Consider the following 230686-nt stretch of genomic DNA (forward strand, 5'->3'; position numbering starts at 1 on the left):
TTTAAAGCTATCACTATAGGTAGGTTGGGGTTTCTTCTGTTTATTTTTCATCGGCTGACTCCTTAAATTGTGTCAACCTATTTCAGTTTAAGACCGGGGGACACTCCTTCACAGAATCTTAACTCGTACTCATTTAGTTTAACTTTCGGTTTCTACCGTTTCATCAAAAGGGCTGAGTACATCTTCAACTGTTCGAGCATTTGGAAAAAATTTCAGAATTTCCAGCAACACCTCATCCACAAGCACATCGGGGCAGGAAGCGCCTGATGTGAGAGCAATCCGAAGATTGGGTTGATCCAAAGGTAACCAGTCGTTTGTTGTAAGCATCTCTTTTTCCCACTGGTTGAAGTGTCGAATTTGTTCGGGTGACTCAAACTCACCGGCATCCCGAATGTGATACGTCGGGCAGTATTCTTCCAAGATTTCAACAAGATGCATAGTATTAGAGGAGTTATATCCGCCAACCACTATTGCAAGGTCCGGCTCTGCATTGGCTAAAGCGTATGTAGCAGACTGATTTTCATTGGTAGCGTAGCAAAGTGTGTCCGATGTGTCGGCAAAATGATCGAGAACATTGCTCTCTCCAAACCGCTCGGCGGCAGCTTTTTTCAGGATATCCATCACTTCCTGTGTTTCGGTAGCAAGCATGGTTGTTTGATTGATTACGCCGAAATATTTGAGATCTTCAAGCGGGTTGAAACCATCCGTGCTTTTATGCCCAAAGTGAGATTCAAAATCTTCAAGGGGACGTTTTTCAGTCATGATGTCCGCAAGGATCTGAGCCTCCTCCGGATTTAAAACAACAACTACCGGTGAATGATCAGCACTATGCGAAAATGTTGCTCGTGTCTCCTCATGCCTGTGTTTTCCATGGACCACCAAACTATATCCCTTTTTGCCAAGTTGATTTCCACGGTTCCAAACTTTTTCTACAAAGGGGCAGGTTGTATTGTATTCATATGGATCAATCCCCTTGCTCTTTAATTTATCCTGAATTTCAAGGGTCGTTCCAAATGCCGGAACGATTACAATATCATCCGAATCCAGGGATTCTATCGGAATGTTTTCTGTCCCGTCCGTTTCAAAAAGGAACTTCACACCCCGTTTCTGAAGGTCTTCATTCACTGTTGGGTTGTGAATCATTTCACTAAGCAGATAGATATCCTTATCGGCGTTCTGTTCAACTGTTTTGTACGCGATATCGATAGCATTCTCCACTCCGTAACAGAATCCAAAATGTCTTGGAATCAGGAAAGAAACCGGTCCAAAATTGAGTGTAGTCGGGGTAAGATCCTTTTTACGGGGATCGGTAATTTTGTTCGCCTCCTTCACCTTTCGGATTACGGGAGACTGGTACATTACAGGGATGTCAAACTTCTTTCGTGCCATGAATCAAATCTTTTTCGAATTAACGTGTAAAGATAAGGAATGTTTGGAAGTAACATAGAGAGCAACGGAAAGATTCACTGCCCCGGTTACGAAAATTATTTAGGGTCGGCTGGAGTACATATTTCGGTCAGATAAGTTCAATGCAATGAATGTATTTCCCCTCGATTATGAGAGTATATTTTGGATTTTGGGGGGTAAAACAAATCTCATTGAGTAGTAGTATATCCCGGAAATAAGCGTATCTTTGGTGCTTAATTATTGACGATTCCCCATTAACCTGTCCTTTCGGTTCTATTTTTGCCTCTCTTCAGCAAGTTCACTTCTGAATATTCGTAAAACGCGTTTTGGCCGGGAAAGTATCTCCCTGATTTTTAAAACAAGAATGGAGCGATGCGCGTGGTGAATGCCAAAAAACAAATATTACAGGACAATTATCTATGAAAAATGATTCTTTTTCAAAGCTGGGAATCCAGCCCGAAATACTTAAGGCTATTAATGAAATGGGCTTTGAGGCACCAACAACCATCCAGGAAAAGTGTATTCCGGCAATTCTATCGGGTGCTGATGTAGTGGGACAGGCTCAAACAGGAACAGGGAAAACAGCTGCATTCGCAATTCCGGCAATTCAAATGGCAAATACCGGCTCTAAAATTCCAACAGTTTTGATTTTAACTCCTACACGTGAATTGGCTATCCAGGTAACAGGCGAGCTGATCAAACTTGCTAGATTTACGGACGGGGTCTACACAGTACCAGTTTATGGCGGGCAACCGATTAATCGACAGTTCAAAGCATTGAAAAAAGGTGCACAGATTGTGGTTGGAACACCGGGCCGGATTATAGATCATCTGAAACGCGGAACTCTTAAGCTGAATAACCTGAAATTTGTAGTGCTTGATGAAGCCGACGAAATGCTGAATATGGGTTTTCGGGAGGATCTCGAAAAAATTCTGAGTTACAGCTCGGAAAAATCTCAAACCGTGATGTTTTCAGCGACTGTTCCGAAGGCGATTCGCCAGATTATGAATAAATGGATGCATCAACCCAAAATGGTAAAAGTAGAAGGGAAGGCCGAAACCGCATCGGGTATTGAACAGTATGTGATGGAAGTGCGCGATTCAGTACGGACGGAAGCAGTTACCCGCGTAATGGATATGGGTAACTTTAATCTCGCGTTGATTTTCTGTAATACAAAACGTCTTTGCGATTCACTCGTTCAGGATTTGCAGGCACGCGGATATTCTTCAGATGCCCTTCATGGCGATATGCGTCAACAAGTGCGGGATAAAGTGATGAACAAATTCCGAACCGGCCAAATTGATATGCTGGTGGCTACCGATGTTGCCGCACGCGGACTGGATGTTGAGAATGTAGATGTGGTATTCAATTATGATATTCCCCAGGATCCGGAATATTACGTGCACAGAATTGGGCGCACCGGAAGAATGGGACGCACTGGAATAGCTATTACATTTGCCTCAGGAAATAAAAGAAAACGGATTCGGTACATTGAGAAAATGATACGCACGCAATTGCTGCCGCTTCCAATGCCTTCCACGCATGAAGTCAAGCAATCGCAGATTGGAAATCACCTCGATGAAGTGATTGAAACTCTTCAAGCCGGTGGTTTACGATCTTACATCGAACGTCTTGAATCCATAGCCGAAGGTGAATTTACACCCATTGAAATTGCCGCAGCGTTATTCAAAATGAAAGTGAATAAGAATTGATGGTTCAGTACTGAGATATGAGATTTGAGTAGTGAGACTCTCCTACTAAGATTGATTGAAATTTACAACTCACGACTCAAGTCTCAGAACTCATGACTATCTTCTAATTCCCAACAAAGAAAACCGCATTTGCTATCAACAGTTTGCCGTTTTCCCAGAAACCACGGTATAGAGGATTATCTATAAAATAGATCACCTGTCCGGAACCATGGGGCTGTACTCCAAATGAAAGGGTGTTTTCGAGCTCCTGTTTTGCCTTGTAACCGGCAAATCCACTCATGTTGGCTTCCGAAGACTGAACAGTTCCAACGTTCCATCCTGTATCTAAATATTCATAAGTATCTTCGTCCGTTTTCAAAGAGTAGTAGAATTCTTCGTAGCCGTATGCCAGGGGATGCGAATTATCAACCGAAGTTTTAAAAATGGAACCGGGGACTCGGGAACTGGCCCTGTTTCGGGTTCTGTCCTCATATGGCCGTAGCATCTCTTCATTGGTAGGTTCGTTCTCCTGGTTAACCTTTTGCTGAAGCTGGAATCCATCTCGGCCGGCTAGTATTCGGTTTGTGTTTCCAAAGGTTATGAGTTTTCCGCCGCTGCTTGTCCAGGAGCTGATTTTTTCAATCGCATGGTCCGTAAGAATACCGGAATAATAGCCCGATGGCAGGATTAGAACATTAAAGGAATTGAGATTCGTTGAGATCAGGTTATTTGTGTTAATGAGCGTAGCCGGATAGTTAAGCTGCTGATCAAAAAAGTGCCAGATTTCACCGGCATTCAGAGAGGAGGTTCCTTCGCCAATCAACAACGCAACTTTGGGTTCCTCAATGTATTCAACATTGCCTGATCCGAAATCAGATCCGCTGTCCACATATCCACTCGGTGAACCGTACAGAGATCTGTGATGGTTACGGGCCGCATTTTGAATGATTTCATCGAAGGAATCACCAAGTTCATCATTATTATTTCGCGTGATAACAAGGGATCCTTTTTTAAAGGTCTTCCCGCCGATATCAAAATCAATCTTAGAAAACCTGCTTTTCACACCTTTTTGTGTGATCTCTGCCAGGAACCGGGCATCATCAAGAGAACTCCAGTCCAAAATGTAGGCATATGGTTGATCTGATCCTGTATAGTCGGGTGATCTGAAATCATCGGCTCGGATATCCATTTCAGGGTTGATCCGGTTCTCCAGTGCATAGCCCTCCAGGCCGTACCGGTAGTGAGCATCCCATGCGGTGATGTCGTAAGTCAACGAATCGGAAAGTTCCGGGTTTGGTTCAAATAAAACTCTCACAAAATTACCCTGTGGCTGATAGGCACTTACAATAATATCATCATCAGAAATAGAAACACGTTCGGTTTCTCCTGTGGAATAATCGTAACCATCCAGATTCCGGTCTTCACCTGCCGTTCCATATTCGATCTGGTTGTTATCTAAATCAGAAAGCAGGTCATAAATTTTGTCGGGTTGATTGCCTGCTTTAATGACAAATGTTTTATACTCGCCTGCGGGATTTTCCTCTGCTTCATTGAAGTACCGCTGAAATTCCTCAATCAGGCGATCGGCATGTTGAGAGGAGACCTCCACGGTAGACATGCCCGTGGTGTAATGGTGCATGAGGCGATCTTTTAACGTGAGTGTATCTCCTTCCGCTTTTTGAATGGCGAGCCCGGCGCTGCCACCCCCAGCCTGTTCATAGGTCATGCCGATAGCCCCGTGAAATGTGGGCCATGTATCGCCATAACTTGGGTAGAAGAGGTCAAACCGCTCTTTGGTGAAATAGAGCCAGCCCTCTTCATCAAAATATTGAATGTGATTTTCCCCGATTGTGGTCTGAAATTCGCGCTGCCATTCGGTAATTACTTTATGAAATGGTTCGGCTGCCGGAGCAAAATAGTAGGGACTGTTGTAGCCCTGTTCGTGGTAATCCACATGAATGTGGGGATACCACTGCTTGTAGATATCAAAACGCTGCTGTGTTTCTTTTTGAACCTGCCAGGCCCAATCGCGGTTCAAATCAAAAAGGTAGTGATTGGAGCGGCCACCGGGCCAGGGTTCATCGTGTTCCCGGGCAATAGGGGAAGCATCCGGGCTTTCACCGGCTACCTGCTTGTACCAGTTTACGTATCGATCGCGTCCATCCGGGTTTATCATGGGGTCCATTAACACTACTGTGTTCTCTAGCCAGTTTTTAGCTTCCCGGTTGCCGGGCTGAACTAATTCATACAAGGTTTTTAGTGCAGCTTCGCTGCTGGAAGTTTCATTTCCATGCACGTTATAACTCAACCATACGATCGCTTTTTGGTTTTCTGTAATTTCTCCTTCTTGAAGCCCGATCATTCTCAGGTTGTTCAAGCGAATTTCCTCGATATTTTCATGATTTTCCGGGTTTGTTACGATCAAATAAACAAGTTCGCGATGCTCATAGGTTTCCCCGTATGAATGAATGGTGACTAAGTTTGATTCTTCTGCAACGTGTGAAACATAATCCAGGACATTGTGGTGAGGTGTCCAGCGCTGACCAAGTTCATATCCAAGATAGTCTTCAGGGGATTGAAGTTGAGCAAATATTGGTGAGGCTATTGAAGACAAAAGTAGTAAAAAAGTGATGAGCCAAGCCCTTTTATTCATGATAAAGAGGAAAGTTTATAGTATTAATTCGATGATAGAAGTCGGCATAACTTACTTAAATCGCGGGTTTGCTAAAAGTACCAACTTGCAATATTCAGGAAAGTGATTTAATGGGGAGAATTAAGAAAACCGGATCAATCTATTCTTCAAAATAGGAACAGATGATCCGGTGAAGTGCTGTTTATTTAACGTGAGGTCGATATGAAACCTTTGAATGTGGCAACCAAAAAGGTCCCCCTCCTTACGAAGGAGGAGAGACTCATTTTCCAAATTCTCATCTCAAATTCACGTTATTTAGTTAAGCGTATAATCCAGCGTAATTTCAGCGTTTAGTACTTTCGATACAGGGCATCCTGCTTTTGCACCATTTGCAAGTTTATCGAACTCATCATCCGAAATATCCGGTACGCTGGCATCCAGTTTAAGATTGATAGTTGTTATCGCCCAGCCGTCGTCTACCTGGTCGAGACTCAAAACGGCTTTCGTTTCAATAGAATCGGCAGTGTAACCCGATTCTTCGAGGGCCACACTCAGAGCCATAGCATAGCAACCGGCGTGCGCAGCTGCTATAAGCTCTTCCGGATTTGTGCCTTTGGTTCCGTCTTCATTTTCAAATCGTAATTTCAGGGAGTAGGGCAGGTCTACAAATGCCTTACTGTGAGGCGTTGTTAATTTTCCTGATCCTTCAGTTCCTGATCCATTCCAAACTGCTTCTGCTGTACGTTTCATAATTGTTGGTTAGTTATGATTTTAAGTTATGATTTAGTGTCTCTAAGAAAACCTCAATTTCTGTGTTAAACTTACCCTAAAAATGCTCATGTACAGGTAGTAGACTGCGCTTAATAGGGCTTTACGCTCCTTAACCTTGACGTTTTCTTCGGACACTATGAATTGTCTTACACGTATGATTTAAATTCATTTATCGGAAGATAGTATCAAAAGAGCATTTGCAACATCTCTTTCACCTTTATGATCAAATTGAAAGTTATCACTCGGGTAATTTACAATCCCATTGTCGTTCCTGTTTCTGATCCACATAGAGGTTGAACCTCCTCCATCCAAATTCAAAGCATAATCAGAACCAAGTTGCCTTAAAAAACTTGTCAATTCAGGGATTGTCATTCCATATGCCTGGAACGATCGTCCATCAATTGTAACCAAAAAGAGACGCTTGTCGTTTGATATGGCAACTGCTGTCCTGGGATGGCGGTTTTGATGGAAGGAGTTGTTATTAAACGTTTGAGCCTCAGAATCATAAATCAATAGAGGTCCGGAGGTTAAAATGGTTTTAAATGGCAATGTTTTCCATCCCTCTTCCGGTCTTTTCAAAATTTGTACGGGCTCCTTATCTGACCACCCCACGGCCCCCCGTTCATTAAATGGGTTTCGATTTGTGTGGCCTTCGTGAATTACTTTCCCATCCACCTTCAGGAAAACGACTGAACCACCCTCTTCCCGGTTGAAAAATGAACCATTAATAGCGGCAAGGGCATCATTTGAGGATGCAAATTGACTCGTCTTAAATAAACTGTCTTCATGGAAAGCTACTTTAAGCGGCATATCTACGCTATCTAAATAGACCTCAATCAGGTTAACGTTTTGTTTTGAATCAAAGAAATGTTCACCATTGTAATTTTTCCAATAGATCCCGGTATCGAGCCTTTCTGTGGCCCAAATTAGATCTGATTTCTCAAGCGCGGGAGAAGATTGAGCCTTTAATTCAGGATCTGAAAAAACAAACAGAGCAGCCATGAGATACAATGACCCAATGATAAAATATATTCGGAACGCCTGTTTCAAAATATGTTAAGTCGTTGTTTTTGTTTAAACCCGTGATTTTTTTCTAAAGAACTTAAAAAGGTTCTGCAAGCAGTAATAGCTCCCTATAGTTAATGTAAACAAAAAAGAATCAGTTTGAGATCGAATTCTCAGAAACCTTGCCAAAAAAGAATCGTAATGAAGTTTATATAGAGTTTAAAAATTTAGTTTTGAATCAAAAAAAAGATGGCAAAATGAAAGGAAAAAAACTATGGATCTCACTACTGGTAGTCATTGTATTGGGCAGTGGCACTTTTTACTTTATGCAGGGTAATGCATCATCAGAAGAGGGACAGGAAGATCCATTCGTGGTAGCTGAAACCGGGACTGTAGTGGAAAAAGCCCTGGCAGTCGGTACTATTGAGCCGGAGAATGAAATTGAAATCAAGTCAAAGATATCGGGTGTGGTGAGTCAAATTTATGCTCAGCCCGGTGAGTATGTTTCAGAGGGTCAGCCTCTGATTGAAGTTAAACCCGATCCTACGCCACTTGAGCTTGCAGAAGCAAAGCGAAACCTGGAGCGTACTCAGATTGAAAAGAGGAGTCTTGAAAGTGAAATGCAGCGAATGCAAAAGCTAATGGACCAGGAGCTCGTTTCTGAACAGGAATATGAACAACTGGAGCAGGAATTCGAGGATGTAAAGATTCGCCTTCAAATTAGCCAGGAACGTCTTGATCTCTTGGAATCGGGCAGAGTTTCTATTGGTGATACTGTAATTGAATCCGTGATTCGAGCACCGGTTGACGGCTATATTCTTGAGAAAATGGTAGACATTGGAGAGCCTGTAGTTCCACTGACTTCATACCAGGCCGGGACCGCCCTGATGAGTATTGCAGGAATGGATAAATTGCTATTTGAAGGCACTGTTGATGAAATTGATGTTGGCAAAATGCAGGAGGGCATGGCTGCCGAAATTAAAATTGGTGCACTGCCCGACGCAGTCGTTTATGGAGAAGTATCCAGGATCTCTTTGAAAGCAACACAGGAAGATAATGCAACTGTTTTTCCCGTTGAGATCACGATTACCGATACAAACGGGGTAACGCTCAGAGCCGGGTATTCTGCAAACGCTGATATCATTATTGAGCAGGTAGAAAATGTGATTACGATTCCTGAACGGGTCATTACTATGAAAGATGGGAAGAATATTATTGAGGTACCCGGTGAGGAGGCCGGAAGCCGGGTAGAGAAGGAGGTTGAACTCGGCCTTAGCGATGCCATTACGGTTGCTGTTACAGAGGGTCTTTCCGAGGGTGATAAAGTGTATGAACGTCCCGTGAGAACTCTTACTGTTAGATAATGAACTCGGGGGGATGTCACCTTGATCACGGAAACACCCCTCTTAGATTCTCAAGAACTTTTGAGAATCTCTGTCTCCCCTCAAAGGGAGACTTATTGTAAATCAAATTTGAATCCTGAGTTTCATCATCCATGTCAATACCGAGTCTTTTTACAGATCTCTTCCGAAACCTGAATCAGCAGCGGTTAAGGAGCTTCCTCACCATATTTGGAATCATGTGGGGAACGGCTACTCTGATTCTGCTTCTGGCTTTTGGCGTAGGATTCCGCGATCAAACCGTTTTAAATATGCGCGGTATGGGAGATCAGCTTGCCATCATGTTCCCGGGTCAAACTACCCAGGCGTTTGAAGGATATGGGGTAGGCCGCCCGATTCGTTTCCGTGAAGCGGATGCATGGATGCTCAAGCAGCAAATTCCGGCGATAGATATTGTCCTGCCAGAGTATATGCAAAATCTTCAGATTTCGTTTGGAGAGAAACGAAGGAATTCATCCGTGGGTGGTGTCTATCCGGAATACCAGGGGGTTCGTAATATGTATGAACAACCGGGGGGACGATGGCTGAATGAGGATGATATTGAAGACCAAAGACGGGTGATTTTCCTGGGTAATCGGCTGGCCCAAAATCTGTTTGAAGAAAATGAAGATCCGATTGGGAAAAAAGTTTTTATGCAGGATACTCCTTTCACTGTAATTGGTGTACTTGCCGAGAAGATTCAGAACTCATCGTATTCACAGCAGGACCAGGACCGCGCATTTATTCCGGCCAGCACATTTTCAACCATGATGGGAACCGATATTGTCAACAATATCATCTACACTCCTGAGGATCCGGCTTTGGCGGAGAGCATTCGTACGCAAGTATACGAAGTGATGGGCCGAAAACACCGGTTCGATCCATCCGATACAGATGCCATTGGCCTTTGGGACACGAATGAGTTTTGGTCGTTTATCGATATCATGTTTTTGGGAATCAACGGGTTTTTAGGTTTGATTGGGTTTTTTACACTTGCCGTTGGAGGTATCGGGGTGGCCAATATCATGTTTGTAGTGGTTCAGGAGCGTATGAAGGAGATTGGTATACGGCGATCGGTTGGAGCACGTCGGCACCACATTATGGGTCAGTTTTTCCTTGAAACTTTTTTGATAATTGGACTCGGCGCCGGTGCAGGGTATGTCATAGGATGGCTTTTGGTTCAGGCAACCCAAAATATTCCGATTAAAGAATTTGTAGGTGCTCCTTATTTCTCACCGGAAGTGGGATTGATCGCATTTGGCGTTTTAGGATTTGTAGGATTTGCCGCCGGTATGCTGCCGGCATGGCGAGCTTCACGGTTGGATATTGTAGAGTGTTTGAGGAGGTAATCCCCCTTTGAAGGGGGAAATCAACATAGTTGATTCAGGGGGATGACTAAGGCTTGAATTCAGTCAATGAACACCCCTCGCCCGACTACGCTTAACGCTTCGTCGGGCACTCCCCTCAAGGGGAGATTAATTACAAATAATCAGATTTATGTGGCGAAATTTATTCAGAGAATTCTTTACAGATCTTGGTAAACAGAAACTGAGATCCTTCTTAACACTTTTAGCCATCGCCTGGGGTACATTGTCGGTTGTTCTTTTGTTGGCATTTGGACGCGGTTTGGGAACCAGTATGATGGAGGGAATGCTGGGGGCAGGAAACCAGGTGATTGTTATTTATGGCGGACAAACCAGCATGAACTATGAAGGCCTTGGAATTGGCCGGGCTATACGGTTCACTGTGGATGACGTTGACCTGATTGAACGCGCTGTGCCGGATGTTCAGTATTCGAGCCCGCAATATGGACGATGGGGAGCTACCATCGAATATGGAGATGTTCGCACCAATACCTACATGGAGGGCGTGGATCCCGATTTTGAGATCATGAGGACCATGTATCCGGCGCAAGGTGGACGATTCATCAATGAGAAAGATGTAGATGAGATGCGTCGTGTACTTTTTTTGGGGGATGAAATTGCAAAACAAATATTCCAGGATGAGGATCCGGTTGGAAAAGAGGTGATGTTGAATGATACACCGTTCACAGTTATCGGAACCATGCAGTCCAAAATGCAGACATCCATGAATAATGGCCCCGATGCTGATCGTGCTATCATCCCATATACGACATATAAGAACATTTACGGTGATAGAAATGTCGGCTCCATCTTGATTCGGCCGAATGATCCCAGCAAACAAGAGGATATCAAAGAAGCCGTTACCAATATTTTTTCGGCCAAGTATAAATTCGATCCCGCAGACGAACAGGCGATGCCGATGTGGGATTTTATAGAGATGGAGGAGATGAATCAGAATGTTGCAACAGGCCTGGAGATCTTTTTATTCACGGTTGGATTTTTTACGCTGATGATCGCCGGTGTTGGAGTGGCAAACATCATGTTCGTAATTGTTAAAGAGAGGACAAAAGAGATTGGTATTAAACTGGCAGTGGGAGCTCGAAAAATTCATATCATTATTCAGTTCATTTTTGAATCGTTATTCATCTCTTTGTTAGGTGGATTACTGGGAATGACAGTATCATCGGCAATAGTCTACGGAGTTTTGGCCATGAACATGACAGAAGGAGCGGGTCAATTCCTTGGAAAACCCGAAATCTCTCAGCTTGCCGTTATTATTACAGTGGGCGTACTTGTTATTATTGGATTGATTGCGGGAATATTCCCGGCAATGAAAGCTGCAAAAGTGGATCCCGTGGAGTCTTTGCGGTATGAGTAGTACAAGGAAAAGTGATAACGACTTGGATTGTCAACTCAAAAACAACCAGTCAGCGACCGCAGGATCTGGGTGAGAGTTGGATTTTATACATCAAGACACTGTCAAAACCAACTGGTTCAAGTTTGCAACTTGGACTAGTTACAATAGATAAATCCACTTGTTTCAAATCGATTATTTATTAAATTGATAGAAATTAAACGATTACGAGGTTGGATTGAGGTGGGGAATAAAAATATTATTTCTGATTCTATTGCTTATATGGATCGTTCCCCCCGGGCAGGCTCAAGTACAAAAGCCAGATAGTCTTTACGAAGCCGCCTCCGCCACATCCGATCCAAATGAAAAAGCCCAAATTTTTCTACAACTAAGTCAGCTAACTACTCCCACCGATCTGAACTTAGCATTGGAACAGGTAAACCAGGCAACAGAACTGGCGGATGACGCAGAGTTGCTGGGGGATATTTACGACCAAAAGGGCAGGGTTCATTTTGCGCTTGGTGAACTGGATGGAGCTCTCAGCAGCTTTCGTGAGGCTAAAAGACGTAAAGAGGCAGCCGGAAATGACGCACTGGCCGCACGGGTTAACAATCGTGTAGGAGTGGTACTGGTAAGATTAAAACGTCTTGAGGAAGCCATGGAGGTGTTCCTGGAGAGTGCAGCCTATTTTGAGGAAGCCGGTGATGACGTTAACCTGGCGATGAGCCATAACAACATGGCCGGTATTTTTGCCGATATGGGAGATTACGAAAATGCGGTTCGATATAATGAATTGGCATTACCGGTATTTCAGGAAAATGATATAAAACAATATGAGATCATTACGCTCACAAATTTGGCAGGCCAACACCTTAGGTTAGAAAATTTTGAAAGTGCTATCGAGTATAATCAACTGGCTGAAGTGATAGGCGAAGAGTTACAGGATCAATATGCGTTGGGGATAGTTTACAACAATTTTGGGCAGATCTATTTTGAGCGTGGGGAGATCGAAACTTCACTCGACTATTATGAGAAATCGCTTGCGGCAAAAAAGTCAATTGGCATCAATTCAAACCTTGTACCTACCTACAATAATCTTGGACAATCACTTACAATGTTGAACAGGCCTCGAGAGGCTATTCAGTACTTGATTCAGGGTTTGGAAATTGCACAGGGGGATGAACTTTGGCATGTGACCAGCAACCTGTCTAAAGCCTATTCGTTAGCAGGTGAACCGGATTCATCCACGTATTATCTCGATCTGACGCTGGCACATCGCGACAGTATATTTACCATGGAACGCCAACTTGTGATTGACGAACTTCGAACGCAATATGAATCTGAACAGCAAGAGATGGAAATTGTGCAACTGGAAGAGAGCCAGAGGCAAAACAGGAATCTCTTAGTTCTTATCTCAGGGTTGTTCGGAGCTACGCTGGTTATTGCTTTCCTGGTGATTAAAAATAACCGGAAGAGAAGGGTCATAGCGCAACAAAATGAAAAAATAGAGAAGCAACATGTTGAGAAGTTATTGAAAGAGCAGGAGTTGATTGGTATCAATGCTATGCTTGAGGGACAGGAAAAAGAGAGAGAAAAAATTGCCGAGGAGTTACATGATACAATCGGTAGTTCATTAGCCACCCTTAAACTTTATATTGAAAGTTTGGATGAAGTGAAAGGAAACGGGGATTACCATAAGCTCCATCAGAAAGCAAGCCATTTGTTGGAAGAAACGTATGATGATGTACGAAAAATTGCTCACAGTAATAGCGTGGGTGTGCTTATCAAAAAAGGGTTGGTGCCGGCTGTCAAGTCGATGGCATTGAAGATTTCAGAGGCGCAGAGAATTGATATCCAGGTGATTGGAACCGGGTTGGAAGACAGGTTGGAAAATAGTGTTGAAATTGGAGTCTTCAGAACTATCCAGGAACTACTTTCTAACGCAGTGAAACACTCAGGCGCATCCGAGGTTGTGGTTCAGATCACCCAGCATGATGATATATTAAATATCATTGTAGAAGATGACGGATTGGGTTTTGACCCGAATAATACTCAGTGGGGTATGGGCTACACAACCATCCAGAATCGAATGGATAATCTGAACGGAGAATTAACAATCGACTCCTCCACGGGAAATGGAACAACCGTAATTTTAAATGTGCCGGTCGATTGAGCCTGTAATATCTCTGCTTACTTATCTTGGTAAAAAAATACCTATGAGTAGGTATTTCTTATGAGCCTTCCTGTCAGTTCATTACAGTAGGAACAGAGGTTTGGGTACAAACTCTAAAATTTACTGCAATGAAAAAAGAGATCATTGCCATACTGCTCATATGTTGTCTGCCAACATCAGTTCTTTTCGCACAACAGACGGAGTTAAGGGAGATCCAGGAAGAGATCATCACTGTTCGCCAAGAAATCCAGAAAAGTACTGCTTCATTTTTACTGATTTCAAAGCAACTCACCCAAGGTGAACAATCGGTACAATCCACTGAGGATTATGTTCAAATAATCGATCAGAGAGTGATTGTTCGAGAATTGGATTTGGAAACATCTCCGGTGCTTTCAGAGGTTCTAGAAGGAGATGAATATATACTGATCGAACAGAGAAATGATTGGTTGAAAATTGAGCTTGACGATGGACGAGAGGGGTGGGTTCGGCGCGAAAATGTTCAGATCATCGAGAGAGGAGGTCATAGCGAACGACCCGTTTCTGGGGATCCTCGAATCAGGCAGATGACAGAACAACTTTATTTAAATATTCAGAGCCAATACGACCGGGCTGAACAACTTTTTGAGGAATTTGAAGAGATATATGAAGATCTCTCATCATCCGAAAAAACTGAAGTTTCAGGTGTTTATTCAGGCTACCTGGAAGAAAAAGAGAAGATTCAAACCTACAGGGCGTATGCGAATCATTATCATGGAAAAATTGGGATCTTTCCATCTGGACAAATGGCAACGACAGCGGGTGGGCAGAGAGAAATTGGGTTCCGGGGAACGGCATCACTCAGGCTGGGAACTTCTTCATATGAAGCGGCGACAAAACAATCCACAACATCGAGGAATGTAAATTTGAATGGGGCTGTAATTTTTAGTCCGCAATCGAGATTGAATGTAAATATCAACCACAACAACGATGTAGTCCAAACTCCCTATACTTCGAACGATCTGAACCTCAGCTATCAACATCAAACAGAAGGGGGGACCCGATTGCGTGGTTCGGTTTTATACAATTCTTACAATGATGAGGCTTTAGATCGGAATAACTTTCAAAATGTGGGTATAGGTGCAAATGTCGATCATCCAATAAGCAACAGAACAAGGGTTTTCGGGGATATTAATGCGAATTCTAAAAGTTTTGATGTTGAAGATGGAAATGGATTTGAAGGTGCAGCGTTTAACTCCGGATTAAACTACAATGGGGCAAAAACGCAGGCAAATGTAGGAGTCAGGGGGCGTGTTCAAAACAGCGACGTTAGCTTCCTGGATTTCATGAGAGTGATTCCAAACGCTGCTGTCCGCTGGTTGACGGGCAGCGGTAGTTTTGGGATCAGGGCGGAAGCGGAACAGTTAACCTATGATACTGAAGCTGAAGGAAATAATTTCAATCGAGGGCGGGTTGATCTGCAGTGGTCGGGCAGAACAAATTCAAGTTCTCTGATCTTGATTGCCAAACAGTATCCAAACAACGAGGCTTTTGATAATTACAGGCTGAGGCTGCAAAATCAATGGAATAAAGCGAAAAGTATCGGTTCTGCCAGAACGGCGTTATCACTTCAATATGTCTATCATCCGCAGGAAGAAACCCAGCTTACAAACTATATTGATCTTCGATTCGACAGAAACAGCAGTGGCCAGAGAGCCTATTTTGACTTGAATCTTTTTGGCCGTTATTGGGAGGATACAGACAGATATCACAGGGTTGATTTATTCAGTCGGTTTGGGTTTAAATTCAATCAATTTCAGATTGGCCCGGCCATTGGTGCTCAATTACTATTAAATCAGAATGATATTCAAGTTGAACAAAGCGGGAATAGTTTTAGGCTTGGTGTAGACGCCCGTGCTAATGCAGCCATAGAAACAGTAACAGTGTATGGAAGCCTGCGATACCAAAAATCGCTTGTTTACAACAGTGAAATATCAATCAACACAAGTACGGGAACAGTCACACAGGGAGATCTTCAATCAAGAATGCCCACAACTATTCAGTTTAGTGCGGGAGTCCAGGTACCCATTATGGATGCTTTAGATTTTAAAATTGATGCCAGTTACTACAATGTGGACCTGGATATTTCAGATGAGATTAGTATCAACCCTGTTCAGACACGAACCGGACTGCGGGTACTCGGGGGAATCAGTTATAGATTTCAGAAATGAAGGATAACAGAGGATGGAAAAAATGAAAACGCACACTTATTTGGAAAAAATTTTCAGCAAGGTTGTCCTTTTGATGTTTATCGCTTTAACGATCATCCAACCCCCTGCGTTATTGATGGCTCAAAATCAGGAGTTTGAGGAAGCCAACCAAATTATGCAGGGAATGAATGAGAGTCTTAAAGAGGTGAATGCAGATATTGAACAAGTACAATCGTACTACCAACAATTGAAGGATTGTTTAAGTGGTGCCGGTGAAACGGGTACGGAATGTCAGCAGTACATTGATTTATTATACAACATGGAGGGAGGTGGAATAGAGCTGCAAGACCAGGTGATGACGGTAAAAGAGTTGGGGAACCAGATTATTCAACGTTTCGAAGAAACCAATGCTTTCCAGATGTTAAATGATGCCGCTGAAAGGTTTGGCTCAATCGGAACAATGGTTGATAATTCAGCGAATGCAATGGCATTTGCACAAAAATTTAATCCGGAAGGTGCCAGGGAAGACCCAACACGTGCACTGCGAATGATTGGTGAAGCGATTGGTGGAGCAGCGGGTAGTTTGCCTTACCCGATGGATAAAATCTTTGAGGGTTATGCAAATTCCGTAACCGTAATTATTGGCCGTCTAAATCAGCTTCAAAATAAAATTGAAGAAGCCAGGCAGGGAAGTTTGGGAGCCAGTTACAGTGGGTATGCAGCTGCGCAGGAATTTTTTGATACCAATTTTGCCAGTAATTCCAGGTTAAGTATCGAATTTTTTGATGTCACATCTCAGTTTCGATTGCTCGGTGGAGATGTTCAGGTATTCCAAAACCTGGGCAGCCTCACAAGTGAATACTATGTTTATAAAGGAGATACAAATCGCGGATGGATCGCCCCAACAGTTTTCAGTGAAATCTATAACTATTTTGAGGCTGTGCCGTCATCCGATAAAAGTGAAGTAACCGTGGGTTACAGGGCGGAGCTAATTGTTTCCCAGGCAATTTCGAATCCAAGAGCTGAGATAAATGAGGCAAAAGAACATTATAACACCTTCAGAGAGATTGACACTCAATTCTATGTTCGAAGAATTTTGGAGGAGATGCAGTTACTAAATTCAATGAATTCTTTAGTTGAAGCCGGTGAAGATGCATTTATCGGTTATTGGTTACTGATTGCTTCAAAGCACAGAGAAATTCGGAATATTGTTGAAGTAATTACAGGGTATGTCTATTCCGAAGGAAAAGTGTTGAAGGAAACAGAATCTGGTAGAGAACCAGCACCTGGGGAATTGGTTACTTTAACTGTAAGCGGCGGGGGAACAGGACAGGTTAGTTCTGAAGAAAATGGTGATTATTTTGTATACACAAGAGGTAGAGAAGGATCCGATTTTACAATAACAGCCGGACAGGGTGAAGAGAGATTTGAAGAGTCGGGCAATTTTTACCAGCAGGGATTTGATGGGTTTAATTTGATTTTAAAAAGTGTAGAGGAGATTCCGGTTAGCCTCACAATTTCGCCAGCGGAAGCAAGCCTCGAGATTGACGGTTCAGTTAGTTTTACCGTTTTTGCAGTTTTTGATGATGAATCGACGAGAAACGTTACAGAGTTAGCTACCTGGAATACGGGTAGTAGTAGTTTTACAGCTACCGAAGCTGGTGAAACAACAGTAACTGCTACATATCTGGGGCTTTCAGCAAGTGCAGTAGTTATCGTGGAGGAAGCAGCTCCTCAATGTAACGAACCCAGTGAAGTGTTGGATGAAGAAACAGGAAATTGCGTATGCAACACTGCCGAAGGATATGAGATGAATGAGGAACTTGGAAAATGTATCAACATTGATGAAGCATTGGAGGAAGTGACCGAGGAGGGAGATGCACTATGTGATGAGCAATCACTCATTGCCAGCCTGGCCAGGCTCGATGAAATTGTGGCTTCAGGAAATCGTTTGGCAGCTAATTTTCGTGCTACGGTCAACAAATTTATGAAAGAAGTAAACGATCAAAATTCAGACATCTGCGAGAATACAATCATTGCCGCGGCGTTTGCCGGAGCAAAGGATCAACAGGCTGAATACCAGGTTTTGGTAGATGAAGCGACCCGTTTAAGCACCGATCTGATTTTGGAGAGTAGCCTGTGTCCGCTCGAGGACGTTGAAATTGATATCAATAGTATCCTTCAGAAAATATCTCAGTTGGGGCCCATTCAAGGAGAGATGGAAGATGGATTGGCCATGATGGAAGATCAGCTGCAACAGCAGTCTTGTGATACCCAGGAAGTGGAAGACCAGGGAGATACCATCGCAGAACGCGATGACCCCGAAGTGATTCAGGCAGGTGGAACCGGTGCCACAGAGATCTGCGGTGATGGAATTGATAATGACGGAAATGGTTTGATTGATGATGGCTGTGCGGGAGCAAGTAATTTCAACGTAACAATCAGCCTGTACGATTCAGGGAATTTAGCTGATGATGTATTTGGACTATCCGTTTCCGGCCAGGGGAACCTTGGAAATACGCCGGAGGGCGGGTTGAGAGTGTATCCATTGCGCTTATCTCCCGGTTCGTATGTTGCAACCATTACAGTAATCAAGGCACCGGACAACCAGGGAACGTATACCATTAGCATCATGGAAGGTTCGCAGGTTCTGAATTCCAGTACGGGTTCACCGCCCCAGGGATCCGTGATTGACGTACCATTTTCTGTAGGTGGTAATTCAGATGCAACGGCTGAAACTGAATCAATGCTGCCTATGCTGATGAACTCTATGAGGCAAATCGATCAAACTGAAGGAAGTAATTAACAGTAAGATTCGCGTTTTTAAAGAATCTGAGATAGATTGAAATATGATAAGGGTAGCAATAGCAGACGATCACCAGATGTTTATTGATGGCATTCGATCCATCCTGGATAATGTGAGTTATATTACCATAGTGGCCGAAGCCAAAGATGGTCTTGAATTGATCAAAGCCGTTGAAAAAGAAAACCCTGATATTGTACTGACAGATATCCGGATGCCTGGAATGGATGGTATCGCGGCCGTTAAATATCTGACTGAGAACTACTCACATATCCCGGTGCTGGCTCTAAGTATGTTCGACCAGGAAGAGGAGGTTATTGATATGCTCAAAGCGGGAGCGGCCGGTTATATCATCAAAAAAGCGGGAAAGGATGAGTTGGTTACGGCCATTCAGAAATTGGTCAATCGAGGCCACTATTATAGTGATTCCATTTCAGCCAATGTCCACAAATGGTTAGAAAATCCGGAGATGGTTGAAGAGTTGACTCCACTTACAAAAAGGGAACGCCAAATCCTGAAACTGATTGCCGACGGAAAAACCTCACAACAGATTGCAAGATTCCTTAAAATCAGCAAATACACCGTAGATACTCACCGAAAAAACATCCACAAAAAACTGGATATCAAAACCAACACCGGTCTTGTGAAATATGTGTTGGAGAATATGCAGTAATTAATCAGACTACCATTTTAGGTATTATCCCAATTATAAAAAGTAAGTCTTGCTTCGGTCGGATCAAGATTAAAAAAGATGACTCTCTCCGAGCCCCATGAACCATTTCGAGCAAAGGTAAACCGCTTCGTTTCTCTGGTAATTTCCTGTATTTGCCCTTCTTCATCAATATATTCAACAATAACCTCGAAGATATCCCCTTCATGAATTACGATATCTTCAGGAGTAAATCGGGTGATATCAGTTGCAAACTCATCATATTTTATTTCAAAAATGTAACTCTGATCATGGATATTTATGACAATATTGTAAACTTCATCACTAAATATCCGTCCATGGTCTAAGGCGATATAAATATTATACGCGCTCAGATCAATTCCGGGCAACTTACACCCCGGTTTAGCCTTGTTACTGAAAGTACACGTCTCTGCCATGACCCCTACAGCTGAGTCGAAATGATCGCAATCTTCCCGAATTTGGTCCCATGCTTTTTGCATGGTATTGGGATTACAACCTTGGGCATCAATTTTATCGTACATATGGTCGATAGAGCTCTGGCATTTATCACATTCATCTTCGCATTCAACTGCCATTAAAAACATAGATGTAAAAATTACAAGTATAGAAAAAGCCTTGAAGTGTCCCATTTTTTCTGAAATGTAGTTGGAGATTTATTGGGTTTATTTTTCAGAAAAAAAGGCGCTTCTTCAATACCTATCGCTAGGTATTTATTTTTGATAGGGATACTGTGTTGTTGAATTGACTTAAAGTGCGTTAGTTTGAACGAATTGCTATCTATTTGATCAATATCATTTTACGGGTTCGGACAAAGTCGGATGTTTTTAAGCGATACATATAAACTCCGCTGGCAAGATTCCTTCCATCAAATTCAACATCATGATAACCGGCTTCCACATTTCCGGCCTGTAACGTAACCACTCGAGTGCCGGAAAGATCAAATATATCGAGAGTTACATCAGATTCTTGAGCCAGGTAATAGCGAATTGTAGTAACTGGATTGAAGGGATTCGGATAGTTCTGGGCCAAGTCTGTATCCTTATCCACTTCATTTAAAATGGGTGAATCCGGATCTTTCAAAAGTGAAATCAAAAACTGTTCTTCAGCTTGTTTCATTAAAGTTTTGGTAGATGCAATGACTGTCCATTTAATGGCGAATTCACTTTCGATGGTAATATTAGACCTTTGCAGGATATTCGTCAACTCCCGGTAGGTCATTGTATACTCTTTGGACTCTGCAATAGTGATCTCAGCCAATGGATCAGAAAAATCACTAGCCGGTCTGTCAATGAGCAATGTATACTCAATATCGAGCTCTGTTTCCCGAATATCCCATTCAAACGTTATCGTGCTGTCGGGGTCAATGTCTATTTGAATAGTTGTCTGATCAGTGGGATTCTTAAGATGAAAGTTTTGAATGTAATCATTCGTGAATTCAGCCTCACCGAATGCTACATTAGAATAGGCCGATAATCCATTCGAATCTTTGGCACGAACCCTGTATTGATACAGCTTCTCGCCTATATTATTATCAGAGTACATAGAGTCACTCTTCTGTATGGTAGCGATTCTTTGGAAATTTTCACCGTCACCAGGTGATCGCTCAATAATAAATTCAGTTTCCTTGATAGAGGAGTGGTTCCAGTTCAATTCCAGTTGATTCTTCTCATTATTTGAGACAGTTAACAATACCGGTGCATCAGGTGGAACTCCATTGGCAAGCCGTTCATTAAGTTGGGCTTTATACAGTGATGCAGGGATGGCATCTGTATTCGATCCTTCAATATATCCCGTCGGGTGATCATAGATTCCTTCTCCGGAAACGGACCCTTTATTACCAATACCATAATTTTGAGCAGTTGGTGGTTTTTGAATGAAGATATACTGACCACCCGCATCTACATTCCATGCAACAGAATGAACGGCTCCCCATCCATGCGAAGATCCAAAATCTCCCCGGTTGTATAGCCCTAAGACAAAATAGGTTTGAGGATTTTCGAAGGTTACATTGTCGTATAACAAACCTTGACTCCACTTCTGGTGTCCCTCAGAAGAGTTGAGAGCTCCCCGGGAGTGAGCGTTCAGAAATACAATTCCCGAAGAAACACTTGTTCCGTTTGATACAAATGAACGCCGCCCATTGGTGGAATTTACATTTTCGAAAAGTATATTATTCGAAAAGAATTGCGAATTGAAGTTGTAACGTTTCTCACCGGTCAGTGGTGAATGCGGCTCAAATGCACCCGAATTTGCTATGGTGATATTTCGCGAATTTGCGGTTCCGAAGCCTGTGGAGCTGAAGTGAAAAATGTTTATATACCGTGCCCAACCATTTTCAACACCATGAAAGATGACCCCGTTTTCGGCATGGTTTTCTGAACGTTCTCCACTGCTCTGAATCTCAATTCGCAGGTATTCCACTCCGGATTTCTCAACAAGTTTTTTTCGATCCACTACATAAACTCTTGTTTCAGCCAAAGAACGGTCAAGATGGTTAAAAATCGGTGCATCAACAGAAATGGTGCTGTCTTTGATTCCCGTAATTGTACGGTTGTAGTAAATCTCGATATACCCCTCTTCCCAGGGTGGATCGGTTGCCGTGCCCCCACCATTAATGGCATCGAGCCATTTTTGGCTGCTCCTGTGGCGCAGGATGATGTTATCTCCAACCTCAAAAAAACTAATATCCCCGACTTCAAAATTTCTTGATCCAACAGGAACAAATGGTGTTGTAACTATCGTTCTGGGATCCCTGTAATTCCAATACCAATCGTATTCCCCGGTACCGATTTGTACGACTGTGCCCCGGAATGATCTTGAAACCTGCAGAATAGTTGCATCTGTAGGATCAGGGCCGCTGCCGGCACCACGTAACACTACTCCCGAAGTTTCGATTTTCAGTTGATCTGATACCTGGTAAATTCCAGGTTCAAGAAGCACCGCTCCACGTACTCCGTTTTCGTCAACAGGCAGTCCCTCAACGTAAGAGATCGCTCCTTTTATTCTGTTGGTGTCGTCCCCGGGTTGTGGTCCTACTGTAATTTTTACAGGATAGTAGGGAAGTTCAGCTTCTCCACTCATGTACCCGGCATGACTAAAATCGGGGATCCTGTTTCCTTCCTGATCTGAGAAATAGGTTAGTCGCTCGCCGCTTTTTTGAAGGGCAGAAGAGGTATGCTGAGCATACCCGGGTAAAGCTATAAGAGATAGCAGGATGAGGTAGATAAAACGATCCAATATTTTATGGTCATTCCTCATGATTACTCCCTTTAAACCAACAATCCTCCATAAGTTTTAAAAGTTTGAAAATAGGGTATCAACGTACTGCCGATGTTTAAAAATCTGACTGAAGGTTTTTTCCAGTTTGATGAATATTCAATCAAGCCTGCTTCTCGCAATACATTATCATCTTAAACCATTATTGGGCAACCTATGGGTTGATACAAAGAGATAATATGCACGGTTTTTCCTTTAGAATATTGATATCAGATTGTCTTTGATCTATTGATTGAAGGTTAATATAGTTTAATTAAAAAAAAACAGAAAAGGTATAAGTCTAAAATTAATATGCACAAGGCTAAAATATTGGAGTGAACGGGGCTTTTGTTCCAGTGGAACAACGGGTGGGTAACATGCCGGACGCATGAATGAAGAAGCGTCCCGTTGGAGTACGCCTGGTGTTGGCAGGGTTGCCAGTCGTTCCGATGGAACGAGTATAATTGGTTTGTCCCTGTAGAAGTTACCAACCACTCCTTGCTGACGGAAGGTATCGATCATACTGAAAGTGAAGGAAGATGGTGCAACCCTTCCAGGGTTTGAAACCCAGGAAGGGTTCGTACATCTTCACTTACCGATACAAAACCGCGAAAAGATCGAATCGAGTAGGTCTTCGGTTGTAATCTCTCCTGTAATCGTGCCAAGCTCTTTTAAAGCGGCTCGCAGGTCAATGGCTAAAAGGTCCCCGGTCATGCCGCTGTCCAGTGCGTGGATGGCTCGCTGAACGTTTTCTCGTGCTTTCTGAAGGCTGTCGCGGTGGCGGGAAGAGGTGACCAGCAAGCTTGAGGTATCGTAATCTTTATTTTCGAGGGCTCGCTGTTTCATCATTTTTTTCAATCGCTCGATATTTTCTCCATCAAGAGCTGAAATTTTCAGATCGTAATGGATTCGCTCTTCCTGGCTGTTCTGTTCCACATCTAACTTGTTGCCCACTAATAGAAACGGCGTTTTAGAAGCCCGTTTTTGAAAGGATGCGATCTCTTCTCTTTCGTCGGAATCGATCGGCCGCGAGAGGTCTTTCAGGTAAACAACAATATCGGCCTGTTCAAACGCTTTTTGGGATCGTTTGACGCCTTCCGCTTCTATCACATCTTCCGTTTCACGAAGTCCGGCGGTGTCAATCAATTTGAAGAGGAGACCGTCGTAGCTCCAGTCAGCATCAATGGTATCACGGGTTGTTCCGGCAATGTCCGTTACAATGGCTCGTTCGGTCCCCACAAGCGTATTCAGAAGCGTGGATTTCCCGGCATTGGGTCGCCCGATAAATACGGTTTTGACACCATCTTTCACAAGCCGCCCGGTTTCATAGGTATCCAGCAAACTGCCGATCTCATCATCCACTTCAACCAAGAGTTCTCTCAACTGATCTTTGTTGGCGAACTCTACATCCTCTTCGCTGAAATCGAGCTCAAGTTCCACCATTGCGGTGGCATCAATAATTTGTTGTCGGAATTTCTTGATGTGTTTTCCAAGCTGCCCCTCTAACTGCTGATGTGCCGCATCCACCGCTTTGATGCTTTTGGCGTGAATCAGATCGGCCACGGCTTCGGCCTGGCTCAATTCCAGTTTTCCATTCAGAAAAGCCCGCTGGGTAAACTCACCCGGTTCAGCGGGTCGAACACCTTGCGTAAGAACTGTTTCTAAGACCGCTTGCGTAACCAACACTCCACCATGACAAGAGATCTCCACCGTATCTTCGCCGGTATATGATTTGGGGGCACGGAAAACGGTTGCTAAAACTTCATCAACAACATTTCCCTTTTTGTTAATGATTTTTCCAAAATGGACAGTATGTGAATCCACTTCCAAGAGGTTTTTTCCTTTGAAGCATTGGCTCACTTTCTCAATCGCACTCTTGCCGGAGACACGAATGACAGCAATCCCACCCTCTCCAACCGGAGTGGCTATTGCGGCGATTGGATGTTCTTGTGTTACTTCTTCAGTCATTCTATTATCGATTTAATTCACATCTAAATATAACTGTTAATCAAGAGGATGAATAGTGTAATCAGGGACCTAAATTTAGTTTTAGTTCTTTCATATACTTTTTACCGATAAACCGATAAACCGATAAACCGATAAACCGATAAACCGATAAACCGATCCACTACCCACTTTTAGTAATTATTGTTATATATGCTTCCGTATAAATCATTAAAAGCCAAAACATCCATGAAATACTCCATTATTTTACTCGTGTGCTTGATCGTTCAACCGGTTGCAGCACAAGAGACCATCGACAATGAATACAAACAAACTGTCATCGAATCGATTGAAAACCAGGCTTCAAACCTTACGGAACTAAGTGATGAAATCTGGGAGCATGCTGAAATTGCATTCAAAGAAAACCAATCATCGGAAGCGTTGGTAGCCTACGCAAAAGCTCAAGGTTTTCGTGTAACTCGCGGCGTGGGAGAAATCCCAACAGCATTTACCGCGGAGTTTGGAAGTGGGGAGCCGGTGATCGGAATTTTGGGTGAATTCGATGCACTCCCCGGATTATCTCAAAAAACAGTACCAAACAAAGAGCCTCTCATTGAAGGTGAACCGGGTCACGGCTGCGGACATAACCTGTTTGGTGTTGCATCTCTTGGTGCAGCCACAAGCATCAAAGAGCTGATTGAAAATGGTGAATTTGAGGGCACCATTCGGTTTTACGGCACTCCGGCCGAGGAGAAATTTTTCGGTAAACTTTGGATGATCCGAGCCGGGCTGTTTGATGATGTGGATGTGGTGATGGACTGGCATCCCAGTGATGAAACCGAGGCCAATGTTCAGAGCAGTTTAGCGCTGGTGGATTTTTTGGTTGAGTATTATGGCCAGGCGGCTCATGCTTCCGGTGATCCCTGGAACGGACGAAGCGCCTCCGATGCGCTTGAGTTGTACACCGACGGGATCAATATGTATCGAGAGCATATCAAACCAACGGTGCGGATTCATTACCACATCCAGGATGCCGGAAAAGTTGTGAATGTAGTTCCTGATTACTCCAAAATCTGGACACGCGTTCGGGATACCCGGCGCGAAGGAATGCAGGAAGTGTGGGATCAGGTTGAAAAAATTGCAGAAGGCGCTGCGATGATGGCTGACGTGGATTACAAAATTACATTGATTTCCGGCATTCATGAAGTACTCCCAAATCGAACCGGTGGCGCCGCCCTACAAAAGAATTTGGAGGCTCTCGGAACGATCGATTACACAGAGCAGGAGAAAGAGTTCGCCAAACAGATTCAGCTGGCAACGGATAGTGATACAGTGGGAATTGATATGCAGATTAATCCAATGAAAGAAACGGCTGAACACCCGATGGGCGGCTCGACAGATGTAGGGGATGTGAGTTTTGTGGCCCCCACGATTCGGCTTGGAGTTACAACTGCACCAAAAGGAACACCATGGCATTCATGGGCGGTGGTTGCAACCGGCGGGATGTCGATTGGCCACAAAGGAATGGTTTACGCATCCAAAGCACTGGCGATGACGATGGTTGATCTGTTTGAGAATCCCGATTTGATTAACGAAGTAAAAGCCGAGTTCCATGAGCGAAAAGGGGATTATGTGTACGAAGGAATGGTACCACCCGGTCCGCCGCCACTGGATTTTGAGCAGTAAGAAAATATGTAAAGGGGTTGTTCGCTTTATAAAATCTATATTTGAAGCATATTAAGTGATTAGAGCAACTACTTAATTGCTTCTTATTGCTGGCTTGTACCATTATTAATAATACCATTCAGGTAAGATATCATGACTTTGAAACGTCATGATTATAAAAGAATCCGTTTTCATTTTTGAACGGAAAGGTGGACCATGCAATCTGAAAAAAAATATTCTGTTATATTTTTACTCCTGATCCTGATCATTGGAAGCTGTGATACTGTAAACGAACGGCTCAGTAGTGAAGATCAAAATTTCCGGCAGCCTTCATTTTCCGAAGATTGGATTATTCCCAAAGGCGATATCATTCACGCTACAGGATTAGATGGGATCGCTTCAATTGACGAACCAGATTTTGCACCTGTCAGCGACATCGATTTTGTAGATGACAAACGGCTTATTGAAGGTGTTAAGATTGAAGGCAGATTAAGAGCGTACCCCCACCAGGTATTGGATTGGCATGAGATTGTGAATGATCATATAGGCGATACCTCCCTGGCAATGACTTATTGCCCACTTACCGGTACCGGTATTGCCTGGAATCGGAAGAACATGGAATTTGGAATTTCCGGGCTATTGTATCATGGTAACATGGTTCCCTATGATCGCCAGACCTTCAGCAGATATTCACAGATGCAGTTACGGGCGGTCAATGGACCGATGGCAGGTACCAGGCTGGAAACCTATCCGGTACTTCAAACCACATGGGAAACCTGGAAGGCAATGTACCCGAAATCGGATGTACTAACCAGGAATACAAGACACTCGTATAACTACAAGGGATTTGCCTATGGGGATGAGTATCTTGAAGAAAATTCGGCAACCAATTTTCCAATCAGAAATCCGGACGACCGATTGCCCAAGAAAAAAAGAGTTCATGGAGTTATCGGCGGCGCAATGGTTGATGAGAATGCAGAAGTTCGGGTATATGTTATTGACCGGATGAAACCCGGAATTGAGGTTATTCAGGATGTTTTTTTGGGGAATGAAATTGTTGTTGTCGGCAGCAGAGAGAAGAGTTTTGCCATTTCTTATCAAAGGACCCTGCCGGGAGGACCATTGTTGCAATTCGAAGCGGTACAAGACGCACTTCCGGTTATTATGAAAGACCAGGAAGGAAATTTCTGGGATGTTTTCGGATATGCGGTTGAAGGACCGCGCGTCGGAAGCCAGTTAACCCCGACCAAATCGTATACGGGATACTGGTTTGCATGGGCTGATTTTTTCCCCGGGCTCGAAATTTATGGCGAAGAGGACTAAATCATATGAAATCAACAACATGTATCCTCTTGGCAGGAATAAGTGACTGCTGGCATGTAGTCCAGTCTTTAAGTTGGAATATCTTGGCATTCGTGGCGGTAGTAGCAACCGGCGTGATGTCGTTTGGCAACAAAGAATGGTGTATGCATCCGAAGAGCTGGCAAAGACAATGGTGGATCTTTTGTGAATCCGGAGTTGATCAATGAAGGAAAAGCAGAATTCAACGAGCGAAAAGGTGATTATGTGTACGAAGGGATGATTCCATTTGACCTTCCGCCACTGGATTTTGAGTAGTAAGAAAATATGTAAACTTATTATTCGTTTTATATATTCTATATATATTTATATAATCAACCAATTGAGTCATGGCACTAAGTATTAAAAATTCTGAAGTCGACAGATTAGCCCGGGAACTCTCTGATATTACAGGCGAAACCATTACCGAAGCTATTGCTAAGGCATTAAAAGAGCGATTAGAGAGAGAAACCGGGAAACCAAAAGGGAAGCAGCTTCGAGAGGAGATTGAAAGAATCCAGAATCGTATTCATCGATTAACTTGCTTGGATGAACGATCTGATGAAGAAATTTTAGGATACGATAAACACGGTTTACCGACTTAAAATGATCTTAGATACATCTGCAATCATTGCTATTCTTCAAAGTGAGCCAGAAGCTGATCAGTTAATATTAGCAATACAGAATGCAAGAACTCTTCGTGTATCTGCAGCATCAGTTGTTGAAGCAGGTATTGTTATGTACACCAGATATGGAGATGCCGGTGAGCTGGAGGTTGATCAGTTTATTCATCGACTAAAGATCTCGATTGTACCGGTAAATGCAGAACAAGCTGAGTTGGCTAGATCTGCATATAGAAAATACGGTAAAGGAATACATCAAGCTGGATTGAATTACGGCGACTGCTTTTCTTACGCGTTGGCAATTTCTCTCCAAGAAAAACTCTTGTTTGTTGGTGAAGATTTTTCGAAAACTGATGTACAAAAAACATAAACCGATCCACGGAAATTCAGTGATATTCGGAACCTACCTGCCAATCAAAATCAAGGAGAAAGTCTCTTGATCACCCACTCCTCTTCCTCAAGCGAATAACAGATTCGGTCATGAAGTCGGTTCAAACGTCCCTGCCAAAATTCAATCCGATGCGGTACAATCCGAAAACCTCCCCAATGCGGCGGTCGCGGTATATCATCGACAAATTTCTTTTCATACTCTTTCATTTTTTCCTTTAGAACAGATCTGGATTCAACTTCTTCGCTTTGACTCGAGGCCCATGCACCCAACTGACTGGCAACAGGCCGTGATTTAAAATATTCATCGGACTGGGTCTCAGGTACTTTTTGTGCGTTTCCCTCAACATGAATTTGTCGCATCAATTCGGGCCAAAACAAAGTCATGGATACTCTCGAGTTATTTTGGATATGATGCCCTTTTCGGCTTCTGTAATTGGTGTAAAAAACAAATCCGCTCTCATCAAACTCTTTCAGTAAAACGGTTCTTGTAGCGGGTTGTCCATCTTCACTTACGGTTGAAAGAGTCATAGCGTTGGCATCAAGTGATACATCCCGGACAGCTTTTTCGAACCACGCTGAAAATTGTTTGAATGGATTGGGGTCAACTGATTTCTTATCAAGCGGTATCCCCTCATATTCACGACGGATCATGGCAATAGCTTGCTTGGTATCTTTCAATTCTTCCCTTGCGGGAGTCCATCTTTTTATGAATCTGGAAATTTTTCCCATGTTAGAGTTATAAAATTGTACCAGCCATCGGTTGAGTAATCTGAGTAGAAGTAATTATGGTAGCTGCATCACTCATTCGATGACTCTATGGATATTTCGTTAGAAATTAACGGATTTTCCGCAAACTGATAATCGCGGACTGGCTTGCCGCCGATCAAGTGTTCTTGAATGATTCGCTCCAGTACATCGGGCGAACAGGAGTGATACCACACGCCTTCAGGATAAACAACTGCAATCGGTCCGCGTTTGCAAACCCTTAAACAGTTAGCTTTGGTTCGATAAACACCACCCTGTTTGTGAAGGTTCAGCTCCTTGAGACGTTGTTTTAGGAATTTCCATGATTTTAAACCAATCTCTTTTTTGCAGCATTTCGGTTTGGTTTGATCTGCACACAAAAAAATATGTCGTTTGATGGTAGGGATATGAAGCTTCTCAGCTTCTTTTCGGGCCTTTTTGTTCATCTTTAAGAATAATTTGAGGATACAAATTTCAAACCAAAAGATAGGATGATTTTTTATCAATTACGGGGTGTCTTCAGGAAGAATCTTAAATGCAATTATGAAGGACTGTCTCCCCTTTGGGGCTAACACTGAATGGTGTCAAATATTATTCCATAGCGCTTTGTACTATGATTTAAATCAATGGAGTAAAAAAGGATAAGCCCCGATGTGGGCGGAAGCCCCGACACCCCGACACCCTTTGGTTAGGAATGTTGAGAAATATCAAATTAAAAGCGTTTTCAGTCCGAAAAGTTGTGTTCAGCACTAAAATAAGAGTAATCAATTCTGTAATTTGGGCGAAGAGAAACAGATTTGAATGAAAAGAGAGTTGAATAATGTCGAAGGTAAAATGGGCGGGTTTAATTTTGGGACTGATTGGTTTTTGCCTGCCCCTGTTTGTGAGCTTTCCGGGACTATCATTGGCTGGCCATTTTGCGATGAGTATTTTTTTGTTGGCTGCTGTTTTTTGGATGTTTGAAACTATTCCCATCTATTCTACATCTATTCTTGTGATTTTGGCCGAGGTAATCCTTCTCAGTTCACAAGGATTTATTGATTACAGCAGTACATCATATAGTCCATTATCGTACACCGAGTTTCTGTCAACGCTGGCAGATCCCATCATCATTCTCTTTTTGGGAGGATTTATTCTGGCTGATGCATCCGTGAAATACGATTTCGATAAAAGTATGACGCGATACCTCCTCCGGCCTTTTGGTTCGCGGACTAGTATGATGATGCTCGGCCTGATGCTTGTGACCGGTTTTCTGTCAGCATTTATGAGCAATACCGCTACAACTGCAATGATGATTACAGTGATCCTGCCAATCGTAGCCAAAATGGACCCCGGTGACCCGGCAAGAATCGGAATGGCGCTCAGTGTTCCTTTTGCGGCTAATATCGGGGGGATGGCCACTCCAATTGGTACGCCACCCAATGCGGTAGTTATAGCAGCCCTCAATCAACAGGGGATGGAAGTGGAGTTCAGCAGTTGGATGATCTATGCGGCACCCCTTGCCATTGTAATGCTTCTCATTGCCTGGCAGATATTGATTCGATTATATCCGCCGGCCATGGAGGCAATCTCCCTAAACCTGGAAGGAAAATTGAAAACGTCGCCCGGGGCCTTGATACTTTACGCCACATTCGCAGTAACTGTATTACTTTGGGTAACGGAAAGCCTTCACGGGATTAAGAGTGCGATTGTTGCCCTATTACCGGTTGCCGTTTTAACACTGACATCAACTTTTCAAAAAGAAGATATACGAAAACTACCGTGGGAAGTGCTTTGGCTGATTGCAGGTGGAATTTCACTTGGCATTGCGATGAAAGAAACCGGACTTGCCGAATGGATGGTCGGTGCAATTTCATGGGATCAATTTGGTTACCTGGCGCTGCTTGCGGTTTTTGCAACAGTGGCTTTGACGATGTCGAACTTCCTTTCAAATACAGTGACGGCTTCGCTGCTGATACCTCTTGCCATAACGCTGGTAACTTCCGGTATATTACAGGGAACCGCCGGTATGATGATGATTGGATTGGTGATTGCACTCGGCTCCAGTTTTGCCATGATCCTGCCCATATCCACACCTCCGAATGCCATCGCTGTTAGTACAGGCATGCTGAAAACTAAAAATATGATCACGGCAGGGTTGATTATCGGGTTGATAGGGCTTGGATTTATCCTGCTTCTATCGATGATTTATTGGCCTTATTTGATTTAATTAAAGAACACTATGGAAACAAAAATCTACATTTTGGTGGTTGAAGATGAACCTGAAGTACTGGATGCTATTGTTCGGGACATCTCAACATTTGAATCGCATTTTGTTATTGAGATGGCCGATACGGCTGAGGAAGCACGTGAGATTATCCAGTCAATTTTTGATGATGGAAATGAGGTCGGGTTGATTTTATGCGATCACGTATTGCCGGGCGATAATGGCGTTGAACTGCTGGTGGAGATGCAGCATGACCCTCAAACTGAATCAACACAAAAAGTTTTAATTACCGGACAGGCCGGGCTGGATGAAACGGTTCGGGCGGTGAATGAAGCAGATCTGAAGCACTACATCGCCAAACCCTGGGAGAAGGAGAAGCTGGTTGAAATCGTCAAAGATCAGTTGACAGAATATGTGCTGGAACATGTTTCGAACCCGATGCAGTTTATGGCTGTTTTGGACGGTGAGAGAATTGCGGAACAGATCAGAAAAGGAAAAAGTGTAACGGATAATTAGATCTTCTTATGAGTTTTAAATTCAGTAAACGGTGGATCGAAGATAAAGAGCTTGTTACTCAACTTATCAAAAGGGTGTTTGATGAAACAGGCAAGTCGGAAAAATTTGTTCATAAAATAGATAAAGACGTTACTCTTTTCAGGGAGGGAGATGTTCTGAATGATATCTACATTCTCCTGGAGGGCGTTGTTGTACTGCATAAAAAGAAACCGAAGACAGATATCGATTACCCGGTTATACGCCTGGAGCATGGGTCACTAATCGGAATTATTGCGTTCACAACCGGGAAACCTTCACTCACCACAGCCATCACAACGGAGCCCTCAACTGTACTTAAAATTCCGGATCTGGAAATTCGATCTCTGCTGGAACGCGATGATAGAATGAAGGAGTATATTGATGAAATTATCCTGGCAAATCTTTCGGATCGATTTAAAACGAACATCAGCTTGCAGATGAAGCTGGATTCGGTCAATAATAAATTACGAAAAGAGAGGAACGAACTTAAAAAGGCATACCAGGATCTGAAGGAAGCCCAGGATCGTTTGATATACCAGGAAAAAATGGCCACACTGGGTCAGTTGGTAGCCGGATTTGCTCATGAGGTTAACAATCCAACAGCTTCACTGCTGAGATCTACGGAAACACTCGAAAATCGCATCTCTGAACTGATGAAACAAGATGACCGGGAGCCGGATAAACAGTCGTTCGTTCGAAGCCTTTATGAATCCGGCAAAAAATCAGGGTATCCAGATACGGCTACGCTCCGAAAACGGTCGTCTGAGTTACGTAAACAATTTGAAGGAGCCAAAGCTTCACAGATTCGTTTATTAGCCCAGATACCCGGGGAACTTCTTTCCAACTTCAAATCTATGACAAATAATCCCGAGGAGCTGGATATTTATCTCCAGTATTTTGAACTGGGCAAAATGTTTCAAAATATCGAATCGGCCGGTAACCGAATTTCCGGTTTAGTGAAAAGCTTGAAGAGCTACAGCCGCACCGATACCGACAAAGAGTGGGAGTTGATTGATATTCGTGAAGGAATCCACGATACGCTTCAACTGACAAGCAACCGGATAAAATATTACGACATCCAGATTAACCTGGAGGAAGTTCCCAAAATTCGCGCAAATCCGGCAGCACTGAACCAGGTTTGGACGAACATCATTCTGAATGCTGCGGATGCAATGGGGAAAAATGGCTCATTAGATATCTACTGCACTGCCGAGGATGATCATATCAGAGTAAGGATTAAAGATTTAGGCCCCGGTATCCCTGAAGAGATTATTTATAATATTTTTGATTCCAACTTCTCAACTAAAAAATCTGATGTGAAATTTGGTCTCGGCCTTGGCCTTTCCATTTCAAGAGATATTATAAAGCAGCACGGCGGAACCATTTCTGCAAGGAATGATCCCGATGGTGGAGCGGTATTTACGGTTACGCTTCCGATCAGGAATTAGGTATTGAGAGGGAGTAAAAGCCCGCTGCAATCTCAGGCAACATTCACCAGGCTAAGTTCAGGCTTAGATTACGATATTTATCAACCCAAAATTGTTCAGCAAGCATAGGAGGAAACTTCTATTTGATGTAGATGTATATAGGTAGGTAAGAGTTCTTGCGTGTATTACAAACAGACACTATAAAAAAGTGACGGATAATCACTTTCATGCTCAATTCGTTATACATGCAAATTAAATAACCATCAACATGAGTACTATAAGATCAATCATTTTGATATTCCCAACATTTTTCTTGGCATTGCTTTTAGCCACCTGTCAATCAGACGTTACCGGCCCGGGTGAAATTCATGGCGAACTTCCAAGAGAGCTCACTGCATCAGAAAAGCAGCTCGTTGAAGCCGATCAGTCGTTTAGTTATGATATTTTTCGGCAAACAGTTTCTTACGACAATGAGGAAGAGAACTTGTTTATCTCGCCATTGAGTATCTCCACCGCTCTGGCTATGACGCTAAACGGAGCTGAAGGAGAAACACTTGAGCAGATGAAAGAAGCACTACATTTAAACGGAATGGACACTGGAGAGATTAACGAGGCATTTCAATCACTGATCGAGCTTTTGGTATCGCTGGACCCCAAAGTGACCATGAAAATTGCGAACTCCGTTTGGCATGAGCAATCACTCGTTGTGGAAGACGATTTCCTTCAACGACTGGAGGATTTTTATGATGCGGAAGTTGCCGGGCTGGATTTCAGGAATTCGGGATCGGTGGATACGATCAACAGCTGGGTTAATGAAAATACAGAGGGTAAAATTGAAAAGATTATTGACCGAATTCCGCCTGAGATGGTAATGTACCTGATCAATGCGATCTACTTCAAAGGAGATTGGCTCAGCAAGTTTGATAAAGATGAGACCCGCAAAGCCGATTTTCATCTTGAAAGCGGTGAAACGGTTCAGGTTGACATGATGAGTCAAAAAGAGAGATATGCGGTCAATTTTTCTGAGGAGGTTAGGATGATTGAGCTTCCTTACGGGGACAGCCTATTCACTATGAGCGTTCTGATGCCGGGTGATCCAGAAATGCCGCTCAATCAATTTATTGAAGAAGAGGTAACCAAGGAAAACCTGGTACAATGGAGATCGAACCTTCGGGTTTCAGAGGTTCCACTTGAACTTCCAAAATTTGAGATGGAATATGAGATCACCTACAACGATATCCTCAAATCGATGGGTATGGAAAAAGCGTTTGATGAGGGAGCGGCTGATTTCTCCGGTATAGCGGATGTTTCTCCACAGAGTCTCTATATCAGTGAAGTAAAGCACAAAACATTTGTAAGTGTGGATGAAGAGGGCACGGAAGCTGCAGCCGTAACCTCGGTGGGTGTAGGGGTTACATCTTTGCCACCTTCCATGATTGTTAATCGTCCGTTTGTATTTATTATCCATGAGAGAGAAAGTGGCACAAACCTCTTTATGGGCAAAGTGAAAGATCCGTCCGTGTTGTAAAGCTATTAAAGACCCACTGGTATGATTTATTTAAACTAAGTATAAACTGATCCTTAGAGTATGATATTTGACAAAAATTGCCGTTTATAGATGTGTAAATACTGAATAAAATGGAGGATCAATTATGGATAAACCAACGACATGTCCACAATGTGGAGCAACGGCAGTTGATAAATGCCAAATGGAAGAGCAAAAGCAGGATGACTGCATCCGAGATTAATCGATGAAATAGTTCGAATGAAAAGCCGTCTCAATTTTCGGGGTGGCTTTTTCTTTTTGATGAGTATTCTGCATCATATCATTTCAAGAAAAAACCACTGTCTTGCTAAAAAAGAGAAATATCTTTAGCGCCAGTTGTAAATGCCCGGGACGTTTAGGGTAATCACATCGCAGAAAGTTCTTCGAGGCCAATTCTTCCCTCATAGTATGCCTTCCCGACAACCACTCCGTAGATGTTAAGTGAGATAAGCTCTTCAAGGTCATCAATTTTTGATACCCCACCTGAAGCAATCCAATTCAATTCCGGAAATTCATGTTGCAGGTTTTGATACATCTGAACATTGGGTCCGCTAAGCATCCCATCTCTTGAAATATCAGTACTTAGAACTGTTTGGAGTCCGGCATTCATCATTGGTTTTAGAAACTCGGCTATCGATTGGTCTGAGGTTTCCAGCCATCCACCATAAGCCATTTTTCCATCTTTAAGGTCTAATCCAAGTATCATCTGTTCGGGATAATTGTTGATAGCCTGGATCCATTCTTTAGGCTTTTTTACTGCCATAGAGGAGCAAATGATACCGCTCAATCCAGCTTCCAGAAGCAGCTCTACGTCTGCTTTAGATCGAACGCCACCGCCGGTTTGAACAGAAAGTCCTGTTGTATCAATAATTTTTTGGATGAGGGGTAGGTTTTCAAACTTGCCACTTTTAGCCCCATTCAGATCCACTACATGAATATGATTGAATCCGGCTTCTTTAAATTTCGATGCTTCTTGAACCGGGTTATCGTTGTATACAGTCTTTTTTTGATAATCTCCTTTCTGAAGTCGAACAACCTGGCCGTCGAGCAGGTCAATGGCGGGAATAATTTTCATAGATGACTCTAAAATTTAACTTAATTTAAGATCCGCGAAGTTTTGAAAACTTCACGAGTCTAAACTCAAAATCAGGAACTATTCACCATATCCAAAAAATTCTGCAGCAAGAGCGAGCCAACTTGTCCCGATTTTTCAGGGTGAAATTGAACACCGATGAAATTGTCTTTGTTGGTTACAGCTGTAAATTTTTCAATGTAGTCGCATGTGGCAAGAGTGTGCTCGCTTTGTGGAGCATAATAACCGTGTACATAATAGAGAAAGTGTTTGTTCTCAATTCCTCTGAGAATTGGATGTTTTTTTACCGATTCGAACTTATTCCAGCCCATATGAGGGACCTTAGCTTTTGAAGAATCAAACCGTTTCAGTCTTCCGGGGATAATTCCCAAAGCCTTACAATCCCCCTCTTCAGATGACTCATAGAATAACTGCATGCCCAGACAGATTCCAAGTACTGGTTTTTTGGTATTCTTCAGCCAAACATCCAGATCTTTAGATCGCAGATCGTCCATCGCTGCTGCTGCATGACCCACACCCGGGAAAATGATTGCATCCACCTTTTCCAGTTCCTCTAGATTGTCTGATACTATATAATCGGCATGAAGTCTGTCTAATGCGTTCGAAACAGACGCTAAATTACCCGCCTGGTATTTTATTATTCCTATCATTGTGATGAGTGAAAAGGCAAACGTGAAAAGTAAGAAGTGGGTTTCGAGGATAGTATATAGTCAATCTGAAGTTGATTCAGACTCCTCTTTTGTGTTAAAGCCAAGAAATCCTGAATAAAGTTCAGGATGACAGCAAAGAGACTTTTAACTTTTGCGTTTTGCTTTCTCACTAAATCTAAATTGTTCCTTTGGTTGTGGGTAAAATTCCTTTGATTCGCTCGTTGCGGCTGACAGAAAATCTCAGTGCTTTGGCGAATCCTTTAAAAATGGCTTCAATAATGTGATGCTCATTTTTTCCATCTGCTGAAACATGCAGGGTGGCGCGTGCGTTCATTGCAAGCGAATAAAAAAAGTGCTCCAGCATCTCTGTTGGAAAATCACCAACATATTCACGGCTCAGCTGCACATTCCACTGAAGGTAGGGACGATCAGAGAGATCGATGGCAACGTTGGCTTGTGCCTCATCCATCGGCAGGGCAAACCCATAACGCTGGATACCTGCTTTGTTGTCAGAAATTGCTTCGCGAATAGCCTGTCCTAACGCGATGGCGGTATCCTCAATAGAGTGGTGTTCATCCACTTCCAGGTCTCCGTCGCATCTTATTTCGAGGTCCACCAATCCGTGACGTGCGATCTGCTCTAGCATGTGATCAAAGAAGTTCAGTCCGGTATTGATTGAACTCTGCCCCGTGCCATCCAGGTTTATTGAAACACAAATATCCGTCTCTTTTGTATTTCGTTCGATCAGAGCTTTTCGGCTTGGAAATAAAATTTTATGGCTTATTTTTGTCCAGTCATCCGCTTCTTCAATAATTGTTTCATTGGTGATAAACTGGAAGGATTGCTTTTTCTGTATCCATCCATCTGCTTGTTCAGAATCAAAATCACCCGCATGGATCTCTTCATTTTTGATCAGTTCGATTTGTTGATCTGAGAGAGAGTCAGAATCAAAAGATAGTTCAGCATCATTTTCCTGCAGATATCTCATCGCAAAGAGTGTACCGGATGGAAGCAACGAATCAGAATTGCTGTTTAAAGCTGTATCATCAATCCAGATTTTCATACAAGGACCTCCTTCAAAGTTTTGAGGAAACGCACATTTTCATCCGGCATGCCGATGGTGACACGCAGGCAGTCTTCGCAAAGTGGTTCATTGCCCCGATACCGAACAATTACACCTCGATTTGCTAATTTTTTATAGATCTCTTTTGCGTTTTGAATCTTAAAGAGAAGAAAATTCGCATCGGATGGATATACTTTTTCAACTTCTTCAGCGTGACCTAATTGCTCCGCTACATACTCTTTCTCTTCGATAATTTTTTGGATGTTGAACTTCACCAACTCGATGTTGTCAAACGCATCAAGGGCTGTTTTGGCGGTCAGTTTATTGATGTTGTAGGGAGCCTTCACCTTCAACATATAATTAATGATTTGAGGATTTGAGATCGCGATGCCCAACCGGATTCCCGCCAGTCCATAGGATTTTGAAAATGTCTGAAGCACCACCAAATTCGGATACTGTTGGACTAATCCCGCCATCGATTCCTGGCTGCTGAAATCGATATATGCTTCATCAATAACGATGATTCCCGGAAACTGAGACACCAATTTCAGCAGGTCTGTCTGCTTCATGGAGTTTGCAGTGGGGTTGTTGGGTGAGCATAAAAACAGAGCTTTGGTTCGCTCATCAGCTGCTTCAAGAATTTTCTTTGGCTGTAGCTGAAACGACTCTGTCAGAAGAACCTCCTTCACATCAATATTATTGATATTCGCCGAAACTTTGTACATACCATAGGTTGGAGGAGTGGTGATGATCGAATCCTTACCCGGCTCACAAAAGATACGCATAATCAGGTCGATCGCCTCATCACTACCGACGCCAAGGAAAATGTTTTCAAAATCAACCTGTCTCCATTCGGCGATCTTTTTTCGAAGCGCGTCCTGAGTAGGGGTGGGATACCGATGCAGCTCAAGATCATTTCGCACCGGTGAACCGAGGCTGTTTTCGTTGGCATCCAGCAAAAGACCTTTGTCAAAGTCATCGCGGGCACTTCGGTACGGTTTTAAATTTCTGATGTTCGGTCGAACAAGGCTTTCTATATCGATTGTTTTAGGCATTTTTTGATTTATGATTTCGATTTTCTTCCCCTCTTGGGAGGGGACAGATAACGGAGCGTTCAGCGGAGTTTTCAGGGGTGGGTTCCCGTGACGAACACACCCCTAAATCCCCTCTCGAGAGGGGACTTCTTTTCTACTTCTCAGACAACTTCTTCAACCTCAAACTCACAGCTTGTTTATGTGCATCCAGGCCTTCCAGTTTTGCTAAGGTTTCAACAGTTGGCCCCAAATCTTTCAATCCCTTTTCGGAGATTTTCTGCATCGTGATAAACTTCTGAAAACTGCTGAGAGAAACACCGCTGTACATTCGTGCATATCCATATGTAGGAAGCGTGTGATTCGTACCGGAGGCGTAGTCTCCCATACTTTCCGGGGTCCACGGCCCGATAAATACGGAGCCGGCATTTGTAACTTTATCAGCCAGGTAATCCGCATCTTTTGTATTTATAATTAAATGCTCCGGTGCATATCGGTTTGAAAACTGTATTGCTTTCCTTGAATGATCCACCACTACAATAAAACTGTTTTCAATAGCTTTAGAAGCAAACTCCTTTCGAGGTAGATTCGCTAACTGTTTTTCAAGTGCTTCAGATATAGCTGGGATGTCTGTCTCTTTGGTTGCGACCAAAATTGCTTGGCTGTCAGCTCCGTGTTCGGCTTGAGAAAGCAGGTCAATCGCAACAAACTCCGGATCGGCGGTTTCATCGGCAATGACCAATACTTCTGAGGGACCCGCCGGCATATCGATCGAAATCATCGCTTCGCTGTTTTGCAGCATCATTTTAGCGGCAGTGACATACTGGTTCCCGGGGCCGAAAATTTTGTCCACTTTTGGGATCGACTCTGTTCCGAGTGCCATTCCTGCGATTGCCTGGGCACCACCGGCTTTCACAATTTTTGAGACCCCGGTTTTTTGAGCCACATATGCAACAGATTCAGGTATCGCCCCATCTTTACCGGGAGGAGTTGCAAGCACGATGGTCTTGCAGCCGGCAATCATTGCCGGAATACAGAGCATCATCGCTGTGGAGGGTAGTGGAGCCGTTCCGCCCGGAACATAAACTCCTACCTTTTCAATCGGTTTTGACACACGCCGGCAATCAACTCCGGTTTGGGTCTCCACCTCGATATCATCCGAAATCTGTCGTTGATGGAACTTCGAGATATTATGCATCGCCCGGTCGAGTGCAGAAATGATCTCATCAGACAAATTGATTAGAATATCATTCGGATCAACCACTAACGGATCAGGATCGACACCGTCAAACTTTTGGGTAAATTCCCGAATCGCCTGATCACCGTTGGATTCAATGTCATCTAAAATCGGTTGCACCTGTCCAAAAACAGACCCGAAATCCATTTTCGGTCGCCGGCAAAGGGATTCTATTTCAGAATCAGAAAGTTGGTTGTAGGTATATGTTTTCATGGTGATTAGTATTGAGTATCGAGTAGCAAGTACTGAGTAAAAATCTTGATACTCAATACTTCATACTTACTACTTATCATGCGATCATACTTTCAATGGGCAGCATTACAATTCCGGTGGCTCCGGCTTCTTTCAGGCGTTCCATCACATCCCAAAAGGTGGACAATGGAACAACCGTGTGGATGGCTACCATTCCATTATCGGCCAGCGGCATCACCGTAGGGCTTTTTAAAGATGGAATAATTTCTTTGATCCGTTCGACAGATTCTTGTGGCGCATTCATCATAATATACCGGCTTTTGCCCGCTTTTTGATATCCTTCAATTCGTTGAAGAATCTTTTCAATCAACTGTTGTTTGCCTTCAGAAAGCGGCTTGTTGGTTTTGATCAACTGGGTTTCCGAATCAAAAATATTGATCAGTTCATCCAGTCCGTTAGCTTTCAGCGTGTTCCCGGTCGAGACCAGGTCACAGATTGCATCGGCAATTTCAAGCCGCGGTGCAATCTCAACGGATCCGGAAAGGGTAATCACTTTTACATCAATTCCTTTCTTTTCAAAATATCTTTTCGTGATTCCGGGATAACTGGTTGCAATTTTCTTCCCGGCAAAATCTTCCGGTTTTTTGATGTCGCCATCCTTAGGTACTGCAAGTGACAACCGGCAAACGCCGTAGTTCAGGCCGCGAAGAATCTCTACGTCCATCTGGTCTTCCTCAACAACATTCGCCCCGACAAATCCGAGATCGCAGACACCGTCTTGCACATATTCCGGGATGTCATCGTCGCGAATGAGGAGAAGTTCCACATCAAAGTTGAGGCATTTTACAAGCAGGCTTCGTTTGTAATCATCAAACTTAAGTCCAATGCCCTCTAATAGGTTTAAAGTTTTATCGGTGAGCCGTCCGCTTTTTTGAACGGCAATTCGTAGTGATGTAGTAGAATCGAGAGTTCTCATAGATTAAATATGGTATATAAACTGAATAAAATTAAAATTTAAAAGGGTAAAAAAGATTGCGATGCGAAGAAGAGAAAATTTAATGCACAGCATGCTCTTGGCTACCATGATGATGGTGGCCGAAATGGTAAGTGGTATGTAATGTTTTTGTCAGCACAACATGAAATTATGCATTTCGTGAATAGAATTCCAATTCAATACAGAATAAGCTGACTGTTTGAAAATGAATAATCAGAAATGAGATAAAAAAAGCAGAGTATCAACTCTAAACAGTATTCTGTTTCTATGATACTCTGCTTATTAACTAAAAATAAATTTCTTGATCTACTCCACTTCTTCTAGAGTGATCAATCCAAGGTTGGTTGTATCCGGAGCGGTAACGTCTACGTTATTAATATTTTCATCAGAATATTCGTCGTCTGGGGAATCGATCGCAACCTGGTATGAGCCTGACAACAAGCCAATGAGTCTGAACTCACCCTCGGCATTTGCGCGTGTACCTGCTACGGTATCGACTCCTGCAATGGCATAGACCCATGGAAGAGATTCAGCCGGTTCGATATCACCTTCAATGGCACCGGTTTCTGCAAATGAAACAGCTCGTATAACCGGTTTGAGCAGGTACTTCCCTGAATTTCCGGCTTCCACAATGGAACGAGAGGCATCAAAATCAAGCAGCAGTGTATAAATCTGTCCTCCCTCAATCTCTGCATTTACATTCAATTTTAAACCAGATTGTTGAGCACTGGGAGTATCAAGGGTATGAGTTATACCATTTTTGACGAGCTCATTATCGTCTCCCAGAATGAGCCTGACCTGGCTGTACATTCCTTCTTCAAGCTCCGTCTCTCCAAGTGCTTCAAGTTCGCCGTTCGTTAACTCCAGTAAGTTAACTTTCATTGGGTCATCACTGATGGTAATCCAACCTTCGTCATCTTCATCAATATCCTCCTCTTCATTAACGTGAATTCGCACCTCTTGGATGTCAATCCAGACAGCTTCATAGTTTGCGGGGGCATCGGTCAGGTATACCTGGAGTGTTCCGGTGGCGGTATTTGAACTTCCATCATCAGAAACATCGCAGGAGCTGAGCAGAAATAAAACTGCAAGTAGTGTTGTAGCAATTCGTGAAAACATAAATTTTTCAGATTTAATTATTTGATTCATCTGTTTAATTAAATGGATGAACCACTACAATGTTCCACGATCAGTTTTAATATGAGTATTTGCTGCCTATTTAGTTTTGTTGATATGAAAATGCCGATCTGCAAAATTCAGAAACTGAACCCAATCATAGATTTTCAGGTCATGTTCGCCATCCCGAATGTGGTATGCAGCATAGGAATTGTCAGTAGGATTGTTGATGGCAGGCATTCGAACACTTAACGGAATGGATATCCCATAGATACTCTCATAAACCTCTGATGCATGGAGTAAGGATTCGTACATTCCTTTTGGATCGGCCCACTCATCATCCTCAGCCGCAGTGATGTAGACACCTCGCGGTGCAATTGTAGCGAGAAGCATATGCTGATCAAACGGCATTTCCGATTCATTCTGATTAAACGCTTCAAAATTAGGTGTGAACCAGTATGGAAATCCGTTATTGATGATTTCAACTGTCTCCCCAAATTTTCGCTTTGAAAGAGCCGCCCCAACTGCCCCGGACTCATTAGCAACGATGATACCCCAACGCTCGTCATTTGCTCCGGTCCAAAGCGCTGATTTTCCTCCCCTGGAGTGCCCGACCAACATCGATTTTTGTTGATCAATATCATCATCCGTTTCAAAATAATCCATGATTCGCATCGCACCCCAACCCCAGGCAGAGAGTGCCATCATTCCATCATCTTGTCCAATTTGTTCAGGATAGAGCGTTTCGAGGATATCTTCTGTATACGTATCGGGATCATCATCGGCAACATCTCCAACACTGTAAACGGCAGCTGCATATCCGCGTTGAAGAATTGTCTCAGCCGGCCAGAAATCTTCTTTTGATTCGAGTGTGATATCCATATACTCAGGTCCGCGATGATTCATTAATAGGGTAACCGGAACAGGTTTTTCGGCATCATTTGGAATCAAAAGATTAAGCCGAATTGGGAGAGAATTTCCATTTCGGGTGATGGTAATATCTATCTCTTTGGCTGTGGCTGTACCATTTAAGGCTGATCCGTTTTCACTGACAACAATAAATTCGATAGAATCGAAATGCTGTGGCATTTGACCATACACCTGCTCAGCGAAAATGCCCACAATTTCAGGCCGCCTCTCATATCGCCACTCATTGAATGTTGATACCGGATCACCCTCAGATGTCTCAAGGATATTGGGCAGTTCATAATCCGGAACTTTGGATTCATCATAATGGGCCTCTTCCTGGGCATTTATTTGATGAGAAAAAAGAAATAAAATAAAAAGCGATAAGACGGCGATTTTCATGTCTGATTGATCAATTTTTGGTTAAAAGTTATGGTACTTTTCGAGCTGTTTTCAGTTTATTCAATTTAACACTCAATATATGAACTGCAAGTTTTTAAAAAGGCTATGAAAAGTTGTGTATTGTTTTGCGAAGCCAGTATTTTCAACCATACTAAGGATCAACCAGAATAATTAATTGACAAATGAAAACAGTAGCACAATTAACCTACATCCCGCTCTACACCGATCATCCAAAAGAAAAAGTTCAAGACTTGATTGAATTTGTAGCTCAACACGATGTGGAGGTCGATATAAATTATCTGTCCACAAGCGTAAAGGGAGATACAGATGTAGTGTTCGACCTGATTAGGGAGATCTATGATACTATGATACTTGAGGATGACGCCTTTCGATTTCATGTGGAGCTTTTAAGTCCTACGGAAGACTAATTCTTTTTTAAAATGATTACAGGTGAATGCCCCTTCGGTGAGCCTATTGAACAGCTAATATCGAAAGGGAAATAACGAACTGTATTGGACAGGTATAAGCAGCTTTTTCCCGCCTTATTAAACGGAGTTAAGGACTTTCAGAAAAAACTTCAAAAAAAGGGATACCCAAAATAATCGATATACTTTTGAAGTCTGTTCTGGATATATTCGAGGTTCTCATCTGACATCTCCTCCGTAAAATAATTCATTTTTTCTGATGATATACGCACATCACGAGAAAATTTATCGGGATTAATTCCCAGCCAATCGGATAATAATTTAACTTCATTCCAATCTGAAAGGTCCTCTAGTTTCACAAATTTATATTGTATATGAGAATTTCTGCCGGCTAATTTATGAGAGAAAATGCTTCTTTCATATAAGTTCTCGAGCAGGTCGCACACTTGTTTTAAAGTATAAGGTGCCCAAGGTACCTTAAGCATTGAATTGGCAACACCCGCCGGATGACGCATAACATGCACAAAATATGCATCCTCAAAAATCTTACTAAGAAAGTTCATATTGTAGATGTTTGCGGGAGTATCTTCGCACCAGGACATTGTTTCATCTCCTAATATGCTACCAAATATACTGTCTGTATAGTTTCGCAATATCGTTTTAAGTTCGTCATCGTCAGGAAAATATTTGGGAATGTAAATATTTTCTATGGGCAGAATACCTTTGTATCCTAACTGGCTTAATTGATATCTTTTTTTAAACACACGACGCGTTGTTCCCGAAATAAAGTAGTTCAAAGAATCTAGTTTATCTCTGAGAAATGGAGTCGTTATAGACTTATCTATACTGTGGCAATCTGTCCCGTTAAAAGCTCCTTCCGATATGTTTGAAATAAGATGTTTTGTTGCCGCTATAACTTCATCTTTATACTTATAAAGAGGATGACCTAAATAGGGAGATTGATTCTTTTCACATATAGTTTTTGTCATCATCTCCTCAAAATTTCTAATAGCAATTCTTCCCTGGTCATAACTATAGTTTTCTGTCAGTGATGAATAGAGATTTACTAAACCATGATTATCAATGATGAACCTACTCTCAAATGGTATTTTTGAAATCGTATTATGACTCCCTATTAATAAAGATAAAATCCTGGTTCCACTACGCCCTGTACCACCGACAAATATTCGTTTCTTCATATATTTCTAAGGTTAGTGAATACGGTTACAAATTAGGCGTGTGCTCAGAGAAATTAAGAATTATTTCCTGCTAGCCAACAGTTTAAATTCCTGACATTTTATACCTGTAAGTAGAAATTATAGATCAAATTTAAGCATTTAAGGATAATTTGGTAGGCTCTGGGATTAAGATGCTTCTTTAGTATTAATCACTCTAATTGTTAGCTGTTGTCGTTGTGATAGATACGGCCTTTGGTCCAAAAAATAATTGCACATTTATTTATTGAGATTCACTTATAGCTTTTTCTAAAGCGAAAACAAATAACATTTCGCTGTAATGACCGTTTCGAATTTGTATATTTAGGGCTTGAATAATTTTAGTCTGTCTCCTATTTGAATGAAGAATATTCGGAACTTTTGCATTATTGCGCACATCGATCATGGCAAGTCTACACTCGCCGACCGTTTGCTTGAGCGCACAGGCACCATCAGCGAACGAGAAATGCAGGAACAGGTCCTGGATGATATGGACTTGGAGCGCGAGCGTGGAATCACCATTAAGAGCCATGCGATCCGGATGGATTACAACCGGCCGAATGGAGAAGTTGTAACTTTTAACCTGATCGATACGCCGGGTCACGTTGACTTTTCTTATGAGGTGTCTCGGGCACTCAAAGCTTGCGAAGGAGCACTGCTGGTAGTGGATGCCGCACAGGGGATTGAAGCTCAAACTATTTCGAATCTTTACCAGGCGATTGACCAGGAACTGGAGATCATTCCCGTGCTCAATAAAATTGATCTTCCCGGGGCCGATCCCGACGGCGTTGGACAGCAGATTGTTGATCTGATCGGAGGTACAAAAGAGGAAATTCTGCAAGTATCCGGTAAGACCGGCGAGGGAGTTGAGGATTTGCTGGAAGCAATTGTTGAACGAATTCCAAGTCCCAAGCAAGAAGTAGACAAGCCACTTAAAGCCCTCATTTTTGATTCAATTTTTAATTCCTATCGCGGGTCGATCTGCTATGTTCGCGTGATGGAAGGTGTTCTCAAGAAAGGAGACGGCATCACTTTTATGGCCACTAAAAAGGAGTATGATGCGGAAGAGATCGGTTATCTGAAATTGAAGAAAGAAAAAACCGATCAGCTTGAAGCGGGTGAAGTAGGTTACGTTATCGGCAGCGTGAAATCCCTGCAGGATGCAAAAGTGGGTGATACAATTACGAGTACAAAGAATAAAGCGGATACACCTATTCCCGGTTATAAAGAAGTGAAGCCGATGGTATTCAGCGGGATCTTTCCGACCAATTCCGAAGATTTTGAAGATCTGCGAGGAGCTCTCGAAAAACTGCAATTGAATGATGCATCACTTTCCTATCAACCCGAAACTTCCAAAGCACTTGGGTTTGGATTTCGTGCCGGATTTCTTGGATTGCTTCATATGGAAATTATCCAAGAGCGGTTGGACCGCGAGTTCGACATGGACATCATCACAACCGTACCCAATGTTCGGTATGAGATTGATCTTGAGGATGGTGAGCGAATCAAAGTTGATAATCCAAGCGAGATGCCGGAAGTTGGTAAAATTGCAGACGTGTGGGAACCTTATATAAAAGCAAGTATTCTCACGCCGGCGGATTATATTGGCCCGATTATGACTCTTTGCGAGGAACGGCGCGGAAAATATGTGAATCAACACTTTATGCAGAACAACCGCGTTGAGATAACGTACGAATTGCCGATGGCAGAAGTTGTTTTCGATTTTTATGATCGGCTGAAGAGCGGAACACGCGGATATGCATCGCTCGATTACGAATTTCTGGAATACCGAAAAGGTGATTTGGTTCGTTTAGATATCCTGTTAAATGGCGACCAGGTAGATGCGTTGTCCAGCATTACTCACAGAGACAAAGCCTATTACCTGGGACGCAAAATCTGTGGAAAGCTGAAGGAACTTATTCCGCGACAACAGTTTGAAGTAGCCGTACAGGCAGCTATAGGATCCCGGGTTATTGCCCGCGATACCATTCGAGCACTCAAAAAAGATGTAACAGCAAAATGTTACGGCGGCGATATCTCACGAAAACGGAAATTGATTGAAAAACAGAAAGAAGGTAAAAAGCGGATGAAACAGGTGGGTTCTGTAGAAATCCCACAGGAAGCGTTTTTAGCCGTACTTTCGATGGATGAAGAAGATTAGAAATCATTTACAAACAGTATGAAACGAAAATTATTATTATTTGTACTCATTGCATTGAGTACCGTCTCAATTGCATATGCTCAGTTTGAAGAGCCGGAAATTGAAAAAGTTGAATCCTCTGAAAGAGCCCAGTTCGAAAGCAGATTCGGGGATATAAAATGGACCGGCCAGGGGTTGTATAATCCTACCACAATCGATCGAATTCCAACAATTGAACTTCGTTCGCGCCTGCAGGCCGTTTTTGGTGAACCTACACAGACCATCGGGGATCTTATTAACGAGCAAAACTTCCGTCCCGGAAAAGCAATTCAGTTTGAGTACTGGTTTGTGATTGACGGTCAAATGCCACTGATGATTTTGGACCTCGACGGGCCGTTTGAAAATGGCCTTGTGTATGTTGGAGCCAGCCGGTTTATAGATATGATGCCCCAGGTAAAACGAACGTTAACCAGGATGCTGATGAGTGATGAGGGCGACCCACAGGAGTTCGATGATTATTTCTACTCTCCTGAACGACAGCAGTGGTATCTTGTACAATACAAAGACGGTGAATTCCAACGGGATATGATCGACCGTCCAACATTTAACTAACTAATTTTTAGACATTGAAAAACGATAAAAGCTCTTCGGGGAAACGGTCAGCCAGATCGGAACGGAGAAAATCTGAGGAAACGAAAGCAAAACATTGGGCAAAAGAGTGGCTGGATGCGTTGATTTGGGCCGGTATTGCCGCAATCATTTTGCGTACATTCTTCTTTGGAGCCTACCGAATTCCCACACCGAGTATGGAGAAAACCCTGCTCACGGGTGATTTCCTGATCGTCACAAAACTGGCTTACGGTCCCCGGACACCTATGACGCTCTCCGTTCCATTTACTGATATCTACATGCCCGGTGTAAATCTGCCTTGGGTGCGAATTCCCGGCTACTCCGATATCAAACGAAATGATATTGTTGTTTTCAATTACCCGATTGACGTAGCCCCGATCTCCGTAAAAACCAACTATATAAAAAGGGCTGTTGGTATGCCGGGTGACGAGTTACGAATTGACGAAAAAGTGCTTTACGTAAATGGCGAAGAAGCTGAAACGTTTGATACATACATGTACAATTACCGGGTGGATATCCGGGATCGAATCCGATTGAGTCCATCGAAAGTGCGTGAAGCCGGAGCTGAACTTGTTCAGAGTGGAAACGGGTTTCATATCATAAATATGACGGAGCAAACTGCTGAAGAATTGAGTGAATGGCCGGAAGTTGAAAACGTAAATAAATTTGTACTACCCGATGATTACGACGGATTCAGCCGACGCGGCTTCAACTTCTCCGATGGATTTGCCAACCACGATAATATGAAAGCGTTTACCGTTCCCGCGGAGGGAATGGAGGTTGAGCTCACACCGGAGAACTGGCATGTCTACGAAGATGTACTTCTAAGGTATGAACGAAATTTGGTGGAGCGAAACGGAGACCAGTTTATCATCAACGGTGTAGAAACAAATAGCTACACCTTTCAGCAGGATTATTACTTTATGATGGGAGACAACCGTGACGATAGTGAAGACAGCCGCTATTGGGGATTCGTCCCGCAAGATCACGTGATTGGTAAGGCCGGAATTATCTATTTTTCATGGGATGGCGAAAACTGGCTTCCGCGATTTAACAGAATTTTTGATCTGATTCATTCATAATTTTCAAATAATTTTTTTAAAGCTGTGAGTGATGAACCGTTTACTGCCGAGTCATTAAATGATGAAATTGCTCTAAATACTCAATGGAGTCCCCTCAAGCCGGGTGGGACGAATACAACAGATTTTAAATTCAGCAAAATTTCATCAAGGCGCGTCGAATTTAAAGCTAGTCCTAAGCTGTATATAGCTGCTGTTGTCTTCATAATTTTGGGAAGTGCAGCTATCATTAAATTTTCAATGGAGCCTTCCGGTTCCTTGTTGTTTTATGGAGGTGTAGGTCTTGGGATTATTTTAATTCTCAATGGGATTTATAAGTTTTTTGATATTGGGAACCCCCCTGTTTTTGATCTTGATGAAGGTTATTTCTGGAAAGATCAAAAGAAACCGGATAAGGATAAAAAAGTATCTGCCACTCAGTGTAGAATTGATAATATCCATGCCATTCAACTGATACAGGAACGAATTCAAAGCGGGGGTTCAAGTGGAAGTTCTTCGTATTACAGTTTTGAGATGAATCTTGTGCTTGAGAATGGGAATCGCCTTAACGTAGTTGACCACGGTACTTTGTCTCGTATCCGAAAAAACGCTGATCAGCTTTCAAATTTCTTGGATGTACCGGTCTGGGATGCCATAAACCGTAAATCTTAAAACTTTTAAACAGTAAACAGATGAACGAGAAAATCCGCTGCAAATGGGCTGAAGGCCAGTTTGACGATTACATCAGATACCACGATGAAGAGTGGGGCGTGCCGGTTCATGATGACCAAACGCATTTCGAATTTTTGATTTTGGAGGGAGCACAGGCGGGGTTAAGCTGGTCAACCATTCTAAAAAGGAGAGAGGGCTATCGGCAATCCTTCGCTAATTTTGATCCCGAAAAAGTTGCCAAATTTGATGAAGAGAAGATCCAGACACTGCTTCAGTTTGAGGGGATCATTCGAAACAAGCTGAAAGTTCGGTCAGCCGTAACCAATGCTCAAAAATTTCTTGAAATACAGAACGAGTTCGGCAGTTTCGACCCGTACATCTGGCAGTTTGTTGACGGTGAACCAATCGTCAATTATTGGAAAAGTTTGGAGGATGTTCCGGCCACAACCAAAGAATCCGACGCCCTCAGTAAAGATCTAAAAAAGCGCGGTTTTAAATTCACGGGAAGCACCATCATGTACGCTCACATGCAGGCCTGCGGACTGGTAAACGACCATACAGTGGATTGCTTCCGGTTCAAAGAACTTTTAGGATTTTTCTAATTAACATTAAGGCAAGATTATAATTTGTAAAAAGAGTTTCCCCTCCTTTGAAAGGAGGGGCCGGGGGTGGTTAAGAATTCATTAATCAGGCCTACAAATTCAACAATTGCCTGGTTACTTTTCTCAATCCAAAAACTAAATTGTAGTCAATCAGTAAACGCGTCATGCAAAAACGGTGATGCTGCTATGTGAAATCCCGAATTTAGATCGTCTACTGCACCCAATGCCGATGGCTCCCGGATCAAATTAATCCCGAACATGATTTGGGGCACAGCATCGGTGATAAATGATCGCTAGCCGGCAGACCACTTGGCTTGTCCTTCAAAGCATTGGCGTCGTAGGGAGCGTTCAGACGGCTATCACAAAACTATTCACTCCATGGAGGTGTAATTCCGTTTACCCTGGCATAAGCAATTGCCTGGCCTACATGCTCGCTTTTGTGTGTAACGAGCTGCATCAGAACTGCCTGTCCGTTTACTGTTCTACCGTACATCTCAGTTTCAGCCTGAATTTTTGAATCCGGCATCTCTCCAATATGTTCTTGAACATGCTCAATTGAGTGATTAAGTATGTCCACAACTTCCTCTTTGCCGGTAATCGACTCCATATTCTCAACATCCACATCTTCCGGTGCCGGGATTCCAAGTGATTCTTCCAGGTAATAGTAGTTGTAGCGAGCGATGTGGCTGAAAACCTCCTCCACGGAAAAGACACCCTCCCCGGGACGCCACGAATAGAGATCGGCCGGCATCGCTTCGGCTAAGGCAAGAACACGAGACGCCCGATCGAAATGCTGGAGAAACTGATTTTTGAACTGATTCGAATCCTGAGCCTGTATCGTTTGCGCAGAGAATGCCAAAATCAAAAATAATGATAGAACTAACCTTGCAAAATATTTCATAAATACCTGATTGGTTTTGAGTTAAGGTGACACTTAAAATATAATCTCTATCGAAATAAAGGTAAGGACGAGGGATCTATTTTTTGAAATTCATCTGTCAGATTACAAAAAACTTTAAAATTTGCCTACTGCCTACTGCCTACTGCCTACTGCCTACTGCCTACTGCCTACTGCTCCTCATATTCATTCTCAACAAATTCAATTCTCCCGGCAACCTCCTCCCATTTGTGCATCAGTTCTGCCAGCTCTGTTTTGATCAACTCATATTCCAGTGAGATCTCTTTTACTTCGTCTGAATTATCGTAGAAATCGGGTTTAGCCATCATCTCCTCTATCTCATCTTTCCTCACTTCTTTGGTTTCCACTTCATTCTCAATTTTACCGAGTCGTTTTTTGAGTGGGTTGAGTTTTTTAGAAAGGGCCTGCCGTTTTTGAGCTTCAATTCGCCGCTCCTCTTTTCTGCTGAGCTTTTTCGATTCTCCTGAATCATTGTCTTGCTCTAAATCAACCGAGTCATCAAATGCTTTTTTGTCGAGATAATAGCTGATGTTTCCAAGCCAGGTTTTAATATGCCCCGGCTGTATCTCAAGTGTTTTATTTACGATGGGATCGAGGAAGTCACGGTCGTGGGAAACGATCATCAGTGTGCCTTCAAACTGATCTAACGCCTGTTGCAGGATATTTTTTGAGCGCATATCCAGGTGGTTGGTCGGCTCATCAAAGATCAGGAAGTTTCCGGAGTTCAACAGCATTTTTGCCAGAGCAAGCCTGCTTTTCTCCCCGCCGGACAACACCCTCACTTTTTTAAATACATCATCTCCTTCAAAAAGAAAGCAACCTAAAATAGTCCGCAGTCGGGTTTCTGATTCTCTCGATCCGGCCAGCTTCATCTCATCAAGAGCCGTATTTTTGGGATTTAATTCTTCGGCTTGGTGCTGGGCGAAATATCCCGGTGTAACATTGTAGCCGAGTTCCCGCTTCCCTGATGTGACCGGTTCAAGTCCGGCAAGGATTCGAATAAGTGTTGATTTTCCGGCACCATTTGGGCCCACAACTGCAATCTTATCCCCGCGCTCTACTTCATAATCAATGCCATCGAATACGGTATTGTCTCCATATTTTTTTACGAGATCCCTAAGCTGTATGACCACCTGACCGGCCCGTTCCGGAGCCGGAAACTGGAATGCGATTTCAGACTGTTCATCTTCCAGTTCAATCTTCTCCATCTTTTCAAGCTGTTTGATTCGGCTCTGAACTTGTTTCGCTTTGGAGGCTTTATACCGAAATCGGTCAATAAACTCTTGTGTTTGTTTGATCTCTTTCTGCTGATTTTCATACCTTTTTTTCAGCAACTCGAGTTCTTCTTCATACTTTTTTTGATAAAATGAGTAGTTGCCGGCATAATCCTTGAGTCCTCCGTGCTGAAACGCCAGTGTTCGATTCGTAACACTATTCAAAAAAGCTTTATCGTGTGAAACTAGAATTACGGCTCCTTCATAGTTCTTCAGAAAATTCTCAATCCATCGGAGTGATTCAATATCAAGATGATTTGTCGGCTCATCTAACAGTAGATATGAGGGTTGTTTTAGAAGCAGTTTTGCCAGGGCGATTCTCATCAGCCATCCACCGCTGAACTCGGTAGTGGGACGTGTAAAATCTTCTTCGTGAAAACCAAGTCCTTTCAGTACCCGCTTGATATCGGCACCCAGAGAATAGGCGTCTGCATTTTCAAGTTGATGCTGAATAGATCCGAACTCTTCGAGAGCTTTCTCGTGGTCATCCGAATCGGCCGAAAGAGTACTCATTTTTTGCTGTAACTCGATCTGCCTGTCTTTAAGTGATAAAATCTCTTCAAAAACCTGTTCAACTTCTTTAAAAACTGTAAGGTTCGGATCGGGTTCAACGCCATCCTGGGGCAGGTATCCCACAGTATCGGCATTACCCATTTTTACATAACCGTCATCGGCTTTCTGTTCGCCCGCTATAATTTTCAAAAGCGTGGATTTTCCGGCACCATTCGGCCCAACAAGACCTATACGCTCGCCCTTATTGATCGTGACGGAAAGATCCTCAAACAGAGTACGCTCGCCGAAATGCAGTGATAAGTTATCGAGTTGTAGCATTTAGTTAATAAAATGTTCAAAGCACAATGGGCGTAAAAATAACAATCAAATCGGAAGGGAAATAGATAAAATGAATTTCTTTTCGTTGTATTTATCCGAACAAAGTTAGCATATCCGGCGGGAGTGGAGTATTTTCAATCTTCGATGATGTTTCTGATAAGTTAAAATGCAGATTTGTTGATGTATAAAAAAGCCATTCTATCTCTTTTTGTTGTTGTTTTTGCAATCTCATGCGAGGAACAACCCCTGCAGCGTCCGCTTATGGAATATGTGATGAATAATCCGACGCTGGAAGGTTCGCGATACCCCAATTTTTATGAAGACGATACCGGACAATTGTATATGAGCTGGGTGTCAAAAATTGAAGAGGAGATTCATGCCCTTCAATACTCTGCTTATGTGAACGGTCGGTGGACGCAACCTAAAACCGTGAAGGTTGACATGAATTTTTTTGTGAACTGGGCTGATTTTCCATCAGTAGTCGGAATCGATGGAACTGAACTTGCCGCCCATCGCCTCAGGAAGGTTGAGGGAGGTCCCTATGCTTACAATGTGGAAGTATCTTTTTTTGATTCGGCCAACAGCGGTAGCTGGATTGATCCGATTACTGTTCACCAGGATACAACCGCAACGGAACATGGATTTGTTTCGATGGAGCCTATCAACAGCGAAAAGGTTTTAGCCGTCTGGCTTGATGGAAGAGAAACGGCAGGACGTGCCGATGATGAATATGCCGACACCAGTCAATCGATGACGTTTCGCTCGGCTGAGATATCTGCTTCCGGAGAAATCACAAACAGACAAATTATTGACTCAACGGTTTGTGATTGCTGTTCTACGGATCTGACTAAAACGGAGGATGGATATGTTGCCGTTTACCGGGGACGAACTGCGGATGAAGTCAGAGATATAAAAATTGCACACTACGACCCGGAAGAAGGAAGCTGGAGCCAACCGGTAACTGTTCATGACGATAACTGGCAGATTATGGCATGTCCTGTGAACGGTCCGGCTGTGGCAGCCAATGGGAATGAGGTGGCAGTGGCCTGGTATACTGCTGAAAATGACAATCCACGGGTTTTATTCGCGAAGTCTTCGGATGGAGGCCAGACGTTTGGGGATCCGATCCGGATAAATGAAACAACCTACAGGGTTTTGGGCCGAACCGATCTGACGATATCAGACGATGGCCGTACATATGTAAGCTGGATGCAGGAATCAGAAGGAATGGGATATGTAATGATGCGTGAAGTGGTATCTGCCGATTCTTTGTCCAACCCTCAAACAGTGGGTATCACAGACTCATCACGAAACAGCGGTTTCCCAAAAATTGCACTGATCGACAATTCTCTCATTTTTGCATGGACTCAAACCGAACCAATCCTCAGAGTCCGAACTGCAAAAGTTGATTTAAATCAATAGATTAAGCCTTTTTAAAGATCAGCATTTGTCTGAGGTTGTGTATTGAATTGTCAATCACCTGATATCCACTAGTGATCAACATCAGGCACAGACTAGATGCTAAACGCGTTCAAAAAATTTTATCAATACATCACAAAGCAGATCCAACATGTACTCATTGTTTAAAAAAATCAGTTTTAGTCTTCTCATCTCTGCAATTTTTATTACCGGTTCAGTCTACTCTCAGGACAGGGAGGAATACCGTGATGAGGCGATAGAGATCCTGGAAAGCGTACCTCTTTTTGATGGTCATAATGATGCCCCGTACCAGTACAGGTACAGGGTCGGGTATAAATTTTCGGAACTCGATTTTTATGATACCACTCAGCTCGAGAATCCTATGCAAACCGATATTCCGAGGCTAAAAGAGGGGAGGGTTGGAGTCCAGTGGTGGTCGGTTTTTGTGAGTGCCAATATCCCGGAAAACGAAGCGGTGGTTCAAACAATGGAGCAGATCGATTTTGTAAAGAGAATGGCAAAGAAGTACCCGGAAGTATTTGAAATGGCCTATACCGCGGATGATGTTGAACGAATTTTTGAAAATGGGAAAATTGCTTCTTTAGTGGGAATGGAAGGCGGACATTCTATTGCAAATTCTTTGGGTGTGTTGAGACAGTTTTACGATTTGGGAGCACGGTATATGACTATTACTCACAGCCGGACTCTCGATTGGGCTGATGCATCTACGGATGCCCCCGAACACGACGGATTGAGTGAGTTTGGAGAAGAAGTCATTCGGGAAATGAACCGGTTGGGAATGTTGGTTGATCTGTCTCATGTAGCAAAGACAACCATGCGCGATGCCATTGAAATTTCGGAAGCCCCGGTGATGTTTTCTCACTCTTCGGCACGGGCGGTTTGCGGTCACGTACGAAATGTACCGGATGAAATTCTGCCACTCGTGAAAGAAAACGGCGGAATTATTATGGTCACATATGTCGGGTCATACGTATCCGAAGAGCTGAGGCAGTATATTGCAGATCGTGAAGCATATGAACGAAGATTGGAATACCTGTACCAGGGAGAGGTGGATCTGATTGCCGAAAAGATGGAGGAGTGGAGAGAAGAGCATGAAGCCCCAACTTCAACGTTGAATCAACTTGCCGATCATATCGATCATCTTCGGGATGAAATGGGTGTCGATTACATTGGAATCGGTGGCGATTACGATGGCACATCCATTCTTCCTGAAGGTCTCGAAGATGTATCCACCTACCCTGATCTATTTGCCGAATTACTCAAGAGAGGATATTCGGAAGAAGACTTAAGAAAAATCGCAGGGCTTAATATGCTCCGAGTGATGAGAGGAGCTGAAGAAACTGCTGAAAGATTACAAAATGAGCGAGAGCCCTCGGAAGTGTTAATTTCAGATTTTGAATAACTTACACCGGCAGCTTGCCCGGCATTTTAAGTTTACACCTGGTTAATTTTGACAATAGCCACGAAAACACCTTAGCACAAAATTTTCTCTTTTCGTGATTCTGAGTTTCAAAAGAGGTAAGACTAAATCACATTTTCCCAAACTGGCGCAAGTGTTAAATCCGGTACTTCAAAGCATAAATTGGAATAATGTTAGATCATGTCTTTCTGGAAAAAATTTATCTACAATCCGTAAATCAAGGATGTCACTTGTGCCTTTTTTTAATGAAAAGGGCACAAGTGACGCTTCGCTGAACACTTGCGCCAGATGGGGATTCTGAGTTTCAAAGGAGGTAAGACTAAATCACATTTTCAGCATAAAGTAAAGAATAGTACCAGGCAAGCTGCCCGGTGTAAATTTAATCCGTAACAGCTTTCTCCACCAACTCATCTGAGTAATAAGCTTTCACTTGTTTCCTCAGGTTGAAACCGCTGCTCATCACTTCACCGTAGGCCCCGGCGCTTCGAATAGCAAGAAGATCACCGCGCTGAACCTCCGGTAGTGAAATTCCGCGTCTGAATGTATCGGATGATTCACAAATCGGACCGACAACATCATAGGTAATCGGTTCTTTATCACTCGTGAGAATATTAATTGAATGCTCAGCCTGGTAGAGGGCAGGCCTTATCAACTCAGTCATGCCTGCATCAATCACTGCAAAATGTGTGGAGACACCTTCTTTAATAAACAACACTTTTGAGATCAAACTCCCACACTGACCTACAATACTTCGTCCAAGTTCAAAGTGAACTTCCTGGTCCGGTTTTACATCCAGGTAATTATCAAAAAGCTCAAAAAAGGATTTGAAATTCGGCATCGCCTCTTCTTCAGGTTTTTTGTAATTGATACCCAAACCGCCTCCTAAATTGATATGCTGAAGATTATATCCTTTTCCTTCAAAAATATTTTGAAACTCATTTACCCGCTCACAAAGTTGTCGATATGATTCTAGATCAGTTACTTGCGAGCCGATATGAAAATGGATGCCTGTTAGTTTGATTGCAGCCAGCTTTGGTAATAGCTCGAAGAGATCAGAAAATCGATCAGGATGGATGCCAAATTTGTTTTCGTGAAGGCCGGTGGTGATATATTTATGTGTTTTTGCCGATACATTCGGGTTCAGGCGAAGCGCAACTTTTGCCACTTTTTCTGATTGTGATGCTAAATCATTTAATACTTCCAGTTCCTGGAGCGATTCGCAATTGAATGAAAAGATATCATGATCCAGCCCAATCTGAATCTCCTCATCCGTTTTACCAACACCGGCAAATGCAATTTGGTCGGGGCTGAAGCCGGCTTCAATCGAACGTTCAATTTCAGGACCGCTAACACAGTCAATTCCAAACCCTGCCTCCAGCATTTTCTCTAAAATCCGGAAGTTGTAATTGGCTTTAATTGCAAAATGGATGTGATATCCTTTTGACTGGCCGTGTAGTTTTACTTGCTCAATCGTTTTGTCGAGCAGATCCATATCATAAAAGTAAAACGGCGTTTTTAGCGATTTAAACGTTTCTATTTGGCTTTTTTTGAACATCAGATTGATTTGTTTAGCAGGATGCTAAGAATAAGAATTTTAGGAATGAAATGTGTATACGTACAACGGGCAGCTTGCCAGTTACTGACCAACATAAAATAAAGATGAACAGAAAACAGGGTGCCCTTCAGCCATTAAAGAATCTTTACAATAAACAAGGGTCCAGGTGCCGTACAAGCTGTCCGGCGTACAAGGAGAGCCATCACCATTAATTTATTCCATTATTCCATAAAGTTGAATTCCTTCATCCTCATACTCATCTCCCGGACTCCAGAAAGGTGCGTCGGCAGCATTGGCAATTTGTTGAGCCGAAAGAATATACGCCCTTGCATAGTCGGTTATGTAATCAAAGTTAATTGTGTCTGATTCATCCGTTGGCTGATGGTAGTAGTACTGGATATCTTCATCAAATGCCGTAAAACCGAGGCTGAAAGTTGGGGCCGGAATTCCTTTTCGGGCAAAATGGACGTTATCTGATCGATTGAAAAGTCCCAATTCAGGTACAGGGCTTGGGATGGCTTCGAGTCCAAATGCTTGAACCGATGATTCAAAAATTGATTCTGCATCGGTTCGCTCTAACCCGACAACTGTTACTTTTGTAGTGTCGTTATAACCGGCTCCGTCGATATTCAGGTTGTAAACAATTTGATCTAACGGCACAACGGGATTTTCAGCAAAATATCCGCTTCCGATCAGGCCAAGCTCTTCTGCACCCCAAAGTGCAAATATCACAGATCTTTTTGGCGGGTGTTCTGTAAAATACTTCCCGGCAGCCATCACGGTTGCCACACCAACCGCATTATCGCGGGCACCGTTGTAGATAGAATCGCCTTCTGCGGTTGCTGGCCCCACGCCAACATGATCATAATGAGCGGCAAGTAAGACGTATTCGTCACGCAGAGCAGGATCTGAACCTTCGATCAACCCGATTACATTTTTGCTTTTAACTATCGACGAATCTCTCATTGTAACATCAAATTCCTGGAAATAAGAATCGTAGCCCGGAGCTGTCGAAACATCGTAAGCCGTAAACCAGTCAGCTATATATTTTGCGGAAATATCGATTTCAGGTGTTCCGGTTGCACGTCCTCGTAGTTCATCCGACGATAAAAAGTGGATATTTAGTTCAAGGTCATCCTGGGAAACCCTTGCTTCAATTTGGTTAACAGAATTCTGTGCCTGGCTGCAGGAGAAAAGCCATGGAGACAGGAAAGCAAACATGAAAGTGTACATCAATCTTTTCATCAGATATATATTAAGCTTAGTTGTTTGTGATCAGATTACGAATCAGACCGAAAAATGTTTTTTGCTAATGGGATCATAAAAAGGGCAAAGATAACAAATGAGAGGAGAAGAATTGCAGTAGGAGAGATCCATTCAGAATTGGTCACCCGAAATGAAGCCCGAAATAGATTAGTCAAACCAATCAGCACTGTTAGATAGACAACGACGGCGGTCACGAGATTGTAGATTGAGCTGTTTTGATGCTCTTTTTTGATGATACCGGAATTGTTGATCATCAAAAAGAGAATGATAGCAATGACAGGCAGGATGATTCCATTGAGTGCCTGGGCCAGGATAATTACCGGAACGGGTTGAAAGTTCAGGAACCCGAAAATAATTCCAATAAGCAATACAATTAACCAAACCGAGCGGAAGCGCAGAGTTTGTTCACCCCATTTTTGATTAGGTCCGGGTTTGGATAGAAGTGATTGAGCTGTAATGGAAGCCGCCAGTGCAGCTGTAAGGGTAGAACTGATTCCGGCGCCAAACAGACCAACTCCCAAAAGTGCATACGCCCAGTTCCCAAGGCGCTCAGAAAGTGCCAGGGCGAGTGCTTCAAATGTAAATTGCCCCGAGATGGCCGTACCGGTTAACAGAATAGTGATGGAGATAAATCCTCCCAGCCCGATTGCAACAAATATACTCATCTTCATTTCAGACAAATTTTGGGTATGTTTTAAACCAGAGCCCAGGAAAATATTATAGGGCACAACGGTCGTTCCAATCAAACCTAAAACAAGTAATTCTGAACCGGTGGGGATGGTTGGAGTCAGCCCGTCTGCTAAAAGTTGAAGAATATCATGGGGTATCAGGAAAGCAGTAATTAAAAAGCAGAATCCCATTACGGCCACAACAATTCCAAGGAGTGTAGCAATCTGCTGAACAGTTCCCCGCCACAGTAAAACTCCCGCAATGGTGCCAATACCTCCGACAGTGATCCATTGTGGAATGGAAGCAAATAAGAGTGAAATTCCCGATGCGGCGCCAACAATGTTTCCTGCTTCGAATGCGGCACAACCGGTTAGAATAGAGATCAAAACCAGGCCTGTAATAATCTTACCCCACTTGGATTCTGAGTATTCTCTCTGGATTGCTTCACCGAGATTCATTCCTGAAACTGCATATATACGAGCTGCACTCTCTTGCAATACATAGCAAGCGATAATGGAAAAAATGAGTGCCCAGATCAGTTTATAGCCAAATTCAGCTCCTGCTGATGCAGCCGTTGTCACAGTTCCGGGACCGATAAACGCCGCAGAAAGGATCGACCAAAAGAGTATATTCAGGAATCGTTTTTTCATTCAGCAAGTGCAGACACTGTTTTACCTTCTTGTGAATTTTAGTACAATAAGAGCAGTTATATTAATTGAGTGCTAATATGTAGAAAAAGATTCAGGAAGCAAATCACCTTTTTTACAATTGTTCGGTAGAAATATGTTGAAGATTCTTTCTGATTTAATTGGAGTGAGAGGACTCTCCAATATTTTGATCTTCTGTTGCGTTCATAAATAAAATTTACCATGGAAAAACTTGTCAGATTTACCAGCTGTTGGAAAGCATTTTTTTTGGTGTTATTTGCATTTTTGATGAGCTGTTCGGGAACCAGAGAGGTGGCCAGTGGTCCAAATGACAGAGGTTACTATAAGAATCACTTGCAGTCTCAGGAGGTGAGAGATGATATAAAAAAAGGTTTTCGTTCGGTGGTTCGAATTCAAAATAATGTCATCTATCGCACTTACCAGTTTTACATAGATGATCTGCCGCGCCGATCGGAACTGGAAGGTGTAGCCTTAGAGAGTGTTGCTGCTCAAACATACCTTGAAGATCAATCCACTGCAGGTACTGCTATTGTTTTGAGTGAGTTCCGAGGTAAATTTGCGATGCTGACGGCCGCTCATACTGTTTTCTATCCTGATACTGTGTGGCATTATCATTCCAGTTCAAATAACCAGCAAGGTCGACTCGTAGAGGCGGTATCAGTGAGGGAATCAGTGAATTATATATTACTGAATGATAAAGGTGTGATTAAGCTGGATCTTGTAACGTATGATTCGAATCGGGATTTGGCTGTTATGACCAATGTTGAAGCGCGTGAAGACTTGATGACGCCACTCTCGTTATCTATTGGCGAGTCTGATGAACTTGAATGGGGGGATATTGTGTATGCACTGGGTTATCCCAAAGGTGCACAAATGGTAACAATGGGTACGGCAAGCCGCAGTGACCACCCCACTAGGAGCATTCTGATAGATGCATCCTTTAATCGTGGATTTAGCGGAGGTGCACTGTTTGCTGTTCGAAATGATGGCTCCGGACTTGAATTTATAGGCGTGGTAACCTCTGCTCTTGGTGAGAGTGAGACCTACCTTGCACCGGTGGCATCGCGCCGAGAAGCCTACGATCCGGATGTACCCTACACAGGTGAAATTTTTGTTAAAACTGCTCCTCGAATCAATTACGGAATCACGAATGCGGTTGATTCTAAAGAAGTGAAAGAGTTTTTGAGAGAAAATGAAGAACAATTAAATAATTACGGCGTGGTTCTTCCCAGGCGGTAGATTCAGCAGTTCGGTTAGTCCCGAGGTTTCCCATATCCACCCCCGCCGGGAGTTTTTAAAACAAAGGCGTCTCCGGCCATAAGATCAGCGCCATCTCGCCAGGATAATTCTCTTTTTGATCCATCTTTTTGATTCACGACCTGGCTGCCTTTTTTTCCTTTTTTTCCACTTTTTAAACCGTATGGAGCAACTGTTCTGTGCTGTGTTAACACTGAAAGGGTGACCGGTTCGGTAAATTTCATCACTCTGATAATTCCATCCCCGCCTTTCCATCGTCCGGCCCCGCCTGAGCCTTCCCGAATTTGATATCGGCTCAAAAGAACAGGGTAACGGTGTTCAAGAATTTCAGGATCAGTGGCGCGTGTATTAGTCATATGTTGATGAACAGCATCTGCACCATTGAAGCCATTTCCGGCCCCGGTTCCGCCGGCAACCGTTTCGTAATATCCGAATGAATCGTTTCCAAAAAGCACGTTATTCATGGTTCCATAGCTGCAGGCAGCCAAATTAAAAGCTTTGAGAAGAGTATCCGTCAGCCGCTGACTCGTCTCGATATTTCCGCCAACTACAGCCGGGCATTTTGTTGGATCATCCGGAAAGTCGGGGTTCAGCATACCTATAGGAATATTGATTTCAACCGGCTCTAGGAGTCCGTCATTCAGGGGGAGAGGTTCGTCAATCAGTAACCGCAGTACATAAATAATTACACTTTTTACGATAGACGGATTGGCATTCAAATTTCCGGGGTGAACATCAGAGGTTCCCTTAAAATCGATTGAAAGTGAAGAACCAGAAATTATACATTTTACGTGAAGTTGAGAGCCGTCATCCAGCTTTTCGGTAGCTTCATAAATCCCATCTTCAATATTTTTCAGGGTTGATCTCATCCGCTCCGACGCATACGATTTCAAGCGTTGCATATATTTTATCACCTCATCCCGACCGTAGTTTTCAACCAGTTTTTTAAGCTCTTCCGCTCCACGATAGTTGGCTGCAACTGCGGCTCGGATATCCGCCATATTCTCATCGAAAGATCGCGTAGGATAGATGTTTTCTTTGAGCAGTTGTTCAAGCGGTTTCCAATTAAACTCCCCGGCTTTTGCGATAAAAGTTGGTGGAATCACAACTCCCTCTTCGGCCAGGTTGTCTGCATCAGGTGGCATGGAACCCGGGCGCTTGCCGCCAATTTCTGCATGATGAGCGCGGCTGGCTGTAAATCCTATTTGTTCACCATTTACAAAAACGGGTGTTATAACCGTTACATCCGGCAGGTGTGAACCGCCAAATCCGGGGTGATTCGTAATAATCACATCTCCATCCTTTAGACCTTCAAAATTTCCAAAACTTTGGAGGTCTTTAATCAACGTTCTAACACAAGTTCCCATCGCGCCCAAATGAACCGGAATATGAGGGGCATTCACTACGAGGTATCCATCAGCATCCAGGAGGGCGCAGGAGAAATCCAGTCGTTCCTTCACATTTACAGAGATCGCCGTTCGTCGAAGCATTTCACCCATCTGGTCGGCAACCGAGGTAAACCGATTCGTGTACAACTGCAGATTGATGCTCTCGGATTTTTCGTAATCACCGGTAGAGCCGGCAGTTGAGATTTGTTCAAATTGCCAGGTTCCATCTGATTGATAAACGCCCTTCCAATTTGGTTCAATCACCGTGGTGCTGTGTGGGTCCAAAATGAGTGCGGGTCCCTTCAGATTCATTCCGTGTTTGAGAGAGTCTCTCATATACAGATCTGTATGCTGAGCCTCTCCATTGCAAATCATGATTGATTTTTTTGAGGGTGATCCATCTGCCTGATTTTTTTCAGTAGCTGATATATCTTTCTCGAAATCGTTAGATCTTTTTTCCGAGCCGATCACCCGTATGGCTTCCAGCTCTATTTCCCGGTTTTCCACCCAGTGCCCATATTGCTCTTTGTATCTGTTTTGAAATCGTACTCTCAAATCATCAAGATTCGATCCATCAATTTCCAGTGATGTATCCTGGCCTTGAAGACGCATGAACAGAATCTGTCGGCCGATCACAATTTTATCTTCCGAAAGTCCCTGATCTTTTAGGTTTTCTGTGGCTTTTCGAGTTAATTCTTCAAACCAATCAGAAAGAGAATCAGAAACGTCATCAAGAGGTTTTAAAACCTGTTTGGATGTGATCTCTTCAAGTCTCGCTTGTTGTAATCCATACGCGCTCAGTAAACCCGCATCAGAGGGGACTAATACTTTTTTGATGTTCAATTTGGCCGCTACAGATAGTGCGTGCTGGGCACCGGCACCTCCAAATGCAACCATCGCATAATCAGCCGGATCAAACCCTTTTTGAATCGAAATTTTATGAATCGCCTGGGCCATTCGTTCATTGGCGATATCCAGGAATCCTTCGAGGATTTGGTTATGGTCAATCTCTTTTGAAGCATCAGATTTGATCATTTTATCGATCAACTTCTCGAACGCTTTTTCTGAGGCTTCAGGATCAATCGTAATGTGGAAATTGGATGGGTCAAGTCGGCCGGTCAGTAAATTCACATCAGTTATAGTAAGAGGACCTCCCTGGCCATAGCATGCAGGCCCGGGATCAGCTCCGGCACTTTCAGGTCCAACGGTCAGGCTTTTTCCGTCAAAGTCACAAATAGATCCACCACCGGCCGCAACGGTTTCAATCTCAATGGCCGGAGACGATAATGTGGCATCACCTACAGTGTGTTCAAAAATGTAATCCATCCGCTGGTCATATCGGGAGACATCTGTACTGGTGCCGCCCATATCAAATGAGATGATTTTAGAAAATCCGTTTCGCTCACCAATAGCAGCTGCACCGATCACTCCGCCGGCCGGTCCGCTCAGCAGTCCGTCTTTGGGTTTGTAGTGATCCACGTCAATCAAGCTGCCGGCGCTGCCCATTACACGCAAAGATGTATCCTTTACAACGGAAGAAATTCGATCCAGGTAATTCTGCATGACCGGCGTTAGGTAACTGTTGATATCGGTTGTAACAGCCCTTGGTATAATCTTAATTGTGGAACTTAAATTAGAAGAGCAGGAGATGAATTTGAATCCCAATTCCCGCAGAAGTTCAGCTACTTTGTTCTCATGCTCGGGGTTCAGGTAACTGTGCATCAGGCAGATTCCTGCGGCTTCAAATCGGTCAGAAACCGACTCTAACCGTTTTTCCAGTTTTTCAAGATCTAACTCCTTTATAATATTGCCATTTGCATCCAGGCGTTCCGGAACTTCTATAATTGACCCGGCATAGGGTTCCGGTTTTTGAATATTCAGAGAAAACAGATCCGGCCGCTGCTGATTTTTTATCCGAAGCAGATCTTTGAATCCCTCCGTAATCAAAAAGAGGGTAGATGCGCCCTGGCGCTCTAAAAGTGCATTGGTTCCTTTTGTAGTCGACAATCGCAGTTGAAGTGCCGGCAGAGCTTGCTTCAAGGGTGTATTTGTGATGAGTCGTGCAGCTAAAACGGGGGCTTCCTCCGGGCTTTGAATTTCAATGGGAATAGATCTGTCTGTTTTCAGTTTATCAGGCAGATCCGGCTCGAGTGTTACATGATTTCCTGTTGAACTGATGATTTCAAATGATTGATCAGCAGTACCCGTCATCCGAAGTTTATACCCCTCAAAAAAATGATCGTAAGGATTGACATTTTCATTCAGATAAATTTCGAGAGAGGAACGGTCTGTTCGTTTTCCAAAACCCCGCAATGCACTGTTGCTCAGCACTTTTACACGATCGATAATCTTTCCGGATGTGTCCGCAGCAATGGTATCGGTAAATGTACCTCCCGTATCAATAAACAGATGGGTGGCCGCATTGTTCGAAGTTATGGTCATACTTAAACAGAAAGGAATTAAGATGTTAGGTTACCGGATCCGTTGGTTATTTTCGATCGAATATATATCAATTTATCACCTTTCGTGGGATTATTAGGGTAGTCGATCGTAAAAGGATGCAATTCATCATTCGACGTAATATGAAAGAGTGGAATTTTTCTTCCATCTTCATCATCTGCATTTTTAAAATCTTCAAATGTATAATCAGCTGTTAGTTCAACGGTCTGCAGATCATCTTCAGAACGGATTCGATTGGATAAATATTGGTAATTGAAGTCACGGTTGAAAAGAATTCGGCCGCTCAGATGGTCAGATACTTCTTCCTCATCTTCGTTGTGTTTATTGTTACCCGGAATTTGAAAAACATTAGATCGCCCCAGAATATCACTAAATCGAAGTGTAGCCAGTGAGTTGACTTCATCATTTGGAGTGAATGCCACCATTTTGCCGATACCGTCCAGGTTGATATCATCCAACACAAATTCAGATAAAACATTCCCGTGAAATGCATCTAAACCTTTGGATTTTGCCTGGGATGCATTGTTTCGGTTAGAATCGGCCATCAAAACTTTGATCCCTTCATCTTTCAGTTTTTTTGCGATTGAAATCGACCAATCCTTCGCGCCGAGAATAAGAAGCCCGTTGGGTACGGGTTTGGCAACACCCAATTTTCGCGCAACCCAGGCGGCCGGAAGTCCATAAATTGCCACGGTACAAATTATGACAATAAATACGATAGGTACCAATTGGTTTGCCTGTTCAAACCCACTTTGGGTCAGGCTGATGGCAAAAATTGAGGAGATTGATGCCGCGACAACTCCTCTCGGTGCCATCCATGAGAGAAACAGTTTCTCTTTCCAGTTGATATTTGAAAACAAGCTTGATGCATAAACGGATAATGGGCGGGCGACCAAAATGATAATCCCCAGGAAAGCCAGAACCTTCCAGTTGAGGTTAGCCATCAATTCAGACAATTCAACCCGGGCGGCTAAAAGGATAAACAGCGCGGACAGCAAAAGCACTCTCAGGTTCTCTTTGAATTCAATGATGTGATGAATGTAAGCAGCTTTCTGATTGGCAAGTACAATCCCCATCAGTGTGGTAGCCCACAAACCTGATTCATGTTGAAACTCGTTTGAAACAGTAAATACCAACACGACAATCATCAGGCTGACCGGGTTTTGCAGAAAATCGGGCAGCATATGTTTCTTCAGGATAATATAGATAATTCCCGCCCCTGCAAGACCACATAGTGTTCCGAGAAAAATGGTTTTCACCACACTCATTAAAATGGCACTGGTGGCTGCAGTTACACCGGTTGTTAAGATTACTTCAAAAACAAGTACAGCGAGCATGGCACCGATGGGATCAATCACAATTCCTTCCCATTTTAAAATCGACCCGACCTGTCCAGAAGGCCGAACCTGTCTTAACAATGGAATGATGACTGTGGGGCCTGTAACAACCAGGATTGCACCCAGCAGAATAGAGAGTTCCACACCGAAATCTAATATCAGGTAGGATGAGAGTGATATCACAACCCAGGTGATGAGCACCCCGATACTGACAAGATTTCCAATGACTCCGCCGGAATCTTTAAGTTCAGAAAATCGAAGGCTCAGGCCACCCTCAAAAAGAATAATGGCAACGGATACAGATATGAAAGGAGTGAACAGATCACCCATCAATGCATCCGGATTAAGCAGGCCAAACACAGGCCCGGCAAGAATTCCAGCTATAAGCAGAAGGAGAATAGCAGGAAGTTTAAATCGCCAGGCGATCCATTGTGCACCAATTCCAAAAACAAAAATACTTGTTATGGAAATAAGAAAATGTTCAGCCATAGGTGCTCTTAAAAGATTACTCTCTCATGGAGAGTTCAGCTCAATAAATAAAAATAAGAATGATAAGATGGGTAACCTACCTCTAATTCCCAAAGTGATAAATATCAGGCAGCAGTAAGGAACCAAAGACGTTTGACATATATTTATTATTATAAAGAAGCTGAATTTGGCTGAAATCAAAAGTTCTATGGAAAAACGACTTCGAAGTACCGTGATTACTGAGTCTTTGTGGCTGCTCGGACTTTTAGTGTTAGCCGCAGTTGTTGAATATAGTATCATTGAAATTTTTGATCTTCATCCAGTGTTGAATGTAAAAATTCAGGGATTTATAGGACTTCTGCTTATTGGATATTCAATTAGGATGGCCGCCAGGCTTTGGAAGTCATTTAAAGCGCAGGAACTTGACAATACCGATAAATGAATGTGATGAGATGAAGGGAATAAATCTAAACCAATCTTTTTAAAAACCGTCGTTTTCAAGTCTTGTTAAAACGTAACAAGACATCAATTCTCTATTAGCAAAGCAACTACTTTAACATATTTACCTGTGCCGGAAAAATCCAAGAAGTTACATAAACAGCTCGGAGCATTCGACGTTTTTTCAATTGCAACCGGTGCTATGTTTAGCTCTGGTCTCTTTTTGCTGCCCGGTATTGCTGCGGGAGAGACGGGCCCTTCAGTATTTCTCGCCTACCTGGTGTCTGGTTTATTAGTGATACCAACCATGCTCAGCAAAGCTGAACTGGCTACTGCTTTCCCGCGGGCAGGTGGTACTTATTATATCATCGACCGTGCTCTTGGCCCGATGATGGGCAGTATCGGTGGTTTCGGCTCCTGGTTCTCACTGGTCTTCAAAAGTGCATTTGCGTTAATTGGAATGGGTGCCTACATCTCTATCTTTTTTGATGTACCAATCACACCCATTGCTATAATTCTAACGCTAACGTTTGGGGCACTGAATATTTTTGGTGCAAAAGAAACCAGCAGGCTGCAAAATATTTTGGTGATTATATTGCTTGCCATTATGGCATTTTACCTGGTTCAGGGATTCTCACATCTGTTTTCAATAGGTATTCTCGATGTGCATCGCGAACAATTTACACCCTTCTTCACAAATGGATTTCAGGGCTTTTTTGGGACGGTGGGGATGGTGTTTGTCTCGTACGCGGGACTTACTAAAGTGGTTAGCATGGCCGAGGAGGTTGAGGAACCCGACCGCAATATTCCACGCGGAATGTTCATATCTATTTTTGTGGCCATTTTTGTGTACGTATCGGGCGTTTATTTGATGACAAGCGTACTTGATCCCACGGCATTCCGGGAAGATTTGACACCGGTTGCAACTGCGGGTGATGTATTTCTCACCTGGCTTCCCGGTGATAGCGGTTTGATATTAGTAGTTATTGCAGCCATCTCTGCATTTGCTTCCACAGGAAATGCGGGAATCATGTCGGCTTCGAGGTTTCCGCTGGCAATGTCTCGCGATAAACTGGTTCACCCGATCTTTTCAAAAATAGGAAGATTTAGCACTCCAACCATTTCTGTTATTGTAACAACCGGCATGATGTTGTTGTTACTGCTCGTATTTAATGTTGATGAGGTTGCAAAGCTTGCCAGTTCATTCAAACTGTTGCTATTCGGGCTGTTAAATCTCGCAGTAATTGTGATGCGCGAGAGCAAAATCCAGGAATATGATCCGGGATATCAATCCTCATTCTATCCCTGGATGCAGATTCTGGGCATGCTCACCTCGGGAGTCCTGATTTTCGAAATGGGTACGGTTTCTATTGTTTTTACGGTAGTAGTGACGGTTCTGTCCGTAATTTGGTACTACTATTATGCCTACGGAAAAATTGATCGGCAGGGAGCTATCTATCATGTGCATGAACGGCTCGGCCAACACAAAGATGGCGGATTGGAACGGGAGATGCGCAGAATTCTGCAGGAAAAAGGACTGAAGGAAGAAGATCCCTATGAGTTGGTGATAAGCCGTGCCGATATCTGGGATCTGGAAGACCGGGATACTGGGTACTCAGAAATTTTAGACAAAGCCTGCCAAAATTTATCATCTAAACTGGCGGTAAGCCGTGAAGATCTTTTTGAAGCGTTTAACAAAATGGATGAGTTCGGCATGATACCGATCGGAAATGGGGCTTCACTGAATCACACCCGACTGGATATGGACATCAACCCGGAGATGTTTATTGTGAGAATCAGGGAGGGACTACAGCCTCAATCCGGCCAATCTTTCTCTGATGAAGATGGCGGCGGACAGGATCTGCATGCTTTCTTTTTCTTGGTGAGTTCTGAGAAGAAAGCCACGCAACACCTTCGTTTCCTGGCCCATATTGCTGAAATGATCGATAAGGAGGATTTTCTTGAAAAATGGATTAATGCAAGAGACGAAGGTGAACTTCGAAAATTACTCTTGCGTGATGAGCGTTTTATTACAGTCAGAGTCCGTTCCGGGAACAGGTCCTCTCAATTGATCGGAAAGAAAATATCAGAAATTGACCTGCCCGGTGAAAGCCTGATTACCATTATCAAACGACGCGGTGGAATCGTTATTCCCCGTGGCTATACAGAGATCATGGAGAACGATGAGCTGTTTATCATCGGTGAGATAAAAGATATCGAGGGACTAAAGGAATTGAAGAATTAAACCCGGAAACAATGTAAACAAACCGGTTGCTATTCAACCGGTATTCAAGCTTCTGTAGATTAATTAAAATCTAAAAGATTGGAACTGTTTCCGTTGTTAATTAATTTTTTAGGATTCGCAGTGCAGGTAGTTGATCATAAAACTGTCTCATTATTTTCGCTAAATCACGTTGTATAAATTCAGTCGTGAGATAATGTAGATCACAAAGTAATTCATTTTGATGGAACTGAAGGAAACGGACTCAACTAAACACAAGAATCCTTTTGCTTAGGATTTAATAAGTCGTATTCTTAATTGTAAATCCAACAAGTTAGTCATTCATCTTGAGGTTAAATTTTTTGAAATCCCGGGGGATTGTCAAAATTATCAATGGTTCAATTCTGAAGACCGTTTTTAAAAATTTAGGGACCAGAGCACATTTGGAACATGAATGAAACACTAAATTTTACACTTCCTTTTTCAAATCCGGTGATGATTTTTGCATTGGTAATGCTGATCATCCTTTTGGCACCCATTTTAGTAAGAAAAATCAAAGTTCCCGGACTGGTAGGTATTATTTTAGCGGGTACTATCGTGGGGCCAAGTATCCTCGGTTTGCTGGAAAGAGACAGCACCATTGAACTCTTAGGTACTGTTGGGTTGCTCTACCTGATGTTTATGGCCGGCCTTTCGATTGATCTTAACCGGTTTGAAAAGTTGAGAAATCAAAGTATCGGGTTTGGTACTATTTCTTACATTTTTCCGGCTGTTGGTGCTTATTTCGCCGGTATTCATCTTCTGAATTACTCCGTTGAAAGCTCGTTGCTGCTGGGTGCTATTGTAGGTTCACATACTCTGCTTGCATACCCGATTATTGAACGGCTGGGTATTACTAAGAATACGGCTGTTACCATGTCGATGGGTGGGACGCTGGTTACGGATACGCTCTCTTTAGGGATTTTAGCTGTGATTGCCGGTACAGTTGGGGAGAACCAGGGGGCGGGTTACTGGACCGCTTTTGCAATTTCAATAGGTGTTTTTCTTACTGCTGCTATTATAATATTACCACGCCTTGGCCGATGGTTCTTCAGAAATATGAAGCATGATACCTATGTAGATTTTGTATTTATGATGGCAGTTCTATTCTCCACGGCATTTCTTGCCGAACTGGCAGGTTTAGCGTCTATTATCGGGGCATTCATTGCCGGGCTGCTTTTGAACCGGCTGGTGCCTATGAGTGGTACGCTGATGAACCGCATCCAGTTTGTGGGGAATTCCATGTTCATTCCCTTCTTCCTTATTTCTGTAGGTATGCTGGTAGATGTGCAGGTACTGGCAAGTCTTGAAGTTTGGTTGATTGCAATTTTATTTACCGCGTTAGTTTTTGTTGGAAAAGGAGTTTCTTCATTAATTGTAAAGTTGATTAAGGGATTTTCGAATGCAGAAGGATATGTGATATTCGGTTTAACCACACCCCAATCTGCAGCTACTTTGGCAGTTACACTTTTGGGATTTGACCTCGGATTTTTTAATCATACTGCCGTAAACGCTGTAGTCATTTTAATTCTTATCACTTGTTTGGTTGGGCCGTGGCTGGTGGAAAAATATGGCCGTGATGTTGCCATCCAGGAGGAAAAGAAACCGTATGAACCGTCAGAGTCTCCACAGCGAATTTTGGTTCCACTTGCCAACCCCGAAACATCAGATACGTTGATGGATATTGCATTTATGATACGTGATGAAAAATCGGCTCAGCCCGTATTTCCACTTACGGTGGCCAGGGATGGAAAAGATGTTGAGGCACAAGTTGCGAAAGGAGAAAAAATGTTGAGCCATGCCGTTATTCATGCTGCTGCTGCCGAAGTACCGGTAAATCCCGTTACCACGGTAGATTATAACATTGCAAATGGCATTGCCAGGGCGGTGAGTGAGAATCTTGGATCTGTAGTCATTATCGGATGGAATGGAACAACCTCGACCAAAAGCCGGATATTTGGCAGTATTCTGGATCAACTCCTGCTGGAGATCGATGAAATGGTAATGGTTTCCAGGATATCAAAACCGATAAGCACGCATACTCGAATACTAATTGCTGTTCCTCCATTTGCCTCAACTGAAAGTGGATTTTCAGGGGCAATTCGGTCTTTAAAACTGATGGCCGAACAAACGGGTGATCAACTTGTATTTGTGATGACCAGCGAACGAAAAGAGTACGTTCAGAAAAGAATTGAAAAAGTAAAACCTAACTTGGAAACAGAGTTTCAAACCATTGAAAAATGGTCGGATCTGCCGTCTTGGCTGGACAAGACCGTCCACGATGATGATATATTCGTTTTAATAAGTGCAAGGGAGGGTTCACTCTCCTGGCGTCCGGCACTGGACCGCTTACCGCGTGTTGTAGCTCAGATATATCCCGAACTGAGCTTTATTACGGTTTATCCATCTGAAGCTGAAACAGATTCCGGCGGACTCAGTCAGGGTATGAATCTGAAACTGCTCGATCAGGACAGAATCTACCTGACCGATACCGGTGAGAATATTGAGCAAGTGCTTATTGAAATGCTGAAAACAGAAGTGAGTGTCGATAAAAAAGATATTGAACAGCTTGTTTTTAAACTGTTAAATAGCTCGAGAGATTATTCGCCAGAATTAATGTCGGGGGTTGTACTATATGACGCACATACTTCATTAGTGAGTAAACAAATGTTGATAAAGGGAATTGTAAGAAACGGATTTCAAGTACCCAAAACAGCCAGTAAAGCACATGTTGTTTTACTGCTTCTGAGTCCGAAAGAAATGAGAGTCCGCGATCATCTAAAAGGGGTTAATACAGTTGCACGGCTAATTCGTCCCGGGGAGAGCCTTGAAAGACTGAAAAATGTCGATACAAAAGATGAGATTTACAGTATCTTATTTAAACAATAGCAATGCGGCCCGCCTGAGATAGACGATCAACGTATCAAATATGTATGAGTTAATTCTAATCCGGATTCTATCGGAAAAACAAATTTTTAATGAATGAGGATATTGAAGATATTGTTGATTCCTTTTTACAGCACCCGATTATTTATTCATCCTGTATGCTAGCATATGTATAGAATGAATTTTGTTCTAACAAAACAGACGATATGTTAGTGTTTTTGATTTGCACTAAATAGTAATAAGAACAAGAATTAACTACATTCGAAGAAGAACAACTACTCAATGAAGCATAAGAAGCTTAAGAAAGAACTGGGTCTGTGGGATGTTTTTTCGATTAGTACCGGAGCCATGTTTAGTTCTGGATTCTTTCTTCTTCCGGGTATTGCAGCTGCCGAAACAGGCCCCTCTGTATTCCTTGCATATCTATTTGCAGGTATTTTAGTACTCCCGACCATGTTTAGTGTTTCGGAACTTGCAACTGCAATGCCCAAATCTGGAGGAACTTATTACTTTATAGATCGCAGCCTCGGGCCCATGATGGGAACTATCGGCGGGATAGGTTCATGGTTTGCCCTTGTATTAAAGAGTGCTTTTGCCCTGATAGGTATGGGCGCTTATATTGGCATTTTTTATGATCTGCCAATCACGTTTGTTGCCATAGTATTAACGATTTTGTTCGGAATCATAAATGTGATTGGTGCAAAAGAGACCACTTTTTTGCAAAAAATTTTAGTAGCCTCTTTACTGGTAATTATGTTTTTCTACATTCTTCAAGGGGTTTTTGCAATCGCCTCTCTCGACTTTTTTGAGATAACCAAAACACAGTTTCAGCCCTTTTTTATCGGGGGAGTAAATGGTATGCTCGCAACGATCGGTATGGTTTTTGTTTCATATGCTGGCTTAACGAAGGTTACAAGTGTAGCAGAGGAAGTTAAAAATCCAGACAGAAATATCCCCCTGGCAATGATATTATCTCTAATCGTTGCCGTATTTGTCTATGTAGTTGGAGTATACATTATGGTTACGTTATCGGATCCGGTTCAATTTCGCTCCGACCTAACTCCAGTGGCTACAGTCGGTCAAATTTTCATGAATTGGCTACCCGGTTCTACTGGATTGGTATTGATAGTTATTGCAGCAATTGCAGCGTTTGCATCTACCGGTAATGCGGGAATTATGTCTGCCTCACGTTATCCGATGGCGATGGCTCGAGACAAATTGATAGATAAGAACTATTCAGCAGTTCATGCAAGATTCGGCACTCCCACAGTCTCGATAATGGTAACTGTGTTAATGATGATTTTTATACTCCTGGTATTTGATGTGGAGTCGGTTGCTAAACTTGCCAGTGCTTTTCAGTTACTTCTTTTTGGACTCTTAAATCTTGCCGTTATTGTTATGCGGGAAAGTAAGATCGAGGGGTACGATCCCGGTTTCAAATCGCCCTTTTATCCTTGGTTTCATATAGCGGGCATGATTATTTCGACTCTTTTGATTCTTGAGATGGGTCTGATTTCTATTCTATTTACCAGCCTGATCGCTATTTTCAGTATAGGTTGGTATTTCTATTATGCCTATAACAAAGTGGAGAGAGAAGGAGCTATTTATCATGTACATGCACGGTTAGGTGAACGCAGATATCACGGCCTGGAACATGAAATGAGAACCATTCTGAGGGAGAAAGGCTTACGCGAAGAAGATCCGTACGAGAAGGTGATTGGACGAGCGGTAGTCTTTGATTTTAGTCAAAGAATGCGATTTGAAGAAGTAACAGATATGGTTACCCAAGAACTCTCAGACAGGGTTAACTTCTCTAAGGAAGAATTGAGTAAAAGGTTTTTAAAAAACCTTGAAGAAGGCATTATTACTGTATCTCAGACAGCTGCTCTCAAACACATTAGGGTGGATAAGGACATTGAAACCGAGATAGCATTGGTAAGGTGTAAAGAAGGGTTCCAAATTGACAAATCGTATCTGGAAGACAATGAATCTGTTGAGGGGAATAAAATTTATTGCCTTATCTATTTAATCAGTTCTACGAAGAATTCGGGCCAACATCTGCGAATACTTGCCCACCTTGCTGAAATGATTGATAACACAAATTTCACTGAAAGATTTCTTAACGCACAAGATATATCTGATATTCGGGAGATCCTTCTGCGTGACGAACACTTCATAAACATAACTTTAAAACAAGATTCCGAATCTAAAAGGATTATTGGAAAACAAATAAAAGAACTGGAAGATTTTCTCCCCGGAAAGAGCCTTATTACAATGGTAAAACGAAACGATGAGCTCATTTTCCCACATGGTGATACGGTGCTCCAGGAGAATGATATTCTTTCAATAATCGGTGAGAAAGGAGATATCGAGGAGTTAAAATCATTTCTTTAATTAAACTGTGAAATTGACCGGAAAAAATCCCGCCTTTAATTTTCACTCTGATTCCCTTAAAGCTTTTGATAGCTTAAATTTATTAACAGTTAGAGACTTAAAATCTTCCATTATTTCAGTCCCCGGGAAGATCAACAACAGATTACAAACTCATTGATGTGGCAGTGATGCCGATTTATCAATGAATAATTTAAAAATTGAATTAACTACATATTTGTGCCTGAACCACTCAATAAACTAGATAAACAACTCGGTGCTTTTGACGTATTTTCGATAGCAACTGGTGCAATGTTCAGTTCCGGCTTCTTCCTTTTACCTGGACTGGCAGCAGCCCAAACGGGCCCCTCAGTAATTCTGGCTTATTTTGCAGCCGGGATTTTAATATTGCCTGCCATGTTTAGCGTAGCTGAACTATCTACGGCAATGCCCAGGGCAGGAGGTGCGTATTATTTCATTGATAGAAGTTTAGGCCCATTGTTTGGGACGGTAGGAGGAATTGGGTCATGGTTAGCACTCATTTTTAAAAGTGCATTTGCACTAATCGGAATGGGAGCATACATAGGTATTTTTATTGATCTGCCCATTACGCCAGTTGCGATAGTTCTTACAATAGTATTTGGTTTCACCAACATCGTGGGTGCTAAGGAAAGTAGTTGGCTTCAAAATGTGTTAGTATCAGTTCTTATAAGTATCCTTCTATTCTATGTATTTCAGGGGAGTTTTGCGGTTTTTAACCTGGATTTTTTTGAAATTATTCGGAGTGAATTTAGTCCATTTTTTCAGTTTGGTGCGCAGGGATTTTTTGCAACGATTGGTTTTGTATTTGTATCGTATGCAGGTTTGACGAAAGTAGCAAGTGTATCAGAGGAAGTGCGGGACCCAGACCGAAATATCCCGTTAGGCATGATGCTTTCTTTGGCAACTGCAACATTTATCTATGTTGTTGGAGTGTTTATTATGGTAATGCTGCTGGATCCTGAAGCCCTTCACTCAGATTTGACACCCGTGGCTACTGCCGGTGAAGTGTTTATGAACTGGTTGCCAGGAGAGCTTGGATTGATACTTATCGTTGTGGCAGCGATTGCAGCATTTGCATCTACTGCGAATGCAGGAATTATGTCGGCTGCAAGATATCCGTTGGCGATGGCGCGAGATCAACTTATTCCAAAATATTTTTCTGAACTGGGTCGTTTCGGTACACCCACCCTTGCAACATTGGCAACAGTCGGTGCTATGATTGTGCTCATACTACTATTCAATGTAGAATCGGTTGCAAAGCTTGCCAGTGCATTTCAACTTCTACTTTTCGGGATTTTGAATGTATCTGTAATTGTCATGAGGGAGAGCGAAATTGAAGGGTATGACCCCGGTTTTAAATCCCCCTGGTATCCATATATGCAGGTTGCAGGAATTTTCGTTTCCGGGTTCCTGATTGCAGAAATGGGGTTTTTATCTATCTTATTTACGCTTGTTATAGCCACTATTAGTGTGATATGGTACTTCAGTTACGCACAGGAGAAAGTGAAACGGCAGGGGGCCATATATCACGTTCATGCGCGGCTTGGACAGTATCAATATGAAGGGCTTGAGAGAGAAATGCGGGGTATCATGCGTGAAAAAGGGTTGCGGAAAGAGGATCCGTATGAAAAAGCCATCAGCCGGTCTCTTGTGTTTGATATTGAAGATGAGGTAGTGCTCGAATCCGTTACAGATATGGTTTGTGCAATGATGGCTGAGAGAGCAAATACTAAAAAAGCACACCTGGTTAAGATGTTTTCAAAGGATCCAAGTGAAAATGTTATATCTGTAGGCCATTCAACCGCTCTAAAGCATGTACGGATTGAGAACGATATGGATACTGAGGTTGCTCTCGTCCGTCTAAAAAATGGTTTAAAAACAACTTCAAATTCCGGCGATGAAGAGAAGTTCCATTGTTTGATTTATCTTGCAAGTTCGATTAACAAATCGGGTCAGCATCTACGAATCCTTGCTCACCTAGCAGAGATGATAGATAATATTGACTTTGAGGAGCGCTGGTTAAATGCGAGCGATATTGCCGAACTTCGGGAAATCCTTCTCCGGGATGAACGATTTATCAGCATCACGGTGAAGAAAGGTTCTAAAACTGAAGAGATTATCGGGAAACAGATAAAGGAGTTGGATGAGATGCTTCCAGGAGAAAGCTTGATAACAATGGTGAAAAGGGAAGGTGATCTAATATTTCCTCATGGAGATACAATACTCCAGGCTGGTGATGAACTTTCAATCATTGGCGAAAAGAAAGATATAGATGAGGTTAAAAAGCGCAGTGAATAAAAATAAACCTGGAACTGCTAAGGCGTAGAGAAAGTAATTGTAAAGAGTTTCTTCATCATCAGAAATGTTTTACCCAAAACTCCTCACTTGAAAGAGTATCTCCCTTCTTGTGGTCTTTTATTCCCTTTTCAAGAGATTTTTTTTTAGCATCAGATAAATTATCTATCCAATCTTTGGAAATTGAATGTTACTTAATGAGCCTCAGAGTTTCCAATAGGTCTTCATTTTCAGGCTTTGAAATCCATTCGACAATATCTTGCTTTACTTTGTCTTCCTTAGGTATGAGTGTTTTGATTGCTAAACTTAACATGAGAAAAAAAATTAAAAATTTTTAAATCACAACGGCACAAATAATGCACAGAATTCAGGGCAAGAAATACGTAATTTTATTTTCATAGCGGAGTCTTTCAAAGTGTTCGACTCGAAAAATTTTGTATGGCTGTGGTTTCTTCGGCCCGAGATTTATCCGTTTAAGTTATTTTGCCAGTAAATGTTTAAAAATCTCATCCATCGAAAGAGCTTCCTCTTCGCTTTCCTTCATATCTCTGAATGTAAACTTACCGCTCTCCAACTCATGATCTCCCACGATGATGGCATACCTGGAATTTTCACGATCTGCATCTTTCATCTGGCTCTTCATGGATCGGCCTTTGTAATCCATTGTGGCAGAAAGTCCTTGGGCTCGAAGTTTTGGAAGGTGGTTGAGTCCCCATTTCCGGGCGGCATCACCTAACGTAACGATGTACACATCCACCGATTTTTTGGTGCCAAGCTCAATTCCTAACTCTTCGCAAGCAATAAACAACCGTTCCATTCCGGCCGCAAATCCGACGGCTGGAGTTTTAGGGCCGCCGATCTCTTCAACCAGAAGGTCATACCGTCCGCCACCGGCAAGTGCATCTTGTGCACCTAAATCAGGACTGATCAGTTCAAAGGCGGTTTTTGTGTAGTAATCCATTCCTCGAACCAGGTGTGGATCTTCCTCAAACGGAATCTCCAAATCATTTAAATATTCCTTCACTTTTTCATAATGACTCAGCGAAGATTCATTCAAATACTCCGTAATCACGGGAGCGGATTCAATAAACTGCTGATCCTCCTCCTCTTTTGAATCAAGAATCCGCAATGGATTTTTCTCAAACCGCTTTTTTGATACGTCACTCAGCTTCTCATAATTCGGCTTAAGATGATCTTTCAATGCTTGTTTATAAGCATCCCGACTTTCAGGATCGCCGATAGAATTTAATTTCAGAGATGTATTTGTGATCCCGACTTTCTTGTAGATATGAACCATAAAGGCGATAATTTCCACATCTGCAACGGGATCATCACTTCCTAAAACTTCCAACCCAAATTGATGAAATTGTCGCTGGCGCCCCTTTTGAGGACGCTCGGCACGAAACATTGGCCCGATATAGTACAGTTTTTGTGAACCTCCACGCTGTTCCAGGTGATGTTCCACAAATGACCGTACGACCGGCGCTGTCAATTCCGGACGAAGAACATAGTTATCTTCACCACGGCTAAATGAAAAAATTTCTTTTGATACGATATCTGTCAACTGACCCACACCACGAACAATCAACTCCGTCTGCTCCATGATGGGCGTTCGAATTTCTTCGAAGTTGAATTTCTCCGCCTCCTCGCGAATCAGGTTTTCAAGGTATTGCCATTTGCGAACGTCATCGGGCAGAATATCCACCATACCGAGGTGGGTTGTATATTTTGGCTGAGCCATAAATCAGTGAACAGTATCAGAATTTCAGTTACCAGTTAAGTGGCGCAAGATAAGGGGGATAAGGGAAAGAATCTGCTTTTAGTCTTGAGCCTTGAGTCCAGAGTCATGAGATCGTGGCTGCCGAATTTGTCTGCTTGCGAATATTCAGGTAACTGGGGTCAACCGATGAATATTGGTGCCGGTAATAAAATTAAGCTATTTCACTCATCGGATAACTGTTCTCTTTCCATATTTGCCATTTGACTTTTCAACCCTAAATAATGCATGCGAAATTTTCTTATTTTGGATGCGTCCTAAATCCTTAAAGTCCATCTCATGCTTTCACGAATTTCACTCTTTTTTCTTTTACTTACGTTGTCGTTCCAACCGGCTCACTCTCAGCAAGTGATGTACGATTCGGGGGGTGATTTAACCCAAGAGCTTGCAGCGTACAATGTGAGTTTCTACGATTTGAATCTGAAAGTCAATCCGGCAGACAGCACGGTTTCCGGGTTTGTGGATATCCATTTTGATGTGGTTCAACCTACCAATGAAATCGCAGTTGCTCTGGATCCGCGATTGGATATTTCATCGGTAGATAAAATCAACTCAGACAGTTCAACATCAAATCTGAAAATAACAAGGAGTGATGAAAGCCGAACTTTTTATGTCAATTATCCAGCAACACTTCAGCCGGGAGAAACAGAGCAACTTCGAATTTCATACGGTGGAAAACCTCGTATAGCTCCAAATCCGCCATGGGATGGAGGAATGGTTTGGGATACAACCTCAACCGGGCAACCATGGGTGGCCGTGACGGTTCAGTCTGACGGTGCCTGGATCTGGTGGCCGAATAAAGATCATCCATCTGATAAAGCGGATTCAGTAGCGGTCAATTTCACGATGCCCGATCATTTGGTGGTTGCATCCAACGGACATCTGCGCGGAGAAACCAATACAGAAGATGGCTGGAAAACATGGAACTGGTTCGTTTCCACACCTATCAACAACTATAATGTTACAGTGAATGCGGCTCCGTATGAGATCATCGAAGAAACCTACACAAGTACAAGTGGTGATGAATTTCCGGTAAAGTTCTGGGTGTTGCCGGAAAACCTGGAGGAGGGAAAAGAGCTATTTCCACAGTTTATCGAACAGCTTCGATTCTTTGAGGAGATGTTAGGCCCCTATCCGTTTCGGGCGGATAAATATGGTGTTGTTCACAGTCCGCATTTGGGAATGGAGCATCAGACGCTGATTGCATACGGAGCGGGTTTTCAGGATGGAGTTTTATCCAATGGGATCGCTCAGTTTGATGATCTCCATCACCATGAACTGGCTCATGAGTGGTGGGGAAATTTGGTGAGTGCATATAACTGGCGGGATTTCTGGGTACACGAGGGAATCGGTACATATATGCAGCCGCTCTATTCCGAGCAGCTGGGCGGTAAAGAGGCGTACAATCGTTCGATGGAATATCTGCGATTACGAATGGCGGATGATCCAAAAATGGCTGTGGCTCCGCGTGAGTCTATGAGTACGTACGAAATTACACAGGGAACCCGCGGAGGAGACGTCTATTTTAAAGGAGCCTGGGTTTTGCACACCCTTCGATATGTTGTGGGGGACGACGCTTTCTTTACAACCCTGAGGCGATTCGCCTATCCAACAAAGGAGATGGAATCGACCACCGATGGGAGCCAGGTACGGTTCGCCACCACGGATGACCTGCTCTATTTAGCTGAAGATATCTCCGGCCAGGATTTAGACTGGTTGTTTGAAGTGTATCTTCGTCAGCCAAAATTGCCTGTCTTAAATGCCAGCCGAAATGGGAATATGGTTACCCTGCGATGGGAGGTTCCGGAAGGATTAGATTTTCCAATGCCCATTGAAGTTAAAATTGATGGTGAGGTCGTTACACTGAGTCCGGATAACAAGCGAATCTCTTTTGAAGTGGCTGCTAATGTAGAAGTTGAAGCAGACCCGGAAAATAAGATTCTGAAAGAGTTTAATTTAGTTGGAGCTGAATAAAAACAACCTGACAGGTCTCTCTCAAAACGGAATCGAAACCGCCACGCTTGTCCCTGTAAACTGAACATGGCTCACAAATTCCATCAACTGACTACTTTCGGATCGGTTCAAAAAATAGAGAACCGTATCAAATGCAAACAGGAACCCACCCTGCAGGATTAGGGATTGACCATAGCCGGTCAGGCGATTGTTCTCTTTTCTCAATCCGCGTTCCCACAAGAAAGCGCCAAGTGCCATATAGCCTACATCAAGGCCGGCATTGAATAGAAGTATTTTTTCAAAGTTGTGAAATTCAGTGAGGGTTTCGGAAAGGGACATCTCAGCCGACTGATTTCTCAATCCATAATACCCGAAGCCGGCAATTGCCAGGTTTACGGTATTCCAGGCCGCATTCATCTGGTGAAAATATTTTGTCGTCCCATTTGTTCTTGCCATCCCAATACCGCCCACAATCATGTTACTGACCGCCCAACCGCCCAATACCAGCATGCCGTTGCTGTTCAAACCAATACGGTTTTGGTTGATGGCTTCCAGATCCGGTTCTGATGTCTGAGCAATAAGAAGTCCGCTAAACAGAAATTGAAGAATCAGGAGTACAAAAATTTTTCGTTTCGCTGAAATCATAGTCAATCGGTTAGGTTCACTCCTATCAAGAGAATAAATGTTCAAATCGTTTGCAAGATCGACCTGTTTTTCGTGATATTGGTGCTCAACCTAACAGCGTCCAAAGATCCTGTCAGCGTTATGCATTGAGACTCAAGTAAAATACGTGACGCTGTCAGGAGCTGTCGCGCGCTGACAGGTCACTTAATTAATCGGCCTAATAACTCCCATGAAAGCACCTATATTTTTATTTACCCGGCTATTTGTCGCATTTTTAATCTTTGGGTTTCTAAGCGAATCCATTATCGCACAATCTGTTGAAGATCCCGATCCGCTACGATTTGAGGAGGAGATCAACCGGTTTGAAGAGTTCGACAGCAAAAACAGTTTTCCCGAAGATGCTATTTTATTCGTTGGAAGTTCCAGTATCCGGCTTTGGAAAACGGCGGAAGCTTTTCCGGGAATGCCGGTGATCAACCGGGGATTTGGCGGATCCCACTTTTCCGATCTCCACTATTATTATGATGAGTTGGTACTGCCGCATGATCCGTCCGTTGTGGTATTGTATGAGGGGGATAACGATGTAGCCTCCGGCAAATCAAACGACCGGGTTTTTGAAGATTATATTGAATTTGCCGACCGTTTGACGAGTGATTTTCCTGATGCAAGACTTGTTTTTGTCCCTATCAAACCAAGCAGCAGCCGATGGGAGTTGTGGCCTCAAATGAAAGAAGCCAATCAGCGAATCAATGAGCACATGAGTGAAAATGATCAGTTTTACTATGTAGATCTGGCCACACCACTGTTAGGTTCAGACGGCACACCAGATGACTCGCTTTTTCTGGATGACCAACTTCACTTGAGTGAAGACGGCTACGCGAAATGGAATGCAGCGATACGGCCTACTCTCGAAAAGTTGATGAGCGAATAAAAAGTTTGTCATTCTGAGCAGAGCGAAGAATCTCGTTGTTCAAGTCATTACCCGCAACAAATAGATCCTTCCTCGCTGATCCGAAAAGAACGGCTCTCCTCGTCTGGATGACATTGCCTTACAATTCAACAATTGATCCATCCACAACTGCAAAAACCTGCTCACCATCATCCGGTTTGATAGTATGCAAACCCGTAAACTCCCCAAACGCTGGTAACAAAATTCTTTCATCCGAAAAAAGAAAACAGGGAAATCGAAGCGACTGACGTCCTTTTCCTTTGATAGAAATTCCGGGGTGAATATGGCCGGCGACCACGGTACGGTTTGGGGCAGATTCAAATGAATCATTCGGGTCATGAACAAAGAGAAACTCATCCATCTCAAGTGTTTCATGCACCTTAATGTTAGCCGATTCATAAAAAGATTGATGAAGCAGATCGTGGTTACCGGTCACAAGTTGAATGTCTAAGGCATCAATGTTTTCCCGCCACTCTTCAAACTCCAGCCATTCACGATTGGCTTTGCTGTGAAAAAGGTCTCCCAGAATTAACAGTTTCGAGGGCTGATATTTTCGAATCAGCCTACCGAGCCGTTCAAGGTTCTTTGCATTGATGGTTGAAGGTGCTGCAATCCCTGATTTTCGAAAATGTCCCGATTTCCCGATATGCAGGTCAGTGATGATTAACGTTTCTCTTTCATCCCAGTAGATCGCTTTTTCGGGCAGTAGTTTCCATGTTTGGGTGTGAACAGTTTTGGTGAATGTAGATGACATCTGATAAAACGAGTAATTTTAATTCGAAAAAATCTCCTTAACCGGGAAATGTAACAACCAATTTAGCTCAATGAAGTGATAAAGTTTATGCTGTTGATTTGAATAAAATTTGAATGAACTAAATACAATGATTGAACCAGAATAGTTTAATTGCACCAAAATAAAACAGACTAAATTATCCTATTTCCCAGCAGATGCCTGATCAAAATCTTTGCTCTCTTTCTGATCCGTGTATAAAGAGTCTTTTTTTTAAGAAAAAATAAGCTCTTCAAAATCATCACCATCAGGTAGTTGTTAAAAAGCATTATTTTTCCTGATCTGTCGGTAAGATATTTTTTCGTAAGCGCTGTTCGGCTTTTTTCCGAGGGATATTTTATTAAGCAATCTAAATCGGGATCATATACACCCTCAGCCCAACGGGTGGGCGTGGATTCTTTCCTTACCGAAAACATCATATATGGAATATATCTGACCTTATGAGCGATATTTAAACTTTTTAAGTGGAACAGGATATACTGCTCAAGGTTCCAGATTGGGTACGGATTATATTCCAACATCTCTTTGATGAGTTGATCAGTATTATGCAAAATCGGGTCAATTAAGTTTAGGTAAGCATTTAGATGCTCGCTACTAATGATGACATGCCTGTCGGTAAGGCCGCCATAAAACTCTCCGTATGGAAACCAAAGATACCTTGGATTTAATCTTTCAACTTTCGGATGTGGAATTTCCCAAATAAAGTCCGAACGTGTAATTACAAATCTTTGATAGGAGGAGATTATATCTTCTTTCACCAAAAAATCATATAGCTTAGCTCTGAAGTAGATCAGCAGCCCGCCGCTTCCCGGATGTTCTTCTTCGGCCTTTATCCCTCCAAGCCACTGATTCTGAACCTGTAAAATTTTTCGCCAATGAGTAATTTTTCCGTACCTGTCTTTTTGCAGCTGATCAAACCCATCACCAAAATCATCATATTCAGGGACCTCCCATCTAAATTTTGCATTCGCCCAAAAAAGATTGGAGTTATCGTTAGTCGATGATTTTCCCACACAGAGAGCAAGATCTGCATCCAATTCTTCCAGAACATTTTTTTTAAATGACGACCAGCAAAGTTTATCAGCACGTGCCTGTCCCAATATTATAACCAGGGTTTTCTGTTTCATTTTGAAGGGGTTTAACGGCTGAAGTTACACGTTCAAAAATAGATTGAGAGATCTAAATCAGTCTGTATAGCAGAGGATAATAAATATTTACCGGTTTATCCCGAGATCTCTTAATGCCCGCATTTTATTCGATAGTATGCCTGCTCATCTATTAGAGTTGGTATAAAATAAATGTTGTGAGTTTCTCAGCTGAATTATGAAACGATATACGAGGAAAAATCCTCTGCAGATAAATCCGATACTCCACTCAAGAGGCTGTGAGAAAATAGTTTTACAAGCATTGCAAACACTCACTCTGTGTTGCCACGAAGGCACGAAAACACAAAGTTTTTACGAAGGTTATTGCATTGATTTTTATTAACTTCGCACACCTTCGAGACTTTGTGTCTTCATGGTAAAAAACAAATCACTGATCTACTTGGCTATATATTTCCTCACAATCTCTCAAGGGGAGATTTCAATCCTCTTCCAACTGCTTCTGCATTTTTTTGACACGGTCAATTAGTTTTTCTGAAGATAACTTTTCCCTGAGGCGATCTACAAATATGGGGAATGCGAATGGCGAAAATCTGTCTACATGTTTCAGGACGACTTCCTGTTTATGAATTCGCTGCAATGCTTGTCGGAGTCGGGCTTCATCTAATTGATATTGGAGAACTTCATCATGTGCTTGCTGAAGTAGTAAATTGTCTGGCTCGTGTTCGGAAAAAACATCAAAAAAGAGTCCGGAAGACATCTGCAGATGACGACTTTTCTTTTGATTTCCCGGATAGCCCGGAAACACTAAACCGGCTATTTGGCTGATTCCACGAAATCGTCGTTTCGCAAGCTCTGTACTATTGAGGCTTCCGCGAATATCACGAACCAAATTCTTCTCAGAAAACAGATCATGTTTTAATGCTTCTTCGATGGGGATGTCTTGATCAGAGAGAAGCTCAAATCCATAATCATTCATCGCGATGGAAAAAGTGATCGGCATTAATTTCGAGATTCGGTGTGCAACCAACGCCGACATCCCTTCATGTACATATCGCCCCTCAAAAGGAAAAAAGAAACAATGACAACCCTCTTTCGAGTAGGATTTTTCAATCAGGAATTGATCGTTACCCGGCAGAATGGATCGTTTTCGCTGGATATCAAAAATCGGTTCTATCGTTCTAAGATCGATACTGTCGTGTGTATTATTGACGGCATCCTGTAATTTTTTTCGCAACAGGTCAGACATATTTGAGGAGAGCGACATGCGCCCTCCTAACCAAGCCGGGACCTTGCTGCTGGCACCTTTCGTCTTTCGGACATATGCGGTCAGATCTTTCACACGAACCAACTCCAGGTTTCGGCCGGCAAACCAGAAAGCATCTCCAACATTCAATTGTGAAATGAACCACTCTTCAATTCGCCCAAGTGTTGATCCCTTCATATACTTGACTCGCATCATTGAGGCACTCTCAATCGTACCGATACTCATTCTGTGACGCCGTGAAATTCGCCGGTCAAAGACCTTCATCAACCCATTTTCATCAGGCTCCACTTTTGAAAACTCATCGTACCTGGACAGGGATTTTCCGCCATATTGTATGAAGTTCAGAATCCAGTCCCACTCCTCTTCTCGTAATGTTTGAAAGGCGAAGGTTTGTCTGACCTCTTTATAAATTTGATCGGGAACAAATCCTTCCGAAACAGCCAGGGTTACGAGATATTGAACCAACACATCTATCGGTTTTAAAATGGGATCTCTGGATTCAACCTTTTCATCCTGAACGGCTTCTTTGAGTGCGGCAGCTTCAATCAGCTCAAGTGCATGTGTGGGCACAAACCAGATGGTGCTTATCGAATTGGGCTGGTGCCCACTTCGCCCGGCGCGCTGAATAAATCGTGCAACACCTTTCGGGCTGCCAACCTGGATGACTGTATCCACCGGCGTGAAATCTACTCCGAGATCAAGACTGGATGTGCAAACTACGGTTTTTAGATCTCCGGAATGCAAAGCCTGTTCAATATAATTTCGAACATTTCGATCCAGTGACCCGTGATGAATTCCAATTTCACCGGCCAAATTGGGATTCGCCTCCAATAGTTTCTGAAACCAAATTTCGCATTGTGAGCGGACATTGGTGAAGATCAAGGTCGATCCGCTTTTATCCAATATCGGCAAAACTTTATGAAGCAGGTTGGTGCCGAGATGACCCGACCAGGGGAATTTCTCCACATCATCGGGTAAAACCGTTTTTACGTCAATATTTTTTTGAACATTCGCTTTGATGATGACTGCATCATCTGGTGAAGGAATTCCTAAAAGTACATCAAAGGCTTCGTCAAAATTGCCAATGGTTGCCGAAATTCCCCATGTCTGAAGATCTTTATTCATTCCTCTCAGCCGTGATAAACCCAATTCGGTTTGAGTTCCTCTTTTCGAGCCGAGTAGTTCATGCCATTCATCAACCACGACAGATTTCAGTGATTTGAATCGTTTTGGATACCCTTTTTGAGCCAGAAGCACATGCAAACTTTCCGGTGTGATGATCAGCACTTCCGGCATCTGCGTTTTTTGCTTCTGCTTGATAGATGAGGAGACATCACCCGTTCGCCGTTGAATACTCCACGGAATTCCGAGATCATCCACAACTTCCTGCATGATCTCTTCCAGGTTTCGAGCCAGTGCGCGCAGAGGAGTTACCCACAACAATTGAAGTCCGTTCTTTTCTTTGGATTGATAATTATCAGGATGCGCTTCAATCCAACTCATGAGGGTCGGCATAAAAAGTGCGAATGTTTTCCCGCTGCCGGTTGGCGCGTTTAGCAGGCCTGATTTTCTCTCAATAAACGCATGCCAGACCTCCCGCTGCCAATCAAACGGAGACCATTCCTTTGACTCGAACCAGTTTTCAATGATGGATTGTGCTTGCTGCATTATCTATTTGATGGACATTTAGATACAAACGAAGCCGTCTTTCCGCTTTGAGCGGTCTGACGGCAAACGGCTATAAACCACTCGAATATACTCATCCGAAGACCTTTCTAAATGGTACTTAACGAAGAATTCCACCTGAATCGTTTTCATCAAAAATCTTATGATTTTGTAAGAGCTTAAAAAAAAGAGAAATAGATTCATTTTTTTCTTGAAAATGGGTGTAAAAAACGTCAACATAGAAGCGCTTACGTTATTAAAAACCATAACATAGAAATAAAGAAGAATTACTGAATATGTGGCTCAATATTAAATCTTTTGAAGAATACAAAGACGTTTACAGGCAAAGTGAAGAAGACAGGAAAAAGTTTTGGGAGCATGAAGCAGGTACGTTTTATTGGAGAGAAAGCTGGGATAAAGTACACTCCGGAGGTTTTGAGAACGGAGATATCAAGTGGTTTGAAGGCGGGAAGCTCAATATCACTGAGAATGCACTGGACAGGCACCTGAATACAATCGGCCATAAAACGGCATTTATATTTGAGCCCAATCACCCCGACAGTTTTCGCAGAACGATTACGTATCGACAGTTATATGAAGATGTATGCCGGTTCGCCAATGTGCTTGAAAGTAAAGGAGTTGAGAAAGGAGATCGCGTTTGTATTTACATGGCGATGACACCCGAGTTGATTATCTCGGCATTGGCTTGTGCAAGAATTGGAGCCGTTCACTCTATCGTATTTGCCGGATTTTCTGCACAATCGCTGGCGGAACGCATCCAGGATTGTGATGCCAAAATGTTGATTACAAATGATGGCCTTCGTCGTGGAGATAAACATGTACCGCTCAAGGATATTTCTGATGAAGCGCTTGAAGAATGCCCAACTGTTAAGAATGTAATTGTTTGTCAGCGTACCAATCGTGATATCGACTGGGTAGAGGGACGCGATGAATGGTGGCACATGCTGATTCGAAATGCATCCAAAAAACATACGGCAGTTGAGATGGATGCCGAAGATCCGCTCTTTATTCTGTATACGTCCGGCTCAACCGGCAAACCGAAAGGTGTACTGCACACTTGTGGCGGGTACATGGTTTATACAAGCTATACATTCAGAAATGTGTTCCAGGTATCTGAGGAGGATATTTACTGGTGTACGGCTGATGCGGGGTGGATAACGGGACACTCCTATATTATTTATGGGCCGCTCTTCAACGGAGCTACAGGAATTATTTTTGAAGGGGTTCCCACCTATCCAGATGCCGGACGATTCTGGGAAGTTGTTGAGAAGTATGAAGTAACTCACTTCTATACAGCTCCTACAGCCATTCGTGCTTTGATGAGTTATGATCTGGATTTTGTTAAAAAATATGATTTGAGCTCTTTGAAAGTTCTCGGAAGTGTAGGTGAACCGATTAATGAGGAGGCCTGGCATTGGTACCACGACCATGTGGGCGGCGGAAAATGTCCAATCGTGGATACATGGTGGCAGACGGAAACAGGTGGCATCATGATTTCACCGCTGGCAGGAATTACACCTACCAAACCGGGTTTTGCAACTCTGCCTCTGCCTGGAATTACTCCGGTATTGATGGACGAAAATGGTAAGGAGATCGGTGGAAATGGTGTGAGCGGAAATCTCTGTATCAAACACCCATGGCCGGGTATTGCCAGAACGGTTTGGGGAGATCATGAAAGATATCTGCAAACCTACATGAGCAGTTATAAAGGTTACTACTTCACAGGTGATGGCTGCCGCCGCGATGAGGAGGGGTACTATCGAATCACCGGTCGAGTAGATGATGTTCTGAACGTTTCCGGTCACAGGCTTGGAACAGCCGAAATTGAAAATGCGATTGATGAACATCCAAATGTGGTAGAAACCGCGATTGTTGGTTACCCGCATGATATAAAAGGCGAGAGTATTTTTGCTTTTATTATCTGTGAAGATCAACCGAAGAACAAAGAGGATTTCAAAAAAGAGATTCACAAACTCGTAACGAAGATTATCGGTCCGATTGCCAAACCTGAAAAAATTCAGATTGTAGCCGGACTGCCAAAGACGCGTTCAGGCAAAATTATGCGACGTGTTCTGAGAAAGATCGCTGCCAACGATCTGGAAAATCTTGGGGATACGTCTACTCTCTTAGATCCGTCCGTAGTTGATGAGATTAAGGAGGGCGAAGCTTTCTAAAATCCATCTTTGAAGTGGGAATGATCTACCGCAAGAATTTATGGCAGATCGAGGGGGATGTTCAGCGTGCACAGCGTGGACACCCCTCTCTTCCGATTCTGGAATCGGAACTGTATACCCTCAAAGGGAGACTTTGCAGATCCGACCATAATTTAGATCGGGTTATTTATGTAGAAGAATCCAATACAATAAAGCCGGACAGTCGATGATAGTCCGGTTTTTTTTATGTAAAAATGAATCCTATCAAAAGTATAAACATACTCAAAAAGAAGAGGGAAAGACGGAAGCGGGTACTTATTATAATATTATGAAAGAGTAATCCGTAGGTAAGTGGGCGTTCTTTCAGCCAGGCATAATAATGCTGCCGGTGTGAGGCCCCAAGGGCCATCGTCACATGTCCGTGGAGGATAGTGAGCATAAAAGGTAAGCCAAAAATAATTGAACCGGGGAAAGAGATCGCTTTGTAGATGTGAAAAATCTCACACAGAAAATAGAATGGCCAGGAGAAAATCAATAAGAGTGGGACCGATAAGGCCCAGTTGATATAAGCGATCCGTCGATAATTACTTTCACTTAATTCGGAGGTAGACATTTTTGCTGTTAATTAAAATCTGCAACTTAAATAAATTCTATTAACTATAACGTTATTCGCCGGTTGTTAGTTGTTAGTTGCTGGTGGTTGGTGGTCAAAAAAAATCCTACAAATAGCCACAAAGAATAAACAACAGGCCACTTTTGCCTTTTTACGTTTCACTTCTCACTTATTCTAAATCTGACTTGCAATTAAAGCCTCTATATCACGAAATGGCATTTCAAACTGATCGGAGAGGGCTTTTTTAGTGAGATATTTCTTGTAGGTGTAAACACCATTTCGCAAAGCTGTATTCCTGTAAAGGCAGTCGTGAATTCCACCGGCATCCCCAAGTTCAATCAGGTATGGGACGATGACATTATTAAGAGCGTAAGTAGCCGTTCTTGCAACATTAGAAGGAATATTCGGGACGCAGAAATGAATCACATCATGTTTTTTAAAAACAGGATTGGAATGAGTAGTTGGTTCGCTGGTTGAAACACATCCGCCCTGGTCAATAACTGTATCTACAATTACACTACCCGGTTTCATTGCTCTGACCATGGGATCGGTGACCCAACAGGGAGCCCGCTCTCCTTCAGTCATAGCCGCACCAATTACAACATCGGCAAATCCAAGCGCTGTTGACAAATATTGATGATTTGCAGTTGCTGTGATAATTCGCCGGTCCAGAGCATTTTCAAGATGACGCAGCATGGCCAGATCGTTATCCATCACAAATACCTGGGCACCATATCCGAGTGCTGTTCGTGCGGCATACTCACCGGTAATTCCGGCTCCTAAAATAGCCACTGTTGCCGGGGGAATCCCGGAGATTCCACCGAGCATGATTCCCTGCCCGTCGCTGCTGTTTTCCAGGTAGTGAGCAGCAATTTGCACTGACATCGAACCGGTAATTTCATGCATCATTCGGACGATGGGAAATTCTCCGTCTTCTGCCTTTAAAAATTCATAGCCGATTGCGCATACACCCTTTTCAACAAGTGTATCCATGAATTCATGAGTGGTATGCCCAAGATGCAAAGCTGATAACAAAATTTGATTTGGCTGCATCCAGTTCAGCTCGGTTTTTGTAGGAGGGGCCACTTTTACAATCATCTCTGAATTACTAAACAGTTCTTCCGCACTGTATGAAATTTCTGCACCTGCTTCCTGGTATTCATGATCGGAGAAATGAGCGTCGATCCCGGCATTTTTTTCAACGAAAACTTCGTGCCCGTTTGCTGTCAAAATAGAAACTCCGCCGGGGGTCAGGGAAAGTCGGCGTTCATCATTGGAGGTTTCTTTCGGCAAACCGATTTTGAGAGATTTTTTGGATTTTGACTTCATCAAACTCTTTTCCAGAGTTTTGATACCAATTTGTTCCGAATCGAAAGGACTTAGCTCCATAGTGAAATTTCAAATTACTGATGAGTATAACGCAAGAAATCAATCACTTATAAAGTGATGAAATTCAGGTATATTGTGAACATAAATTAAGATTAAAAAACGTTATTTAATAGAATTTGGAATCGTTAAGGATTTACGTTCTTATTGAGCATTCAGTTATCAGTTGTCAGTGAAACCTGATAGCTGAAGACTAGCAGCCGATAGCTTCACAAAGTAACAAACTTTCATGTCAAAATATCCCAGAACAAAGAAAAGTCTAGGTCAACATTTTTTAAAAGATGGAAATATCATACGAAAAATTGTGGAGGCACTTCCGGCAAAGGAAGATGATCTTGTTATTGAAATTGGCCCCGGCTCGGGAGCGGTGACCGAAATACTTCTCGAAAAATTCAGTCACGTAAAAGCGATTGAACTGGATCAGCGAATGATTGAGTATCTTTCTGAAGAGTATCCCAACCTGGAAGTTATACATAAAGATATTTTGAAATATGATTGGAGCGCCCACGAAGACGAAGAGCGTGACATTCATGTGATAGGGAACTTACCTTATTATATAACAAGTCAGATTATGTTCGGTCTGTTTGAGTATCGATCGATTCTTTCAAGCGCAACTCTGATGATGCAGAAAGAAGTGGCGGAACGAATTGTGGCAGAACCGCGATCCAAACAGTATGGTATTTTAAGCGTGCAATCTCAACTGATGAGTTCACCGGAGATTTTGTTTGATGTATCTCCTCATGTTTTTTCCCCTCCGCCAAATGTTCACAGTTCCGTTATTCAATTCAAGTTCGATAAAGATGATCTTGCCTGTACAGATACGCATCTGAAGAAAGTAGTTCGGATGGCATTTAACCAGCGAAGAAAGAAATTGAGCAACGCATTGAAGAGACTTGATACTGAATTACCGGTCGATGAATTCAATTTTGATCTTCGAGCTGAAGCACTCAACCCTTCCATGTATGAAAAGTTGACAGCAAGGCTGGAACAACTTGGCACCTTTCATTAAAAAACCGACAAAAAGTTTAGTCGAAAGGATTGAAAATAGGATTAGAGGACTATTCGAGAGTTTCTTTTGGCATTCCTTATACTTTGGTACGGAAGTTGCTTCAACTATACACAGCCAGCGTCAATGGTTTGACGCAAAAAAATTTAAACAACTAACAATAAACAAAAACAATAAATAATTAGGAGTCATCATATGGCCACCATAAAACCTTTAAGCGATCGTGTATTGGTTCGTCCGGTCGAAGCTGAAGAAAAAACAAGTTCAGGAATTATTATTCCGGACACTGCAAAGGAAAAACCACAAAAAGGAACCGTTGTAGCAGCAGGTCCCGGCAAAGTGGAAAACGGAACCAAAATAGACATGTCCGTTTCTGAAGGAGATGAAATCCTTTATGGTAAGTATTCAGGTACTGAAGTAACTCTTGACGGAGTTGAATACCTGATTATGAGAGAATCCGATATCCTCGGTATTGTATCATAACATCGATCTAAACAAATATTTTAATTACTAACTAAATCAAAAAAGAATTATGTCAGCAAAATTAGTTCATTACGATGCGGATGCACGCGACGCACTAAAACGCGGTGTGGATAAGCTTGCAAACGCTGTTAAAGTTACTTTAGGTCCTCGTGGAAGAAACGTTGTGATTGAAAAGTCTTTCGGTGCACCTACAGTAACTAAAGACGGCGTAACCGTTGCTAAAGAGATTGAACTCTCTAACAAAGTAGAAAATATGGGTGCACAGATGGTTCGTGAAGTTGCATCCAAAACCAGCGATAATGCAGGTGACGGTACAACCACTGCTACTGTATTGGCTCAGTCTATCATTCAAACCGGCCTGAAAAACGTAACTGCCGGTGCCAATCCAATGGAACTGAAGCGAGGTATCGAAAAAGCAGTTGTTGAAGTTGTTAAGGAGCTACGCAACCAAAGTAAACCAGTTGGTGACAGTCTCGACAGTATTCGCCAGGTAGGAACCATTTCTGCGAACGGAGATGAAGAGATTGGCGGATTCATTGCTCAAGCAATGGAAAAAGTTGGAAAAGACGGTGTAATCACTGTTGAGGAAGCCAAAGGAACAGAAACATACCTCGATACAGTAGAAGGTATGCAGTTCGACAGAGGATACCTCTCTCCATACTTTGTAACAAACAGTGAAACGATGACCACTGAGATGGAAGAGCCTTATATCCTGATCTTCGACAAGAAGATTTCCAATATGAAAGATCTGCTTCCTATTCTTGAAAAAGTGATTCAAACCAACAAGCCTCTCTTGATTATTGCTGAGGACGTTGAAGGTGAAGCTCTCGCAACATTAGTTGTGAATAAACTTCGAGGATCACTCAAGATTGCTGCCGTGAAAGCTCCGGGTTTTGGAGACAGAAGAAAAGCAATGCTCGAAGATATTGCGATTCTTACCGGCGGTACAGTTATCAGTGAAGAGCGTGGATACAAGCTTGAAAATGCTACACTTGATTTCCTCGGACAAGCTGACCGCGTAAACATCACCAAAGATGACACCACACTTGTGGGTGGAAAAGGCAAAGATGAAGACATCAAAGCGCGAGTAAACCAGATTAAATCTCAAATCGAGACAACCACTTCTGATTACGACCGTGAGAAATTGCAAGAGCGACTTGCTAAATTAGCAGGCGGAGTTGCAGTTCTTTATATCGGTGCTGCTTCTGAAGTTGAAATGAAAGAGAAAAAAGCACGAGTGGAAGATGCTCTGCACGCAACACGAGCTGCCGTAGAAGAAGGTATTGTACCGGGGGGTGGAGTTGCATTCCTCAGAGCACTCAAAGTGTTCGAAAATCTCGAAGCTGATACAAACGATCAGAAAGTTGGTTTCGATATTGTAAAACGTGCACTTGAAGCACCTCTGCGTGCAATTGCTAATAACGCAGGTGTTGAAGGTTCAATCGTTGTCCAGAAAGTTCTTGAAGGTAAAGATGCTTTCGGATACAATGCACGAACCGAAGTGTATGAAGACCTCATTAAAGCAGGAGTTATTGATCCTACGAAAGTAGCCAGAACTGCTCTTGAAAATGCAGCTTCTGTAGCCGGTCTCATGCTTACCACCGAAGCCGTAGTAGTTGACAAACCATCTAAGAATGGTGATGATGATGACGACGGACCAGGAGGAGGCGGTATGCCGGGCGGTATGCCGGGCGGCATGGGCGGAATGGGCGGCATGATGTAAAATCAACCAATAATTCCATAACCGCTTAACGCGTTTTAAGCCTCGTTCCTTTGTTGGAGCGAGGCTTTTTTTATTGTTAAATCTTTTCCGATTTGATTTTTTTTCTTTATCGATGAGATTAAATTCAAAAAAATAAAGAAAAGAATAGTTGATCTGTTCAGTTTCTTTATTTTATATACATGAGTTAAACATCATCGAAACCAAAACAAAAAAGATTAAGGCATGTCTAATCAGATGGACCGTGGAGATTTCATAAAAATAACCGGAGCTGCAAGTTTGGGATTATATACCCTTGGGGCACCGGCAATACTTAAAGGTCAGTCGCAAAATAGCAAGATTACAGTAGCGGTGATCGGAACAAATAATCGCGGAAATGCTCATGCGAGCGGATTTGCAAGGCATCCCAATGCGGAGGTAACCTATATTTGTGATGTGGATGAAGAGGCCATTAAAAAAGGATTGAACTCAGTAAAAGAGGGGGGGCAAGAAAATGAGCCGGAAGGGCTTATCGATTTTCGAAATGCGCTGGATGATCCGGATTTAGATGCAGTTGCTCTGGCTATGCCAATCCACTGGCATACTCCGGCGGCTATTCTCGCACTAAAAGCCGGAAAGCATGTCTATATTGAAAAACCGTGCAGCCATACTCCCGAGGAGGGGAAGCTTTTGGTTGAAGCAGCTGATAAATACAACCGCATTGTTCAGATGGGTAATCAGCGCCGTTCGTGGCCATATGTGATGGAGGCGATGGCATTGCTTAAAGATGATATTATCGGTCGTCCCTATTTTGCGCGTTGCTGGTATGCCAATCGAAGGCAGTCAATCGGATTTGGGAAACCGGCTCCTGTTCCATCTAATCTCGATTACGAACTGTGGCAGGGACCATCCACCCGAAAAGAGTACAAAGACAACCTGATTCATTATAACTGGTGGTGGCACTGGCATTGGGGAGCCGGCGAGATTCTCAATAATGGCGTACACTATTTGGATATGGCCCGATGGGGATTGGGTGTCGATTATCCTGCGAAAGTTACATCCACTGGAGGGCGTTACCACTGGAAAGACGACCAGGAAACTCCCGACACCCTGGTCACAACTTATGAATTCCCGAATGATATAACTGTAGCCTGGGAAGGCCGGAGTTGTAACCCGAGGGGAATTGAAGGATCCTCGGTTGGCATTTCATTCCATGGGGAAAACGGCACGCTTGTGATTGGCAGCGGGAATGAATATGTGGTGTACGACAACGATAACAATGTGATTGAACGTGCGGAAAGCGGCAGCGCTGATCCAACCGATACTTCCGGACCCGGTTTTGACCTGGACAGAGATCATCACGATCATTTTATAAAGTGTATACAGAATGGTCAACGATCCAGAACTGCAATCGCGGATGCCAATATTAGTGTCCATAACTGCCACCTGGGGAACATTGCATACCAAACGGGCAGAGCTATTCATTGCGATCCTCATGATGGTAACATTATTGGTGATAACGAAGCGATGAACTATTGGACGAAAGAATATGAGCCCGGCTGGAAGCCAACGGTTTAGGAGGTAGTCCCCCTTCGAAGGGGGAAAGTGAACACGACAAATGTTGTGTGAGCTCGGGGGATGACACTCCTCCCGGCTAAAGCGAGCCCGTCAGATAGTTGGTTATGTCGTCAGCTGGATACCATTTCCTCAAAATGTTTACCCGTCTGACCGCAAAAACAGCGTTCGGACGGGATAGTGTAATCAAACTCTCTTAGGAAAAAGAAAAATAAAATAATGTCAGAATACAACAGAAGATCATTTTTAAAGTCTATGGCCGCAGCCGGAGTTGGATTAGCAACCGCGGGCAGCCCGTTTCTATCAAAAGCTAAAAGTACACAGTCGCCGACACCGGTTGGAATGATTGGATTGGATACATCACACAGCCCGGCATTTACAGACATCATTAACAACTCACCAGAGATTACTGACTTCCAAGTGGTTGCAGCTTATCCCCACGGAAGCCGGACAATAGAATCGAGTTACAGTCGAATTCCGGAATACACCGAACAGGTAAAAGAGATGGGGGTAGAGATTGTCGATTCAATTGATGAACTGTTAAACAGAGTAGAAGTTGTTCTTTTAGAAACGAATGATGGCCATCCTCACCTCGAACAGTCACTTCCTGTGTTAGAAGCCGGGAAACGGCTTTTTATTGATAAGCCGATTGCCGGCAGCCTGGAGGATACAATTGCCATAATGGATGCCTCAGAAGAGTACAACACACCCATTTTTTCATCATCCTCACTTCGATATATCGAGAAAGCTCAAGCCGTTCGCCATGAGAATTTAATTGGTGATGTGTTGGGAGCCGATACCTACAGTCCCGCAAGCCTGGAGGAGAGTCACCCCGACCTGTTCTGGTACGGGATTCATGGAGTGGAGATTTTATACACCGTGATGGGAACCGGCTGCGAGACGGTTAGAAGAGTTCATACCGACGATTATGACATCGTGACGGGAACCTGGGGAGACGGACGGCTTGGTAATTTTCGCGGTACCCGAAAAGGGCGGCACGGCTACGGAGGAAGAGCTTTCGGATCAGAAGAGATTTTAGATCTGGGTACGTATGAAGGTTATAAGCCACTTCTTTTAAAAGTGCTCGATTTCTTTAGAACAGGAGAATCCCCGGTAAGTATGGAAGAAACCCTGGAGATATATGCATTTATGGAAGCAGCTGATGAAAGTAAACGTCGGGATGGTGAAGCAGTGACCATCGAAGAGGTTCTATCAAAAGCCCGGGCGTAAGAATGCAGCAACTTGATTGGATAGTACTCGGCCTGTTTTTTCTCGTGATGGTCGTTATCGGGTTTTGGTCATTCAATAAAGTGGGTGATTCCGGTGATTTTTTCGTGGCGGGGGGAAAGCTGCCATGGTGGTTGTCCGGGATATCTCATCATATCTCTGGATACAGCGGAGCCGTTTTTGTAGCCTATGCAGGATTGGCGTACACCCACGGATTTGCAATCTATGTTTGGTGGGCGTTTACAATTTCAGTGACCACAATTTTCGGCGCTTTTTTCATTGCTCCGCGATGGTCACGGCTTCGGAATAAACTGAATATCGAATCACCGACCGAGTACCTGAAAACTCGTTATAATCTTCCCACCCAGCAGTTAATGGCATGGAGCGGTGCTCTACTCAAACTTTTTGACGTAGGAGCCAAATGGGCGGCCATTGCCGTATTGTTGAATGTGTTTACGGGGACATCATTACTTTTTGGAATTCTGTTGGCCGGGGGCATCTCGTTAATCTATATAACCGTTGGTGGATTATGGGCAGATGTCTGGACCGATTTTGCTCAGTTCATAGTGCAGATTACAGCCGGATTTGTGATGTTTTTTATCACCCTGGATATTCTTGGAGGGTTTAATTCAATCTTTACGATTTGGGATCAGCTTCCCTCCGATCATGGACAACTGTTTAATGATCCGTATACGCCCGGATTTGCACTCGCATTCCTGTTTATCAACTTTATGAGTTACAACGGCGGGACCTGGAATCTGGCAACCCGGTATATTTCGTCCCCAATGGGTTCAGATGCTCGAAAAGCCGCCATTTTCTCCGGAATTTTGTACCTGGTTTGGCCGCTGATCCTGTTCTTTCCGATGTGGGCCGCCCCGATACTCCTGCCCGGGTTAGAAGATCCCACAGAATCCTATGCACTCTTGACCCAGGAACTACTTCCTCCGGGTTTAGTCGGTTTAGTGCTGGCGTCCATGTTTGCGAATACCATGTCGATGACCTCATCCGATGCCAATACTATTTCAGCCGTGATTACCAGGGATATTCTGCCGAATCTGTCCGAGAAATTCCAGGACATGAAAAAGGAGCACTCCCTTAAACTGGCTCGAATTTCAACGTTTGTCTTTACGGCATTGACACTTGTTATTGCAATTAACGCGGAATCGTTTGGTGGAGTTTTAGGTTTGCTTATTTCTTGGTTTGCAGCCATTGTCGGTCCGATTTCCATCCCCATGATTTTGGGTTTATTACCGCAATTTCGTCACTGCGATTCAAGGGCTGCCATAGTTTCCATCACCGGCGGATTGATGAGTTTTATTATAGTAAAGTATCTGATCATATCGGTCCAGGTGGTTCAAATTGCGACTCCTTTTATCGTGTCATTTATTTTGTTTCTTTTGATTGGATGGCTGAACAGAAATAAGAAGGTATCAGAAGAAGTGGAGATGTTGCTGGACCAATTAAAACTTGATGAAATTTCACCTTTGCAGCGTCCGGAAACGTCGGGGAAGGAGGACTGAAGGGGCAATTGCAAAAGTACAGTGAATCGGTGAAGTTCGGTTTATGATGATTAAAAAGAAGCAGAGCTTCGGAAAGTGTGGTACGAAAGAGGACTTTTACAACAAGTAAAATTTCACCATTATATTAATAAATCGATAATATGAACATTCAAATTTTTGATACGAAAAAAGAATTAGGAAAACATTCAGCAACTGATGCAGCTGAAAAAATAAGGTCTGCCATTCAGGAGAAATCAGAAGCTAATATTATCCTGGCGACCGGCGCGAGTCAGTTTGAAACATTGGGAAATCTTGTTGAGGAGCCTGATATCGACTGGTCGAAGGTAACCATGTTCCACCTGGATGAGTATGTGGATCTTCCGGAAACACATCCCGCAAGTTTCAGGAAATACCTGAGAGAACGGTTCGAACAAAAAGTGCCGCCATTGAAAGCCACACACTATATTGACGGAGATAGCGGAGATCCCGAAGAGGAATGCCGGCGTTTGAATGGTATTATATCAAGAATAGATATTGATGTGGCTTTGGTCGGAATCGGCGAAAACGGACACCTGGCGTTTAACGATCCACCCGCAGATTTTGAAACTGAAAAACCGTACATCGTTGTGGAACTGGATGAAGCTTGCAGACGGCAGCAGATGGGCGAAGGTTGGTTTGAATCGATTGAAGATGTCCCAAAACAGGCGATTAGTATGTCGATCAAACAGATTATGAAATCAAAAAATATCATCTGTTCGGTACCGGACAAAAGAAAAGCAGAGGCTGTGAGAAACTGTATGGAGGGTGAGATCACAAATCTACATCCGGCATCTATCCTGCAGGCTCATCAGCATTGTGATGTTTATTTGGACCAGGAATCAGCTTCTATGTTAACCCTCGACTACAAATAGATCACCCCTGCAATGGAAATCCCGGGATATGTTGACCTCCAGGTAAACGGATATAAAGGAGTTGATTTTTCAAGTTCTGAGTTAACCGAAGAACGATTCCTGTATGCTTGTCGGGAGCTTATTAAAAGCGGTACAATTGTTTTTCTTCCGACGATCATCACATCATCTAAGGAGATATATGAGAGAAATCTCCAAATGATCTCAAAAGCTATACAGCGAGATGATCTGAAAGATCACATACCGGGTATTCATCTGGAAGGTCCATTTATCTCTGATGTGGATGGAGCAAGGGGAGCCCACAATCCAGAATGGGTTCTGCAACCGGATCTTGTTTTTTTTGATCAGTTAGTTGAGTGGTCGGATGGTAAAGTGAAGCTTCTTACCATTGCTGCAGAACTTGAACAGTCTGATGTGCTATGTCGCCATGCTGTAGATAAGGGAGTTACAGTTTCATTGGGGCATCAATTGGCGAGCGAAACTGATCTTCAAAGACTTTCCGATTCCGGCGCAAGCTTGCTGACGCATTTGGGAAATGGTATCCCACAAATGATCGATCGCCACAATAATCCCATTTGGGCTGGCTTAGCAAATGACGATCTTAGAGCGATGATTATAACTGACGGTCACCATCTGCCGCCTTCATTGATTAAGATAATTTTGAAGATTAAAGGTGCTTCAAATACAATTATCGTCAGTGATGCTTCACCCATAGCAGGACTCTCCCCCGGGAACTATTCAACACTTGGAAATGATGTGATTCTTGAGGAATCCGGCCGCCTGTTTAATCCAGAAACAGGATATTTAGTTGGCTCTTCCTCCACCATGAGGGAGTGTATAAGTTACATGAGGTCACTCAATTTTATCGATGAGCAAGATCTATCATCTGTTGGATTTTATAACTCTTTAGAGATTTTAGATATTAATCCGCAATCGATCATCGACCGCTTAGGTTAACTCGGTAAAATAATTACTCAAGCTGCTTTTAGCTTCCGATTCATCATCATTGAGTATTGAAATCAGATGAGTCTTTTTAAGCAAGTTTTGGAATAGGGACGGTGGGTTTTACGCCACTTTAGATTTTTAAAAAAGAGAATTTTTCTATAATTGATATCTCTTACAACTGCATGTGTTTGTGATGTAAATTCGCATCATATGATAGACGGGTTTTTATAGTGAGAGGGATCAGAAGAATGTTTTATTTTTTTTGATGATTCAATTTTTTACATTTTCTTCCAAAGAAAAGAATTCGAAACTAATCTTATTTTAATCTGATTTCTATTTTTATGCTTTATCTACCAACTAAAATAACCTGTATATGAGATCAACCGTTGAGCGAAGAGACAGTATCATCCAAATTATTCAAAAAAATGGCAAAGTTCGGGTCGATGCATTAAGTGAAAAATTTGACGTTTCAAGTGTTACCATTCGAAATGATTTAGATTTTTTAGAGAAGAAAGGAATCGTTCACAGGACACATGGCGGTGCACTTCTTCGCAAAAGCGTTTATGAGGATCCCAGTCTCGAGGAAAAACAACAACTCTATCGAAAAGAAAAGCAAAGAATTGGTGAGAAAGCCGTTGAACTTATCAAAGACGGGGATTCCATTCTACTTGATTCCGGGACAACAGCAATGGAGATCGCTCAGCGATTGAACGGCAAAAAGAATCTCACCGTCATGACGAATGCGATTAATCTCGCTTTAAAACTCGGGAACCTGGAAAGTATGAGCGTGATGTTGACCGGTGGACTCCTCAGGAAAGAATCCTTTTCTCTGGTTGGGCCCGAAGCTGAAGCTACAATTAGCAACTATTATTTTGATAAGCTCTTTCTGGGGGTTGATGGACTTGATATTAACTTTGGACTGACAACACCCAACCCCATGGAAGCTCAGTTAAACAGAATTATGGTAGAGCGTGCACAGCAGGTCATTGCCATTACGGATTCCAGTAAGTTTGGACGTCACAGCTTTTCCTACATTTGCGATGTGGATGTCATAAGTACCTTAATAACCGATACCAATATTTCAGTTGAGTTTGAACGAGAGTTGTTAAGGAGAAATATTGATGTCATTAAAGTATAGATGTTATTTCGGTCGTTTCGTAAGTACAGGAGTTTTGAGCCTGTCTATCTTTTTTCTCTGTTTTTCACTTTTGAAAGCGCAGGCTCAGGATCGGCCGAACATTCTCTTTGCCATTAGTGATGATCAATCATTTCCGCATGCCTCCGCGTATGGCACCGATTGGGTACAGACACCAGCTTTTGATCGCGTTGCCGATCAGGGAATTCTATTCACACGTGCTTATGTGCCGAATCCAAAATGTGCTCCCTCCCGCTCGATTATTCTAACCGGCCGGAATTCCTGGCAATTGGAGGAAGCGGCAAATCACTGGCCTGATTTCCCTGAGAAGTTTAAAGTCTTCACAGAAGTATTGGAAGAGGAGGGGTATTTTGTCGGCAGCACCGGGAAGGGATGGGCTCCGGGAATCGCACAAACCACGGATGGTTCACCCAGACACTTGGCGGGAACACCCTATAATGAAATGACGATGCAACCGCCCACTTCCGCAATCAATTCCAATGATTATGCTGCGAACTTTGAATTCTTTTTAGAATCTCGTGAAAATAAAGATCAACCGTTCTCTTTCTGGTATGGAGGGCACGAGCCACATCGTAGATATGTGTACAGTTCCGGAGTTCAAATTGGCGGAAAGGAGATCAATCAAATTAAGGAGATACCGTCATTCTGGCCTGATACGGATTCAATCCGAGTAGATATGCTGGATTACGCGATGGAGATCGAATATTTCGATGAGCATCTCGGGAGAATGCTTGCACACCTTGAGGAGATCGGTGAACTTGATAATACGGTCGTCGTAGTAACCGCTGATAACGGTATGCCTTTTCCCAGAATTAAGGGACAACTGTATGAACAATCAGCTCATCTGCCGTTAGCAATTATGTGGCCGAACGGAATTGAATCACCCGGACGGGTTGTGGACGATTTTGTGAGTTTTGCAGATTTTGCGCCGACATTTATTGAGCTCGCCGGTCTTGAATGGAAGGATACAGGAATGCATCCAACAGTTGGGAAGAGCCTTACAGATATTTTGTTTTCTGATAGGGAAGGACAGGTGAATGAGGAAAGAGATCACGTAATCTTAGGTAAAGAGCGACATGATGTCGGCAGACCGTACGATTGGGGATATCCTGTTCGTGGAATTGTGAAAGGTGATTTCCTCTATTTGCGTAATTTTGAAGAGGATCGATGGCCTGTGGGAAATCCGGAAACGGGTTACCTGAATACAGACGGTAGTCCTACGAAGAGTTTTATTTTAGATCATCGTACCACTGCAGGGATGTATCATTACTGGCAATGGAATTTCGGAAAACGTCCATTTGAAGAGCTTTACAACATTTCAGAGGATCCAAACTGTCTCCATAACCTGGCGGATGATCCGGCTTATAGCGATCAAAAAAACCATTTGGCAGAAGAGCTTTACCGAAAGCTGAAAGAACAAAATGATCCAAGAGTAATGGGCAGAGGCTATATATTCGAGGTGTTCCCGTACATGGACAGCGGGACTCAAAACTTCTACCAGCGTTTTATGAACGGTGAAGAGATGAACACAGGTTGGGTGAACGACTCAGATTTTGAGACTGAGCCACTGCCTGAACAGAGTCAATAAGTAACCTGAGTTCTGGTTAATAAGGTTGAGAATGAAATCCCCTCCTATGATTAGGAGGGGCAAGGGGAGGTAGAAAGGAGGTAAAATCTTAAAATTGAAACAAAATACTGTTTCAACTAAACATAACTTCCAAAACTTTTTTGTAGGCTGCCTAAATTCCTCATAAGAAAAGACCCTGTCCTGAATGCTTCTGCGAAGGGAGACTTTTTATATTAACTCTTAGTATTCTAATTCCAAGTTCAAATTAAATAAGAATGGATTTAGTCTCCCGATTCTGAAATCTCAGGAGTGATTTGAACAAGCTTTTTCCACTCTCGAATTAAAAGCCAGGCAGAAGCAGCAACAATAACGGTTAAGAATACAGCCGGCCCAATATTTCCGTAGATCCAATAGCCGGTAGCGATTAGAATTCCGTAGACCACAACACAGCCCAGAACCATACATAAAATGCCCTTCGGAACTCTCCAGGCTTCATCTTCAAGTTCAGCTTTGGAGAGGCCTTTTTCCGTTCCAAGCTCTGTAATCTTTTTCCACCCGGGTCCGCCCGGCCGAATCAGCCTGCAGAAGTCAATAAGAGTTTTTTCTGATGTAGGGCGAGTTAGATAGGTAGCTAATAACCAGGATATAGTCGTCACAATCACTCCGATGATAAGTTCCTCCCAGCTTTCCAAAACGGAAAATCCAACCTGAGTGTGTACAAACCGAAAATAGAGTGCTACCACAAAGGAGACAATCATCGCTACAATTTCACTCCAGGCATTGATACGCCACCAAAACCATCGAAGAATAAAAATGAGGCCGGTACCGGCACCGATTTGAAGAATAATCTGGAAGTTATTCAGTGCGGATTGCATCATAAGGGCAAGTCCACCTGCAAGAATCATTAAGAATACAGTTGTAATTCGCCCCACATTTACCAATTCTTTTTCAGAACTTTCCGGCTTTAAGAATCGTTTGTAAACATCGTTCACAAGGTAGGATGACCCCCAATTTAGATGCGTAGAGATTGTGGACATATAAGCTGCAATCAAAGCGGCGATGACAAGCCCCATCCAGCCGACGGGTAAAAATGTAAGCATGGCAGGGTATCCCATATCGTGATCTACAACATTGGCTGCCTGTGGAAACGCCTGCCGAATGGAATCCAAGTCCGGAAATACAATGATTGAGGCAAGGCCTACAATAATCCATGGCCACGGCCTTAAAGCATAATGGAGGGCGTTAAAAAGAAAAACTGCACCGATTGAGTGATTTTCATCTTTTGCAGCAAACATTCGCTGGGCTACATACCCGCCGCCTCCGGGTTCAGCACCCGGGTAATAAACACTCCACCATTGCACCGCCAATGGAATAATCAGTAGTGAAACGAGTTGAGAGTTATCAGAAAAGTCAGGAAGAATATTCAGTTTAGGAAAAACATCTTCATGGCTGAACAAACCGCTCATTCCACCCACATCAGGATGCTGTAATGCAACATAGGCCGCTACAAGTCCACCCAGAATCGATAGGAAAAACTGGAAAAAGTCGGTAATCAAAACACCCCGCAATCCGCCGAGAGCACTGTATATAACGGTCACAACCCCGGCTATCAGAATCGTTTGAAGCGGCGTAATACCCATCAATACACTTCCGATTTTGATAGCAGCCAGGGAAACTGTTGCCATGATAATTACATTAAAAATCAATCCAAGATAGACCGCCCGAAAACCTCTCAAGAAAGCGGCTGATCTCCCGCTATAACGCAATTCATAAAACTCCACATCCGTAAGTATCCCGGATCTTCTCCATAGATTTGCATAAACAAAAACGGTTAGCATTCCCGTCAATAGAAATGCCCACCAGGTCCAGTTTCCGGCAACACCGTTTTGGCGAACGATATCTGTCACCAAATTCGGAGTATCCGTGGAAAAGGTTGTGGCAACCATGGAAATTCCCAACAACCACCAGGGCATATTCTTTCCGGCTGCAAAAAATTCGGTTGAGTCCTTTCCGGACTGTTTCATAACCCATAATCCCACAACCAATGAGAAGATCATGTATAACGCAATTATAAGCCAATCAACGGTGGATAATAACATAGGGTTGAGGTATTTATAATGTAGATATGCGGTGCCTAATTACACAGCAGCATTAAATAAAACGATTAGTTAGAATTCTGAATACGTGGATAATACTTCAAAGCATTCTTATAAAAAACCTTCTTAAGAATATCTTTTGAAAGTCCCAGTCCTTTAAACGGCTGAGCCACATTCCAGGCTGATTGTACATCCCCGGATGCAAAGAAGTTGAACTCGCTGGTCCATTTACTTCGAATCAATTTTTGAATCTCTTCAGCTTTCATTTTCCCGTCGTCTATCTGGTCTGATCCGTAAATAATTCGGTCTTGATAAGCCTCAACAAACTCTTTCACTTTATTATGATTGTTGATGGCTTGATACTGAAGGTGACACACCCGTTCGGCGAGATCCACGGCGGTGTTTGGAAAATTATTAAGCCAATTAGCTACTTTTTCCACACTCCATTCGTGACTTGCCAAATGAAGCCCGATGAAGTTTAATTTTGGGTGTTTGTTGAGAATATTATCGCGTGCTACCAGATGCTCATGATACGACGGAACGTTATCATGCTGAAACATATGATACTCCGGGTGTTTCGAAAAGTAATCCCGATCGCTTTCTACTGTCATTTTATCCAACGGGAGCCAGCAGTTTTTGGGTTCGCCCTGGTGTGCAGCGAGAGGAACTCCCTCATCAGCCAGGAATTCATAGATCGGATCGAAGGAGGGATGATCAGACATCAGGTAATCCCCGTCTTCATCTTTCAACTCCATCCCAATATTCTTCCAGATTTTTACGGCAATCCCACCTTTTTCAAGCCCTTTTTTGATCTGTTCGATGGCATCATCCTGCCAATCGGATTTCCCCCAATTCTTAGTATTAAAAGTTGTGATAAAGTTCAGGGTTTCCGGATCATCAATATTTTCATTCAACTCACAAATTACATCCCGCTGTTCGGTGATGCCCGGAAAATCTGGGACTTCGGTGTTAATACTCACCAGTTGAAATCCATCTTTCTCAGCTATATCTAAAATAGCCGTACGCTTTACATTTTGATGGATGTGTGCATCGAATTTCGGAATCTCGTTGTATAAATCTTCACTTAATGATGTCATGTTTCTTATTCCGCTAAGACTTCGTCAACTTTTTCATCAATTTCTTCGACCTGTTCCGTACTCTCTTCAACAATGGCAAGCAGGAAGGTGGCTACGATGGCAACAACCATCCCGATCAACGTTACTGTGTGTGGAAAAACAGCATAGAGTACGAGAGATATCACAATCGTGATTACAGGGGCTATAGCATTTGTAAGTGGAGAAACGACAATTGCTTTCCCGTATCTGTAAGCAAAAACAAGACACAAGGCACCAATTGAATTCAATATTTGAATTAAAAATGCAAGATAGGGCCCTTTAAATCCCCAGTTAATATCTTGTGAAAAATCGGTCATCATAATGGCGATGGGCGAGAGAAGTACTCCCGTCAAGGCCATGTAGAAAAAGATACTTTCTGCACTCATTGTCTCGTTAGCAAATTTCATAAAAAATCCCTGGATTCCCCAAGCAAAAAAGACCCCGAGAGCCAAGACCAACCACCAGTAACCTTCTACAGCTGTATTATCCGGGGGTTGATAGGAGAGAAGCGGAATCGCTATTAAAGCCAGCACAATTCCTATCCAACCTGTGGCATTGGTCTTCTCTTTGAGAATTAAAATAGAGAGAAGTACAGTAATAACCGGTGAAAGTGCAATAATCGGGAAAATGATGTAAGCAGGACCAATACTGACCCCGTGAAACAGGATAAGTTGTCCCCCGGCACCAAGAAATCCGATGGCAGCTCCCAAAAGTATAGAACGTTTATCATATTCTATTTCCCAGTCTACAAGTTTCAATACAAACAGGGCGGGAGGGATCATGGTGAGGGACCAAACCACGTATCCAAGTGTAGCCGGGAATCCGGCTTGTTCTGTAATTTCAATAAAAGCTCCCCATACACCCCAGAAGATTGTCGTAACAAGGGCAAATATCAGCCAAATTTTGGATTTCATAGTTTCGGTTTGTTTTTAGTTTTTATTGAATTCTTGCTAAGGTTTTTTCAAGACTTCGGTTGATTAATCATGTGTAGTTTTGCCTGAACCAATTTATTGACTTGTTCAATAGCTGAAGGAAAGACCTTTCTCAAATCGATCTCGTCATTGTCTTTCAGATCCTTCTGCAAGGTGTTCATAAACTTATTTTTAATCTCTGTGGCAAGGTTAATTTTTCTGATACCGAGCTGAATGCTTTTCTGTATTTGTTTTTCAGGAATACCGGATCCGCCATGTAGCACGAGAGCGGCGGATGTGGCTTCGTCGATTTTGGCCAATCGGTCCAGGTCGAGATTGGGTTCTGCTTTATAGAAACCATGTGCCGACCCGATGGCCACAGCCAGCGCGTCGACACCGGTTAGGTCAACAAATTTTTTTGCATCATCAGGATCTGTGAAACCGGATTCTTTTTCCTGTACCTGGCCTAATTTTGCAACGTAACCAAGCTCTGCTTCTACATTTGCACCATACTTCTTTGCCAGTTCGGTAATCTGTGATGTTATATCTACATTTTCAGAAAACGATTTTTCGCTTGCGTCGATCATCACTGAATCATACCCGGCATCAAGGCATTCTTTAATTAAACTGTAGGAATGGGCATGATCGAGATGAAGCCAGCCCTCTACATTGTGTTTTTTCAGTGCTGATCTCGCGAGTGCTGCAGCAACATCAATTCCGAGGTAATCAATAGTACTTGGGCTGGTCTGCAAAATAATCGGGAAACCGGTGCTTTGAGCCGCTTTAAGGACACCTGTAAGAGTCTCGTAGTTATAAAAGTTTGTGGCCAGTAAGGCCTTCCCTTCAATCTCAAGCTCTTTAAATTTGTCCTGTAAAGTCATGTGGAAGAAAGCTCCATCGTCTTTCCTTTTTCAATTACATAATCAAAGCTTGTAATTGCCGTCGTTCCCCCGGCAGCAGTCGTCGATACCGCCGCCGCCATATTACCAATTTCCAGGCATTCATCGTGGTTCTTTCCTTTCAGAAACGATGAAATAAACCCTGCATCAAAACTGTCGCCTGCCCCAATTGCATCAACATAATCTGTAATTTTATAGGCGGGAATGGAACGCGTTTTTCCATTTCGGAACATGGTTGCGCCTTTCTCTCCTTGTTTTACAATCACGGTGGTGTCAAAACCGGAGATTTTATCTAAGGCTTCCTGCAGAGATGAGCTTTCCGTAAGGGCTATCAATTCATCTTCGTTGGGTAGAAAGAAGTCGAGCACCGGAAGAATTTTTTCGATATCAATATCCCACTCTTCTTCTGGATCCCATTGTGTATCCATCGATGTGGTAAGGCCAAGTTTCTTGGCTCTTGAAAATAGTTTAACAAGGTCTTTTTTAATTCCTGGCTGAAAAAAGATAGCTGATGTATGCAGGTGCCGGCTTTTTCTCATCACCTCTTCAGGTACTTCGTTAACAGTCATGTGCTCCATCGCACCGGGATGAGTTACCATCATCCGATCATCATCATAATTGAAGATCACGGTAGCACCGGTTTTCAGATTTTTTTCAACAATAACACTATCTGCACTTACATTTTTTTCAGCGAGCGACTGCATCACAAAATTTCCAAAACTGTCATCACCTACTTTTCCGCAAAAGGTTACTTTTGAACCAAGGCTTGAGCAGTTAGAAGCAAAAATGGCTGAGGAGCTACCAAGTGTCAAGGTCATTTGATCAGCCCGCTGCTCTTTTCCAAATTCAGGTGGCTTATTTAGTTGATTTAAAATCAGGTCAACATTCAGCTCGCCGACAACAAGAATATCATTCGTTTTACTATCGTTACTCATAAATCAGAACTTTCAGGTCTTAGAGCGTTTAGGATAAGAATTCGGAATGTTCAGATGAGAAGTTAATCAAGTTGAAATTATGATAGTACTTCATAATCGACTTCTTCAGGTGCCAGATTACAAATGCATCGGCGTCTCTGAAACCATCCAGGTTTTTATATAGCTGTTTGCGGCTTTCTACAACCTGATCTGCAGTCCAAATGTATCGGCTGCAAGTTCGCATCAGCCAAAGCTGACGTTTATCCGTAAGGTCATCAAAATCTTTTCCTTTCTCCTCTTTGGAGAGCCATTTTTGCCACCTGTTACTGTCAATAACAGCATTTTTTAAAGCATCTTGTAAGCCAGAATCTTTACCGATTTTCTTTTCAAGTTTTACGAGTTCCATCAGAGCGATAAACTCTTCTTCGGTAAATTCAGGCCCCACATTTGCGCCACCCATTCCACTCAGAGGATAGTCTTCCGGGTTATCTACATAATCCGAGTAGTGTCCTTTAATAAGAGCGCCGTATGGCTTTACGTTTGATGTTAAATTCTTTGCCACTTCCGGGTCAAATAAACTTGTATGAAGGTCTGTTCCAACTTTGCCAACCACAAAACATGGCCAGGCATCTTCCAGTCCTTTTTCTTTTAACCCTTCATCCAGACCGGTCAAGAACTGCTCGAAACTTTCCATATTGGCAAGTCCGCCGTGTACCTCTTCGGTACCCACTTCGTAGCTGATTGGGGGATAGCTATTTTCTTTTCTATAAATCTCTGAGTGCTCAATCATATCAAGCGTACGCTCTACGACGAGGTCTATGGGAATCGGTTCTTCATTGCCAAGTCGGATATCAACCGTGGGATCGATGTGAAGAAGCGCATATCCGGCATCTATACATGCTTCAAGAGTTGTTTTTACCTCTGCCATGGTTTCTTCATAGCTGAGTTTTTCTGTTGTGTGCTTGTCTTTTAACCAGGGCCCACCATGATCGAGACAGGTATATACTGGAGAGGTGAGTCCGATTCTTTCGGTTTGCTCCTCAATAAAAGCAGTCAGCTCTTTTGGTGTCCACCCGGTGTAGCCTCCGTCGCGGTCTACCTGGTTTAAGGTTGCTGCAAATAACATGGGTGCATTCGCTTCTTTTGATGCAAGAAGTGCAGCCCGGGTTACAGACTCGGAATTTGGACAGACGGCCAATAGAGTTTTGTTTACATTTTCTTTTGTAATAAGATTTGAAATAATATTTCTTAAAGCTGGAATCGACATTCTATTGATTCAAATTCAAATTTTTGATGAAAATCAGTTGTAAATTTTTACTCCTTTTACAACTCGATTAATAACATTGTTATGGGAGGGAGCATCGGGGTCTAAACCCAGGTCAAGAGATTTATAATATCCAAGTAATTGAGCCGGTAAAACATATAAAACAGAATTACAAGCAGACCCTTTCGATGAATTGTCTAGATCGAAAATAATTTTCTGGTCCAGGTCCATATCGATTGCTTGTTTTTCATCACAAAATACACCGATACTGTGCATTGCTATGCCATCCTGAAGTATTTCATTCACAAGATCTTTCTCGTACCTGAACACTTTTTCATCTGTAGAGAATAAAAATACGACAACGGTATTGTTGTTTACGACTGCTTTTGGGCCATGTCTGAATCCAAGAAAAGAATCAAACTTACCGACAACTACTCCGTCGGTTAACTCCTGTACCTTTAAATGCGATTCTTTAGCAATTCCCTGCAGAGGTCCGGATCCAAGAAATACAATTCTGTTGAACGCTTTAAACGATAGATTTTTTAATTCTGCAGAACAACGATCGATAACTTTTTTTGCGTTGCTGGAAATATTTTTAATGATCTCCGCATGTCCGTCTGAATTTTCAGAATTGGCAATATAGAGAGCTGTTAAAATCATTGAAGTAAAACTGCCGGTCATTGCCAATCCCTTATCTTCTGACTCCGGGGGCAAAATAATAGTCAGGCCGTTATTTAAATGATTCACAGTTTGAGCAAGTTTCCCTTTAGCATTACAGGTTATCGCTATGTGATGTACTTCTTTACTGAAGCGTTCTGCGATATCAACAACTGCATTACTTTCGGGACTATTTCCGGATCGTCCAAATGAAATCAAGAGAAGTGGTGTCTCACAATCTATAAGACTTTTGAAATGAGTGACCAGAGTTGTAGTTGAAATTGCCCTGGCATTTACTCCGGGCATAAATCTAAAATAGGTTTCAACGGTCTCACCGATAAACGATGAACTACCTGCCCCGGTCAGAACTACATTTAACTTTTCTTTTTTGTAAAGGGGTTTTAAAAAGTCTTCAATTCTCTTGTCATTAATGGTCTGTTCGAAAGTTTCCATCCAAAGATCCGGCTGCCCTTCGATTTCTTTCCTTGTATGAATGGTATTCGTTTTTTCTATAGCCATAATAATAATTGAATTAGTAGACAAAGAGGGTAACAACACTCAGATTAACAAAAAAAATGAAGCCACGCTCATCATTACCAGTATAATTTAAAATTCCGTTTAATCTAAAAAAACACTAAACGAAATTAAAACGCAATTAAATAATAAGAATAAAAAAAATAATAAATGTAATTTCTTTAACATTTCTTTTAGGTTTTTCCACCGACATAATCAAAATTTCATATAGTTATTAATGAATATTAATAAGGAGTTAACTAGAGTAAAACGGCATTAGATACGATAGTTTTATTTGGTATTTAGATACAACATTTATTATGGAAGGAAATGAGAGCTCTGATACAATAAACTGACTTGAGCTGACACTTTTATGTTTTTACGAATATAACACTAATGTCGTTTAAAATTTCCTACATAAAGGGAAAAATAAATTTTCAGTATTTTTTTTATTTACTATTTTTATTAAAAAGTTTCGTTGTATTTCTTATTCTTTAAATATATTCTTGTTACAGAATCAATTATTTAAGCTGGAGAACTTAAGAAAACAGATTTAAATAAAACAAACCTGTACGATTTGTTCTATATAATTCATAAAGCTCAGAAATCATGGACAGAAGAAAATTCATTAAAACAAGTTCAGCCGCAGGCCTCGGTCTATCTGTAATGCCGTTCAATATTATGAAAGGTCAGGATGATCGTAAAGCAAGAATTGGTTTTATCGGTGTTGGATCCAGGGGGGGTGGACACCTGAGAGGTATTGCAAGTCGGGCAGATACCGAGATTCCGGCAATCTGTGATATTGACTTAGAAAATGCTCAGCGAGCGCAGCAACGAGTTATTGATGCGGGCAAAGGAACTCCTGAACTTTATACAAACGGTCCCGAAGATTATCTGAATATGTTGGAACGAGATGATCTGGATGGTATCGTGATTAGTACACCCTGGGAATATCATGTAGAGCAGAGTGTTGCTGCAATGAAAGCCGGAAAATATGTAGCAGTTGAGATACCTGCCGCGATTTCAATTGAGGGTTGCTGGGATCTGGTAGACACATCTGAAGAAACAGGAATGCCATTAATGCCTTTGCAAAACACAACCTATCAGCGAGATGTGATGGCTGTATTGAATATGGTTCGGCAGGGCTTGTTTGGGGAATTGGTTCATTGCCAGGGTGGTTATCAACACAATTTATATGGAGTGCTATTTAGAGATAATGCCCGGTTCGGACCGGGTCCGGAAAGAAATGATACGCCTGACTGGAGAACGCATCACAATATGGTACGAAATGCACTGCTATATCCCGACCATGGAACAGGTGCGATTGGCCACTGGCTGGATATCTATCGCGGAAACCGTTATCTCACACTGTCCGCCTTTGCCAGTAAATCTCGCGGACTTGAAAAATATATCGATGAAAACGGAGGGCCGGATCATCCATACCAGGATACAGATTTCAAAAAAGGTGATATCGTCACCGCTACTCTAACCACAGCAAATGGCGAAACCGTTTATGTGATTCATGACACTACATTGCCACGCGGCGATAATAATAAGGCTTTTAGAGTTCAGGGAACCAACGGTCTCTGGCAGGTTGAAGCAGACCGAATTTATATTCAAGGACGAAGTCCGAACCATTCCTGGGAAGATTTTGAGCCATATCAAGATGAATTTGACTCTTCAATCTGGAAAAAACATGAAGCCGAGGCCGAAGGAGCCGGGCATGGAGGGAAAGATTGGTTTATCAGAAACGCATTTGTGCAATCGATTAAGAGACAGGTAACACCCCCTCTTGATGTATATTCGGCAGTTGCAAGTGCTGCGATTGTGGCACTCTCTGAAGAATCAATTGCAAAAGGCGGCGAGCCGGTTGACTTCCCTGACTTTACGCGCGGAAAATGGATGACAAACAAACCGATATTTCTGCCGGAAGAGCTCGGTTACTAATCTAAATAAGTTGGTTAGTTACCATATGCATAAATGTAGTCGTACTAACCGGCTTTCTACTTTATAATTTTATGTCTGTCGGGAAACCCAAACCGTGGTTATTTTACGCCCTATCTGTAACCGTTTTGTGGGGAACGTGGGGCGCATTCATTGAAATTCCTGAACAAGCGGGATTTCCAGCCACATTATCTTACATGGCATGGTCCATGGTTTTAATTCCTGTTTCAATTTATGCGCTCTACAGGAATAATTGGGAACTCGACTCCGATGGAAAATCTATATTTTATGGTATGTTGGCCGGATTACTAGGATGTGGCGGTCAGCTTATTTTGTTTCAAGCTCTGATAAGTTCGCCAGCATATCTGTTTTTCCCAATCATTTCACTGAATCCGGCTATTACCATTTTGCTGTCTGTTCTAATTATTAGGGAAAGAGCCAGCAGATTAGCATGGATCGGAATTTTCCTTGCTCTCTTTGCGATTCTAATGCTTTCATATCAAGAACCGGATGCCATTGGAAATACAAATTACAGCTGGCTATTGATAGCACTGCTTATTTCTGCAATGTGGGGTGCCCAGGCCTTCATCATTAAATATGCAAGCAGTGTTAGTGAAGCTGGGAGCATGAAAGCAGAAAGTATTGTTTTCTATTGCATGGTTAGTTCCATTGTATTGTTGCCCATTGCCTATTTGATGACAGACTTATCGCAGAATATAAACTGGGGTCTATCAGGAATGTATTCTGCTTTTGTGATCCAAAGCTTGAATGCGGTTGGATTTCTTTTCTTTGCACTCGCTTTGCGGTATGGAAAAGCGATTATCGTTGTGCCTTTAATGAATGCATCGGCCCCTGTAGTTACAGTTATTCTATCACTGATTATCTATGCGTTAATTCCTCATCCTATAATAATGACAGGAATGTTTGTTGCTTTTATCGCCATCTACTTAATGACGAGAGAAGAAGCTGCGATGGAGGAGTCTCAATAATAATAATTCAGCAATATAGTTCGCTGTAATTGAGAAAAGCAGGGAATCTATATATCAAAAATCTTCTCAAATCCTATAACCGGAGGATTTTAATGAGTCAATTATCAAAAAAAAGTTTATATGAATGGTGCAAGGTTCCATACGATAACCTGGAATCACATCCTCACAAAAAGATTCCTTTTAGATTGACCTCGGATTCAGTAAGTATGGGTCAACTGATGGCCAGTGAGTTGTTAGATGTAATTGAGTTTAATAACAGTGAGGGGAAAGAGACGAGAGCTATTATTCCCTGCGGACCGAGTTGCTGGTATGAGCCGTTCACGAATTTAGTTAACAAAGAGAAAGTGAATCTCGAGAATGTAACTGTTTTCCATATGGATGAATGCCTTGATTGGGAGGGACATGAATTGCCAAAATCTCATCCATATAATTTTCGTAGCGAAATGGAGAAAAAATTTTACGATCCTGTGGATCCCAGTTTATCTGTGCCTGAAGAAAAAAGAGTATGGCTGACGGCAAATAACATAGAGGAAGTGAAGCAGAGAATTGAGGTACAACCCATTGATATAACCTATGGAGGATGGGGGCAAGATGGCCATGTTGCTTATAATCAGGCGAGAAGGCAACCTTTTAGTGCGATCACTGTGGAGCAATTAAAAAACTCTTCAATTCGAATCCAGGAAAATAATGCAGATACTATGATTGCACTCGCCCAGAGAACCTTTGGAACTGCTTATCAATTTGTGCCCCCCATGTCTGTGACCTTAGGAATGAAGGAGTGTTTGAGCGCAAAAAAAATCCGCTTGTTTAGCGATACAGGAGCGTGGAAACAGACGGCATTGAGAGTTGCATTATTTAGCGAATTAACACCGGAGTACCCGATCACTTTACTTCAAGAGCATCAGGATGCTTTGCTGACAGCCACGGCTGAAACGGCAAAACACCCGGTGAGTCTTCATCCTGAATGGGATTTGGGATTTTAAGCACATTAGAAATTAAGCATGAAATTTATTGGACACCCTTCACCTACATATCAACAGCAAAAGATTTCGTGTTCTTATTGGAACAGGTGGCATAGGCTCAGGTTCATTTTTTCGGTTGAATGAAAATCATACGCTTGGAAGAGAAGAGAGCCGAAGCGGCGTGTTCCTGGATCAAAAAGATTATTGTAAACTTCACATCATCACCCATTACATTAAATCTTTTTTGGAGGAATCAATAGATCTTTTTCCAGTAGGCAGAATAGGAGATGATTCTGTCGGAAATCAACTTCTAAAAGAAATGCGAACCGTGGGGATGTCCACCGATTATGTGCGGGTTGAGAAGGGGGAAGATACCCTGTTTTCATTCTGTTATTTATACCCAGATGGAAGTGGTGGCAATTTAACAACAAGCAATTCGGCATGTTCAAAAACAAGGCCGGACGATATTACAAAAACTAAGTATTTGTTTTCTGAGAATGTTAAAAAAGGAATAGCACTTGCTGTTCCGGAAGTACCCCTTGAGACTCGTTTTGAACTACTTCAGCTGGCAACAGAATATAAATTTTTCCGTGCAGCATCATTCACTACGGAAGAAATGCTTTCCGTACTTGACTCAAATATTCTGAATAAGGTTGACTACCTGGCAATTAATATAGATGAGGCAGCAGCTTTAATTGGTTCGGTCAACAAGCTAAAATCGTCAAGCGAAGTTGTTGAAAAGGTTGTTCTCTATTCAAAAGAAAATTATCCTGGATTATATTTGTCGGTGACTGATGGCAGCAATGGAAGTTGGGCTTGGGACGGCCATTCTTTAGAGTATTTTAATGCATTTCAACCAAAAAAAGTATTCAATACAGCCGGGGCTGGTGATGCATATTTTGCAGGAGTTTTAACAGGAATATCAACAGGGTCAACATTTCATGAAGCCCAACGTATCGGGGCTCTACTCGCTGCATATTCTGTAACCTCAAATCATACCATTCATCATGAGGTTAGCAGGAGAACTCTTATAAAATTTGCCCAAACTCAAAAAATAAGTCTTAGAATACAAGAATAGTTAACGTAATGGAGCATAAATAAATGGCAATTAGAATGCGGATTATTCAACGGTTTGATGTAACAAAAGAACGGCAATTCCTGCAATTAGAAAAGCTCTTTGCTCATCTTGAGGATTCCAGGCCAGACTATCCTAATGGGAAACGACTTCTGCCAATTTCAGGAAGTGAACCTTGCAATTCAATTATCTGGGAGTGCGATTTTCCGGACATAGAAACAGCTTATAAAACCCTGGATTTTTTCTCCGGAGATGCTGAACACGAGATGCTGTTCAAAAAGCAGTCTCCATTTTTTGAACAGGTGAAGATCGAATTTTACAAAGTATTTGAATAAACGTTATTAAGTAACTGCATTACTTAAATACCCGGATAAGCTTTTTCAGCGTTCACCCTGTAAATTTTATCAACAACTTCTTTTGGCAGTTTTAAACCCCGAAAAGATCTATCATTTACCTCTGTGTTTACCATTTCGTTATCTGTAACAAAGTATTCCCAGTCTTGTCTCCACGTGTTATTTGCTAGTTCACGAACGGCATCAGGATCAGAATTAGCGTGATGCTGTAAGTCCGTTGAGTAAACAAAACGATCCTGGTACTTGATAAAGAAGTTTCGAACAGCTTCCCGGTCTTTTTGAGTTAAGTGTTGAAGAAGTGTAATTCTGTGAGCCATATCAAAAACCATGCTGGAATACTTGTCCAAATGTTCGCTCATCATGTCAAGGCTCCAGGCCATACTTCCTAAATGGGCGCCAACGAAACTCAAGTTGAGGTGCTTGTCGAGCATATTATTCCGCGATTCAATAATCTCTTCATAAGACGGATTCTCGGCATGTAGGTACATATGATATTGGGGATTATTTTCGTAATAATTCCTGATGAATCTAACTTCCATCTCCTCAAGTGGCAGCCAGCAGCTGTAAGGTTCACCAATATGCCCCAGTAATGGTTTATTCTGATCCTGAATATAATTGATGAGAGGATCGAACTGAGGATTATCAATCATCATAAATTCACCATCATCATTTTTAAACTCCATCCCTATGTTCTTCCAAACTTTTACACCAAGAGCTCCATACTGGAAAGATTCATCCAGGTACGATGTAGCATTATTTTGCCAAATTGCAGAGTTATTCCAATCCTCCATTGGAATGGTGGTTAAATATTCTACTCTTTCCGGGAATTGACGTTTCAGATTACGGGCAATTTCCTGCTGTTCACGTATGGGTGGATAGCTTGGTGAGCCCACGTTAACCGTAATAATTCTAAAGCTATTCTTCTCAGCTTCTTCCGGCAATGCGGAATGATTGGTATTGATATGAACATGTGTATCAATCTTATCAATACTTTCAAAATCAGCGAGTGTGTAAAACTGACCTTCTGGATCACTACACCCTAAAAGCAGAAATATGATTATAAACTGGATGCAGAGTATGGTAAATTTGCTTTGAGCCATCATAGGGAGAGTAAGATTATAGTGTTAGAGCAGATAAAAGAAAAAAGAACAAGTAAGCATACTTTTCTTTCGTATAACTTTTCTAATCTATTTATTTCCGAGTATTATTGAAAAATAAATTTTCGTTTTTTAACTATTCACTTGCTTTTACTGGTCGAATTATTTAGAATAATCAGGAATTAAGATAACTATGTCATACCAAAAGGTATCTGAAGTAATAGTATTTTCATTTTCACTCTTTTGATTATGGTACCTGAAGAAGTAAATGAAAAATCATAGAATGTATTATCGATCCTCAATACGCATTCCAGATGTAAGAAAGACTTATGAGTGAAAATGGCAACCGAAGAGATTTTATTGAGAAGGCAGGGATCGCCGGCTTGGGATTTTTTGGGATAGGAGTTTCATCGTTTGAGGATGAATTTGCTATTCAAAAACCATTTCAAACAGACTACGAACAAGTATTTAATATGTCTGGTTATGCTGCCCCTCCCATCGAAACGGTTCGTGTCGGGATTGTTGGACTTGGTGGAAGAGGTACCGGAACTACTGCGCGTTTAACCCGAATTGAAGGGGTTGAAATTAAAGCTCTATGTGACCTGCAACAAGAAGCAGCGCAGTCAGCTTTAGAGCGAATCAACAGTGAATCTCCTTTATCTCATTCACCGGAAATTTATGCCGGAACCGAAGATATTTGGATGGAGCTGTGCGAGCGAGATGATATTGACTTGGTTATTGTAAATACTCCCTGGGATCTGCATGCACCCATGGCCATTTATGCTATGGAACAGGGTAAACATGTTGTTACTGAGGTACCGATTGCTACAACCATAGACGATTGTTGGGAATTAGTAAAAACCTCAGAGCGAACCCGCCAACATTGCATGATGCTTTCGAATCCCTGTTACCGGGATTTTGATATGATGGCATTAGGCATGGCTAGAGATGGATATTTCGGTGAGATTATTCACGCAGAAGGGGCTTACATACATGATCTGAGACACCTGAATTTTTCCAAGACTCAATATCATGATATGTGGCGATTGCGGCAAAATGCTTCGCGCAATGGAAATTTATATCCGACCCATGGATTGGGGACTATTTGTAATATCATGGATATCAATTGTGGAGACCAGATGAGTTATTTGGTTTCGGTATCAAGTAATGATTTTATGATGGGTGAGAGGGCCAAAGAACTTGCGGCTGAAGATCCATTTTTTGAACAGTTTGTCGATAAAGAGTTTCGCGGAAATATAAACTCCACCATTATTCGAACCCACATGGGGCGAACGATTTTACTTCAGCATGATGTAACATCCCCACGCCCCGGAATATGTTTTAATTTGGTAAGTGGTACCGATGGAGTAGCCCAGGCGAGGCCACCCCGTGTAGCCAAAAACCACGATGGCTGGCTTCCGGATGAAGAATTTTCAGACCTGCAGGAACAGTACACCCCTGAGATCAGCAAGCAGGTTGGAGATCTTGCAAGGCAGGTGGGCGGCCATGGCGGAATGGATACCATGATGCTTTGGAGATTGATCGATTGCTTACACAACGGAATTCCACTGGATATGTCTGTTTACGATGGTGTTTTGTGGAGTGCTATGGCACCTCTTAGTGAATGGTCTGTAACCAATGGTTCAAAACCCGTAGCGATTCCGGATTTTACATCAGGATCCTGGAATACAAATGAACGAGGAATGGATATTGAGCTTCGGCGAGGGGCAACGACAAACATCATTTAGTAGTGAATATTTTAAAAATATTTAAAAGTAACCTCAATTAAACAAATATTGACGATATGAGCTTCAATCGTAGAGATTTTCTCAAAAAAAGCGGACTTGCAACACTCGGGCTAACCGGTTTGAGTGCTTTTGGAAATGGCAAGGAAAAAGGACCTAATCAATTTAAGAAAGATCATGAACAGGTCTTTAATATGAACAACTACGCAGCACCTCCAATCGATTTGGTTCGAATTGGTTTTATTGGTGTTGGAAGCCGAGGAAGAGGGCATGTCAGGAGGCTTCGAAGTATTGAAGGAACTGAGATAAGGGCTATTTGCGATGTTGACGAAGGCGCATTAAATCGGATGCTCGAAGATTTTGATGAACCTGTAGACACCTACACAGGAAGTGATGATGCGTGGAAAGAGCTCTGCGAACGAGATGATATTGATTTAGTCGTGAATGCCACACCCTGGCATTTACATGCCCCGATCTGTATCTATGCCATGGAAAATGGAAAGCATACGGCCACAGAAATTCCAGCAGCTCAGAGTTTGGAAGAATGCTGGAAAATGGTAGAAACCTCTGAACGTACTAAAAAGCATTGCGTAATTTTAGAGAATGTCTGCTATGGTGAGTTCGAATTGACCACCCTTAACATGGCAAGACAGGGCTACTTTGGTGAACTGATTCACGGTGAAGGTGCTTATATCCATCAATTGATGAGTCACAATTTTACAAGAGATGGATACCATGAAATGTGGCGATTCCGTGAAAATGCAACCCGTAATGGGAACCTGTACCCAATGCATGGACTGGGCAGTATCGCGCAAAGTATGGGAATCAACTATGGTGACCAGATGAAGTACATGGTCTCCGTTTCCAGCGATGATTTTATGATGAAGAAAAGAACCCGTGAACTCGCTGAATCGGACTCATTCTTTGAGGATTATGTTGATAATGAATTTCGTGGAAATATGAACACGAGCATCATTAAAACTTTCAATGGACGGACCATCATGCTGCAGCACGATGTAACTTCACCTCGACCCTACTCACGAATTCATTTACTGAGTGGAACGGAAGGAATTGCCAGAGGATATCCTGAAGAAAAAATAGCAAATAGTCACGATGGTTGGCTTGAACAGGAAGAGTTCGATGCTGTTATGGAAGAATATAAGCCTGAAATTATTAAAACGGCAGGTGAAATGGCCAGACGCATGGGGGGGCACGGTGGAATGGATTCGCTCATGACATGGCGCCTGATTGACTGCCTGCGAAATGGAATTCCTGTGGAGATGGATGTTTACGATGCCGCTTCATGGAGCTCCGTAATAATGCTCAGCGAATGGTCGGTTGCTAATGAAGCAACACCGATTCATTTTCCGGATTTTACTTCAGGTTCCTGGAGAACGAATAAGCCAATTATGGATATTGAGTTGGAAAGAGGCGGCACTACTCAATTTGTTTAGGGTAAATCTATATGTACGGACAACATATATAAATCCCAAAAGTGAGGCCACATTCAAGGAAGTGTGTGGCCTCATTTTCTTTTATACCTATTCTACTCTTTTTCAATTCGTTTGATTTCGTTCGATAGACAGATGAATCAGGTTAGTGCAATAAGAAAATCTTTTAAATAAGCCTAAAAACATGTCACAAACAAAAATCGGGTTTATAGTTTATGGTGTTCACAAAGATGGCCTGAAAGACCCAATGGGTCAACCGTTTATAGACGAAGAACTGATTAACCGGTCAAAAGCTAAGCTCAAAAATGCCGGATTGGAATTGATTGAATACGATCTTGTCGTCGCCTCGAAAACAGAGGCTATTGAATGTTTTTCTGATTTTAAGAAAAGAGATGATATTGATGCCCTTGTTCTCTTTTCCGGCACATGGGTTTGGGCTGCACATATGATTGGCCCCATCCGGGATTTTTCTGCTTCCGGAAAAGGTATTGTTGTCTGGACACACCCCGGCTCACAGGGATGGCGTCCGGTTGGTGGATTTGTGATCCAGGGGGCATTGAAAGAGGTAGGCATTAAACACCGTTTTGTGTATGGTAGTCATGAGGACCCAAAAGAGATTGATCGTATTGTGTCCTATTGCAGGGCAAGTCATATAAAAAACAGGTTGAATCTGAATACGGCCGGGGTTTTTGGTGGGCGTGGAATGGGCCAAACGTGCGGGGTGGCAGATCCTTCGCAGTGGATGCGAAAATTCGGCATCGATATCGATTCCCGTGATACGACGGAACTACTGGATATTGCAAAAGAGATTAATGATGATGAGGTAAATCGAGCTCGTGAGGCCATTCAAACCTATTTTTCTGAACCGATTCCGGACGACGAAGTGTCTTCACGATCCATTCGACTGTATATTGCCTTGAAAAAGATGAAGGAAAAAGAAAATTGGGATATGTATACCATCCAATCATTTCCCGGGCTTGGTGATGATTACAGCGCTACGTGTTTTGCCCAAAGTATGATGTTGAATGACCGTGTAGCCACTTCAACCCTCAGTGATTTTAATACACTACTTACGGTTCGCCTGCTCAATGATTTGAGTGAAGATCCGATCTACTATGGAGACCTTCAGCATATCGATAAATCAAACAATGAAATAAAAATTATCGGTGATGGAGCCTGTCCACCGTCGCTGGCGGGAGAAGCTGGACCCGCAGGTTTTGCTGAGCATGGAATTCCAACCGAAGGAGAGGCAGGCGGACTTTCCGTTAAACTCGTGTGTAAACCCGGTGAAGGTGTGATTGCAAGACTTGGGAGGAATAAAGGCAAATTTGAGATGGTTATTACAAAATGTTCTGTATTTGAACCATCTAAAGAAGAGATTGAAGAGCGGAAAAGTGAATCAGGTATTCCATTTTGGCCGCATGCATTCGCTACTGCCCATTGTGATATTGATCAGCTTTTGCAGTCCTGGAACAATGAGTATGCCGTGTTGGGATATGGAGAACAACTATATGAAGAGTTAATTGCATTTTGCGATCTGACTGATATTAAAGCGATTGCTCTCTGAATGATAAACAGGTAATTACCCCTGGTAACCTGTAACTCAAATCGACTGAATGGATGAAAGAATTTTTTGAAAGTGGACATTGGTTGGTTGAGTACGACCTTGAGGATGGTGCGAGATTAAGCAGGTTGTGTTATCAGGGATCTGATCTACTCACAACGAAGCCAAGAGAGTTCACTCCCCCTTCTGAAGATTATGGTGAGTATGAAACTCGTCCCGTCTATGGATATGATGATTGTTTCCCGTCTGTGGAAGTCAGCAACTATCCGGGATTGGATTGGACCATTCCTGATCACGGTGAATTGTGTTGGTTGAAGTGGAAAGCGGATATAGAATCAGACAAAATTATATTTTCTGTTGATAGTGAAGTTCTTCCCATTCACTTTCAGAGAACTCTTCATTTCCGGGAATCGCAGCTAACCTGGAGTTTCAATTTGCAAAACAAGGGGGAGGAACTCTTGCCGTTCCAACATATTATTCATCCGCTCATCAAATTGACTGAAATAAAGACTCTGCAGTTTCCAGATTTTGCTTCACTTTACAGTGAGTCTGGAGAAGAACTTGATCTTACAACATCAAATGAACTCAGTGTTTTTCTTCTTTCAAGAAAAAAAGGAGAAACATATATGCTGTATTTGCATAGTCCGGAAGAGAGTTCAATTCATTGGACGTATATAAATGGTCTGAGAGTCCAGATGAAATACCCTAATGATCTATTCACTTCTATCGGAATTTGGTGGAATCACCTTGGGTATCCCGATGAAGATGGATGCAGGAGAGATGAATGTGCTTTTGAACCGATTCCCGGGTCATCAAGCAAACTGGAAGAGGCAGTGGAGGAAGGGCGTTCCCAATGGGTTGAACCGGGGGATATGAAATCCTGGGATATTGTCTGGTCGCTGGATTTCGAGTAATAGGTCGCCAATATAAAGGAGGTATATGCCACTAATTTTAGATCGGGCAGACGTACTGGATGTTTATGATTACACCAGGCAGAAAAAATGGGTTTTACCGACCTTCAACTCGGAAAATTTAACAACTACCGAAGCAATTTTGAGTGCGGTTTCTGAGTATGGGGAATTTATTGGTATTAACAATCTCCCGATTATTGTTGGAATCACAAATACTTATAAGGATCGCCCACAAGCTGTTTACTACACGCATACAAAGCGTTGGGATATTGGATTAAAGCTATTCTTACAAGATCTGAAAGTCCTGACAGATAAAGGGTCTGCTTTTGAACACCTTCGCGTGATGGTTCACCTCGATCATATCATCTGGGATGAAGACAGAGATCTGCTTGGATGGGATATGAGCCAGTTTTCCTCCATCATGTATGATGCATCCACACTGCCGTTTGAGGAAAACATAAGAAAAACAGCCGCTTTTGTTGAGCAGTTTGGGCAAGAAATTGTGATTGAAGGAGCATGTGACGAAATACAGAAAAGTGGGGGAATGAATGATCCGTTAGGGCTTACAACTCCAGAGGTGGCAGTGAGATATCAAAATGAAACCGGTATTGATATTCTTGTACCAAATCTGGGGACTGAACACAGGTCGAAAAAATCGACTTTGAAATATCATGGTGAGTCGGCAAGACAGATATCAAATCAAATTGGAAAAGTTCTCTGTTTACACGGCTCTTCATCTGTATCAAAAAAGCATTTGGCTAATCTTTATGAGGATGGTATCTGTAAAGTTAACATGTGGACGGCTTTGGAGAGGGAAAGTACAAAGGCATTATTTGAAGAGATGGTTAAAAATTCAGCAAAAGTAGTTGGACCTGAAATGACAAAGACATTAATAGCCGATAAAATTTTAGCAGAACCTGTTGACTTCCAGGACACGCAGTCCATTAAATACTTTACAACCCTATATAGACAGGAGATCATATTTAGAAAAATGAAAGAAATAATAACTCACTATTTAAAACTTTGGTATAGATAACAAAAGCCGTTTTTAAAAAAAGAAAAGTTAGCCAACCATGAATTTTCTTGGAATAGACATAGGGACAAGTGGATGCAAAGCAGCCGTATATAATGAAAAGGGAGAACTCATGGCTGAATCAAGAAGGCCTTACGAGGTTGTCTTTTCAAAGGGGGGAGCGGCAGAGTTAAATTCTGGTGAAGTTATAAAAAAATGCTTCGAATCGATTCGTGAATGTACTGATCTAATTGAAAAGGGATCAGTTAAGGCATTGAGTATTAGCAGCCAGGGGGAAGCGTTCACAGCGGTCGGCTCAAACAGAGAAATTTTAAGTAATGCAATGATTTCGTCAGACACCAGGTCGGCACCCTATATCGAACCTTTAGTGGATGAGATTGGAGAACAGAGACTTTATGAGATAACTGGCCATACCGCTCAACCCATTTTCACCCTGTTTAAGTTGCTTTGGTTTAAATCGAATAAGCCGAAGATATGGGAGAAAGCACGATATTTTCTCTGTTTTGAGGATTTATTGCAACTATTTCTGGGGGTAGAACCAACTATAAGCTGGTCATTAGCAGGCCGAACCATGATGTTCGATGTACAAAAGCATAACTGGAGTCATGAAATTTTGGAGAAAATAGAATTAGAACCTGGAAAATTAGCAACTCCACAACAATCAGGCTCAATCGCAGGGTATGTTTCAGCGGAAGTGGCCAGTAAGATAGGACTATCCAATGATACAATAATTGTAAGTGGAGGCCATGACCAGGGATGTAATGCGCTTGGTGCGGGAGTTACAAAAGAGGGAGTTGCCATGTTGGCAACTGGTACGGTAGAATGCATAACAGCAGCATTTAATAAACCGATTTTTAATGAGAAGCTTATGCTCAATAATCTATGTACATATGACTACGTACTCCCGGACAGCTACTCGAGTATTGCATACCATTTAACCGGCGGGAATATTCTACATTGGTTCGCCCGGGAATTTGGTCAGCAAGAAAAAGAAAAAGCAAAAACAAATGAAAAGGATTATTATACCCTTCTGCTAAATCAAATTGATCTTACACCAACCGATCTGCTGGTCCTGCCCTATTTCACAACATCCGGCACACCGCACTTCGACAGGAAAACGAAAGGAACTATTTATGGATTAAGGCTAAGAACGAAAAGATCTGAAATACTGCAAGCATTACTTGAGGGAGTCATGTATGAGATGAAGGTAAACCTTGAGATCTTAGAAAATGCCGGATACAAAATTAAAAGATTTCGAGCAGTAGGAGGAGGGGCAAAGTCGTTGAAGTGGGTCCAGCTAAAAGCCAATATAATAGGGAGAGATATAGAGGTTTTAAGTGTCAGAGAAACAGGTTGTTATGGTTCAGCAATGCTTGCTTATTCTGCTTTTGAAAGCACTGCTCTGTTTGACATTGCGAAAGAGTGGGTAAAACCCAGAAAAACGATTATTCCCAATAAAAAATATGAAGAAGAATACCAGTCGAAATTCTCCTCTTATAAAAGACTGTATTTTTCTTTGAAAGAGATGATTTCTACTTAATGATAAGTATTCGTTAAGTATTTGAAAATTTTACTATAAAAGCCCTTCCATTACTTACATTTCTTTCTCCGAATTTATGAAAGCTAATTTATTTAGGCTTTTAGATAAAAAAATAAATAAAAATAACATTGATATTTTGCTTTTTACATTATTTGTATTTTTATTCCTTATATAAATTACGAGCAGATTTCATTTGCTTAAAATTTCTTACTTAATCTTTAAAAGGTGTAAATATGGGAAAACAAATACATTCCTTACTGCTAAGGTGGGGGCTCAGTTCGGTTTTGTTGGTGCTGTTGTTAGCAACGACAACTCATGCTCAGTTAGTTACTGTTACGGGAACTGTGACATCAACGCAAACAGGTGAAACCTTACCAGGTGTAAACGTTTCTGTTGTAGGGCAAACGCAAGGGACTGTGACAAATTTGGATGGAGTTTATGAAATAGAAGTGGAAGGAGATGCAACACTTCGTTTTTCGTACATCGGATTTGTAACACAGAATATACCGGTAAATGACAGAGAAGTCATTGACGTGGTACTCGCTGAAAGTGTTCAGAATTTAGATGAACTGGTTGTAATGGGTTACACAGTTGTGTCCAAACGTGAAGTATCCAGCTCAGTCGTACAGGTTAGCGAAGCAGACCTCCAGGCAATTACAACTAACGATCCAACCGAAGCGTTAGAAGGTCAGATGGCTGGTGTAGTTGTTGAGCAATCCAGTGGACGGCCCGGTCAAAATTCAAATATTTTGATTCGAGGTACCGGTTCGATATCTGCAAGTTCTTCTCCTTTATATGTTATTGACGGAGTTATTGCAGGTGCCGGTGAAAGAGATGCTGTAGCTCCTACAGATATTGAATCGATCAGTGTATTGAAAGATGCAGCCGCAACTGCTCTTTACGGTTCACGAGCATCGAATGGTGTAGTGGTTATTACAACAAAGAAAGGTCGTGCCGGTGATACTCGGATAACACTTCGTTCTTCCCGAGGATATAGTACAACTCTTGAAGGAAATGAAGAATGGATGAATTCGCAGGAATTGTACGATTTTCACCAAAATATGGTTAGTGCCGAGGTTGGTCCTTTCTATAATCGTTCTGAGGTTACTCAATACAATACCAACTGGCGGGATGTAGGATTTGATACAGGAATCACCCAAATGTACGATGCATCCGTTTCGGGTGGTGATGAATCGACTACATTTTTTATATCCGGTAATTTTTTCGAGGAAGAAGGAACAAACATCGGAACGAATTATGAAAGAATTTCAGGTCGTGTGAATGTAACACACAACTTTAATGAAGATCTACGGGTGGATGCACGAGTGGCCGGTAATTACGGTGTGCGCGATAATGTTGTGACAGGTAATCCTTATACCATCTTAACATTTTCACGTAGAGCTCTTCCTTGGGATACTCCGTATAATGAAGATGGAACCGTACGAACAGGTACTGAATCGGACTGGTATTCGCGGGATTCAGAAAATCCACTTCATGGAATGCAGTGGAATACTGATATCGACAAAGTTTCATTTTATTCAGCTGATCTACGTCTCGAATATAATCTTACGAATTGGGCCAGCATAAGTAGTTCGAATCGTTACTCTCAACGAGATGGGCGCCAGGAGATCTTTCTTGATGCTCGATCAGCAGCCGGTGGTGGCCGAAATGGTTCTGTTGAAAACGAAACCGATCGGTCTACATCAGTTCTTACATCCAACTTATTGAGTATGAACAAAGGTTGGGCAAACAGTTCATTGAGTGGATTGGTTGGTTTTGAGTATCAGGAAAACCGATTTGAATTCACCAATTTTCTGGGTGGCGGGTTGGCGCCGGGCTTAACCATTGCCGACGCTGCTGCAGTACCTTTTGATGTAGGCGGAGACATTGGCGAAAGTGCTTTTCAATCCTATTTAGCTCAGGCTGAGTATGAGTATATGGAAAAATATATTGCCACGGTATCATTCCGCAGAGACGGATCTTCGCGATTCGGTTCTGAAAATAGGTATGGTAATTTCTATTCTGTAGGTGCTTCTTGGGTACTTAGCCGGGAAGAATTTCTTGCTGATATAGATGCAATCGATCAATTAGCACTTCGTGCCAGTTATGGTACAACGGGGAATGCAAGTATTGGTAATTACGAGGCCCAGGGTCTATACTCGTTTACGAGTAATTACATCGGTACTCCGGCAAGTTTTCCATCGCGTGTTCCCAATTCAAACCTTACATGGGAGGTTGCGAAAACCTATAACCTTGGAGTTGATGTGGCTCTTTATAACAGGGTAAACATGTCTATTGATGTTTATCAGCGAACCAATGAAGATCTTCTCCAGAATGTAACACTACCAGGAACCAGCGGTATCGACGACCGGATTTTAAATGTTGGTTCTGTTGAAAACAAAGGGATCGAGTTAGCTATCAATACACAAAATATCCAGAGTAGAGATTTCAGCTGGACAACTTCGTTTACACTTTCAGCCAACAAAAACAGGGTAAAAGAACTTTATGACGGTCAGCCAATTGATAACGGCGATTTCCGAATTGAAGAAGGTTTTGATATAAATACCTTTTATCTGAGAAAATGGTATGGAGTTAATTCGCAAACAGGGGCTCCTCAGTGGGTCAATGCCGATGGATCGATTACAGAGGATTATGGTGCCGCAGCTCCGCAGCTGGCGAGTGCTACAACTCCTGATTTCCGTGGTGGACTCCGTAACAGATTCCAGTACAAAAACTTTAGTTTGGACACCTTCTTTACATACGTGTCTGGATCCAAAGGATATTATGATACAGGTATAGATTTTGGGGCTTACCTTACCACGAACTACCGTAAGTTGAGACCGGGTGAAAGTTACTGGCAACAACCAGGTGACGAATCTCACTTCCCTGCAAATGTTGTAGGTGGAAATAACAGTGGTCACCTTGAATCATCGCTCTTCATTTATGATCGATCTTATATTCGATTAAGGAGTGCACGATTAAGCTACACCTTGCCTCAGGATCTCTCATTTATGAATGCTGTAGGTTTACGCAATGCACTTCTATATGTGAATGGTGAGAACCTTGTGACATTTACTGACTGGCCGGGAAGAGATCCAGCAGCTTCGGACGACAGTTCGTATCCACTTGCCCGTACCTTCCTATTCGGAATTGAACTCGGCTTTTAAATGAATCTTAATATCAAAACAGAAAACAAAAAACTATGAGACAATTAAAAATAGTTTTAACAACAGCAGTGCTGTCATTGATACTGTTCTTCAGTAGCTGTGATATTGCGCGCTCTCCGTATGACGGTATCCCGGTAGATCAGGCGCTTAGTTCTGTGCAGGGAATCGAAGATGTAACCAGGGGTAACTACGCTTATCTCAAAGATGAGACACGTAGTACGTATGGCCTGGTAATGATGCTTTATCAGCCGGGTGATTACCGATCAGACGATCTGATGATCAGCGGTACCACATCCAACAGAATGATGCTTACTTACAATTATCTGCATAATCCCAACATGCCGAATACATCTAACATGTGGAGGCGGGGATACAGGTTAATTTATAATGCAAACACTGTAATTGAAGCAATTACTCCGGGCGAATCACCTGATTTGGATCAGTTGCGAGGTGAAAATCAATTTCTTCGTTCATTGATGACACTGCATCTTGTTACAGCTTTTGGCCGGCCCTATAGCCACGGTCGAGATAATCTCGGAGTTCCTATTATGCGAGAGCCTGATCTTGAAGCTCAGCCAGCTCGGGCTACTGTGGGTGAAGTGTACGATTTCCTGGTTCAAGATTTGACAGAAGCGGCAAACCTTATGGGTTCTGAAAAATCAAGTGCTTTCGGTACAAAAGAAGCTGCTTTGGCTCTCTTATCTCGAGTATATCTTTATATGGAAGAGAACCAGAATGCCATTTCAGCTGCCGACCAGGTTATCAGTTCAGGCCGATATGAATTGGTGGATGGAGAAACACTACCAAATTACTTCACATTCAGCCCGGTAGCTGATGCAAGATCTGAATCCATTTTTGCCATCCGTCACGTTATGCCGGCGGATGATCATGGTAGAAGTCACGGTGTTGGATCAATGATCTATCGATCACCATCCGGCTCTGGTTGGGGCGAAAACTATGCCTCTAAAACATATCGCGATCTGATCAACAAGTGGCCATCTGATGTTCGACGCCAATTCGTTGAACCACAATATCAAATTGTAAACGGTGATACACTAAGACGAGATGACGGATTATACCAATATGTTGAAAGAAATGGTTTTCCACGTTTTTATGTCACAAAGTTCTGTTGCCAGGAAGGCACGGAGATGGGTAACTCACCCGAGTTAATTCGATATTCGGAAGTCTACTTAAATAAAGCAGAAGCATTGGCAAAACTGGGACAAGATCAGGCTGCACTCGATATTGTAAATATGTTGCGGGAGCGAGCTCAAATCCCTCAAGCCGGTATGTACTCATTGAGTAATTTGGGAGATCATGACACTGTTCTAGATGTTGTTCTGGAGGAGCGACGCTTAGAACTCTTTATGGAAGGTCATCGGGCCCACGATCTATTTCGTAATAAACGGGATCTATTCAGAGATTATCCCGGAACTCACTTGGCTCCCGGAAACCCCGGTGTTGATTTGAGCCGAGGACCGGTTGATCCATATACAGGTATACAAGGTATACAGCATATTCCGTGGGATCATAACAGAATTATATTCCAAATTCCTGAAGAGGAGATTGCGCTGAATCCGAACTTGCAGCAAAATCCAATTTAATAGGTAGCGGATCAGAAAAGGAGCATTCCAATAAAAGGGATGCTCCTTTTTGTTTATCAAACAGTTTTTAAAAAATACAATTACTTTATTTGATCTTTACAGAAAGATCAGGTATCGCCAAGAAATAAGAGAGCTTTCTATTATGAATATCACCGAAATAGATATTCTCAGGGTTAATAATCTCACCAAAAAAAGCACGAATATGATTAAAGGAGTTTCTCCCCTGTTGCTATTTCTGATTTGTGGATGCAGTTTACTTCGATCCTATAATGAACGAACGTTCAGATTTAATTACGATGGTGATGATTACGAAATTGTGAGTAAAGTACAGGGAGAAGAGGTTTTGGAGAATGTGCTGCTGAGGCACAGTGATAGCGGAGAAGTTGTTTTAGAAGCAATTGACGAAAATTCAGATGGAGAACTAGATGAATTACGTCTTGGGGGGGTAACACTAACTGAAGCTAATAGAATATACTACATTGGAATTGAGCAGGCATTGGAGAGTGGTAATCTCGATTCCAAAAACGATTTAAGATTATTTGAGTTTAGTGACTCAAATCAAACCTATAAAATTGAAACGGTAGGTTACAATGATTATACATCTCGAAGAAGAATGGTATACGGTTATTTGAAGGAAGTAGTTGTCTTTAATCGATTCACAATCATTCAAAATGAAGATGGTACTGAAATAGTAATGAGAGATATGGATGCAAACGGAATCCTGGACACTATCATAGCCCCTGAAAACCTAGATCTTTCGGATTACTATGACATCTACAGAGATATTCTCGACAAGGGATTGAGTAGCGATAAAATAATTATAAGAGAACAGATGTATATCGTTTTGCCTGTTGAACGTATTTAAGGAGAAGGGATATATAGAGAGTTAATCATCCTTTTGATAAGGCAAAAATTGAGTGATTAAAAATGAATCGAAAGAGCTTAAGCACACCTAATCCTTGCTATTGCATATTGATTTAAGGTTAAAGCAAATTTATTCCAAATATTCAGATAAAAAGCTTTGAAAAAGAAGATTGTTTGTAAAAAATAAAAATATGAAACATTATACCCTTTTTTTATTTGGATTTTTAAATTTTTGTACTTTCATTACTTAATGAAACAATGTATTACAACAAATTTATTAAAAAGTTAAATGCTGAAGAGGAATTCGGAGGAAGAAGGAGTGGCGGTCAATGAAAAATGAATAGTTGCGCCCAAAAGCCATCCGGGTTTTGTGATATGGTAGAATCCGGATGGCTAATTTTTACTACGGCTCCATAAAGTCTTTTAGCGGATTTGATAACAATAGGTCTTTAAGATTTTCGGGTATTCAATGATTAATCAAAACATTACAAATTAAATTAAAAGGTAATCGCATGAGCAATCAATTCGACAGAAAGGATTTTCTGAAAATTTCATCGGCAGCAATGGGAGGTGCAATGCTAACTTCTATGGGTTTATCACAAATCTCCTTTGCAAAGAAAAAAAATGTTTTGAACCAGGATAGTCCCGTTCGTCTTGGCTTTGTTGGTATAGGCGGACGCGGCCAATGGCATCTAAGTTCGGCTCTTGGAATTCCGGGTGTCCAGGTTCCGGCGATATGCGAAATCAAACCAGAGCGGTTATATACAGCTAAGCGATGGGTTGAAGAATCCGGTCAGCCAACTCCAACATTGTATGGAGCGGATGAAGATGAAACTGCTTTCAAGAAAATGTGCGAGGAAGAAGATCTTGATGCTATTATCTGCTCAACATCATGGAAATGGCACGCCCCGATTGTTCTTGCGGCTATGAATAACGATAAACATGCCGCCTGTGAAGTGCCGCTGATGCTTACTCTGGATGAAGCCTGGGAAATTATTGAAACCCACGAAAGTACGGGTAATTGGGCGAGTACTGTATTAGGTGGCTTTCCGGATGTAACTCTTTTAAATATGATTCGCCGGGGATTGCTGGGTGATATGATTCATGCTGAAGGTGGTTACATTCACGATCTTCGATTTGTGAAGCATGCCCCGGATGAGGAACCATGGAGATTATGGCATTCCATCTACAGAAACGGGAATCTCTATCCGGACCATCCGATGAGAACGATCATGCCGGCCCTGGATATTAATCATGGTGATCGAATTGACTACCTGATCTCTATGAGTTCTAAAGCTGTAATGTTGAATGACTATGCGGCCGATCAATATGGAAAAGAACATCCATATGCTACTAAAGAGATGAAGCAGGGAGATTACAATGCTTCACTGATTCGAACGGTTGACGGCAAGATGATCACCCTGAATTTCGATACGAATACTCCACACCCGAGAGGAAACTATCGCTTCCAGGGTACCAAAGGCGTCTACCTGAGAGATCGTGGTACCAATCGAATTTATGTTGAAGGACAAAGTCCGGAATCACATGAATGGGAACCGGCTGAGAAATACAGGGATGAGTATGAATCACCAATCCTGAAAAATTATGATCCACCGGAACGAGTCGTTGAAATTCGAGGCCACGGAGGCTCAAACCGACAGACTTCCATCAACTGGACAAACCTGGTTGAAGCGATCCGAAACGATACCTCACCATATATAGACACCTATGATTCCGTTACAAGTAGTGCCGTTTCAGCAGTCACGGAACAGTCGATAGCAGAAGGTTGCCGTCCGGTAGATTTTCCTGATTTTACTCGTGGAAAATGGCAAAACAGAACACCAATTCTTGCAACAGCATAGTTAAGGAGGATGATTAAATGAGTAACAGAAGAAATTTTCTAAAAAAAACAGGATTGGCAGGATTAGGACTCACCGGTTTAGGGTTTCTTGGGTCAAGTTCAACCCAGGCTAAATCAACGAAACTGACCGAAGAACAGGTTACGGGTGATCTTAGGTTGCTGGATTGGGAACCCATACCACAGCTTGTTGTGGAAGAGACGATTATCAAAAAACCGAAATTCCCGGTTATTGATATCCATAACCATTTGCGAAACCTGGACAGAACCCAGGAGTATCTCGACGTAATGGATGAAGTAGGAGTTTGGAAAGTTGTGAGTTTGGATGGAAGATCTGAAGACGGCTTTTACAAAGAGCACCTGGAAGTCTCAAACAGTGTGGGCGAAGATCGATTCATCATATTCTACCGGGTAGATTACAGTAGAATTGATGAACCTAATTATGGTGAGGATGAAGCAGACAGGCTTGAGCAAGCAGTTGAAGCGGGACTTCGGGGAATTAAGGTGTCTAAATCACTTGGATTACGCTACAGGGACGCGAGCGGAGAATTGATTCGAGTGGATGACGAACGTCTTGATCCTGTTTGGGCGAGGGCCGGTGAATTAGGTATTCCTGTTTTGATGCACATCTCAGATCCAAAAGCATTTTTCACCCCGATTGACCGGTACAACGAGCGTTACGATGAATTGGGTGCACATCCGGACTGGGGATTTTCAGGGCCTGAATTTCCCGGGAAAGAAGAGCTGCTTCGGCAACGAAATCGTGTTTTTGAACGCCATCCGGATACAACATTCATAGCCACTCATATGGCAAACTTGCCGGAAGAGTTGGGCAGAGTATCCATGTGGTTAGAAAAATATCCGAATATGTATGTAGATATAGATGCCCGAATCAGTGAGTTGGGACGTCAGCCGTATACAGCCCGTAAGTTTATGATCAAACACCAGGACAGGGTGCTTTTTGGAACTGATACTGCTCCGAATGTTGAGGCTTACAGGGTTTATTATCGATTCCTGGAAACGGATGACGAATATATCAATGCAGATCCAAGCCACCATCGACAAGGCCGCTGGAGAATTTACGGTTTATACCTTCCGGATGATGTGTTAGAAAAAATCTACAACAAAAATGCTCTAAAAATATTCGCAGAATTCAAAGGCTAAGTCGATTTAAAAAATTCAATTAATAAATGGGATATTACTATGAGTAAAAAATTAGACAGGAAAGGTTTTTTGAAAATGTCCACTGCCGGATTGAGTACATCTGTTCTGGCCGGGATGGCCTTATCCAAACCGGTTGTTGCAAAAAATAGAACAAATCAAGGGCGGCCAATTCGTCTTGGATTTGTTGGAATCGGCGGACGTGGAACGTGGCACCTGAGTGCTGCACTTGGAATTGAGGGAGTTGAAGTACCCGCAATTTGTGAAATTCGAGCGGATCGATTGGAAAATGCAAAAAATATGGTTGAGGCGTCCGGAAGGCCTTCCCCAACTTTGTACGGGGAAGGCCCGATGGGCGAAACAGACTTTGAACGGCTTTGTGCTGAAGAGGATCTGGATGCAGTGATTTGCTCTACCTCCTGGAAATGGCACGCCCCGATAGTCCTGGCCGCCATGAACAATGATAAGCATGCAGCCTGCGAAGTACCTCTGATGCTGACCCTTGACGAAGCCTGGAGAATTGTTGAGACATATGAGAAAACGGGAAAATGGGCGAGTACTGTTTTAGGTGGTTTCCCTGATGTTACCCTTTTGAATATGATTCGTCACGGAGTTTTTGGGGAAGTTCTGCATATTGAAGACGGATACGTACATGATCTTCGATTTGTAAAAAATAATATAGAAAGAGAACCATGGAGACTCCAACATTCTATCGATCGAAACGGGAATTTGTATCCCGATCACCCCATGAGAACGATTATGCCGGCGATGGATATCAATCATGGCGACCGAATCGACTTTTTGGTTTCCATGAGCTCGAAAGCAGTGATGCTGAACCGGTATGCTGCTGAACAATTTGGAACAGACCATCCCGATGCCACCCGTACAATGAATCAAGGAGATTATAACGCTTCCCTGATTCGAACGGTGAACGGAAAAATGATTACACTCAATTTCGATACAAATACACCTCACCCGAGAGAAAGTTTCCGGCTCCAGGGAACAAAAGGTGTTTATGAAGATGGAGCAGATGTTGAAACGATCTATCTCGAAGGGCCGAGCCCGGAATCTCACGAGTGGGAATCTGCTGAGCCCTATCTCGAAGAATACGAACATCCGATGCTCAAAAATTATAATCCTCCACCTCGTGTAGGTGGTGCTATTGAAGGACACGGCCGGCGAATGGATCAAACGCCTATTAACTGGCATAATCTGATTATGGCGATTACAGAAGGCACTCAGCCCTATATCGACACCTACGATTCTGTAACAAGCAGCGCCGTCTCTGCTGTTACTGAGGCATCTGTTGCAAACAATGGGCGACCTGTAGATTTCCCTGATTTTACGAAAGGAAAATGGAAAGAAAGGACTCCAATATTTATGGAGGCCTGATTAACGTAACCCTCAACAACTAAAATGATTAAAATAGTAGATGAAAAGTAATAGAAGAGATTTTTTAAAAACGGCCGGTTTAGGTTCTCTCGGAGTATTTGGAACCGGAATTTTGGCAGGTTGTACCACACAGGAAGAGGTTGAATCCAGGCTCAGCCAGGTGAAAGAACAGGCTTCGCGCCAATATACTCAACAATTTAATATGCATGGGTATGCAGCACCGGCTCTGGATGTTGTTAGAGTGGGCATGACCGGGGTTGGAAATCGCGGATCAGGTACGGTTCGCAGGCTTGCCAGTATTGAAGGAGTGGAGATTGTTGCCGTCAATGACCTTGAAGAGGACCGCGTAAATGAGGCGATTGAATCGATCTCAGAAACCCACAGTCCAGAGGGCTATTACGACGGTGAGGATGACTGGAGACGAATGTGCGAACGGGATGATATTGATCTCATTGCAATAGCGACACCCTGGCATCTGCATACCGATCAGGCTGTATATGCCATGGAAAATGGAAAACATGTTTATACCGAACTTCCGGCTGCTCAAACCATTGAAGACTGCTGGCGATTGGTAGAAACGTCAGAACGAACACGACGACACTGTGTTCAAATGTCAGGATCCTGCCACTCGGGTGATGCAGCTTATGTATTGAATATGGTTCGAAATGGTGTTCTCGGCGAGATCGTCCACGGCGAAGGCGGGTACATCCACGATTTGATGAACCGTTACAATTTCTCCAAAACCATGTACCACAACCTGTGGCGACTGAAAGAGAATATTGATCGTCATGGAAACTTGTATCCGCAGCATGCATTGACTCCCATGGCTCAAATGATGGACCTGAATTACGGTGATCAGATGAGTTACCTGGTGTCCATGCAATCAAATGATTTTAATATGGCTCAGCGTGCCAGGGAATTGGCTGAAGAAGATGAATTTTGGGAACCGTATGTAGGGCGTGATTATCGCGGAAATATGAATTCAACCCTAATCCGTACTCATAAAGGTCGAACCATACTGATTCAACACGACGTTACAACGCCTCGTCCCGGAATTCGATTTAATTTAATCGTTGGATCTGTTGGAACATATCATGCTCGGCCCGGTCGTCTTGGATTTAGTTATGATGATGGTTGGATTCCCCAAGAGGAGTATGAAGCCCTGATGGAAGAATACACTCCCGAAATCGTAAGAAGATTTAATGAGATGCGAGAACAAGCCGTGGAAACAGGCCGCGCAGAACGCTCTTATGCAAGAGTCAATGCTACAGACTGGAGGTTAATCGACAGTTTAAGAAATGGCCTGCCGGTGGAAATGGATGTATATGATGCGGCTCTCACAAGCTCAGTAATTCCTTTAAGCGAATGGTCGGTTGCAAATAAATCCGCATCAATCGATGTACCCGATTTTACTGCCGGAGCATGGGAAACGAATGAGCGCGGAATGCGTGTGAACCTGGAATCAGGTGGCGGTACAACACGTATCCGATAGGAAAATGACGTGTTCGAGGGCATCCATATTTTTTAGAAATAATGAAAATGTGGATGCCTGTTTAATTTGAATAATATTTTTAAGGAGAAGGATATGAGCTATTCTAAATCAATACATTTGTCAACAATACTATTGCTAAGTATCACAGTACTGTTCATTCATAGTTGTTCACAAAATCAAAACCAGGATTCATACTACAGTCAAAGCGATGATTCAGGCCTGCTGGACACACTTTTATTGAAAGACTGGATGCCTGAATCGGTTCATAATGTGCCAAAAACTGAAATAACAACAGCACAATACCCGATTATTGATATGCATGCCCATGATTATGCAAAGACAGAAGAAGAATTGGAAAAACGCATTGAAATAATGGATGCTACCGGTATCGAACGGTCTTTAGTACTAACCAAAAAAACTGGTGCTGCTTTTGAATCTGTTTATGCCTTGTATTCAAAATATCCGGATAGGTTCGATGTATATTGTGGAATTGATTATACAGGGTATGAAGAGGAAGGTTGGAGCCAAAAAGCTGTCGAGCAAATTAGACGTGATGTCGAAGCTGGTTGCGAAGGTTTTGGAGAACTGCATGATAAAGGCGAGGGAATGACATCTGCTCCCGGAATGCACCCGGATGATCCAAGAATGGACTTAATATGGCAGACTGCTGCAGAAATGAATTTGCCGGTTAACCTTCATGTGGCCGAACCCATTTGGATGTACGAGCCTATGGATTCAACCAATGACGGGCTTACTCGGGCATATACATGGAGAGTTCAGAATCAGGATCAAATTGTTGGGCATGACGGGATGATTGAAATCTTAGACAGAACATTAGAGCGCCATCCCAATACAACATTTGTAGCAGCCCACCTTGCGAATACCAGTAACGATTTTTCTCTTTTAGCTAATCTTTTTGATAAGCATGAAAACTTTTATGCCGACATCTCGGCTCGATTTGCAGAGTTTTCTACGATTCCAAGGACAACAGCTGCTTTTTTTGAAAAATACCAGGATAGGATTGTGTACGGAACTGATTATGGTTTCGAGACTTTTCCGGATGATCCCTCAAAACCCTATGGCAATAACACCACTACGGAAGAAATGTTGAGGATGACATTCCGCGTTCTTGAAACTGCGGATGAACATTTCTATATGACAGATCTTGTTGGATACAAATGGCCAATGTACGGATTGGATTTAAGTGACGAGGCGTTGCAAAAAATCTATCGTGACAATGCCCTGAAGATATTGAGTAATTAACTGTATGAACTGATTGCTTCATGGATAACATAAATGAATAGCAGCAGAAGAGATTTTTTAAAAAAAGCAGGTTTAGGTTCTTTGGGTGTGGTAGGATACGGTCTTTTGGCAGGATGCAATTCACCGGAAGATGCTGAATCCACTCTTCAAAATATCCACGAGCAGGCAAACAGGCAGTATTCTCAGCAATTCAATATGCACGGATTTGCAGCACCACCACTTGAACGAATTCGGGTAGGTGCTGTAGGCCTGGGAAGCCGTGGAACCGGAAATATGAGACGATTTGCGCGAATGGAAGGGGTAGAGATAAGAGCCCTTTGTGATTTGGTGCCAGAACACGCTGAACGAGCTGCCTCCTCCATCAGCGAATATCCGTATAAGCCGGAACTATACTCAGGAAGTGAAGACGCCTGGAAAGATCTTTGTGAACGCGATGATTTGGATTTGGTTATCATTGGAACTCCCTGGAGGCTGCATACACCCATTTCGATTTATGCCATGGAAAATGGAAAACATGCTGCCTCAGAAGTGCCAATATCAGTTACTGTGGAAGAAAGCTGGCAATTAATTGAAACTGCGGAGCGAACTCAGAAACATTGCATGATGCTTTCGAACCCAAACTACGGCGATTTCCAGATGATGACTCTTGCAATGGCCAGGGAAGGATTTCTGGGCGAGATAATACATGGAGAAGGTGCATACATCCATGACCTGATGCGCTCTCACCTTTTTACTACTGATGCCTATCACAATTTATGGCGGCTCAAAGAAAATGCCAGCCGGAACGGAAATCTGTACCCTACCCACGGCCTGGGTACGATCTGCCAGGTGATGGATATTAACAACGGTGACAAGATGGATTTTCTGGTATCCGTTTCGACGAAGGATTTTATGATGAGCGAAACGGCCCAAGAGATGGCTGAGGAAAACCCCGTTTTTGAACCATTTGTTGATGCAGATTTTCGCGGAAATATGAACACTAGTATTATAAGAACTGAACAAGGCAGAACCATTGTGTTGCAACATGATGTAACATCACCGCGACCGGGTGTTCGATATGATTTGATCAGCGGTACCAAAGGAATTGCACAGGCACGCCCCGAACGATTTGCATACGATCACGATGGATGGGTCCCGGATGAAGAATACAGGGAACTCCAAGAGCGATTCAGGCCGGAAATCAGCAAACGGGTTGGAGAAATAGCCAAAGAGATGGGAGGCCACGGGGGCATCGACACTCTAATGACCTGGCGGCTTGTGGATTGCCTCAGAAATGGGATTTCCCTGGATATGTCTATTTATGATGGCGTTTTATGGAGTGTGATAGCCCCGCTGAGTGAATGGTCTGTAGCCCATAACGGCATGCCGATTAAAGTACCGGATTTCACAGCTGGTTCATGGCAGACAAATGAACCGCTAATGGATATAGAGCTCGAACTAGGTGGCAACACTCAAATTTTATAGATCTTAAATCTTATGGTTGGAATAAAGATGAATTACAATACGATGATGTACAATAAATCTCATTTTATTTTTGCGCCAATATTCTTGTTGGCTTTAGGAATCTTTTCCGGATGTGTTGAAAAAGGTGTGCAGGATGAAGTGCAATATTACACCCAAGAGGATTACGATTTAGTGAATAAATTCAATTCTCATGTTCACCTCTATACACCAGACAACACCTATATTAATAAAGCGGTTGACGATAATTTTAAATTACTCTCTTTTCTTTCATCATCACCGGGCACAACCGGCAGGATTTCAGTACCCGAACAGGAGGAAGTTGTGATGGATCAGATCGAGAATTATCCTGAGAACCTGTTTTACGCAACAACTATTTTAGATCCCTACAGTTTTAATGAGCCTGACTGGGTGGAAAACACGATTGAACATCTGAGACAGTCGTTTGAGAATGGAGCGGTTGCAGTAAAAATCAGGAAAAGTATTGGGATGGAAGTCAGAAAGCCCAATGGTGAATTTGTTACAATCGACGATCCGAAGTTTGACCCGGTCATCGATTTCATAGCTGAAAATGATAAGACATTGATTGGTCACATTGGTGAACCTAAGAATTGCTGGCTTCCTCTGGATGAAATGACCGTTGGAGGGGATCGGCAGTATTACAGTGAAAATCCTCAGTATCACATGTATCTGCATCCTGAATATCTGTCGCATGAGGAGCATATAGAGAAAGTAGAAAATATGCTGAGAAAACACCCTGATGTGCGATATGTTGGAGCCCACCTTGCCAGCCTGGAATACGATGTGGATGAACTTGCCAAAAGACTCGATATGTTTCCTAATATGGCCGTAGATATGGCTGAACGGATTTCACACTTTCAGTACCAGGCCGCAGACGACTGGGAGAAGGTTCGGAATTTTATGATCAAATATCAGGATCGGCTTATTTATGCAACGGACGATGGCATGTACGGGCCAAAACCACATTTTGGAGCCGAACTTACCGATGAATCGCAACGAACAGTTGATCAGATCAGGCAAGCTACAGAGGAAAACTACCGGCGCCACTGGAAATTTTTTACAGATGAAGGTGCTATGACAGCGCCAAAACTTCCTGAAAGAGAATTCAAAGCATTGAGGTTACCCAAAGAAGTAGTTGATAAAATTTACATAAAAAATGCTGAAAAGTGGTTTCCCGATATTCTTTGATATACTTTTACAGTCGAATAACAGTTTAATTACTACCCTCTAAAATGAATTAGAAGTAAAATCTACAGCTCTTAATGGAATATATTGGCAAGTCTCAGGATGAACGAACGTACGATGCAATTGTAATTGGTTCAGGGATGAGTGGCGGTTACGCCGCTAAAGAGCTCTGTGATAACGGTGTAAATACCTTGGTGCTTGAAAGGGGTCGACCGGTTAAACATGGAGAGTATCCAACCGCAACGAAAGATCCCTGGGAGATTGATAACGCGGGACGGCTGCCGCAGGAGATGCTTGAAAAAAATCCGATCATCGCCAAGTGCTATGCTTACGACAAAACCACCGAGCACTTTTTTGTGAAAGATGAGGAACAGCCGTACATCCAGGAAAAACCGTTCGACTGGATTCGAAGTTACCAGGAAGGTGGTAAATCCCTGGTGTGGGCTCGAGGCTGCCAGCGATGGAGTAAATACGATTTTGAAGCACCCGGCAGAGATGGATATGGAATCGAGTGGCCGATTACGTATGATGATTTAGCCCCCTGGTACTCAAAAGTTGAAAAGTTTGCCGGGTGGAGTGGAAATAAAGATGGGCTCGAACATTTTCCGGATGGTGAATTTTTACCTCCTTTTGAATTCAACTGTGTGGAAGAGCATATGAAGGAGAAGATCGAATCTGCCTTTAAAGATCGATATTTCATCCAGGGGCGTTGTGCACACCTTACAGAACTTAAAGATGTACACAGGGAACAAGGGCGAGGACAGTGCATGGCAAGGAATCTGTGTCAGCGCGGTTGTCCATACGGAGCGTATTTCAGTTCCAACTCTACGACACTACCCTGGGCAATGAAAACCGGGAACCTGACGATTCGTACACATTCAGTCGTGCATTCGATTATCTATGATAAAGACAAAAAGAAAGCGGTTGGGGTAAGAGTTGTTGATGCAAATACAAAGGAGATGTCGGAATATTATGCACGCATCATTTTTGTGAATGCAGCATGCCTTAACTCGAATATGATTTTACTGAACAGCAAATCAGAGCGATTTCCAAACGGGCTTGGCAACGACAGCGGAGTTTTGGGCCACTACATTGGCTTCCATAATTACCGTGGCAGAATGAGCGGTACTATCGATGGATTTGAAGACAAGTATTACTACGGAAGAAGGCCAACCGGTCCGTTGATTCCACCCTTCAGAAATGTTTTTGAACAAGAAAGTGATGCGGATTTCCAGGGTCGATATCATATCTCTATTGGTGCGGGGCGCTCAGGCTGGACTCGTGGAATGAGGTCTGATAAGATCGGAACTGATCTCAAGAAAGAACTCCAGGAACCCGGTGGCTGGAGAGTTGGCGGACGAATGTCCGGCGAGGTGATTCCAAGGTACGAAAATCACATACGCCTCAGTGAAACAGAGACAGATGAATGGGGTTTCCCTCAGCTGGTCTTCTCTATCGATTATGGAGAAAATGATGTGAAAATGATGGAAGATTACCTCGAAAAGGGATTGGAAATCATGGAAGCAGTGGGTGTAAAAAATATTAGGACGAGTGATAACAATCAGAATCCTGGCCTGGATATCCACGAGATGGGAGGGGTTCGAATGGGTAAAGATCCAAAGACATCAATCCTGAACAAATGGAACCAGGTTCATTCCTGCGAAAATGTATTTGTAACAGACGGTGCGTGTATGACAACTGTATCTACTCAAAATCCCTCGCTTACCTTTATGGCAATTACAGCAAGAGCAGCAAATTATGCAGTAGAGGAGATGAGTAAGGGTAACTTGTAATAAACCTCAGTTCGGGATAACAATGAATAAACTGTCGTTATTTAGGTTCTTATTTTGAATTCACGTTAATTAAGTATCGACAAAATAGCGTTTTGCTTTTAAAGGTAAGCTTATCAATTCAGCTAAAGCTCAAGAAAGAGTTATATTCGGGAGCTTATTTATAGGTAGTAACTTTGATTTATAAGAGTGGAGAGAGCTGAATAGCCAATTGTAAAATTATCATAATTCGTCACCTATCTATACAAATTCAATCCTGAAAAGATAGTAATTTCATACTTTAGTGTAAGATTATCTTAATAAGGCTTTCGGCATGGAATTTAAGAAAAAATACCTGTATCCAATTGGTTTACTGTTGGCTATGTTCATCATCTGGCTAACAATAGGCTCTGAATCATCTGATGAGAATGTAATCTATACAGAACCGATCGTAGGCTATTTTGAAGTAACGATAACATCAAGCGGCGAGCTCCAGGCTCAAAATTCAACGAGTATTAGTGCCCCGGAAAATATGAGGCAGTTTCGGATCAACAATGTTCCGATTCTTAATTTAGTGCCGGAAGGTACAGTTGTAGAAAAGGGAGAATTTGTTGCGGAACTGGACCGTTCAAGTCTCTCCAACACACTTCAAGATGCCCAGTTGAGTTTGGAAGAGGAGGAAACACAGCTTGAGCAGGCTAAACTTGATTCAACACTTACCCTTTCCGCAGCGAGAAATAATATAGTAGATCTTGAATATTCAGCCGAACAGGCCAAGCTCGTGGTTGAGCAATCTCAATATGAATCCCCGGCAGTACAGCGCCAGGCTCAAATTGAATATGAACAGTCAGAACGCCGATTACAACAGGCACGGGAGAACTATCAAACACAGGTAAAGCAGGCTGAAGCCAATGTAAGAGGAAGAGAGACCGAAGTTCAGGAAGAGAGAAATGATGTGCAGCGAATCCAGGAGATTATGAATCAATTTACCATCTATGCTCCCGAAAATGGGATGGTGATTTATAAGCGAAATCGTGACGGCTCAAAAGTAAAAGTGGGGAGTTCTATCAGTGCTTGGGATCCTACAGTGGCAGAATTGCCCGATTTCAGTATTATGGAGTCGTTGACATACATCAACGAGGTTGATATACAGAAAGTGAGAACAGGTCAGCGAGTAGATCTTGGCTTGGACGCCATGCCTGAAAAACAGTTGACAGGCCAGGTGACAAGTGTGGCAAATATTGGGGAGCAGCGGCCAAACTCAAACTCAAAAGTGTTCCAGGTGACGATTCGCGTAAATGAAGCCGACAGTACACTTCGTCCGTCAATGACCACAAGCAACACCATTCATATTAGTTCAGTTGACAGCGCTCTTTACGTCCCCCTGGAAACCATTCATGCATATAATGATATGGATGTTGTTTTTAAGAGAGAGGGGCAAAGTACAGTGATGCAGCAAATTGTAATGGGGATTATGAATGAAAATGATGTGGTTATTCACGAGGGGGTTGACTTGTCCGATCAGCTTTATCTTTCGCTTCCGGTTGATACAACAGGTATTGAGCGCAGATATCTGCCATCGGAGATTTTATTAGAGTACGAGACTCCTGAAGAGATTGCACAGCAAGAGTAAACAGGTATTCTCTTTTGAATATTTTGACACGAAACTTCAAAACGGATTCTTTTGCTTAAAAAGTTAATCTACAACTTTGATATAGCCCTTGAGGCCATCAAGCAGAATACCATGAGATCTTTTCTGACCTCGTTGGGTATAATTTTTGGGGTGGCTTCGGTAATCGCAATGTTGGCCATCGGACGAGGAGCCCAGCAGGAAGTGCTGCAACAGATGCAACTATTGGGCACAAATAATGTGATTGTTGAACCGGTTGTTCGGCAGGTTGAGGGAGAAGTGCAACAGGTTGATGGTGTTGCTCAGGAAGAGAACCGTTACTCGCCCGGCCTAACTCTCGAAGATATGCAGAGTATCGTGCAGAATATTTCAAATATTGAATCGGTGAGCCCCGAGATTGTATTTGATACAGAGTTTATTCGCAACGGAAGACTTCGATCCGGCAAGCTGATTGGTGTTAGCCAGGAGTATTTTGACATCAACAGCTTTACGTTTGCTGCAGGTGGTACATTTTCTGATATTCAGGTGAGGGATTCGGAACCGGTTTGCATTATTGGATCTGATATTGAGAACCGGTTTTTTGCCGGTGAGAAAGCGCTGGGGCAAAAGATTAAGGCCGGCGATATTTGGTTTACGGTTGTTGGCGTGCTGGAAAAGAGAGAGATCAGTACAGAGAATATCGAGAACCTCGGCATACGTAACTACAATCTGGATATTTATACTCCGGCTACAACGGTTCTCCTCAGGTACAAGAACAGGGGGATGTTAACAGGGCAGGATATTCAATCGGCAGCTGCAAACAATGGGGCGGAGAATACAACAACCATAGGCCAGAACTATCACCAGTTAGACAAGTTGATAGTAAGGGTGAGTGACAATCGTTACAGTGTGCCCATTTCAGATATTATTCGCCGTATGCTCACGCGCAGGCACAACGGTGTGATTGATTTTGAAGTGATTGTACCCGAATTATTACTTCAACAGGAGCGGCGAACCCAGAGTATTTTCAATATCGTGCTGTCTTCTATTGCATCCATTTCGTTGATTGTGGGCGGGATTGGAATCATGAATATTATGCTGGCATCTGTGGTTGAAAGGATTCGGGAGATTGGCGTTCGAAGAGCGGTCGGTGCGCTTAAGCAGGATATAAAATTCCAGTTTCTAACAGAGGCACTGGCGATCTCTATTACGGGTGGAATTATTGGAATCATATTGGGGATCGCTTTCAGTTACCTGATAGAAATAACGGCAGGTATTCAGACCATTGTTACGATTTTATCCATTTTCATCTCATTTGGCGTAGCCATGAGCATTGGCGTGATATTCGGTTATTTCCCTGCGAAACGGGCGGCAGAGCAAGATCCGGTTAAATCTCTTCATCATGAATAACTCTTTTCAAATCATCCTGATATTATTATTGATTACCATTCTCCTGCCTGCAGGAGTAGCGGCCCAGGAGTTCGACCTTGGTACGTTGACACTTCAGGAGTCCATCGAACTTGCACAGGAAAACAGCCCGGTTGCCAGGGCTAACAGGTATTCACTCATTTCCAGCCGATGGGCGTTTGAATCGTTCAAGGCAGATCTTTATCCAAGTCTTTCACTCAGTGGGGATGCTCCGAATTTTAACAAGAGTATTTTTACAAATCGTTTGGATGATGGTACTCTTACTTTTGCTTCACAGCGCCAGTCGGATGCTTCAACATCTGTTAGTATCGATCAAAACATTTTACCATCGGGTGGTCGCCTCTCCCTTTCATCAGGCATTACCCGCCTTGGAATTTTTGCAGGAGAAAACACCTACAGATGGCAGAGTACACCGCTTGTTGTCGGGCTTCAACAGCCGATATTTCAGTTCAATAATTTAAAATGGAGAAACCGCCTCGAGCCGCTTCGTTACGAGATTGCCCAAAAGGAGTTTGTCCAGGAAATGGAATCCCTGGCAGTTCAGGTTACCGATGGTTTCTTTGATATATTCCTGGCAAGAATAAATGTGGAAAACGCAGAGTTTAACGTAGCGCGAAACGATTCAATTTACACCATTTCACAGGGACGATACCAGGTTGGGAATATAGCTGAAAACGATCTTCTTCAGACCGAATTAGCTCTGAGAAATGCAGAATCTTCACTGACCAGATCCCGGATTGAATACCAGCGAGCTCTGAACAATTTTAAGATTTTACTGGGTTATACAACAGACGTAAGCCTGAGTCTGGAAGCGCCAAATGAACTGCCGGATGTCGACGTAGATATTGAACTGGCAAAGCAGTTGGCGTACGATAATAACAGCGAAGCCCTTACCTATCGCTTTAATGAAATTATAGCGGATCGGGATTTTGCGGAGGCAAAAAATGAGGCCGGATTTTCTGCAACTCTTCTGGCTAATTATGGCTTAAATCAAACTTCTACAGATTTTAAAGACCTGTACAGCAATCCTCAAAACAGGCAATTTATTACAGTTGGTTTTAATATCCCGATATTCAATTGGGGGAAAGCGCGGGCGGAAGTCAATGCTGCCCGAAATCAACAGCGGCAGGTGGCAAACAGCATTGAGTACCAGCGGAACCAGTTTCTTCAGGAAGTGGAATACCAGGTGAGTCAATTTATTCAGCTCAAAGACCAGGTCTTGTTAGCCGCTCAATCAGATACTATTGCACAGCGGAGATATGAAGTCGCACAAAACCGGTATCTCATCGGCAGGATTGATATCACAAATCTCTTTATCGCCCAAAACGAAAAAGACGCAGCTCGGCGGGCTTACATTCAAACATTAGGTGACTATTGGATGGGGTGGTATGCACTGCGTCAGCTTACCTTGTACAACTTTCGCGAAGATGAGATGATCGCGTATTAGTGTGAGTAAAACAGAATTTGAAGAAGACTAATTACATTCTGCCAATTTGATCAAGATACGCGAAATATTTTTCAAATCCTTTTCGTACATGATCAGGTGATGATTGAACCAGGTGAACCATGTTATCAGGAAGAGGAAGAACTTCCGGTTGATTATCAAAAAAGATTCCGGCTGCCTGTATAGTAACAGCTTGATCAAATCTGCCAAGTTTCTCTACTAATATTTCAAGAGATCCTTCGGATAACTCAACCAAATCTTTTGCATAGTCATAAGCTGAATTCTTTTCTCCATTCCCGTCTTCATCAAGCCAAACAGCACCGGTGGCCCCAATCACAGAAGGATTCCAATCAATAGTGTCAGGTTGATAGGGACGAGCAATCGGCCAATACGCGCTTTTTATTCCGGGGCCCCTGGCAATGGCTACCAGGAAAGAATCATGTTCATAGTTTTCGAGTGTCCAGGAACCTTCCCATTTTGTACCAGCCAAATTATTTGAGTCGATTTTTTCTGATCTGACAATTTCACCATTCCTGTATAACTCAATCACATTAGCATCAACCCAATCGGGGCCTTGTACTTTTACATGTACATTGATTGAATCATTGACAGGGGCAAGATTTCCAGGGCCATATGCTCCATTAACTGTTATTTCCGTAAAGAGTCCCATCCCAACAGATATATTTCCCTGAACTATCTTTTCTGTAATTTCTTCGATATTTATGCTCGAAGGGTCTTCATCCGGATATTGAATGAACGTTCTGGCCTGGCCCACGATATATCGATTCACATCATGAGCATCACTGCTACCCACCGGAGTTACATGATAGCCCCGGTTTGTCATCGAAAACCAATCCCTAAAAAGCTGCATCATATCCGATTGGTGCGCTCCGGAGTTGACCACTTCCATCGCGTTAAATTGAGGATATAGTCCCTCTCGGAAATTACCCGTTAGCGCATTGAAATGTTCTTGATTCAGAGGTGTAAATCCGCCATGATTATCGCGCCCGTGGTTTAAAATCACAACCGATACATCAGGGGTATCATAGATATCAGTGAATAACGAGTTCCAATCTTCAATTTGAGATTCGGGTGGAGTCGCTCCTTTTTCAATAGGAAAAACATTAAAATGTCCTACAGGAGTTGTTACTTCATTTCCAGTAACTGTTGTGAAATAGTCCGTCATTCTCAAGTTCGATGCAACTCCTGAATAATCAACGTGTTGATTATGCTCAGTTGCTATTGCCAGTTCAATTCCCTCGCCAGCAATGGTCAACATTCGCTCATCAGCAGTTGCATCACCATGACCGGAGTGAGTAAGGGTATGAATATGAGTATCACTGCTGATATATCCTTTTGTATCAATCTCACGCCGGATGGATAGTGTTTTGTGAAATGATTGATTGTTCTCAGTAATCGAAACCTTCGTTGAATCTAACCCATATTCCATTCCTCTACCTGCGTATATCGTATAGTTGCCCGCCGGAAGTCTAAACGTTGCAGTTCCGTTTCCGGTGTAGATCACTCCCGGTCGAACAGCAAGTGTATTATTTGATGATGCGCCGACCGTTTGGAGTGAATTGGTATTACTAACAATGGTAATTCTTGAGGGGATGAGACGTTCCGAATCTTCGTCATTGACATCTATTCTAATACTTCCCGCATTTAGAGTTCTACTCAAAGGTTGTTGATATATATTGATGTTGCCAACCAAGATATCATCAGGTACCCGGTTTGCCTGATGGATGACAAGCTCATTTTCACCATTTTTTAGAGTTCCGGCAGGAATTGGGAAATAAACGGTTAGATCATTTTCGTTCAGGTGCAAATTGCTCAAATGAGAATTGTTCAGGTCAATTTGCCAGTTTTGTTTTACATTCAGCTGCCGAACCTGAAGTGTAAATTCTGTTTGATTCTTTTCTGCACTGAATTGAATTTGAAGCTCCTCTTGATCTGCATTTGGTGGGAATTCACTCCATTCACGAGTGTCGGTTGTTCGCAGATGATGCAGATCCGAATCTAATTGAATTACATTTTTTTGAGCAACGAGAGTTGGAACCATTAAGATGAGAGAAATCAAGCTCAAAATCAGAGTTTCCAGAAAGAGAGAATTGACAGATGGGCTGTTTTTAAATAAAGGTCGGATTCTCAAAAACTGGATAATGTTCTGCATGTCGTAAACTAATGTTTAATAGAATATTTTCTTCTTATTGAATAAGCAAGTGATGTTTCTGATCAGACCAATAGCGTATGAAGCCATCATATTCACCATTACATGCTTATTATGAATCAAAAAAACCAATGAGTCACAAATCGGCGGTACTCTAATGCAGAAGAATTCTTCATGGGACAATTGATAAAAAATTCTACATAAAAGAAAGATGGCAGTTCAAATAAAATAAATAAAAAAAGGAATATAACTTTGTTTTTTTCATTATTTGTGATTTAATTCATTTTTAGTAGACACTTGAAGATACAGGTTAAGTGCTATAAAAAGCGGGTCAGAGGTGTTCAATGCAACTGCTAATGTTTTGAGTTGAGTTTAAAGTTCGATCAATATGGATAGGAAACAGTTTATTAAACAGAGATCCTTAGCCGGTGTTGGCTTGTCGGTTATGCCATTCTCTGTAAAGCGATCAGAGTTCAAAGAAAGGTAAAATCCAAGAGTAAAAAAGAAAGTAATCGTAACCGGTGCAGGGATTACGGGTTATATTGTGCCTGTGAACTTATGAAGCTCGGACACGAAGTTGTTGTTTTAGAGGCATCGGGGCGTTATGGTGGTACTGCTCTTTCTGTACATGATGGTTCTTGGGCATTGAGTTATCATGAGTACTTTGCTTGGAATTTTAAACCTAACGTGAGGGAATATGAAAACCTATACAGTATTAACAATTCTGGTATTACTACTGAATGTTGCTTGCATAACAGAACAAGAGCCAACTATTGAAAGTGGTGGTTTTGCACTGATTTTTAATAATCAGCTTTACACTAATATAGATTATAAAAGTGCTGAAGAACCTCTAATAGAAGGTTTTCAGCCATCTGAAATTTTAAAAATCAATGGAGAAATAGTAAGTGATTTTGAAAAAACAGAGAATAGGAGGGAATCCATCAATGATGAGATTGGCACAGGAAGTCGCTTAATCATAAGTGGTGAAATAAATCAAAATTTATATAATTTCAGAAAAACCGTAACTGCTACCGCTTACGATAATATTCCTGACCTGATCATTACCCAGGTGGAATATGAAAATCTTGGAGATGAACCTGTTGAAATCCAGGGATGGGAAAACAATCGGTATATCGTTAGTGAAATTCCTCAAGATGGTTCCGAAACAAATTTCTGGTCCTTTCAGAGTGGTTCCTACCCAACAAGACAAGATTGGGTGTTACCAGTTGGTGATGATTTCTATCAAAAAAATTACCAGGGAATGAACTCATCGGATTATGGAGGCGGGATCCCTTTGGTTGACCTTTGGCGTTCGGATGCAGGTTTAGCCGTTGGGCATAGTGATCTTGAACCGCAACTGGTTTCATTACCGGTACATTCGAAAAATCATGAATCGGGTGTTCAGATTTCTGTTGCATTTGATGCAGATAGTGTATCAAACCAAAAAATGAAAAAGAATTTAGCTCCGGGTGAACGTTTTTTCACACTGGAAACCTTTGTTGCGGCACACAATGGTGATTTTTTCTCTTCTATCGAAAAATACAGGGCACTACTGCAAAGAAAAGGTGTACACTTTTCCGAAGCACCGGATACCGCATATGAACCGATTTGGTGCGCATGGGGATATGAGCGAAATTTTACAGTTGATCAGGTTGTCAACACACTTCCAAAAGTAAAGGAGCTGGGTTTTGAATGGGCTGTTCTGGACGATGGTTGGCAGATAGCTGAGGGGGATTGGCGAACCAATCAGAAGTTTGCTGATGTAACGATGAAAGAGTTCGTTGATCAAATACATGATCAGGGCTTGAAAGCTAAACTATGGTGGGCTCCGTTAGCGGCAGATCCGGGTTCAGATATTCATGAAAATGAACCTCAAATGCTGCTGGTAAACAAAGGAGGAGATTATCAGCGGATAACCTGGTGGAATAGCCATTATTTAAATCCGGCGCTGAATTCAACCAAGGAGTATCATAAACAACTGGTTGAAAAATTTATCAATGAATGGGGATATGACGGATTAAAAATTGACGGACAGCATCTGAATCAAGTGCCCCCGGATTACGGGCATGAGAACAGCCAGAATTATCCTGAGAAATCTGTTGAAGAACTCCCTGATTTATACAAAGTAATTTATGAAACGGCACTCAGTATTAAGCCCGATGCGGTTGTTGAGATATGTCCCTGCGGAACTTCAATTTCATCGTTTATAACTCCGTTTATGAATCAGTCCGTTTCATCTGATCCTCTGAATTCCTGGCAAATTCGGCTGAAGGGAAAAACCTATAAAGCATTGATGGGAAGAGATGCTGCGTATTATGGAGATCATGTGGAGTTAAGTGATAATCGAAGTGATTTCGCATCAACCGTGGGAATAGGCGGTGTTATCGGAACCAAATTTACATGGCCGGAAGGTGCAGATCCTGAGGGTAAACACGTACTTACAGCAGAAAAGGAAGCCTTGGTTTCTAAATGGATGAATATTTATAAAATGTACATGCTGCCAAAAGGAAATTATCGTGGAGAGCTGTATGATATTGGTTTTGATTACCCTGAAGCACACGCAATAGAAAAGGACGGAAGCATGTATTACGCTTTTTATTCGGATGCTTTTAATGGATCTGTTGATTTAAGAGGGCTCAATGAGCAGTTAATTTATGAATTAATTAACTATGAGACGGGTGAAATCATTGGAAATATTGAGAAATCAGAAACCCATATCATTCAGGCACAAATAGATGATCATTTACTCATTAAAGCTCAGCCAATATCATCGATATAAGTAAGGGGTTATCAAATGACCAAATATTTGCTCAATGTAAATTGGGTAGATTATCACAAATTAATGGGAATTATTACTATAGAAAGACACTATGAAAAGATCTGAGATTAATGCAGCCATAGAAAAGGCTACAAGATGTTTCAGCGAACATCACTGGAATTTGCCTCCAAACCCAAAATGGGATGTAACTGATTTTGGATTAGGTGATTTTAAAAGTGCAGGATTAGTACTGATCAATTTGTGTGAGGAAGATGAGTATTGTGAAAAGTTGATGTATGCCGAGAAAGATCAAGTAACTCCTGCACATACTCACAAGATAAAAAAGGAAGATATCATTTGTAGAAATGGGGAGTTAATTGTCCAGGTATGGGCAGGTCAACCGGGAGAGTGGAATTCCTCTTTCAAGATGAAAGTAAACGGAGAGTATACCTCAATTACTTCCGGGGATGAAATCAAGCTTTCAAGAGGGGAGCGAATCACACTCGTGCCGGGTGTTTATCATAAATTTTTCCCTACTTCTGACGAGTGCATCATAGGAGAGGTGTCTACGGCAAATGATGACCTGAATGATAATTTCTTTTCAGATCCGGAAATTGGCAGATTCTCGTCAATAATAGAAGATGAAGATCCGATCGTAAAACTGGTTAACGAATAGAATACTGAGTACGAGAATATTAAATAGAGATGAAAATCTTTCTCTTGTATAGGAAATAGGTGATATACCACATCAACCCAAGTACAATGGAGGCTGTAATTACATTGATCCACGCTCCCGGAATTGAGACGATTCCCAAAATATCACTCGTGAATACGTCAACGAAATCGTAAAGCCAGTCCACTGCGCCAAATTCACTGAACAGGTAGATGAAAAGTGGGTTCATCCCTACAATTGCAAAAAACCGACCCGTACTGATATATTTCTTTTTCACATCGAAAAGATAGAATGATCCGGCTAATGCCAAAAGGCACCATCCACCGCTAACGATTGTAAATGAGGACGTGGAAATTCGTTTGATGATTGGAGTGACAAACGGATCCATCAAATAACCCAGGAGTGTCAAACCCACGCCAAATAGAAGTAGTTTTTTTAGTTTTTCTGAAACTTCAAATTTGTTGGTGATTAAGAGCTGACCGGCAATAACGCCCCAAATTGTGTGAGCCGCTGTGGGAAGTGCGTTGATTGCAACCCAGTGTCCGCCGCTAAGTTGCCCCATCAAGATAAGGTCCATCCAGGCGCCGAAATTTTTGTCGGGCGTAAATGGTTGGGTGAAGCCATCAACCCAGAAAAACCTGTAAAGAAGCTCGGTTAGCAATATAAGTCCTATCGAAAAACTGATCTGGAATTTCCAGCTCTTTCTCATGATCAAAAATGCAACCAAATAGGTGAAAGAAAGCTGTGCCAGAACATTCCAAAAATGGAAAGAGATTCTTCCGGCATATGTGCTTTGAATCATTACGCCAAGTAGGAGGAGCATAAACGACCGGAAAAGTACGTGTTTGAAAGTCTTATTCCATGAATCCCCTCGAGCCCACCTTTTCCCTAACGAGATTGGCATCGCTACGCCGACAATAAACATGAAAAAGGGTTGGACAAGGTCCCAGAACCGGAGTCCATTCCACGGGTGATGATGAAACTGTTGACCTATAACGCTGATTATGCTTCCTTCAAAGTAGGAAACGTTGATTGCGTACCAAAGGGCGGCTCCCTCAGCAATCAACAGGAACATGGTTAAGCCTCTGTAAAAGTCGAGAGATAACAAGCGGCCGTAATCGTCAAGTAAGGATTTATCGATTTTAGCCATGATGTTGCCGTTTTTGACTTCGTTTCATTTCATGTAAAACTGGTGATCAGAGTCCGAGATTTGGAATCCGGGTTCTCGCATTTTCATGATAGAGTTTGTCAACAACTTCTTTCGGCAGTTTTAGCCCCTGGAAACTTCCTTCAACCTGCCAAACTTCAAGTGTGTTATCCGTTACAAAAAATTCCCAGTCGCTTCTCCAGGTATCTGCTGCGAGTTGTCGTACATCTTCGGGATCAGATGAATCATAAAGCTGTAAATCCGTTGAGTAAAGGAATCGATCCTGGTATTTGATAAAGAAGTCCCGAAGAGCTTCGCGATCTTGCTGAGCCAAATACTGCAGATGTGGAATTCTGTGAGCCATGCCTAAAATCATATTTGGATACTTATCCAGGTGTTCACTCATCATCTCTAAGCTCCACTCCATACTTCCGAGGTGAGCGCCGAAAAAGGTCAAACCCTGGTTTTTGTCAAGCATAGCGTTGCGGGAAGCAATGATCTCTTCGTAAGAGGGATACTCCGGGTGTTGATACATATGATACTGTGGATTGTTTTCGAAGTAATCGCGGTCGTTTGCTACGGTCATTTCTTCAAGAGGCAGCCAACAGTTTCTAGGTTCACCGATATGTCCAAAAAGTGGGATATTCTGGTCATTGAGATATTGAAAAATCGGATCAAATTGTGGATCGTCGATCATCACGAAATCGCCGTTTTCATCTCTCAACTCCATACCGATATTTTTCCAAACCTTTACGCCGATTGCACCATTTTCAAAAGACTGCTCTAAATAATCCAATGTGTTTTGTTGCCAGTTCTCAGAATCATTAAATCCTTCAAGTGAAAAAGCGGAAGTATAGGCGAGACGTCCTGCATATTCATTTTGTAAATTCAGTGCTACTTCCTGTTGAACAGCTACCGGGTCTCTTCCACTTGCAACATTCAGTGTGACCATCTTTACGTTATCCTCAATGCCCTGCTCAATAACAATGGGATTTGCCACATTCAGATGAACATGGGCATCAATTTTCTCCACAGTCTTGAAATCTTCAACGGTGTAAAAATTGTCTTCTGCACTTTCAGTCTGTTCATTTTGACAGGCAGAAAAAAATAATATTGTGATGAAAATTGTCAGAGAGTAGTAAATACTTGTAAGACTCATTGAAAATTTTGTGGATTGGAGAATACCTAGTAAAATTTTATTCATTGGTCAATGGTTGGGTTAATAAGTACAAGACTGTAAAACGTAAGTTATTAAATGAGCTCTATTCAAAAACGAGTGTTCCGTAATTGTAGATATCATGGAAATTGGTTGTAACAGGCTGCCATGTCCAGCTGGTTGATCCATGATCATAATCAACCCGATACATGTTAGCCCGCCACGTTGTACCGGATTTGGGGATTCTGTTTTTTAATGGAATCAGCAATTCGAAAGGGATAAAGAATTCGGCTCTCCACTCATCAATTATCTCTCCGCTTGCAATCATTCCGCCAGTGGCAGATGTTTTGTGAATTGCTTTTCTGGAGTCACCATCGCTATAGCTGTATTGAAAAGGTACCCAGTGGGATTGGCCTGTATCGGTTTTGGATACTAGAAGGGGCAGTTCATAGTTTAAAGGTGACAGTTCATATTCAAAGTACAGTTCTTCACTTTCACTTGGCCAAAGAAAAACTTCCACAACATCCTCTCTCCATATCTCTTCAAAATGAGAGGTAATTGTTGCAGAGACCAGGTCATCATCACATCGAAATAGAAAGTAAATTCCTGTGTCTGAATAAAGAACCTTAACGAATGTTGTCCTTTCGTTATCATTTTCGTGATTTGCCCGTTGTGTAAGTTCAATCCAATTGGTTTCCGACCAGTTATGGGATGATCCATCGCCAGTTACTGAAAAATCATCAGTCTTCTGAACCTGTACTGTAGAAAGAGCCTGTGCAATCAAGGGGTGGGTATTAAATAAAGCTATAAAAATTAAAAATGGAATAATCAGCACTTTATATAAAAATGAACCCTTAGACCTTACAGTGGAAGTTCTGAAGGTGAGATTTTTAAATACCATAGTTTTTAGTTGATAAAGTTCAATAAAAATATATGAAATATGCTTAAATACATAGTTAAAATAAAAACATACGTAAATATTAATACCCAAAGAAAGAAAAAATAATTAATACTAAATAATTATCTTTTACTATTTGTATATAATTTTTCGATTACTTACTTTATTTGGCACAGTAGCTTTGTTCACTAAAGATCGATATTCAAGTATGCTCTATATACTTGTTGAGACGATCATTCATACCATCTAACCCCAGTTACGTAGCTGTAATTGGGGTTTTTTTATTTTATGAATATGAAATATTAACCAGTGATTAAAGGAAGGGTACCATATAGATGTTATTCATAATCAGAATCATCCTGTGATTACTGATCTTTTTGCGCTAATTTCTAATCGGGATTTCAAGAGTCGATTACTTTCTTTCTTTATTGAGCATCGGAAATAGTCTTCCTATTTCATCGTCGGTGGGTTGGTGGCCGTATTCTGCAATTTCAAATGCCTCAATCTTGCTAAATGAAAGCCGGTTGATCTTCTCTTCATTACCATACCATTTTCTCAATGAATTCATAAACTCAGAGGGTATCTGATTATCTTGTCCCAACCAATTGTTAAGCCATTCAGCAAGCCATCTTTTTTTGTCATCAGAATCATCGGGCACATGTTCTAATAACCCTTGAGTCCATGGCAGCCACTCGTAAAATTGAGATTTGTGGGCATCCATAGCGTCAATCTTTTTAGAAAAAGTCTTGGTAATGTCGATTGTGATATCAGGATTGAATGGATTCGGTTTTTGAAAAGGATCTTGCATGTAGAGAAAAACTGGATTTTTCTTCAGAGGCTCTTCATCAGGAACTACATTCGGAACGATCACTAAATAGGCTGCATCCATGACTAAAATGCCGGCATATCGGTGGTCCGGGTGATAATCGTTGGGCCTAAGGCCAATTACCAGGTCGGCCTTCCAATCTCTGATCTCTCTTATTACTTGGTGTCGAATATGTAATTTTGGAAGTAGTTCAGCATCATGATTATTTAGAATCGAATACTCATCAATTCCTAACCTATTCTTAGCTTCTTGTGCTTCTTTATGGCGGATTTTAGCTAATTCGCCACCTCCTTTTTCATGATGTCCCGCATCACCATTTGTTAACGATACAAATTTTACCGAATGGCCCATTTCAGACCAGAGAGCAGCAGTTCCTCCCATCTTAACTTCAGCATCATCCGGATGAGCAAATATTGCAATAATTCTGAGTTTATCTTCCGACATATCTATTGATATTATTAATGAGTCAAATTCAGTTGTTATTATCGGTTACTGCTTTTTGCAAACCTGCTAATACATACTCCATATATTGTTTTGTATGGATTGCCATCAAATCGATCTCCTCGGCAGTATTTGGCATGCCGAGATAGGATGGGAATATATTTTCGTACGTCAGTGTAATCGTTTTTCCTGTGAATGCTACGGGCGAGAAAAGCTGGTAGTGATCAATTTCACCAAAACCCGGTGCAGAAGTTGTTTTTGTAGGGAAGTTACGACAGTCTTTTAAGCAAAAACCGGAAATGAGATCAGCACATGTTGCTATGTCTTGAACTGGATCCACTGACTGGTACCACATAACGTTGCCGGCATCGTAGCTCATATGAATATTGGGATGATTTAGCTCTCGAATAATCTCTGAAAGAGCTTCCCCGGTCCCGGTTGTTTCTCCTCCGTGCTGTTTTAGTAGAAAAGTAACTCCATAGTCTGCTGCGATTGGTGCAAGTTCTTGAAATCTTGGTACCCATAATTCCGGATCGCCTCCATCTGTAGGGCCAAATACAAGAACATATTTTAATTCAGCTGCTGATGCTTGCTTAATTCTGTTGGTTAATAATTCGACAGCATCATCTTGGTCAGGATAAATAGTCGAAAACATCTGGACCGGTTCAAGTCCCATATCCCTGCATCTATTTGCTAGTTCTTCTGCCTCGTCAGGAGTTGCGGTTTCTGCCAGTACTGGTTGATTTTCGCCATTCTCGTTTCTGTGACGGGTCCCCCAAGCAACATAATTATAACCGGCTTTCTTTATTCCCTGCAATGCTCGTTCAAGTGGGAAATTTCTATACGCTAAAGTCATGCATGCATGAATAAACTGTGTAGGTTCTTTATCTATCTGGAGGTTCAGACTGTGATTCAATGAATTTACAGAATTGGCCAGGGCGGCACTTTCGTTGAAAAGTGAACTTGCAACTGTACCTGTAGTTAGTGCTGTTAGTCCAACAAAACTTTTCTTAATAAAAGATCTGCGACTAGATAAAGATTCTTTTTTGTTTTTTTGATTCATATCCCGGGTTGTAGATTAATATCTGTTTAATTTATGGGTACAATCTTTTTAGTTCGTACGGATTCATCACATGCCAAAACGATTTTTAATGTCTGTACAGCGACTTTTAAGTGCTCTGATAGGTCAATATCTTCCTGTATCGTTTTCAGGAAATATTTTTGCTCATAATAGCACAATTCATCGTGACCCGGCTCATTCTCTATATCAACAATTTCATCATCGTTGATCAGTTTTCCATGTTGATCTGTTTCTGATGAGTGAAGGTGAAGCTGCCTTACTATACCATGTTCTTCTATATCTGCTGATTTCCCGCGGGGTTGATCAAAAGTGTTTTTCCTGATACTAACACTTCCTTTTGGGCCGAAAACGTCTTTAACAAAATATGCATATTCACTTACCATAGGTCCCCAGCCTGATTCATACCATCCTACCGATCCGTCTTCAAATACAACCTGAAGCTGACCGTAATTATACATATCCTCGTTTATCTCTTCAGATAAACGAGCTCCTATGGCATGAACCTGAACGGGATCCGATTGAGTCATCTGGCACATCATATCAACATAATGAACACCACAATCTACTATGGGCGACATGACATCCATTAAATTCTTGTGAACTTGCCACTCAGATCCAGTGCTCTGCTGATTTAAATTCATTCTCATTACGAGAGGCTTTCCGAGCTTTTTCCCTTCTTCAACAAACTTTATCCAACCGGGATGATGTCTTGCAATGTAACCGACTAAAACTTTTTTGTTAGCTTTTTCAGCTGCTTCGACTACTTTTTCTGCATCTTCCACTGTCTCAGCAAGTGGTTTTTCTACAAAAACATGTGCACCGCTTTCAAGTGCTTTAATTGAGTACTGAGCATGTGTGCTTGCATAGGTATTAATAGAAACAGCATCCGGTTTGGTTTCTTTAAGAGCTGTTTCAAAATCACTGAAAGTTGGAATATTACCACCCAACTCATTTGATAACCTTTTTCTGCTTTCGGGGCCTCGGCTGACGAGCCCAACGATATTAAAACCATCCAATCGGTTATAAGCACGAGCATGGGATGTTCCCATATTCCCGCAACCAACGACTAATATATTGTAGACTTTATTACTCATTCTTTTTTTCTTTTGGTTTAAAATTGAGGTGATGAATGAATGAGAGAAAGGCTGTTTATTAAATTTCAATCAGCCTTATCTTTCAGTCAGATATTTATATCCGCTGTTGATGTAGACTTATCCACAACCCTTTCTTTGAAAAATATTATGAAGATCGTTAGCACTACAGCGGCTAAAACGGCTGGTAGAATCCAAAATGATTCCCAGTTGCTTAATGTCATTGATGTGGCATCTCCAAGCAGATTGTTATAACTAATTCCTGCTAACTGTGCACCAATAAGCATACCTATGCCATATGTAAGGAGTACTAATAAACCTTGAGCCTGCCCTCTTATTTTATCGTTTGATTTCATGTCTACATAAATATGACCTGTTACATAGAAGAAATCATAGCAAATACCGTGTAAAGCGATTCCGGATAGAATCATCCATGTAACCTGGTCAGTAGCACCGGCAGCAAATAGTGCATATCTGACAACCCAGGCAAACATTCCAACACCTAACATCCATTTAACTCCAAGCCGAATAAAAAAGAATGGCATGAGAAGCATGAATATGATTTCAGAAAACTGGCCAATCGTTTGTACGGCAGCAAGATTTGTAAAGCCAGTATCATTCAGGAAAACTTGAGTAAAGTTAAAATATGCAGCTAAAGGGATCGAGATAAGGAGTGAACACATCAGGAAAATGTAAAAAGAACGACTACCCAACTGTTTGAAGGCATCAATTCCAAAGATACTTTTCAATGAAACGGGAGTGTTGGAGCCTTTAGGAGGAGTATGAGGAAGGGTAAATGCATAAACACCCAAAAGTAGACTAAAAAGAGCTGAGAGGAATATTGGCAGTGATGTTTGCTCCGGTTTCAGCCCATTTGAAACAAATATCCCCAATCCAAAGCTAACGACCAGGCCGGCAATGATCCAACCCATAGTGCCAAAAACCCTGATTACGGGAAATTCAGATTGTTGGTCATTAATATGGTGAAAAGTGATGGAGTTAGATAAGCTCAAGGTGGGCATGTAACACAAGCAATGCCCAAATATCAAAAGAATAAAGAGAAGAGGGTAATCAGAAGCAAATGGAGCAGAAAACATAAAAATGGCGCCAATGATGTGAAGAATCCCAAGGACCTTTTCTGTAGCAAAGTATCTGTCAGCTATTAAACCTACTATAAAAGGTGCAATGATTGCGCTTATAGGGTTCACAGTGTATGGCCAATGGGTCAAATTCCCCATCCCTTCATTACCCATATAGATAGCAATAGATGTGTACCATGCCCCCCAAATAAAAAATTGGAAAAACATCATAATGCAGAATCGGGCAATGGTGGTTTTTTTCATTTTATGTATTTAGATATTACTCTTTTTTAAGCATTACATAGTTAAAAAAGAAAGTAAAAATAAGTTTGAACGCAACATAAAAATAAATTTAACGTCTATTTGCATTAGAAGGAGATTAAAAATTTTATTTGAGAATTTATTTAACTAAAAATTTTAATTTATTCTTGTTTTTTAATAAAAAAATGAAGTAAAATTCAAAGATGAGAAGTAAAAATTATTTATAGTCAGATATCACTTTTTTTATTGACTTATAACTTTTTTTTAGTTTTGTTATTAGTGTAGATCAGAAAATATATGTATAAAAAAAAATTCTGATTTCAGTAATCAAAAACCTTAACCCAAACAAGACCATCTAATCAAAAAGAACTGAAAGGATTGTGAGGACTTAATTATGAAGAATAAATTACTATTAACATTAATATTAACATTTGCTTTTGTAGGCTTAGCCTTTGCGCAAGACGTATCCGTTGAGGGTACTGTTACAGATGCTGTATCCGGTCAGGAATTGCCGGGAGTGAATGTAGTCATCCAAGGTACATCCACCGGTACAACTACTGGAATGGATGGATCATTTTCTTTAAATGTTGACGGCCCCGGGACGGTTTTAGTTTTCTCCTATATAGGCTATGAAGCTCAAACTATATCAATTACCTCTTCACACATTAGTGAAGGCCTTGATGTTGAACTTCAAGAAGATGTAGCACTACTTGAAGAATTGATTGTGGTAGGGTTTGGAACTCAGGAGAGGGCCGACGTTACGGGTGCTGTTAGCTCAATTCAGGGAGCAGAAGTTGAAGGGAGGCCGTTAACCAACCCTGCGTTAGCGCTGCAAGGTATAACACCTGGTTTACAAATCCAATACGGAGGTGGTCAACCGGGAGAGGAGAATACAATAGCCCGGATTCGAGGTACCGGTACATTGAATAATGCAAATCCACTTGTATTAATTGATGGTGTGGAGCAATCCTTATCAACCGTTGAGCCAAGTGCAATTCAATCAATTTCAGTTCTAAAAGACGCTGCATCAGCCTCGATTTATGGGTCAAGAGCTGCGAACGGAGTTATTTTGATTGAGACGAAACGAGGTCAATCGTCGGGTATGTCTGTAACTTATAACAATCACATCGGTGTGCAGAACTTACTGGGTTGGCCAGATAGTGCGGGCAAAGAAGACTGGATGAGGTTGGAGAATGAGGCCCAGGTAAATGCGGGTGGACAACCTACGTATAGTGAAGATTACATTCAGAATGTTGTTGCCGGTACAAACCCGCTTCAATATCCTTGGGCCGAATGGGAAGAAGGTGTCTTTCAAGATAACGCATTTGAGCAAAATCACGCCTTGTCAATCTCAACAGGAAGCGATATTGGCAGAATCTATGCTTCGATGAACTATACAGACACTGATGGAGTGATCCAGAATTTTAATAACAAACGGGCAAGTCTTCGTTTAAACACGGATTTTTATCTCAGAGATGATCTTACTCTGACTACAAACCTGCTTTATCGAAATAGAAATGTAACCGGGCCGGGTTTTAGACCCCAAAGAATAACTCAGGGAATTCTGCATATTAACCGGAATGCAATTATGAGTTTTCCGGATGGGCAAGATGCAACAGGAGACCTGTTATTCGGAAGCTGGAATCCATTTATAATGGCTAATTCCGGTGAGACTCAACGATTGAGTAATGATATTCTCGGTAAAGTAGGCCTCAGATATCAATTAACCGATTATTTAAATATCGAGGGTGATTTTACCGCAAATCTTATCAATACGGATGAAACTATTTTCCGTGAATCAAGATCCGGAATGATTCATCCGGTTACCGGACAAACTGTAGCTGCAAGTGGTTGGTTTGGAACCAATACATTGCAAGAAGCAAACTACAGCAAGGAAGAGTTAAGCCAGAGATTGTATTTAAATTATGACCAAGATTTTGGCATCCATGATATAAGTGGATTAATTGGTTATGAAGAAATTTATAATAGCTCTGAAGTGACTTCTGCAGGACGTGCAAATTTCTTCAATAACGAGTTGCGAGATCTTAGTGCAGGGGATGCCGGTGATCAGCGCACATGTAGGTCGTACAACGATCCGGGTGAATTTGCTGGAAGCTGTTATAATAATGAATGGAGATTACGATCATTCTTTGGACGTGTGAATTACTCCTATGATGATCGATATTCGGTTCAAGCCAATCTTAGATATGATGGTTCGTCAAGATTTGGTGATGGAAATCGATGGGGACTCTTCCCTTCTTTCTCTGCCGGTTGGAGAATTTCCAGTGAAAGTTTTATGGATGAAGTTGACCTGTTTAGCAATCTCCGTTTGAGAGCTTCATGGGGACAGCTTGGTAACCAAGAAATTGGATTGTACCAATTCATGAACATCTACAACCTGAATCAGCCCTATCAGTTTAATGGCAGTGTTACACCCGGAGCGGCTGTAACAAGTGCAGGAAACCCAAATATTACCTGGGAAACCACAACCATGAGTAATATTGGTTTGGATTTAGGGTTTGCAGATGACCGAATTGAGGTTATTGGTGAATATTTTTGGAATTACACCGAAGATATTTTGTTAGACCTTCCAATTCCGGCGACTATCGGTGTAAGCCCGCCTACGCAAAATGCAGCTGAAGTATCGAATGTAGGTTGGGAATTGCAAGTGAATTACAATAGTCAACCCCGAATGGATCAAGGGTTCCAGTATACTGTTGGTGTAAGCTTTTCAGATGTTGTGAATACAATTGAAAGTCTGAGCGGTGAGGGACCATTCTTCCCGGATAAATTTACAGTATGGGCTGAAGGACATTCCATCAACTCATTGAGAGGTCTTCGATCTCCGGGACTCTATCGAAGTCAGGCAGATCTGGAACAATATCCAGCTACTGTGAATCCAAACGTTGGAGTTGGCGACATTATCTATGAAGATCTGAATGGTGATGGTCAAATCTCCCAGTCATTCGGTGAAAATGGAGACCAGTATATCATGGGTAATGAAGATCCCAGGTATGAGTTCGGAATTAACTTTGGTGCTTCTTTCAAAGGGTTCGATTTCTCTATGTTCTGGCAGGGTGTTTTACAGCAGAAACATACACTCGATGGAGCGCTGATGGAAGGACCAAACTGGCAAAACTATATTCCGGCAGTTATGGCTGAAGAAACATACCACCCAGAAAGGAATCCGGAAGGTACGTGGCCTATTGTAACGGCAGGTAATACCTGGAACTTACAGGAATCAGATTTTTGGATTCAGGATACGAAGTATCTGAGATTGAAAAACTTTCAGCTTGGTTACACAGTCAATCAGTCGTACTTAAGAAATCTTAGAGTCTTTGTTACCGGTGAAAACCTCATAACATTTACTCCGACTGACCTGTTTGATCCAGAAACACCCAGAGGGCGAAGTCAATTCTTCCCTCACACCAAGAAAGTTGCCATGGGCGTTAACGTAACATTTTAAAAAATTTTAAAAGATATAATTATGAATAAGTATCTAGTATTCACACTCTTAATTGTAGTCGCATTTTTTACTGCTTGCGACGATGGATTAGATATGTTGCCAACAGGTTCTGTGTCAGAGGACATTTATTGGCAAAGGGAAAGCGATGCCGTTACTGCGGTAAATGCAGCCTATGGTGAGCTTGATGATCAGACAATGATTAAACAGCTTGATGCCGTAACCGATATTGGTTTCAGGGCTGCTTCCGGTCCCGGAACCCTTCACGATGTGGGTGCCGGTAATATCGACCCTTCCAACAGTGCCATCGAAAGCATTTGGAATCGGTATTACAGAGGTATAAGAAAAGCTAATGACGTGATAGCCAATATCGATCAGATCGAAGTTGGAAATCAGGATGTTTTGAACCGTGTCGAAGCAGAAGCCAGGTTTCTGAGAGCCTATTTTTATACTCAGTTATCAAGCCTGTGGGGAGGAGTTCCTTTAATTACAGAACCCATCAATATCGACGAGCGAGTGGGCAGAAGTGATAAACAGCAAATCGTAGACTTTGTGGTCTCTGAGTTGGATAATATTATCAGCAATAACTCACTTCCTATAGCTTACAGTGGCGATAATATTGGAAGAGCAACCATTGGTGCTGCACATGCACTTAAAGCAAGAATTGCTATTCGAAATAACAATTGGACAATGGCAAGAGATGCTGCAAAAGCCGTGATGGATCTCGGTATCTACAGCTTATATCCAAGCTACAGCGGACTCTTCCAGTATGAAGGTCAAAATTCATCTGAAATTATTTTTGACCGACAATATGCACAGGGCGGCGATGTCTATGGTGCGTTTGGATATTCTGCTGCCTCTATAGGTGGAAGTTCGGTTGTAGAACCTGTTCATAAGTTGTATGAACTGATGGAATTTAACGGGCCGCAAAATCCGGACGATCCTTATGAAAATATTGATCCAAGATGGGACGCCACGGTATACTATACCGGTGCTCCTATTGGTAATTCCATCTATGATTCTACCCCCGATAGCCCTACAGCTGACAGAATTCTGGTTAGTGAAGGTGCAACGGATCACGGGTACAACCTGAAAAAATGGGTTGACTGGGAAAATGACAATGCCAACCCGGGTAATGGTTCAATAAATTTAATTCATATCAGATACGGTGATGTCTTACTCATGTATGCTGAAGCAAAAATTGAGTTGGATGAAATCGACCAGTCTGTCTACGATGCTATTAATGCAATACGTCAGCGTCCGACTGTTGAAATGCCGGCTATCACATCCGGTAAGACTCAAGCTGAAATGAGAGAAATTGTTCGCAATGAACGGGCAGTTGAACTCGCTTTTGAAGGGCTCAGGTTATTTGACATTAACCGTTGGGGTATTGCCAGTGAGAAAGAAGGTTTAGTGCGAGGGGCGTATTTCAGAAATGATGCTGGTGAATGGTACCTTCATGATACCGGTTTTACACGCAGCTTCAATTCTAGCAGAGATACACTTTGGCCAATACCAATTGATGAAATGAATAGTAACTCGGCGATTACTACCAATAATCCCGGTTATTAATAAATTCAAAAATACCCGTGGCAGTTACAAAGTCACGGGTTTTTTAATATGAATAATATCTAAAGCTTTTCTGAATTATGGAGAAAAATAAACAATCCCGAAAAGATTTTTTATCAACACTTGCTTTAGGTTCTGTAGGTGTGATAAGTGCTTCTTCTTTTTTAACAAGCTGCGGGAGTACCAATACTATCAGTGAACCTTTTGTGTCAATGTCCGAACAAGCTCCGGATGGAGAGACCTTAAGAGCGGGTCTTGTTGGTTGTGGAGGCAGAGGTACAGGTGCGGCCGTCAATTTTCTGGATGCCGGACCCAATCTTGAAATCGTAGCATTGGCTGATGCATTTCAGGATCAATTAGATAAATGTAGAACAAATTTACAGCGCGCAAGAGGGGTTGAAATTGCGGATGAGAACTGTTTTGTAGGTTTTGATGCCTATCAAAAAGTAATTGATTCGGGAGTTGACCTGGTCTTGTTTGCTACACCACCATATTTTCGTCCGGAGCACGTAAAAGCGGCTATTGATGCCGGAAAACATGTTTTCCAGGAGAAACCGGTTGCGGTAGATCCGGTTGGTGCCAGGTTAATGGAGGAAACAGCAGCCAGAGCACGAGAAAAAAATCTGTGCATGGTAAGTGGCACAATACGTCGTTATCAAAAAGATTATGTAGAGACACAGAGACGTGTTCGTGAAGGTTTTATTGGAGAGGTTGTTGGTGCTGATATTAAGAGAAATGGAGGTGCACTCTGGTGGGTTGAGAGAAAACCGGGTTGGTCGGATATGGAATATATGCTTCGCAATTGGGGAAATTTCGCTTGGTTGTCGGGTGATCACATTGTAGAAATGTTTATTCATGAATTAGACGTAATGAGCTGGCATGTGGGAAGTCAACCGGTTAAAGCCTTTGGATATGGAGGCAGACAACAGCGAATATCCGGAGATCAATTCGACCAATTTAGTATAGTGTACGAATATGAAAACGGTAAAAAAGTACACTGTGCCACTCGCCAAATAAATGATTGTGATAATGGAAGAGAACAAGTAATTACAGGTACAAAAGGGTATGCTGATGCAAGTGGTACTCTTTATGATCATGACGGAAATGTAATTTGGGAGTATCCACATCCTGATGAAGGCACTGAGTCCATCTGGACGGTTCCTAACCCGTCTGTTCAAGAACATGTTGAGTTAATTACCGGGATTAGAACCGGCAATTATATCAATGATTCAGATGAACAAATTAAGTCTACTCGAATTGCAATCATGGGCAGAATGGCTGCTTATACAGGCAGAGAAATCACATGGGATGAAATTCTTACCTCCGATTTAAGATTAGGTCCAAGCAGTGTTGAATTTGGGCGATCTTATGAGATTCCGAATGAACCTCCTAAAGTTGGAACTGCACCTGCACCGGCCAACAGGTACAGCTGATTACTTCAAACTTAGTAACTACCGATATTCTATAACATGAAAGATAGCAAACAGGGTAGAAGAGAATTTTTAAACACATTTGCAAAAGGAACTCTCGGAGCATTTGGAGCAACGGGTTTACTTTTCAAAGGTTCAAATGCCACAAGCAGTAAAAACCATTATCTACCAAAAGCCCCAATGATTCAAAGTCAGGCTCCTGACGGGGAATTAATAAGGGCAGGTTTAGTTGGATGTGGTGGCAGAGGAACCGGGGCGGCCATTAATTTTCTTGATGCGGGTCCTAATTTGGAAATTGTTGCCTTAGGCGATGTTTTTCAAGATCAACTAGACAAATGTCGAGATAACTTGAAAAGGGGCCGTGGAGTGGAAGTTGCGGATGAAAACTGCTTTATAGGTTTTGACGCCTATCAAAAAGTAATAGATTCAGATGTAGATGTCGTCTTATTTGCTACTCCGCCTCATTTTAGACCACAACATGTAAAAGCAGCTATTGAAGCCGGCAAACATGTGTTCCAGGAAAAACCGGTTGCCGTAGATCCGGTTGGGGCTCGTATAATGATGGAAACCACTCAAAAAGCCATAGATAAAAAACTAAATATGGTAAGTGGTACAGCCTTACGCTACAGTAAAGATTATATCGAAACTCACAAGCGAGTTTCTGAAGGTATGATTGGAGAAATTATTGGTGGACAGGCAGTACGTAATGGGGGTGCATTGTGGTGGGTTGAACGTAAACCTGAATGGACTGATTTAGAATATATGCTTCGTAATTGGGGCAATTTTACGTGGCTATCCGGAGACCATATTACTGAGCAGCATATCCATCATCTTGATCTGATTAACTGGCACATTGGAAAAAATCCCGTGCGGGCATACGGATACGGAGGAAGACAGCAGAGAATATCAGGTGACCAATTCGATTACTTTAGTATTGTGTATGAATATGAGAATGGCATAAAAGTGCACGGAGCCACTCGTCAGATTAATAACGCTGAATCAGGTCGGATTGAGATGATAAAGGGAACCAAAGGTTATGCAGATTGCGGAGGTACCATATACGATTATAATGGTAATATACTTTGGGAATATCCCTACCCGGATGCTAATGAAACTAATTCCGAGTGGGAAGTTACAGACCCGTTTGTTCAGGAACACGTAGAACTGATCACCGGTATTAGAACCGATAAGTACGTTAACGATTCTGAGTTACAGGTGAATTCAACTCGTATGGCAATTATGGGACGTATGGCTGCTTATACAGGGGATGAGATTACGTGGGATGAAATCCTGAATTCGGATATGCGCCTTGGGCCTGAAACATATGAATTTGGCAACGTTTCGAGTATCACAGAAAAACCCCCGGTGCAGGGAAGTTCACCAGCCCCCGCTAACCGGTATTCATAAAGCAAAATTTCACATCTTTTTAAAATTCTTAGACAAAGCATCATGGCTCATGAATCGTAGAAAATTTGCTAAAAATCTCCTGTTTGGATCGCTTTCGTTTGGAGGTGCAAATGCCTTAACGAATTTGGGCAACAGAGCCCGGGATGAGGAAACAGATGCCTTCAAATTCAAAAAATTGTTCAATGGAAAAAACTTGGACGGTTTTGTTGATGTAAACACGTCTGCAGATACCTGGTACGTGGAGAATAGCATATTGAAATGTACTGGCGATCCCATCGGTGTCATTCGTACTGAAAAACAATACGAGAATTTTGTTCTTGATATAGAATGGAGACATATGGAGCCGGGGGGGAATTCCGGCGTTTTTATTCTTGCGGATGGAGAACCATATGAAGAAAGACCTTTTCCAACAGGTTTAGAAGTTCAAATGGTTGACCCGGGAATTGCAGAAATTCGAGATATCGTTGAGGATTATGCACATGGCCAATTGTTTCCGGTCAGTGGTTTAACAGGTACTACACCGGATCATCCATTTGAAATAAGTCCGTCGAGAAGTAATCCTCTTGAATTCAGGGTAAATGGCGCAGGAGAGTGGAATAGATATTTACTGACGTGTGTAGATGGTGTAATTAAACTTTCAGTAAATGGGAAGTTTATTAATGGAATGCGATCTGAAAAGCGCAAAAAGGGTTATATATGCCCGGAATCAGAAGGGTTTGAAGTGCACTTTAGAAAAATTGATATCATGGAGCTTCCCGGAGGTATATTGGGTGCAGATCAATCGGCCCCGATTGTAGAATAAATATGAATTGAATGTTTTCCATCTTTAAATCTCAGTCTATTTGTTTAATTACCCTTATATCATTTCTATGAATCAATATAAACTATCTTTCTCGCTATTGGTATTACTCACAATTCTCTGTTTTATGGGATGTGTTGGAGAGAAGGGAGAAAATGATTTCAGAACATCGATGGAGCTTGAAAATGATGGTTACGTTGCATTGCTGGGAAATAATCTCAATGCATGGAAAGGCCAGATAGCTGAAGATCCGAGAGAGATACCGGAATTAACGGAGGGCATGAATGAAACCGAGTTACAGCAGCTGCTATCACAAGTAAATGAGGAGACATTTACCCACTGGTACATGCAAGACGGGATGCTATTATACGACGGTACTCGTGATATAGGTAACATTGAGACCATTGAGGAATATGCAGATTTCGAATTGGTAATGGATTGGAAAATCGGCCCTAAAGGAGATAGTGGTATTTTTTTGAGAAATATGCCGCAAGTGCAAATTTGGGATCCTCACCATCAAGGGGTTGGTTCCGGAGGGCTTTATAATAATGATCCGAATGTTGAACCCATAGTTACTGCCGATAAGCCGGTGGGTGAATGGAATAGAATGGTTATAAGAATGGTTTCCGATTCTGTTTGGGTACAGCTTAATGGGGAGATGGTAGTGGACGGTGCTATACAAGAAAATTATTGGGCAAATTATGAAAGGCCGGCTCCCGCAGAAGGTCAAATAGTATTACAAAGTCATGGTACTCCTTTATGGTTTAAAAATTTATACATCAAAGAACTTAACTAACAGGTCATTATGAACAGAAGAGAATTTACAAAGCGTGTCTTAAAATCAACTACAGCAATTACAACATCTTATTTGGGTGCTAACGCACTTTTTTCAGACAATAGTAATGCTGCTGAATATCAAAATGGTGATTTACAATTCAAACCTTTATTCAATGGTAAAAACCTGGACGGTTTTGTTGATATGAATACCTCTCCCGATACATGGTGGGTTGAAGACGGATTGTTGAAGTGTACCGGCGAACCGATTGGTGTTATGAGAACAGAGAAACAGTATGAAAATTTTATACTGGATATCGAGTGGAGGCACATGAAACCCGGAGGAAATTCAGGCTTTTTTGTATGGGCGAATGGCACACCACATGCAGACACACCGTTCCCAACTGGAATGGAAGTTCAAATGCTGGATCCTCAATGGGCAGAAATTAATAATCGATCAGATGAATATGTTCATGGGCACCTATTCCCGGTGATGGAACTGGAAGGAACAACTCCGGATAACCCATCCGAAATTGCAAGGGGTAGAAGCTATTCACTGGAAAAAAGGGTAAATGGAACAGGAGAGTGGAATCGATATATCGTGGTTTGTGTCGATGGGACGTTAAAACTTTCTGTAAATGGTAAATTTGTAAATGGAATACGCTCACCGGAAAGAAAAAAAGGGTATATATGTCCTGAATCTGAGGGTTCAGAGATCCATTTTAAGAAAATTGATATTATGGAATTACCGGGTGGTGTTATCTCTGAAGATCAAATTGCACCGGTTGTAGGCTGAAAATCATCAAATCATATTCTAATTAGCTAAATCATGCGGATACTCTGTTTAACAATCATTTATTTATTGGTTAGTTGTGGTAGTATTATGTCTCAAGACGATACCGACAAACTGAGAATCATTGCATTTGGTGCCCACCCGGATGATTGTGAAATTTCAGCAGGTGGAGTTGGAGCATTATGGGCAGAAGCGGGACACGCTTTTAAATGTGTTTCAATGACAAATGGAGATATAGGACATTTTGGAATGTCAGGGGGAGAACTAGCCATTAGGAGGATGAAAGAAGTCGAAGCTGCTGCTGAGATTTTAGGAATAGAAACCGAAGTAATGGATGTTCACGACGGTGAATTGATGCCCACACTAGAAAACCGAAAAAAAGTTACAAGGCTCATTCGTGATTGGCAGGCAGATATAGTGATGGTACATAGAAGATATACATATCATGCCGATCATCGATATAGCGGTATTTTGGTGGATGATTCCATAATACTTGTAGAAGCAAAATTCTTTACTCCCGACACACCTCCACTACCCCGAAGTCCTGTAGTTCTCTATTACAGTGATAATTTTCAAAGGCCATTGCCATTTGAACCAGATTTGGTCGTTGGTATAGATGATGTTATTGACAAAAAAAGAGAGGCGTTAGAACAGATGCCTTCACAGTTTTCTGACATTGATTCATGGACATATGGACGAGCTGATAATCCGCCTGAAGACGAATCTACCCGTTTGCGATTGAGGATTGATAATTTGATGAATCGAAGTGTAGATGTCGCAGATAAGTACAGGGCTATGCTCATCGAATTATATGGTGAAAATGATGGGAATAGAATTAAACACGCTGAAGCATTTCAAGTTTCTGAATACGGACGAGCTGCGACAACTGAAGAACTCAAAGCTCTATTTCCAACCTTCTAAAAAGTTCAACATGCTGTAATTGAATAAAAGTTACAGCATGTTGAACTGCTTTATCATTCTGTTCATCAAAAAATACTTTTAAAGAAGTTTTCTCTTTTCATGGTACAAAGTATTCGTAATGAATCTGTTAATAGATCGATCGTAAAATTTTCAATCCTCACATCCTTAATTACTTTACTTTTTACCCATTTTCTGCACGCTCAAAGTTCATTTGTTCCGTATAACGTTGATATCAACGCTCCTATTCAAATGGTTCCAATAGAAGGCGGCACATTTGTTATGGGAGATGAGAATGAAAATTCACAACAAGTAGATGTTGAAGTCAATTCTTTTTGGATGGGTTCATATGAAATTACCTGGGAGCAATACTATCAGTTCTCAACTGAGGTAATGAGCAATTTACAGGAAGAGAGTTTGCCGGGTGCCGATATAGGTGTAAATGCTGATGTAATTTCATTACCGACCCCTCCATATGTTGACATGAGTTTCGGAATGGGGACGGATGGATACCCGGCAATTAGTATGACTCATTATACAGCATCAATGTTCACAAAATGGTTGACTGCAAAAACGGGAAAATTTTATAGACTCCCCACCGAAGCTGAGTGGGAGTATGCTTGTAAAGCGAATGATGAAACCATAGATCTAAATCTTAAAGAACAAGTTTGGTACAGGGAGAATAGCAACCAAACTTATCAGAAAGTTGGTACAAAAAAGCCAAATCAATTTGGGCTTTATGATATGCCCGGAAATATAGCAGAGTGGACAACTGATCAATTTTACCAAGACTATATCCATAAAATCGAAAATATGGGTTCAGAACCAGTCAAAAATCCATGGTTTAAACCTACAGAGTTATACCCGAGAGCTGTGAGAGGGGCGTCGTGGATGGATGCTGAATCGGAGGTTTCTTGTAACAAGAGGAGAGCTTCAAACTCTGACTGGAAAAGGTTGGATCCGCAAATACCCAAGAGTTTGTGGTGGCATACAAGTGCACAATTCTTAGGGTTTAGGATCGTAAGGCCATTAAATGAGCCAACACCGGAAGAGATGAAGAAATATTGGCCTGAAGAAATAGATGACTTTGGAAGATAATATTTCAATTAAATATCGGGGCTTTAATGATGATTAAGTTGTCGTTCGAATATAAAGCCTGGATTCTAAACGTGAAGGGTCAGTAAACATGAATTTATTATTCTAGCCTAAGCATTTACGCCCTTTATATGCTATTATAGATGCAACTTTATTGCTAAAGGGTAAATTAAGATTGTTTATGTATAAGTCGATTAGCTTTATTTCTCATCTAATTTTAATACTATCATTTACAGTTGGTTGTGCACAAAAACCTCCCAAAGATGAAATACAAAAACCAAACATCATCTATATCCTTGCTGATGATTTGGGGTATGGTGATTTAGGGAGTTACGGCCAGGAAAACATCAAAACACCCAATTTGGATCGTATGGCCGAAGAGGGAATGCGATTTACTCAGCATTATTCGGGGAGTACGGTATGTGCCCCTGCACGGTCGATTTTGATGACAGGCCTGCATTCGGGACACGCTCCCATAAGGGGAAATAATGAGGTGTTGCCGATTGGGCAATACCCATTACAGTATGGTACTCAAACGATACCAAAAGTTTTGAAGGATGCAGGTTACGCAACCGGTGCATTCGGAAAATGGGGGCTTGGATATCCAGGATCAGAGGGGATGCCGTCATTGCAGGGTTTTGATACGTTCTTTGGATACTTAGGTCAGCGCCGAGCTCATTATTACTATCCCGAGTTTTTGTTTTTGGACCAGAAAGGAAGTGAATTGCAACGTGTACCCCTTGAAGGAAACCAAGTAAATGATGATCCCGATCGACATCCGGGATCAGGGCCGCCAATCGTGGCTGAAACCTATGCCCCCGATGTGATCCAGGAACGGGTAATTACATTTATTGAAGAAAATTCCGATCAACCCTTCTTTATATATCATCCTTCACCCATTCCGCATGCTTCGCTTGAGGTGCCGGATGAATATCTGGAGATGTATCTCGATGAAAATGGGGAGAGCATTTTTGAAGAAGAGCCTACGCCACAATCGCACTATGTGAATTCAGAGATGCCAAAAGCAACATACGCCGCGATGGTCACCTATCTCGATGCCAGGGTAGGTGAAATTTTGGACAAACTTGAGGAGCAGGGTATTAGCGAAAACACATTGGTAATATTCTCAAGCGACAACGGCTCCTATTCTGAAGGAGGTTACCATTATTCCATGCACAATTCTAATGGGGAATTGCGCGGAGGGAAGCGGGATTTGTACGAGGGCGGAATACGAGTTCCTGTGATTGCTTGGTGGCCGGGGCAAATCGAAAGAAATCAAACCAGCGATCATATTTCGGGTTTCCAGGATATGATGCCGACATTCACAGAGTTGGCAGGAATCAATGCCCCGGTTGGAATTGACGGCATTTCAATGGTACCGACACTTTTGGGAACCGGCGACCAGGAATCTCACGAATATTTATACTGGGAATTTCATGAGCAGGGTGGAAAGCAGGCCATCCGTAAAGGCGATTGGAAAGCTGTGAGGTTGGGAGTTCGGGAGAACAGAGATGCTCCGATTGAGCTTTACAATCTCTCGGAAGACTTGTCTGAGGAGAATAATGTAGCCGAGCAGTATCCGGACATTGTTTCAGAGATGGACAGTATTTTTGAAGCGGCGCATATTCCGTCTGAAACGTTTCAGCTTTTTGAAGAGTAAATCCAAAAAATGACTGAGATTGAAATCTCAGGAAGAGATATGTTCATCAATACGTTTAGCAAAAGCTTTGAGATCATGCAGACCTTTATGGCTTATATGAAAAACTATGTCCCAATTAATTTCCCTGTAAGCATGAACAGCGATATTTCTAAATCCAACAGCTTTTTTCATTTGGTTCGCAATTTTTGAATCCAGGATTTCCATTTCTTCAAGGATCTCAAAGGTTTCACCTAAACTGGTTGGTGCCTGGAACTCTGAATTGGCAATGATGTGAGTTCCAATATCAACACATAATTGAACGGCTCTCTCTATATTGACAGATAAAATATCTTGCAGATCAAAATTATCTTGTAATTCTTCGGCAGATTCGGGTCTTTTTTCTTCAATCCTCCTGTAACATCTGCGAAGTGATTCTAGTTTTTCTTTTATGACTCGTTGATCCATTTTTCTCGTCTTTCTTTTAAGATTCGATCATGGTAAGGCATCATGTCGACTTGATTATATAGCATTTTTTTTATGAGCTCTGCGTAAAGATTACGATCCGTGCAATAAATTAACTGGCCTTTGGTAATTATTTGGTGCAGCAATGTTCCATTAGTTTCTTTGAGATCAACAATATCAATCGGCCTGTTAAGGTCTTTAGCTAAAATTTCAACGATGTTGATCAGGATATCTTTCGGAAGTGATTTTCTCCCGGAAATTGCAAGATCAATATCACTGTCCATTTTTATTTTACCTGTAACAGCAGAACCATAAAGAATTCCCATAGATACATCTGGAAATTGCTCCAGGTTCTTTTTAATGATTGAGTCTAATGATCTATTCTCCATATATGTTAGATATTGTGCCGCATAATCCAATTGAAATGTAACCTGAATTTTACATAATGGCGAAAAATATAGTTGAAGTAGATATTTCCATAGGAGCAGGTTCGATTTTGAAGATTTATCTTAGAAATCAAACAAATTAAAACAGCTTTTTACACGTTCAGCCTGAATTTTATCTGCATTTCTATGATATTGTGTGATTCCAACAGATAAACAATTCCAACATTTTTTATGCTCAGATACATCAAATCTATTGCTCTTCTCTCAATTCTTTGTCTCAGCTTATTTGTACAAGCAGATGCCCAGGATCGTCTTTCCGGTGAACTATTTACAACCCGGTCGGAAGTGATTGCACGGCATGGGATGGCAGCTACAAATCACCCATTAGCGAGCCAGATTGCCATTGATATCCTAAAGCAGGGTGGTTCTGCCGCTGATGCAGCGATTGCAGCAAACGCATTCCTGGGATTTGCTGATCCTGCTATGAATGGAATTGGTGGTGATATGTTCGTGATTATCTGGAGTGAGGAAGATCAAAAATTATATGGCCTGAACGCCAGCGGAAAATCGCCGGTGAATTTAACACTACAGGATTTGAAAGATCAGGGATTGAGTAGTATACCCGCATCAAGCCCGCATTCAGTTACCGTTCCGGGTACGGTCGATGGCTGGTTTGAGCTCCAGGAACGATTCGGAAAACTGGATATGGAATCCGTTCTCCGCCCCACTATTGATTATGCTCGCGAGGGAATTGCCGTTACATCAACTATAGCCGAAATGTATGATTACCTGGAGCGGGATTTGATTCGAGGCTACACCCTGCCGGATGATTTTGACTGGGAGCAAGATCTTCCCAATTTCAGCGAACTGTATCGACCGGGTGGTGAATTTCATAATAAAGGAGATGTAAGAATTAACCGTGAGCTGGCGGCAACGTACGAGATGATCGCTGATGAAGGACGCAGCGCATTCTATGAAGGCGAGATCGCTGAAGAGATTGTTGAGCACGTGCGTGAAAAAGGAGGTTATCTGACGATGGAGGACTTTGAAAATCACTCGTCGAAATGGGTTGATCCGGTTTCGGTGAATTACCGGGGGTATGATGTATGGGAAATTCCGCCAAATGCACAGGGGATGTCGGTCCTGCAGATCTTGAATATTCTGGAAGGTTATGATTTGTCTGAATACGGTTTTGGCAGCCCGCAGCATGTTCACTACTATACAGAAGCGAAAAAACTGGCTTATGCAGATATGAGCAAATATTACGGCGATCCGGATTTCAGTGAACTCCCAATTGATACGCTTTTGTCGAAAGAATATGCCGATTTGCGTAGAGAGGAAATCCGTGATGACTGGGTTCAGGATTACGGCCCCGGCTTGGAAGAAAATAATCACACAATCTACCTGACCGTCGCCGATAATGAAGGAAATATGGTTTCACTCATCCAAAGTAATTCCTGGATGTTTGGCTCACTGATCACTCCGCCGGATTTGGGATTTGCTCTCCAAAATCGTGGAACAGGGTTTACGCTTGAGGAAAATCATGTAAACACTTATGCATCCGGAAAGCGTCCATTTCACACAATTATTCCCGCTTTCTTGACAAAAGAAGGAGAACCCTACATCAGTTTCGGACTGACCGGTGGCTCTATGCAGCCTCAGGGTCACGTACAAATTTTGCTCAATGTGATTGACTTCGGAATGAACCTGCAAGAAGCAAGTGATGCTCCGCGAATCCGGCATTCAGGCAGCGGAACCGGATCAACGGAATTGGAATCAGGGTTTAGTTATGAAACGGTAAGAAGCCTCTTAAAAATGGGCCATGATGTGAAATATGGTTTTGAAAGATTTGGCGGATTCCAGGGGATCATGTTTGACGGCACGTTTTACTACGGCGCATCCGAATCCAGGAAAGATGGCCAGGCGATTGGATATTAAACCAAAACGGATGCAAGAGAATAGAATTAAGATTTTTTAATTACTCTCTTCTTATATTCGACTGTCGATAAATATAAATGGTAAAACAAATTTTTTATATAAAGTAGATGTATAGGTTTTCTGTTTTTGAAAAGGAATTCAGTTTTCTGGATATCCCGAGCTGCTCAACTTTTAGTTTAATTTTTTTCATTGCGTGTACACTTTCTGCATGTTCTGCATCTCAGCAAACTTCCGGGGATTCGAATTACGATATCACCAGGCCGGAGAGTACAGATTCAAATCAACGTCTTGAAGAGCTCTACTGGTCTCGAATTGATAGCTCCAAAATGGAGTTTACTCAGGCGGATGTAGATTTTATGGTCGGTATGATTTCACATCATGCACAAGCGCTGATTATGTCTGACCTGGCTCCCAAAAATAATGCGAGTCCGGCAATTCAAAGACTTGCATCAAGAATCATCAATGCTCAAAAAGATGAAATTCAATCGATGCAGAAGTGGTTGGGCGACCGAAATCAACCGGTACCGGCCGTTCAAATTGACGGCTTGATATTAAACATCGTGATGGAGCCAGCAGAAGAAGCAGCATCTTCTCATCAACAAATGTCTCATTCCCATTCGGGCCATTCGGCTATGGATCACTCCGGGATGCCGGGGATGCTTACCCAAGAGGAGCTCAATGATTTATCTGAACAGGAAGGGAAAGACTTTGATCGCGCGTTCCTGGAATATATGATTGCGCATCATGAAGGAGCCGTGGTTATGGTTGAAAATCTTTTCACCGTAGATGGTGCTGCCCAGGATCAGCAGATATTTCGGTTAGCTTCGGATATCCAGGCGGATCAAACTACAGAAATTGAACGAATGGAGCTGATGCTCAGGGAAATGAACGAATAATTCATCTTTAAACAACTAAAAACCAATAAGATAAGCACCTTCAATGAAAACGAAGAACCATCTTTTAAGCTTTTATTCAAAAGTTCACAGTAATCCATATCTCAAAATTCTCACCGTATTTATCATATTCGCAGGATTGATCAGTTGCTCAACTTCCGGCACTTTTCAAGATGGCGGGCAATCTTCGATTCCTCAATTTTCAGAGGCTAACCGGCCAGACCCTGACCCCAGGGTTGGTTTAGAACCGGGGGTTTTTGATGCAGAGGAAACCATCTGGAACTTGCAAAAACTCTCATCAACTCCCCCTCCAATCGATTTTATTGGCGGAGTAAACTCTGATTTAGCTTTCAAAGGAAATTATGTGATCCAGGGAAATTTCAACGGGTTTATGGTTTGGGATATTTCCAATCCGGAATCTCCTGAGCTGGTGGTCGATTATCTATGCCCCGCCTCTCAGAGTGATGTGTCCGTTTATGAAGACCTTCTCTTTGTTTCAGGGGAGGGCCTCGAAGGAAGGCTTGACTGTGGTTCACAAGGAGTTGAAGAGACAGTAAGTGAGGAGCGCCTCCGGGGAATTCGAATTTTCGATATTTCTGATATCAGGAATCCGGAATATATCTCGAATGTACAAACATGCCGCGGTTCTCATACCCATTCTGTACTGAAAGATCCGGACGATAATGAAAATGTGTATGTATATGTTTCGGGATCAGCTATGGTTCGGCCGGAAGAAGAGTTGCCGGGCTGCTCAAACTTGATGCCCGATGAGGATCCGAACAGCGCGCTTTTTAGGATAGAGGTCATCCAGGTTCCACTCGACAGTCCCGAGGAGGCGGCAATTGTAAATTCACCCAGAATATTTGAAAACCTTGAAGAAGCCCCAACCCACGGACTTTCACAAGCAGATATTATGGAGGCAGAAAACAGTGGAAAGTATATAGGTGTTGTAGATGGTGAAAAAAGAATTGTATCTGATCGATATGTAGAACAGTTTTTAAATAATATTGTAGAAGAACGAGGAGGCATGGGAGAGCCAACAGCAGCAGACAGTTCCGAATTGCGAGGCCGAATTTCGGAAATGCTTCAGGACGTGGTGGCTGAGCGAGATGATGAAACGGATGGCAGAGGTCCAAATCAGTGTCACGACATTACGCTTTACCCTGAAATTGGATTGGCCGGCGGAGCATGCGAGGGTTATGGTCTATTGCTTGATATTTCTGATCCTGTAAAACCTGTTCGGATTGATGCCGTTGCTGATTCTAATTTTGCATACTGGCATTCGGCAACATTTAATAATGACGGCAGTAAAGTTCTCTTTACTGACGAATGGGGTGGAGGAACACAGCCAAAATGCCGGGTATCCGATCCGATGGAGTGGGGTGCAAATGCAATTTTTACTGTTGAGCAGGATTCCATGGCGTTCAAAAGTTATTTCAAGATACCGGCCCCGCAAACTTCACAGGAGAATTGTGTAGCTCACAACGGGTCACTCATCCCTATTCCCGGTCGGGATATTATGGTTCAGTCGTGGTACCAGGGAGGTATCAATATTTTTGATTGGACCGATCCTGAAAACCCCATTGAGATCGCATTTCATGATCGCGGGCCGCTTCATCCGGAGCGATCTGAACTTGGAGGAAGCTGGTCAGTCTACTGGTATAACGGAAAGATCGTTAACTCTGAAATTGCCCGCGGGTTAGATATTTTTGAGCTCGTACCAAGTGATTTTCTGACTGAAAACGAGATTGAAGCAGCAAATACAGTGGAGCTCAGTTATTTGAATGCACAGGGTCAACCGAGGTATGAATGGCCTCCAACATTTGTATTGATGCATGCCTACCTGGATCAACTTGAGCGAAACCGCGAATATGATATGGAATTTATTAACTCTATCAGACAAGGATTGATGGAGGCTGAGCAGGCTGATGATGTGGACAAGGTATACCTTTTGAATCAACTTGCGAGAAAGTTAGAGATTGAAGCTAACGGTTCAACTAAAAATGGAAAAGCCCGTACCCTGGCTAAAACCATGAAAAGTATGAGCTCCAGCATCTAAAACAATCATTATATTACTAGCCGACTCTGAATAACAGGGTCGGCTTTTTTTTATGGATAGCTTACACGGTTTTTATGGCAATGTTTTATGGTTGAGCTTTTAATAATAGCGGATGATTTAACCGGGGCCATTGAAACCGGGGTACAGTTAGCGAAACAAGGGATTTCTGCAAGAGTTATTCACAATCCAGGTACGGATCTGCATCAATCCTTACAAAAAATAGATTCTACTGTTGTAGTTTATAACACAGAAAGCAGGCATATAGAGCAAAGGTTGGCTGCTCGAAGAGTAGGACAAGTTGTAAAAATCTCAAGAGAACGAGGAATTAAGCATTTTTATAAGAAAACAGATTCAACGATGCGTGGAAATATTGGTGCCGAACTCCAGGCATTTCAGGAGGAAACGGGTCAGAACTCCATTCCATTTATACCTGCTCATCCTAAATTAAAACGCTTCACGAAAGAGGGTTATCACTATATAGGAGAACAACTTTTACATCAAACAGAGTTTGGTAATGATCCTCTGGAACCAATAGAAATCAGTTTTTTACCCGACTTGCTTCAAAAGCAGACAAATCTAAAGATCTCTTTGATTTATAAGGCTGGGTATGATTCGCTCCCAAAAATTAATGGAATCCTGGTTTTTGATTGTCAATCAGTAAAAGATTTGGAAAAAATTGCTACAGATTTAATAAAAAATAATCTGCATAAATCTATTGCTGGTTCTGCAGCTATGTGTGAATTGACACCGGTTCTTTTCAATCTAAAATCTAAACGATTGAAACTTCCAGAACTCAATAAACCCACTCTTTTGGTGAATGGAAGTTTGAATAAAATTTCTTTAAATCAGGTGAAATTCGCCCATGAAAAAGGAATAAAAATCATCACCTTGCCGGAGCATCTGCTTTCGAGTAAAAATTATAAAAAGGATCCTGATTTCAGGCAAATACTCACTGACATTCATGAGGAGATACAAGCAGGCAGAAACGTAATTTTGAGTTCATCAGATATCCGGGCTGAACCAAATAATAAGAATAATGATAAAGTTGAATACGAGGTAGTATCAAAACAGATTGGCTCTATAATCGCAGAAATTTTCAACGAACTGCATATATCATCACTATTTGTAATTGGAGGTGATACGTTGATGGGAATAATGGATAGGATGAATTGTGATGCTATTGCACCGTTAACTGAAATTTTACCCGGGGTTGGCCTTTCGATGGCTTCTGTTAAAAATCAGAGTATTCAAATTCTAACGAAACCCGGTGGATATGGAAATAAGGATGTTATCGTACAAACATTCAATGTTATTAAAGAATCAAATCAATGATCGGTATTTCAATTGGCGATGCAAATGGCGTAGGGCCTGAAATTTTATTGAAAGCTTTTATGAATGAAAAGCTTGGCGGAGATTTTATCGCACTTGGGGACTACTCTGTTTTGAGCTATTGTAATTCACATTTAAAACTGAATGTGAAATTGCACAGAATAAAAGATATTCGAGATTACAAACCCGGCTATCTCAATGTGTATGATGTTGGGCTGTTGAGTGAAGGTGACATCTCAATAGGTCAAATTTCAAAGAAAACCGGGAATGCTTCAATAAAATATGTTGAGTTGGGGACGAAACTTGCACTTGATGGAAAAATTGATGCCTTGGTTACCTTGCCAATCAATAAAGAAGCAATTCGGCAGACAATTGACGGCTTTTCGGGACATACAGGATTTCTGGCGGATCTGTGCAGCACATCAAATTACACGATGATGCTCGTATCTGAAAAACTGATTGTAACTCATACATCGACACATCTATCACTGCGTGAAGCGATATCGAAAGTTAAAAAAAAGCGAATTATTGACGTCGCCAAACTTACTGATGCCGCACTCAAAAAGATGGGTAGATCTGCAAAGATTGCAATTGCCGGTCTCAATCCGCACGCTGGAGAGAATAATTCCTTTGGAAGAGAAGATTCTGAAGAGATTGTACCTGCAGTAAAAAAATTAAAAGAAGAAGGCTTGGACGTGACCGGACCCATCGCCGCAGACACTGTTTTTTACAGTGCAACAAAAGGCCAATATGATGCTGTTGTCTGCATGTATCATGATCAGGGCCATATTCCAATTAAGCTTTTGGATTTTGAAGCGGCGGTTAATGTTACTTTAGGTTTGCCGATGGTAAGAACTTCTGTCGATCACGGAACCGCATTCGACATTGCATACAAGGGCATTGCATCGACCAAAAGTTTGTGTAATGCATATGATTTAGCCAAGAAACTAATTTAATCACCTGCTCAATATGAAAATTAAAGGAATGATCGAAAAGGTTCCCGGCGGCATGATGGTCATTCCCCTGATATTAGGTACTGTTATAAATAGCTTTTTCCCCGGTCTTTTAAATATTGGTGGATTCACTACTGCTTTGTTCAAAGATGGCGCCACAGCATTGATTGGAGCTTTTTTATTCTGCATGGGGGCTGGAATAAAGTTGAAAGCCGCACCCAAAGTTCTTAAAAAGGGAGTTTCGATTACCTTATCCAAATTTATTGTGGCAATCGGTATTGGTTTAGCCGTGGAAAGTTTATTTGGAGAAAATGGTTTTTTGGGTTTGTCTGCTCTTGCAATCATTTCTGCTATGAGTAATACAAATGGGGGATTATATGCAGCGCTTGCAGGAGAATATGGTGATGAAACAGATGTCGGGGCAATTGCGGTTATATCCATCAATGATGGGCCGTTTTTAACGATGGTAGCCCTTGGTGCAGCCGGGTTGGCAAGTATCCCATACCTTGCACTTATTGCAGTGATTGCTCCAATACTCATAGGTATGATACTGGGAAACCTGGATGAGGAGTTGCGCAAATTCCTGGTAACAGGCGGGCCTGTTTTGATACCTTTCTTTGCTTTTGCACTGGGCACCGGACTTGAATTGAACTCATTGATTGATGCAGGAATCCCCGGAATTATATTAGGTATCATAACAACGTTTGTAGGAGGGTTCTTTAATGTATTATCTGATAAAGCCGTGGGGGGATCAGGTGTTGCCGGTGCAGCTGCTTCAAGTACAGCAGGAAATGCTGTAGCTACACCTCACGCTTTGGTCTTAGCTGATCCATCAATGGCTGCATTAGCTGCTATTGCCACACCACTTGTAGCTGCTTCTACGATGACGACAGCTATTTTAACGCCTCTGTTAACTTGGATGGTCAGTAAAAAATCAGGAAAATTAACTTTGAAATGAAACCAATATGCAATATTCAATACAGGCTCCATTTTTCATTCCCGGAGATATGGAAGCTTTTTCGATTTTAGAAGCAGAATAAATTTAGTTTTATCCAATTATTTAAATGAGATTCTTTAAATTTTAGAAAATAGAATTGTTGATATAAGCTCAAATACCATGAAAGACCATAACCGAAGAGAATTTATAAAACTAACATCATTAGCAGTTGCAGGGAGTATGCTACCGTTAAGTGCGTGCAGAACACAGGGCGAAATGGCTGCAGCAGGAACCGTTGCAGGAGTAGATCCGGAATACAAGCTTAAACTTGGATTAATTGGAGCAGGCGGGCGGGGTACCGGTGCTGCAAACCAGGCATTAAATGCAGACCCAAATGTGGAACTAATAGCTGTGGGAGATATCTTTGATGACAAAATGAGCCAATCACTGGAAATTCTAAACCAGATTCATGCGGATAAAGTGAATGTGCCGGAGGAGAGACGTTTTATTGGTTTTGATGCATATCAAAAAGTGTTAGACTCCGGAATTGATGTAGTGATTCTTGCTACTCCGCCAACATTTCGCCCCCTTCATTTAGAAGCTTCGGTGGATGCAGGTGTTCATATTTTTTGTGAAAAACCGGTTGCCGTAGATGCACGCGGGTATCACCGGGTAATAGATGCTGCCAAAATTGCCGAGCAAAAAAACCTGAATCTTGTATCAGGTTTTTGCTGGAGATATCATAATGCGAAGAAGGCATTATTTAATAGAGTATTGAATGGTGAGGTTGGTGATATTACATCCATATATACCACGTATAATACCGGTGAACTATGGTCATTTGATCGAAAGCCCGAATGGTCAGATGCTGAATATCAGCTTCGAAACTGGATCTACTATACCTGGATTTCAGGTGATCACATCGTTGAGCAGGCAATTCACAGCGTTGATTTTATGATGTGGGCAATGAATGATGCAACACCGGTGAGCGCGATGGGAACCGGTGGACGACAGGTTCGAACAGATAAAAAGTATGGAAATGTTTATGACCATTTCGGAATAACCTATGAATTTGAGGGCGGAGTAAAAGGATTCCATTTTTGCCGACAGCAGCAAAATTGTGAAAACAGTTACCATGCAGAAGTTTTCGGTACAAATGGACGTGGGGTAGCTGATGTAACACGAGGTGAGCATTTCATTGAAGGTGATAACAATTGGATTTTTAACGGTGAAGAAAATGACATGTACCAAGCTGAACATGATGCTCTATTTTCCGCAATCAGGTCCGGGAATATTATTAACCAGGGAGAACAACTTGCCAATAGTACAATGGCAGGTATTCTTGGCAGAATGGCTGCTTACACCGGCAAACGAATAACATGGAATGAGGCGGTTAACTCCGGTCAGCAGTTATCGCATGATATCGAAAGCTGGAATCACTTTCCCGAGATTAATGGAGTAGCTATGCCGGGTAAGACATCTATAGTTTAAATTTCCTGTATAAAATAAATCAGTATCTATGAAAAGAATAGAATTTTTAAAAATGGGGACTGCCGGACTAGTTGCATTAGGATCCGGTTCTGCTTTCAATACCCTTTCAACTCAGCCACAAAAAGTAAAGAATATATCTATGAACGCACCTCTTAAAAAAGCATACATGCTTGATACATTTCCTTCAGGCGATGACTACACCGTTTTTGAAAAGTTTCAGATGCTGAAAACTGCTGGATTTCATGGCGTTGAGCCGCCCAGCGGAATGGATCGGTCCGAAGTGCTTGATGCAAAAGAGGAAACAGGTCTTGAAATTCCGAGTGTGGTTGTTTCTACCCATTGGAATCATCCACTTTCCAGTCCGGATCAATCCGTTAGAAAAGCCGGGTTGGATGGTTTGGAAACTGCTTTATACGACGCCAATGAATTTGGTGCATCGACCATTCTTTTGGTGCCCGGAGTAGTTAATGATAACGTCTCTTACCGGGATGTTTACCAGAGATCACAGAGAGAAATTAAAAAAATGCTGCCTCTTGCGGAGGAGTTGGAGATCGTGATAGCGATTGAAAATGTATGGAACCAGTTTTTGTTGAGCCCATTGGAAGCAGCCCGATACGTCGACGAATTTGAGTCGCACTGGGTAGGCTGGTATTTCGATATCGGGAACATCATGAACTACGGCTGGCCTAGCCAATGGATAGAGGTGTTGGGAGATCGAATTGAGATGATCCATATCAAAGAGTTCAGTCGGCAAAAGAGAGACGATGAGGGATTATGGAATGGATTCCAAGTCAACTATTTAGAAGGGGATAACGACTGGCCAAAAATCATGAAAACGCTTCAGAATATTGGATACAGCGGTTACGCTATTGCTGAGCCGGCATATCGGCCGGATGATATTGCACCGGATGAGTTTCTGCGTGATTATGTCTCCACCAGAATGGACAAGATGATCGGGTATTTACAGTAATTTTTTATCTGATTATTATTTTCCCTCATTGAGCTACGCACAAGTATGAAGATATTCTAGTCTATTCTATTGGCTATACTGGTTTGTTTTTTTGTGGTCACCGGATAGCTTTTCTGATGAAAGCGCTTTTTTAATCGATGAAGATCGGTTTAATTCATTGGCTAACAATGCGAATCAAAATTCTCAGAACTGTTTCGATGTTGGATATAATTTGTTATTGTATCACTTGATAAACGCAAACAAATTTTAAACCGCTACCAGAAATGTTATTAAATATTTCATGTTGTTGTTGCGCATGTAAGAAATGCAATCACTGATGATCTGGTAGTGGGATATCAAATATTTTATTGACAAAGCATGTTGAACCCGCTGCCTTAAAGCAAGTGGGTTTTTTTATGCCCTGAATATTTGATTTGGATGAAAATTTTATCTGAAAAAGGATGAAAACAGAAACGAAAGAGGTTCTTTTAAAAGATTCAGTTGATGTAAAGACTGACGATCTGCCCGCCTTGAACAACCGGTTCGAACATCAATTACTGGATGATCTGTTGATATGGGCGTTTGAGCAATTTGGCAATGAATTAGTATTGGGCACTGGATTTGGCCCATCAGGTGTGGTTTTGATTCATAAAATCACTCAGCTCAATTTACCGGTCAAAGTATTTTGTTTGGATACAAATCTTCTATTCGATGAAACCTATTCTTTGTGGGATAAAATTGAGAAGAGATTTAATATTACCATAGAGTCTGTTTCACCAATTCTTACCCTGGAAGGGCAAGCCACTCTCCACGAAGAAGAGATGTGGAAATCTAATCCTGACCGATGCTGTTACCTCCGGAAAGTACTCCCGTTACAAAAATATCTTAGTAATAAAAAAGGGTGGATTACCGGTTTACGCCGTTCACAATCGGATATGAGAAAGGGTATTGACAAAATCGAGTGGGATTCTTCCAACAAAGTATTTAAGCTGAATCCACTTGCTGATTGGAGCCAGGGGAAAATCTGGGACCATATCGATGAACATAACTTACCATATAATCCTCTGCATGATGAGGGCTATCCAAGTATAGGCTGTATTCCATGTACGGAACCTTCCAAGAACCAGGATGAACGATCCGGTCGTTGGAAAAACATGGAAAAAACGGAATGTGGGATTCATCTTCCAAATCTTCAAAATAAAAAGTAGTCTAACTTTTCTTTCCAATAGATAAATCGGGCGACCTCCTGGCCTGCGTTAACCTGTAAAATACCGGAGCCCAAAAAGATGAAAAATTTAATTTTTAGCTTTGGCTAAATATTCGATACATTTAGAAAGTTGTTGATTTTGAAATTGTAATTCTTTGGATTGAAATATGGAATTTGAAGCAATAAAAACTTGGTTTTTTGAATTAAGCCCTGTGATGCAGGCACTGATGGGGGGATTATTTACATGGACACTTACTGCGCTTGGTGCCGGATTGGTTTTCTTTACAAAAAATGTGGGTTATAAATTACTCGATTCTATGTTGGGTTTTGCAGCAGGAGTGATGATTGCCGCAAGTGTCTGGTCGCTCATTATTCCTTCTATTGATATGGCCGAAGGCCAGGGATATATCCCATGGATTCCCGCTGTCATAGGATTTATTTCCGGGGCTGTTTTCTTGCGCATTTGTGATGCATATTTACCACACCTTCATTTGGGACAACCAAAACAGGAAGCCGAGGGTGTTGTAACGACCTGGAGGCGCACCACGCTTTTGGTTCTTGCAATTACACTACACAATATCCCGGAAGGTTTGGCTGTCGGTGTTCTTTTTGGTGCAGCTGCTGGTGGTATCGACCCAACAGGAACGGCAACTGTTGCAGGTGCAATTGCACTGGCTTTGGGAATTGGAATTCAAAATTTTCCCGAGGGAGTTGCGGTATCTGTGCCTCTCAGAAGAGAAGGTGTAAGCATGGGCAAGAGTTTTAACTATGGTCAACTTTCAGGTGTAGTCGAGCCGATCTCGGCTGTAATTGGTGCTGCCGCTGTTTTGATGGTGCAGCCAATATTACCTTATGCGCTGGCGTTTGCAGCAGGCGCAATGATGTTCGTAGTTGTAGAGGAGTTGATTCCCGAATCGCAGCAACACGGGCATACCGATTTGGCTACACTTGGTACAATGATTGGTTTTTGTGTGATGATGGTTTTGGATGTGGCTTTGGGGTAAATCAGGAGATAAAGATTTCGTATCTGCATCTTGAAAATAATGGATATTCGTACTTGTAAAAAAAAGGGCATGATTAAAGGAAATCATCCTAAACCATGCCCTAAACTAAGTTAACAATTTTGGTTTATACGTTAGGTCCTGCTTCTATAATTTCAGGACTACTTTCCTCTTGGTACTTTTTGAAGTTATCATTAAACAATCCGCCAAGTTTAACGGCTTGTTTGTCGTATGCTTCCGGATCTTTCCATGTATTTCTTGGAAGAAGAATCTCAGAATCAACGTTTGGACATTCGGTTGGTATTTCAAATCCGAATACTTCGTCTGTTTGCGTTGGTACATCATCGAGCTTTCCGCCATGGATAGCATTGATGATAGCCCGTGTACTTTTCAGATCCATACGGTTTCCTTCACCATAAGGTCCACCGGTTATTCCGGTATTTACTAACCATGCTTTGGCATCATGCTTACGCATCTTATCAGCCAGTAGCTCAGCATACTTAGCAGGTGGCCAGGCCAGGAATGCAGCTCCAAAACAAGCAGAGAATGCCGCTTTAGGCTCAGTAACTCCAACCTCAGTCCCAGCAACTTTGGCTGTATACCCACTAATAAAGTGATACATGGCTTGTTCCGGTGTGAGTTTACTTACCGGGGGCAGAACACCAAAAGCATCATAGGTCAGAAATATAACATTTCTGGGATGACCGGCTTCGCATGGGATTTTTGCATTGGAAATATAATCAATCGGATAAGAAGCTCTTGTGTTAACGGTGATTGATGTATCCTCATAATCTACTTCTCTTGTATCCGGATCGTATACTACGTTTTCCAGCACCGTACCGAATTTTATAGCGTTGTAGATTTCAGGTTCTTTCTCTTCAGAAAGGTCAATGGTTTTTGCATAGCATCCACCTTCTATATTAAAGACTCCTTTGTCACTCCAGCAGTGTTCGTCATCTCCAATCAGTTTTCGGCTGCTGTCTGCAGAAAGGGTTGTTTTCCCGGTTCCTGATAGGCCAAAAAAGAGTGCCACATCCTCCGGTGAATCTCCTTCGTTTGCAGAGCAGTGCATCGAGAGGACATTTTGTTTGGGCATCAGGTAGTTCATAACTGTAAAAATGCCTTTTTTCATTTCCCCGGCATACTCTGATCCTAAAATTACCATTTCTTTACGATCGAAGTTAACATCAACACTGGCATCGGATGTCATACCTTCGGTAAATCTGTTAGCAGGGAATTTCCCAGCGTTGTATATGACAAAATCGGGTTCACCGAAATTTTCTAATTGTTCCTTCGTAGGACGAATCAGCATATTTTGCATAAATAAACCATGGTACGGCCTTTCGGCAATGATGCGAACTTTAAGCTGATATTCAGGATCCCAACCGGCGAAACCATCCAAGACATAGAGCCGTTCTCTTGTATTCAGGTAGTCAGTTGCTCGTTGATGATTGATCTCGAATGTATGTTCATCCAGCGGGATATTGATATCTCCCCACCAAATATCCTCTTTGATTCCCTCTGTTGTAATGACTCGTTTATCGGCAGGGCTCCTTCCTGTCCTTTCACCTGACCGTACAACTAAAGCCCCTTTATTGGTAATGGCTGAACCGGGATCGTGTTTAATAGCCTCTTCATAAAATCGTGATGGAGAAGGATTCCTGATAATGTTTTTGACATTGATATCATGTTTTGAAAGATCCATATCTTGACTTTTTTTGATGAAATATTTTTTGTTATGATTTCACCTCTGGCCAAAGAAAATGAACAGAGGTGAGAATATTTGAATTTGTATTATTCAATAGGTTCAAATTACCTATTTGCTATAGATAAATGATAGAAGAGCACTGGTTAAATTTGTATAGGGCTATCCCTGATAAGCCCCAAAACACCAAATAGAAGCGCTTTTAATTTTAATTTAGATTTATTCTACATAAACCTTGTGTGATTTCTCTCTGCTCCTTACCTTAGAATTAGTCTAAATAAAACAGTTAACCTTACTCTATTCCAAAGAAGAAAATGCAGAATAAATTACTACTGTTCGCAGTTCTTTTATCAATAACTTTTATCTCTTGTTCTACTGACAGTAATAACGACCCTACCATCGACGAACCCGCAACTTATGAATTTACGCGTAATGGTGAATCCACTGTTTCATTTACCGGGCAAACCACTCGGTTGCAGATGGGGGCTGAACTCTTTGGTGCGATGACAGATTTTGACAACACAACAGAAAATCTGCTCTACCAAATGTATCGAAATCAAACAGCAGACGGCGGTGATGCCGATCCCTATGCCAGTGCCGAACTGAACGATGCCACAAAGAACATTAAAAGCAAAGTAGCGGCGTCTGAAGATTATTTCTCATCAAATACCACTTTAAGTGCTGAAATTAAAGATCAATTTGAAGAATGGATGAAAGCTCAAGTCGATGAAGTGTTTCCAAATCAAAATACATTGGCTGAGCCCGGAGTTCCCGGACAGATTGCTGACGGATCATCTACTCGGTATGTAAACGCTCAGGGTCTGGAGTATGATCAGCTTGTAAACAAATCATTGATCGGAGCCTTAACTGCAGACCAAATGCTAAACAATTACTTAAGTGTTTCTGTACTTGATGCCGGAACAAACAGGCAAGATAATACAGACGGAGTACTTGCAGAGGGAGCCAACTATACAAATATGGAACATAAATGGGATGAAGCATACGGTTACCTTTTTGGAAATTCGCCAAATAAAGCAAATCCTCTCAATACCATTGGTGATGATGATATTTTTCTGAATAAATATTTTGGCCGTGTTGAAGGCGATGAAGATTTTGCCGGAATAAGCGAGAAAGTATTTAATGCATTTAAACTGGGCAGGGCCGCCATCGTTGCCGGAGATTATGAAGTTCGAGACGAACAAGCAGAAATCATTCGGGAAGAAGTTTCTAAAATTATTGGTATTCGGGCGGTTTATTACCTGCAAACGGCTAAAGCAGCAATTGATCAAGAAACACCGGATTATGGAGGAGCATTTCATGATCTCTCTGAAGGCTATGGTTTTATATACAGCCTGATGTTTACAAGGATACCAAATACCGACTCCCCGTATTTTACGAAAGCGGAAGTCGAGGGATTTTTAAATCAATTACTGGGTGATGGTCCGAATGGACTTTGGGATGTAACACCTGAAACACTCGATGCCCTCTCTAATGATATTGCCGAGGCATTTGATTTCACCCTGGAGCAGGCTGCAAGCTAAACTTTGTTCACCATCTAAAACTGGCAGCTCGAAAGGGTTGTCGGTTTTTCTAATTCATAAACACTACCTAAACCATGAGGAAATTCAGTTTTGTTTTCATATTGGGTTTGATTCTATTGTGGGGATGTACGGATGATAATCCCTCAGGCCCGGATGCGGATGATTTCGACCGCGAAGAAATTCTTGTAAATTGGGCTGATAATATTATTCTACCTGCTTTCGAATCTTTTTCAACAACTACTGGCGAACTTAAGACCGCCGGTGAAAACTTCACAACCAATCCAAATCAACAAACACTTCAGGAACTCCGTGATGCCTGGAAAACAAGCTACCTGGCATGGCAGCATGTCTCAATGTTCGAGATGGGCAAAGCAATGGATGTCCGGTTCCGGGACTATCTGAATACGTACCCTGTGAGTGCTAACGAGAGTAGCCCGAATGCTGATCAAACGATTCAAAAAAATATTCAAACTGGCACATACAACCTGGAGCTTCCATCTTTGAGAGATACTCAGGGATTTCCAGCATTGGATTATTTGCTAAACGGGCTGGGTGATTCAGATGATGCAATTCTTGAATATTACACCACACATCAAGACGCTGTAGAGTACAAAAAGTATATCAATGATCTGGTTACACGCATGGACCAACTGACGGTTGAAGTGCTGGATCACTGGGAGTCAGGATATAGAGATCAGTTTGTGAGCAACTCAGGGAATGGCGCGAATGGATCCCTTGATATGATGGTAAACGACTACATTTTTTATTACGAAAAATATTTACGGGCTGGAAAAATTGGCATCCCAGCCGGAGTTTCTGCTATATCATCTGGTACTCCATCTCCAGTACGTGTGGAAGCTTATTATAGCGAAGGATTATCTAAAGCACTATTTATGGAAGCCTTGAACGCCACTCAAAACTTTTTTAACGGAAAACATTATGGTACCCAGGAGATGGGTGAAAGTCTTGCTTCTTACCTCGATTACCTGAACACAATGAAAGAAGGTGCGGATCTGACACAGTTGATTAACAACCAATTTGAATCTGCAAGAAATCAGGCAGAGAATTTGAATTCAGACTTTGTAACTCAAATAGAAACCGACAATTCCGAAATGTTGGCTACGTATGATGAACTCCAAAAAAATGTAGTTTTCCTGAAAGTGGATATGCTTCAGGCGCTAAATATTAACGTAGATTACGTAGACGCCGACGGTGATTAAGTTTTGAGCATAGAATCCACCCTTCAAGAGTATTTAAGAAAGACAGCGAATGCGGCGCCACTGGCTGTCTTTCGTATTTTTTTCGGGATTTTAATGCTCATCAGTATCATACGGTTTGCCGCAAATGGATGGATCTATAAACTATACATCGAGCCGGATTTCTTTTTCTCATACTATGGTTTTGAATGGGTCCAGCCGATTGGCGAATGGACATATTTGATTTTCATCATTTGCGGTCTCTCAACCATTTTCGTTTCCATCGGGTATAAATACCGGGCAGCAATCATTGTTTTCTTCCTCAGTTTTACCTACATCGAACTGATGGACAAAACCACCTATCTGAATCATTACTACTTCATCAGTATTCTCAGTTTTCTGATGATTTTTCTTCCTGCCCACGCATATTACTCGGTTGATGCCTGGAAAAATGAATCGCTTCGGGCTCAAAAAGTCCCTGCGTGGACCATTGATTCTATCAAATTACTTTTGGGAATAGTCTACTTTTATGCCGGTTTAGCGAAACTGAATTCAGACTGGTTGCTTCGAGCGATGCCTCTTCAAATCTGGCTTCCGGCAAACTATTCACTTCCAATTTTGGGTGATCTTCTCCAACAAACATGGGTTCATTATGCATTTTCATGGGCCGGAGCTCTCTACGATCTGACGATTCCGTTTCTATTACTGATGAAACGAACCCGCTTGTTTGCATTCGTCCTTGTGATCGTCTTTCATGCTCTGACAAGAGTTCTGTTTCCGATCGGCATGTTCCCGTACATCATGATAGTGAGTGCGCTGATCTTTTTTGAGCCGAAACTTCACAATACCATCCTGAGTCGGATCTCAAGATTCTTTAAAATCCAAAAAGATCGGTTTGATAATGCGAGATCTTATCTCTTCTCCAGCACTATAACCAGGAAAGCAAGTATTGGTTTACTCTCACTATTTTTTATTGTCCAACTATTAATTCCGTTTCGATATCTGCTCTATCCCGGTGAGCTATTTTGGACAGAGGAGGGGTTCCGGTTTTCATGGCGGGTGATGCTTATGGAGAAAGCCGGTTATGCCAATTTTAAAGTTGTAGATTCTGAATCGGATCAGAGTTTCTACGTTGATAACACCGAATTTCTCACTCGATTCCAGGAAAAACAGATGGCAGCTCAGCCCGATTTCATCCTCGAGTATGCGCATCACCTCGAAGATTATTACCAACAAAAAGGGATTGAAGATCCCGGAATTTATGTAGAGAGTTTCGTAGCGCTAAATGGCAGAAGAAGCCGTCCGTATGTGGACCCAAATGCAGATCTGACTGAAATCGAACCATCACTGAAACACCGAACCTGGATACTTCCATTTGATGATGAGATTAAAGGACTTTAGTCTTTTTATAATTCTATTTATTTGCCCAATTGTTGCCTTCTCTCAACACTCTATTTCGGGAACCATCACAGATCAGAATTCCGGCGAACCGTTGGCCGGTGTTGATATCTACGACAATGCTGCTGGTAAATCATACCAGTCGAATAGAGATGGAGAATTCGTCATCGAAAATCTCCCGAATGGAGAATACAATTTCTACTTCTTTTTTCTGGGTTATGAAATTCTGAACAAAACGGTTGCTGTGGATGGGGAAAATGTCAATTTAGATATTGAGCTTGAAAAGCTGGCCCGGGAGATGTCGGAAGTAGCCGTAATTGATCAGCGGGATCAGATTTTTGCAATCAAACGATTGCGTGAAGTGGAGGGTACATCGATTTTTGCCGGCAAGAAAACCGAGGTGATTTCAGTCAATCAGGTAGTTGGGAATACGGCAGCGAATAATGCACGCCAGATCTATTCACAAATATCCGGCCTCAATATTTATGAGTCGAATGACGCCGGGTTACAGTTGAATGTGGGTGGGAGAGGGCTTGACCCAAATCGCTCGTCGAACTTTAATGTACGACAGAATGGATATGATATCAGTGCCGATGTTTTGGGCTACCCGGAGAGTTATTACACCCCTCCGGCTGAGGCGCTTCAAGAGATCCAGGTGATTCGCGGGGCCGCTTCCCTTCAATATGGCACGCAGTTTGGCGGGTTGATCAATTTCCAGATGAGAAAACCCGATCCCGCAAAAAATATTGAATGGCGATCCCGGCAATCGGTCGGCTCAAATAGTCTGCTCACCAGTTTCAATAGCCTTGGAGGAACCGTGGGGAAGGTAGGCTATTACGGGTACTTCAACTACAAAGATGGCGAAGGCTTCAGGCCAAATTCAGGTTTCGAATCAAGTAATTTCTATCTCTATAAAGATGTAGAACTGGCTGAAAAAACCACGGTCAGTTTCGATTTTACCTACCTCTATTACCTGGCTCAACAACCGGGCGGTTTGACGGATGCCCAGTTTTACGAGGATCCAACCTTCAGCAACAGAACAAGAAACTGGTTTGAAGTAGACTGGAAACTGGCATCGGTAAAGTTAGATCACCGGTTTTCATATCAATCCAGGTTGAGTGTAACGGTGTTTGGTTTGGATGCTTCCCGAAAATCTGTGGGATTTCGTACGAACCGTGTTTCCCAGGAGGATGATTTGGACGCTCCTCGTGACCTGATTCTCGGAAACTTTAAGAATTGGGGAGTGGAAACCCGGTTCCTCCAGCGCTATAAGTTAGGAGATAAAAACGCTGTATTCCTGATCGGATCAAAATATTATCAATCCAAGAACACATCCGTTCAGGGACCCGGAACAGCGGGAGCTGAGGCTAATTTTTCTTTGGCTGATGATGCATTTCCAAACTACCCGAATCAATCGAACTTTACGTTTCCCAACCGGAATGCAGCGGTATTTGGTGAGAACATTTTTTACTTGAAAGATAACTTTTCGATTACACCCGGATTTCGTTTTGAATACATCAAAACAGAGAGTGAGGGATCGTATAAACGCGTCAACTTTGACCTGGCCGGAAACCCCATCCAAAATCAAACGTTTGAGGATAACCGAGTATTCGATCGCTCATTTGTATTGTTGGGTCTTGGTGTGAGCTATCTTCCGAAACCGGGTATTGAACTCTATGGAAATTTTTCGCAGAACTACCGGTCTGTCACATTTAACGATATTCGAGTCGTAAATCCGACATTCCAGGTTGATCCCGATATCTCAGATGAAAGTGGATTTACAACAGATTTTGGGGTTCGGGGAAATATCAATGATGTTCTTTCCTTTGATGTGGGAGGATTCGGACTGATGTACGACGATCGCCTCGGGGAAGTACTTCGGGCAGAAACACGGGTTAATGCAGATGGTGAGCTTGAGGAAACCGGACGGGTAGTGCGATTTCGAGGAAATATCGGACAGGCGTTTATGTATGGCCTCGAAACCTTGGTGGATCTGAACCTGCTTCCGATACTTGATTTTGATGCCCGAAATGCTCGTTTGAACTTATATGCCAACACGGCCATCACAAAATCAGAATACCTCGATTCGGATATTCCGGGAGTTGAGGGTAATGAGGTGGAATTTATACCATTGATAAATCTCAAAACGGGGATCCGGTTTGGATATAAAAATCTGTTGGGCAGCCTTCAATACACCTATCTATCCAAGCAGTTCACGGATGCGTCCAACGCACTCCAAAATGTGAATGACAATCAGAGTGGGATAAAAGGGGAGATTCCAGCTTACGATATTCTGGATTTGTCGCTTTCCTGGTCATACAAAATGTTTAAGGTTGAAACGGGGATCAACAATCTGTTGGATAAGAGTTACTTTACCAGACGAGCGACCGGTTACCCCGGTCCCGGAATTATTCCATCCCCGCCACGTACCTATTATGTGACGTTGCAGTTTATGCTGGATTCGTGAATATAAATAGAGATGGCGCGAGCGTCTCGCTCGTGCCTGTTGAAGTGAACTCGGGGGATGTTCCTTCGCCATGAGAACACCTCTCTGAGTTTTCCAAGAACAATTGAAAAACTCTGTATCTGCTGAAGGAGAGATTTTACAAAAACTTACTCGCCAAATTTGCCAGTTCCGAACGCTCTCCTTTTTCGAGGTTGATATGCGCATAGACATCATTATTGTTCATGCGGTCCACAAGGTAGGAGAGGCCGTTGCTTTGTGTGTCAAGATACGGTGTGTCGATCTGGAAAATGTCACCCGTAAATACAATCTTCGTATTTTCCCCGGCGCGCGTGATAATCGTTTTTACTTCATGCGGCGTTAGGTTTTGAGCTTCATCAATAATAAATATCACATTATTCAGACTTCGTCCGCGGATATATGCGAGCGGTACAATTGAGAGTTTCTCATTCTGGACCATCTCATCAATCTTCTTGTACTGCTTGCTGCTCTCTTTATACTGATTTTTGATGATGTTCAGATTGTCCCACAATGGTTGCATGTAAGGGTCAATTTTTGATTTAACATCGCCGGGAAGGTATCCCAAATCGCGATTACTTAGCGGCACAATCGGTCGTGCCAAATAGATCTGTCGATATTCGCGTCGCTGCTCAAGGGCACATGCCAGTGCGAGCAGTGTTTTTCCTGTTCCTGCCGCTCCTGTAATGGTAGCTAGCAGAACCTCCGGATTCATCAGTGCGTGCATCGCAAAGGTTTGTTCGGCATTTTTCGGTGTGATACCGTAAGCGTTTTTCGGATTGACCAACTCTACTTTCTCACTCGCCGGATTATAATAACCAAGCGCCGAACTGGAGTGATTTTTCAGAATATAGTAATGGTTGCTGACAGGCTTCGTTTGATCAATCTCTTCATAATCAATCTGCCCTTTTTTATACAGATCGTTGATATGACTGTTGTCTTCAAATTTCAGATCAGTCTTGCCGCGGTAGAGATGATTGATATCCTTGATGCGAATCGTCTCATAATCCTCGGCATCCAGGCTCAATGCTCTGGCCTTTAAACGAAGATTAATATCTTTCGAAACCAGCGTGACTTTCTTGTCTGGTTCTTCCTCTCGAAGCTTAAGGGCTGAATTCAGAATGCGGTGATCATTTTTTTGAGACCCGAATACCTCAGCGGCATCCACTTTGCTTCCTTCGTTGCTGATCACCCTGATTTTTCCATGTGATTTGCCATTCAGTGGAATCCATTTCTGGATCATATTGGCATCGGTAATTTTGTCGAGGTAGCGGATAAATTCTCTTGCATGAAGATTCGTGACCGTATTTCCTTTTTTAAAAGAGTCCAACTCTTCCAACACGGTTATGGGAATAGCAATGTCGTGCTTTTCAAAGTTCTTTACAGCTTCAGAATCATATAAAAGAACGGATGTGTCGAGTACGAAAATCTTCTTCGCTTTCTTTTGTCTGGGCATAGGCCATACAAATTTGTGTGAGAGATGTGTGTCTGTAGTGATGTATTAAAACAACAATAATCAAACAAACTCACAGAATCAATTCCCTGTAAAAATTTTACGAAGAGTTTATTTGACTTTTCTGATTTGGTTTAAATCTATAAAGGATTGTTTTGAGCAATTTATACAGCATTCATTTCAAGAGATTTGATTTCTTCCAAGTCTTTCTTCTTGCTTTCTGCTTCTTCCTCAAGATCATAATCATCCTGCAAGCCTAACCAGAATTTAGCACTGGTTCCAAAATATTTGGAAAGCCGAAGAGCAGTATCAGCGGTAATACTTCGCTTTTTATGGATAATTTGACTAATCCGGGTTTGTGGCATAAACGTCTCTTTTGCCAGCCGATAAGCGGAGATGCCGAGAGGATCTAAAAACTCTTCTTTCAACACTTCACCAGGATGTATGTTCGGTAACTTTTCCATTGCACTTGGGTTTTTAATGATAATCTATAATCTCAACTTGATACGCATCATCGTTCTTCCATTGGAAAATGATACGCCATTGTTGATTGATACGGATGCTGAAATAATCCTTTAAATCACCTTTTAGCTTTTCCAATCGATTTGCTGGAGGAATACTAAGATCATTTATACTTTGAGCATTATTTATCATCCTTAATTTTCGACGGGATTTTGATTGAATATCTGGCGGCAGTTTTGTAGATCTTATGCCATTCCAAATTAACTCCGTCTCCTTATCGTTAAAGCTTTTAATCATTTTACTTATGTTATACGATACTAACGCGAAAAATAAGTAAAAAATTTTAGATATGTGTCAAAAATTTAGAAAAGAGTCTTAGAACGTCGATGAGTTACTTGAAAACTTATAAAGAGCAATCGAACAAGCAATCGCCGCATTCAAACTCTCCACCTGATTCGGTTTTCCATCAATTTTGATCGAATGTCGGCCATCTCTGAATAACTCATCAGAAATTCCATTTCCTTCATTTCCCACAACCAGAATACTTTTCTCTGATTTCGGTCTCTCTTCAAGATTTTTTGATCCTTCACCTGCATCAAGCAGGAAAGTCGTCCAATTTTCTTTTTCGAAGGATGTTAACAGATCATTCAGATTCCCAGAGATATATGGTAACACACCGGTCGCGCCTGCCGTACTCCGAACCACTTTAGGATGAAAGGAATCCACAGTTCCGGTTCCAAATATGATTCCTGTCACGTCAAACCAGCTAGCCGTTCGGATGATTGTCCCCAAATTTCCCGGGTCCTGGATAGCGTCGATAGCGAGTATTACTCCTGATTTTTGGCTTAGATTTTCCACACTCGATTCTTGCGGAATTTTACAGACAGCAACAATTCCCTGGGGGTTATCGGTATCCGAAACAGTTTCAAAATCAGAAGACTCCAATTCAAAAAACGAAAGATCTCTTTTGATTGATAGCTGCTCAGGATTCCAGCCTTTTTGAATGATCAACTCTTCTACCTCTATTTTACCATTCTCAAGAATTTGCTCCACACACCGAACACCCTCGGCCAGGAATTGACCACTCCTCTTGCGATATTTTCCCATCAGAAGTTTTTTCCAGTTCTTCAGTTGATTGTTCGATGCGGGTTTAATCATAAGTGTGAAGTAAAAAAAGTGAAAACGCAAAAGTGAAAATACTAAAGATAGCGCAAGCGTCTCGCTTGTTCTTCGGTGTCGTGTGGGGCACAAGCGAGACGCTTGCGCCAGCCTGAAGTCCTACTTACTTAATAAGTCCATTGATTATATAAAAAGATTTAGATTTTTCTTACCAGAAACCAGAAACCAGAAACCAGAAACCAGAAACCAGAAACCAGAAACCAGAAACCAGAAACCAGAAACCAGAAACCACAAACCAGAAACCAGAAACCAGAAACCAGAAACCAGATCTGCCTTTTCACTTAACTACTTTCCCTATATCTTACTAGAAATATTCAAATAAAAGCCATTCAAGACATGAAAGATTTTTTGAGCAAGCTCGGTATTAAACATGAGAATTCAGGCACATCAACCGGACAAGAATTTTTGAAGGATGTAACTTCGGAAAAAATTACAAGTTATACACCTTCCGACGGATCAGAGATTGCCACAGTTTATGAAACGACAAAAAGTGAGTATGAAGAAGTCGTACAAAAATCACAAGAGGCGTTCAAAGAGTGGCGAATGATGCCGGCGCCGCAGAGAGGAGAGATTGTTCGGCAGATTGGTGAAGAGCTTCGAAAATACAAAGAACCGCTGGGGAAATTGGTCAGTTACGAGATGGGCAAAGTCTACCAGGAAGGATTGGGTGAAGTCCAGGAGATGATCGACATCTGTGATTTTGCCGTGGGTCAGTCGCGAATGCTGTATGGCAAAACGATGCACTCCGAAAGACCTCAACACAGAATGTATGAGCAGTGGCATCCGTTGGGTCCCGTTGGTGTGATTTCCGCATTTAATTTTCCGGTTGCAGTCTACAGTTGGAATGCCATGATTGCAGCCATTTGCGGCGATACTATCATATGGAAGGGATCCGAAAAAACGCCACTTTGCGGAGTTGCGGTTCAAAATATCATCGGAAATGTTCTGAAAGCAAATGATGTGCCGGAAGGCGTTTTTAGTTTGATAACAGGCGGCCGAGAGGTCGGCGAATGGATGACAACCGACGAACGAATTCCGTTGATTTCTGCAACCGGATCAATCCGAATGGGTAAACAGGTTGCGCAGACCGTTGGAGCCCGCCTCGGTAAAACGATCCTGGAACTGGGTGGCAATAACGCAATTATCATCAGTAAAGATGCGGATTTGGAAATGGCGGTCCGTGCGGTTGTCTTTGGAGCGGTGGGAACGGCTGGCCAGCGTTGTACATCCACCCGGCGACTCATCATTCACGAATCTGTTTTTGATGAATTGAAAGATCGGTTGGTCTCGATTTATCAAAGTATTAAAATCGGGGACCCGCTGGATGAGGATACATTGGTCGGTCCGCTGATTGATCAGGATGCAGTGCAGGCGATGCAAAATGCACTCAAACAGATCAAAGAAGAAGGGGGAAAGGTTATCACCGGTGGGGAAGTGCTTGAAAATATGGAAGGTCATTATGTGAAGCCCGCCATTTGTGAAGTAAAAAATCATTACGAAATCGTTCAGGAAGAGACGTTTGCCCCGATTTTATATCTCATCAAATATTCATCATTGAAGGAAGCGATGGAATATCACAATGGTGTAAAGCAGGGATTAAGTTCAGCCATGTTTACGCTGAATATGCGTGAAGCTGAGACATTTTTGAGCCATCGGGGATCGGATTGCGGCATTGCCAACATTAATATCGGGACGAGTGGCGCAGAAATTGGCGGAGCATTTGGTGGTGAAAAAGAGACCGGCGGCGGACGCGAATCCGGCTCGGATGCCTGGAAAGCGTATATGCGTCGGCAGACGAATACCATCAATTGGGGCGATGAACTGCCTCTTGCACAGGGCATTGAGTTTGATGTGTAGAGGTTTCACCAAGACATTGTATTTTTTTCAATTGGCAAATAATTTTCAAACTCTAAAAAGCGCGTACTAGTATTGGCGTTTTTGAATGGTAAGAAAAATACAATGTCTAAAACTTGTTGCGTTACTTGTACATGGTATTGAATTTGATACGTAAACAGCATTTTTCTTTCCCGATTTCTAAACTTTGAAAATGAGATTTCGTACACCACGGGTGCATAAAATATGAATCCCTCAAAAGAATAAGATGAACAAATTTACATCAAGAATAACCGGATTACTTCTATGTCTAATTCTGTTGCAACCACAGCTTTCAGAAGCCCAGCACACTTTTGATCAACAAAAACTAAATACATATCTAACCACACTTGAAGAAAGTGACAAATTTATGGGATCGGTTGCTATTCTTGAGGATGATAATGTACTATTTCAAAATGCTTACGGAATGGCGAGCCGGGGACAGCCGTCTGATATAAATACCATTTACAGAATAGGTTCCATTACGAAGACGTACACGTCAACCATGTTAATGCAACTAGTGGAGCAGGGAGAGATCAGCCTTTCAGATCATCTAAGTGAATTTTTTCCTGAGATACCCAATGCCGATAAAATTACAATAGAGCATCTTTTACATCACAGATCTGGTTTGGTGAGCATAACAAGCGTTGAGGAATACATGGACTATTACACCGAAGGCTCAACCCGCCAAGAGATGATCGACCGGATGATTGAGTATGGAACTAATTTCGAGCCGGGTGAAAAAATGGAATATAGTAATTCCGGCTACTTGATTTTGGGATATGTTATCGAGGATGTAACAGGGATGGATTATGCAGACGCTCTTCAAAATATGATTGTAGAACCGCTTGGGCTTGAAAAAACGTACAATGGGATGGATATATCTTCAGACCGTGGGGAAGCTCAGTCATTCAGCTTTACCGAAGATGAATGGGAAGAAAGTCCCGAAACAGATATGTCAGTTCCGCACGGTGCCGGTGCCATTGTTTCTACGCCAACCGATGTTGGATTATTCTTAAACGCTTTATTTGATGGCGAGTTGGTTTCGATGGAGTCACTTGAAAAGATGAAAAACCTCAAAGATGGTTATGGATTAGGCATTTTTCGGATACCGTTTAATAAAAGATTTGCCTGGGGGCATAATGGTGGAATTGACGGTTTCCAATCCACATCTGGCCACTTTCCGGAAGAGGATCTCACGTTCGTTCTTCTTGGAAACGGCGTGAACTATTCTCTGAATGACATAGCTATCGGAACCCTGAGTATCCTGTTTAATAACGATTTTGAGATTCCGGATTTCTCGAATGAACCTGAACCTGTTGAGTTATCAGAAAATGAACTTCAGGCATACACCGGTTATTATACGTCCGATGATATTCCTCTTGAGATTGAAGTATTTATTGAGGAGGGAGTTTTGAAAGCGAAAGCAACGGGTCAGGGAGCTTTTCCGCTTTCAGCTTTTGAGGGTGGAGTAATGAAGTTTAATCCCGCTGGAATTACGATGATTTTCAACAGCCTTATCGATGGAAATTATGAAGGTTTTGAACTTCAGCAGGGTGGTCAAAGTTATCAATTCACTCAGAAATAAGTATAGTCTAAATATTGCTTGCGAACTGAAGTGAAAGTAAGACATGGTATTTTTTAGAGCTGGCCCCGAGTTCTGAAATAGTTAAAAATATTAAATCACTATCAAAATCCGAGACATTACGGAAAAATACCATGTCTAAAACTTATTGAAACTAACAAGATTTAAAATTAATTTATGTACATATATTTTTGTACATAAATTAAAGTTATGAAAAAAGTTCAGGTAAATGAGGTTCGAGAAAAGCTTGCGAAATATCTTTCCGAGGCAGAGAGAGGAGAGGAGATTATTATCACCAAACACTCCAAGCCGATTGCACGATTATTGCCGGTGGAAAGTAAAACCTCAGAATTTCCGGATTTATCTGAATTCAGAGAGAAAATAACCGTCAAGGGAAAGTCAATGTCTGAAGAAGTCAGTGAAATGAGAAGAGAAGAACGTTATTGATGTACGTTGATACAAGTTGTCTCGTAGCTTACTACTTACCTGAACCAAAAAGCGAACTTGTTCAGTATAAGTTTCAGGAAGCTGACCAGGTATTTATTAGCTGGATAACTGATGTCGAAATACTTTCAGCTGTTAAAAAGAAAGAAAGGATGAATGAGATCAGCTCAAGGGATGTGGATAATGCATTCCAATTATTTAAAAATCATCGGGAGAATGGTCTTTTCAATGTAATTGAGTTAACGCCAGCCATTTTTAAAAGTGCTGAGTTTGTTCTTCAAACCTCATCCACGGCACTCAGAACACTTGATTCAATCCATTTGGGGATTACAAACGAATTGAAGCTGGAGTTATTTACCTTTGATCAAGTTTTGTTGAAGAGTGCTGAAAAGTTGAATGTTCGTCTTACAAAGATGTAAAACGAAGACATGGTTTTTTTTTCGTTTAGTAAATCTGTGGAAATATAGAAAGTGATATCTGAATCAACATTTTGAGGTGGTTTGAAAAATCCAATGTCTAATCCGGTCTAATTTCTCGGCTCGGCGAGCCGAGTTACAAGTCGTCAACCACTCGAAAACTCTCCGGGCCGTACTGAAATAGCAGATCCAGCAGACAGCAATCGGGTTCGAATCCATCAAAATGTTGCCTGTATTCCGGGTGTTTAAACTTTATTGTTGATTTGTTCTTGCCCTGACGCTGATAATGACGAGCACCCGGTTCCTGGAAATACTGGTCAGCATTCAAATTTTTGGCAAGTTGATCGGGGTCAGAATTATAATCATTTAAATTGGATGCAAGGACAAATCCAGGGAGATTTTCCGCTTCAAGAAATCTGAAGATTCTGTTTCGCAGATAGAGATTGAAATTCAATAAAAGATCGAATGCAGTGGCAGATTCAAAATCCGAACGAATCTCCGGCTCATAAAAATCGAAATAAACGCTGTTTCGATAGTTGAATTCCACGGATCGCAGGAGTGGTTCAATCCAATCTTCAGAATGGTCGATTCGAACTTGGTGAATAGGTTTGTCGCGATCTTCAGTTACCACCGGAATATTGAGATATTGTGTTCCTTCCGGAGTTCGAATCTTTGCCCGGTGTACCCGGCTTTTACGCGACCACTTTTCTGTATCCTGTAAAACCACCTGATCTGAATGGAGAATAATTGCCAAATCATGAAGATTGGGTATCATGGTTGGTTGTAGGAATGCAAGTATCATTTCTTGTATTTCAAATTCAGAAATTCATTTTAGGACGAATCAAGTAATTCCAAAAACAAATTACCGATTTAATACCCGTTTAAAAATGCACGTTGAAATTCGTTTCACAAGGGTAGATGCCTTATTTTAATATGTAACTGTATATAAAAACTGTTTTTCTTTTTTATGGGGAATTATTCCAATCGAAAACATAAACAAAGACGTAATGCTCTTGCCGATAAACTTGAAAAGCGGGGGATTGAAGACCAGAATGTGTTGGCTGCAATCCGGGAAATTCCAAGACATGAGTTTGTAGATACTGCTTTGGAAGATCGAGCTTATGAAGATACAGCACTGCCTATCGGGGCGGGACAAACTATTTCACAGCCTTATACGGTTGCAGTCCAAACAGAACTTTTACAGGTAAAGAAGGGAGAGAAAATTCTTGAGATTGGGACCGGGTCCGGATACCAGGCGGCAATTTTATGCGAGATGGGTGCGGATGTATACAGCGTTGAACGCCAGGAAAAACTCTATCATACAGCAAAAGAAAAACTTCATCGGCTCGGATACAGGCCTCAGTTAAAATTGGGTGACGGAACTTTGGGATGGAGTGCATATGCTCCCTATGATGGTATTGTTGTAACGGCCGGTGCACCCGTTGTTCCGGAAGACCTGGTTGAACAACTTAATATTGGGGGAAGACTGATTGTACCCGTCGGCAATCAGAATAGCCAGGTGATGGTTCGGATTACACGCGTCTCGGAAAATGAGTACGATGAGGAACGACTTCAACATTTCAAGTTTGTACCATTGATTGGAGAGAAGGGTTGGGATTAATCACTGGATCAACAACAAATTTATACCCGTCACGCACAAAATTCTGCTCATCTTCATAATTATTTCTTCAAAATATATTTTTTTGGAAGAATCATTAAGCCACTATTCAATTCTATCACAACAATTTAGGAGTGATTTATCCATTGCTTTAAATTTTTTAAAGAGCGGGAATTCAAGGTATAGGGCAGATGTTATTCCTGCAGTTCTCGAGAGCATCTAATTATATCAATCATTCTTAAACCCCAATTCAATGAAACTTTTAAAAATAATAACTGTTGCAATTTCGGTGATGCTGTTTATTGCCGCAACACCTCTATCTACTGATACTGAAAAGTCAGATGCCAGCCATCATGATATTGTAAGTATAGCGAGTGATGCAGATAACCTATCAACACTTGTCACAGCTGTTCAGGCTGCAGGACTTGTTGAAACCCTTCAATCCGAAGGCCCTTTTACGGTCTTTGCCCCTACGAATGAAGCTTTTGCAGCTCTGCCTGATGGAACACTTGAATCACTTCTTTTGGAAGAGAACAGAGATAAGTTAATCCAAATCTTAACCTATCATGTAGTGCCCGGAAAGGTGATGTCGACCGATCTGGAAGATGGTATGATGGCTGAGACAGTTGAAGGTTCCAGTATTACAGTTGATCTGGACGGAGGCGTTTCTATCGATAATGCCAACGTGGTTACGGCTGATATTGAAGCCGATAATGGTGTGGTACACATTATTGATGCTGTAATAATGCCAAGCGAAGAAGAAAGCTCTTCATACTAAAATTATCAGCTCCATTTGCAAACATAGCCATCTGCATTTATATGTAGATGGCTTATTTTTTTAAAAAGTAGAATAGTGTTTATCCCCTTAATTATTTTTCAAGTACGTAAGTTTGAGTGTAACAATCGAAGCAATTCTCGCATAAAATAAGTGTATCAAACAACTCTAAAATAATCGACTGTAATTCCGCTGAATCATACTGGATACAAATTTCTTAGTCGCGTCATATCCATCAGTATTTTTTAATAGTGACATTTTTATAGATTCTGCTATCTCTTGTTCTTAAGTAGTTGTGGTTTTTTAAAAAATCATCCTCTGGTCATATTTTCCGTCTCATGGGTAAGTTTATGACACATAAAATCACCCCGGAGAAAGATCCATTTCCAGGAAGCTTAGAGATTACTTTCACAATATCCCGGAATTAGTTCACAGCCGAAAAAACAGAAGTTTTAAACCTTCTTTGGTGTTCTAATCGCCCAAGTACTAGTCAAAGATTATTAAAAAAATGCGCAGCCCTCACTAACTGAAAGAAGGGCTCAGGACTGCGCATGATTGGGGTAAAATTTAAAATCGAACCTGCATCTCTAAAGCAGGCACACGTTCACTTCTTTGTAGGAAACCTGGCTCAAGTTGCGTCACTCCAAATGACGATGAAGATGATTTTTCTCTTGGATCTGTTCTTTTAATAAGGTGATAACCGGCCCTCAAAACCGTAACCAATCCCACTCCCATATTTGCGATGGATAGGACTCTCCGGGTGTCATTTTTTACAGTCACTTTACGCATTGCCGGACAATTAAATCCCAAGCATGCTCCTTCACTTCCAATTGTTTCTGTAAAAGACCGTTTGTTATCAAAATTTAAAGCACCTATTAAAATCGATCCGCTGCCTGCCGCAAGTCCAAACCAATGTTTAGACGATCTCTCGTTGAATAGCCAGGGTTCGTTTGGATTGTTTGTGTGATACAGAATATTTGCAGCCGTTAAGACAGATGATCCAATACCATAGGATAGATCGATATTGTTTTCATTCCGCTCCACCTCTTCTATGATGGAAGGACCGTACATAGGTTGAATCATTCCCAATTCGCGAATCGTAAATCCGGAGGATTTCACCCATTCTTTGAAAACCGGGGCATCAATATCTGTGATGTAAGCGTACTTATATTTTTGATTAATCTTTTCCACGATTTCTCGTCCTAACGATTTCTCAATCAAATATCCCACTGCACAGATATCACCATCATTGCTGATAAAGGTTGGGCGTCTTGAATCGGGGTGGCCATCATTGTGAGGAAATTCTCCCGCCAGGTAATATTCGCGAAGATGATTCAGGTGCGTGAACCGATTTCGTTGCTGCTCTTCAGTAAGATGATCCACCGCCCGATTTCGAAGAATGCTCTCCACATACTGCAAATGTGTTTTAATGCGGACCTGTTCAGGAACTTCATCGGTAGGCTGTTTTCCAAAAACATGCAAAAAACTCTTATTGCCAATAACAGCATTTACCGCTTTTTGATTTTTCGTGTTTTCCGCTCCCTTGTTGTAATGAAGGAAAAAAAGTACAGACAATGTAAAGATCAACGGAAGCACAAGAAGAAACGAATATTGGCGATACATGATGATAAAATCTGTATAGTTAATAAGGTTTCATTCTTAGTACACATCAATTCCAACCAGTACCTACCCTGATTTGAAGTTGTTTATTGGAAGCGGAGCTTCGGCTTGGGAGGATGTCCAAAAAAGGTGTCATTCTGAACTTGATTCAGAATCTCAAGCCGTTCATCAGGCTTGGAGATACCGGATCGGGGTCCGGCATGACGAAATTAAGTTTTCCAGCTCATCTCACACCCTTTTTGGACAGCCTCAGAAAAAGTAATCAAGGAAAATCCTAAAAATCCCATGAATCAAGGTCAAAACTCCACCTGCAAACTTATTGTTGGATGAAACCCCGGCAGGCTCCTGTGCCGAACTCGGTAAATTGTTTCTTCTCCATTTTGAACCGGCTGTAGATATTTTTCGAGCGTGTTTTCCCGGTTCAGGATGTTTAATAGTTCCAGCCGAACTTCCAGGTTTGCACTACCAAGAGTGGGTTGATAGATGAAAGAAAGATCAACCTGTTGGAAGGAACTCATTTTATCATTTTCCGGGGTATTGAATGAAAAATTTGTTGGCATTTCAAACTGACGGTATCGAAGAAAATCGTAATAAGATTTTCTGAAAGCCCATTTTCTCCCCCAGATTCCCTGCCATTTTGCAGTAACGGCCAGGTCGGGCATCATCCGCCATAAAATCCTGAGTTGAGTACGATGTGGTTCATTCCAGGGGGCCGGCATCATTCGTCCAAATTGCGATTCCATATCAATCCGGGAGTAACTGTAATCGTAACCGGTTTTCAATTTTAGATTTGAGTCTGCAAAGCTTTGGTTCACTTTAATCCCGCCTCCCCACGCTTTCATCTCAGTTGTTTCTGCAAAAGCCCGAATGCCGCTAACCTGAACATTTTGGACCGACAGATTCTCCTGTGAACTCAAATTCGAGTATGAGGTTATATTTGTAACCGGCTGCCACTTGTAGTATAGCTCTAACTTAATCGATCTATTTGATGAGGGTTCTATCAAAGCTGATCCATTCAAATGCCATGCTTTGGGTATGTTATCCTCATTAGCCAATGACCAGATTGCAAAGGAAGGAACCAGAGATGTGGGGCCCGAATTGGTAACCTGAAATTCATTGATAAACTGCCTGTAGAGTCCACCGGAGAGTTTGGCGCTCCAATATCCAATATTCGATTCGGGTTGATCGAACTGAACGGTAAAACGGGGCTCTGCATATACTTGATTTGAGAGAGCAGCGTATGTAAAGCGCGATCCCCATTCAACATTCCAGTAACTGCCGAAAGTATGTTTGGTATTCAGGTAACTGCTAAGCAGGGTTGCAGACTGGTCGATCCGGGCCGGGAAATAACTCAGATTAGAGATATCTATTCCGGATGTCACGCGATCAAGTTGTACACCACCCTCAATTAAAAGGTGTGGAGAAATGCTGTATGAGCCATCGGCTTTAAGGATGAAATGCTGAATTTCGTTTCCGTCAAACTGAGTTGGAAGAGGTGTTGAATTTTCAGAAAAAGCACTATCTAAATTAAAATTACGGCCGGAACTGCCAACCGAAATCGGGTAATCCGCCGTACCCATTCTGTTTTGATGTTCAAACTGGTTGATACTGTAGCTGGCTTGGGTGGAAACATCAAACCTGGGAGTCAGTATTTCATTCCATGAAATTTGTGCTGTAAGGTTATTCCACTGGTAGCCATCACTCGCGTAGAGATAGGGGGCCGCAGACAACCCGGTATTACTTCTATGCTGGTTTAGCAGCCTGGTTTCTACTTCGTTTTCAGCAAGATAAAGTGAAGCAGAAATGGAACTGAAATTGTCAATTTTATAAGATGTAGCCAGGTGATAATCAAAAAATTTAATGTCTGAATTGTGGCGAATGGGTTCGTATGCAGCAGCATCATACTCAATATCTCCCACAGCATTGGTGATCAGGGGATCAATAGTATTCCAATCTTGGAGTGTATTCTCTAAAGTTGGGTTTTTGTAGATATCCCAAAAATTGGTTCTCAGGGCAGTCATAATTTGAAGTGAGGACTCTTCGCCTGTGGTAAACGACAGATCACCTCTGAGATTCGTGCTGAGCGGATCTCCCTGCAGAACAATACTTTTATTTCCGGTTGCAGGTAGATCATGTGAGAGATTAATCAACCCGGCAATTTGGCTGCCCGCCTGAACACCATACCCGGTTTTGTGCACCCTTACATTTCCAATAGCATAGGGGCTAAAGGAACTGAACATCTGACCAAAACTATATGGATTATACACCGGAACACCGTCCAGCAAAATTCTGTGTTCACTCTGTTGCCCGCCCTGCAAGTGGAGATCAGTTAACGGCAGGCCGTATTGAATTCCCGACATCAGGTTTAGATTCCGGATCGCATCTCTCATCACCCCTACAGTGTTTAACTCTGAACTCACAGGCATTGTTGGATTTTGATGATGAGGAATTTTTGCCCTGTGTGCCTCTACAACTACCGGCAATACATCTACTGGTTTTCGTTCTAGTGAGATTCGCTCCGTCAACTCGTTGTCGGGGCGGATCTGAATAGTTTTCGAAACAGGTTCATAACCTACATAACTAAAAGTAATTCGATGCGTGCCGCTCAGTAATTTATTAATTGAAAAGTTACCTGAGTGATTCGTACTCGTTCCGCCCGATGCATCTGCAAGCATGACTGTAGCCCCGGGAAGAGGTTCACCCGTTTCACTGTCCACGACTTTACCGGCAAAGGTTCCATAGAAAGGTCCTCCGCGTGAGGACTTTACAATTACGTAGGTTCCGGATGAAAGGATGATGTAATCAAGTTCGTGATCTTCAAGAAGTTGTGTTAGAAGTTCGTCGGTATTTTTTGGGTTGATGCGCTCGTAGATGTGAATACCTTCCGTAATTTTAGGATCGTACACAAGATCGATTTCCGTTCTTTTGATAATCTGATCGAGCGCTTCGCTCAGGGATTCTCCGCTAAACTCGAACGAAACGAACTCTTTCTTTGAATCCTGGCCAACAGATACAGAGTTCAAGCCCAAACAAAGAAGAACGGTAAGAGTAATTGCAATCCCTGAACGAATCATGCCGGATTATTTAAAAATTCTATAACCGCTTGTAGTTTTTGTAAAACGCAGTCCCTTCACCGTACATATATCTTCCAGGATTGTTTCGACATTTGCAGGCTGGTTATAATATGCTGTGAGCGTTTCATACTCCATATCTTCAACGTCTAACTCTATCTCAACATCAAAACTGCGTTCAAGATCGTGTAAAATTACAATCAGCGGTGATTGCTGAAAGACCAATCTATTATCTCTCCATGCCAGATGTTCTTCAGAAGAGGCAGTTGGTTGAGCTGGTGAACCCATTTCGATATTCAGCCTGCTGGTTTGTCCTGCCTGAAGTGAGACTATTTTTGAACTGTTATCAACCGGATAGAATTGGACGCTTCCTTCGGTTACGGTTATCGTTGTTTCAACTGCCGGATCATCCGCCCAGGAACGAACATTAAATTCTGTACCCGTTACTTCCGTCGCCGAGCCGTTAGCTTCCACGATAAAGGGATCCTCGCCCTCTTCGACCGAGAAGTACGCTTCTCCATTCAGTGTGATATCGCGATTCGTGAAGGCAAATAGCCGGTTGTACTGCAGGGTTGATCCGCTGTTTAGCTCAACAGAAGACCCATCCGGTAGCTTTATCTCAGCTATTTCAGCATTTGGAACCGTTACTGTCTTTGGTACAAATAAAAATCCAAACCCGAGGATAATAAGAGCCACAGCTGCTACAAGATATCGTGCGTTTGAAAGAATAAATCCTGATATGCTCGAACCTTGATTACGGGATCGTTTTTCCTGTTCTATGCGGAAGTGAACATTTTCTAAAGCCTCATCTACCTCCTTTTCAGAAACGATATCTTCTCGGCGGGCGGCTTTTTTACTCTTCTGCCAGATATCTTTTGCACCGGCCCGTTCTTCGTCTGCAAACTGACTCAGAACATCTTCAAGATCTGCTTCATTATGATTGTGTTTATTTTGATTTTTCATGATTCAAGTATGACTGCTTTTCCCTGAGTATTCTTCATACAAGCTCCGAAGTTGTTTCAAAGCCGCTACAATGTGATTATTCACAGTTTTCGGCGATACGTCCATTACCGATGCAATTTCTTCGTGATTCAATCCCTCGAACCGGCTCAGTTCAAATGCCTCTTGCTGGCGCTCGGGCAGTTGTTCAATCCACTCACTAAATTTTTCAGACAACTCATCGGCTTTTTCATTTGAGTTGACCTCTTCGGCCGTTTGCAATCTTTCTTCCACAATAATGTCAGACTGTGCAATTTCAGACGACCGGTTACGCAAATAATTCAACGATCTGTTGCGAACAATTCGGTACAAATAAGCTTTCAAAGATTGCCCGGGATCGATCGATGTTCTGTTTTGCCAGAGTGAGATAAAAGAATCCTGTACAATATCGGCGGCTGAAGATTTTTCATGAGTATATGTAGCAGCAAAATTTACAAGTTGCGAATACATAGATCGAAACAGGCTGTCGAACGCGCGCCTGTCCGACTGCCAGATCTTCTCCGCCCAATGTTCAAATTGTTCCTTTTCTGGTCGATTCATGAATTCACTCTACCCTTAATACACAAGTGAATGGGATGATACCTAATAATAACAGAATTAATTTTCAGCTTTATAAAAGAGACTTATCAATCATAAAAAATTGAGCTAATTGTAAGTCAAGTAGCTTAAAGAAGTGTACTATTAAATACTCATTCTAATTCTTTAGAATCGATCAGGTGAGATCTTATTCAATTTCTAATGAAATGAGATCGGAATATTTTTCTTTTGTTATATTTTTTTACGTATTTATAAAAAATAGCAAACAAAAGAAGATTAAAGTGTTTGATTTGGTAAAAAAATAAATAAATAAAAGTAACATGTTGAATGCGGAGTTTATTTATTCATGAATAATAAGAAAAAAAATAAGGCCGGGAGATGTATGGGGACAAGTCGTAAGGATTTTTTAAAAATAACAGGTGTTGCGGGGTTGAGTGCAGCCGGGTTGGGAATTGTTACCGTCGGTTGTAGCCAAAAAAGTGAAACTGTAGAAGGAATACCTGAAAAAGACTGGCATTCCGATCCGGAGTGGCAGAGAATTAAGTATGGCGACTGGGGAGGGCCGGGGGTGCCATCCGGACCGGGGCCTATGGATCATGTTCTGCTGAAAGATCATGCACCGAAATCTTCAGTAATTGCACAAGAGACATTTATTGAACAAGCGAAGTTTCCCGTTATTGATGTGCATATCCACAATTATGCTGAATCTGCTAATGAGATATCGCCCGAAGTAGCCCTGGCTAACTGGGTTGATGATATGGATGAAGTAGGTGTTGAGTTGTCAGTTGTTCATACCGGGGAGGTGGGTGAAGATTTTGACAGGGTTGTTGATTTCTTTTTGACGGATTACCCGGATCGATTTCAACTTTACTGTGGAATATTGTCAGATGGAATTGATCAACCGGATTACCCGGAACGCGCAGTAAGTGAACTCGAACGTTGCTATGAAATGGGAGCGCGTGGACTTGGTGAAATTACGGATAAAGGATTTGGAATCACGCGAGATCCGGATCTGGCACCTGACGAGCGTTTACACCCCAACGATGATCGCCTGGTTCCGCTTTGGTCGAAAGCTGCCGAGTTGAATATGCCGGTTAACCTTCATATCGCCGATCATCCGTCGGCATGGCAGGCACCGGATGTGTTCCAGGAGAGGACACCGATCTATCAGCAATTTAATCAACACGAAAGTGATGGGCTTCATTATGGTGAGCTTTTGGATTTACTGCCGCTAACTCTTCAAAAAAATCCGGAAACGACTTTTATAGCCTGCCATTTAGCAAATTTAGGAAATGATTTGGGCAGGTTGTCTGATTTGCTCGATCAGCATTCAAACCTTTTTGTGGACATCTCGGCCCGGGACTATGAGATAGGCCGAACACCGAGAGCAGCAAAGGAATTTTTTACGGCTTATAAAGAACGTGTGCTTTTTGGTACTGATATGGGTATGCAAAAAAGTATGTATCAAGCATGGTGGCGGTTGCTGGAAAGTGCGGACGAGCACATGCCCGGACGAGTTTGGTGGAGATATTACGGCACAGACTTGACGGATGAAGTACTCGAACCGCTTTACAGGGGAAATGCCCTGCGACTCATGAATTGGGAGCCTGTTTAAGGAAATATGCTTTCAACCGACTTCAGAATTTAAAATTATCAATCAAACGAATACAAAAGAATGAATAGCAATCGAAGGGATTTCTTAAAGACAGCGGGTTTGGCAGGTGCCGGGATGCTGATTGGCGCCTCAAAAACTGCACAGAGCGAACAACCGTTCAAGCAAAATGAATCACAACATTTTAACATGCACGGTTATGCGGCTCCAAAGTTGGATCGGGTACGCATCGGTTTTGTGGGTGTGGGCAGCAGGGGATCGGGTACAGTTGAACGAATGGCCGTGATTGAAGGTGTAGAGATTACTGGTTTATGTGATCTTTATACTGACAGGTTAGAGAATACCATCCAATCTCTCCGAGATTTTTCAGATCATGATCCGGAACAATATTCCGGGAGTGATGACGCATGGAAAGAGATGTGCAGCAGAAATGATATTGACCTCATCTATATCGCAACACCTTGGGATCTGCATGCAGAAATTGCCGTTTTTTCAATGGAGCATGGAAAACATGTTTTTACAGAACTTCCTGTAGGAGTAACGATGGACGAATGCTGGAAGGTTGTTGAGACCTCCGAACGAACCCGAAAGCACTGTTTCATGGAGAGTAGCGATTGCCACGGCGGAATATCGTCAGTACTGTTGAATATGGTTCGCGATGGTTTCTTTGGTGAGTTAATTCACGCCGAAGGTCATTATATCCACGATAGGGTTTCTGATGATGGCAGATGGGTAAGAGATGAAGACAACCACCAATGGTTTGGCTACCGGCCATGGCGACTCAAAGAAAACATCAACAGGAATGGAAATCTTTATCCCGGTCACGGGTTGGCGCCTTTGTCACAAATGATGGATCTGAACTATGGCGATCAAATGGATTACCTGGTTTCCATCTCCAGCAACGATTTTACGATGGCAGACAGGATGGAAGAGCTGGCAGAGAGGGATGATTATTATGAAGCATTTGTTGGTCTGGAGTTCCGGGGGAATATGAATACAACCGTCATTCGGACAAAGAAGGGGCGAACCATTATGCTGCAACATGATATCAGTTCCCCGCGGCCCGGCAGAAGATTTCACCTAATTAGCGGAGATAAAGGTATCTACGAAGCAGAACCGTCGAGAATTGCGATGAGTCATGACGGCTGGGTTCCCGAAGAGGAATTTGAAGCGTTGATGGAACAGTATACGCCTGAAATAACAAAGAAATTTAACGAGAAAGTACAGCAGGCCGGTGGTCGAAGAGGCGACCGTTCGTATGCCAGGGTAACTGCAAGTGACTGGCGATTAATCGATTGTTTGCGAAATGGGCTGCCTTTAGAAAAAGATGTGTATGATGCTGCTCTTTACAGTGCAGTTACTCCCTTAAGTGAATGGTCGGTAGCCCGTCAGGGAGCAACGGTGAAAGTTCCGGATTTTACGGTCGGAGCCTGGAAGACCAATTCAAGAGGACTCGATATTTCGATTCAAAATGGAGGAACAACGAACCTTTTATGAGACAGAATTGGAAAATAGCCCGGTTTGATCTCCTTAGGAGAGTTGGCAAGGCACTGGTTTTGGTGCTACCCATGTTTCTATTCTTGAGTGAACATGCATTTGCTCAAGATGAACTGAATGTCTTACGCGGAGAATCTTCGAATAACAGGTGGCTGCATTATAGTGATGTAGAAAACGCTTTATACCATCACTTAGCAGATGAGGCATACCAACATCTTAACAGTCGAAAAGAACATCTGTCTGAATTGGAATCTCTTTCCGATTGGCAAAAAAGGCAGGGAGAAATTCGAGAGGCGTTACAAAGCATTGTTGGACCCTTTCCGGAAAAGACATCATTAAATGCCAGGATACAACGAACTATCCAAAAGGATACATACAAAGTTGAACACATTGTGTTTGAATCCCAGCCTGATTTTTTTGTCACATCTTCTCTCTTTATTCCAAACGGACTTACTGAAAAAGCACCGGTAGTGATCTATGTAAGCGGTCATACGGCAGAAGGGTATCGAAGTGAAATCTATCAGCATAAAATCCTGAATCTTGTTGATAAAAATTTCATCGTATTTGCGTTTGATCCGGTTGGCCAGGGAGAGCGTCTTGAGTATAATTTTGGTAACGAAAGAGTACCATCATCATTTGGAAGTCCGGCCGGTGGACATTCTTACTCCGGCTTACAAGGTTATATCACGGGAAATACCCAAGCTCAAATCATGATTTGGGATGGAATACGGGCTGTTGATTATTTGCTAACCAGGGATGAGATAGATCCGGAAAGAATTGGAATTACAGGAAGATCGGGCGGCGGAACGCAATCGTCCTATATTGCCGCCTTTGATGATCGAATTTATGCGGCAGCCCCGGAATCCTATATCACAAATTTTACGCGTCTTTTGCAATCTATTGGTCCGCAGGACGCTGAACAGGTCTTTGCAGGGGGAATTGCAAATGGGATCGATCATGCAGATTTGTTGGCGGTTCGGGCACCGAAGCCGACATTAATGATTGCAACTACGGAAGATTATTTTAGTATTCAGGGTGCGCGCGAAACTGCGAATGAAGTTTTAAAAATCTACTCAGCGTATAATGAAGAAAACCATTTTGAAATGGTTGAGGATTTCGGGGAGCATGGATCCACTGAAAAAAACAGGGAAGCGATGTACAGTTTTTTCCAGGATGTTCTCGACAACCCGGGCAATTCTGAAGATGTTGATGTTGAGATTTTATCGGATGAAGATAACCAGGTTACAGAAACCGGACAGGTTTTTACATCATTGAGTGGAAAAACAATTTCAGACTTAAACCGCGAAAAAGCAGAATTACAGTTTTCCCAACTAAAGAATGATCGAGAAAATCTTGATCAGCATTTATCAGAAATTGTAGAGTCTGCCAAAAATTTATCTGGGTACAGGGAAACGGAATCAATTAAAGAGCCTGTTTTTACGGGGCGAATACAGAGAGAGGGTTATGTTATTGAAAAGTATTTTTTAGAAGGGGAAGGTAAGTATCCCATTCCATACCTGTTGATAGTTCCTGAAAATTCAAATGACAAAGCGGTTCTCTACCTGCATCCGAACGGAAAAATGGCAGAAGCTTCTGAATCGGGCCAAATAGAATGGTTTGTTCAAAAAGGATTTACAGTATTGGCGCCCGATCTGATCGGTACTGGAGAAACGTCACCGGGAGGATCGGGGAATTTATTAAAAGAGTGGCATGCATCTGTTTTAATTGACAGAAGCATCACTGGAATTCGTGCCGGAGATATCAACCGGCTGACTCAACTCTTAAAGCAGAAGAATTCATTTTCTGATATTTACAGCGTAGCCGTACAAGAGATGTCACAAGGTTTACTGCATTCTGCTGCTATTTCAAACTCCTTTAGCCGGGTGGCTCTGATTGATCCGTTGATCTCATATCGGTCATTGGTATCAACAAAATATTACGATCCTGGTTTTACGGCCGGTGCTGTTCTTGGCTCTATGCAATCTTACGACCTTCCCGGTTTGGCGGCCAGCCTGGCTCCGGGAAAACTGTTGATGATCAACCCGGTGAATGGAGCTAACGGCCCGGCAGATGAAGAAGACATTGATAAAGATACACGGGTTATTCACGCAACATATGATCAAGCGAATCTCCCAGAAAATTTTAGAATAACCGGCCCTCAAACCGAAGATGAGATATTTGAGAGTTTAGAAGAATGGATCAACAATTAACTGAAAATAGATAGTAAGATGAAAAACAACAGAAGGGATTTTATCAAAAAAGCAGGGTTGGCAGGATTGAGCTTTGCCGGTGGTAGCTTATTCGGAAATATGGCTTTGGCAAAGAATACGGATCAAAAAGACAAAAGAAATTCGCTGTCTATGAATGTAAATATGGATAATGGAGATGAAACTTTGATCGGTGCTTATGGTGATTGGGCGGCTTCTATGATAGAGGGAAAAATCCCTTCTCACTCACTCAGGGGGGATCAGTGGAGTGATGTAGATGAATGGAAAAAAGCTGCCAGGGAACGATATGCCGATCGAATTGCAGTGCCAGATATTGGACCTACACCGGCTGTATCTGTGGATAAACAACACAGCTATGATGGATTGCACATTGAAGAGATAAGCTGGCAGCTGCCTTATGGCCCCCGAAGCGAAGGGATTTTATTGAAACCGGAGGGTTCCACAGGTCAGCTTCCGGGTGTCCTGGCATTTCATGACCATGGAGGGAATAAATACTTTGGCAAGCGAAAAATCACACGCACAAGTGATAGCAGGCATCCCTTAATTGAAGAGCACCAGGCACACTATTATGAGGATGTTGCATGGGCCAATGAACTTGCCAAGCGAGGATACGTGGTTTTGGTGCCGGATGCATTTCCCTTTGCAAGCCGACGAGTTCTATTGAAAGATGTGCCCGAGCATTTGAGAGATGGTCTTACGGATGATAATCCTGAAAATCCCGAGAATATTGAAGCTTATAACGATTGGGCTGGATCGCATGAGAGTGTGATGGCGCGGTCGCTTTTCAGTGCGGGAACCACTTGGCCGGGTGTGTTTTTTGCCGAAGATCAACAGGCGTTGAATATTCTTGCCGGGAGGGATGATGTGGATGAAAACCGGCTTGGCTGTGGCGGACTTTCCGGTGGAGGAATGCGAACGGTTTTTATGGCCGGGATGGATTCACGAATTAAATCGTCGGTCTGTATGGGTTTTATGACTACCTGGAAAGATTTGGTTGTTGCAAAATCGTTTACTCATACATGGATGACCTACGCGCCTATTCTGCCGAATGAACTTGATTTTCCGGAAATCCTGGGACTTAACCTGCCGAATGCAACATTTGTTCAAAACTGCAATGAAGACGGTTTGTTCACGCTATCGGAAATGCATGTTGCTGATGACATCCTGCGGGAAGTTTATGACAAAGCCGGTGTTTCTGATAAGTATAAGTGTTCGTTTTATCCCGGCGGGCACAAATTCGACAAACTGATGCAGAAGGATGCATATGCCTGGTTTGACGATACCTTAAAGGGATGAAATTTTTTACTCATTACCCAAAAATTACATCTAACCTGCTTAATCTGTTGCCATGTCTGACAATGTCATAAAAAAAATTCTTATTGCCGTAAGCGCCGTTGGACCGGGGCTGTTCCTGATTGGTTACAATATTGGTACAGGAAGTATTACAACGATGGGGATGGCCGGCGCTCAATATGGCATGACCTTACTTTGGGCATTAATACTTTCAGGTTTGTTTACATACATCCTGATGGTAGCATTTGGTCATCTTACATTGGTTACGGGGCAAACAGCTCTCCATAATTTTAAGAATGAAATTCCAGGGATTGGAAAAATTCTTGCTATCTATATCATGATCGCTTTAATCATGGGTGAATTACTGGCATTGATGGGAATTATGGGAATTGTGTCGGAATTAGTCCAGGAGGGGATACGGCTTGTTTCAACCGGCCAAAACCTTTTTGTTGATACGTTTTGGATTATTCTCGTTATCAGTGTTTTGATATTTATACTCCTCTGGAAAGGACAATACAAACTGTTCGAAAAAATCCTGACTGTCTTTGTCATATTGATGGTTTTTTGTTTTGTAGCTGTGCTCTTTATGGTTGTCCCGTCTTTTTCTGCAATTGCTGAGGGAATGGTTCCGGGAATTCCGGATACGCAGGGAGCAAATCGATTGGTTGCTGCAATGGCCGGCACAACTTGTTCAGCTGCAGTATTCATAATTCGTAGTACAGTTGTTGCAGAAAAAGGTTGGGGAATTCAGCACTTGAAACATGAAAAAAAAGACGCTCTTGTTTCCGCCTCGGTTATGGTTTTATTAAGTGCGGTGGTGATGGCAGTTGGAGCCGGTACGCTGCATGTAATGGGGTTAACGATGGAAACGACCCTGGAAATGATTCGCCTTTTGGAACCGATTGGTGGGGATTTTGCTGCCTTTCTTTTAATTATTGGAATTGCCGGAGCCGGACTTTCCACCATTTTTCCGATTGTTTTAATCGCTCCCTGGTTGGTAGCTGATTACATGGGGTGGGAGAGAGATATCCAATCCCCTATGTTTAGGACGTTGATTATTGCAGGTTTAGTTTTTGCATTCGGATCTGTATTTCTCGAACAAACGCCACCTGTCTTGATGGTCATCTCACAGGCGTTCCAAGCTACAATTCTGCCTGCGGTTGCCATCCCAGCTTTTTATCTTCTGAATAAATCAAGTTTGATCGGCAAAGAGCATCTGCCTTCTAAATTTAGAAATACTGGATTAATAGCTGTGATTCTATTTTCACTCATAACGACTTATTTTGCCATTCTTGGATTTCTGTAAGATTATCGTTTCAATAATTAGCTGCATCGTTTAGGCTTTCGTTTTCAAAAAAACCCACATGATGGAATGATTTTCTACATCTTGAATGTATGTTAAAAGATCAATCTGTAATTTGGAACCGGTTTCATGAGATGATAACATGGCATCTGGCCTGAATTCGTATATTTTATATGAAATCAAATAACGTAAGAGCTTAGTTTAGAATGACTTCCAGAAGAAAGTTTTTAAAAAATGCAATTCTATCATCAACATTAATGATACCCGGAGCGGTTAAAAGCGAGGCTAATTTTTTGTCATCCAGAAAGAAAAACTTTGCCCAAAAACCACTTTTTCTTTCAACATGGAATCACGGTCAGGCTGCAAATGAAAAAGCGTGGGAGATTCTGCAAAATTCAGGTTCTATTCTTGATGCGGTGGAAGAAGGCGTGAAAGTGACTGAGGCAGATATCAGAAGTCGGTCAGTAGGTCTCACAGGCTTTCCGGACCGGGATGGTCACGTGACACTGGATGCTTCCATTATGAACAGCGACGGCAACTGCGGATCCGTTTGTTTTGTAGAACGCATAAAACACCCGATCACACTGGCTCGAAAAGTGATGGAAGAAACGCCCCATGTGATGCTTGCCGGAGATGGAGCTCAGCAGTTTGCCGTATCACAGGGAATGCCTTTAGAAGATGTTGAGCTGCCTGACGATGTAGTAAGAGAATACGAAGAATGGAAGGAGACGTCTGAATATAATCCCGCAGCCAATTCCGAAAATCACGATACGATCGGGATGGTTGGAATTGATGGCGATGGAAATTTAGCCGGATCATGCACAACAAGCGGCCTTAAATTTAAGATGCACGGGCGGGTTGGCGACAGTCCTATTATTGGTGCCGGGCTGTATGTTGATAATGAAGTCGGCGCTGCCACGGCAACAGGAATGGGTGAAACAATCATTAAAGTCTGCGGAAGTTTTCTGATCGTTGAGTTAATGCGCCAGGGTCGAACTCCCCAGGAAGCGTGTGAAGAAGCAATTGATCGTTTACTGCAGAAAACCCCTTTCGAAACAGATAGTGAGCTCCAGGTTGGATTTTTAGCGATCGACAAAAATGGGGATCACGGGGCCTATGCAGTTCAATCGGGTTTTACCTATGCGATTCATCACCAGGAAGGAAATAGTATTGAGAATTCTGATTGTCGGTACGAAACTATGGTTGAATAGGAATAGAGTTTAGTTATTATTAATTTTTGAACTATTATAAATTTATTTTTGCAAGATTTTATCTTTCTAAAGGTTAATGAAGAGAATTAAGTCACCAAATCATGATAAAACCAAGTGAAGTAAAAAATTTATCTGTTGAAGAGAAACTTCTATTAATGGAAGCTCTGTGGAATGATCTATCAGAAAAGGTAGGGTCAATGGAGATTCCTGAAAGTCATAAAGCAATTTTAGACGAGAGAGAGAAGAAGATTCAGGTCGGAGAAGCCAAATTTGTCGATTGGGAGAAAGCAAAAAAACAGATCAATAAAGCAGTTCAATGAAACTCCAGATTCTGGATGCTGCAAAGAATGATTTGATCGAAGGATTTCATTTCTACGAAGAACAGCAACAAGGCTTAGGAGATTATTTTCTTGTCAATCTTTATGCAGATATTGAATCACTGAAAGTTTTTGGGGGAATTCATCAAAAAGTTTATAAAGATCTTCAAAGAGCCTTATCAAAAAAATTTCCATATGCTATTTACTACTCGATTGATGAGGATATCGTGAAAGTTAGAGCCATCATTGATTACAGGCGAAGTTCTTACTGGATTGAAAAGCACTTGAAGAATGCCTGACAAATTAATTCTCGAATCCCCGGTATTTGATGTCGATTCAGCATTAAAAGCGGCAAAATATGGTGTTGATCGTCTTGAGCTCTGCTCCTCCTTTTCTGATGGCGGACTTACTCCCGGACCCGGCCTTTTATCTTTTCTCAAATCAAATATAGAGATTCCTATTTTTGTGATGATTCGTCCACGGGCGGGTGATTTTGTATCCTCGAGTGAAGAAGTAGTGGTAATGAAAGAGGAGATTAAGATATTTGACTCATTAGGAGCCGATGGATTTGTATTTGGGGTTTTAAATGAAGATGGATCTGTGAATCAAACGGCTTGTAAACAACTAATTGAACAAGCTGATGGAAAACCATGTACATTTCACAGGGCGTTTGACGTTTCATCAAACTTGAATCGGGCTCTTGAAGAGAGTATTGATTGTGGGTTCCAGAGAATTCTAACCTCCGGTGGAAAGAAGAATGTAGAAACCGGACTTTCAACAATAAAAGAGCTGATGGAAAAGGCAGGAGACCGAATCATCATCATGCCGGGTGGAGGCACGAAGCCCGAATTCATTCCATTATTGCGAAAAACCGGGTATTTAAAAGAGGTCCATGCAAGTTGCAAAAAAGTTGAGAAAGCCCGGGTGCGTTATATTCACGATGATCTGCAATTTACTATTGATGGACTCGAACCCGACGAATTTTTATCTGTGGATGAGAAAAAAGTCCGAAATTTTAAACGTATTTTCTGAAACTAATTTTGATTTGGTCGAAAAGATATTAATAATTGAGCGCCAACTTGTTGAATGAAAATAAGGCTATGCCTGTTTATTAATTTGAAACTAAAAACCAAAACACAAATAAATACGATGAGATATATTTCAGTAAGCTTATTAACCATTTTTCTCCTGGCATCATGCAGCCAGGCCGATATGTCTGATGCAGAATCAGAAGCGGGAATGGAAGAAACCGTTGAATCGGCACCCGAAATTACAAAAGCAACAGCAGTATTGAGCCCTACGGATGGGAGTCAAACAGCCGGTGTTGTAACACTCACCCAAACAGATGAAGGCGTTCGAATAGAGGCAACGGTTTCCGGTTTAGATGCTGAAGCAAGACACGGATTTCATATTCACCAATTTGGTGATTGCAGAGCTCCCGATGGTACATCTGCGGGTGGACATTTTAATCCCGAAGATGTCGAACACGGTGCACCCACTGATGATATTCGACACGTAGGAGATCTTGGAAATCTGCCGACAAATGCACAAGGTACCGCTGAAGTGGACTTTCTTGATACACATGTAGAGTTGAATGGCCCGAATTCTGTGCTCGGCCGGGGTGTTATTGTGCATGCAGGTACTGATGATTTTGAAACACAGCCGACGGGCGCTGCCGGCTCAAGATTGGCATGTGGCGTAATTGGTGTTGCAAATCCTGATGTAGTCGTTGAGTAGATATCATGGATCGAATTAATTGCAATACTCTCTTTTAAATTTTTAAAACCCGGAATTTAAATCCGGGTTTTTTTATATCCAAAGGAATTGGTTTACTGCACAAATAAATTGTGTAATGGTTTGGATAATGGTATGATGAAATGATATTTTTAGTTGTTCATTCAATACTGCTCAGTTCTTTTCTATGTACCAAGCTTTTTTAAAAACACTCTCCCTGCTACTAATATTGATACCTGTCCCACTCCAGGGTCAGGACATTTCTGATATGGAAGGAAACTGGTCCGGTTATATCGAAATTGATAATCGGGAGATGGGGATTCAGATAACCTTTTCTTACAGTGATCAAATACTTGATGGTACGATCGACATTCCAAACCGGGGTACTTTTACTATTCCCGTTGAGGTGATTGATACAAATAACAACCAGCTTGTATTCCAATATGAAACAGGACGGGGTCCTGCAGTTTTTTATGGGAGTGTGAACACAAATGGCGATAAGATTTCAGGTGATTTTGAAGAATCCGGAAATGTTTTTCCCTTTATACTCAATAAAACCTCCGATCCAGGTGGTTTCTATGCCGATATTCCCGAATCAGATATCACCATTTCTACAGGAAATGCCAACATTGGTGGAAGCCTGATATTAAGGAATGAACGTTCACCCCTTGTATTACTCGTATCAGGTTCGGGTGGAGAAGATCGTAACCAGGAGATTGGAGGTTTTCAAACTTTCAGGAAATTGTCTTCAAGACTCTATGAACAGGGATACTCATCTTTTCGCTATGATGATCCCGGAATTGGAGAATCAACGGGGAATCCGGATGTTACTCTACAGGAACTATCAGCAGATCTGGTTGACATCATTCAACATTTAAGAACAGAATACTCGGAAAGTATTTCGGGTATCGTATTACTTGGATATAACCAGGGGGGAATCGTATCAGCGATGGCGGCTGCAGAAATTGAAACCGACGGAGTAATACTTGCAGCAACACCTTTTGTATCCGGTGAAGAGAACATTGAGCAACAGATACGAAAAATTTCCAGTGTACAAGACGTATCTAAAGAGATCGTAGATCAAAACCTGGCATTCCAGGAAAAGATCTATAAAGTAGTTCGGGAAGATGGCGACTGGATGCCAATTGAAGAACAACTTGAGATGCGGCTGCGCAGTCAAATTGAGGAACTTCCACTTGAACATCAAAATGCTTTGGGAGAAATGAATGCATTCATTCAAAGCCAAATCGACCGTCAGTTGGAAACAGCAAAGAGCCGTTGGTTTAAATCCTGGATAGAGACAGATCCGGTAAGTGTTTTCAAGCAAACAGAAGCTCCTATATTGGCTCTTTTTGGAGCGAAAGACAGCCAGGTCCTGCCTCAGTCAAATTTAACAATAGCGGATTCTCTCGCCTCATCCGGTGACCTGTATCTGGAAACCGCATTGGTGGATGAAGCTAATCATCTATTCCAGGACGCAAATACCGGCATGCCGACCGAATACAGTATGCTTGATAAAGAGTTCGCGGATGGGTTTATATCCCGCATCGATCAATTTATAGATTCTATTCAATTTCGGGCGCCAAACTAAATCACTAATTCAGGTAAATGAGAAGACCGGCACTTCTTTTACTCTTTTTGTCAATCTCAGCTTTTGTATCTGCTCAACCATCACTGAACGGAACATGGGAGGGGGCAATTTCTATACAAGGACAAGATCTTGGCATCATTTTTAATATCGAGGGAGAAGCCGGTAACTATTCCGGGACCTTGGATATACCCGCCCAGGGAGCTGCTGACCTGCCCCTGATTTATATTATCATGCGTGGCGATTCAATGTCTACGGCATTTAATACCGGAACAGGAATGGGAGAATTTAAGGGACAACTCGTAAATGAAAACAATATTGAAGGTACATATATACAATCCGGTTCATCTTTTCCTTTTCGGCTAGTTCGGCAGGATCCGTCCTCTGTAAATGTTGTTGATCCCGGAGCAGGTGAAGAATTTATCATTACCAATGAAGAGGTGAAAATTGCAGGAACTCTTGTTGTTCCGGATGGTGTGAATCAACCATCGGTGGTTATTTTATTGTCCGGGAGTGGTGCTCAAAACCGAGATTCGGAAATCGTTGGATTCAGACCTTTTGCCGATATCGCCGAGCATTTAAAAAATCAGGATATCGCAAGTTTTCGGTTTGATGACCGACAGGTTGGCCAATCAACCGGCAATTTTATGGAAGCCGGTCTATCCACTCTCGCTTCGGATGTAAACAGCATTATTCAGTTTTTACAGGATTCGGTTGATACTCAACTTGGAGAGATCATTCTTTTGGGGCATAGCCAGGGAGGAATTGTGGCAGGCGAGGTAGCTCGATCAAATCCAGACGTTGATAAGTTAATTCTGATAGCATCACCCGCAGTAAGTATGATGAGAATTTTACGATACCAGGTTCGCCAAGCCTACGAGGAGATAAATTTACCTGAAGAAGCTATCCAAAATGAAATTGATGCACGCGAAGATTTAATGAAAGCAATATCAAGCAATGATGGGGTTAATACTGCTGTAGAACTTTATGAGCATGCTTACAGGGAAGTCTTGAATTCACTTTCAGAAGAGCAGTTACAAGCTGTTCCTGAAGACTGGGAGAGTTTTATCGAAAGGCAGACCAATCAGCTGATATCTTATTATGGCACAACTCAAATGGAATCTTTTCTTTTTCATAATCCGGCCGGAGACCTTTCAGAATTGAGTGTTCCGGTACTTGTGCTGTATGGTGGAAAAGATAGCCAGGTTTCAGATGAGCTAAATGCACTGGCAGCTCGGGATGCGCTGAATGAGGCGGGTACAGAATTTGAGATTCGTGTGCTTGAGAATGCAAATCACCTGTTTCAAGAAGCAGAAACAGGTGCAGTAACGGAATATTCCACTCTTGATAAGGAATTTATTGATGGATTTTTATCAACTATTTCTGATTGGATTTTGACTCATTGATTAGTCCTTGTCAGCTTTTTTAAGCAAAGTAAGAAAGAGCAAAAGTCTCATTTTGTTTGAAAAAATCCTTAGATAAAATAGATCAAGCGTCTTGCTTATTTTTTTGCCCCGCGAGCACGAGCGGGGTGATTGCGATATAAGGGTGTAACTAAATATTAATCGTTAGGGAAAACTTCTTTCACTTTGAGCTACAATCTCAGGTATGATAAAACAAATCTCGATTTCGGGAGTACGCCAACTGTACAGGTATTGATAATGATTTAAAAATAATTCATCGGATGAGGGATCGAGTCAGTTCAGAGACATATTTTTGTATACTCACCCGATGAATCCATAAGTTAAACGCTTCAAGAAAGCTCAAATGCTAAAAGAGCTTAATCTTCAGGCGACCAATTTTTCATTTTATCCCTTACGAAATCCCCGACTTTGGCTGCAGGAATTCGGTCCTGGGTCATATCATCGCGGTAACGGATCGTCACTGTATCCTCGCCATCCGATTCCACACCATCAAAATCAACGGTTACACAGAAAGGAGTTCCCGCTTCATCCTGCCTGCGATATCTTTTTCCAATTGAACCGGACTCATCATACAGAACGTTGAATTCGTCGCGCAGATCTGCTTCGATCTTTTTGGCGAGATTTTGCAGTTTGTCTTTTTTGATGAGTGGAAAGATTCCAATTTTGGTGGGTGCCAATTTAGGATTCATTTTCAGAACCGTTCGAGTGTCACCGTCCACCTCTTCTTCCCGGTAGGCATCGCAGAGAATCATAAGCGTTGTTCGGTCAAGTCCAACCGAGGTTTCAATCACATAAGGAATGTAACGTTCCTGTTTCTGTTGATCGTAATATTCCATCTTCTTACCGGAGTATTCCTGGTGCCGGGAGAGGTCGAAATCGGTCCGGTTATGGATACCTTCTACCTCCTGCCACCCAATTGGGTATTTATACTGGATGTCTGCCGCAGCACGTGCATAGTGTGCTAATTTATCCGGCGGGTGAGGAGATGTTCGCAGATTACTTTCACGCACCCCCATTTTTTTATGCCAGTTGAGTCGGGCTTCAAGCCATTTCTCATACTCATCTTGATCGGTACCCGGTTCAACAAAATATTGCATCTCCATCTGTTCAAACTCTCTCATCCGAAATACGAACTGCCGGGCTACTACTTCATTTCTGAATGCTTTCCCGATCTGTGCAATTCCAAATGGAACCTGTACTCGTGCGGTATCCATCACATTTTTATAGTTCACAAAAATTCCCTGGGCAGTTTCGGGCCGAAGGTAGATCGCATCGTCTTCTCCGCTCGAAGTGGCCCCGTAATGAGTCTTGAACATCAGGTTAAATTGGCGAACTTCGGTCCAGTCGAATGCACCGGATTCCGGGGCTCGAATCTCCTCATCCATTATAATCTCATACAGATCCTCACAGATTCCTTTCCGGGTGCCGGTGGTATCCAACAGGTGCTGGATTTCATCGGCCTTATCTTTTTTGCCCTTCTCTCTCAATTTGAGGATATGTTGTTCAATAAGCATATCCGCACGATATCGTTTGTTAGACTGCTTATCGTCAATCATCGGGTCGTTAAATCCCTCAACATGTCCGCTGGCCTCCCAGGTTCTCGGATGCATGAAAATGGCGGCGTCCAAACCAACAATATTGTCATGTAGCTGGGTCATGGATTTCCACCACTCCTGCTGGATATTTCGTTTCAACTCTGCACCAAGCGGGCCATAATCATATACGGCACCGAGTCCGCCATAAATATCTGAAGATTGAAATATGAATCCCCGTGCCTTGGAGAGAGATACGATTTTATCGAGGTTGTCTAAATGAGTGACTGACATCTGTTGAGAATAAATGTTAATTAAAATTGTTCTAAATGTTGTAGTCCTCTGATGAGTCTCATCGCTGCTTTTTCTGATTCAGCGAATAACACTCGTTCGATGACTAACGAAAACCTGATTAGAAGTGGCAAAAGATAGTAATTTTCTTTCCTTTGATGAATCGTTTGTCCGAATCATTTACTATTTTTATGCTCTTTCGGAATTTAACAAAAACAAAAGGGTTTAATCAGCCCTTAAAAAACACAATTATTACAGATTAACATGTATAAAGCAGGAATTCTAGGAGCAACCGGAGCCGTTGGCCAGAAATTTAT

The 230686-nt window shown here is 42.2% G+C and carries 177 protein-coding genes (1 of these 177 cut by a window edge); 116 read left to right on the plus strand and 61 right to left on the minus strand.

All coding sequences use genetic code 11. The features are described from left to right. Nucleotides 1–138 precede the first annotated feature (138 nt). Nucleotides 139–1389, minus strand: a complete 1251-nt coding sequence (locus L6773_RS02260; protein WP_237852221.1) for a 4-hydroxy-3-methylbut-2-enyl diphosphate reductase — start codon at nt 1387–1389, stop codon at nt 139–141. Nucleotides 1390–1826: 437 nt separating this feature from the next. On the opposite strand from L6773_RS02260, the gene L6773_RS02265 reads away from it, so the two are divergent. After that, nucleotides 1827–3119 (plus strand): DEAD/DEAH box helicase, encoded by a 1293-nt coding sequence (locus L6773_RS02265; protein WP_237852222.1) that lies wholly within the window; start codon nt 1827–1829, stop codon nt 3117–3119. A 103-nt stretch (nt 3120–3222) separates the two neighbouring features. Here L6773_RS02265 and L6773_RS02270 read toward each other — a convergent pair whose 3' ends face one another. From L6773_RS02270 to L6773_RS02280, 3 genes are all read right to left on the minus strand, one after another. Continuing rightward, entirely contained in the window at nt 3223–5751 is a 2529-nt protein-coding gene (locus L6773_RS02270) for a M14 family metallopeptidase (protein WP_237852223.1), read from the minus strand. Nucleotides 5752–6045: 294 nt separating this feature from the next. Beyond that, nucleotides 6046–6480, minus strand: coding sequence for an OsmC family protein (locus L6773_RS02275; protein ID WP_237852224.1), 435 nt, complete (start codon nt 6478–6480; stop codon nt 6046–6048). 186 nt (nt 6481–6666) lie between these two features. Next, nucleotides 6667–7503 carry a phosphodiester glycosidase family protein gene (locus L6773_RS02280; RefSeq protein ID WP_237852225.1) on the minus strand — a complete coding sequence of 279 codons (837 nt, stop codon included), beginning with the start codon at nt 7501–7503 and terminating at the stop codon, nt 6667–6669. 260 nt (nt 7504–7763) lie between these two features. Between L6773_RS02280 and L6773_RS02285 the strand changes: the two genes are divergently transcribed. The 7 genes from L6773_RS02285 to L6773_RS02315 all read left to right on the plus strand — a co-directional run bounded on the left by L6773_RS02285 (nt 7764) and on the right by L6773_RS02315 (nt 19438). Further along, nucleotides 7764–8870 carry an efflux RND transporter periplasmic adaptor subunit gene (locus tag L6773_RS02285; protein WP_237852226.1) on the plus strand — a complete coding sequence of 369 codons (1107 nt, stop codon included), beginning with the start codon at nt 7764–7766 and terminating at the stop codon, nt 8868–8870. A gap of 131 nt (nt 8871–9001) precedes the next feature. Beyond that, nucleotides 9002–10234 (plus strand): ABC transporter permease, encoded by a 1233-nt coding sequence (locus tag L6773_RS02290; protein ID WP_237852227.1) that lies wholly within the window; start codon nt 9002–9004, stop codon nt 10232–10234. 148 nt (nt 10235–10382) lie between these two features. Then, complete coding sequence (locus L6773_RS02295) at nt 10383–11627, plus strand: ABC transporter permease (protein ID WP_237852228.1); 1245 nt, start codon at nt 10383–10385, stop codon at nt 11625–11627. 250 nt (nt 11628–11877) lie between these two features. Next, nucleotides 11878–13776: a tetratricopeptide repeat protein gene (locus tag L6773_RS02300; RefSeq protein ID WP_237852229.1), complete on the plus strand. Its 1899-nt coding sequence runs from the start codon at nt 11878–11880 to the stop codon at nt 13774–13776. Nucleotides 13777–13904: 128 nt separating this feature from the next. Then, nucleotides 13905–15983, plus strand: a complete 2079-nt coding sequence (locus L6773_RS02305) for an SH3 domain-containing protein (protein WP_237852230.1) — start codon at nt 13905–13907, stop codon at nt 15981–15983. A gap of 22 nt (nt 15984–16005) precedes the next feature. Next, entirely contained in the window at nt 16006–18768 is a 2763-nt protein-coding gene (locus L6773_RS02310; protein ID WP_237852231.1) for a S8/S53 family peptidase, read from the plus strand. Nucleotides 18769–18811: 43 nt separating this feature from the next. Beyond that, nucleotides 18812–19438, plus strand: coding sequence for a response regulator (locus tag L6773_RS02315; RefSeq protein WP_237852232.1), 627 nt, complete (start codon nt 18812–18814; stop codon nt 19436–19438). A gap of 17 nt (nt 19439–19455) precedes the next feature. Here L6773_RS02315 and L6773_RS02320 read toward each other — a convergent pair whose 3' ends face one another. The 3 genes from L6773_RS02320 to mnmE all read right to left on the minus strand — a co-directional run bounded on the left by L6773_RS02320 (nt 19456) and on the right by mnmE (nt 24679). Further along, nucleotides 19456–20085, minus strand: coding sequence for a hypothetical protein (locus tag L6773_RS02320; RefSeq protein WP_237852233.1), 630 nt, complete (start codon nt 20083–20085; stop codon nt 19456–19458). A 148-nt stretch (nt 20086–20233) separates the two neighbouring features. Further along, nucleotides 20234–22714, minus strand: coding sequence for a T9SS type A sorting domain-containing protein (locus tag L6773_RS02325; RefSeq protein ID WP_237852234.1), 2481 nt, complete (start codon nt 22712–22714; stop codon nt 20234–20236). A 585-nt stretch (nt 22715–23299) separates the two neighbouring features. Beyond that, nucleotides 23300–24679: a tRNA uridine-5-carboxymethylaminomethyl(34) synthesis GTPase MnmE gene (gene mnmE, locus L6773_RS02330; protein ID WP_237852235.1), complete on the minus strand. Its 1380-nt coding sequence runs from the start codon at nt 24677–24679 to the stop codon at nt 23300–23302. Between the two features lie 225 nt (nt 24680–24904). Here mnmE and L6773_RS02335 point away from each other — a divergent pair, with 225 nt between their 5' ends. The 5 genes from L6773_RS02335 to L6773_RS02355 all read left to right on the plus strand — a co-directional run bounded on the left by L6773_RS02335 (nt 24905) and on the right by L6773_RS02355 (nt 28651). Further along, a complete protein-coding gene (locus tag L6773_RS02335; protein ID WP_237852236.1) occupies nt 24905–26341 on the plus strand; it encodes an amidohydrolase in 1437 nt (478 codons plus the stop codon). 195 nt (nt 26342–26536) lie between these two features. After that, nucleotides 26537–27643, plus strand: a complete 1107-nt coding sequence (locus L6773_RS02340) for a DUF3179 domain-containing protein (protein ID WP_237852237.1) — start codon at nt 26537–26539, stop codon at nt 27641–27643. Between the two features lie 123 nt (nt 27644–27766). After that, complete coding sequence (locus L6773_RS02345; RefSeq protein ID WP_237852238.1) at nt 27767–27937, plus strand: hypothetical protein; 171 nt, start codon at nt 27767–27769, stop codon at nt 27935–27937. Nucleotides 27938–28008: 71 nt separating this feature from the next. Further along, on the plus strand, nt 28009–28263 hold the full coding sequence (locus tag L6773_RS02350; protein WP_237852239.1) for a type II toxin-antitoxin system VapB family antitoxin: 255 nt from the start codon (nt 28009–28011) through the stop codon (nt 28261–28263). Nucleotide 28264: 1 nt separating this feature from the next. Then, on the plus strand, nt 28265–28651 hold the full coding sequence (locus L6773_RS02355) for a type II toxin-antitoxin system VapC family toxin (RefSeq protein ID WP_237852240.1): 387 nt from the start codon (nt 28265–28267) through the stop codon (nt 28649–28651). Nucleotides 28652–28701: 50 nt separating this feature from the next. Here L6773_RS02355 and pdxH read toward each other — a convergent pair whose 3' ends face one another. Together pdxH and L6773_RS02365 are read right to left on the minus strand one after the other, a co-directional pair. Continuing rightward, on the minus strand, nt 28702–29322 hold the full coding sequence (gene pdxH / locus L6773_RS02360; RefSeq protein WP_369431152.1) for a pyridoxamine 5'-phosphate oxidase: 621 nt from the start codon (nt 29320–29322) through the stop codon (nt 28702–28704). A 146-nt stretch (nt 29323–29468) separates the two neighbouring features. Continuing rightward, nucleotides 29469–29861, minus strand: a complete 393-nt coding sequence (locus tag L6773_RS02365) for a (2Fe-2S) ferredoxin domain-containing protein (protein ID WP_237852242.1) — start codon at nt 29859–29861, stop codon at nt 29469–29471. Between the two features lie 374 nt (nt 29862–30235). Between L6773_RS02365 and L6773_RS02370 the strand changes: the two genes are divergently transcribed. The 4 genes from L6773_RS02370 (at nt 30236) to L6773_RS02385 (ending at nt 35110) form a co-directional block, all read left to right on the plus strand. Then, entirely contained in the window at nt 30236–31624 is a 1389-nt protein-coding gene (locus L6773_RS02370) for an SLC13 family permease (RefSeq protein ID WP_237852243.1), read from the plus strand. Nucleotides 31625–31636: 12 nt separating this feature from the next. Next, complete coding sequence (locus L6773_RS02375) at nt 31637–32137, plus strand: response regulator (protein ID WP_237852244.1); 501 nt, start codon at nt 31637–31639, stop codon at nt 32135–32137. A gap of 8 nt (nt 32138–32145) precedes the next feature. Next, on the plus strand, nt 32146–33603 hold the full coding sequence (locus L6773_RS02380) for an ATP-binding protein (RefSeq protein ID WP_237852245.1): 1458 nt from the start codon (nt 32146–32148) through the stop codon (nt 33601–33603). A gap of 247 nt (nt 33604–33850) precedes the next feature. Further along, on the plus strand, nt 33851–35110 hold the full coding sequence (locus L6773_RS02385; protein WP_237852246.1) for a serpin family protein: 1260 nt from the start codon (nt 33851–33853) through the stop codon (nt 35108–35110). Between the two features lie 382 nt (nt 35111–35492). Here the strand turns inward: L6773_RS02385 and hisA are convergent, their stop codons facing one another. The 8 genes from hisA to L6773_RS02425 all read right to left on the minus strand — a co-directional run bounded on the left by hisA (nt 35493) and on the right by L6773_RS02425 (nt 43812). Beyond that, on the minus strand, nt 35493–36203 hold the full coding sequence (hisA, locus tag L6773_RS02390) for a 1-(5-phosphoribosyl)-5-[(5-phosphoribosylamino)methylideneamino]imidazole-4-carboxamide isomerase (protein ID WP_237852247.1): 711 nt from the start codon (nt 36201–36203) through the stop codon (nt 35493–35495). A gap of 71 nt (nt 36204–36274) precedes the next feature. Then, on the minus strand, nt 36275–36871 hold the full coding sequence (hisH, locus tag L6773_RS02395; RefSeq protein ID WP_237852248.1) for an imidazole glycerol phosphate synthase subunit HisH: 597 nt from the start codon (nt 36869–36871) through the stop codon (nt 36275–36277). 175 nt (nt 36872–37046) lie between these two features. Further along, nucleotides 37047–37934, minus strand: a complete 888-nt coding sequence (gene hisB, locus L6773_RS02400) for an imidazoleglycerol-phosphate dehydratase HisB (RefSeq protein WP_237852249.1) — start codon at nt 37932–37934, stop codon at nt 37047–37049. Continuing rightward, complete coding sequence (gene hisC, locus L6773_RS02405; RefSeq protein WP_237852250.1) at nt 37931–38989, minus strand: histidinol-phosphate transaminase; 1059 nt, start codon at nt 38987–38989, stop codon at nt 37931–37933. Before hisC ends, hisB begins: the two co-directional genes overlap by 4 nt. Before the next feature lie 133 nt (nt 38990–39122). Next, nucleotides 39123–40415: a histidinol dehydrogenase gene (hisD, locus tag L6773_RS02410; protein WP_237852251.1), complete on the minus strand. Its 1293-nt coding sequence runs from the start codon at nt 40413–40415 to the stop codon at nt 39123–39125. Nucleotides 40416–40491: 76 nt separating this feature from the next. Further along, nucleotides 40492–41370: an ATP phosphoribosyltransferase gene (gene hisG, locus L6773_RS02415; protein WP_237852252.1), complete on the minus strand. Its 879-nt coding sequence runs from the start codon at nt 41368–41370 to the stop codon at nt 40492–40494. A gap of 324 nt (nt 41371–41694) precedes the next feature. Beyond that, entirely contained in the window at nt 41695–42507 is an 813-nt protein-coding gene (locus tag L6773_RS02420) for a DUF4382 domain-containing protein (protein ID WP_237852253.1), read from the minus strand. 96 nt (nt 42508–42603) lie between these two features. Then, nucleotides 42604–43812, minus strand: coding sequence for a glucuronyl esterase domain-containing protein (locus L6773_RS02425; protein ID WP_237852254.1), 1209 nt, complete (start codon nt 43810–43812; stop codon nt 42604–42606). 182 nt (nt 43813–43994) lie between these two features. Here L6773_RS02425 and L6773_RS02430 point away from each other — a divergent pair, with 182 nt between their 5' ends. Continuing rightward, nucleotides 43995–44240: a thiamine-binding protein gene (locus L6773_RS02430; protein ID WP_237852255.1), complete on the plus strand. Its 246-nt coding sequence runs from the start codon at nt 43995–43997 to the stop codon at nt 44238–44240. Between the two features lie 149 nt (nt 44241–44389). Here the strand turns inward: L6773_RS02430 and L6773_RS02435 are convergent, their stop codons facing one another. Then, a complete protein-coding gene (locus tag L6773_RS02435) occupies nt 44390–45436 on the minus strand; it encodes a sulfotransferase (protein ID WP_237852256.1) in 1047 nt (348 codons plus the stop codon). A gap of 376 nt (nt 45437–45812) precedes the next feature. Here L6773_RS02435 and lepA point away from each other — a divergent pair, with 376 nt between their 5' ends. From lepA to L6773_RS02460, 5 genes are read left to right on the plus strand one after another with little or no spacing between them, the layout of a single operon-like run. Further along, complete coding sequence (gene lepA, locus L6773_RS02440) at nt 45813–47612, plus strand: translation elongation factor 4 (RefSeq protein ID WP_237852257.1); 1800 nt, start codon at nt 45813–45815, stop codon at nt 47610–47612. Between the two features lie 18 nt (nt 47613–47630). Further along, the gene (locus L6773_RS02445; RefSeq protein WP_237852258.1) at nt 47631–48203 is read left to right on the plus strand and encodes a hypothetical protein; all 573 of its coding nucleotides are present in this window, start codon (nt 47631–47633) and stop codon (nt 48201–48203) included. A gap of 14 nt (nt 48204–48217) precedes the next feature. Next, complete coding sequence (gene lepB, locus L6773_RS02450) at nt 48218–49303, plus strand: signal peptidase I (RefSeq protein WP_237852259.1); 1086 nt, start codon at nt 48218–48220, stop codon at nt 49301–49303. 24 nt (nt 49304–49327) lie between these two features. After that, nucleotides 49328–49951: a hypothetical protein gene (locus L6773_RS02455; RefSeq protein WP_237852260.1), complete on the plus strand. Its 624-nt coding sequence runs from the start codon at nt 49328–49330 to the stop codon at nt 49949–49951. Between the two features lie 20 nt (nt 49952–49971). Further along, nucleotides 49972–50553 carry a DNA-3-methyladenine glycosylase I gene (locus L6773_RS02460; RefSeq protein WP_237852261.1) on the plus strand — a complete coding sequence of 194 codons (582 nt, stop codon included), beginning with the start codon at nt 49972–49974 and terminating at the stop codon, nt 50551–50553. Between the two features lie 367 nt (nt 50554–50920). On the opposite strand, the gene L6773_RS02465 is transcribed toward L6773_RS02460, so the two are convergent. Together L6773_RS02465 and L6773_RS02470 are read right to left on the minus strand one after the other, a co-directional pair. Beyond that, a complete protein-coding gene (locus L6773_RS02465; protein ID WP_237852262.1) occupies nt 50921–51454 on the minus strand; it encodes a DinB family protein in 534 nt (177 codons plus the stop codon). A gap of 167 nt (nt 51455–51621) precedes the next feature. Beyond that, nucleotides 51622–53577: an ABC-F family ATP-binding cassette domain-containing protein gene (locus tag L6773_RS02470; protein WP_237852263.1), complete on the minus strand. Its 1956-nt coding sequence runs from the start codon at nt 53575–53577 to the stop codon at nt 51622–51624. 180 nt (nt 53578–53757) lie between these two features. Between L6773_RS02470 and L6773_RS02475 the strand changes: the two genes are divergently transcribed. Together L6773_RS02475 and L6773_RS02480 are read left to right on the plus strand one after the other, a co-directional pair. Then, nucleotides 53758–54999 (plus strand): sialidase/neuraminidase family protein, encoded by a 1242-nt coding sequence (locus tag L6773_RS02475; RefSeq protein WP_237852264.1) that lies wholly within the window; start codon nt 53758–53760, stop codon nt 54997–54999. A 148-nt stretch (nt 55000–55147) separates the two neighbouring features. Continuing rightward, nucleotides 55148–56419: a dipeptidase gene (locus tag L6773_RS02480; protein ID WP_237852265.1), complete on the plus strand. Its 1272-nt coding sequence runs from the start codon at nt 55148–55150 to the stop codon at nt 56417–56419. Nucleotides 56420–56816: 397 nt separating this feature from the next. On the opposite strand, the gene lysA is transcribed toward L6773_RS02480, so the two are convergent. From lysA to L6773_RS02495, 3 genes are all read right to left on the minus strand, one after another. Beyond that, the gene (gene lysA / locus L6773_RS02485; RefSeq protein ID WP_237852266.1) at nt 56817–57992 is read right to left on the minus strand and encodes a diaminopimelate decarboxylase; all 1176 of its coding nucleotides are present in this window, start codon (nt 57990–57992) and stop codon (nt 56817–56819) included. Nucleotides 57993–58205: 213 nt separating this feature from the next. After that, the gene (locus tag L6773_RS02490) at nt 58206–59237 is read right to left on the minus strand and encodes a M28 family peptidase (protein ID WP_237852267.1); all 1032 of its coding nucleotides are present in this window, start codon (nt 59235–59237) and stop codon (nt 58206–58208) included. A 35-nt stretch (nt 59238–59272) separates the two neighbouring features. Continuing rightward, the gene (locus L6773_RS02495; protein ID WP_237852268.1) at nt 59273–60577 is read right to left on the minus strand and encodes an Nramp family divalent metal transporter; all 1305 of its coding nucleotides are present in this window, start codon (nt 60575–60577) and stop codon (nt 59273–59275) included. Between the two features lie 219 nt (nt 60578–60796). Between L6773_RS02495 and L6773_RS02500 the strand changes: the two genes are divergently transcribed. Continuing rightward, nucleotides 60797–61834: a S1 family peptidase gene (locus L6773_RS02500; RefSeq protein WP_237852269.1), complete on the plus strand. Its 1038-nt coding sequence runs from the start codon at nt 60797–60799 to the stop codon at nt 61832–61834. Nucleotides 61835–61848: 14 nt separating this feature from the next. On the opposite strand, the gene L6773_RS02505 is transcribed toward L6773_RS02500, so the two are convergent. Both L6773_RS02505 and L6773_RS02510 read right to left on the minus strand, forming a co-directional pair. Next, on the minus strand, nt 61849–65682 hold the full coding sequence (locus L6773_RS02505; protein WP_237852270.1) for a hydantoinase B/oxoprolinase family protein: 3834 nt from the start codon (nt 65680–65682) through the stop codon (nt 61849–61851). A 17-nt stretch (nt 65683–65699) separates the two neighbouring features. Then, nucleotides 65700–67526 (minus strand): cation:proton antiporter, encoded by a 1827-nt coding sequence (locus L6773_RS02510; protein WP_237852271.1) that lies wholly within the window; start codon nt 67524–67526, stop codon nt 65700–65702. A 187-nt stretch (nt 67527–67713) separates the two neighbouring features. On the opposite strand from L6773_RS02510, the gene L6773_RS02515 reads away from it, so the two are divergent. From L6773_RS02515 to L6773_RS21665, 5 genes are all read left to right on the plus strand, one after another. Then, nucleotides 67714–67947 carry a hypothetical protein gene (locus L6773_RS02515; RefSeq protein ID WP_237852272.1) on the plus strand — a complete coding sequence of 78 codons (234 nt, stop codon included), beginning with the start codon at nt 67714–67716 and terminating at the stop codon, nt 67945–67947. Nucleotides 67948–68073: 126 nt separating this feature from the next. Then, entirely contained in the window at nt 68074–70188 is a 2115-nt protein-coding gene (locus tag L6773_RS21660; RefSeq protein WP_237852273.1) for an amino acid permease, read from the plus strand. A gap of 426 nt (nt 70189–70614) precedes the next feature. Continuing rightward, nucleotides 70615–73092, plus strand: coding sequence for a cation:proton antiporter domain-containing protein (locus L6773_RS02525; RefSeq protein WP_237852274.1), 2478 nt, complete (start codon nt 70615–70617; stop codon nt 73090–73092). A gap of 279 nt (nt 73093–73371) precedes the next feature. Further along, nucleotides 73372–75483, plus strand: a complete 2112-nt coding sequence (locus L6773_RS02530) for an amino acid permease (protein WP_237852275.1) — start codon at nt 73372–73374, stop codon at nt 75481–75483. Between the two features lie 216 nt (nt 75484–75699). Continuing rightward, nucleotides 75700–77799, plus strand: coding sequence for an amino acid permease (locus L6773_RS21665; protein ID WP_237852276.1), 2100 nt, complete (start codon nt 75700–75702; stop codon nt 77797–77799). Nucleotides 77800–78274: 475 nt separating this feature from the next. Here L6773_RS21665 and hisS read toward each other — a convergent pair whose 3' ends face one another. Then, entirely contained in the window at nt 78275–79537 is a 1263-nt protein-coding gene (hisS, locus tag L6773_RS02540) for a histidine--tRNA ligase (RefSeq protein WP_237852277.1), read from the minus strand. A gap of 315 nt (nt 79538–79852) precedes the next feature. Between hisS and L6773_RS02545 the strand changes: the two genes are divergently transcribed. Continuing rightward, nucleotides 79853–81547: a M1 family metallopeptidase gene (locus L6773_RS02545; RefSeq protein ID WP_237852278.1), complete on the plus strand. Its 1695-nt coding sequence runs from the start codon at nt 79853–79855 to the stop codon at nt 81545–81547. 21 nt (nt 81548–81568) lie between these two features. Here L6773_RS02545 and L6773_RS02550 read toward each other — a convergent pair whose 3' ends face one another. Next, on the minus strand, nt 81569–82171 hold the full coding sequence (locus tag L6773_RS02550; protein WP_237852279.1) for a DUF6992 family protein: 603 nt from the start codon (nt 82169–82171) through the stop codon (nt 81569–81571). A 208-nt stretch (nt 82172–82379) separates the two neighbouring features. On the opposite strand from L6773_RS02550, the gene L6773_RS02555 reads away from it, so the two are divergent. After that, nucleotides 82380–83081 carry a GDSL-type esterase/lipase family protein gene (locus L6773_RS02555; protein ID WP_237852280.1) on the plus strand — a complete coding sequence of 234 codons (702 nt, stop codon included), beginning with the start codon at nt 82380–82382 and terminating at the stop codon, nt 83079–83081. A 118-nt stretch (nt 83082–83199) separates the two neighbouring features. On the opposite strand, the gene pdeM is transcribed toward L6773_RS02555, so the two are convergent. From pdeM to L6773_RS02570, 3 genes are all read right to left on the minus strand, one after another. Beyond that, on the minus strand, nt 83200–83853 hold the full coding sequence (gene pdeM / locus L6773_RS02560; protein ID WP_237852281.1) for a ligase-associated DNA damage response endonuclease PdeM: 654 nt from the start codon (nt 83851–83853) through the stop codon (nt 83200–83202). A 170-nt stretch (nt 83854–84023) separates the two neighbouring features. Then, on the minus strand, nt 84024–85016 hold the full coding sequence (locus tag L6773_RS02565) for a hypothetical protein (RefSeq protein WP_237852282.1): 993 nt from the start codon (nt 85014–85016) through the stop codon (nt 84024–84026). Nucleotides 85017–85473: 457 nt separating this feature from the next. Further along, a complete protein-coding gene (locus L6773_RS02570) occupies nt 85474–87927 on the minus strand; it encodes a ligase-associated DNA damage response DEXH box helicase (RefSeq protein ID WP_237852283.1) in 2454 nt (817 codons plus the stop codon). Nucleotides 87928–88220: 293 nt separating this feature from the next. Between L6773_RS02570 and acs the strand changes: the two genes are divergently transcribed. Together acs and L6773_RS02580 are read left to right on the plus strand one after the other, a co-directional pair. Then, the gene (gene acs / locus L6773_RS02575) at nt 88221–90119 is read left to right on the plus strand and encodes an acetate--CoA ligase (RefSeq protein WP_237852284.1); all 1899 of its coding nucleotides are present in this window, start codon (nt 88221–88223) and stop codon (nt 90117–90119) included. Between the two features lie 20 nt (nt 90120–90139). Next, nucleotides 90140–90328 (plus strand): hypothetical protein, encoded by a 189-nt coding sequence (locus L6773_RS02580; RefSeq protein ID WP_237852285.1) that lies wholly within the window; start codon nt 90140–90142, stop codon nt 90326–90328. A gap of 14 nt (nt 90329–90342) precedes the next feature. Here L6773_RS02580 and L6773_RS02585 read toward each other — a convergent pair whose 3' ends face one another. Together L6773_RS02585 and L6773_RS02590 are read right to left on the minus strand one after the other, a co-directional pair. Then, complete coding sequence (locus tag L6773_RS02585) at nt 90343–90711, minus strand: hypothetical protein (RefSeq protein ID WP_237852286.1); 369 nt, start codon at nt 90709–90711, stop codon at nt 90343–90345. Between the two features lie 174 nt (nt 90712–90885). Continuing rightward, nucleotides 90886–92040, minus strand: coding sequence for an alanine dehydrogenase (locus L6773_RS02590; protein WP_237852287.1), 1155 nt, complete (start codon nt 92038–92040; stop codon nt 90886–90888). A gap of 286 nt (nt 92041–92326) precedes the next feature. Here L6773_RS02590 and rsmA point away from each other — a divergent pair, with 286 nt between their 5' ends. The 10 genes from rsmA (at nt 92327) to L6773_RS02640 (ending at nt 104183) form a co-directional block, all read left to right on the plus strand. Then, nucleotides 92327–93106 (plus strand): 16S rRNA (adenine(1518)-N(6)/adenine(1519)-N(6))-dimethyltransferase RsmA, encoded by a 780-nt coding sequence (gene rsmA, locus L6773_RS02595; RefSeq protein WP_237852288.1) that lies wholly within the window; start codon nt 92327–92329, stop codon nt 93104–93106. 192 nt (nt 93107–93298) lie between these two features. Continuing rightward, nucleotides 93299–93586: a co-chaperone GroES gene (groES, locus tag L6773_RS02600; protein WP_237852289.1), complete on the plus strand. Its 288-nt coding sequence runs from the start codon at nt 93299–93301 to the stop codon at nt 93584–93586. A 49-nt stretch (nt 93587–93635) separates the two neighbouring features. Further along, a complete protein-coding gene (gene groL, locus L6773_RS02605) occupies nt 93636–95309 on the plus strand; it encodes a chaperonin GroEL (RefSeq protein ID WP_237852290.1) in 1674 nt (557 codons plus the stop codon). 222 nt (nt 95310–95531) lie between these two features. Next, entirely contained in the window at nt 95532–96863 is a 1332-nt protein-coding gene (locus L6773_RS02610) for a Gfo/Idh/MocA family protein (RefSeq protein WP_237852291.1), read from the plus strand. A gap of 216 nt (nt 96864–97079) precedes the next feature. Beyond that, entirely contained in the window at nt 97080–98090 is a 1011-nt protein-coding gene (locus tag L6773_RS02615) for a Gfo/Idh/MocA family oxidoreductase (RefSeq protein WP_237852292.1), read from the plus strand. A 2-nt stretch (nt 98091–98092) separates the two neighbouring features. Then, a complete protein-coding gene (locus L6773_RS02620; RefSeq protein WP_237852293.1) occupies nt 98093–99607 on the plus strand; it encodes a sodium:solute symporter family protein in 1515 nt (504 codons plus the stop codon). Between the two features lie 140 nt (nt 99608–99747). Beyond that, nucleotides 99748–100497 (plus strand): glucosamine-6-phosphate deaminase, encoded by a 750-nt coding sequence (locus L6773_RS02625; protein WP_237852294.1) that lies wholly within the window; start codon nt 99748–99750, stop codon nt 100495–100497. Nucleotides 100498–100509: 12 nt separating this feature from the next. Continuing rightward, complete coding sequence (locus tag L6773_RS02630; RefSeq protein ID WP_237852295.1) at nt 100510–101451, plus strand: N-acetylglucosamine-6-phosphate deacetylase; 942 nt, start codon at nt 100510–100512, stop codon at nt 101449–101451. 361 nt (nt 101452–101812) lie between these two features. Beyond that, nucleotides 101813–102577: a transcriptional repressor AgaR gene (agaR, locus tag L6773_RS02635; protein WP_237852296.1), complete on the plus strand. Its 765-nt coding sequence runs from the start codon at nt 101813–101815 to the stop codon at nt 102575–102577. After that, on the plus strand, nt 102561–104183 hold the full coding sequence (locus tag L6773_RS02640; RefSeq protein ID WP_237852297.1) for a sulfatase family protein: 1623 nt from the start codon (nt 102561–102563) through the stop codon (nt 104181–104183). The genes agaR and L6773_RS02640 overlap by 17 nt, the downstream gene beginning before the upstream one ends. A 260-nt stretch (nt 104184–104443) precedes the next feature. On the opposite strand, the gene L6773_RS02645 is transcribed toward L6773_RS02640, so the two are convergent. The 7 genes from L6773_RS02645 to L6773_RS02675 form a co-directional block, all read right to left on the minus strand. Next, nucleotides 104444–106261 carry a sodium:solute symporter family protein gene (locus L6773_RS02645; protein ID WP_237852298.1) on the minus strand — a complete coding sequence of 606 codons (1818 nt, stop codon included), beginning with the start codon at nt 106259–106261 and terminating at the stop codon, nt 104444–104446. Nucleotides 106262–106326: 65 nt separating this feature from the next. Continuing rightward, nucleotides 106327–107355, minus strand: a complete 1029-nt coding sequence (locus tag L6773_RS02650; RefSeq protein WP_237852299.1) for an amidohydrolase family protein — start codon at nt 107353–107355, stop codon at nt 106327–106329. 5 nt (nt 107356–107360) lie between these two features. Further along, nucleotides 107361–108287 (minus strand): EamA family transporter, encoded by a 927-nt coding sequence (locus L6773_RS02655; protein ID WP_237852300.1) that lies wholly within the window; start codon nt 108285–108287, stop codon nt 107361–107363. A 47-nt stretch (nt 108288–108334) separates the two neighbouring features. After that, a complete protein-coding gene (locus L6773_RS02660) occupies nt 108335–109165 on the minus strand; it encodes a class II fructose-bisphosphate aldolase (protein WP_237852301.1) in 831 nt (276 codons plus the stop codon). Beyond that, a complete protein-coding gene (locus tag L6773_RS02665) occupies nt 109162–110118 on the minus strand; it encodes a carbohydrate kinase family protein (RefSeq protein ID WP_237852302.1) in 957 nt (318 codons plus the stop codon). Before L6773_RS02665 ends, L6773_RS02660 begins: the two co-directional genes overlap by 4 nt. Nucleotides 110119–110146: 28 nt before the next feature. Next, the gene (locus L6773_RS02670) at nt 110147–111364 is read right to left on the minus strand and encodes a class II D-tagatose-bisphosphate aldolase non-catalytic subunit (RefSeq protein WP_237852303.1); all 1218 of its coding nucleotides are present in this window, start codon (nt 111362–111364) and stop codon (nt 110147–110149) included. Between the two features lie 33 nt (nt 111365–111397). Then, nucleotides 111398–112537 (minus strand): SIS domain-containing protein, encoded by a 1140-nt coding sequence (locus L6773_RS02675; protein WP_237852304.1) that lies wholly within the window; start codon nt 112535–112537, stop codon nt 111398–111400. A gap of 603 nt (nt 112538–113140) precedes the next feature. On the opposite strand from L6773_RS02675, the gene L6773_RS02680 reads away from it, so the two are divergent. The 5 genes from L6773_RS02680 (at nt 113141) to L6773_RS02700 (ending at nt 117836) form a co-directional block, all read left to right on the plus strand. Next, nucleotides 113141–114478 (plus strand): Gfo/Idh/MocA family protein, encoded by a 1338-nt coding sequence (locus L6773_RS02680; RefSeq protein WP_237852305.1) that lies wholly within the window; start codon nt 113141–113143, stop codon nt 114476–114478. 71 nt (nt 114479–114549) lie between these two features. Beyond that, entirely contained in the window at nt 114550–115464 is a 915-nt protein-coding gene (locus L6773_RS02685) for a DMT family transporter (RefSeq protein ID WP_237852306.1), read from the plus strand. Between the two features lie 92 nt (nt 115465–115556). Beyond that, nucleotides 115557–116447 (plus strand): sugar phosphate isomerase family, encoded by an 891-nt coding sequence (locus tag L6773_RS02690; RefSeq protein ID WP_237852307.1) that lies wholly within the window; start codon nt 115557–115559, stop codon nt 116445–116447. 28 nt (nt 116448–116475) lie between these two features. After that, on the plus strand, nt 116476–117504 hold the full coding sequence (locus L6773_RS02695) for a carbohydrate kinase family protein (protein ID WP_237852308.1): 1029 nt from the start codon (nt 116476–116478) through the stop codon (nt 117502–117504). Nucleotides 117505–117527: 23 nt separating this feature from the next. Further along, nucleotides 117528–117836 (plus strand): hypothetical protein, encoded by a 309-nt coding sequence (locus tag L6773_RS02700; protein WP_237852309.1) that lies wholly within the window; start codon nt 117528–117530, stop codon nt 117834–117836. Nucleotides 117837–117859: 23 nt separating this feature from the next. Here the strand turns inward: L6773_RS02700 and L6773_RS02705 are convergent, their stop codons facing one another. Further along, nucleotides 117860–118957: an amidohydrolase family protein gene (locus L6773_RS02705; protein ID WP_237852310.1), complete on the minus strand. Its 1098-nt coding sequence runs from the start codon at nt 118955–118957 to the stop codon at nt 117860–117862. 323 nt (nt 118958–119280) lie between these two features. Between L6773_RS02705 and L6773_RS02710 the strand changes: the two genes are divergently transcribed. The 20 genes from L6773_RS02710 (at nt 119281) to L6773_RS02805 (ending at nt 148916) form a co-directional block, all read left to right on the plus strand. Further along, entirely contained in the window at nt 119281–120699 is a 1419-nt protein-coding gene (locus tag L6773_RS02710) for a Gfo/Idh/MocA family protein (protein ID WP_237852311.1), read from the plus strand. Between the two features lie 56 nt (nt 120700–120755). Beyond that, the gene (locus L6773_RS02715) at nt 120756–122150 is read left to right on the plus strand and encodes a Gfo/Idh/MocA family protein (protein ID WP_237852312.1); all 1395 of its coding nucleotides are present in this window, start codon (nt 120756–120758) and stop codon (nt 122148–122150) included. Nucleotides 122151–122331: 181 nt separating this feature from the next. Further along, nucleotides 122332–123714 carry a hypothetical protein gene (locus L6773_RS02720; RefSeq protein WP_237852313.1) on the plus strand — a complete coding sequence of 461 codons (1383 nt, stop codon included), beginning with the start codon at nt 122332–122334 and terminating at the stop codon, nt 123712–123714. A 53-nt stretch (nt 123715–123767) separates the two neighbouring features. Then, the gene (locus L6773_RS02725) at nt 123768–124625 is read left to right on the plus strand and encodes a hypothetical protein (protein WP_237852314.1); all 858 of its coding nucleotides are present in this window, start codon (nt 123768–123770) and stop codon (nt 124623–124625) included. Between the two features lie 25 nt (nt 124626–124650). Beyond that, entirely contained in the window at nt 124651–125658 is a 1008-nt protein-coding gene (locus tag L6773_RS02730) for a class II fructose-bisphosphate aldolase (protein ID WP_237852315.1), read from the plus strand. A 37-nt stretch (nt 125659–125695) separates the two neighbouring features. Beyond that, nucleotides 125696–127195, plus strand: coding sequence for an FGGY-family carbohydrate kinase (locus L6773_RS02735; RefSeq protein ID WP_237852316.1), 1500 nt, complete (start codon nt 125696–125698; stop codon nt 127193–127195). Nucleotides 127196–127428: 233 nt separating this feature from the next. Beyond that, nucleotides 127429–130362: a SusC/RagA family TonB-linked outer membrane protein gene (locus L6773_RS02740; RefSeq protein ID WP_237852317.1), complete on the plus strand. Its 2934-nt coding sequence runs from the start codon at nt 127429–127431 to the stop codon at nt 130360–130362. A gap of 35 nt (nt 130363–130397) precedes the next feature. Then, entirely contained in the window at nt 130398–131966 is a 1569-nt protein-coding gene (locus L6773_RS02745) for a RagB/SusD family nutrient uptake outer membrane protein (protein WP_237852318.1), read from the plus strand. Between the two features lie 142 nt (nt 131967–132108). Then, nucleotides 132109–132831, plus strand: coding sequence for a hypothetical protein (locus L6773_RS02750; RefSeq protein WP_237852319.1), 723 nt, complete (start codon nt 132109–132111; stop codon nt 132829–132831). Nucleotides 132832–133342: 511 nt separating this feature from the next. Continuing rightward, entirely contained in the window at nt 133343–134692 is a 1350-nt protein-coding gene (locus L6773_RS02755; RefSeq protein WP_237852320.1) for a Gfo/Idh/MocA family protein, read from the plus strand. 17 nt (nt 134693–134709) lie between these two features. After that, nucleotides 134710–135852, plus strand: a complete 1143-nt coding sequence (locus tag L6773_RS02760; protein ID WP_237852321.1) for an amidohydrolase family protein — start codon at nt 134710–134712, stop codon at nt 135850–135852. Nucleotides 135853–135891: 39 nt separating this feature from the next. After that, nucleotides 135892–137241: a Gfo/Idh/MocA family protein gene (locus L6773_RS02765; protein WP_237852322.1), complete on the plus strand. Its 1350-nt coding sequence runs from the start codon at nt 135892–135894 to the stop codon at nt 137239–137241. Nucleotides 137242–137281: 40 nt separating this feature from the next. After that, complete coding sequence (locus L6773_RS02770; protein ID WP_237852323.1) at nt 137282–138733, plus strand: Gfo/Idh/MocA family protein; 1452 nt, start codon at nt 137282–137284, stop codon at nt 138731–138733. 93 nt (nt 138734–138826) lie between these two features. Next, nucleotides 138827–139996, plus strand: a complete 1170-nt coding sequence (locus L6773_RS02775; RefSeq protein ID WP_237852324.1) for an amidohydrolase family protein — start codon at nt 138827–138829, stop codon at nt 139994–139996. Nucleotides 139997–140029: 33 nt separating this feature from the next. Beyond that, a complete protein-coding gene (locus L6773_RS02780) occupies nt 140030–141460 on the plus strand; it encodes a Gfo/Idh/MocA family protein (RefSeq protein ID WP_237852325.1) in 1431 nt (476 codons plus the stop codon). A 27-nt stretch (nt 141461–141487) separates the two neighbouring features. Continuing rightward, nucleotides 141488–142666 (plus strand): amidohydrolase family protein, encoded by a 1179-nt coding sequence (locus tag L6773_RS02785; RefSeq protein ID WP_237852326.1) that lies wholly within the window; start codon nt 141488–141490, stop codon nt 142664–142666. Between the two features lie 74 nt (nt 142667–142740). Next, on the plus strand, nt 142741–144456 hold the full coding sequence (locus tag L6773_RS02790) for a GMC oxidoreductase (protein ID WP_237852327.1): 1716 nt from the start codon (nt 142741–142743) through the stop codon (nt 144454–144456). Nucleotides 144457–144766: 310 nt separating this feature from the next. After that, nucleotides 144767–146065, plus strand: coding sequence for an efflux RND transporter periplasmic adaptor subunit (locus L6773_RS02795; RefSeq protein WP_237852328.1), 1299 nt, complete (start codon nt 144767–144769; stop codon nt 146063–146065). Between the two features lie 51 nt (nt 146066–146116). Then, nucleotides 146117–147451, plus strand: a complete 1335-nt coding sequence (locus tag L6773_RS02800; RefSeq protein WP_237852329.1) for an ABC transporter permease — start codon at nt 146117–146119, stop codon at nt 147449–147451. Then, nucleotides 147444–148916, plus strand: a complete 1473-nt coding sequence (locus L6773_RS02805) for a TolC family protein (RefSeq protein ID WP_237852330.1) — start codon at nt 147444–147446, stop codon at nt 148914–148916. The genes L6773_RS02800 and L6773_RS02805 overlap by 8 nt, the downstream gene beginning before the upstream one ends. A gap of 31 nt (nt 148917–148947) precedes the next feature. On the opposite strand, the gene L6773_RS02810 is transcribed toward L6773_RS02805, so the two are convergent. Beyond that, complete coding sequence (locus L6773_RS02810; RefSeq protein ID WP_237852331.1) at nt 148948–150993, minus strand: CehA/McbA family metallohydrolase; 2046 nt, start codon at nt 150991–150993, stop codon at nt 148948–148950. A gap of 555 nt (nt 150994–151548) precedes the next feature. Between L6773_RS02810 and L6773_RS21670 the strand changes: the two genes are divergently transcribed. The 3 genes from L6773_RS21670 to L6773_RS02820 all read left to right on the plus strand — a co-directional run bounded on the left by L6773_RS21670 (nt 151549) and on the right by L6773_RS02820 (nt 154517). Continuing rightward, entirely contained in the window at nt 151549–151860 is a 312-nt protein-coding gene (locus L6773_RS21670; protein WP_439653418.1) for an NAD(P)-binding protein, read from the plus strand. Beyond that, nucleotides 151781–153862 (plus strand): glycoside hydrolase family 36 protein, encoded by a 2082-nt coding sequence (locus L6773_RS02815; RefSeq protein WP_237852332.1) that lies wholly within the window; start codon nt 151781–151783, stop codon nt 153860–153862. Before L6773_RS21670 ends, L6773_RS02815 begins: the two co-directional genes overlap by 80 nt. Nucleotides 153863–153953: 91 nt before the next feature. Next, nucleotides 153954–154517, plus strand: a complete 564-nt coding sequence (locus L6773_RS02820; protein ID WP_237852333.1) for a D-lyxose/D-mannose family sugar isomerase — start codon at nt 153954–153956, stop codon at nt 154515–154517. Between the two features lie 19 nt (nt 154518–154536). Here L6773_RS02820 and L6773_RS02825 read toward each other — a convergent pair whose 3' ends face one another. The 7 genes from L6773_RS02825 to L6773_RS02855 form a co-directional block, all read right to left on the minus strand. Then, nucleotides 154537–155664 (minus strand): acyltransferase family protein, encoded by a 1128-nt coding sequence (locus tag L6773_RS02825; RefSeq protein WP_237852334.1) that lies wholly within the window; start codon nt 155662–155664, stop codon nt 154537–154539. 46 nt (nt 155665–155710) lie between these two features. Further along, the gene (locus L6773_RS02830) at nt 155711–156865 is read right to left on the minus strand and encodes an amidohydrolase family protein (protein WP_237852335.1); all 1155 of its coding nucleotides are present in this window, start codon (nt 156863–156865) and stop codon (nt 155711–155713) included. A 58-nt stretch (nt 156866–156923) separates the two neighbouring features. Next, nucleotides 156924–157718 carry a carbohydrate-binding family 9-like protein gene (locus tag L6773_RS02835; RefSeq protein WP_237852336.1) on the minus strand — a complete coding sequence of 265 codons (795 nt, stop codon included), beginning with the start codon at nt 157716–157718 and terminating at the stop codon, nt 156924–156926. Between the two features lie 409 nt (nt 157719–158127). Continuing rightward, complete coding sequence (locus tag L6773_RS02840) at nt 158128–158985, minus strand: PIG-L deacetylase family protein (protein WP_237852337.1); 858 nt, start codon at nt 158983–158985, stop codon at nt 158128–158130. Between the two features lie 28 nt (nt 158986–159013). Continuing rightward, nucleotides 159014–160045, minus strand: coding sequence for a sugar phosphate isomerase/epimerase family protein (locus L6773_RS02845; protein ID WP_237852338.1), 1032 nt, complete (start codon nt 160043–160045; stop codon nt 159014–159016). A gap of 26 nt (nt 160046–160071) precedes the next feature. Beyond that, complete coding sequence (locus tag L6773_RS02850; RefSeq protein ID WP_237852339.1) at nt 160072–161157, minus strand: Gfo/Idh/MocA family oxidoreductase; 1086 nt, start codon at nt 161155–161157, stop codon at nt 160072–160074. Between the two features lie 86 nt (nt 161158–161243). Beyond that, nucleotides 161244–162497, minus strand: coding sequence for an MFS transporter (locus L6773_RS02855; protein ID WP_237852340.1), 1254 nt, complete (start codon nt 162495–162497; stop codon nt 161244–161246). Nucleotides 162498–162888: 391 nt separating this feature from the next. Here L6773_RS02855 and L6773_RS02860 point away from each other — a divergent pair, with 391 nt between their 5' ends. The 10 genes from L6773_RS02860 (at nt 162889) to L6773_RS02905 (ending at nt 176402) form a co-directional block, all read left to right on the plus strand. Beyond that, nucleotides 162889–165960: a SusC/RagA family TonB-linked outer membrane protein gene (locus tag L6773_RS02860; protein WP_237852341.1), complete on the plus strand. Its 3072-nt coding sequence runs from the start codon at nt 162889–162891 to the stop codon at nt 165958–165960. 21 nt (nt 165961–165981) lie between these two features. After that, entirely contained in the window at nt 165982–167529 is a 1548-nt protein-coding gene (locus L6773_RS02865; protein ID WP_237852342.1) for a RagB/SusD family nutrient uptake outer membrane protein, read from the plus strand. Nucleotides 167530–167606: 77 nt separating this feature from the next. After that, the gene (locus tag L6773_RS02870; protein WP_237852343.1) at nt 167607–168959 is read left to right on the plus strand and encodes a Gfo/Idh/MocA family protein; all 1353 of its coding nucleotides are present in this window, start codon (nt 167607–167609) and stop codon (nt 168957–168959) included. A gap of 36 nt (nt 168960–168995) precedes the next feature. After that, a complete protein-coding gene (locus tag L6773_RS02875) occupies nt 168996–170363 on the plus strand; it encodes a Gfo/Idh/MocA family protein (protein WP_237852344.1) in 1368 nt (455 codons plus the stop codon). Nucleotides 170364–170412: 49 nt separating this feature from the next. Then, a complete protein-coding gene (locus L6773_RS02880; RefSeq protein ID WP_237852345.1) occupies nt 170413–171165 on the plus strand; it encodes a 3-keto-disaccharide hydrolase in 753 nt (250 codons plus the stop codon). 67 nt (nt 171166–171232) lie between these two features. Beyond that, nucleotides 171233–171958 (plus strand): 3-keto-disaccharide hydrolase, encoded by a 726-nt coding sequence (locus tag L6773_RS02885; protein WP_237852346.1) that lies wholly within the window; start codon nt 171233–171235, stop codon nt 171956–171958. Between the two features lie 9 nt (nt 171959–171967). After that, the gene (locus tag L6773_RS02890) at nt 171968–172732 is read left to right on the plus strand and encodes a 3-keto-disaccharide hydrolase (protein WP_237852347.1); all 765 of its coding nucleotides are present in this window, start codon (nt 171968–171970) and stop codon (nt 172730–172732) included. Between the two features lie 87 nt (nt 172733–172819). Further along, nucleotides 172820–173650 carry a PIG-L deacetylase family protein gene (locus tag L6773_RS02895; protein WP_237852348.1) on the plus strand — a complete coding sequence of 277 codons (831 nt, stop codon included), beginning with the start codon at nt 172820–172822 and terminating at the stop codon, nt 173648–173650. A 99-nt stretch (nt 173651–173749) separates the two neighbouring features. Further along, on the plus strand, nt 173750–174745 hold the full coding sequence (locus L6773_RS02900) for a formylglycine-generating enzyme family protein (RefSeq protein WP_237852349.1): 996 nt from the start codon (nt 173750–173752) through the stop codon (nt 174743–174745). 178 nt (nt 174746–174923) lie between these two features. Beyond that, on the plus strand, nt 174924–176402 hold the full coding sequence (locus L6773_RS02905) for an arylsulfatase (protein ID WP_237852350.1): 1479 nt from the start codon (nt 174924–174926) through the stop codon (nt 176400–176402). 27 nt (nt 176403–176429) lie between these two features. Here the strand turns inward: L6773_RS02905 and hepT are convergent, their stop codons facing one another. Together hepT and mntA are read right to left on the minus strand one after the other, a co-directional pair. Then, on the minus strand, nt 176430–176846 hold the full coding sequence (gene hepT / locus L6773_RS02910) for a type VII toxin-antitoxin system HepT family RNase toxin (protein ID WP_237852351.1): 417 nt from the start codon (nt 176844–176846) through the stop codon (nt 176430–176432). Further along, complete coding sequence (mntA, locus tag L6773_RS02915; protein WP_237852352.1) at nt 176828–177232, minus strand: type VII toxin-antitoxin system MntA family adenylyltransferase antitoxin; 405 nt, start codon at nt 177230–177232, stop codon at nt 176828–176830. The genes hepT and mntA overlap by 19 nt, the downstream gene beginning before the upstream one ends. Nucleotides 177233–177460: 228 nt before the next feature. On the opposite strand from mntA, the gene ggt reads away from it, so the two are divergent. The 10 genes from ggt to L6773_RS02965 all read left to right on the plus strand — a co-directional run bounded on the left by ggt (nt 177461) and on the right by L6773_RS02965 (nt 189989). Further along, nucleotides 177461–179167: a gamma-glutamyltransferase gene (gene ggt / locus L6773_RS02920; protein ID WP_237852353.1), complete on the plus strand. Its 1707-nt coding sequence runs from the start codon at nt 177461–177463 to the stop codon at nt 179165–179167. Between the two features lie 107 nt (nt 179168–179274). Beyond that, the gene (locus L6773_RS02925; RefSeq protein WP_237852354.1) at nt 179275–180063 is read left to right on the plus strand and encodes a DUF305 domain-containing protein; all 789 of its coding nucleotides are present in this window, start codon (nt 179275–179277) and stop codon (nt 180061–180063) included. A gap of 43 nt (nt 180064–180106) precedes the next feature. After that, a complete protein-coding gene (locus tag L6773_RS02930; protein WP_237852355.1) occupies nt 180107–182119 on the plus strand; it encodes an LVIVD repeat-containing protein in 2013 nt (670 codons plus the stop codon). Between the two features lie 87 nt (nt 182120–182206). Continuing rightward, nucleotides 182207–183451: a four-carbon acid sugar kinase family protein gene (locus L6773_RS02935; protein WP_237852356.1), complete on the plus strand. Its 1245-nt coding sequence runs from the start codon at nt 182207–182209 to the stop codon at nt 183449–183451. Further along, entirely contained in the window at nt 183448–184404 is a 957-nt protein-coding gene (pdxA, locus tag L6773_RS02940; RefSeq protein ID WP_237852357.1) for a 4-hydroxythreonine-4-phosphate dehydrogenase PdxA, read from the plus strand. The genes L6773_RS02935 and pdxA overlap by 4 nt, the downstream gene beginning before the upstream one ends. Before the next feature lie 13 nt (nt 184405–184417). After that, nucleotides 184418–185359, plus strand: coding sequence for a 2-keto-3-deoxygluconate permease (locus L6773_RS02945; RefSeq protein WP_237852358.1), 942 nt, complete (start codon nt 184418–184420; stop codon nt 185357–185359). A 159-nt stretch (nt 185360–185518) separates the two neighbouring features. After that, nucleotides 185519–186829, plus strand: a complete 1311-nt coding sequence (locus tag L6773_RS02950) for a Gfo/Idh/MocA family protein (RefSeq protein WP_237852359.1) — start codon at nt 185519–185521, stop codon at nt 186827–186829. A gap of 28 nt (nt 186830–186857) precedes the next feature. Beyond that, nucleotides 186858–187799 carry a sugar phosphate isomerase/epimerase family protein gene (locus L6773_RS02955; protein ID WP_237852360.1) on the plus strand — a complete coding sequence of 314 codons (942 nt, stop codon included), beginning with the start codon at nt 186858–186860 and terminating at the stop codon, nt 187797–187799. 440 nt (nt 187800–188239) lie between these two features. Beyond that, nucleotides 188240–188986 carry a phosphoadenylyl-sulfate reductase gene (locus tag L6773_RS02960; protein WP_237852361.1) on the plus strand — a complete coding sequence of 249 codons (747 nt, stop codon included), beginning with the start codon at nt 188240–188242 and terminating at the stop codon, nt 188984–188986. A gap of 166 nt (nt 188987–189152) precedes the next feature. Beyond that, entirely contained in the window at nt 189153–189989 is an 837-nt protein-coding gene (locus L6773_RS02965) for a ZIP family metal transporter (protein WP_237852362.1), read from the plus strand. A 124-nt stretch (nt 189990–190113) separates the two neighbouring features. Here L6773_RS02965 and pckA read toward each other — a convergent pair whose 3' ends face one another. After that, complete coding sequence (pckA, locus tag L6773_RS02970) at nt 190114–191691, minus strand: phosphoenolpyruvate carboxykinase (ATP) (protein WP_237852363.1); 1578 nt, start codon at nt 191689–191691, stop codon at nt 190114–190116. Nucleotides 191692–192005: 314 nt separating this feature from the next. Between pckA and L6773_RS02975 the strand changes: the two genes are divergently transcribed. The 4 genes from L6773_RS02975 (at nt 192006) to L6773_RS02990 (ending at nt 198293) form a co-directional block, all read left to right on the plus strand. Continuing rightward, on the plus strand, nt 192006–193232 hold the full coding sequence (locus L6773_RS02975) for a DUF4856 domain-containing protein (RefSeq protein WP_237852364.1): 1227 nt from the start codon (nt 192006–192008) through the stop codon (nt 193230–193232). A 74-nt stretch (nt 193233–193306) separates the two neighbouring features. Next, complete coding sequence (locus L6773_RS02980) at nt 193307–194452, plus strand: imelysin family protein (RefSeq protein WP_237852365.1); 1146 nt, start codon at nt 193307–193309, stop codon at nt 194450–194452. A 9-nt stretch (nt 194453–194461) separates the two neighbouring features. Further along, on the plus strand, nt 194462–195829 hold the full coding sequence (locus L6773_RS02985) for an HTTM domain-containing protein (protein ID WP_369431154.1): 1368 nt from the start codon (nt 194462–194464) through the stop codon (nt 195827–195829). After that, nucleotides 195810–198293 (plus strand): TonB-dependent receptor domain-containing protein, encoded by a 2484-nt coding sequence (locus L6773_RS02990; protein WP_369431156.1) that lies wholly within the window; start codon nt 195810–195812, stop codon nt 198291–198293. Before L6773_RS02985 ends, L6773_RS02990 begins: the two co-directional genes overlap by 20 nt. 136 nt (nt 198294–198429) lie before the next feature. On the opposite strand, the gene L6773_RS02995 is transcribed toward L6773_RS02990, so the two are convergent. The 4 genes from L6773_RS02995 to L6773_RS03010 form a co-directional block, all read right to left on the minus strand. Then, entirely contained in the window at nt 198430–199764 is a 1335-nt protein-coding gene (locus L6773_RS02995) for a PhoH family protein (RefSeq protein ID WP_237852368.1), read from the minus strand. Between the two features lie 161 nt (nt 199765–199925). Further along, nucleotides 199926–200225 carry a HigA family addiction module antitoxin gene (locus L6773_RS03000; protein ID WP_237852369.1) on the minus strand — a complete coding sequence of 100 codons (300 nt, stop codon included), beginning with the start codon at nt 200223–200225 and terminating at the stop codon, nt 199926–199928. 13 nt (nt 200226–200238) lie between these two features. Beyond that, nucleotides 200239–200520 carry a type II toxin-antitoxin system RelE/ParE family toxin gene (locus L6773_RS03005; protein ID WP_237852370.1) on the minus strand — a complete coding sequence of 94 codons (282 nt, stop codon included), beginning with the start codon at nt 200518–200520 and terminating at the stop codon, nt 200239–200241. A gap of 78 nt (nt 200521–200598) precedes the next feature. Next, nucleotides 200599–201381, minus strand: coding sequence for a TrmH family RNA methyltransferase (locus L6773_RS03010; protein ID WP_439653417.1), 783 nt, complete (start codon nt 201379–201381; stop codon nt 200599–200601). Between the two features lie 357 nt (nt 201382–201738). Between L6773_RS03010 and amaB the strand changes: the two genes are divergently transcribed. From amaB to L6773_RS03030, 4 genes are all read left to right on the plus strand, one after another. Next, complete coding sequence (amaB, locus tag L6773_RS03015) at nt 201739–203259, plus strand: L-piperidine-6-carboxylate dehydrogenase (RefSeq protein WP_237852372.1); 1521 nt, start codon at nt 201739–201741, stop codon at nt 203257–203259. A 244-nt stretch (nt 203260–203503) separates the two neighbouring features. Next, a complete protein-coding gene (locus tag L6773_RS03020; RefSeq protein ID WP_237852373.1) occupies nt 203504–204862 on the plus strand; it encodes a serine hydrolase domain-containing protein in 1359 nt (452 codons plus the stop codon). Between the two features lie 207 nt (nt 204863–205069). Next, nucleotides 205070–205306 carry a type II toxin-antitoxin system Phd/YefM family antitoxin gene (locus L6773_RS03025; protein ID WP_237852374.1) on the plus strand — a complete coding sequence of 79 codons (237 nt, stop codon included), beginning with the start codon at nt 205070–205072 and terminating at the stop codon, nt 205304–205306. Continuing rightward, nucleotides 205306–205722: a type II toxin-antitoxin system VapC family toxin gene (locus L6773_RS03030; protein ID WP_237852375.1), complete on the plus strand. Its 417-nt coding sequence runs from the start codon at nt 205306–205308 to the stop codon at nt 205720–205722. Before L6773_RS03025 ends, L6773_RS03030 begins: the two co-directional genes overlap by 1 nt. A gap of 133 nt (nt 205723–205855) precedes the next feature. Here the strand turns inward: L6773_RS03030 and L6773_RS03035 are convergent, their stop codons facing one another. Beyond that, nucleotides 205856–206521: a WbqC family protein gene (locus tag L6773_RS03035; protein WP_237852376.1), complete on the minus strand. Its 666-nt coding sequence runs from the start codon at nt 206519–206521 to the stop codon at nt 205856–205858. Nucleotides 206522–206686: 165 nt separating this feature from the next. Here L6773_RS03035 and L6773_RS03040 point away from each other — a divergent pair, with 165 nt between their 5' ends. Next, on the plus strand, nt 206687–207340 hold the full coding sequence (locus L6773_RS03040) for a protein-L-isoaspartate(D-aspartate) O-methyltransferase (protein ID WP_237852377.1): 654 nt from the start codon (nt 206687–206689) through the stop codon (nt 207338–207340). A gap of 250 nt (nt 207341–207590) precedes the next feature. Then, a complete protein-coding gene (locus tag L6773_RS03045; protein ID WP_237852378.1) occupies nt 207591–208115 on the plus strand; it encodes a fasciclin domain-containing protein in 525 nt (174 codons plus the stop codon). A gap of 564 nt (nt 208116–208679) precedes the next feature. On the opposite strand, the gene L6773_RS03050 is transcribed toward L6773_RS03045, so the two are convergent. The 4 genes from L6773_RS03050 to L6773_RS03065 form a co-directional block, all read right to left on the minus strand. Next, entirely contained in the window at nt 208680–209735 is a 1056-nt protein-coding gene (locus tag L6773_RS03050; protein ID WP_237852379.1) for a hypothetical protein, read from the minus strand. Between the two features lie 293 nt (nt 209736–210028). After that, nucleotides 210029–212806: a TonB-dependent receptor gene (locus tag L6773_RS03055; RefSeq protein ID WP_237852380.1), complete on the minus strand. Its 2778-nt coding sequence runs from the start codon at nt 212804–212806 to the stop codon at nt 210029–210031. A 6-nt stretch (nt 212807–212812) separates the two neighbouring features. Then, nucleotides 212813–213766, minus strand: a complete 954-nt coding sequence (locus L6773_RS03060; RefSeq protein WP_237852381.1) for a FecR family protein — start codon at nt 213764–213766, stop codon at nt 212813–212815. A 3-nt stretch (nt 213767–213769) separates the two neighbouring features. Then, nucleotides 213770–214342 carry an RNA polymerase sigma-70 factor gene (locus tag L6773_RS03065; protein WP_237852382.1) on the minus strand — a complete coding sequence of 191 codons (573 nt, stop codon included), beginning with the start codon at nt 214340–214342 and terminating at the stop codon, nt 213770–213772. Nucleotides 214343–214685: 343 nt separating this feature from the next. Here L6773_RS03065 and L6773_RS03070 point away from each other — a divergent pair, with 343 nt between their 5' ends. The 12 genes from L6773_RS03070 to L6773_RS03125 all read left to right on the plus strand — a co-directional run bounded on the left by L6773_RS03070 (nt 214686) and on the right by L6773_RS03125 (nt 228528). Next, on the plus strand, nt 214686–215954 hold the full coding sequence (locus tag L6773_RS03070; RefSeq protein ID WP_237852383.1) for an amidohydrolase family protein: 1269 nt from the start codon (nt 214686–214688) through the stop codon (nt 215952–215954). A 60-nt stretch (nt 215955–216014) separates the two neighbouring features. Beyond that, entirely contained in the window at nt 216015–217448 is a 1434-nt protein-coding gene (locus L6773_RS03075) for a Gfo/Idh/MocA family oxidoreductase (protein WP_237852384.1), read from the plus strand. Next, nucleotides 217445–219658 carry an alpha/beta hydrolase family protein gene (locus tag L6773_RS03080; RefSeq protein ID WP_237852385.1) on the plus strand — a complete coding sequence of 738 codons (2214 nt, stop codon included), beginning with the start codon at nt 217445–217447 and terminating at the stop codon, nt 219656–219658. The genes L6773_RS03075 and L6773_RS03080 overlap by 4 nt, the downstream gene beginning before the upstream one ends. Nucleotides 219659–219676: 18 nt before the next feature. Then, complete coding sequence (locus tag L6773_RS03085; protein WP_237852386.1) at nt 219677–220972, plus strand: twin-arginine translocation signal domain-containing protein; 1296 nt, start codon at nt 219677–219679, stop codon at nt 220970–220972. A 52-nt stretch (nt 220973–221024) separates the two neighbouring features. Beyond that, on the plus strand, nt 221025–222275 hold the full coding sequence (locus L6773_RS03090; RefSeq protein ID WP_237852387.1) for an Nramp family divalent metal transporter: 1251 nt from the start codon (nt 221025–221027) through the stop codon (nt 222273–222275). Between the two features lie 203 nt (nt 222276–222478). After that, nucleotides 222479–223483 (plus strand): isoaspartyl peptidase/L-asparaginase family protein, encoded by a 1005-nt coding sequence (locus tag L6773_RS03095; protein WP_237852388.1) that lies wholly within the window; start codon nt 222479–222481, stop codon nt 223481–223483. A 101-nt stretch (nt 223484–223584) separates the two neighbouring features. After that, the gene (locus L6773_RS03100) at nt 223585–223803 is read left to right on the plus strand and encodes an addiction module protein (protein ID WP_237852389.1); all 219 of its coding nucleotides are present in this window, start codon (nt 223585–223587) and stop codon (nt 223801–223803) included. After that, nucleotides 223800–224099, plus strand: a complete 300-nt coding sequence (locus L6773_RS03105; RefSeq protein WP_237852390.1) for a hypothetical protein — start codon at nt 223800–223802, stop codon at nt 224097–224099. The genes L6773_RS03100 and L6773_RS03105 overlap by 4 nt, the downstream gene beginning before the upstream one ends. Beyond that, the gene (locus L6773_RS03110) at nt 224092–224832 is read left to right on the plus strand and encodes a copper homeostasis protein CutC (RefSeq protein WP_237852391.1); all 741 of its coding nucleotides are present in this window, start codon (nt 224092–224094) and stop codon (nt 224830–224832) included. The genes L6773_RS03105 and L6773_RS03110 overlap by 8 nt, the downstream gene beginning before the upstream one ends. Before the next feature lie 117 nt (nt 224833–224949). After that, the gene (locus L6773_RS03115; RefSeq protein ID WP_237852392.1) at nt 224950–225537 is read left to right on the plus strand and encodes a superoxide dismutase family protein; all 588 of its coding nucleotides are present in this window, start codon (nt 224950–224952) and stop codon (nt 225535–225537) included. 184 nt (nt 225538–225721) lie between these two features. Further along, nucleotides 225722–227125, plus strand: coding sequence for an alpha/beta hydrolase (locus tag L6773_RS03120; RefSeq protein WP_237852393.1), 1404 nt, complete (start codon nt 225722–225724; stop codon nt 227123–227125). A gap of 17 nt (nt 227126–227142) precedes the next feature. Further along, entirely contained in the window at nt 227143–228528 is a 1386-nt protein-coding gene (locus tag L6773_RS03125) for an alpha/beta hydrolase (RefSeq protein ID WP_237852394.1), read from the plus strand. Between the two features lie 374 nt (nt 228529–228902). Here the strand turns inward: L6773_RS03125 and L6773_RS03130 are convergent, their stop codons facing one another. Further along, nucleotides 228903–230372: a glycine--tRNA ligase gene (locus L6773_RS03130; RefSeq protein ID WP_237852395.1), complete on the minus strand. Its 1470-nt coding sequence runs from the start codon at nt 230370–230372 to the stop codon at nt 228903–228905. Between the two features lie 261 nt (nt 230373–230633). Here L6773_RS03130 and asd point away from each other — a divergent pair, with 261 nt between their 5' ends. Further along, nucleotides 230634–230686: the 5' portion of an aspartate-semialdehyde dehydrogenase gene (gene asd / locus L6773_RS03135; protein ID WP_237852396.1), read on the plus strand. 1000 nt of this gene lie beyond the right edge of the window; the window shows 53 of its 1053 coding nt (coding positions 1–53); it begins with the start codon at nt 230634–230636; its stop codon lies beyond the right edge, outside the window.

The sequence above is a fragment of the Rhodohalobacter sulfatireducens genome, assembly GCF_022012475.1.
GTDB classification, from domain to species: Bacteria; Bacteroidota; Rhodothermia; order Balneolales; family Balneolaceae; genus Rhodohalobacter; species Rhodohalobacter sulfatireducens.

What these genes read in the sequence shown, in the direction of transcription:
- L6773_RS03025 (WP_237852374.1), top strand. Translation starts at nt 205,070, where the DNA reads ATGAAAAAAGTTCAGGTAAATGAGGTTCGAGAAAAGCTTGCGAAATAT.
- L6773_RS02340 (WP_237852237.1), top strand. Translation starts at nt 26,537, where the DNA reads ATGCAATCTGAAAAAAAATATTCTGTTATATTTTTACTCCTGATCCTG.
- L6773_RS03105 (WP_237852390.1), top strand. Translation starts at nt 223,800, where the DNA reads ATGAAACTCCAGATTCTGGATGCTGCAAAGAATGATTTGATCGAAGGA.
- L6773_RS02880 (WP_237852345.1), top strand. Translation starts at nt 170,413, where the DNA reads ATGAATCGTAGAAAATTTGCTAAAAATCTCCTGTTTGGATCGCTTTCG.
- L6773_RS02385 (WP_237852246.1), top strand. Translation starts at nt 33,851, where the DNA reads ATGAGTACTATAAGATCAATCATTTTGATATTCCCAACATTTTTCTTG.
- L6773_RS03020 (WP_237852373.1), top strand. Translation starts at nt 203,504, where the DNA reads ATGAACAAATTTACATCAAGAATAACCGGATTACTTCTATGTCTAATT.
- L6773_RS02475 (WP_237852264.1), top strand. Translation starts at nt 53,758, where the DNA reads ATGTATAAAAAAGCCATTCTATCTCTTTTTGTTGTTGTTTTTGCAATC.
- L6773_RS02900 (WP_237852349.1), top strand. Translation starts at nt 173,750, where the DNA reads ATGGTACAAAGTATTCGTAATGAATCTGTTAATAGATCGATCGTAAAA.
- rsmA (WP_237852288.1), top strand. Translation starts at nt 92,327, where the DNA reads ATGTCAAAATATCCCAGAACAAAGAAAAGTCTAGGTCAACATTTTTTA.
- L6773_RS02950 (WP_237852359.1), top strand. Translation starts at nt 185,519, where the DNA reads ATGAAAGACCATAACCGAAGAGAATTTATAAAACTAACATCATTAGCA.
- L6773_RS03075 (WP_237852384.1), top strand. Translation starts at nt 216,015, where the DNA reads ATGAATAGCAATCGAAGGGATTTCTTAAAGACAGCGGGTTTGGCAGGT.
- L6773_RS02765 (WP_237852322.1), top strand. Translation starts at nt 135,892, where the DNA reads ATGAGTAAAAAATTAGACAGGAAAGGTTTTTTGAAAATGTCCACTGCC.
- L6773_RS03120 (WP_237852393.1), top strand. Translation starts at nt 225,722, where the DNA reads ATGTACCAAGCTTTTTTAAAAACACTCTCCCTGCTACTAATATTGATA.
- L6773_RS02875 (WP_237852344.1), top strand. Translation starts at nt 168,996, where the DNA reads ATGAAAGATAGCAAACAGGGTAGAAGAGAATTTTTAAACACATTTGCA.
- L6773_RS03060 (WP_237852381.1), bottom strand. Translation starts at nt 213,766, where the DNA reads ATGAAAAATCAAAATAAACACAATCATAATGAAGCAGATCTTGAAGAT.
- L6773_RS02685 (WP_237852306.1), top strand. Translation starts at nt 114,550, where the DNA reads ATGTCTGTCGGGAAACCCAAACCGTGGTTATTTTACGCCCTATCTGTA.
- L6773_RS02465 (WP_237852262.1), bottom strand. Translation starts at nt 51,454, where the DNA reads ATGAAATATTTTGCAAGGTTAGTTCTATCATTATTTTTGATTTTGGCA.
- L6773_RS02335 (WP_237852236.1), top strand. Translation starts at nt 24,905, where the DNA reads ATGAAATACTCCATTATTTTACTCGTGTGCTTGATCGTTCAACCGGTT.
- L6773_RS02885 (WP_237852346.1), top strand. Translation starts at nt 171,233, where the DNA reads ATGAATCAATATAAACTATCTTTCTCGCTATTGGTATTACTCACAATT.
- hisH (WP_237852248.1), bottom strand. Translation starts at nt 36,871, where the DNA reads ATGATAGGAATAATAAAATACCAGGCGGGTAATTTAGCGTCTGTTTCG.
- L6773_RS03100 (WP_237852389.1), top strand. Translation starts at nt 223,585, where the DNA reads ATGATAAAACCAAGTGAAGTAAAAAATTTATCTGTTGAAGAGAAACTT.
- L6773_RS02860 (WP_237852341.1), top strand. Translation starts at nt 162,889, where the DNA reads ATGAAGAATAAATTACTATTAACATTAATATTAACATTTGCTTTTGTA.
- L6773_RS02960 (WP_237852361.1), top strand. Translation starts at nt 188,240, where the DNA reads ATGAAAACAGAAACGAAAGAGGTTCTTTTAAAAGATTCAGTTGATGTA.
- L6773_RS02735 (WP_237852316.1), top strand. Translation starts at nt 125,696, where the DNA reads ATGAATTTTCTTGGAATAGACATAGGGACAAGTGGATGCAAAGCAGCC.
- hisG (WP_237852252.1), bottom strand. Translation starts at nt 41,370, where the DNA reads ATGAGAACTCTCGATTCTACTACATCACTACGAATTGCCGTTCAAAAA.
- L6773_RS02815 (WP_237852332.1), top strand. Translation starts at nt 151,781, where the DNA reads ATGAAAACCTATACAGTATTAACAATTCTGGTATTACTACTGAATGTT.
- agaR (WP_237852296.1), top strand. Translation starts at nt 101,813, where the DNA reads ATGAGATCAACCGTTGAGCGAAGAGACAGTATCATCCAAATTATTCAA.
- L6773_RS02285 (WP_237852226.1), top strand. Translation starts at nt 7,764, where the DNA reads ATGAAAGGAAAAAAACTATGGATCTCACTACTGGTAGTCATTGTATTG.
- L6773_RS03115 (WP_237852392.1), top strand. Translation starts at nt 224,950, where the DNA reads ATGAGATATATTTCAGTAAGCTTATTAACCATTTTTCTCCTGGCATCA.
- L6773_RS02620 (WP_237852293.1), top strand. Translation starts at nt 98,093, where the DNA reads ATGCAGCAACTTGATTGGATAGTACTCGGCCTGTTTTTTCTCGTGATG.
- L6773_RS03065 (WP_237852382.1), bottom strand. Translation starts at nt 214,342, where the DNA reads ATGAATCGACCAGAAAAGGAACAATTTGAACATTGGGCGGAGAAGATC.
- L6773_RS03110 (WP_237852391.1), top strand. Translation starts at nt 224,092, where the DNA reads ATGCCTGACAAATTAATTCTCGAATCCCCGGTATTTGATGTCGATTCA.
- L6773_RS02835 (WP_237852336.1), bottom strand. Translation starts at nt 157,718, where the DNA reads ATGGTATTTAAAAATCTCACCTTCAGAACTTCCACTGTAAGGTCTAAG.
- L6773_RS02655 (WP_237852300.1), bottom strand. Translation starts at nt 108,287, where the DNA reads ATGAAATCCAAAATTTGGCTGATATTTGCCCTTGTTACGACAATCTTC.
- L6773_RS02750 (WP_237852319.1), top strand. Translation starts at nt 132,109, where the DNA reads ATGAATATCACCGAAATAGATATTCTCAGGGTTAATAATCTCACCAAA.
- L6773_RS02640 (WP_237852297.1), top strand. Translation starts at nt 102,561, where the DNA reads ATGTCATTAAAGTATAGATGTTATTTCGGTCGTTTCGTAAGTACAGGA.
- hisA (WP_237852247.1), bottom strand. Translation starts at nt 36,203, where the DNA reads ATGAAAATTATTCCCGCCATTGACCTGCTCGACGGCCAGGTTGTTCGA.
- L6773_RS02670 (WP_237852303.1), bottom strand. Translation starts at nt 111,364, where the DNA reads ATGTCGATTCCAGCTTTAAGAAATATTATTTCAAATCTTATTACAAAA.
- L6773_RS02665 (WP_237852302.1), bottom strand. Translation starts at nt 110,118, where the DNA reads ATGAGTAACGATAGTAAAACGAATGATATTCTTGTTGTCGGCGAGCTG.
- L6773_RS02420 (WP_237852253.1), bottom strand. Translation starts at nt 42,507, where the DNA reads ATGTTTTCACGAATTGCTACAACACTACTTGCAGTTTTATTTCTGCTC.
- lepA (WP_237852257.1), top strand. Translation starts at nt 45,813, where the DNA reads ATGAAGAATATTCGGAACTTTTGCATTATTGCGCACATCGATCATGGC.
- L6773_RS02580 (WP_237852285.1), top strand. Translation starts at nt 90,140, where the DNA reads ATGATCTACCGCAAGAATTTATGGCAGATCGAGGGGGATGTTCAGCGT.
- hepT (WP_237852351.1), bottom strand. Translation starts at nt 176,846, where the DNA reads ATGGATCAACGAGTCATAAAAGAAAAACTAGAATCACTTCGCAGATGT.
- L6773_RS02715 (WP_237852312.1), top strand. Translation starts at nt 120,756, where the DNA reads ATGAGCTTCAATCGTAGAGATTTTCTCAAAAAAAGCGGACTTGCAACA.
- L6773_RS02775 (WP_237852324.1), top strand. Translation starts at nt 138,827, where the DNA reads ATGAGCTATTCTAAATCAATACATTTGTCAACAATACTATTGCTAAGT.
- L6773_RS02995 (WP_237852368.1), bottom strand. Translation starts at nt 199,764, where the DNA reads ATGCCCAGACAAAAGAAAGCGAAGAAGATTTTCGTACTCGACACATCC.
- L6773_RS02370 (WP_237852243.1), top strand. Translation starts at nt 30,236, where the DNA reads ATGTCGAAGGTAAAATGGGCGGGTTTAATTTTGGGACTGATTGGTTTT.
- L6773_RS02845 (WP_237852338.1), bottom strand. Translation starts at nt 160,045, where the DNA reads ATGAATCAAAAAAACAAAAAAGAATCTTTATCTAGTCGCAGATCTTTT.
- L6773_RS02550 (WP_237852279.1), bottom strand. Translation starts at nt 82,171, where the DNA reads ATGATTTCAGCGAAACGAAAAATTTTTGTACTCCTGATTCTTCAATTT.
- L6773_RS02570 (WP_237852283.1), bottom strand. Translation starts at nt 87,927, where the DNA reads ATGCAGCAAGCACAATCCATCATTGAAAACTGGTTCGAGTCAAAGGAA.
- acs (WP_237852284.1), top strand. Translation starts at nt 88,221, where the DNA reads ATGTGGCTCAATATTAAATCTTTTGAAGAATACAAAGACGTTTACAGG.
- L6773_RS02895 (WP_237852348.1), top strand. Translation starts at nt 172,820, where the DNA reads ATGTCTCAAGACGATACCGACAAACTGAGAATCATTGCATTTGGTGCC.
- L6773_RS02355 (WP_237852240.1), top strand. Translation starts at nt 28,265, where the DNA reads ATGATCTTAGATACATCTGCAATCATTGCTATTCTTCAAAGTGAGCCA.
- L6773_RS03095 (WP_237852388.1), top strand. Translation starts at nt 222,479, where the DNA reads ATGACTTCCAGAAGAAAGTTTTTAAAAAATGCAATTCTATCATCAACA.
- L6773_RS02265 (WP_237852222.1), top strand. Translation starts at nt 1,827, where the DNA reads ATGAAAAATGATTCTTTTTCAAAGCTGGGAATCCAGCCCGAAATACTT.
- L6773_RS02820 (WP_237852333.1), top strand. Translation starts at nt 153,954, where the DNA reads ATGAAAAGATCTGAGATTAATGCAGCCATAGAAAAGGCTACAAGATGT.
- L6773_RS02510 (WP_237852271.1), bottom strand. Translation starts at nt 67,526, where the DNA reads ATGGCTGAACATTTTCTTATTTCCATAACAAGTATTTTTGTTTTTGGA.
- pdxH (WP_369431152.1), bottom strand. Translation starts at nt 29,322, where the DNA reads ATGATCCGTCGTGAATATGAGGGGATACCGCTTGATAAGAAATCAGTT.
- L6773_RS02930 (WP_237852355.1), top strand. Translation starts at nt 180,107, where the DNA reads ATGAAAACGAAGAACCATCTTTTAAGCTTTTATTCAAAAGTTCACAGT.
- L6773_RS02490 (WP_237852267.1), bottom strand. Translation starts at nt 59,237, where the DNA reads ATGAAAAGATTGATGTACACTTTCATGTTTGCTTTCCTGTCTCCATGG.
- L6773_RS03080 (WP_237852385.1), top strand. Translation starts at nt 217,445, where the DNA reads ATGAGACAGAATTGGAAAATAGCCCGGTTTGATCTCCTTAGGAGAGTT.
- mnmE (WP_237852235.1), bottom strand. Translation starts at nt 24,679, where the DNA reads ATGACTGAAGAAGTAACACAAGAACATCCAATCGCCGCAATAGCCACT.
- L6773_RS02780 (WP_237852325.1), top strand. Translation starts at nt 140,030, where the DNA reads ATGAATAGCAGCAGAAGAGATTTTTTAAAAAAAGCAGGTTTAGGTTCT.
- L6773_RS02460 (WP_237852261.1), top strand. Translation starts at nt 49,972, where the DNA reads ATGAACGAGAAAATCCGCTGCAAATGGGCTGAAGGCCAGTTTGACGAT.
- L6773_RS02270 (WP_237852223.1), bottom strand. Translation starts at nt 5,751, where the DNA reads ATGAATAAAAGGGCTTGGCTCATCACTTTTTTACTACTTTTGTCTTCA.
- L6773_RS03090 (WP_237852387.1), top strand. Translation starts at nt 221,025, where the DNA reads ATGTCTGACAATGTCATAAAAAAAATTCTTATTGCCGTAAGCGCCGTT.
- L6773_RS03005 (WP_237852370.1), bottom strand. Translation starts at nt 200,520, where the DNA reads ATGATTAAAAGCTTTAACGATAAGGAGACGGAGTTAATTTGGAATGGC.
- L6773_RS02740 (WP_237852317.1), top strand. Translation starts at nt 127,429, where the DNA reads ATGGGAAAACAAATACATTCCTTACTGCTAAGGTGGGGGCTCAGTTCG.
- L6773_RS02945 (WP_237852358.1), top strand. Translation starts at nt 184,418, where the DNA reads ATGAAAATTAAAGGAATGATCGAAAAGGTTCCCGGCGGCATGATGGTC.
- L6773_RS02260 (WP_237852221.1), bottom strand. Translation starts at nt 1,389, where the DNA reads ATGGCACGAAAGAAGTTTGACATCCCTGTAATGTACCAGTCTCCCGTA.
- L6773_RS03010 (WP_439653417.1), bottom strand. Translation starts at nt 201,381, where the DNA reads ATGATTAAACCCGCATCGAACAATCAACTGAAGAACTGGAAAAAACTT.
- L6773_RS02690 (WP_237852307.1), top strand. Translation starts at nt 115,557, where the DNA reads ATGAGTCAATTATCAAAAAAAAGTTTATATGAATGGTGCAAGGTTCCA.
- lysA (WP_237852266.1), bottom strand. Translation starts at nt 57,992, where the DNA reads ATGTTCAAAAAAAGCCAAATAGAAACGTTTAAATCGCTAAAAACGCCG.
- L6773_RS02855 (WP_237852340.1), bottom strand. Translation starts at nt 162,497, where the DNA reads ATGAAAAAAACCACCATTGCCCGATTCTGCATTATGATGTTTTTCCAA.
- groL (WP_237852290.1), top strand. Translation starts at nt 93,636, where the DNA reads ATGTCAGCAAAATTAGTTCATTACGATGCGGATGCACGCGACGCACTA.
- L6773_RS02890 (WP_237852347.1), top strand. Translation starts at nt 171,968, where the DNA reads ATGAACAGAAGAGAATTTACAAAGCGTGTCTTAAAATCAACTACAGCA.
- L6773_RS02755 (WP_237852320.1), top strand. Translation starts at nt 133,343, where the DNA reads ATGAGCAATCAATTCGACAGAAAGGATTTTCTGAAAATTTCATCGGCA.
- L6773_RS02565 (WP_237852282.1), bottom strand. Translation starts at nt 85,016, where the DNA reads ATGAAACAGAAAACCCTGGTTATAATATTGGGACAGGCACGTGCTGAT.
- L6773_RS02525 (WP_237852274.1), top strand. Translation starts at nt 70,615, where the DNA reads ATGAATGAAACACTAAATTTTACACTTCCTTTTTCAAATCCGGTGATG.
- ggt (WP_237852353.1), top strand. Translation starts at nt 177,461, where the DNA reads ATGCTCAGATACATCAAATCTATTGCTCTTCTCTCAATTCTTTGTCTC.
- amaB (WP_237852372.1), top strand. Translation starts at nt 201,739, where the DNA reads ATGAAAGATTTTTTGAGCAAGCTCGGTATTAAACATGAGAATTCAGGC.
- L6773_RS02480 (WP_237852265.1), top strand. Translation starts at nt 55,148, where the DNA reads ATGTACTCATTGTTTAAAAAAATCAGTTTTAGTCTTCTCATCTCTGCA.
- L6773_RS02500 (WP_237852269.1), top strand. Translation starts at nt 60,797, where the DNA reads ATGGAAAAACTTGTCAGATTTACCAGCTGTTGGAAAGCATTTTTTTTG.
- L6773_RS03045 (WP_237852378.1), top strand. Translation starts at nt 207,591, where the DNA reads ATGAAACTTTTAAAAATAATAACTGTTGCAATTTCGGTGATGCTGTTT.
- L6773_RS02675 (WP_237852304.1), bottom strand. Translation starts at nt 112,537, where the DNA reads ATGGCTATAGAAAAAACGAATACCATTCATACAAGGAAAGAAATCGAA.
- L6773_RS02975 (WP_237852364.1), top strand. Translation starts at nt 192,006, where the DNA reads ATGCAGAATAAATTACTACTGTTCGCAGTTCTTTTATCAATAACTTTT.
- L6773_RS02280 (WP_237852225.1), bottom strand. Translation starts at nt 7,503, where the DNA reads ATGGCTGCTCTGTTTGTTTTTTCAGATCCTGAATTAAAGGCTCAATCT.
- L6773_RS02850 (WP_237852339.1), bottom strand. Translation starts at nt 161,157, where the DNA reads ATGAGTAATAAAGTCTACAATATATTAGTCGTTGGTTGCGGGAATATG.
- L6773_RS02770 (WP_237852323.1), top strand. Translation starts at nt 137,282, where the DNA reads ATGAAAAGTAATAGAAGAGATTTTTTAAAAACGGCCGGTTTAGGTTCT.
- L6773_RS02425 (WP_237852254.1), bottom strand. Translation starts at nt 43,812, where the DNA reads ATGAAAATCGCCGTCTTATCGCTTTTTATTTTATTTCTTTTTTCTCAT.
- L6773_RS03070 (WP_237852383.1), top strand. Translation starts at nt 214,686, where the DNA reads ATGAATAATAAGAAAAAAAATAAGGCCGGGAGATGTATGGGGACAAGT.
- L6773_RS02795 (WP_237852328.1), top strand. Translation starts at nt 144,767, where the DNA reads ATGGAATTTAAGAAAAAATACCTGTATCCAATTGGTTTACTGTTGGCT.
- L6773_RS02805 (WP_237852330.1), top strand. Translation starts at nt 147,444, where the DNA reads ATGAATAACTCTTTTCAAATCATCCTGATATTATTATTGATTACCATT.
- L6773_RS02325 (WP_237852234.1), bottom strand. Translation starts at nt 22,714, where the DNA reads ATGAGGAATGACCATAAAATATTGGATCGTTTTATCTACCTCATCCTG.
- L6773_RS02315 (WP_237852232.1), top strand. Translation starts at nt 18,812, where the DNA reads ATGATAAGGGTAGCAATAGCAGACGATCACCAGATGTTTATTGATGGC.
- L6773_RS02430 (WP_237852255.1), top strand. Translation starts at nt 43,995, where the DNA reads ATGAAAACAGTAGCACAATTAACCTACATCCCGCTCTACACCGATCAT.
- L6773_RS02545 (WP_237852278.1), top strand. Translation starts at nt 79,853, where the DNA reads ATGCTTTCACGAATTTCACTCTTTTTTCTTTTACTTACGTTGTCGTTC.
- L6773_RS02380 (WP_237852245.1), top strand. Translation starts at nt 32,146, where the DNA reads ATGAGTTTTAAATTCAGTAAACGGTGGATCGAAGATAAAGAGCTTGTT.
- L6773_RS02630 (WP_237852295.1), top strand. Translation starts at nt 100,510, where the DNA reads ATGGAAATCCCGGGATATGTTGACCTCCAGGTAAACGGATATAAAGGA.
- mntA (WP_237852352.1), bottom strand. Translation starts at nt 177,232, where the DNA reads ATGGAGAATAGATCATTAGACTCAATCATTAAAAAGAACCTGGAGCAA.
- L6773_RS02730 (WP_237852315.1), top strand. Translation starts at nt 124,651, where the DNA reads ATGCCACTAATTTTAGATCGGGCAGACGTACTGGATGTTTATGATTAC.
- L6773_RS02990 (WP_369431156.1), top strand. Translation starts at nt 195,810, where the DNA reads ATGAGATTAAAGGACTTTAGTCTTTTTATAATTCTATTTATTTGCCCA.
- L6773_RS03055 (WP_237852380.1), bottom strand. Translation starts at nt 212,806, where the DNA reads ATGATTCGTTCAGGGATTGCAATTACTCTTACCGTTCTTCTTTGTTTG.
- L6773_RS02785 (WP_237852326.1), top strand. Translation starts at nt 141,488, where the DNA reads ATGAATTACAATACGATGATGTACAATAAATCTCATTTTATTTTTGCG.
- L6773_RS02515 (WP_237852272.1), top strand. Translation starts at nt 67,714, where the DNA reads ATGGAAAAACGACTTCGAAGTACCGTGATTACTGAGTCTTTGTGGCTG.
- L6773_RS02505 (WP_237852270.1), bottom strand. Translation starts at nt 65,682, where the DNA reads ATGACCATAACTTCGAACAATGCGGCCACCCATCTGTTTATTGATACG.
- L6773_RS02610 (WP_237852291.1), top strand. Translation starts at nt 95,532, where the DNA reads ATGTCTAATCAGATGGACCGTGGAGATTTCATAAAAATAACCGGAGCT.
- L6773_RS02830 (WP_237852335.1), bottom strand. Translation starts at nt 156,865, where the DNA reads ATGAATAAAATTTTACTAGGTATTCTCCAATCCACAAAATTTTCAATG.
- L6773_RS02660 (WP_237852301.1), bottom strand. Translation starts at nt 109,165, where the DNA reads ATGACTTTACAGGACAAATTTAAAGAGCTTGAGATTGAAGGGAAGGCC.
- L6773_RS03030 (WP_237852375.1), top strand. Translation starts at nt 205,306, where the DNA reads ATGTACGTTGATACAAGTTGTCTCGTAGCTTACTACTTACCTGAACCA.
- L6773_RS03035 (WP_237852376.1), bottom strand. Translation starts at nt 206,521, where the DNA reads ATGATACTTGCATTCCTACAACCAACCATGATACCCAATCTTCATGAT.
- L6773_RS02720 (WP_237852313.1), top strand. Translation starts at nt 122,332, where the DNA reads ATGTCACAAACAAAAATCGGGTTTATAGTTTATGGTGTTCACAAAGAT.
- L6773_RS02645 (WP_237852298.1), bottom strand. Translation starts at nt 106,261, where the DNA reads ATGTTATTATCCACCGTTGATTGGCTTATAATTGCGTTATACATGATC.
- L6773_RS02680 (WP_237852305.1), top strand. Translation starts at nt 113,141, where the DNA reads ATGGACAGAAGAAAATTCATTAAAACAAGTTCAGCCGCAGGCCTCGGT.
- L6773_RS03085 (WP_237852386.1), top strand. Translation starts at nt 219,677, where the DNA reads ATGAAAAACAACAGAAGGGATTTTATCAAAAAAGCAGGGTTGGCAGGA.
- L6773_RS02470 (WP_237852263.1), bottom strand. Translation starts at nt 53,577, where the DNA reads ATGCTACAACTCGATAACTTATCACTGCATTTCGGCGAGCGTACTCTG.
- L6773_RS02375 (WP_237852244.1), top strand. Translation starts at nt 31,637, where the DNA reads ATGGAAACAAAAATCTACATTTTGGTGGTTGAAGATGAACCTGAAGTA.
- L6773_RS02760 (WP_237852321.1), top strand. Translation starts at nt 134,710, where the DNA reads ATGAGTAACAGAAGAAATTTTCTAAAAAAAACAGGATTGGCAGGATTA.
- L6773_RS02590 (WP_237852287.1), bottom strand. Translation starts at nt 92,040, where the DNA reads ATGAAGTCAAAATCCAAAAAATCTCTCAAAATCGGTTTGCCGAAAGAA.
- L6773_RS02710 (WP_237852311.1), top strand. Translation starts at nt 119,281, where the DNA reads ATGAGTGAAAATGGCAACCGAAGAGATTTTATTGAGAAGGCAGGGATC.
- L6773_RS02980 (WP_237852365.1), top strand. Translation starts at nt 193,307, where the DNA reads ATGAGGAAATTCAGTTTTGTTTTCATATTGGGTTTGATTCTATTGTGG.
- L6773_RS02295 (WP_237852228.1), top strand. Translation starts at nt 10,383, where the DNA reads ATGTGGCGAAATTTATTCAGAGAATTCTTTACAGATCTTGGTAAACAG.
- L6773_RS02725 (WP_237852314.1), top strand. Translation starts at nt 123,768, where the DNA reads ATGAAAGAATTTTTTGAAAGTGGACATTGGTTGGTTGAGTACGACCTT.
- L6773_RS02870 (WP_237852343.1), top strand. Translation starts at nt 167,607, where the DNA reads ATGGAGAAAAATAAACAATCCCGAAAAGATTTTTTATCAACACTTGCT.
- L6773_RS02445 (WP_237852258.1), top strand. Translation starts at nt 47,631, where the DNA reads ATGAAACGAAAATTATTATTATTTGTACTCATTGCATTGAGTACCGTC.
- L6773_RS02275 (WP_237852224.1), bottom strand. Translation starts at nt 6,480, where the DNA reads ATGAAACGTACAGCAGAAGCAGTTTGGAATGGATCAGGAACTGAAGGA.
- L6773_RS02625 (WP_237852294.1), top strand. Translation starts at nt 99,748, where the DNA reads ATGAACATTCAAATTTTTGATACGAAAAAAGAATTAGGAAAACATTCA.
- L6773_RS02790 (WP_237852327.1), top strand. Translation starts at nt 142,741, where the DNA reads ATGGAATATATTGGCAAGTCTCAGGATGAACGAACGTACGATGCAATT.
- pckA (WP_237852363.1), bottom strand. Translation starts at nt 191,691, where the DNA reads ATGGATCTTTCAAAACATGATATCAATGTCAAAAACATTATCAGGAAT.
- L6773_RS02705 (WP_237852310.1), bottom strand. Translation starts at nt 118,957, where the DNA reads ATGATGGCTCAAAGCAAATTTACCATACTCTGCATCCAGTTTATAATC.
- L6773_RS02350 (WP_237852239.1), top strand. Translation starts at nt 28,009, where the DNA reads ATGGCACTAAGTATTAAAAATTCTGAAGTCGACAGATTAGCCCGGGAA.
- L6773_RS02935 (WP_237852356.1), top strand. Translation starts at nt 182,207, where the DNA reads ATGGTTGAGCTTTTAATAATAGCGGATGATTTAACCGGGGCCATTGAA.
- L6773_RS02495 (WP_237852268.1), bottom strand. Translation starts at nt 60,577, where the DNA reads ATGAAAAAACGATTCCTGAATATACTCTTTTGGTCGATCCTTTCTGCG.
- L6773_RS03040 (WP_237852377.1), top strand. Translation starts at nt 206,687, where the DNA reads ATGGGGAATTATTCCAATCGAAAACATAAACAAAGACGTAATGCTCTT.
- L6773_RS02530 (WP_237852275.1), top strand. Translation starts at nt 73,372, where the DNA reads ATGAAGCATAAGAAGCTTAAGAAAGAACTGGGTCTGTGGGATGTTTTT.
- L6773_RS03125 (WP_237852394.1), top strand. Translation starts at nt 227,143, where the DNA reads ATGAGAAGACCGGCACTTCTTTTACTCTTTTTGTCAATCTCAGCTTTT.
- hisD (WP_237852251.1), bottom strand. Translation starts at nt 40,415, where the DNA reads ATGAAAACATATACCTACAACCAACTTTCTGATTCTGAAATAGAATCC.
- L6773_RS02965 (WP_237852362.1), top strand. Translation starts at nt 189,153, where the DNA reads ATGGAATTTGAAGCAATAAAAACTTGGTTTTTTGAATTAAGCCCTGTG.
- L6773_RS02955 (WP_237852360.1), top strand. Translation starts at nt 186,858, where the DNA reads ATGAAAAGAATAGAATTTTTAAAAATGGGGACTGCCGGACTAGTTGCA.
- L6773_RS02825 (WP_237852334.1), bottom strand. Translation starts at nt 155,664, where the DNA reads ATGGCTAAAATCGATAAATCCTTACTTGACGATTACGGCCGCTTGTTA.
- hisB (WP_237852249.1), bottom strand. Translation starts at nt 37,934, where the DNA reads ATGAAAATCTGGATTGATGATACAGCTTTAAACAGCAATTCTGATTCG.
- L6773_RS02650 (WP_237852299.1), bottom strand. Translation starts at nt 107,355, where the DNA reads ATGACATCATTAAGTGAAGATTTATACAACGAGATTCCGAAATTCGAT.
- hisC (WP_237852250.1), bottom strand. Translation starts at nt 38,989, where the DNA reads ATGCCTAAAACAATCGATATAGAAAGCCTTGTTCGACCGAACATCAGA.
- L6773_RS02905 (WP_237852350.1), top strand. Translation starts at nt 174,924, where the DNA reads ATGTATAAGTCGATTAGCTTTATTTCTCATCTAATTTTAATACTATCA.
- L6773_RS02865 (WP_237852342.1), top strand. Translation starts at nt 165,982, where the DNA reads ATGAATAAGTATCTAGTATTCACACTCTTAATTGTAGTCGCATTTTTT.
- pdxA (WP_237852357.1), top strand. Translation starts at nt 183,448, where the DNA reads ATGATCGGTATTTCAATTGGCGATGCAAATGGCGTAGGGCCTGAAATT.
- L6773_RS03000 (WP_237852369.1), bottom strand. Translation starts at nt 200,225, where the DNA reads ATGGAAAAGTTACCGAACATACATCCTGGTGAAGTGTTGAAAGAAGAG.
- L6773_RS02435 (WP_237852256.1), bottom strand. Translation starts at nt 45,436, where the DNA reads ATGAAGAAACGAATATTTGTCGGTGGTACAGGGCGTAGTGGAACCAGG.
- L6773_RS02745 (WP_237852318.1), top strand. Translation starts at nt 130,398, where the DNA reads ATGAGACAATTAAAAATAGTTTTAACAACAGCAGTGCTGTCATTGATA.
- hisS (WP_237852277.1), bottom strand. Translation starts at nt 79,537, where the DNA reads ATGGCTCAGCCAAAATATACAACCCACCTCGGTATGGTGGATATTCTG.
- L6773_RS02320 (WP_237852233.1), bottom strand. Translation starts at nt 20,085, where the DNA reads ATGGGACACTTCAAGGCTTTTTCTATACTTGTAATTTTTACATCTATG.
- L6773_RS02615 (WP_237852292.1), top strand. Translation starts at nt 97,080, where the DNA reads ATGTCAGAATACAACAGAAGATCATTTTTAAAGTCTATGGCCGCAGCC.
- L6773_RS02305 (WP_237852230.1), top strand. Translation starts at nt 13,905, where the DNA reads ATGAAAAAAGAGATCATTGCCATACTGCTCATATGTTGTCTGCCAACA.
- L6773_RS03130 (WP_237852395.1), bottom strand. Translation starts at nt 230,372, where the DNA reads ATGTCAGTCACTCATTTAGACAACCTCGATAAAATCGTATCTCTCTCC.
- L6773_RS02555 (WP_237852280.1), top strand. Translation starts at nt 82,380, where the DNA reads ATGAAAGCACCTATATTTTTATTTACCCGGCTATTTGTCGCATTTTTA.
- L6773_RS02840 (WP_237852337.1), bottom strand. Translation starts at nt 158,985, where the DNA reads ATGTCGGAAGATAAACTCAGAATTATTGCAATATTTGCTCATCCGGAT.
- groES (WP_237852289.1), top strand. Translation starts at nt 93,299, where the DNA reads ATGGCCACCATAAAACCTTTAAGCGATCGTGTATTGGTTCGTCCGGTC.
- pdeM (WP_237852281.1), bottom strand. Translation starts at nt 83,853, where the DNA reads ATGTCATCTACATTCACCAAAACTGTTCACACCCAAACATGGAAACTA.
- L6773_RS03050 (WP_237852379.1), bottom strand. Translation starts at nt 209,735, where the DNA reads ATGTATCGCCAATATTCGTTTCTTCTTGTGCTTCCGTTGATCTTTACA.
- L6773_RS02290 (WP_237852227.1), top strand. Translation starts at nt 9,002, where the DNA reads ATGTCAATACCGAGTCTTTTTACAGATCTCTTCCGAAACCTGAATCAG.
- L6773_RS02925 (WP_237852354.1), top strand. Translation starts at nt 179,275, where the DNA reads ATGTATAGGTTTTCTGTTTTTGAAAAGGAATTCAGTTTTCTGGATATC.
- L6773_RS02585 (WP_237852286.1), bottom strand. Translation starts at nt 90,711, where the DNA reads ATGTCTACCTCCGAATTAAGTGAAAGTAATTATCGACGGATCGCTTAT.
- L6773_RS02310 (WP_237852231.1), top strand. Translation starts at nt 16,006, where the DNA reads ATGAAAACGCACACTTATTTGGAAAAAATTTTCAGCAAGGTTGTCCTT.
- L6773_RS02700 (WP_237852309.1), top strand. Translation starts at nt 117,528, where the DNA reads ATGGCAATTAGAATGCGGATTATTCAACGGTTTGATGTAACAAAAGAA.
- L6773_RS02365 (WP_237852242.1), bottom strand. Translation starts at nt 29,861, where the DNA reads ATGAACAAAAAGGCCCGAAAAGAAGCTGAGAAGCTTCATATCCCTACC.